The sequence below is a fragment of the Actinomycetospora sp. 2LY8.5 genome, assembly GCF_057180585.1.
The window spans coordinates 114,007-344,088 of the sequence record NZ_JBXUHE010000004.1 but is presented as its reverse complement, the minus strand read 5'-3'; the positions used below and the strand labels follow the sequence as shown (position 1 = coordinate 344,088).

The following is a 230,082-nucleotide window of genomic DNA, read 5'->3' as shown; positions in this document are numbered from 1 at the left end:
GGACAAGGAGGGCCGGCTGATCCTGTCCAAGAAGCGTGCGCAGTACGAGCGCGCCTGGGGCACGATCGAGCAGCTCAAGGACAACGACGAGCCCGTCAAGGGCACCGTCATCGAGGTCGTCAAGGGCGGCCTCATCCTCGACATCGGTCTGCGCGGCTTCCTCCCCGCCTCGCTGGTCGAGATGCGCCGCGTCCGCGACCTGCAGCCCTACGTGGGCAAGGAGATCGAGGCCAAGATCATCGAGCTGGACAAGAACCGCAACAACGTCGTCCTCTCCCGCCGCGCGTGGCTGGAGCAGACCCAGTCGGCGGTGCGCAGCGAGTTCCTCAACCAGCTCGCCAAGGGCCAGATCCGGTCCGGCCAGGTCTCGTCGATCGTCAACTTCGGCGCGTTCGTCGACCTCGGCGGGGTCGACGGTCTGGTGCACGTCTCCGAGCTGTCCTGGAAGCACATCGACCACCCGTCCGAGGTGGTCGAGGTGGGCCAGGAGGTCAAGGTCGAGGTCCTCGACGTCGATCTCGACCGCGAGCGGGTCTCCCTGTCGCTGAAGGCGACGCAGGAGGACCCGTGGCGTCAGTTCGCCCGCACCCACCAGATCGGCCAGATCGTGCCCGGCAAGGTCACGAAGCTCGTGCCGTTCGGTGCGTTCGTCCGCGTGGACGAGGGCATCGAGGGCCTGGTGCACATCTCCGAGCTGGCCGAGCGCCACGTCGAGGTGCCGGAGCAGGTCGTCCAGGTCGGCAACGACGTCATGGTCAAGGTCATCGACATCGACCTCGACCGTCGCCGCATCTCGCTCTCGCTCAAGCAGGCGAACGAGGGCATGACGCCGGAGACCGAGTTCGACCCGGCGCTCTACGGCATGGCGGCCGAGTACGACGACGCGGGCAACTACATCTACCCCGAGGGCTTCGACCCGGACACCGGCGAGTGGCGCGAGGGGTACGAGTCGCAGCGCGAGGAGTGGGAGCGCCAGTACCAGGCGGCGTACGCCCGCTACGAGCAGCACATCACGCAGCTGCAGCGCACCCAGGAGCAGGAGGCGGAGGCGGCCGAGGCCGCGCCGGCCAACTACTCCTCGGGCGGCCCGTCGTCCGACGACGACGAGCGCGGCGACGACGCCGATGCCTCGTCTGACCCGGGCCAGGGTCCGCCGTCCCAGAGCGGCGGCGGCGCGCTCGCCAGCGACGCCCAGCTCGCGGCGCTGCGCGAGAAGCTCTCCGGCGGCTGATCAGCGGCCGGGAGACGGAGCGGAGCTCGACCCGCCTCCGATTCAGCTCGACAGACGGGCCCTCATCCCTCGCGGGGTGGGGGCCCGTCGTCGTGTGCGCGGCGATCGCGGGGTGCAGCGAACGTGGTGTTCGCGGCTTCTAGGCGCGCGAAGTCCCCGTTGATCATGGAGCCGGTGCGTGCGGGAGCTCGCGAGGGGGCGCGCTGCGCATGATCGACAAGGCTCGCGAGCCGCGGAACGTGCCCCTCGCGGAGCCGGCGACGACCTACCCGAAGGCCGGCGGCGCCGCGGTGCCGAAGGCCGGGCGGAGGTGCCGCGAGCCGGCGAGCAGGCGCTCGACGAGGCCGCGGCGCGCGATGTGCGGCGCCGCGAGGGCCGTCGCGATCTGGGGCAGGGCCCGGCACCAGGTCAGACCGGGGTCGCCGAGGCGATGGCGACCGGCGGGGCGACGCGAACGGAACACGCGGCGGCTCCTCGGATGAGACGGATGGTGCGGGCGGGACGTCAGCCTACCGCTGTTATGTGCGGGACACGAGTGACTCGCGGACCGAGTCTCGACCCCGGGTCGAGTGAGCCCGCCACCGGCTGGGCACACTGCGGGCGTGCTGAGGCTCGGGCTGACCGGAGGGATCGGAGCGGGGAAGTCGACGGTGGCGGAGACGCTCACCGAGCTGGGAGCGGTGGTGATCGACGCCGACCGGATCGCTCGCGAGGTCGTCGAGCCGGGCAGCGACGGGCTCGCCGAGGTGGTCGCGACGTTCGGTGAGGACGTGCTCGACGACGACGGTGCGCTCGACCGGCCTGCGCTGGGCCGCATCGTCTTCGGCGACGACGCCAAGCGCCACCAGCTCAACGGCATCCTGCACCCGCGAATCGGCGCCCGGACCGCCGAGCTGGTGGCCGGCGCCGAGGACGACGCCGTCGTCGTGCATGACATCCCGCTGCTCGTCGAGAACGGGATGGCCGCAGCGTTCGCGCTGGTCGTGGTGGTCGACGCCCCGGTGGACGTGCGTGTCGCCCGCCTCGTCGACACCCGCGGCATGACCGTCGAGGACGCCCGCGCCCGGATGGCGGCCCAGGCCGACGACGAGGCCCGGCGTGCCGCCGCGGACGTGTGGCTCGAGAACGCGGGGGCCGCCGGGGCCCTGCGCGAGCAGGTCGTGCGTCTCTGGCACGAGCGGCTGGTGCCGTTCGCCGAGAACGTCGGTCTTGGCAAGGCGGTGCCCGTCCCGACCGGGATCGTGACGCCGGCCGACGACCGGGTGCAGGCCGGGCGCCGCGTGGCCGCGCGCGTGGCCGTCGCCGGCGGAGAGACCGTGCGTCGCGTCGAGCACGTCGGACCGGGCGCGGTGCCCGACCTGCCCGCTCCCGACGTCGTCGACGTGCTGGTCGAGGCGGTCCGCCCCGGGGACGAGCTCGCCGACGCCCTCGCCGCCGCCGGCTTCCCACGCACCGGCCCGGGGCGTCACGGGTCCGCCGACCCCGCCCGCCCGGCGCGCCTGCTGGTGCTCGACGGCACGGACCGGAAGCAGGCGAAGCAGGCGCACGCGATCGTCGCGGCCCGCGACCGCGCCGTCGAGGACCCGCAGCGGGTCAGGTCGGATGCCGCGCGGGTGCGCGCGGACGTCGCGTTGCCGTGACCCGGTGGGGCGGTGGTCGGAGCGCGATACCGCCGGGAACCGTCGATCGGGAGCCGTAGCATCGGCTCATGGCCACTCCGTGGGACCCCGAGGTCAAGGAGCTGCTGACGGCGCGCAACATGGCGCACGTGGCCACGCTGATGAGCGACGGCGCGCCACACGTCTCGCCGGTCTGGCTCGAGGTGCTCGACGACGAGCGGCTCGCGATCTTCTCCACCGAGGCGCACCTGAAGATCCGTAATCTGCGGCGCGACCCGCGGATCGCGATCTCCGTCGCCGACGAGCACGACCCGTACCGCTCCGCGATCATCCGGGGCCGGGTGGTCGAGGAGATCGACGGCGAGCGGGCCCTCGAGATCATGGACGGCATGAGCCGTCGCTACACCGGCGCGGACTTCCCGGTGCGCTCGTCGATCGTCATGGTCATCGAGCCCGAGCGCGTCCGGCTGCAGCAGCTGCCGTTCGAGCACGCGCCGGGCTGAGGCCTCACGACCCGGAGAGCGAGCCGATCCCGAGCGAGCCCGTCCACGCCTCGAGGTCGTGGCGGGCGTCGACGAGCTCGCCGAGCACGCGGTGCACGGTGCTCATCGCCTCGTCGGCGTCGGCCCCGGAGAGCACGCCACCCGCGACGGCGGCGGCGAAGTCGGCGTCGTGGACGACCCGCGCCGGGCGTCCCGGCACGACCTCGAGACCGAGCAGCAGGTCGGTGCAGCGCCACTGCGCCCCGTCGACGACGATCCGCACCGCGCCGATCTCGGTGATCACCGCCGCCGCGTCGCCCTCGCGCGGCCGGCGGCGGCGTATGCGCACACCGTGGTCGGCGACGTACCAGCACGTCTCCGCCAGGACGAGGGGGTCCTCGGGGCTCAGCACCGTCGTGCGCAGGTGGCCGTCGGCGACGTGCCACCGGTCGAGGGCCCGCTCGAGGACCTGCTCGGGAGCGAGGGGGAGGGTGCGGGTCGCCGCACGGGTGTCGACGACCTCGACCAGCTGGCGGGAGACGACCGGGCTCACGGCGGTGGACCCTAGGACACCCGTCCGGGTGGCGGGGAGGCGGCCCCTACCCGAATGTCAGCGGTGTCATTCGCTACATGACCCAGGTCACGACCACGTGAGGGTGATGTCGTGGCCGGCGAGCCATCGGTCCAGGTCGTGGCCCCGTTCGGCGAGGCCGGCCAGCGTGCGGTGGCTCGTCCCCAGCGCCCGCTCGGCCCGCTCGACGTCCAGGAGCCCGGCGGCGACGGCCGCGGCGAGCTCGTCGAGGTCGAGGACCTCGGTGCGCTCGCCGGTGTACACCACGAGGTCGACGTAGTGGTCCTCGGTCCACCACGTCGAGCCGTCGCGGGTGACGTCGACGATGTCGATGTAGTGGTCCTGGAGCCGCTCCTCGCCGGGCCTCCAGGTGAAGTCGGTGACCCGGATGCCGAGGGCCGGCAGCAGCCACGACCTCAGGTGGGTCAGGGTCGGGTGGTCGACCATGGCCCGGCTCACGTACAGGCCGAAGGGTTCCTCGCGGTACACGTCGACCACACGCACGAAGCCCTTGGGATCGGTGTTCGTGCCGGCGGCGACGTCGAAGGTCTCGATCTTCGGGGAGTGCAGGCCCACGGGCCGTGACCCTAGGCCAGGCGCGAGGGACACCCGCTCCCACGCGCGCGGGGAGCGGGTGTCGGGGACGGCCGCCGATCAGGAACAGGCGCGGACGAAGAGCGGGATGAGCACCGCGCCGACGGCGAGGTGGACCGCGGCCAGCGCGATGTGCGTGGCGGTGGTGGCCTCGACGAGGACGACCGGGATCTCCGAGGCGACGACGATGGCCACGGCGAGGACCGTCCAGATCGCGGTGCCGTACCGGGTCAGGCGCTCGAGCAGGGCGAGCAGGCCCCAGCCGGCCAGTCCGAGGATCACCGTGACCTCCGCGGTGAGCAGGGCGTCGATGCGGACGGTGCCCTGGCTGTCGGTGATCCAGTAGTCGGCGCCGGCGAGGTGACCCACCAGCCACACGGCGAGCGTCACCACGACGGCGGCGACGATCCCGAGCGCCCGCCGGCGCCGGACGGCCGCCCGGCCACGGGTGGGCGTGGTGTCGGTGGGGTGCGTGGTCGAGGCGGTGAGCGTCATCGTGACCTCCGTCGGCAGATAAACTGTGTCCGCTGGACACTGTGTACGTTAGACACAGTAGGTGTGGCGAGGCAAGGGGAACCGCATGGCCAGCACGACCGACACGGGCCACCTCCTCTGGCGGCCGCCCGGCGAGCCGACGCGCGGCCCGCGCCGCGCCCTCACGCTGGACGAGATCGCGTGGGCGGCGGTCGGGGTGGCGGACCGCGACGGGCTGGCCGGGCTGTCGATGCAGCGGGTGGCCGCCGAGGTGGGGCTGACCAAGATGGCGCTCTACCGCTACGTCGCGGGCAAGGACGAGCTCGAGGCCCTCATGATCGACGCGGCCGTCGAGGAGCCGCCCGGCCCGGACGCGCTGACCGGGACGTGGCGGGAGCAGGCGGTGGAGTTCGCCCGCCGGGTGTCGGACGTCTGGACGCGGCACCCGTGGCTTCCGTGGATCACCGTGGGGGAGCGGGTGATGGGCCCGCGCGAGGTCGGGTGGGTCGAGGCCGCGGTGCGCGTCGTCGAGCCGCTCGGCCTGGCACCCGACGAGCGGATGGACGCGGTGACGATGCTGTTCGGGCACTTGCGCACCACCCTCGCGGCCGCCACGGCCGGCACGCGACCGTGGACCGCCGATCCCGCGGGCGGGAGCACGATGCGCGACCTCGTCGCCGCCCACGCGGACCGCTATCCGGCCCTGATCGCGGTGATGACCGATGCCGGCCGTCCGGCCGGCTCTCGGTGGGACTTCGGCCTGCAGTGCCTGCTCGACGGGTTCGAGGCGGCCGCCCGGCGCCGGGAGGGTGCCCGGTGACGCCGCCCGTCCTCCGTCGCTATCTCGCCGCGCTCGACGCCGGATCGGTCGACGACGTCCTCGCCTGCTTCACCCCGGGCGCGGAGGTGGTCTCCCCGCTGTACGGGACGCGGCCGGCCGCGCGGTTCTACCCGGAGCTGTTCGCGGACTCGTCACCGTCGAGCACGGAGCTGCGCCGTGTGTACGTCGACCCCACGGACGACCGGGAGGTCGCGCTGGCCTTCCACTACGCGTGGGTGCTCGGCGACGGCACGCCCGCCCCCTTCGACGTGGTCGACCTCGTGACGCTCACCGACACCCGGGACCGCATCGCGCGGCTCACCATCTGCTACGACACCGCGCCGCTGCGCCGCTCGTGGCAGCGGGTGGCCGCCGGCGGGACCGACGCTGTCGGGGGTCGCGGTTAACCTCGATCCCATGGCCTTCGCGACAGAGGTACCGGGCTCGGCCCGCGACGGGGAGAACCCCGAGGGGCTCCCCGACGACGCCCTCGCGCACTCGGAGTTCCGTCCGGTGGGCGAGATCGAGCGCACCGGTGCCGCGTTCGAGGTCGTCAGCGAGTACGACCCCGCGGGCGACCAGCCGGCGGCGATCGAGGAGCTCGAGAAGCGCGTCAAGGACGGCGAGCACGACATCGTGCTGCTCGGCGCCACCGGCACGGGCAAGTCGGCCACGGCGGCCTGGCTGATCGAGCGGGTCCAGCGCCCGACGCTGGTCATGGCGCCCAACAAGACACTGGCCGCGCAGCTGGCCAACGAGCTGCGCGAGCTGTTGCCCAACAACGCCGTCGAGTACTTCGTCTCGTACTACGACTACTACCAGCCCGAGGCGTACATCGCGCAGACCGACACCTACATCGAGAAGGACTCCTCGATCAACGAGGACGTCGAGCGGCTGCGGCACTCGGCGACGTCCAACCTGCTCTCGCGGCGCGACGTGGTCGTGGTCGCGTCGGTGTCGTGCATCTACGGCCTGGGCACGCCGCAGTCCTACCTCGACCGGTCGGTGCAGCTGAACGTCGGCGACGAGCTCGACCGCGACCAACTGCTCCGGGCGCTGGTCGACGTGCAGTACACGCGCAACGACATGTCGTTCGCCCGCGGGACGTTCCGGGTGCGCGGCGACACCGTGGAGATCATCCCGGCGTACGAGGAGCTCGCGGTCCGCATCGAGTTCTTCGGCGACGAGATCGAGTCGCTCTACTACCTCAACCCGCTCACCGGCGACGTCGTCAAGCAGGTCGACGACGTGCGGATCTTCCCGGCCACCCACTACGTGGCCGGGCCCGAGCGCATGGAGAAGGCCGTCAAGGCCATCGAGGCCGAGCTCGAGGAGCGCCTGGCCGAGCTCGAGCGCCAGGGCAAGATGCTCGAGGCCCAGCGGCTGCGCATGCGCACCACCTACGACATCGAGATGATCCGCCAGGTCGGGTTCTGCTCGGGCATCGAGAACTACTCGCGCCACATCGACGGCCGCGGCCCGGGCACCGCGCCCGCCACGCTCATCGACTACTTCCCGCAGGACTTTCTGCTGGTCATCGACGAGTCGCACGTGACCGTGCCGCAGATCGGCGGCATGTACGAGGGCGACATGTCGCGCAAGCGCAACCTCGTCGAGTACGGCTTCCGTCTGCCGTCGGCGACCGACAACCGGCCGCTGACCTGGGAGGAGTTCGCCGACCGCATCGGGCAGACCGTCTACCTGTCGGCGACGCCGGGCGACTACGAGATGCGGATGGCCGGCGGCGAGTTCGTCGAGCAGGTCATCCGCCCCACCGGACTGGTCGACCCCGAGGTCGTCGTGAAGCCGACGAAGGGCCAGATCGACGACCTGGTGGGCGAGATCCGCACCCGGGTCGACAAGGACGAGCGCGTGCTGGTCACCACGCTGACCAAGAAGATGGCCGAGGACCTCACCGACTACCTGCTCGAGCTCGGCATCAAGGTCCGCTACCTGCACTCCGAGGTCGACACCCTGCGGCGCGTCGAGCTGCTGCGCCAGCTGCGCTCCGGCGAGTACGACGTGCTGGTCGGCATCAACCTGCTGCGCGAGGGCCTCGACCTGCCGGAGGTGTCGCTGGTCGCGATCCTCGACGCGGACAAGGAGGGCTTCCTGCGCAGCGAGCGCTCCCTGATCCAGACGATCGGGCGCGCGGCGCGCAACGTGTCGGGCCAGGTGCACATGTACGCCGACACGGTCACCGACTCGATGCAGTACGCCATCGACGAGACCAACCGGCGCCGCGAGAAGCAGATCGCCTACAACACCGAGCGGGGCGTCGATCCTCAGCCGCTGCGCAAGAACATCGCCGACATCCTCGACCGTGTCTACCGCGAGGCCGAGGACACCGAGGAGTCCGTCGAGATCGGCGGGTCGGCGCGCAACAGCTCCCGCGGACGCCGCGCGGCAGGCGAGGCCGGCGGCGGCCGGGGCAGCTCGGGCATCGCCCCGCACCACGACACCTCGGGCATGGCCCGCGCGGAGCTGGCCGACCTCATCCAGCAGCTCACCGACCAGATGATGGCCGCCGCGCGCGACCTGCAGTTCGAGCTGGCCGGGCGCCTGCGCGACGAGATCGCCGACCTCAAGAAGGAGATGCGGGGGATGGACGCGGCCGGCGTCAGCTGAGGCGGCCATGCGCCTGGCCCGGGGTGTTTCAGCCTGGCGGCCACGCTGACGTCGAACGTCAGAAAGGGCGCCACGATCAGCCCCCCCGGGTGGCAGGGGCCGAGTGCCGGACGCGAGCTGTCCGCCACCCCCGCCAGACTGGGCGGCATGGCCATGGGAGTGCAGATCACGTTCGACGCCCACGACACCGTGAAGCAAGCCGAGTTCTGGGCTCTCGCCCTCGACTACGTCGTCCAGCCCCCGCCACCGGGATTCGACAGCTGGTTCGACTTCGCCGAGAAGATCGGCGTCCCGCGCGAGGAGTGGGACCGGCTCAACGCCGTGGTCGACCCGGCGGGCGTGGGGCCGCGCGTGCTGTTCCAGAAGGTGCCCGAGGACAAGACGGTGAAGAACCGCGTGCACCTCGACGTCAACGTCAGCGACGGCGGCGAGGGCCGCAAGGAGCTCGCCCACGCGCACCGCGAGAAGCTCGAGGCGGCCGGCGCCCGGTTCCTGCGCGAGGTCGACGAGCCCACCGGCTGGTGCCTGGTGATGGCCGACCCGGAAGGCAACGAGTTCTGCGTGCAGTGACGCAGCGCCCGGTGAGGCACCCGGTCTATGGCGCCGGTCACGGACACGTGCCTAGGCTGCGGCGAGGTCCGTCGACGCCGAGGAGGAGCCCGTGCCTCACGCCGCCGACAGGGTCTGCGCGGTCACGCGGAGCACCGACCTGCGCCAGCACGCGCGCCTGCTCCACCAGGCTCACGACGCTCGTCTGTCCGGGAGCCGTCCGACGACGCCGCTGCGCCGGGTGGTGAGCCGGTCCTGGGACCGCGTCCTGTCCTACGGTGTCGCGCCGGACGGGCGCGCGCTGGACGACCCCGCGCCGCCGGAGATCGTCGAGCAGCGACGGGCCGCGTCGCCGATCGCGGGCGTCCTCCCGCAGCTGCGGGCGAGCCTCACCGCGGTGGCCGAGGACGCCGAGCACATCATGGTCGTCACCGCCGCCGACGGCTTCGTGCTCTGGCGCGAGGGAGCGGTGCGGGTGGGCCGGCTCGCCGACTCTCTCGGCTTCCTGCCCGGCGCCGACTGGACCGAGGCGTCGGTGGGCACGAACGCCATCGGCACGGCGCTGGCCGAGCACGCCTCGGTGCAGCTGTTCTCCGCCGAGCACTTCGTCCGCGCCCAGCACCCGTGGACGTGCACGGCGAGCCCGATCCACGACCCGAGGACCGGCGAGATGCTCGGCGTCGTCGACCTCTCCGGTCCGGCGCCGACGGTCCACCCGACGACCGTGGCGCTGGTGCACACGGCCGTCCGCCTCGCCGAGACCGGGCTGTGGGCCGCGCACGAGACCCGGCTGGAGAGCCTGCGCGCGGTGGCGGCGCCGGTGCTGGCGCGCCAGACCGGCCCGGCGCTCGTCGTCGACGATCACGGCTGGGTCGCCGCCGCGACGGGCCTGGCGCCGCGCGACCGGGTCGGCGTGCCCCAGGCCGGCGAGGCGATGCTCGTCCACGGGCTGGGGGCGTGCCTGCCCGACCGCGTGCCGGGCGGCTGGCTGCTGCGGCCGTCGGACACCGCGGGGCCGGGCCGGACCCGGCTGCGGCTGGATCTCGACGCGGACCCGCCGGCCGCGCTGGTCGAGGGCCACGAGGTCTGGCGCCACACGCTCGGGCGGCGCCACCTGCAGATCGTCGCCCTGCTGATGCAGGCCGGGAGCGCCGGGCTCGACGCCGCCGCGATCAGCCGCGCGCTCTACGACGACGCCGACCACCTCGTCACCGTGCGGGCCGAGCTCTCCCGGCTGCGCCGCGTCCTCGGGGGCCTGCTCGCCGCGCGCCCGTACCGGATCGCGCCGGGCGTCGAGGTGGTCCCGCCGTCCCCGCAGGACACCGTCCGCCTCTTCGGGAGGCGTGCAACACCGCTGCAACCCTGGTCGTGATCACGGTCACTCTCGTGGGATGGAGCCAGCCCATCCTGCTGGAGGACCCCCATGAAGGCTGCTCGTTTCCACGGCCGGGGTGACGTGCGCGTCGAGGACGTGCCCGAACCCCGTCCCGGCCCCGGCCAGGTCCAGGTCGCCGTCGAGTGGTGCGGCATCTGCGGCACCGACCTGCACGAGTTCCTCGACGGGCCGATCTTCACGCCCACCCCGCAGGCCCCCCACCCGCTGACCGGCGGCGCCATCCCGATCACGCTCGGGCACGAGTTCTCGGGGGTGGTCGCCGGCGTCGGCTCCGGCGTCACCGGGGTCGAGGAGGGCGACCGGGTGGTCGTCGAGCCCTACGACGTGTGCGGGACGTGCGTGGCCTGCCGGGCCGGGCGCTACAACGTGTGCCGCCAGCTGGGGTTCATCGGCCTCGACGGCGACCAGGGCGGGTTCGCCGAGAAGATGGTCGTCGACCAGCGCTGGGTGCACTCCATCGACGGCCTGACCACCGAGCAGGGGGCGCTCGTCGAGCCCCTGGCGGTCGGCTACCACGCCACCAAGCTCTCGGGCATCGAGAAGGGCCAGACCGCCGCGGTGTTCGGCTCCGGCCCGATCGGGCTGGTCACCGCCGCGGCCCTCCGGGCGGCCGGGGCGGGCCAGATCGTCGTCGTCGAGCCCGCCGACGCGCGCAAGGCCAAGGCGCCGGGCGCCGGCGCCGACCACGTCCTCGACCCGACCGAGACGGACGTGCCCGAGGCGATCCGCGAGCTCACGGACGGCGCCGGGGCCGACGTCACGTTCGAGTGCGCGGGGCTCGACCCCGTGCTCGCCCAGGCCGTCGCGTCCACCCGTCCCGGCGGCACCTGCATCAACGTCTCGATCTGGGGCCACCCGGCCACCTTCGACGTCAACTCCCTGGTGTTCTCCGAGATTCGGCTCATCGGCTCGCTCGCCTACGCGGGCCGGCACCCCGAGGTCATCGACCTCATCCGCGACGGCGTCGTCGACGTCGAGCAGTTCATCACCGGCCGCATCGCCCTCGAGGACATCGTCGACCAGGGCTTCCGCGAGCTGATCGACCACAAGGAGACGAACGTGAAGATCCTGGTGCACCCGTGACCGGCGCACAGAGGACGAGATCGACGAGGGCCTCGGCGGCTACCTGGGCACCGGCAACGGCGAGGCGCTGAAGCAGTGCTCGCAGCTCATCGCGCTGGGCCGGGTGCAGACGCCCGAGGACGTCGCGTCGTTCGTCTCGTACCTGGCGAGCCGCGACGCCGACGACATGACCGGCCAGGCGGTGATGATCGACGGCGGGATCGTCATGGTCTGACCCACGGTGGGTGTTCTGCGTCGTCAGAACGATCCAGAGCACCCGCCGTCCGGGCGGCGCGCCCGATTGACCGGGAAGGGAGTGGCGGGGGTAACATGGTCGACATGCAGGCCGCGCGACTTCGTCGTCGAGAGGTAGTACTTCGGCGCGCCGGGTGAGCCAGGGCCCCGGCGCGCACCACCGCTCGCCCCTCCAGGGGCTCGCAGCGGACGACGCCGAGACCTGGCTCGGATCCACGAACACCACCGGATCCCCAGGAGCCCCGTCGTGACCACTCTCGAACCGACTCGCACCGCCCCCGCCCCTCGCCGGGCCTCCCGGCTGCCGCGACCGTTCACCATCCTCACCACCGGCGGGATGCCCGGCGTCATGGATCTCGCCTCGGCGCTCTGCTCGCTCGGCTACCGGGTCCCGGACTTCTCGGTCGACGTCCACGAGGGCGTCTCCTGCTCCTGTGTCCAGTGCACCGTCGCGCTGACCAGCGCCGAGTGCGCCGAGTTCGCCGACCGGGTCCGCACGCTGCCGGGCGTCCTCTCGATCGAGCCCTCCTGCTGACGCGCATCATGGAGGCGTGAGCGACGACGCCCGACGCGACCGCGGATCCGACGGTCCCGGTGGCTGGACCAACCCTCTCGAGGAACTGATCGGCCGGCTCGTCGAGGGCTTCGGTGATCTCGGGCAGCAGGGTGGCGACGATCCGGGGCGCCCGCGGGGCGACAGCCGGACGCCCGTCCTGGACCGTTTCGGCCGCGACCTCACCGCCACGGCCCGTGCCGGGCGTCTCGACCCCGTGGTCGGCCGCGAGCGCGAGGTCGCCGCCGTCCTCGAGATCCTCGGGCGACGCACCAAGAACAACCCCGTGCTGGTGGGCGACCCGGGGGTCGGCAAGACCGCGATCGTCGAGGGGATCGCGGCCAAGATCGCCGCCGGCACGGTGCCCGGGGCGGCGGGGCGGCGCGTCGTCGCTCTCGACCTCGCGGGGCTCGTCGCCGGGACGAAGTACCGCGGGGAGTTCGAGGAGCGGCTGCGGCGGCTGGTCGACGAGGTCACGGCGACCGAGCGCGCGGTGATCCTCTTCCTGGACGAGGTGCACACGGTCGTCGGGGCCGGCGCCGGGGTCGAGGGCACGATGGACGCCGCCGACATCCTCAAGCCCGCGCTCGCGCGCGGCGAGCTGCAGGTCGTCGGGGCGACGACGCTGGAGGAGTACCGCCGCCACGTCGAGTCCGACCCGGCGCTGGAGCGGCGCTTCGCCCCGATCACCGTCGACGAGCCGAGCGTCGACCAGACGGTCGCGATCCTCGACGGGTTGCGGGCGCGCTACGAGGAGCACCACGGGGTGCGGCTTCCCGAGGACGCCCGCCGCGCCGCCGTCGAGCTCACCGCGCGCCACGTCCGCGACCGCTTCCTGCCCGACAAGGCCATCGACGCCCTCGACACCGCGGCGGCGCGCGTACGGCTGCGGCGCGGCGAGGACCCGGGGGCGTCCGCGACGGTGTCGGTCACCGACGTCGCCCAGGTCGTCGCCGACCGCACCGGCCTGCCGGTCGCCCACCTCACCGACTCCGAGCGCACGCGCCTGCTCGGGCTCGCCGACCACCTGCGCCGGCGGGTCGTCGGCCAGGACCACGCGCTCGAGGCGGTCACCGACGCGGTGCTCGCCGGGCGGGCGGGCATGGGCCAGCCGGGCCGGCCGGTGGCGTCGTTCCTGTTCGCCGGGCCCACGGGGGTCGGCAAGACCGAGCTCGCCCGCGCGCTGGCCGAGGCGCTGCACGGGTCCGACGAGCGTCTCGTGCGCCTCGATCTCGGGGAGTTCCGCGAGGCGCACACCGTCAGCCGTCTCACGGGCGCGCCGCCGGGCTACGTCGGGCACGACCGGCCCGGCGAGCTCACCGAGGCGTTGCGGCGCACGCCGTCGTGCGTGGTGCTACTCGACGAGATCGAGAAGGCCCACCCCGACGTGCTGGCGCTGCTGCTCGGGGTCCTCGACGCCGGGCGGCTCACCGACGGGCGCGGGCGCACCGTGTCGTTCGCCGACGCCGTCGTGATCATGACCAGCAACCTCGGCGCGGCCGCCCTGACCGAGGGTCGCGACCCCGACGATGCCCGCGCGAGCGTGCTCGCCGCCCTCGCGCGCGCCCTGCGCCCGGAGTTCCTGGGGCGCGTCGACGAGGTCGTGCTGTTCACGCCGCTCGACCACGACGCCCGGCGGGCCGTGGTCGAGCTCCTCCTCGACGGGACCCGCGAGCGCCTCGCCGCCCAGGACGTCGGGTTGACGGTGACGCCCGCGGCCGTCGACGTCCTCGTCGCCCGCGGCCACGATCCCGCGCTCGGCGCCCGCCCGATGCGGCGCGCCGTCACCCGGGACGTCGACCGGGCCCTGTCGCGGCGGATCGTGGCCGGGGCCCTGCGCCCGGGCGGGCACGCGACCGTCGACGCGCCCGACCCGGACGGCCCCCTCACGCTCGAGGTGGGCCTCCCGCCCACGTGAGCACTTTCCGGGCCCATGGGCCCGGAAAGTGCTCACGAGCGGGCGCTACTCCACCGTGACGCTCTTGGCGAGGTTGCGGGGCTTGTCGATGTCGCGGCCCAGCACCGCGGCGCAGTGGTACGCCAGCAGTTGCAGCGGGACGCCGAGCAGGATCGGGTCGAGCTCGGGCTCGAGGCGCGGCACGCGCAGCACGGCGTCGGCGAGCCCGTCGGGCAGCTGGGCGTTGGTCACGGCGATGACCGGCCCGCCGCGGGCGCGGATCTGCTCGATGGTGCTGATGTTCTTGGCCAGCAGCTCGTCGTCGGGGACGACCACCACGCAGGGCATGGAGGCGTCGACGAGCGCGAGCGGCCCGTGCTTGAGCTCCGCGGCCGCGTACGCCTCGGCGTGCACGTAGGAGATCTCCTTGAGCTTCTGCGCGCCCTCGCGGGCGACCGCCGCCCCGCGCACCCGGCCGAGGTAGAACATCGAGCGCGCGTCCGCGTAGCGCTTGGCCACCTCGGCGACCTCCTCGGAGGTCGTCAGTGCCGTCTCGACGGCGTCGGGGAGCCGCCGCAGGCCCTCGACGAGCCGCGTGCCGTGCGCCGCGGAGAGGTCCCGGACGCGGCCGAGCAGCAGCGCGAGCAGCGTGAACGACGTCGCCATCGAGCTGAACGCCTTCGTCGAGGCCACCGATACCTCCGGCCCGGCGTGCAGGAACATCCCGGCGCCGCACTGGCGCGCGATCGCCGAGCCGATGACGTTGACGACGCCGACGACCCGCCCGCCCTTGCGCTGGAGCTCCTCGACGGCGGCGAGCGTGTCGATGGTCTCGCCGGACTGGCTGACCGCGACGTAGAGCGTCTCGGGATCGACGAGCGGGTTGCGGTAGCGGAACTCGCTGGCCTGCTCGGCGTCGGCGGGGATCCGGGCGAGCTCCTCGACGAGGCCCGCCCCGATCTGCCCGGCGTAGAGCGCGGACCCGCACCCCAGGAACGTCACGCGCCGGATGCCGCGCAGCTCCCGCGGGTCGAGGTGCATTCCGTCGAGGCGGGCGGTGGCGAAGCGCGTGTCGAGTCGCCCGGCCAGGACGCGGCGCAGGGCCGCCGGCTGCTCGTGGATCTCCTTGGACAGGAAGTCCTCGTGGCCGTCGAGCTCGTAGTCGGCGTCGTCGACGTCCACCGTGGTGGGCGGGCCGAGCCGCGAGCCCTCGTAGCCGGCGGCGGTCAGCGTCGCGAGCTCGCCGTCGGCGAGGAAGACGACCTGGCGGGTGTGCCGTACGAGCGCGGCGACGTCGGAGGCGACGAACATCTCGCCGTCCCCGAGGCCGAGCACGATCGGGCTGCCGTTGCGGGCGACGACGAGCTCGTCGGGGTTGCGGGCGTCGAGCACGACGAGCCCATAGGTGCCCTCGACGACGCGCAGGGTCTCGCGGACGGCCTCCTCCAGCGAGCTCGACCCGCCGTCCAGGGCCCGCGCGACGAGGTGCGGGAGAACCTCGGTGTCGGTGTCCGACTTGAGCGTCACGCCCTCGGCGGTCAGCTTGGCGCGCAGCTCGTCGGCGTTCTCGAGGATGCCGTTGTGCACGACGGCGATGCGCCCGGCCGCGTCCGTGTGCGGGTGGGCGTTGCGCTCACTCGGCTCGCCGTGGGTGGCCCAGCGGGTGTGGGCGATGCCGGTGCGCCCGGGCGAGTCGTCCTCGCCGACCGCGGCGCGCAGGTCGTCGACGCGGCCGACCGACCGGGTGGTGCGCAGGGACTTGCGGTGGGCGACGGCCAGACCTGCCGAGTCGTACCCGCGGTACTCCAGGCGCGTGAGCCCGTCGACCAGGATCTTGGTCGCCGGTCGAGGGCCGACGTACCCCACGATGCCGCACATGATCGATTCCCCTCTATCCGTAGACCATCCGTCGCAGGCGCCGCTCGCTGATCTCGCCAGGGGCGACCGGGCGGTGCGCGAGCTCGTCGGCGATCACCGCCCAGATCTCGGCGTTCTTGCGTTCGCGGGCCTGCAGCTCCCGGTGGCGCCGCCGCACGAACTCCTCGGTGGTCTCCGAGTAGTAGGCGACGACGTCGGCCACCACGCGGGCGGCGACCTCCCCGGGAAGACCCGTCGACGCGGCGACATGGCGCACGAGTTCGGGGTCCACGAGAAGCGAGGGTGCCTCGCTGACGCGATTCAGGCCAGTTTTCTGCCCGATAACGGGCAGAAAATGGCACTTGGTGCAGTGAGTGACCCGCGATGGTGCGGCTCATGACATCACTGACCAGTCGCCGACGTGCGCGGCGGCGGCGCCTGCGGACCGTGCCTCTCGCGATGCGGGCCGGTGCGACACGCCCGGGCGCACGCCGCCGCAGCGAGCGTGTGGCGATCCTGGCGTCAGATGCCAGCGACGCCGCATCGCTGGCACACCCGTGTGCCGGGCGGGCTAGCTGGTGATGTCCTTGCGGCGGAACCACCAGACTGCTGTCGCGCCGAAGGCGATGCACCACACCAAGGCCGACAGGATGCCGCGGGCGAGGTCGGTGCCGTCGACGTCGAGGGTGAGCAGGTCGGCGAAGGCGAAGACCTCGTGGGTCGGGAGGAGGTTGCGCAGCGAGCCCAGCGCGTCGACCGTGTCGAGGATCTGGGACAGGATCGACACGAGCACCGCCCCGCCGACCGCGCCGAGCGGGGCGTCGGTCACCACCGAGAGCAGGGTCGCCACCCCCGCCACCCAGAGCAGGTGGACCGCCAGGTAGACCACGGCGAGCAGGATGCGCACGAGCGCCGTGCCGTACGGGAGCGACTCGCCGGTGGGGGAGAGGTAGTCGCCGGCCCCGTAGACCAGGGTCCCGAGCAGGACGGCCACCACCGGCAGCACGATCAGCGTGGTCAGCGACAGGATCGCCGCCACGATCGCCTTCTGCCGCAGCAGGCGCACCCGCGGCACGGGGATCGCGAGCAGGTAGCGCAGCGACGACCACGAGGCCTCGCTGGCGATCGTGTCGCCGAAGAACAGCGCCACGACCACCACGAGCAGGAAGCTCGCCGAGGAGAACAGCGCGAAGACCGCGAAGTTCGGCCCCGACGCCTGGGCGAGGTCGGTGAGGCTCGTGGCGGCGGCGCCGGGCGAGGGGTCGTCGCCGACCGAGAACGCGATCCAGAGGATCACCGGCAGCAGCGCGAACAGCGCCAACGTCACCTGGGTGCGCCGGCGTCGCCACTGGCGCAGGAGCTCGACACGCACGGGCAGCGTGCGCGCCTCCTCCACGGGTGTCGTCATGACGGTCATGACCGCGCCCCCTCCTCCCCGATCAGCGCCAGGAACGCGTCCTCGAGGCGGCGGCGCGGGCCGACCCCGCGGACGTCGTGACCCGCCTCCACCAGTGTCCGCACCACGTCGGCCTGGTCGGTGCCGTGCAGGTCGACGAGCACGATGCCCGCGTCGCCCGGGTCCGGCTCAACACCCACGCCGTTGCGCCCGCGCAGGACGGCGACGGCGTCGTCGCGGCGGCCCGGGTCGACGGTGACCGCGACCTGCCCGCCGGCCACCAGCTCGGCGACCTCGCCGGTCGCGACGACCTTGCCCCGGTGCATGACGACCACGTGGTCGCACGTCTGCTCGACCTCGGCGAGGAGGTGGCTGGACACGAGGACGGTGCGGCTGCGCTCCTGGGTCGAGCTCCGCGGCCCTGTCGGCGTGCTCCCCTCGACGTCTCCCGGGCCGCCACGCGCGTAGGAGCGCAGCACCTCGCGCATCGCGTGGATCTGGGGCGGGTCGAGGCCGTTGGTGGGCTCGTCGAGGACGAGCAGGTCGGGCAGCCCGAGCATCGCCTGGGCGATGGCGAGCCGCTGGCGCATGCCCTGGCTGTAGGTGCGCACGGTCCGGTCGACGGCCGCGCCCAGCCCGGCGATCTCCAGGGCCTCCTCGAGGTGCGCGTCCTGCGCCGGGCGGCCGGTGGCGGCCCAGTACAGCTCGAGGTTGGCGCGCCCGGACAGGTGCGGCAGGAACCCCGCGCCCTCGACGAACGCGCCGACGCGGCCCAGCACGGGCGCGCCGGCGGTGACCCGGCGCCCGAAGATCCGCAGCTCGCCGGCCGTCGGGGCGATGAGGCCGAGCAGCATGCGCAGCGTCGTCGTCTTCCCGGCGCCGTTGGGCCCGAGCAGGCCGAGCACCTGGCCGCGCTCGACGGTGAACGAGACGTCGTCGACGGCGACGAGCCCGCTCCCGCCCCGGAACCCCGAGGTGAAGGACTTCGACAGCCCGCGCACCACCAGCGGCGTGTCGGCCAGCTCCTCATCGAGGGCGAGCGCGCCGCCGGGCTCGAGGTCGCGGCGACGCCGGCGCGCGGCGAGGACCCGCGCGACCAACCACGTCACGAGGACGCCGAGCACCAGCACGCCCGCCGCGACGAGCGGGGCCAGCGGCACCGAGGTCCCGCTGCGCACGTCGCCGGGCACCGTCGGCACGGACAGCGAGGCGTCGGACGCCAGCCCGATCCGGTGCACCGCGGGCGCGGTGGCCGCGGCGTACGCCTGGTCGGTGGTCGACAGGACGACCTCCAGCCGGTGCCCCGCGGCGAGCGTCGCCACCACAGCGGGGAGGCTGACCGTCACCTCGGTCGGCGTCGGCCCGGGCGCGGGCAGGCGCAGCGGCGAGACGGCGCTGCCCAGCAGCGTGCGGGTCCCGGGCGTTGCCCCACCGGTGTCGGCCCCGCCGGCGGTCACGTCGTAGACCTTGGCGAACAGCACGGGCTCGCCCGTCGGCCGGCCGGGCACCGAGGAGACCGCCACTCGGACCTGCGGGGCGCCGGCGACGACCGTGCGCGCGGGCAGCGGGTCGGTCGAGAACCGCGCCGCCTGCCCGGGGAGATCCGCGGCGAGCCGGCCGACGAGCGCGGACGCGCCCCCGGAGCCGCCCCCGGAGCCGCCCCCGGAGCCGCCCCCGGAGCCGCCACCGCCCGAGCCGCCCCCGGAGTCACCCGAGTCGTCATCGTCGTCCCCGGTCCCCGAGCCGGACCCCGAGCCGCCCGCCGCGCTCCCGGCGAGCGCCGCGAGCCCGGGCACCGAGGAGATCGCCGACGGCGCCCCGCCCGCCGGGGCGACGACGTCCTGCGGGTCGCCGTGCAGCGCCAGCGGCGTACGCGCCGTGCCACCCGCCCCGTCGAGACCGGGGTAGACGCTCGCGGTGATCGTGCGCTGGGTGGGCGCGCTGCGCGCCTGCACCCCGGAGGGCACGACGTAGGTGAACGCCGTGCCCGGGTCCGGGGCGGTCCCGGCGAGGTGGTGGTCGAACCACGCCTCCATGCGCTCGGTGGTGCGCCGATCCGGCCCGCCGCCGTCGTGGCCGCCGGCGAACCAGCTCACCGCGACCGTGCCTCCGCCGGCCGCGATCTGGCGCGCGGTGGCGTCGGCCTGGTCGAGCCCGAAGAGCGTGTCCCGCTCGCCCTGCACGAGCAGGGTCGGCGCGGTGATGCGGTCGGCGACGCTGGCCGGCGAGGCGCGGGTGAAGAAGCTCGCGAGGTCGGCGGGCTCGCGGCCGGAGGTGGCGGCGGCCACGTACCCGGCGCACACCTCGGGCAGGAACCGCCCGCACACCTGCGGGGCGTCCTGCTCCTGCCCGGGGGCGGGGCGCGAGCCGCTGCTGAAGAACAGCGCCGACCATGCGCGCTTGAACACCCCGTCGGCACCGCCGGCGCTCGCCGCGGGCGTGGTCGCGGGGTCCGCCCCGCCCCGGTTCGGGAACAGTGCCTGGCCGAGGTCGTTCCAGGTGATCATCGGGATGGTGGCGTCGACGCGGCGGTCGTACCCGGCGAGCAGCAGCGAGAGCGCCCCGCCGTACGACGCGCCGGTCACGCCCACGCGCGGGTCGCCGGGCCCGTCCTGGCGCACGTCCGGGCGGGCGGCGAGCCAGTCGACGAGCTGCTGGGCGTCGGCGACCTCGTACTCGGGGGAGTTGAGCGCGATCTGCCCGGTGCTGTTCCCGAAGCCGCGCGCCGACCAGGCCAGCGCCACGTAGCCCCGTTCGGCCCAGGTGCGTGCCTCGTCGGCCACGGACTGCTTGCTCCCACCGAAACCGTGCGCGACGAGCACCGCAGGCGCCGGCCCCGACGTCCCCGGAAACCACAGCGTGGCGTCGAGGCTCTGGGGCTGGTCGCGCGCGGGACCGTCGCGCACGTCGATGCGGATGTCCTCGCTGCGCACGGCGCCGCCGGTCGGCGGGGCGGCGGCGACCGTCGAGAGCCCGAGCAGTCCGACGGCGAGCACGACCCCGAGGACCCGGAGCGGGCGGCTGATCACCCGCGCACGGTAACCCTCACGGTCTGTGCCGGTCGTGAGCAACCGACTCCCGGGCCCGGTGGTGCGCAGTGCCACTCGGGGCCCTGTCGCGCCGAGTTCACGCAGGTGACACACTCGGTCGCGGAGGGGAGTATCCCCGCGCGTCGGCCTCGTCAACACGGCCGCCGGGACGGTCGCCAGACCGGAGCCGGTGCCCGGGGCCGCCGGTCACCGATCTCAGGTGGCGGGAGAGACCTCCGGTGCTCACGTCTGCCCTGACGTCGCCGGAGATGGAGTTCTCTCGCATGTACGTACCGTTCTGGGTCTGGGGCCTCACCATCGCGGGACTGCTGGCCGTCCTCGCCCTCGACCTGGCGATCGTCGGCCGCCGGCCCCACGAGGTGAGCGTCCGCGAGGCGGCCCGCTGGGTCGGCGTCTACATCGGGCTCGCCGCGCTCTTCGCGCTCGGCCTGTTCCTCGTGGCCGGGCGGGATCCTGCGACGGCCTTCGTGGCCGGGTACATCACCGAGTACTCGCTCTCGGTCGACAACCTCTTCGTCTTCCTGCTGATCATGAGCGCGTTCGCGGTGCCGAAGGTGTACCAGCACCGCGTCCTGCTCTTCGGCATCCTCATCGCGCTCGTGCTGCGGGGTGCCTTCATCCTCGCCGGCGCCGCGGTCATCGAGCGGTTCAGTTGGGTCTTCTACCTGTTCGGCGCGTTCCTCGTGCTCACCGCGATCAAGGTCGTGATGGAGGGGGACGAGGACGAGGAGTTCCAGGAGAACGCCGCGCTGCGTCTCGTGCGCCGCGTGCTGCCCGTCACCGACGACTACGTCGGTTCCCGCTCGGTGGTGCGCGACCGCGACGCGAAGGGCCGCCTGCGGTGGATGGCCACGCCGATGCTCATGGTCATGATCGCGATCGGCATGACCGACCTGCTGTTCGCGCTCGACTCGATCCCCGCGATCTTCGGGCTGACCCGCGACCCCTACATCGTCTTCACCGCGAACATGTTCGCGCTGATGGGCCTGCGGCAGCTCTACTTCCTCCTGGGTGGGCTGCTCAAGAAGCTCGTCTACCTCTCGTACGGGCTCGGCGTGATCCTCGCCTTCATCGGCGTGAAGCTCGTCCTCGAGGCCCTGCACACCAACACGGTGCCGTTCATCAACGGCGGCGAGCCCCTGGGCGTCCCGACGATCGGGATCGAGCTCTCCCTGGCCGTGATCGTGGGTGTGCTCCTGCTCACCACCATCATCAGCGTGATCAGGGTGCGCTACTTCCCCGGCGAGTCCTCGGAGGACGCGCCGCCGCAGGCCGTGGAACAGGGGACCGACCAGGAGCGCGCCTCGACCGGCGCCCCCCGGTCGACCCCGTCCTGAGGCGTGTCCTGACGCCCCACCCACCGTCGCCGCGGTTCGGTGGCACCCTCGATGAGGGATGAGCGAGGGGAGTCGGGACGCGGGTGGCGGGACTGTCGGGGCTGGACTTCTCGGAACGGGGCGTCTCGGAACGGGGCTCGTCGGAACCGGGCTGGCCGGGGCGCCGCACGTGGCGCTGGGCCGTGGTGGCCGTGGTGGCGGCGCTCCTCGTGGGTGTCCCCGCCGCGATCGCGGCCCGGCCCGGTGACGCCCGCGCCGACCCGGCCCAGCTGCGCGACCGGATCGCCGCGTCCACCGACCGCCCCTGGACCGGGTACGCCGAGGCCCGCGCGGCCCTGGGACTGCCGCGCATCGCCCAGCTCTCCGACGTGACCACGCTGCTGTCGGGCGTGACGCGGATGCGTGGCTGGTACGCCGCACCGGACCGGGCGCGCTACGACGTGCTCTCGCCGGTGGGGGAGCGCGACCGGTACGTCAGTCCGGACGGGCAGGCGGTGTGGGACTACGGCGCGGAGCTACTGACCGTCGTCGCCCGTGACCCGAGGGTCCGCCTGCCCCGCCCCGAGGACCTCGTGCCACCCGAGCTGGCGCGCCGCCTGCTGTCCGGGACGGCGGCGAGCGACCCGGCGAGCGAGCTGCCCGCGCGGCGGGTGGCCGGGGTCGACGCGGCCGGGGTGCGCGTCACGGTCGCGGACCCCGAGACCACCGTCGGCGCCGTGGACGTGTGGGCCGACCCGGGGACGGGGCTGCCGGTGGCGGTGGAGGTGCGGGCCAAGGGTGTCGCCGACCCGATGATCACGACCGCGTTCGGCGAGCTCGAGCAGGGCCCGCCCGACCCCGCCGCGCTGACTCCCCGGCGGGGCCCGGGCGCCGGTGTGACCCGCAGCCCCACCTCGGATCTGTTCGGGGTGCTCGGGCGCGGCGACGGGCGGACGCTGCCCGACACCCTCGCCGGCCGGGAGCGCGAGGCGCCGGAACGCGGTTTCGCGGCGCTCGGGCAGTACGGCACGACGCTCGGCCAGCTCGTCGCGGTGCCGCTGCCGCCCGACCTCGCCGGCACCCTGCTCGCGGGCATCGACCGCGCCGGTGCCGGACGCACGCTGACGGTCCAGGGCCAGGGCTCGGCGCTGGAGACCCCGCTGCTGACGCTCGCCGTGGTGCGCAGCGACGACGGCGCGCGCGCCTGGGCCCTGGCGGGGCTCGTGCCACCGGCCGCGATCGACAGCGGCGCCGCCGACCTGCTGGCGGGAGGCCGACAGTGAGCCGGGGGACGGAGCGTCCACGGGAGCACGCCGATCGGGGAGCTCGACCCGTCGACACAGGGCTCGTCATCGAGACCCGCGGCCTGACCAAGCGCTTCGGCCACCACGTGGCCGTCGACGACGTCGACCTGCACGTCGCCGAGGGCGCGCGCTACGGCTTCCTCGGCCCCAACGGGTCGGGCAAGACGACCATGGTCCGGATGCTGCTCGGCCTGGTGTACGCCACGCGCGGCGAGATCACGGTGCTGGGTCGGCCGGTGCCGTCGCGGGTGGCCGAGGTGCTGCCGGAGATCGGCGCGATGGTCGAGGGCCCGGCGGCCTACCCGCACCTGTCCGGGCGGGCCAACCTCGCGCTGCTGGACGCGGCCGGTCCGCGGCGCCGTCGCCACGGACGCCGGCGCCACCGCATCGAGGAGGTGCTCGAGCGCGTCGGGCTCGGGGCGATCGACCGGCGTCCCGTGCGGGCCTACTCGCTCGGCATGCGCCAGCGTCTCGGGCTGGCCGGCGCGCTGCTCGACCAGCCGCGGCTGCTCGTGCTCGACGAGCCCACCAACGGGCTCGACCCCCACGGCATCCGCGAGGTGCGCGACCTGCTGATCGAGCTCAACGAGGCCGGGACGACCGTGTTCCTGTCCAGCCACCTGCTGTCCGAGATCGAGGCGCTGTGCACGACGGTCGGCGTCGTCGACCGCGGCCGGCTGGTGCTCGAGGACGACCTGGACGCGGTGCGCGGCCCGACCGGTCGGCTGGTCGTCCGGACCCCCGATCCGGACGCCGCGGCCCGGCTGCTCGGGCGGGCGGTGGCCGAGCGCTACGACCACACCCTCGTCGTCGACGCCGCCCCGGGCGGCCCGCCGGCGCTCGCACGCCACCTGGTCGAGCACGGTGTCCCGCTCGACGGGCTCGTCGAGCAGCGCCGGAGCCTGGAGGACGTGGTGGTGTCGCTGACGGGGCCGGGGTCGGACACGCAGCGTTCAAGGGAGCCCGCCGATCGGGGAGCTGGACCGTCGAGTTCCGATACGCAGCGGCGTCGGAACGGGGTGCCCCCGTGATCGGTGTCGAGCTGACCAAGCTGGTCCGCCGCCCCCGGACGTGGGTCGCGGTCGGCCTGCTGTGCCTGCTGCCCACGATCGTCGCGATCTTCCTCGCGACGACGCGCATCTCGCCGCCACCCGGGCAGGGCGCGGCGTTCCTGTCGGCGGTCCTGCAGTCCGGGTCGCTGTACCCCGCGGCCGCGCTCGCGCTGGTGCTGCCGATCTTCCTGCCGGTCGCGGTGGCGGTGATCGCGGGCGACTCGGTGGCCGGCGAGTCGTCGCAGGGGACGCTGCGCTACCTGCTCGTGCGCCCGGTGCGACGCACGTCGCTGCTGCTCGCCAAGCTCGTCGCGGTCGTGGTGTTCGTCGTGGGCTCGGTGCTCGCGGTGGCGGGCAGCTCCTACGTGGTCGGGGTATCGCTGTTCGGGGCGGGCGACCCGGTGGCGGTGGTGCGGGCGCTGCCCGAGGTCACCGGCGGCAGCGACGCCGTGGCCGGGAGCGGCCCGGAGGCGACACCCCCGCCCGGGGGCGGCGGGCAGGTCGGCGGCTCCGACGCCTCGTCGGGCGGCCAGGCCGGCGCGCAGCGGCCCGGTGCGGACACCGGCGACACCACCGCCGTCGACCCCGACGCCGCCCGGGAGCGCGAGCAGGCCTCGGTGTCGTCGCTGTCGGGGGAGGCGCTCTCACCCGCCGACCTCGCCGCCCGCCTGCTCGGCGCGATGGGCTACGTGACGGTGTCGATGCTCGGCGTCGCGGCCATCGCGCTGTTCCTCTCGACGGTCACCGCGTCCTCCCTGGGCGCCACCCTCGGCGCCCTGGCCGCGCTGATCACGAGCCAGGTGCTGGTCAGCCTCGACGCGGCCGCGTCGGTCACCCCGTACCTGCCGACCCGCTACTGGCTGGCATGGGTCGACTTCTTCCGCGATCCGATCTTCCTGCGCGACATCACCGCCGGGCTCTGGCTCCAGGCCGGCTACGTCGTGGTCCTGATGCTGGCGGCGTGGGCGAACTTCACCACGAAGGACGTCACGAGCTGACCCGTTGGCGGGCGGCCGTCGTGCGAGCGATGCGGCATCGCTGGCATGTGACGCCAGGATCGCCACATCCTCGCTGCGCGACACGCCGCGTGCCGGAGATCCGGCGGGTAGCCCGTGCTCGCCGAGTTCTCCGGCGACGAACCCGCCGCCCGGCCGGGCTGGTCGCGGGCCATCGCCACACGATGGCTCGAGCTCGCCGACGACCTGCTCCGGCACCTGCCCGAGACGCACGCCGCCACGGGCATCGGTGGTCTCGGGGGAGGACGGGCTACTCCACGCCGTTCACCACGCGGATCTCGCGGGTCGCGCCGTCGCCGAGCGCCTCGAGGGCCCGCTGGTACGCGGGGGAGTGGTACGCCGCGACGGCCGCGTCCGCGGAGGGGAACTCGATGACCGTGATCCGCGGGGTGTCGGCGCCCTCGAGCACGGCGGCCGGCTCACCGCGGGCGAGGAATCGTCCCCCGCCCGCCAGCATCGCCGGCCCCGCGAGCTCGACGTAGGCCGCGAGCTTCTCGCGATCGTGGATGGCCGTGAACGTGTTGATCCAGTAGGCGCGAGGCACGCTCGCGACCCTAGGACGACCCCGAGGCCCCCTCGGAGCGCAGCGCGTCGCACTGGTCCGGGTCGGCGGTGGGAAGGGGACCGGTCCCGAGGCCGCGGAGCACCAGCCCGACCGCGAGCGGGTCGCTCGGCAGCCGTGAGTGCACGATCGTCGCATCGGAGCACACGTCCTGGAGGCGCACGGCGTCGGTGCCGGGGAGCTCGGCGGAGTCGGGCGGCGTGACGGTCTCGTCGTCGGCGGTCCAGAGCGAGAGCCACGGCAGGTCCGGTGGTGCGGTCGCCAGGCCGGTGAGCAGCGCGCTGCCCGGGGCGAGCTGCTGGCAGGCGCGTGGGCAGGCCCCCGGCACGAGCGCGCCCCCGGCGGCCGCCAGCTCCGCGCCGCGCAGCGGCGACCCCAAGGTCACCACCCGCCGCACGGCGGGCGCGGTGCGCCCCCGGTCGAGGTAGACGCGGGTGGCGACCCCGCCGGCCGAGTAGCCGACGACGTCCACCGACGGCTCGCCGTCGTCGAGGAGCCCGCGCACGGTGTCGTCGATCGCGGCGCCCTGGGCCACGAGGTCGCCGGTGCCGCCGGAGGGCAGCTCGACGATCACGGCCCGCCGTCCCTCGGCGCGCAGCCGCTCGGTGAGGCCGATGAACGCCGCGCGGTTGCCGCCGTAGCCGGGCACGAGGACGACCGCCCCCGGGACGTCGGGGGCGGCGCGCGGCGGGACGCGGTACTGGTGGGCGACGCCGAGGCCCACGAGCACGGCGAGCACCGCCGCGATCGCGAGCAGCGCGAGCACGAAGGCGCGCCGGCGCGGGGCCAGCCCGCCGAGCGGGGCCCGCTCGGGCCAGGATGCCGGGAGACGGAGCATCGAGGAGAGCGCGCCGAGAGGGGAGCGCGACCCGTGCGGCATGTCCCCAGTGTGCCGGTGGCGTCGCGGCGGTCCCGTGAGACGGTGGGGCCGTGGCCGCACCCACCGACACCGTCGCGCCCGCCGACGCCGCCGTCCTCGCGAAGCGCCTCGAGCCCCTCCACTCGATGATCTACTTCGTTCCCGAGGTGGGCGAGGAGCTCAAGGAGATCGGCGTCCGCCCCCGCGACCAGTACTTCGCCCAGCGCGCCGCCCCGATGGGCGCGGTCGGTCCCGGGCTCGTCGCGGCGACGTTCTTCAACTTCAACCCGGCCCTGATCGCCCGCACGGTGCCCGGCGTCTGGGCGTCCGCGTCACCCGGCGACATCGTCAACGCCCGCCTGCGCGCCGCCGACCGCGCGCTGCGCCGCTTCCTCGGCGACGAGGTGTCGTCGGCGGCCGTGACGGAGTCGGCCACCCTCGCCCGTCGCGCCCTCGAGGGCGCGACGCCCGAGGACCGCCCGCTCTACGCCGGCCACGCCGACCTGCCCTGGCCCGACGAGCCGCACCTCGCCCTCTGGCACGCCGTGACGCTCCTGCGCGAGCACCGCGGCGACGCGCACCTGCACGCGCTGGTCTCGGCCGGGCTGTCCGGTCTCGAGGCGCTGGTCACCCACGTCGCCACGGGGACGGGCTTCACGGTCGCGTTCGCGCAGCAGAGCCGCGGCTGGTCGCCCGAGCAGTGGGCGGACGCCAAGGGCGCTCTCGCCGAGCGCGGCCTCATGGACGGCCCCGACACCAATGCCCTCACCGCTGCGGGGGAGGAGCTGCGCCGCGAGATCGAGGACCACACGACGCGCATGTCCCTCGGCCCCTGGCGCCGGCTCGGCGGCGAGGGGACGGCCCGCCTCGCCGAGGTGTCCGCGCCGCTGTCCAAGGCGGTCCTGCCCGCCTTCGCCGTCGACGGCGTGTTCGCGCCGAGGTCGCCGCGCGCCCGGAAGGCCTGACGTCAGGGCAGCTGCTGCGGCGCGCCCGGCGCGCCGTCGACCTTCTTCGCGTCGCTCGACCGCTTCGCCAGCCAGATCCCGCCGCCGACGACCAGCGCCACCGGCACCAGCCACAGCAGCGCGCCGAACAGCCACTGCACGAGCGGCCAGACGACCCCGCCGACGACCACGAGCGCGCCGATCCCCACCAGAACCCACACCACGATCCTCATGACCTCGATGCTGGGCGCCGCTGCGCCCGCGCGGATCGGGGTGCAACCCTGAACTCCGACTCGGGGTCGGGAGGGGACGCATGCGGGTGGTCGTGGTCGGCGCGGGGATCGTGGGGCTCGCCACGGCGTACACGCTGCTCGGGCGCGGCATCGAGGTGCGCTGCCTCGACGCCGGCGAGCCGATGGGGGCGCGGTCGGCGGGCGACACGCGCATCTTCCGCGTCGCCCACGGCGATCCCGGGCTGGTCGCGGAGGCCCGGCGCGCCTCGGAACTGTGGGACGACTGGTCGATGACCGCGGGCCGCACGCTCGTCGGTGGCGAGCGCGCGAAGGTCAGCGGTTCCCGGGTGCCCGCGTGGGCCGAGGCCATGACCGCGGCCGGGGCGATCCACCGGGTGGTCGACGGCGTCCTGCACGACCCGGCGGGCGGCGTGCTGGATCTCGTCGCCACCCGGGACTTCCTCACCGCTGTGGTGCAGCCGGCGAAGGCGGAGGTCATCGCCCTGGACCCGGACGGCACCGTGCACACGGCCGGAGGAGCCCCCGACCACCCCGACGCCGTCGTCGTCGCCGCCGGCGCCGGCACTCCGGCCCTGGTGGTGCCCCTGGGCGTCGACGTCCCCGCGGAGCTCGAGCACCACGCCCGGTTCACGTTCGCCGGCCCCGCCGACCAGCCCTGCCACCTCGACGCCCGCGCCGACGGCGACCTCGCCAGCACCTACCAGCACCGCACCCGAGCCGGGCACTGGGCGATCGGCGGGCACCTCCCCGACGCCGACACCGCCTGGGAACTGGGCGCCGACGAGGTCGCGCGGCGCTCCCGCGAGGCGGTCGTCGACCACGTCCGTCGACGGCTGCCCCACCTCGACCCGACTCCGGTCGCCGAGCTGCGCTGCACCCCGATGCGGGGCCAGGGCGACGGGGTCCACCGGGCCCGCGCCGGCACCGTGCACGTCGTCTGGGGCGACAACCTCGCCAAGCTCGCACCCCGCATCGGCGAGGTCGTCGCCGCCGACGTGGTGGGGGACACGCCGGTCGGCGTCGGTGCGGGAGATCACGCCCCGTAACCTGGGACGGAGCACCCCTTTCTTTCCGGCTGGAGTTCCTGCGTGTCCGTCACCGCCCCCGAGCGTTCCGAGCCCGCCTCCGACAGGTCAGGGGGACGCTCCGACCTGCGCAACGTCGCGATCGTGGCCCATGTCGACCACGGCAAGACGACGCTCGTGGACGCGATGCTGCGCCAGTCGGGCGCCTTCTCCGCGCGGACCGAGCCGGTCGACCGGGTCATGGACTCCGGGGACCTGGAGCGGGAGAAGGGCATCACGATCCTCGCCAAGAACACGGCGATCCGCCGCGACGGCGTGACGATCAACGTGATCGACACCCCCGGCCACGCCGACTTCGGCGGCGAGGTCGAGCGGGGCCTGTCGATGGTCGACGGCGTCGTGCTGCTCGTGGACGCCAGCGAGGGCCCGCTGCCCCAGACCCGCTTCGTGCTGCGCAAGGCGCTGGCGGCCCACCTGCCGGTGATCCTGGTCGTGAACAAGACCGACCGCGCCGACGCCCGGTGCGCCGAGGTCGTCGACGAGTCCCTCGAGCTGCTGCTCGAGCTGGCCACCGACCTCGGCCTGGACGACGACGTCGTCGCCGGCCTGCTCGACCTGCCCGTCATCTACGCCAGCGCCCGCGCCGGGAGGGCCTCCACGGAGCGCCCCGCCGACGGCACCGTGCCGGAGTCGCCGGACCTCCAGCCGCTCTTCGACATCCTGATGAGCCAGGTGCCGGCGCCCTCCGACGACCCGAACGGCGTCCTGCAGGCCCACGTCACCAACCTCGACGCCTCGTCGTACCTCGGTCGCATCGCGCTGTGCCGCGTGCGCTCGGGACGGATCCGTCGAGGTCAGCAGGTCGGCTGGTGTCGCGAGGACGGGTCCGTCACCCGCGTCAAGGTCACCGAGCTGCTGCGCACCGAGGCCCTCGAGCGCGTGTCGACCGAGTACGCCGACGCCGGCGACATCGTCGCCGTCGCCGGGATCGCGGACGTCACCATCGGCGACACCCTCGCCGACCCCGAGGACCCCCGCCCGCTGCCGCGCATCACGGTCGACGAGCCGGCGATCGCCATGACCATCGGCATCAACACCTCGCCGCTGGCCGGGCGGGGTGGGGGGACGACCGAACGGCCGGGCACCAAGCTCACCGCCCGCCTGGTGAAGAACCGGCTCGACGCCGAGCTGGTCGGCAACGTCTCCATGCGCGTGCTGCCGACCGAGCGCCCGGACGCCTGGGAGGTCCAGGGTCGCGGCGAGCTCGCGCTGGCCATCCTCGTCGAGCAGATGCGCCGCGAGGGCTTCGAGCTCACCGTCGGCAAGCCCGAGGTCGTCACGAAGGTCGTCGACGGCAAGACCCACGAGCCGTTCGAGCGGCTCTCGGTCGACGTCCCCGACGAGCACCTCGGCGCGGTCACCCAGCTGCTCGCGGCTCGCAAGGGCGAGATGCTCGAGATGGCGCACTCGCCGTCCGGTCAGGTCCGCATGGAGTTCCGGGTGCCCTCGCGCGGCCTCATCGGCTTCCGCACCGAGTTCCTCACCGAGACCCGCGGCACCGGCATCGCCAATCAGCTCTTCGACGGCTACGGCCCGTGGGTCGGCGAGCTGCGCGCGCGCATCTCCGGCTCGCTGATCGCCGACCGCTCCGGTCCGGTGACGCCGTACGCGATCCAGCAGCTCGCCGACCGCGGTGACCTGTTCGTCGGCCCGACCACGCCGGTCTACGCCGGGATGGTCGTCGGCGAGAACGCGCGGGCGGACGACATGGAGGTCAACATCGTCCGGGAGAAGAAGCTGACCAACATGCGCTCGTCCACGGGCGACGAGCTGGTCCGCCTCACCCCGCCGCGCCTCCTGTCGCTGGAGCAGTCGCTGGAGTTCTGCGCCGAGGACGAGTGCGTCGAGGTGACCCCGGGAGCGGTGCGCATCCGCAAGGTCATCCTCGACGCCCAGGAGCGCCACAAGGCCCGCAACCGCTCGAAGCAGGGTCTCGCCTAGAACGTCACCAGGCCTGGAACGTCACCAGAAGGTCGGGCGCTCGATCACCTGGGTCGGCGCCTCCATCCTCTTGACCTCGCGGTGTCGGCGGTAGCGGCGGATCAGCATGGTCACCACGAGGGCACCGAGCACGACGATCACGACCGTCTGGAAGACGCCCGCGTAGCGCTCGACGAGGTGCCAGCGGGAGCCCAGGGCGTAGCCGCCGCCCACGAAGACGGCGTTCCAGATCAGGCTGCCCAGGCCCGTCAGCCCGATGAACTCCCACCACGGCATGCGGCGCTGCCCGGCCGGGATGGAGACGAACGAGCGCACGCCGGGGATCATGCGGCCGACGAAGACCGCCGCGCGTCCGTTGCGGTCGAACCACTGCTCGGCCTTGACCACGTCGCGTTCGTGCACGAGCGGCATGCGCGCGAGCGTGCGGCGCAGCCAGGCGTCCGAGGCGAGCATGCCGATGAGGTAGAGCGCGATCGCCCCGACCACGGAGCCGGCCGTGGTCCAGACGATCGCCGACAGGATTGAGAACTCGCCACGCCCGGCCGCGAACCCGGCGAGCGGCAGGATGATCTCGCTCGGGATCGGGGGGAACAGGTTCTCGAGCGCGACGATCAGGCCGGCCCCGGGCGCGCCGAAGGTCGACATGAGATCGGTGGCCCATCCGGCGAGCCCCGAGTCGGTGGGAGGAGCCGGGGGAGCGGCGGCGCTGATCACGGGGAGGAGCGTCGGCATGAGAAGGGAACGAACGGGACCGCGTTCCTTCTCCCGCCCGAAGGTGTGATTCGTCCCGTTCGCCCCCGGCTCCCGTCGTTCCCGTCCCGTTCGTCGGGGCCCGGCTCCTGCCTCAGCGCTCCTCCTGCGGACGCCCCTCCTCGGCCCAGCGGGTGTGGAAGACGCCGGGACGGTCGGTGCGCCGGTACGTGTGCGCGCCGAAGAAGTCGCGCTGACCCTGGATGAGCGCCGCGGGCAGCCGCTCGGCGCGCAACGCGTCGTAGTACGCGAGCGCCGTCGAGAAGCCCGGCGCCGGGATGCCGAGCTGCGCCGCCACGGACACCACGCGCCGCCACGCGTCCTGCGCGCCGGCCAGGGCCTCACGGAACGAGGTGTCGGTGAGCAGGGTGGGCAGCTCGGGGTCGCGGCGGTAGGCGGCGGTGATCTCGTCGAGGAACCGCGCCCGGATGATGCAGCCGCCGCGCCAGATCGCGGCCACCGCGCCGAGGTCGATCGACCAGTCGTACTCGGCGGCGCCGGCCTGGATCTGGTTGAAGCCCTGGGCGTACGCGACGATCTTGGACGCGTAGAGCGCCTGCTCGATGTCGTCGGCGAAGCCCTCGGCCGCGGCGCCCTCGAGCACCGCGCCCGACGTGCCGGGCAGGTCGCGCGCGGCGTCGCGCAGGTCGCGGTGCCCCGAGAGCGACCGGGAGAAGACGGCCTCGCCGATCCCCGTCACCGGCACCCCGAGCTCGAGCGCACCCTGGACGGTCCAGCGCCCGGTGCCCTTCTGCTCGGCCTCGTCGGCGACGACGTCGACGAACGGCTTGCCGCTGTCGGCGTCGACGTGGGCGAGCACCTCGGAGGAGATCTCCATGAGGTAGGAGTCCAGGCGCCCGGCGTTCCACGAGCGGAACGTCTCGGCGATCGCGGCGGGGTCGAGGTCGAGGCCCTTGCGCAGCAGGTCGTAGGCCTCGGCGATGAGCTGCATGTCGGCGTACTCGATGCCGTTGTGGACCATCTTCACGAAGTGGCCCGCGCCGTCGGCGCCGATGTGGGTGCAGCAGGGCTCGCCGTCGACCTTCGCGGCGATGTCCTCGAGCAGCGGGCCCAGCGCGTCGTAGGCATCCTTCGGCCCGCCCGGCATGATCGACGGCCCGTTGAGCGCGCCCTCCTCGCCGCCCGAGACGCCCATCCCGACGAAGTTCAGCCCCTTCTCCGACAGCGCCTTCTCGCGGCGCCGGGTGTCGAGGAAGTGCGCGTTGCCGGCGTCGATGATCACGTCGCCCTGGTCGAGCAGCGGGACGAACTCGTCGATCACCGCGTCGGTCGCCGCCCCGGCGGGGACCATCAGCACGATCCGCCGCGGGCGTTCGAGGGCGTCGACGAACTCCTGCGCCGACGAGCTGCCGACGAAGGTGCCCTCGTCGGAGAAGTTCTCGACGAGCTCGCGCGTACGCGACTCGCTGCGGTTGTGCACCGCCACCACGTGCCCGTGGCGCGCGAGGTTGCGGGCGAGGTTGCGCCCCATCGTGGCCAGGCCGCTGACGCCGATCTCGGCTTTCGCACTCACGCGGTGCAGAGTGCCCACCGGACCACCGGTCACACCAGTCCCGATCGGTGATCAGATCGCCCTGTGACCGGACGATCACGCACCCGAGTGGGTGGCCGTCCCGCGAGGCCGGGTCGTCGGACGGCGGTGCGACTGTCACGGCGGTACCCGGCCGGCGGACCTCGTCGTTCTCGGTCACGCGCAAACGGGCCCGAGCGACCGACGAGTTCACCGGACGGTCATCCCGTCGCCGTCGGATTCCCTGCGCGGGAGGCCCCGGAGTCGATGGGATGAGGGCGTGGCCGACTCCCGCGCGTGCTTCCGCCGTGCCTGCGCCGCCGTCATCGGGGTCCTGCCGGCGCCACTGCGCCGGACCGTCGCGCCGAGCCTCGTCGGCTTCGCGGTGGTCAACGGGTTCACGTTCGCGGTGGACCTGCTCCTGCTCTGGCTGCTGATCGACGGGCTCGGCCTGCCGCTGTGGGCGGGCGTGACGCTCGCCTACGGCACGGCGTTCGCGCTGAGCTTCGTGCTCAACCGGTGGCTGAACTTCGATCCCGAGCGCCCGGTCGGGGCCCAGATCGGCCGCTACGTCGGGGTGATCGCGGTCAACTACGCCGTGATCGTGCTGGGGGTGACGCACGCGGGCGCCGCCGTGGGCGTGCCGTACCAGCTCGCGCGCCTCGCCGCCGGGCTGTGCGAGGCCGTGTTCATGTACTGCGCGATGCGCTGGTTCGTGTTCGGGGGCGCGCTGCGCGCATGTGAGCAGAAACCGGTGTCATAGCCCGCGAAAGTGCTCACATCCCGAGGGCACCTAGGCTGGACGCGTGCTGTCCCGGATCGACCTGCGCGCCGCCGTCCCCGCCCCCGCCGAGCTGAGGGCGATCGTCCCCCGCGCCGCGGTCGACGTCGACGAGGTCGTCGAGCGGGTGCAGCCGGTGATCCACGCGGTGCGCGAGCGCGGGGCGGAGGCCGCCCTGGAGTTCGCCGAGACGTTCGACCGGGTGCGCCCGGAGTCGGTACGGGTGCCCACGGCCGCGCTGCGCGAGGCGCTCGACGGGGTCGACGCGGAGGTCCGCGCCGCGCTGGAGACGGCGATCGAGCGTGCCCGCACCGTCCACGCCGACCAGCGCCGCACCGACACGACGACCCAGGTGGTGCCCGGCGGCACGGTCACCGAGCGCTGGGTGCCGGTGTCCCGGGTCGGGCTGTACGCACCGGGCGGGCTCGCCGTCTACCCCTCCAGCGTCGTCATGAACGTGGTGCCGGCCCAGGCGGCGGGGGTCGAGGGGCTGGTCGTCTGCTCGCCGCCCCAGGCCGAGTTCGGCGGGCGCCCGCACCCGCTGATCCTCGCGGCGGCGGCGCTGCTGGGCGTCGACGAGGTGTGGGCGGTGGGCGGCGCCCAGGCGGTGGCGCTGCTCGCGTACGGGGGAGTGGACACCGACGGGGCCGTGCTCGAGCCCGTCGACATGGTCACCGGCCCCGGCAACGTCTACGTGACCGCGGCCAAGCGGGTGCTGCGCGGGCGCATCGGCATCGACTCGGAGGCCGGCACCACCGAGATCGCGATCCTCGCCGACGCGACCGCCGACCCGGTGCACGTCGCCGCCGACCTCATCAGCCAGGCCGAGCACGACCCCGCCGCCGCGTCGGTGCTGGTCACGACCTCGCCCGAGCTCGCCGACGCCGTCGACGCGGAGCTCGAGGGCCAGGTCGCGACCACCAAGCACACCGAGCGCATCACCACGGCGCTCTCCGGCCCGCAGTCCGGGACGATCCTCGTGTCCGGCGTCGACGAGGGCCTGCGGGTGGTCGACGCCTACGCCGCCGAGCACCTGGAGATCCATACGGTCGACGCCCGCGCCGTGGCCGCCCGGGTGCGCAACGCCGGCGCGGTGTTCGTCGGCCCGCACAGCCCGGTCTCGCTCGGCGACTACTGCGCCGGCTCCAACCACGTGCTGCCGACGGCCGGGTGCGCGCGGCACTCCAGCGGGCTGTCGGTGCAGACGTTCCTGCGCGGCGTCCACGTCGTCGACTACTCCGCCGACGCGCTCGCCGAGGTGGCCGACCGCGTCGTCGCCCTCGCCGACGCCGAGGACCTGCCCGCGCACGGGCAGGCCGTCACCGCCCGCTTCGGGCGCCGGCGCGCCGCGCCGCCTGCCGGGGCCGGCGCCATCGCGAAGGGCCGCTGAGCATGTCGGACGTCATCGGCGCCGGGGTCACGCTCGACGACCTCCCGCTGCGTGATGACCTGCGCGGGCGCAGCCCCTACGGCGCGCCGCAGCTCGAGGTGCCCGTCGCGCTCAACACCAACGAGAACCCGTTCCCGCCGCCGCCCGCGCTGATCGAGAGCGTCGCCGCGGCGACCCGTGAGGCCGCGGCGACGCTGCACCGCTACCCGGATCGCGACCACACCGCGCTGCGCTCGGCCCTGGCCGCCTACCTGACCCGCGCCACGGGCGTGCGCCTGGCCACCGAGAACCTCTGGGCCGCCAACGGGTCCAACGAGGTGCTCCAGCAGCTGCTGCAGGCGTTCGGTGGGCCCGGGCGGCTCGCGCTGGGCTTCGAGCCGAGCTACTCGATGCACCCGATCCTCGCCGCGGGCACGCGCACCGAGTGGATGCCCGCCCCGCGCCGCGACGACTTCTCCCTCGACGCCGCCCAGGCCGTCGACGTCGTCGCCGAGCTGCAACCGGACGTGCTGTTCGTGACCACGCCCAACAACCCCACAGGCCAGTCGATCGAGCTCGACGAGCTGCGCGCGATCGCCGAGGCCGCGACCGGGCTGGTCGTCGTCGACGAGGCCTACGTGGAGTTCTCGTCGGGGCCGTCGGCCGTGGAACTGCTCGAGCCCCTCGGCCACAAGCTCGTCGTCAGCCGCACCATGTCGAAGGCGTTCGCGTTCGCCGGCGGTCGGCTGGGCTACCTCGCCGCGGCGCCGGCGATGATCGAGGCGCTGATGCTCGTGCGCCTGCCCTACCACCTGTCGTCGCTCACCCAGGCCGCCGCGCTCGCGGCCCTCGAACACGCCGACGACACCCTGGCGCTGGTCGCCACGCTGTCCCGCGAGCGCGACCGGATCGCCGCCGGGCTGGCCGAGGTGGGCGCTCAGGTCGTGGCGAGCACCGCGAACTTCGTGCTCTACGGCGGCTTCCCGGCCCGGTACGCGGACGCGCACGCCGCCTGGCAGGCCTACCTCGACGCCGGGGTGCTCGTCCGCGACGTCGGTATCCCGGGGATGCTACGGGTCACCGTGGGCACGCCGGAGGAGAACGACCGGTTCCTCGAGGTCAGCGCTCAGGTGCTCGCGGCCACGATCTAGCTCGGCTGACGCGCCGCGTCCCGGGCGGCGCGCAGGCGCTCGATCACCGGCTCGCGCGGGTGCGCCGGGGCGGGTGCGCCGAGGTGGGTCACCCGCAGCTCGGCCATGAAGTCCTCCCGCATCTCGGGGCCGCCGTCCTCGAGCATCTGCGCGCGGACGGCGAGCTCCTCGGTGGTCTCGCGGTGGCGCAGACCCCAGGAACCGAGGGCGACGAACACCGGGACGAGCTGGATCGAGGACTCGGTGAGGCTGTAGGTGGCGCGCCGACCGCGGCCCGGGTCGTCGCGGGTGAGCATCCCGTCGTCGACGAGGCGGTGCAGCCGGTCGGCGAGGATGTTCGACGCGATGCCCTCCTCGGAGCCGGCCAGCAGTTCGCGGAAGTGGCGGCGCCCGCCGAAGGTGATGTCGCGCAGGACGAGCAGCGTCCAATGGTCGCCGAGGGCCTCGACCGCCCGGTTGATCGGGCAGCCCGACCGTCCGTTCTGCCGCATGCTCGACCTCCTGAACAGTAGTTGCACTTTACCACTGCATGTCGCTGGGTTCCTGGCGAGAGCGGCGCGGTCCGCGCCCGGGTGGTCCGGCGCGCAGCGCTGCCCGATCCGTACCCTGGAGCGCGTGAGTCGTACGGGACGCGTGGAGCGCGTGACCAAGGAGTCGAGCGTGCTCGTCGAGATCGATCTCGACGGCACCGGCCGCACCGAGGCCGCCACGGGTGTGCCGTTCTTCGACCACATGCTCGACGCGCTGGGCAAGCACGGCGCACTCGACCTCGTCGTGCGGGCCACCGGCGACGTCGAGATCGACGCCCACCACACCGTCGAGGACGTCTCGATCGTACTGGGCCAGGCGCTCAAGCAGGCGCTCGGCGACAAGTCGGGCATCCGCCGCTTCGGCGACGCCTGGATCCCGATGGACGAGGCGCTCGCGCAGGCCGTCGTCGACGTCTCGGGCCGTCCGTACTGCGTGCACACCGGGGAGCCGGAGTCGATGGCCGGGTTCGTCGTCGGCGGCAACTACCCGACGGTGCTCAACCGCCACGTCTTCGAGTCCATCGCCTTCCACGCCGGCATCGCCCTGCACGTGCGGGTCACCGGCGGCCGCGACCCCCACCACATCACCGAGGCCGAGTACAAGGCGCTCGCCCGCGCCCTGCGCGCGGCCACCGAGCCCGACCCGCGGCTCGAGGGTCCCGCGTCGACCAAGGGCGTTCTGGGGTCGTGACGGGACACGCGGCGCAGCGGAGCCGGACCCGATGACCGGCAGCGACCTGCTGATCGTCGGGCTCCTCGCCCTCGGCGGCTTCCTCGTCGGCGGCGTCGTCAGTTTCTGGCCGCGCAACAAGGTCGGCGCGGTCATCTGCGGGACGCTCGCCGTGCTCGCCATCGGCGGGGCGATCCTGCGCCTCGTCTAGCTGACGACTCCGTCACTCGGGTGATACACGCGGCGCGGATCGGGAACCACGCTGCGCGCACCCGGCGAGCGAGGAGGCAGCGTGGACGGCGTCACCGGGGGAGCGGCACGCTTGGCGCTCCTCGGGGTCGACGACACGGCCGTCGCCCGCCGTGTCTACGACGAGTGGGCGCCGACCTACGACGACGAGGACGTGGCCGCCCTCATGGGCCACCCGGCTGCGGCTCGGGTCGGCGAGCGGGTGGCCGCGCTCGCGCGGCCCGACACGACGGAGGTGCTCGACGCGGGGTGCGGAACGGGCCGCGTCGGCGCCGAGCTCGCGGCGCGCGGGTTCCGGGCGATCGACGGCCTCGACCTCTCGCCCGGCATGCTCCGGCGGGCTCGGCGGCGCCACGTCTACCACGATCTCGGGCCGGCGGACCTGCGGCACTCCACGCCGGGCGCGGGCGGCAAGTACGGCGCCGTCACCTGCGTCGGCGCGCTCGCGCGTGGCCACCTCGGCCCGGGTGCGCTCGTCGGGCTGGTCCGCGTGCTCCGGCCCGGCGGCGTCCTCGTCGCGACCGTCGCCGACGACACCTGGGCGGCGGAGGGCTACGAGCGCGTGCTCGGGCGGCTCGTGGCCGACGGCTACGCGCACGTCGTGGAGGACACGGACGAGCCCGGTCCCGGGCGCCTCCTCGTGCTCGCGGCACGGGAGGTCCCGGGACCGGGTCGATCGGTAGTCTCGGTCCCGTGAGCTCTCCCGCCCCGTCCGTGCCGCGCCCGACCACGCGCACCCCGCGGGTCGTCGTCCTCGACTACGGCTCGGGGAACCTGCGCTCGGCCGAACGCGCGCTCGAACGCGTGGGCGCCGACGTCGAGGTCACCGCCGACGGGCGCGCCGCGCTCGACGCCGACGGGCTCGTCGTCCCCGGCGTCGGGGCGTTCGCCGCCTGCGCCGCGGGGCTGCGTTCGGTGCACGGCGAGCGGCTGATCGAGCACCGCCTCGCGGGCGGTCGCCCGGTGCTCGGCATCTGCGTGGGCATGCAGGTGCTCTTCGAGCGCGGCGTCGAGTTCGGCGAGGAGGCCCAGGGCGCGGGCCAGTGGCCCGGCACCGTCGAGAAGCTGCAGGCTCCGGTGCTGCCGCACATGGGCTGGAACACGGTGCGCGCGCCGGCCGACAGCGTCCTGTTCGCCGGCACGGGTCCCGACACCCGCTTCTACTTCGTGCACTCGTTCGCTGCGCGGCGTTGGGAGCAGGAGGCCCCGGAGCACTTCCGCCCGGCGCGTGTCACCTGGGCCCACCACGGGGAGGACTTCGTCGCCGCCGTCGAGAACGGCCCGCTCTCGGCCACCCAGTTCCACCCCGAGAAGTCGGGTGACGCGGGGGCCGAACTCCTGTCGAACTGGCTCGGGACCCTGCGGTAGAAGAATCTCCGCGGTCGGTGTCGAAGACCGTCCGGCCCGTTCGACGCAGGGGTGAGCGGCGGGGTGCACGACCCCGCCGACGACCCGCGAGGAGAGCCCGATGCGCTACATGCTGATCATGGAGGGCCCGGAGTCCATGAGGCTGGGGGAGCCGGATGCGCCGCCCGCCGCCGAGGCCTTCGAGGCGATGGGTCGCTACAACACCGATCTCGTCGAGGCCGGCGTGCTGCTCGCCGCCGAGGGCCTGGCACCGAGCAGCGACGGCTTCGAGGTCACCCACGACGGCGAGACCCCGACCGTCACCGACGGGCCGTTCGCCGAGGCCAAGGAGCTCGTCGCGGGGTTCTGGATCCTCGAGGTCGCCTCCCGCGAGGAGGCCGTGCAGTGGGCGCGCCGCTGCCCGATCGGCCCGGGCGTGCGGCTGCAGGTCCGCCGGATCGCCGAGATGAGCGATCTCGAGGACATCGCGCCCGCCGAGGTGCTCGACGCCGAGGCCACTCTGCGCCGGCGGGTCGCCGAGCGCGAGCAGGCCTGACCCCCTTTCCCCGCACGACACCCCAGGAGATCGCCATGCGCTTCATGCTGCTGCTCAAGTACGACGAGGCCGCCCAGGCCGACACCCCGCCGGACCCCTCGCTGTTCGAGGAGATGGCCGCGTTCAACACCGCGATGGTCGACGCCGGCGTCCTGCTGGCCGGCGAGGGCCTGCTGCCGAGCGCCAAGGGAGCACTCGTCGCGTTCGACGGCGAGGAGCCGACCGTCACCGACGGCCCGTTCGCCGAGGCCAAGGAGCTGGTGGGCGGGTTCTGGATCCTCGAGGTCGAGTCGCTGGAGGAGGCCGTGTCCTGGGCGCGCCGCGCGCCGTTCCGTGACGGCGAGCGCATCGAGGTGCGCCGGGTGACCGAGGCCGAGGACTTCGAGGGCATCGCCCCGCCGGAGGTCCTGGAGGCCGAGGAGGAGCTGCGGGCCCGTGTCGGACACGAGGCCCGGCGGAGCCCGACCGCCGACCCTGCCCAGCAGCAGGGGTGACGATCCCGACGGCCACCGACCCTTACGCCCTGCTGGAGACGGTGTGGCGGATGGAGTCGGCGCGGATCGTGGCCGGCGTCGCGCGCCTGGTGCGCGACGTCGGCCGGGCCGAGGAGCTCGCCCACGACGCCCTCGTCGCGGCCATGGAGCAGTGGCCGGCGCAGGGCGTCCCGGACAACCCCGCGGCGTGGCTGGCGTCGACGGCCCGGCGCCGCGCGATCGACATGATCCGCCGCGAGCAGACCCTCGCGCGCAAGACCGAGGCGCTCGAGGCGGCGCAGACGGGTCTGGCGCCGGGCGCGGATGCCGAGGTCGGTGACGGGGCGGCCGCCGTCGGCGACGACGTGCTCGCCCTGCTGTTCGCCACGTGCCACCCGGCGGTCGCCCGCGAGTCCCGGGTCGCGCTCACCCTGCGGCTGTTCGGCGGCCTGACCACCGACGAGATCGCGCACGCGTTCCTCGTCCCGTCGCCGACGATCGGGCAGCGGATCTCCCGGGCCAAGAAGCGCCTCGCCGGGGTGGGCCCGGAGGCGCTGGCCGTCCCGGTCGGCGACGAGCTGGCCGACCGGCTCGGCGCGGTGCTCGAGGTGATCTACCTCGTGTTCAACGAGGGCTACGCCGCCACGAGCGGCGTCGACTGGACCCGCCCGACGCTGTGCGTCGAGGCCATGCGGCTGGGACGCGTGCTGGCGGCCCTGAGCCCGCAGGAGGCCGAGGTCCACGGGCTGGTCGCGCTCATGGAGCTGCAGGCCTCGCGGCTGCGGGCGCGCGTCGGCCCGTCGGGGGAGCCGGTGCTGCTCGGCGACCAGGACCGGGCGCTGTGGGACCGGATGCTGCTCCGGCGAGGGCTCGCGGCGCTGGAGCGCGCGGAGGCGTTCGGCGAGCGGGGCCGGTACGCCCTCCAGGCCGCCATCGCCGCCTGCCACGCCCGTGCCCGCTCCACCGACCACACCGACTGGGCCGCGATCGCCGCGCTCTACGCGGAGCTCGCGGCGCTCGCGCCGTCGCCGGTGGTCGAGCTGAACCGCGCGGTCGCGGTGGCTCGTGCCGAGGGACCGGACGCCGGGCTCGCGGTGCTCGAGCCGCTGCTCGACGACCCGACCCTCGCCGGCTACCACCTGCTGCCGGCGGTGCGCGCCGACATGCTCACCACCCTGGGCCGGGTGGACGAGGCCGTCCGGGAGATCGACCGGGCGCTGGAGCTGGTCCGCACGGTCGCGGAGCGCGAGCTGCTGGAGCGGCGGCGGGCGGCGCTCGCCGGGGCCTGAGGACGGGCTGGCTACGATCGCCCGCCGTGACCATCGACCTGCTCCCTGCCGTCGACGTCGTGGACGGCCAGGCCGTACGCCTCGTCCAGGGCCGGGCCGGCACCGAGACCGGCTACGGCGACCCCCTCGACGCGGCCCGTGCCTGGGCCGACGACGGCGCGGAGTGGCTGCACCTCGTGGACCTCGACGCGGCGTTCGGGCGCGGCTCGAACGCCGAGCTGCTCGCGCGTGTCGTCGACCAGACCGACATCGCCGTCGAGCTCTCCGGCGGCATCCGCGACGACGACTCGCTGCGCCGGGCGCTCGCCACCGGCTGCCGCCGCGTCAACATCGGGACCGCTGCCCTCGAGGACCCCGAGTGGTGCGCGAAGGCCATCGCGGAGTTCGGCGACCGGGTGGCCGTGGGGCTCGACGTCAAGATCACCGAGGGCCGGCACCGGCTCGCCGCGCGCGGCTGGGTGTCCGACGGCGGCGACCTGTGGAGCGTGCTCGCCCGCCTCGACGCCGAGGGCTGCGCGCGCTACGTCGTCACCGACGTGGGGCGCGACGGCACGCTGACCGGGCCCAACACCGAGCTGCTCGAGGCCGTCTGCGCCCGCACCGACCGGCCCGTGGTGGCCTCGGGCGGGGTGTCGTCGCTCGACGACCTGCGCACGCTGAACGCGCTGGCCCCGCAGGGCGTCGAGGGAGCGATCGTCGGCAAGGCGCTCTACTCCGGCAACTTCACCCTGCGCGACGCGCTCGCCCTGACCCGTATGTGAGCACTTTCCGGGCCCATAGGCCCGGAAAGTGCTCACATGGGCGCGGTTAGGCTGGTTCGTATGGGTGTCGCCGTGCGCGTGATCCCCTGCCTGGACGTGGACGCCGGCAGGGTGGTCAAGGGCGTCAACTTCGTCGACCTGCGCGACGCGGGCGACCCGGTCGAGATGGCGCGGCTCTACGACGCCGAGGGCGCCGACGAGCTGACCTTCCTCGACGTCAGCGCGTCGTCGGGCGAGCGGGAGACCACCTACGACGTCGTCCGGCGCACCGCCGAGCAGGTGTTCATCCCGCTCACGGTCGGCGGCGGCGTGCGCACCAACGACGACATCGACAAGCTGCTGCGGGCCGGGGCGGACAAGGTCGGCATCAACACCGCCGCCATCGCCCGGCCCGAGTTCCTGGGCGAGGCGAGCCGCCGGTACGGGTCGCAGTGCATCGTGCTGTCGGTCGACGCCCGGCGCGTCCCCGCGGATGCTCTCCCGCCCTCCCAGCCGACGCCGTCGGGGTTCGAGGTCACCACCCACGGCGGGCGGCGCGGCACGGGCATCGACGCGCTCGAGTGGACCCAGCGCGGCCAGGAGCTCGGTGTCGGGGAGATCCTGCTGAACTCGATGGACGCCGACGGCACCAAGGTCGGCTTCGACCTCGACATGATCACCAAAGTGCGGGCGCTCGTCGACGTCCCGGTGATCGCGAGCGGCGGCGCGGGCGAGGTCGAGCACTTCCCGCCGGCCGTCGCGGCCGGGGCGGACGCGGTGCTCGCGGCCAGTGTGTTCCACTTCGGGATCATGAGGATCGGCGAGGTCAAGGACGCGCTGCGCGCCGACGGTGTGGAGATCCGGTGAGCTGGTCGCTCGATCCCGAGGTGGGTGCGCGTCTCAGGCGCACCCCCGACGGTCTCGTGTGCGCCGTCGTCCAGCAGCACGACACCCGCGAGGTCCTCATGGTCGCGTGGATGTCCGACGAGGCGCTGGCCCGCACCATCGCCACGCGCGAGGGCACGTACTGGTCGCGGTCGCGGAACGAGCTGTGGATCAAGGGCCAGACCTCGGGTCACGTGCAGAAGGTCGTCGAGGTCCGCCTCGACTGCGACGGCGACACCGTCCTGGTCCTCGTCGACCAGTCCGGCGGCGCCTGCCACACCGGCGACCGCACCTGCTTCGACGCCGACGTCCTGCTGCCCGGCGACGCCTGAGCCTGGCCGGGCCGGGGTGCCGGCCTACGGGACCGGGTTCGTCCGCCCCGGCGACCCGGCCTGAACGGCGTCGCGCTCGGCCGCGACGGCGGTGAACATCTCGACGGCCGCCCGCACGGCCGCCGTGCCCCGGTCGGTGCGCCACACCGCGTCGATGCTGCGCCGCAGCTGCGGGTCGGTGGCGAGGGCGACCACCCCGGCCGGCAGCGGGGGACGGGCGAGGCGGGGGACCAGCGCGGCGACCCCGACCCCGGCCGCGAGCTCGACGTGCATCCCGAAGCCGCGAACCTGGCAGGTCACCCGCGGCTCGAGCCCCTGCGCGCGCAGGGTGTGCCGGAGCCAGGCCCCGGCCCGGGTGTCGAGGCCGTCGGCGACCCAGTCGAGATCGTCGACGGCGGAGAGCGTCACGGGCTCGCGGCCGGCGAGGGGATGCGCGGCGGGCAGCAGCAGGTCGATGACGTCGTCGCAGAGCCGCGCCCGCGAGGTCCCGGGCGGGATCGGGGCCGGCGAACCGTCCCAGTTCTCGACCACCGCGATGTCGAGGTCGCCCGCGAGGACCGCGGGCAGCGTCTCCTCGGCCTCGCCGTCGGCCAGCGCCACGCGCAGGTCGGGGTGGGCGAGGCGCAGGCGGGCGAGGGTCGGCGGGGCGAGGGCGTGCACCGAGGTCTGGATGGCACCGATCCGCAGCTCGCCGACCACCTCGTCACGCAGGCGATCGAGGTCGAGCCGGGCGGCGGCCACGCGGGCGAGGATGTCGGCGGCGTGCTCGGCGAGCATCCGCCCGGCCGCGGTGAGCCGCAGCCCGCGCCCGGCCGGCTCGGTGAGCTCGGTGCCCGCCTCGCGCTCGAGCTTCGCGAGCTGCTGGGACACCGCTGACGGCGTGAGGTGCAGCGCGCCGGCCGCGCCGGCGATCGAGCCGTGCCGCGCGAGGGCGTCGAGGGCACGGAGGCGGTCGAGCGCGAACACATCAGCGAACGTAACGGAAGTCGGCCAGGAATCATCGCTGGTCGGAAACGATCGTCGCCCCCAGCATCGAGGACGTGACGCGCTCCCTCGACCGCCCCGCCGTCCCCATCACGTCACGCGTCGACCCGCGTCTCGTCGCCGTCGCCGGCAGCCTGTGCATCGCGTTCTCACCGATCTTCATCGCGCTCGCGGACGTCAGCCCCGGGACGGCGACGTTCTTCCGCTGCGCGCTCGCGCTGCCGGTCCTCGCGCCGTTGGCGCTGCTCGAGTGGCGCCGCCGGCGCCGGGTGGTGGCGAGCACCGGCAACCGTCCGGTCGTGCTGCTCGTCGGCGGCGCGCTGCTCGGGCTCGACATGACGCTGTGGGCGGAGTCGGTGCACGCGGTCGGCGCGGGTGTGTCGACGGTGGTCGTCAACGCGCAGGTCGTGATCCTGCCGCTGCTCGCGTTCCTGGTGCTCGGGGAGCGGGTGCGGCGGACGTTCGTGCTCGCGGTGCCGGCGATGCTGGTCGGCGTCGCGCTGGCCGGCGGGCTGGTCGGGCCGACCGACGCGGACTCGGCGCCGGCGCCGGTGCGCGGCACGGTCACGGCCCTGATCGCCGCGGTCGCCTACGCCGGCTACCTGCTCTTCGTGCGCCTCGGCGCCGGTCCGGGGCAGCGGTTCGCGCCGGTCGCCGTCGCCACCCTCGGCGCCGCGATCACCTCGTTCGTCGTCGGCTCCTTCTGGCAGGGCGTCGACCTCGCCCCGGAGGTGCGCTCCCTCGCCTGGCTCGTCCTGCTGGCGCTCGTGGGGCAGGTGACCGGGTGGGTGCTCATCGCCTCGGCGCTGCCGCGGCTCGCGTCCTCGGCCGGCGCCTCGATCCTGCTGCTCCAGCCGGTGGGCGCGGTCCTGCTCGGCGCGCTGCTGCTCGGGGAGGTGCCCGGGGCGCTGCAGCTGCTCGGCTGCGCGGTCGTGCTCGGCGCGGTCGCCGTCGCCGCCCGGGCGCACGCCGCCCCGGCGCTCGAACCGGCGGGCGAGCCGGCGGTGGAGTCGGAGCGCGCCGAGCGCGCGTGATCAACGGGGACTTCGCGCGCCTGGAAGCAGCGAACCGCGCGTTCGCTGTAGAGAGCTCCGCCGGCCCGGTGACCACGGACCCGGTTGCCCGGCGCTGTCGGGGGAGGGGGCCACAATGAGGTCCGTGCCCCCGTCCGACGCCTCCAGCGCCCCGCTCGGCGCCGTCGTGCCCGACCGTGCGGGCTTCCACGCCCTGGCCGCCCACCACCGCGTCATCCCCGTGACGCGGCGGCTGCTCGCCGACGGCGAGACGCCCGTCGGGCTCTACCGCAAGCTCGCGGGGCGGCGTCCCGGCACGTTCCTGCTCGAGTCCGCGGCGCACGGCGAGTCCTGGTCGCGCTGGAGCTTCGTCGGGGCGCGCAGCGCCGCCACGCTCACCGAGCAGGACGGGCGCGCGGTGTGGACCGGGCAGGTGCCGGTGGGTCTGCCCGGCGGGCCGGACGACGAGGCGACGTGGGACGACCCGCTGGCCGTCCTGCGCGAGACGCTGCAGCGCCTGCGCACCGACCCGCTGCCCGGGCTCCCGCCGCTCACCGGCGGGCTCGTCGGCTACGTGGGCTACGACGCGGTGCGCCGGCTCGAGCGCGTCGGCGAGCTCGCGACCGACGATCTGCAGATCCCCGAGATGGTCATGCTGCTCGCCACCGACGTGGCCGCGCTCGACCACCACGAGGGCACGGTCACGCTCATCGCCAACGCGGTGAACTGGGACGACAGCCCGGAGCGCGCCGACGCCGCGTACGACGACGCGCTCGCGCGGCTCGACCGCATGGCCGCCGAGCTCGCGGCGCCCGCCCCGTCGACGGTGGCCACCGCGCAGCATCCGGAGGGCGCCGGCGCGGTCCGTCGCCGCCGGTCGCCCGAGGAGCACCACGCGGCCATCGAGGTGGCCAAGGAGCGGATCCGCGCGGGCGACGCGTTCCAGGTGGTCGTGTCGCAGCGCTTCGAGGCCGACACCAGCGCCGACGCGCTCGAGATCTACCGGGTGCTGCGGATGACCAACCCCAGCCCGTACATGTACCTGTTACGGCTCGCCGACGCCGACGGTCGGCCGTTCGAGATCGTCGGTTCGAGCCCCGAGGCCCTGGTGACGGTGCGGGACGGCGTGGCCACCACCCACCCGATCGCCGGGACGCGCTGGCGCGGGGCCGACGAGGAGGAGGACACCCTCCTCGAGAAGGACCTGCTCGCCGACGACAAGGAGCGCGCCGAGCACCTCATGCTCGTCGACCTCGGGCGCAACGACCTCGGACGCGTCTGTGTGCCGGGCACCGTCACCGTGCGCCGGTTCTTCGAGATCGAGCGCTACAGCCACGTCATGCACCTGGTGAGCACGGTCAGCGGCCGCCTCGCGCCCGACCGCACGGCGTTCGACGCGGTGGCCGCGTGCTTCCCCGCGGGCACGCTCTCGGGCGCACCCAAACCGATGGCGCTGCAGATCATCGAGGAGCTCGAGCCCACCCGGCGCGGGCTCTACGGCGGCATCGTCGGCTACCTCGACTTCGCCGGCGACGCCGACACCGCCATCGCCATCCGCACGGGGCTGCTCCGCGACGGCGTCGCCTACGTGCAGTCCGGCGGCGGCATCGTCGCCGACTCCGATCCCGAGGCCGAGGACACGGAGTGCGTCAACAAGGCGCGTGCCGTGCTCGCCGCGGTCGCGGCCGCCGACACGTTCGCCGCGCCGTCCACGGTGTCCGGCGGGTCAGGGGCGGCCTCCCCCGTGTCGGCCGTGTCATGACCGCCGTCCCGCGCCGGCCTTCCGCCCCGCCCGCGCGCCTGCTCGGGATCGTCGCGCTGCTGCTCGCGGTCGCGGCGGCGGTGCTGTGGGGGGCCTCGCGGGTCAGCTGGGTCAGCCAGGTCGTCGAGGGCGTGCCCGGGCCCCGCACGAGCACGGCCGACGGGGCCACCGTCGAGCCGATCCTCGTGCCGTGGGCGCTGCTGTGCCTCGCCGCCATCGGCGGGCTGGTCGCCACGGCCGGCTGGGGGCGTCGAGTGGTCGGCTCGCTCGTGGCCGTCGCCGGGCTCTGGGCGCTGCTGCGGTCCGCCACCGGCCTCCTCGCGCCGGCCGCGGGGTCGCTCCCGGAGGGCGCGACGCGCCCCGGCGACCGCCCGCTGCCGGCCGAGGCCGTCGTCGGCGGTCCGCTGCTCGGCGTCCTGGGCGCGCTGGTCATGATCGCCGCGGGGCTGCTCACGGTCCGCTGGGGCGCGGTGCTGCCGCGGATGGGCGCGCAGTACGACGCGCCCGGTGCCCGCGCGGCCGCCGCGCGTCCCACCGACCCGGACAAAGCACTCTGGGAGGCTCTCGACGACGGGCGGGACCCCACCGGTGGTCCGGCCGGTGAGGTGACAGCCGATCCCACGTCCGAGCCCGACGCGGGTCCCCCCGACGGCCCCCGCGCCGGACCCTCCGACGGGGTGGGCAGGACCGGAGGAGGGGCGGGTTAACATGGAGCGAACTCGGACGGGGGAAAGGGGCAGACCCGGCGTGAGCGTCCTGGAGCAGATCCTCGAAGGAGTCCGGGCCGACCTCACCGCCCGGGAAGCCGCCGTCCCCTTCGACGTCATCAAGGACAAGGCGGTCTCGGCGCCGCCCGCCCGTGACGCGCTCGGCGCCCTCCAGGGCCCCGGCATCGGGGTCATCGCGGAGGTCAAGCGGGCCAGCCCGTCGAAGGGCCACATGGTCGACATCCCCGATCCCGCGTGGCTCGCCGGCCGCTACGTCGACGGTGGCGCCCGCGTCATCAGCGTGCTCACCGAGCAGCGCTTCTTCGGCGGCTCGCTCGACGATCTCGACGCGGTCCGCGCGGCCGTCGACATCCCGATCCTGCGCAAGGACTTCGTGGTCGGCACCTACCAGGTGCACGAGGCGCGGGCCCACGGCGCGGACCTCGTGCTGCTCATGTGCTCGGTGCTCGAGCAGGACGCCCTCGACGCGCTCGTCGACCGGGTGGAGTCCCTCGGGATGACCGCCCTGGTCGAGGTGCACAACGAGGAGGAGGCCGACATGGCGCTGCGGGCCGGCGCCAAGCTCGTCGGCATCAACGCGCGCGATCTGCACACCCTCGAGGTCGACCGCTCGGTGTTCAGCCGCATCGCCCCGGGGCTGCCCGGCGAGGTGCTGCGGGTGGCCGAGTCCGGCGTCCGCGGCCCCGGCGACCTCATGACCTACGCCGGGCACGGGGCCGACGCCGTGCTCGTCGGCGAGTCGATGGCCACGGCCGAGGACCCGCGCGCGGCGGTGCGCCAGCTCGTCACGGCGGGGTCGCACCCGGCATGCCCCAAGCCGGCCCGCTGACAGCGCGCTGATCGTCGAACACCCTCGCGCCGCCTCGTAGCATCGTCGGCGACCCGTCCACCTGCGCAGGAAGAAGTACGTGAGATGACGTCGGCCAGCCACGGTCTCGCCGGGACCACGCACGAACCCGACGACCGGGGGCACTTCGGGCCCTACGGCGGGCGCTTCATGCCCGAAGCGCTCATCGCCGCCGTCGACGAGGTCGCCGCCGAGTACGAGAAGGCCCGCCACGACCCGGAGTTCCTCGCCGAGCTGGACCGCCTGCAGCGCGACTACGCCGGTCGTCCCTCCCCGGTCACCGACGCCCGGCGCCTCTCGGAGCACGCCGGCGGCGCGCGCATCCTGCTCAAGCGCGAGGACCTGAACCACACCGGCTCGCACAAGATCAACAACGTGCTGGGTCAGGCGTTGCTGACCAAGCGCATGGGCAAGACCCGGGTGATCGCCGAGACCGGGGCGGGCCAGCACGGCGTCGCCACGGCGACCGCCGCCGCGCTCCTGGGGCTCGAGTGCCTGGTCTACATGGGCGAGGTCGACACCGAGCGCCAGGCGCTCAACGTGGCCCGCATGCGCCTGCTGGGCGCCGAGGTCGTGCCCGTGACCACCGGGTCGCGCACCCTCAAGGACGCGCTCAACGAGGCCTACCGCGACTGGGTCGCGAGCGTCGGCCACACCCACTACATCCTCGGCACCGCCGCGGGTCCGCATCCCTTCCCGCGGATGGTGCGTGACTTCCACCGCGTCATCGGCCTCGAGGCCCGTGCGCAGGTCCTCGAGGCCTACGGCACGCTCCCGGACGCCGTCGTGGCCTGCGTCGGCGGCGGGTCGAACGCGATCGGGATCTTCCACCCCTTCCTCGACGACGCCGGGGTCCGGCTCGTCGGCTACGAGGCCGCGGGCGACGGCGTCGAGACCGGTCGGCACGCCGCGTCGATCACCGGGGGCACCCCGGGCGCGCTGCACGGGGCGATGTCGTACCTGCTGCAGGACGAGGACGGGCAGACGCTGGAGACGCACTCGATCTCGGCGGGCCTCGACTACCCGGGCGTCGGCCCCGAGCACGCGTTCCTCGCCGACGCCGGCCGGGCGACCTACGAGCCGGTCACCGACGCCGAGGCGATGGACGCGTTCCGCCTGCTCTGCCGCACCGAGGGCATCATCCCGGCGATCGAGTCCGCCCACGCGATCGCCGGCGCGCTGCGCCTCGGGCGCGAGCTGGGGCCGGACGCCACGATCCTGGTCAACCTGTCGGGCCGCGGCGACAAGGACGTCGACACCGCCGCCCGCTGGTTCGGCGTGGTCGATCCGGAGGCGCTGCCCACGGAGGCGCCCGAGGACGAGGACGCAGCGAGCGGGGAGCGGGAGCTGTGACGACCACGCCCACCACCGGGATCGACCGCCTCGGCGAGGTCTTCACCACCGCGAAGGCCGAGGACCGTGCCGCGCTCATCGCGTACCTGCCCGCGGGCTACCCGACGGTGCAAGGCTCGCTGGGCATGCTCACCCAGGCCCTGGGCGCGGGCGCCGACCTCGTCGAGGTCGGCCTGCCCTACTCCGACCCGGTGCTCGACGGCCCGGTGATCCAGCACGCGGTCGACGTCGCCCTGAAGGGCGGGGTCCGGGTCCGCGACACGCTCGAGGTCGTCGAGCAGCTCGCCGCCCGCGGCGGCCGCGCCGTCGTCATGACCTACTGGAACCCGGTGTTGCGCTACGGCGTCGACGCCTTCGCCCGCGACCTGGCCAACGCCGGTGGCCTCGGCGCCATCACGCCCGACCTGGTGCCCGACGAGGGCGCGGGCTGGCTCGCGGCCGCCGAGCGCGAGGGCCTCGCGCCGATCTTCCTGGTCGCCCCGTCGTCGACCGACGAGCGCATCGCCGCCACCACCGCCGCCACCCGCGGGTTCCTCTACGCCGCCTCGACCATGGGCGTCACGGGCGCCCGCGACGCCGTCGCGGACACCGCGACCACGCTGGTCGGACGCGCGCGTGCCCACACCGACCTGCCGATCGGCGTCGGTCTCGGGGTGCGCAACGGCGCCCAGGCCGGCGAGGTCGCGGGCTTCGCCGACGGGGTCATCGTCGGCTCGGCCCTGGTGAGCGCGGCCGAGCACGGCCGCGCGGCGATCGCGCGGCTGACCACCGAGCTCGCCGCCGGCGTGCGGGGCCAGCACACCGGGCGCTGACCGGCGGAAGATAGCGTGGCGGCCGTGCTCGCCGCGGTGTCCACTCTCCCGACCTACCTCCCCAGCCCACCCCGGGGTGTCTGGGAGCTCGGGCCGATCCCGCTGCGGGCGTACGCGCTCTGCATCATCGCCGGGATCGTCGTCGCGATCCTGTGGACCGAGCGCCGGTTCGTCGCCCGCGGCGGCGAGCCCGGTACGGTCACCGACGTCGCCGTGTTCGCGGTGCCGTTCGGCCTGATCGGCGGGCGGCTCTACCACGTCGCGACCGACTGGCCGACGTACTTCGGGCCGGGCGGCGACCCGGTCGCGGCCCTCTACATCTGGCAGGGCGGGCTCGGCATCTGGGGCGCGATCGCGCTCGGCGGCGTCGGGGCCTGGATCGCGTGCCGGCGTCGAGGCGTGCCGCTGACGGCGTTCGCCGACGCGGCCGCGCCCGGCATCGTCGCCGCGCAGGCGATCGGCCGGCTCGGCAACTGGTTCAACCAGGAGCTCTACGGCGGACCGACGACGCTGCCGTGGGGCCTCGAGATCTACCGCCGGGTCGACCCGGCCACGGGGGTCACCGACAACCTCGCCGGCGTCGCCGTCGACCCCACGCCGGTCGCGATCGTGCACCCCACGTTCCTGTACGAGCTGCTCTGGAACCTCGCGGTGGCCGCGCTGGTCGTGTGGGCCGACCGACGCTTCCGGCTCTCGCACGGGCGGGCGTTCGCGCTCTACGTGGCGGGCTACACCGCGGGACGCTTCGTCATCGAGCTCATGCGCACCGACCCCGCGACCCGCGTCTTCGGCGACATCCGGATCAACGTCGTCGTGTCGGCCGTCGTGTTCGCCGGGGCCGTCGTCTACATGATCGTGTTCCGCGGACGACCCCGGGAGGTGTTCGGCCGCGCCGCCGAGCCGGGTTCGGACCCTGATTCGGCCACTGGGACCACGGGTACGCCCGAACCCGTGGCCGACACGAACGACAGCACCGAGGACCAGCGCGCCGACAACGAGGTCGAGGCGCGCCGCACCGAGACGTCGTCCGCGGCCGAGCCCGGCGGCACGGGCGGGGCCGCGGAGCCCAGCAGCGTCGACGCCGTGCCCGCCGACCCCGCGCAGGACCGCGAGGAGGACGCCTCGGCGGAGCCGCCGTCGGCCACCAAGCGCTGACCGCACAGCTCCACCCGACCTCGGACGAACGGGTCACGACGGGCCTGCCACGACTCGTCCGTCGGTCTACGATCGGCAGGCACCGCGCAGGACGTCGGGGTCCGGCGCCGCCGTCGGTGTTCCTTCACCCGCCGCACCGCCCAGGCCGGCGCGCGGGAACGCCGACCGCCGCACCCATCCAGGGCCACTGTCGTCCCCGGGTCCTCCCAGCACCCGCGCGACGACGAGGAGGCGCCGGATGTCCGCACCCAGCGCACGCCAGGGGCTCTACGACCCCGCCTACGAGCACGACGCGTGCGGCGTCGGCGCGGTCGCGCACACCCGCGGGGAGCGCAGCCACGCCATCGTTCGCGACGCACTGGCCGTGCTGCACAACCTGGACCACCGGGGCGCCGCCGGCAGCGAACCGACCAGCGGCGACGGCGCCGGGATCCTGCTGCAGGTGCCCGACGCTCTGCTGCGCGCCACCGTCGACTTCGAGCTCCCCGAGCCCCAGCCCTCGCCCGACGGCGGCGCGCCCGTGCTCGCCTACGCGACCGGGCTCGCGTTCCTGCCCGCCGACCCGGACGACCGGCTCAAGGCGGTGTCGCTGCTCGAGCGGATCGCCGCCGAGGAGGGGCTGGACGTCCTCGGCTGGCGCGACGTCCCCGTCGACCCGGACGGCGCCGACGTCGGCTCCGTGGCCCGCGGCGCCATGCCGCACTTCGCCCAGCTGGTCGTCGCGGTGCCCGATCGCTCGGTGGCCGGGATCGCGCTCGACCGCCTCGCGTGGATCCTGCGCAAGCGCGTCGAGCGCCAGTCGGCCGAGGAGAGCTGCGGGGTCTACATCGCCTCCCTGTCCAGCCGCACCATGACCTACAAGGGCATGCTGACCACCGACCAGCTGCCCCTGTTCTTCGGCGACCTGCGGGACGAACGCCTAGTCAGCGCCATCGCGATCGTGCACAGCCGCTTCTCCACCAACACGTTCCCGAGCTGGCCGCTGGCGCATCCGTACCGCTGCATGGCGCACAACGGCGAGATCAACACGGTGCGGGGCAACCGCAACCGGATGCGCGCCCGCGAGGCACTGCTCGCCACCGACCTGTTCCCCGGCGACCTCCAGCGCGCGATGCCGGTGTGTCCCGAGGACGTGTCGGACTCGGCGAGCTTCGACGAGGTGCTCGAGCTGCTCGCGCTCGGCGGCCGCCCGCTGCCGCACGCGGTCATGATGATGATGCCGGAGGCGTGGGAGAACCACGCCGAGATGCCCGCCGACCAGCGCGACTTCTACCGGTTCCACGCGAGCCTCATGGAGCCGTGGGACGGCCCGGCGTGCGTCACGTTCACCGACGGCACGCTGATGGGCGCGACGCTCGACCGCAACGGGCTACGGCCCGCCCGCTGGTGGCACCTCGACGACGACCGCGTCGTGCTGGCCAGCGAGTCCGGGGTGCTCGACGTGGAACCGTCGCGCGTGCTGGCCAAGGGCCGCCTGCGCCCGGGGCGCATGTTCCTCGTGGACACGCGGGCCGGGGAGATCATCGACGACGACGCCTACAAGAGTGCGCTGGCCGCCGAGCACTCCTACGGCGAGTGGCTGCACGCCGGGCTCGTGCATCTCGACGAGCTGCGGCCCCGCGAGCACGTGGTCCACACGCATGCGTCGGTCGTGCGGCGCCAGCTGACCTTCGGCTACACCGAGGAGGACCTGCGCATCCTGCTCGCGCCGATGGCGACGACGGGCGCCGAGCCGCTCGGGTCGATGGGCACCGACACGCCCACCGCGGCGCTCTCGGCGCGCTCGCGGCTGCTCTACGACTACTTCGTCCAGCTGTTCGCGCAGGTCACCAACCCGCCGCTCGACGCCATCCGCGAGGAGCTGGTGACGTCGATGGCGCGCGCCATCGGCCCCGAGCAGAACCTGTTCCACCCCGGGCCCGCGTCCTGCCGCCAGGTCGTGGTGCCGAACCCGGTGATCGACAACGACGAGCTGGCCAAGCTCATCGGCATCAACGACGACGGCGACATGCCGGGCTTCGCCGCCACCGTGATCTCCGGGCTCTACGAGGTCGACGGCGGCGAGGGGGCGCTGGCCGACGCCCTGGACCGCGTGCGCCGGGAGGCCTCCTCGGCGATCGCGTCCGGCCGGCGGATCCTCGTGCTCTCCGACCGGGACTCCGACGCACAGTGGGCCCCGATCCCGGCGCTGCTGCTGGTCTCCGCGGTGCACCACCACCTCGTCGCCACCCGGGAGCGCACCCAGGCCGCGCTCGTCGTCGAGTGTGGCGACGCTCGCGAGGTCCACCACATCGCCCTGCTGCTGGGCTACGGCGCGGCCGCGGTGAACCCCTACCTGGCGTTCGAGTCCCTCGAGGACATGATCAACAGTGGGTGGCTCGCGGACGTCACCTACACCGACGCCGTCGAGAGGTACAGCAAGGCGCTGGTCAAGGGCGTCCGCAAGGTGATGTCGAAGATGGGCATCTCGACGGTGTCCGGCTACACGGCCGCGCAGGTCTTCGAGGCCGTCGGGCTCTCGCAGGACTTCGTCGACGAGTTCTTCTCGGGCACGTCGTCGAAGCTCGGCGGGGGCGGGCTCGACGTCGTCGCCCGGGAGACCGCGGAGCGCCACCGGCAGGCGTACCCCGAGAACCCGGGCGAGCGGGCCCACCGCGCGCTCGACGTCGGCGGCGAGTACGCCTACCGCCGCGAGGGCGAGCTGCACCTGTTCAGCCCGGAGACGGTGTTCCTGCTGCAGCACTCCACGCGGACCGGGCAGTTCGACGTGTTCCGCCGCTACACCGCCGAGGTCGACCGGCTGGTGTCGCAGGGCGGCGCGCTGCGCGGGATGTTCCGGTTCCGCACCGAGGACCGCACCCCGGTCCCGCTCGAGGAGGTCGAGCCGGCCACCGAGATCGTCAAGCGCTTCGCCACCGGCGCCATGTCCTACGGGTCGATCTCCGCCGAGGCGCACACCGACCTCGCGATCGCGATGAACAACATCGGCGGCAAGTCGAACACCGGCGAGGGCGGCGAGGACCCGGTCCGCCTCCACGACCCGGCGAAGCGCTCGGCGGTCAAGCAGGTCGCCTCGGGGCGCTTCGGGGTGACCAGCGAGTACCTGGTCAACGCCGACGACATCCAGATCAAGATGGCGCAGGGCGCCAAGCCGGGGGAGGGCGGTCAGCTCGCCGGACAGAAGGTGTACCCGTGGATCGCCGAGGTCCGGCACTCGACGCCCGGCGTCGGCCTGATCTCGCCGCCGCCGCACCACGACATCTACTCGATCGAGGACCTCAAACAGCTCATCCACGACCTCAAGAACGCGAACGAGCACGCGCGCATCCACGTCAAGCTCGTCTCGTCGGTCGGGGTCGGGACGGTGGCGGCGGGCGTCGCGAAGGCGCACTCCGACGTCGTGCTGATCTCCGGCTGGGACGGCGGCACGGGCGCGGCGCCGCTGACGTCGCTCAAGCACGCGGGCAGCCCGTGGGAGGTCGGGCTGGCCGACACCCAGCAGACCCTCATGCTCAACGGGCTGCGCGACCGGATCACCGTGCAAGTCGACGGCCAGATGAAGACCGGTCGCGACGTCATCGTCGGCGCACTGCTCGGCGCCGAGGAGTTCGGCTTCTCGACCGCCCCACTGGTGGTCAACGGCTGCATCATGATGCGGGTCTGCCACCTCGACACCTGTCCGGTGGGCGTCGCGACCCAGAACCCGGAGCTGCGCAAGCGCTACACGGGCCGCCCGGAGTTCGTCGAGAACTTCTTCTGGTTCGTCGCCGAGGAGGTCCGCGAGCACCTCGCGGAGCTGGGCTTCCGCACCCTGGAGGAGGCGATCGGGCACGCCGAGCTGATCGACGCCGCCGAGGCCGTCGACAACTGGAAGGCGCGGGGGATCGACCTCACGCCGCTGTTCACGGTGCCGGAGGTCCCCCTGGGCGCGTCCACCGACCGCATCCGGACCAAGCCCCAGGACCACGGCCTGGACCGGGCCCTGGACCGCACGCTGCTGCAGCTGGCCGAGGGGTCGCTCGCCGACGCCACCCCGGTGCGCCTCGAGATGCCGGTGCGCAACGTCAACCGCACCGTCGGCACGCTCACCGGTGCCGAGATCACCCGCCGCTACGGCGACGCCGGGCTGCCCGACGACACGATCCACGTCGAGTTCACCGGCTCGGCGGGCCAGTCGTTCGGCGCGTTCCTGCCGCCGGGCATGACGCTCGACCTCGTCGGCGACGCCAACGACTACCTCGCCAAGGGGCTCTCCGGCGGGCGCGTCATCGTGCGCCCGCACCCGGACGCGCCGTTCCTCGGAGGTCACGAGCAGCACGTCATCGCCGGCAACGTCATCGCCTACGGCGCCACCGGCGGCGAGGTGTTCCTGCGCGGCCAGGTCGGCGAGCGCTTCTGCGTGCGGAACTCGGGCGCGCTCGCGGTGGTCGAGGGCACCGGTGACCACGCGTGCGAGTACATGACCGGTGGCCGGGTCGTCGTGCTCGGGACCACCGGGCGCAACCTCGGGGCGGGCATGTCGGGCGGCGTCGCCTACGTGCTCGACCTGCCCGAGGTGCGGGTGAACCCCGAGATGGTCTCGCTGCGCGCGGTCGACGACGAGGACGCCGACTGGCTGCACGGCGTGGTCGAGCGCCACCGCGAACTGACCGGCTCGCCGCGCGCGGCGGAGCTGCTCGCCGGCTGGGACGACGCGGTCCGACGGTTCGTCAAGGTCATGCCCGACGACTACCAGCGAGTGATCGACGCGACCCAGCGCGCCCAGGCCGAGGGACGCGACCCCAACGAGGTGATCATGGAGGTGGCGGCCGGTGGCTGACCCGCGCGGTTTCCTCAAGTACGCCCGCGAGGACAACCCCAAACGTCCCGTCGAGGAGCGCCGCACCGACTGGCACGAGCTCTACGCGCCGCTCACCGGCCCCTCGGTGCGGGAGGGCACGCAGGTCCAGGCGGCGCGGTGCATGGACTGCGGCATCCCGTTCTGCCACTCCGGCAGCGCGGGCTGCCCGCTGGGCAACCTCATCCCGGAGTGGAACGACTTCGTCCGCCGCGGGGAGTGGGACCGGGCGAGCGAGCGCCTGCACGCGACCAACAACTTCCCGGAGTTCACCGGCGCGCTGTGCCCGGCGCCGTGCGAGGCGGCGTGCGTCCTGTCGATCACCAGCCAGCCGGGCCCGGTCGCGATCAAGCGGGTGGAGTGGTCGATCGCCGAGAACGGCTGGGCCGACGGCCTGGTGTCCCCGCAGATGCCGAGCAACCGGACCGGCCGGCGGGTGGCCGTCGTCGGCTCGGGGCCTGCGGGGCTCGCCGCGGCCCAGCAGCTCACGCGCGCCGGGCACGACGTCACCGTGTTCGAGCGCGACGACCGCCTGGGTGGGCTGCTGCGCTACGGCATCCCCGAGTTCAAGTTCGAGAAGTGGGAGATCGACCGGCGCCTCGAGCAGATGCGCGCCGAGGGCACGCGGTTCGTCGTGAACTGTGAGGTCGGGGGTCCCTCACCCCACGGCATGCCCGTCGAGCGGCTGCGGGCCGAGCACGACGCGGTGGTGCTCGCCGTCGGGGCGCTCGCCGGCCGTGACGACCGCACGATCGAGGGCCGCGACCTCGACGGCGTCCACCTCGCCATGGACTACCTGGTGCCCGCCAACCGCGAGTGCGAGGGCGACGGACCCTCGCCGATCACCGCCCGCGGCGGCAACGTCGTGATCATCGGCGGCGGCGACACCGGCGCCGACTGCTACGGCACCGCGACCCGGCAGGGCGCGCTCGCCGTGCACCAGCTCGACCAGTACCCGCCGCCCCCGCGCACGCGCGAGGAGTCGACCTCGCCGTGGCCGACCTGGCCCTACGTCCTCCGCACCCCGCCCGCGCTCGAGGAGGGCGGCGAGCGCCTGTTCGCCACCGCCGTGCGCCGCTTCGTCGGCGACGACCGGGGTCACGTACGCGCGGTCGAGCTCTCGTCGGTCGAGGTCCGCCGCGACGCCGACGGGCGCCGCGAGGTCGTGCCGACCAGCGAGGAGGTGCACGAGATGCCCGCGGACCTCGTGCTGTTCTCCATCGGGTTCACCGGCCCCGACGACCGGGCGCTGCTCCCGGCGCTCGGGATCGAGCGGACCCCGCAGGGCGCGATCGGCTGCGGGTCGGACTGGCAGACCGACGCGCCGGGCGTGTTCGTGTGCGGCGACGCCCACCGCGGCGCGTCGCTGATCGTCTGGGCGATCGCCGAGGGCCGCTCGGCCGCCGCCGCGGTCGACCGCTACCTCGACCCCCACGGCGCCACGGACCTCCCCGCGCCCCTGCACCCCGGCGCACTGCCCCTCTCGCCGGCGGGGTGATGTCAGCGGCGTGGCGTCGCAGACGTTGAGTGTCCGTATCGGTACTTCGATCACTCCGTGACCGGGGTAATGTGGGTCAGCGTGCAGCGCCAGCGTCCGTCGCGGCGCACGAAGACGTCGGTCGTCCACTCGTCGGCATCGATGTCCTCGCCGCCGAACTGCGCGGTCGAGAGCACGCGCACGCTGAGGTAGGCGACGTCGCCGTGTACGCGCACCCGCCGCTCGCCGACCCCCTCCATGCGCGTGTGGCCGAGCGCGCCGGAGCGCACGAAGGCCAGGAAGTCGTCGCGGGACGTGATGCCCGTCCACGAGACGATGGCCCAGTCGTCGTCCATGAACGCGGCCATCCGGTCGGCGTCGTCGGAGACGATCGCCGTGCCCCAGTCGTCGAGGAGCGCGATCAGCTCCTTCTCGGTCATCTCGTCGGTCATGCCCGCACGCTATGCCGACACGACCCCTGATGACTTGGACGAATCGGAGGCGGCCGCGTACCGCGCCGCGAGGTCCCGCGCGGCCCCGTGGAGCTCCGGGGCGGTGTCGGGGTCGATCGTGAGGTCCAGGTCGAGGGCGCCGAGGTACACCGCGAGCAGGGCCGCGGTCTGCGCGCCGGCGTCGAGCCAGCAGGTGTCGTCGGTCCGGGGCTCCACGCCCCAGCTCCCGATCGGGACCCGCGCGGCCACCGTCGCCGCGTCGGCGTGCACGACGACCCGCGCGCGGTACCGCCACAACGCCCGCATGCGCCCCCGGACGACCAGCCGCTCCCAGCCGCCCTCGGGCGCCTCGCGCGGGGCGAAGCGGGGCCCGGTCGGGACGCGCGGGCTGATCCGGTCGAGGCGGAAGCTGCGCCAGCCATCGCGATCGAGGTCGTGGGCGACGAGGTACCAGCGCCCGCTGACGCGGACCAGCCGGTGGGGCTCGACGCGCCGCTCGCTCGCCGCGCCGACCCGGTCGCGATAGGCGAACCGCAGCGTCGCGTGCTCCCGGCAGGCCCGCGCGACGGCCGCGAAGGTGTCCGTGGGGACGGGGTCGCGGGGAGCGTCCACGGTGTCGGCGACCGCCGAGAGCGTCGCGACCTGGTGGCGCAGGTGCGAGGGCAGGAGCCGGTCGAGCTTCGCGGTGGCGGCCGCCGTGGCGTCAGCGGCGTCGGCGAGCCCGGAGGCGCTGACGGTCCGCAGGGCCACCGCGATCGCGAGCGCCTCGTCCTCGCCGAAGCTCATGGGCGGGAGCGTCGCGCCGGGACGCAGCGCGTACCCGCCGCCGGTCCCGGTCACCGCGTCCACGTCGTACCCGAGGCCCCGGAGCCGCTGCACGTCGGCGCGGACGGTGCGGGTGCTGACGGCGAGCTGGTCGGCGAGGTCGGACCCGCTCCAGCGCGGTCGGCTCTGGAGCAGGGTCAGCAGGCGCAGCAGCCGGGACGCGGTGTCGAGCACACCCCCAGGATGGCCCCGTTGCGGAACGATCCGTTCCGCAACGCCCGGCAGCGTGGCCGCCATGAACCCTCTCGAAGGTCTCGGCGCCCTGGTGACCGGCGGTTCCCGCGGGATCGGGGCGGCCGTCGCCCGCCGCCTGGCCCGCGACGGCGCCGCGGTCGCGCTGACCTACCGCGAACGCCGGGACGCCGCCGCCGACGTCGTGACGTCCATCCACGACGAGGGCGGGACCGCCCGCGCGTTCCGGCTCGACGTCGCCGATCCCGACCAGTTCGCGCCGGTCCTCGAGGCGGCACAGGCGTTCTTCGCCGACACGGGAGCCCGCGGGCTCGGCGTCCTCGTGGCGGGCGCCGGCGTCGCCGAGCACCAGCCGCTGGCCGAGGTCACCGTCGAGACCTGGGACCGCGTCATGGCGGTCAACGCCCGCGGGGTGCTGCTCTCCGCGCAACACGCGGCCGCCCGGATGCTCGACGGCGGCCGCATCGTGGCCCCTCTCGACCGTCGGGACCGCCTGGCCGAGCCCCGGGGAGACGGTCTACGCCGCCAGCAAGGCGGCGGTGGAGCAGATCGTCCGCGTCACCTCCCGCGAGCTCGGCGGCCGCGGCATCACCGTGAACGCCGTGTCCGCGGGGCCGACCGACACCGACCTCCTGCGCGCCGGCGCCCCGCCCGAGGCCCTCGCGGGTGCCGCCGCCCTCACCGCGCTCGGCCGGATCGGCGAGCCCCACGACGTCGCGGACGTGGTGGGGCTGCTCTGCCGGCCCGAGGCGGGGTGGATCACCGGCGCCACCCTGCGCGCCGACGGCGGGCTCACCTGACGGCGAGCTCCCGGCTCACGGACGCCGCGACGGTGGCGCGCTCTCCTGTCAGGCCGATGCCGGTCCGCTGCCGGTCAGGGCGCGGACGGCGCCGCGACGACCGCGCGCTGGATCTGCACCGGGGTGCGCGGCGCGCCGCCGCCTGCCTGGTTGGAGCCGTCGTCGCCGCCCGCCGCGACGCGGTCGAGCACGCCGAGCCCGTCGCCGCCGATACGGCCGATGACCGAGTACTCGGGCGGCAGCGCCGAGTCGCCGTAGACGAGGAAGAACTGGCTGCCGGTGGAGCCCGGCTGCGAGCTCTTGGCCATCGCGATCAGGCCGCGGGCGTACGTCGAGGCCTGGCCCTCGGCGCCGGGGAACGGAGGCAGACCCTGCGGGGGCTCCTCGGCGTACTGGTAGCCGGGGCCGCCCGAGCCGGAGCCGGTCGGGTCGCCGCACTGCAGGATCTTCAGGCCCTCGCCGGTCGACAACCGCGGGCAGGGCGTGTCGTCGTAGAAGCCCTGCGAGGCGAGGCTGACCACGGCGTTCACGGCGCAGGGCGCCGACGCGCGGTCGAGCGTCATCGGGATCGCGCCCTGCGAGGTCTCCAGGGTCACGTCGACGGTGCCCGTCGTCGGCGGGTTCCCGTCGGGCGGGGTGTTCGGCTTGGAGGCCGGGTCCGACGGGTTGTACGTGCAGGTCGAGGGCGGCGCGGCCTGCGGCGCCGGCTCGTCGGATCCCGTCACGACGAAGTAGACGCCCGCGCCCACGGCGAGCACGGCGACGACCGCGACCACCGAGATCAGGGTCAGCCGCTGGCGGCGGCGCCGGGACCGCTCGGCCCGCCGCTCGATCTGGCGTTCCAGCTTGCGCTTGGCGGCCTTCCGGCGCTGCTCGTTCGTCGGCACGGCGGACATCGTGCCGAACCGCGCCGAGCGGTCCCCGTGAGGGTCTCGACTAGGGTGGGCCGGGCGAGGTCAACGCGCGAGGAGGACGAGAACGTGCTGGTCGAGGCCTTTCCGGCCGGGGTGTTCCAGACCAACTGCTACGTGGTCGCGCCCGGCCCCGGGGAGTCCGCCGTGGTGGTCGATCCGGGCCAGGACGCCGAGGAGGGGCTGCGCGAGGTGCTCGCGCGCCACCGGCTGACCCCGGTCGCGGTCCTGCTCACCCACGGGCACCTCGACCACATGTGGTCGGTGACGCCGGTGTGCGACGGCGACGACATCCCCGCCTACATCCACCCCGAGGACCGCGGGATGCTCGCCGACCCGCTCGGCTCGGTCGGGCCGATGGGCCAGCAGATCGCCGCGATGTACCCGGGCCTGGAGTTCCGCGAGCCGCGCTCGGTCGAGGTCCTCGCCGACGGCGCCGAGCTCGAGCTGGCCGGCCTGCGCCTCACCGTCGACCACACGCCCGGGCACACCCGCGGCTCGGTCGTGTTCCGGTCGGCCACCGAGGAGAACCAGCCGTTCCTGCTGGCCGGCGACACGCTCTTCCAGGGCGGCATCGGGCGCACCGACCTGCCCGGTGGCTCCACCGAGGAGATGATGGCCTCGCTCCGCGACAAGATCCTCTCCCTGTCCGACGACACCGCCGTCCTGCCCGGACACGGGCCGATGACCACCGTCGGCCAGGAGCGCACGTCCAACCCGTTCGTGCAGGGCCTCACGAGCGCGCCCGGGCGTCACCTGTGAGCGCGGCGGTCCCGCCCGGCGGCTTCGCCGCGCCCAAGGGCATCCCCGAGTACGTCGGGCCGGAGTTCACGACGGTCCGCGACACCCTGATCCGCGAGGCCGACCGCGCGGGCTACGCGCACATCGAGCTGCCGGTCTTCGAGGACACCGCGCTCTACGCCCGCGGCGTGGGCGAGTCGACCGACGTCGTCTCCAAGGAGATGTACTCGTTCGACGACCGCGGCGGGCGTTCGGTCACCCTGCGCCCCGAGGGCACGGCGGGTGTCGTGCGCTCGGTCATCGAGCACGGCCTCGACCGGGGTGGGCTGCCGGTCAAGCTGCGCTACCACGGCCCGTTCTTCCGCTACGAGCGCCCGCAGGCCGGCCGGTTCCGCCAGCTCCAGCAGGTCGGGGTCGAGGCGATCGGCGTCGACGACCCGGCCCTGGACGCCGAGGTCCTCGCCGTCGCCGACGCCGGCTTCCGCGCGCTGGGGCTGCGCGGCTACCGGCTGGAGATCACCAGCCTCGGCGACGCGACGACGCGGCCGCAGTACCGCGCGGAGCTGACCCGGTTCCTCGAGAAGCTCGACCTCGACGAGGCCACCCGCGAGCGCGCCCGCGTCAACCCGCTGCGGGTGCTCGACGACAAGCGTCCCGAGGTCCGCGCCCAGCTCGACGGCGCGCCGCTGATGGTCGACCACCTCTCCGACTCCGCGGCCGCGCACCACGCGGCGGTCAAGCGCTACCTCGACGACCTCGGCGTCGCCTACGTCGAGAACCCGTGGATGGTGCGCGGGCTCGACTACTACACGAAGACGACCTTCGAGTTCGTCCACGACGGCCTCGGCTCGCAGTCCGGCATCGGCGGCGGCGGGCGCTACGACGGGCTCATGGCCGAGCTCGGCGGGCAGCCGCTCTCCGGGGTGGGCTTCGGCCTGGGTGTCGACCGCGCCCTGCTGGCCTGCCGCGTCGAGGAGGCAGGCCACGACGCCGCCGGGCGCGTCGAGGTCTTCGGCGTCCCGCTGGGCGACGCGGCGAAGGAGCGTCTCGTCGGCATCATCGGTGCCCTGCGACGCGCGGGGATCCGTGCGGACCTCGCCTACGGCAACCGCGGGCTCAAGGGCGCGATGAAGGCCGCCGACCGCTCGGGGGCCCGCTTCGCGCTCGTGCTCGGGGAGCGCGACCTCGCGGCCGGGGAGATCCAGATCAAGGACCTCGCCGACGGCCGCCAGACCGCGATCGCGCTCGACGGCGCGGCCGCGGCGGTCGACCGGGCGCTTCACGACGGCTGAGACCGCTCAGGCCAGGCCGAGCACCCGGATCGCGTTGTCCCGGAGGATCCGCCGACGCACGTCGTCGGGGACGTCGAGGTCGGCGAAATCGCGTAGCCACCGGTCGGGGGTGATGACCGGGAAGTCCGAGCCGAACAGGACCTTGTCGCGCAGCCGGCGCGACGCCGCGCGGACGAGCTGGGGCGGGAAGTACTTCGGCGACCAGCCCGACAGGTCGATGTAGACGTTCGCCTTGTGCCCCGCGATCGAGATCGCCGCGTCCTGCCAGGGCACCGAGGGGTGCGCGAAGATCATCGTCAGGTCGGGGAAGTCGGCGGCGACGTCGTCGAGCAGCATCGGGTCGGAGTACCGCAGCTTCAGTCCCGCGCCCCCGGGCAGCTCCGCGCCGATGCCGGTCTGGCCGGTGTGGAACAGCGCCGGGACCCCGGCCTCGGCGATCGCCTCGTAGAGCGGGTAGAACGCACGGTCGTTGGGCTCGAAGCCCTGCAGCGTCGGGTGGAACTTGAACCCGCGGGCCCCGCGTTCGACCAGGCTGCGTGCCCGGGCGACCGCCGCGCGGCCCCCGTGCGGGTCGACCGAGCCGAACGGGATCAGCACGTCGGGGAACGCCGCGGCCCGGTCGACGATCTCCTCGCTCGACAGCGGAGGGTGCCCGGTCGCGGCCGCGGCGTCGACGGTGAAGACGACCGCGGCCATCGACCGCTCCCGGTAGTGCGCGGCGATCGCCTCGACGGTCGGCGTGCGGTCCTGGTCGCTGCGGAAGTACTGCGCCGAGGCGTCGAGCAGCTCGTCGGTCAGCGCGAAGCATCCGTGGGCGTCCTGCTCCACGTGCGTGTGCACGTCGATGGCGGTGAGGTCGTCGAGGTTCACCCAGCGGCCTTTCGTGCGTCGAGGACGGCCCGGATCACGGCGTCGCGGCGGGCGAGCAGGGCGTCGGGGTCGGCGTCCCCGACCTGGGCCACGAGCCGGTCGGCGAGCTCCGGGGTCATCGTCGGCGACCCGAGGTCGGCCCACAGCGCCTCGGTGCCGGGGTGCAGGTGCTCGAGGACGTGCGCGAGCCCGCCGGCTCCGCCCGAGAGGTGCTGACCGGTGATCGGGCCGATCGCGGCCCAGCGCAGGCCGGGACCCTCGGTGATCGCGGTGTCGACGTCGGCGACCGTGGCCACCCCGCGCCCGACCAGCGAGTAGGCCTCCCGCCACAGGGCGGCCTGCAGGCGGTTGGCGAGGTGGCCGGGAAGCTCGACGCGCAGGCGCAGCGGGGTGCGGCCCACCGAGCGGTAGAACGCCATCGCCGCCTCGACGGCCGCCTCCGAGGTCGCCTCGCCCGGCACGACCTCCACCAGGGGGACGAGGTGCGGCGGGTTGAACGGGTGCCCGACGAGCACGCGCTCGGGGTGCGCGGGCGCGCCGCGGGCGAGGTCGGTGGGCCGCAGCATCGAGGAGCTGCTGGCGATGACGACGTCGCGCCGCGCCGCTCTGTCGAGCACAGCCAGCAGCTCGTGTTTGACCTCGAGGCGCTCGGGCCCGTTCTCCTGCACGAAGTCCGCGTCCGCCACCGCCGCGGAGGGGTCGTCGGTGACCGTGACGCCGGGCGGGAGCGCGTCCTTCGGCGCCGGGTCCCAGGCGACGACGTCGTGGCCGTGGGCCGCGAACAACGTCGCCCAGCTGGTGCCGATCACCCCGGTCCCGATCACTGCGACCTTCACCGGGCGAGCTCCACGAACGCCTCCAGCGCCGTCGGGTCGACCAGCGAGTCCCGGGACGCGACCGTGTCGGGGTCGGCACCCAGCAGGATCCGCTTGGCCGGCACCTCGAGCTTCTTGCCCGTGCGGGTCCGGGGCACGGCGGCGATCCGGTGGATCCGGTCCGGCACGTGACGCGGCGAGAGGGCGGAGCGGAGCTCGGCGCGGATGCGTGCCTCGTCGACGTCGTGCCCGGCGGCCGCGACGACGAACAGGACCAGCTCGTCGGTGTCCTCGAGGTACACGACGAGGCTGTCGACGACCTCGGGCATCTCCTCGACGACGGCGTAGAACTCGGCGGTCCCGAGCCGCACGCCGCCGCGGTTGAGGGTGGCGTCGGAACGGCCGGAGACGACCACCGAGCCGCTGGGCGCGAACCGCACCCAGTCGCCGTGGCGCCAGACGCCGGGGTAGGTGTCGTAGTACGTGGCGCGCAGCCGGGTACCGGCGGCGTCGTCACCCCAGAAGAACAGCGGCATGGACGGCATCGGGGACCGGATCACGAGCTCGCCGCGCTCGCCGACGACCTCGCGGCCCGCCTCGTCGAACGCCGCCGTGTCGACGGCGAGCTCACGTCCGGAGATCTCGCCCTCGACGACCTCCTGCCACGGCCCGCCCTGCAGGATGCCGGTGCAGACGTCGGTGCCCCCGCTGCCGACGAGCAGCAGCACCCTCGGGCCGAACTCGGCGGCGACCCACCGGTAGCCCTCGGGCGGCAGGGGGCTCCCGGCGACGCAGATCTGGCGCAGCGGCGCGAGGTCCTGGTCGGCCGCGGGGTGGACGCCCGCGGCACGGCAGGCCATGAGGAATCCGGGCGAGGCGCCGAAGTGCGTGGCGCGGGCGTCCGACGCGACGCGCCACTGCCAGCCGAGGTCGGGATGCAGCGGGTTGCCGTCGACGAGGATCAGCGCGGCGCCGTGCAGCAACCCGCTGACGAGCGCGTTCCACATCATCCAGGCGGTGGTGGTGAACCAGAGCATGCGGTCACCGGGCTGGACGTCCCAGGCGAGGCCGTGGTTCTTGAGGTGCTCGACGGTGATCCCGCCGTGCCCGTGCACGATCGCCTTCGGCGGGCCGGTGGTGCCCGAGGAGAAGAGCACGACCAGCGGGTGGTCGAAGGGGACCGGGTCGTAGGCGGGCGCGGCGGGGGTGCCGACGAGCTCGGACCACGGCAGCGCACCGGGGAGGGCGTCCGACACGTCGCCCGGGCCGTAGGGGATGGCCACGACGTGGCGCAGGGTCGGCAGCGCCGCGCGCACGGCCGCGACCTCGTCGCTGCGGTCGACCGGCTTGTCGCCGTAGACGTAGCCGCCGACGGCGAGCAGGACCGTCGGCTCGATCTGGGCGAAGCGGTCGACGACGCTGCGCGCGCCGAACTCCGGTGCGCACGACGCCCACACCGCGCCCAGGCTGGCCGCGGCGAGGTGGGCGATCACGGTCTCGGGGATGTTCGGGGCGTACGCGACGACCCTGTCGCCGCGGCGCACGCCCAGGCGCAGCAGGCCCGCCCGTGCGCGGGCCACGGCGTCCCGGAGCTCCTCGCGACTCCACTCCTGGGGCGCGCGGGTCTGGGAGTAGGCGAGGATCGCCGTCCCGCTCGTGGCGGCCTCGACGGCGGACTCGGCGTAGTTGAGCGTGGCGCCCGGGAACCACACCGCGCCGGGCATGACGCGCTCGGAGAGGACCGTGCGCGGGGTGTCGTGGAACGGCACCGCGTAGAACGCCGCGACCGCCGACCAGAACCCGTCGAGGTCGGTGACCGACCAGCGCTGCAGGGCGTCGTAGTCGTCGAAGGTCAGGCCGCGCTCGCGTCCGAGCCACGCCACGAAGCGCGCGATGACGGTGCCCGCGGGGGGAGCAGCCATCAGCGGACCTTCCCGGCGCGCCCGTCGAGGAACGCGCTCATCCGCTCCTGGGCCTCGGCGCTGCTCGACGAGATCGCCGCCATCAGGGCCTCCATGTAGAACCCGTCCTCGTCGCGGGCCGCGGCGATGCGGGGCAGCGCCTGCAGGACCGCGAGGGTGCTGACCGGTGGGTTCTCGGCCATGCGGTGGGCGAGCTCGAGGGCCTTCGCGAACCCGCCGCCGGGCTCGGTGAGGTAGGTCGAGATGCCCAGCTCCAGGCCTTCGCGGGCGTCGAGGACACGGCCGGTGAGCATGAGGTCGGTCATGCGCGCCACGCCGATCAGCCGCGGCACGCGCACGGATCCGCCGCCGCCGACGAACAGGCCGTGCCGCGCCTCGGGCAGGGCGTAGAACGCGCTGGGCTCCGCGACGCGGACGTGGGTGGCGGCGGCGAGCTCCAGCCCGCCACCGACGACGGCGCCCTTGAGCACGCTCACCACCGGTAGACGGCCCCGCTCCATGCGCGTGAAGACCCGGTGCCAGAAGCGGGAGTGCTCGAGGCCCTCCACGGCATCGGTCCGGCCCAGCTCGGCGAGGTCCAGCCCGGCGCAGAAGTGGTCGCCGTCGGCGTCGAGGACGACCGCGCGCACGTCGGCGGGCGGGGCGGCGAAGAAGGCCTCGAGACCGAGCACCGTGGTGTCGTCGAGCGCGTTGCGCTTGGCCGGGCGGGCAAGGCGCAGCACCGCGACCGGTCCGTCCCGGTGCAGGGCCAGGGACCGCGGCAGGAGAGCCTGAGGCTCGGTCATCGGGCTCCTCGGCGACGCGGGACGATGGCGGCGCGTGACGTCGCGCTCATCGACCCTCGTTCGTTATCAGGAACCTTGAGACTAGGGGGTGACGGGCGCGGACGGTAGTGGACGAGGGAGACGACGGTGGCGGTACAGGAACAGGACCGGGCGGCGGAGGCGCCGTCGCTGCTCTACGCGGTGAAGCAGGTCGAGCTGGCGGTCCGCGCCCGCCTCGACGACCTCCTGCGCACCACCGGCATCACGGTGCCGCAGTGGACGGCGCTCACCGTCCTCGCGCGCCGCGAGGGGCAGACGGGCGCCGACCTGGCCCGCAACGCCTTCGTCAGCCCCCAGGCGATGGGCGACCTGCTCGCCGCCCTCGAACGCGGCCACTGGATCACCCGCACGCCGGACCCGTCCCACAAGCGTCGTGTGCTCATCGGGCTCTCCGACGCGGGCCGCGCGCTGCTCGAGGACGTGGCGCCGGGTGCGGCGGAGGTCGAGGAGCGCATGGTCACCGGCCTCGACCCCGACCAGCGCGCCGCCCTGCGCGCCCTGCTCAACCACTGCCGCACCAACCTGGTCTGAGCCCACGTCCCGTGGGCGATCGTCACCCCATCGTCACCCACGGACTTCACACGAGGCTCACGCTGTCCCCTCCGGAGCGAGTGGAAGGGGACGCGGATGGCGGAGCAGGTCGAATCCTCTCGCGGCGCGGGCAGCGAGTACCTCGCCGCCCGGCAGCTCAAGGCCGGCTCGGCGAGCTGGGTGCTGCTGGCCGGGCTGGGCGTCGCGTACGTGATCTCCGGCGACTACGCCGGCTGGCACTTCGGCCTCGCCCAGGGCGGCTGGGGCGGTCTCGCGGTCGCCGCCGTCCTCATGGCCGTGATGTACACGTGCATGGTGCTGGGCCTCGCCGAGATGTCCTCGGCGCTCCCGGCCGCCGGCGGCGGCTACACGTTCGCGCGGGTGGCCATGGGGCCGTGGGGCGGCTTCGCCACCGGCGCGGCGATCCTGCTCGAGTACGCGGTGGCCCCGGCCGCGATCGCCACGTTCATCGGCGGCTACGTCGAGTCGCTCGGCCTGTTCGGGATCACCGACGGCTGGTGGGTCTACCTCGTCTGCTACGTGGTCTTCGTCGGCATCCACCTGCTCGGCGTGGGCGAGGCGCTCAAGGCGTGCTTCGTCATCGCCGCGATCGCCGTGGTCGGGCTGATCCTCTTCGCCGCCGGCGGCCTCCTGTCGTTCGACGCCGCCAACCTCACCGACATCCCGGCCACCGACGCGGCCGGCGCGTCGCCGTTCCTGCCGTTCGGGGTGGTCGGGGTGTGGGCGAGCTTCCCGTTCGCGATCTGGTTCTTCCTCGCGGTCGAGGGCGTCCCGCTGGCCGCGGAGGAGGCGCGCGACCCGGTGCGGGCGGTGCCCCGCGGCATCATCGTCGCGATGGGCGTGCTCGTCGTCTCGGCGGCCGCCGTCCTGTTCCTCGCCCCCGGCGCCCAGGGCTCCCAGGCTCTCTCCGAGAGCGACAACCCGCTGGTCAGCGCCCTCGAGGTCGGGCTCGGCCCGTCGTGGCTCTCGACGACGGTCAACTACATCGGCCTGCTCGGCCTCGTCGCCAGCTTCTTCTCGATCATCTACGCCTACTCGCGCCAGACCTTCGCGCTCTCGCGGGCGGGCTACCTGCCCCGCGCGCTGTCGAAGACCAACGCCCGCAAGGCCCCGACCCTCGCGCTGATCGTGCCGGCGATCATCGGCTTCGTCCTCGCGACCACCGGCAACGGCGACATCCTGATCAACCTCGCCGTCTTCGGGGCGACGCTGTCCTACGTCCTGATGATGATCGCCCACCAGGTGCTGCGGACCCGCCACCCCGAGCTGGAGCGGCCGTACCGGACCCCGGGCGGGCGGATCACCACCGGCGTCGCGCTGGTGCTCGCGCTCGCCGCGGTGGTGGCGACGTTCCTCGTCGACGTCGTCGCCGCCCTGTGCGCGCTGGGGGCGTTCGCGGTACTCATGGCGTGGTTCGGGTTCTACTCGCGGCACCACCTCGTCGCCGCGGCGCCCGACGAGGAGTTCGCGGCGCTCGCGAAGGCGGAGGAGGAGCTCGAATGACGTGGTCCACGACGCTGGGTGGGCACTCGTACTCCTTCGCCGACCTGCGCGACCTGCTCGCCAAGGCCACCCCGCTGCGCTCCGGTGACGTGCTCGCCGGCGTGGCGGCGGAGTCGGCGGCCGAACGGGTGGCCGCCCAGACCGTGCTCGCCGACCTCCCGCTCGCGCACTTCCTCGACGAGGCCGTCGTGCCCTACGAGGACGACGACGTCACCCGGCTGATCATGGACTCGCACGACGCCGACGCCTTCGGCCCGGTGCGCTCGCTGACCGTCGGCGGCTTCCGCGACTGGTTGTTGTCGTGGGAGGCCGACACGGCGACCCTCTCGGCGCTCGCGCCCGGGCTGACCCCGGAGATGGTCGCCGCCGCGAGCAAGCTCATGCGCGTCGGCGACCTCGTCGCCGTCGCCCGCAAGACCAGCGTCGTCACCGCGCTGCGCACCACGATCGGCCTGGAGGGGCGGCTCGCGACGCGCCTGCAGCCCAACCACCCCACCGACGACGCCGTCGGCATCACCGCCTCGCTCGTCGACGGCCTGCTGCACGGCGCCGGCGACGCGGTGGTCGGCATCAACCCGGCCACCGACCGGCCCTCGACGGTGCTCGCGCTGCTCGAGCTCGTCGACGACGCCCGCCGGCGTCTCGACGCGCCCATCCAGTCGTGCGTGCTCACCCACGTGACGACGACGCTGGAGCTCCTGGAGCGGGGCGCGCCGGTGGACCTGGTGTTCCAGTCGGTCGCGGGGACCCAGGCCGCGAACCGGGGGTTCGGGGTGACGCTGGACCAGCTGGCCGCGGCGCGAGCGGGAGCCCTCGAGCTGCGCCGCGGCACCGTCGGGGACAACGTCACCTACTTCGAGACCGGCCAGGGTTCGGCGCTGTCGGCGGACGCCCACCGGGGTTCGAACGGCGGGGGCGTCGACGAGCAGACCCTCGAGGCCCGGGCCTACGCCGTGTGCCGGGCGTTCGATCCGCTGCTGGTCAACACGGTCGTCGGCTTCATCGGGCCGGAGTACCTCTACGACGGCAAGCAGATCCTGCGCGCTGGGCTCGAGGACCACCTGTGCGGCAAGCTGCTCGGCGTGCCCATGGGCGTCGACGTCTGCTACACGAACCACGCCGAGGCCGACGCCGACGACACCGACACGCTGCTGCTGACGCTCGGCGCCGCCGGGTGCGCGTTCGTGATCACGGTCCCGGGCGGCGACGACATCATGCTCAACTACCAGTCGCTGTCGTTCCAGGACGTGCTGCAGGTCCGCCAGACCCTCGGCCTGCGACCCGCTCCCGAGTTCGAGGCGTGGCTGGGGTCGGTGGGGCTGCTCGACGACGCCGGGCGCGTGCCGCAGCTGGTGCCGGAGCCGATCCGGGCGCTGATGGCATGAGGGGGATGGCATGACCGGTCCGGATCCGTGGGAGACCCTGCGCGGCGCGACCCGCGCGCGGGTCGGGCTGGGCCGCGCCGGCGACGGACTGTCGACCGCCGAGAACCTCCGCCTCGCCGCCGCCCACGCCCAGGCCCGCGACGCCGTCCACACGCCGCTGGACACCGGACGCGTCGTCGCGGCGCTGGGGTGGCGGGCCGGGCCGGTGGTGCGCTCGCAGGTCGCCGACCGCACCGAGTACCTGCAGCGTCCCGACCTCGGCCGGCGCCTCGCGCCCGATCACGGTCTGGAGGCCGGGGCGTTCGATCTGGCCGTGGTGGTGGCCGACGGCCTGTCGGCGACGGCGGTGCACGACCACGCGGCCGACCTGGTCGACGCCCTGCTGCCGCGCCTGGAGGGGTGGGCGGTGGCGCCGGTCGTGGTCGCCGAGCAGGCGCGGGTGGCCCTCGGCGACGAGATCGGCGTCGCGCTCGGGGCGCGGATCGTTCTCGTCCTCATCGGCGAGCGTCCCGGCATGTCGTCGCCGGACTCGCTCGGTGCCTACCTGACCTGGGAGCCCCGCGCCGGTCGCGTCGACTCCGAGCGCAACTGCGTCTCCAACATCCGCCCGCCCGACGGGCTGAGCTACGAGGCGGCGTCCGAGGTGCTGGCGGCCCTGCTCACGGAATCCTTCCGCCGGCAGCTCTCGGGCGTGGACCTCAAGGACACGGGCGCGGCCCTGCCGTCGGCGACGGGCTGAAGCGCACGACGTCCTCGCCGCGTACCGCTCGTCCGGGTGGTCAGCTCTCGCCCGGACGACCCCGTCGACCCGCCGGCAGCCGGTCGACCAGTCGCCCGAGCCGTTCGGTGGTGCCCTGCAGCGGCGCCAGGGCGTCGGCGAGGACCTTGATCTGCTCGTCGAGGTTGTCGATGCGCCCGGCGAGGGTGCGCAGGTCCGGGCTGACCTTCTGCAGCTCGCCGGCCGCGGTCGTCAGCGAGGTGTCGAGGGTGTCCAGGCGCGGCGGGACCTCGGGGAACGTCGAGTCGGCGTGACGGGCGAGGGTCTCGACGTGCTCGATGGCGCCGGTCAGCTTGCGCACCTCGTCGACCGCACCCGCCATCTGCTGCAGCGCCGGCGCGGCCGCGGCGAGGTGGTGGAGGTCCTCGACGGCGCCGGACAGCGCGGCGACGGCGGGCACGCCGTCGGCGACCCGCTCGACGGTGCCGGTCGCCCCCGCGAGCGTGTGCACGTCCCCGGTGGCCCCGGCGATGGTCCGGAGGTCGTCGACGGCGCTCGCGATCTCCTCGAGGTGCGGGGCCGCCTCGGCGATCTGCGACAGCGCAGGCGCCGCCTCCGCGATCCGCCCGATGACGGGGGCCGCCTCGCCCAGCTGCTGCAGGGCAGGCACGGCCTCGGCGAGGGCGGCGATGTCCCCGCGGGCCCCGCCGAGGCGCTGCAGCGCGGGCACCGCCTCGGTGAGCGCGCTGATCGCCGGCGCCGCGCCGGCGATGGCCTGGAGAGCGGGGACGGCGCCGGCGAGCGCCGCGATGTCGTCACGCGCCCGGCCGATCTCCTGCAGGGCGGGCACGGCCTCGCTCAGCGCGCGGATGTCGGGGGCGGCGCCCGCGATCGCCTCCAGCGCCGGTACCGCGCGGGCGAGGGCGTGCAGGTCGTCGACGGCGCCGGCGAGGCGGTCGAGCGCGTCGGTCGCGTAGGACAGGCGGGTGAGGTCGGGCGCGAGCTCGTCGAGGGTGTGCTGCAGGCCGGACGCCACGGGCAGCAGCTGCTCGAGCATCGACACGAGCCGGGGCACCGCCCGCAGGGCGTCGGTGACCAACGGGCTGAGGTCGGCGGTGGTGCGTGCGCCCTGAGTCGCGATGTCGGCGAGGCCGCGGACGATCGCGGGGCCGTTCAGCGTCAGCTCCACCGCCGTGCGGGTCGACGCGACGACGAGGGCGCGGGCGGTGTCGAGGACGCCGCTCGGGGCGCTCTCGACGGAGCGGGGGAGGGCGGGACGGCTCATGCGGGCTCACCCCGGGACTCGGTGCTGCTCGTGGTGCTGCGGACGGCGCGGACGACGACGGCGGCGAGGAACGTGGTGAGCGGGACCGACGCGACCAGCCCGATGCTGCCGACGAGGGTCCGCACGACCTCCTGCGCCACGTCCTCGGCGGTCAGCAGGTCGCCGAGACCCCGCCCCGCCAGCCCGAACAGCAGCAACAAGGGCAGCGCCGCCCCGGCGTAGGCGAGCACGAGGGTGTTCACCGCCGAGGCGACGTGGTCCCGACCGACGCGCATGGCGGCACCATAGAGGTCGGCGAGCCGCGCGGCCGGGTTCGCCCGGTGGAGCTCCCACACGGCGCTGGTCTGGGTGACCGTGACGTCGTCGAGCACGCCCAGCGCGCCGATGACCACGCCGGCGAGCAGCAGTCCGCGGACGTCGAGCCCGGCGCCGAGCACCCCGGCGAGCTCGGAGGACTCCTCGCCGAGCCCGGTGAGCCGGGTGGTCGCGGCGAAGAGCACCGCGAGCACCCCGATCAGCCCGAGGCTCGCGAGCGTGCCCAGTGCCGCGGTGGCCGTCCGCGCGGAGAGCCCGTGGGTCAGCGGGAGCACGATGCCGACGATCAGCCCGGAGGCGGTGAGCGCCACCGGCACCGGCGCGGAGCCCGTGGCCAGCGCGGGCAGCACGAACAGCGCGATCACCCCGAGGGTCGCCCCGAGCGCGACGAGCGCGGCGAGGCCCTGCCAGCGGCCCAGCAGCAGCACGGCGAGCGCGAAGGCGGCGCCGAGCACCAGCAGCGGCGGGCCGCGCTGGAAGTCGACGATCGTGTAGGTCAGGGGATCGGCGGGGTCGCCGCCCGCCCAGCCCAGCACCACGGGATCGCCGACGGCGAAGCGCGGCGAGCCGGGCGTCGCGGGCGCGAGGGTGACGATCGTGGAGCCCGCGGCCGGGCCCTCGTCGAGCCGCAGCGTGACGGCCACGCAGCCCTCGCCGGGGCCGGAGGACGGCAGGTTCGGGTCGGTGCAGTCGGACTCGCCGGCGGCCCGGGTCACCTCGGCGTCGACGGGTGTCTGCGAGCCGAGCCCCGGCGCGCCCTGCCCCGTCGCGGCCCGCCCGGCCACTTCGGCGTACTCGCCGGGCGAGGGCGCCAGCACCACGAGCCCGACGAGCACCGCGAGCGCGCACGGCACCAGGAGCGCCGCGAGCAGGATTCGGACCCGCCGCCCGGAGGGGCCGTCGAGGTCCCCGCCGCCGTGCCCGTGACCGTGCCCGGTCGGGGCGGGCGGGTCCGCCCGTCGGCGCCGACCCGACGACCTGGACGAGGCGCGGGGTGTGTCAGCCTGGCGGCCGAGCTGACGCCGAACGTCAGAATTCCCGCCCGCTCGCTCGGCCTTGCCCGGAGTGCGCGGGACCCGGATCGGCCCGGTCGGGGCGTCGTCGTCGCCCGCCGTCGCGGGGTCCGCGGCCGCCTCGGGACGCGCACGTCGCGTCGGCGGCCGGGAGGACGTCACCCGCTCATCATCGCCGGGACGATCCGGAAACGGACGCCGGGGGAGACCGACCGTCGTGGAACGACCGGATCCGGCCCCGGACGGCGTCGAGGCGGCCGGACGCGCCGACGCGCTCGCCCTCGGCGTCAGGTCGCTGCGCACCCAGGGCACGCTCGTGCAGGTCGGGCTCCTGGCGGCTGAACCGCCCGTGCCGGTGCCCGATGTGATCGCGCGGGAGCTGGCGCTGCTCGGCAGCCACGGCATGGCGGCGGCCGACTACCCGCCCCCGACACCGGGCGAGACCGGCGTCATCGAGCCGTGAGCCGGGGGATTTCCTGACGTTCAACGTGAGCGTGGCCCCTATCGGCGTGCTCGATCGGATCGCTGAAACACGCTCAGGCGCCGGGGGACGCGAGGCGGCCGCCGAGGCGCAGGACCGACTCCGGGGCCTTCTTCGCCAGGCGCAGGAAGGTCTCGCCGGCGCGGGCGCGGGCGAGCGAGCCGTGGCCGAAGGTCCGGCTCAGGCCGCCGTGGTCGCCGGGCAGGCGGCAGCCGGTGAACGACAGCTCCGTGGTGTGCGACGCGCGGTGCCCGAGCTTGCGCAGGCGCCGGACCTGCGACATCTCCGGCGTGTCCTTGCCGACGACGAACATCGCCTGGCCCTTCGTCCCCGGCGACGGGTCGACGACGGCGTTGACGATCGTCACGTCGGCGATCCCGCCGTTGCCGATCCAGATCTTCTCGCCGTCCAGCACCCAGCGCTCACCGTCGCGGCGGGCGCGGGTCTGCAGGTTGGCGACGTCGCTGCCGCCCTGCGGCTCGGACACGGCGAGCGCCGCGAGCTTGATGTCCCCGGGCTCGCCGAACATCTCGGGCGCCCAGCGCGCGACCTGTTCGGGCGTGCCCGCCTGGTTGAGCGCCGAGAGCGCCAGCGCGGGCAGGACGACCGTCAGACCGATCCCCGCGCAGCCCCAGAACATCTCCTCGAGGAACAGCGGCAGCGACAGCCCGGTGGGGTCCGCGATGAGGTCGGCGTAGAAGAGCGCATTGTAGAAGCCCTCCTGCGCGGCCCGGTCGACGATCTCCCAGGGGCACTCCTCGGCCGCGTCGTAGTGCGCCGCGGCCGGCCGGACGACGCCCTCGGCGAACGCGTGGACACGGCGCACCAGCTCGTGGTGCGCCGGGGTCAGCTCCAGCGTGAAGGAACTCATGACACTCGGTACCGCGTACCGCTGGTACCGAAACGGTCCGCAGGTCAGGGGCGGGGGAGGCCGATCGGGTTCGGGAACGGGATCGCCCCGCCGGCGACGACGGCGTCGGCGAGCGGGCGCAGGAGCTCGGCGAGACGGTCGGTGCCGGTGCCCCCGAGGGCGCGCCACGGTCCGGCGGCCGCCCGGTCGGTGTCGTGCTCGATCGCCGCGCGCGCGTCCCGCCCCGCGTCGGTCAGCGCGCCGTCCGCGTCGAGCCAGCCCCGGGCGAGCAGGCTCTCGCCCGCCGTCGCCCACACCTCGTCGTCGAGCCTGCGCGACTCCTGCAACGAGGCCGACTCCCCGGCGGCGTGCTTGAGCCGGTGGGCCGAGACGGGCCCGACGTCATGGGCGACGAGCACCGCGACGTGGCCGTCGCCCCGGTGCTCGCGCAGCGTCGTCGCCGCCTGCCAGAGGGCGAGGTGGGGTTCGTCGGGGCGGGGGAGGCCCTGGTTCGCCGCCCCGAGCACCCGCCCGGCCGTGTCCGCGGCGTCGGCCGCCGTCCACGCCAGATCCGCCGCCTCGGCGACCGCCGAGCCGTCCGGCCCGCCCGGGACCTCGGCGAGCAGGCGGCGCAGCGAGCGGTCGGCCCCGTCGAGACGGGCCCGGAGGCACGTCGCCGGATCGGCGAACCCCCACGCGTCGGGCAGGGCGCGCGTGATCCGGTCGCGGTGGAAGCCGTGGAAGCACGCCCGGACGGCGTCGGGGCCGACGGCGCCGAGCGGGGCGGCGCGCTGGGCCACGTAGCCCATCCAGAAGCCGCGCAGTCCCACGGCGTCGGCGGCGGCCCGGGCCTCGGGCGTGAAGTAGGTGACGGCGTGGAGCGGTTCGACCAGGGTCCACAGGCGGCGGGCGTCGTCCACGGCGCTGATGGTGGACCGGGCAGCGGTTGCCCCGACATCGAACACGTGTTCGAATGACGGGGTGCGGTGGGAAGCGCAGAAGGTCGCCGGGGGGCCCGAGGAGCTGCCGGGCATGCCCGCGCTCAAGGGGCTGGTCCGCAGCGTCCGGACGCCCGAGTTCGCCGGCATCACGTTCCACGAGGTCCGGGCGCGCTCGGTGCTCAACCGGGTGCCCGGGGCATCGCCGATGCCGTTCTCGTGGACGGTGAACCCGTACCGGGGCTGCTCCCACGCCTGCACCTACTGCCTGTCCCCGGACACCCCGGTGCTCATGGTGGACGGCACCAGCGTGCGGCTCGCGGACGTCCGCGTGGGCGATCTCGTGGTCGGTACCGAGATGCGCGGCGGCGCGCGGAGCCTGGTCCCGACGCCCGTGCACGACGCCTGGACCACCACGAAGCAGGCCTGGCGCGTCCGGCTGCTCGACGGCACGACGTTGGTGGCGAGCGCCGAGCATCGGTTCCTCACCCCGCGGGGCTGGGTGCACGTGCGCCCCGAGGGTTGCGAGGGTGCCGAGCGGCCGCACCTGCGGGTGGGCGACGCGCTGGTCGGCGCGGAGACGCTGGCCGACGAGGCGTTCCGGCGCCCGGGCACGCCGCCCGTGGCGACCGCCCCGCCGGGTGACGTCCCGGGCGGGCGTGTCGTCACCGCGCTGGAGGAGCTGCCGGGCGAGCACGCGCTGGCGGACCTCACCACCGGGACGGGCGACTTCGTCGCCGACGGCGTGATCAGCCACAACTGCTTCGCCCGCAACACCCACACCTACCTCGACCTCGACGCGGGCGACGACTTCGACAGGCAGGTCGTCGTGAAGCTCAACGCGCCGGAGGTGCTGGCCCGCGAGCTCCGCGCACCGCGGTGGAACCGCGAGCACGTCGCGATGGGCACCAACACCGACCCCTACCAGCGCGCGGAGGGCCGTTACGCCCTCATGCCCGGGATCATCCGGGCCCTCGGCGGGTCCGGGACGCCCTTCTCGATCCTCACCAAGGGCACGCTGCTCGCCCGCGACCTGCCCGAGCTGACGGCCGCGGCGCGCGACGTGCCGGTCGGGGTCGGGGTGTCGCTCGCCCTGCTCGATCCCGAGCTGCACCGGCGCGTCGAGCCGGGCACCCCGACGCCTCGCGCGCGGCTCGACCTCGTCCGCCGCATCCGCGACGCCGGGCTGCCCTGCGGGGTGTTCGTCGCCCCGGTGCTGCCCGGGCTCACCGACACCGACGAGGCGCTCGACGCCCTGCTGGCCGCGATCGCCGACGCCGGGGCCGACGGCGCCACGGTGCTGGCGCTGCACCTGCGGCCCGGTACCCGGGAGTGGTTCCACGCCTGGCTCGCCCGTGAGCACCCCGGCCTGCTCGAGCGCTACGCGGCGCTCTACCGCCGCGGTTCCTACGTCGACGTCGCCTACCGGCGCGACCTCGCCGCCCGCGTGGGTCCGCTGCTCGAACGTCACGGCCTCATCGGGGGCGGTCACACCATGGGAGGGCGCCAGGGGGAGGAGGGCGCCGACTCCTGGCCGGCGGGGTCGGTGCCGAGCATCCCGCCGAAGCCGGTGGAGGAGGCGCCCGCCGAACAGCTCTCCCTGCTCTGAGCAGTCCTAGCCTGCGTCCATGGACCTGGACGAGGCACGAGAAGTGATGCGCGAGCAGCACCACGCGGTGCTGGCCACCCGCCGCCGTGACGGCGCTCCGCAGTTGTCGCCGGTCGCCGTGGCGGTGGACGACGACGGCGCGGCGGTGATCAGCACCCGCGAGACCGCGCTCAAGACGAAGAACCTGCGCCGCGAGCCCCGGGCGTGGCTCTGCGTCCTGCCCGACGGCTTCTTCGGCCGGTGGGTCCAGGTCGAGGGCGGCGTCGAGATCGTCGAGCTCCCCGAGGCCCTCGCGGGCCTGCGCGCGTACTACCGGGCGGTGTCGGGCGAGCACCCCGACTGGGACGACTACGACGAGGCCATGCGCCGCGAGCGCCGCGTCCTGCTGCGCGTGCACCTCGACCGGGCCGGCCCGAACGTGAGCGGCTGAGATCCCGGTTCCCTGCGGTCGATAACCTCAGGGGACACGTTCCGAGCCGACCCGGGAGCACCACCCCAGATGATGCGCACGCACTCCGCCGGCACGCTGCGCGCCGAGAACGTCGGCGCCACCGTCACCCTCGCCGGATGGGTGGCCCGGCGGCGTGATCACGGCGGCGTGGTGTTCATCGACCTGCGCGACGCGTCCGGCGTCGTGCAGGTGGTGTTCCGCCTGGGCGACGTGGCCGAGGAGTCGCACCGGCTGCGCTCCGAGTTCTGCGTGCAGATCACCGGTGTCGTCGAGCAGCGCCCGGCGGGCAGCGAGAACGCCGAGCTCGTGACCGGCGAGGTCGAGGTCAGTGCCACCGCGCTCACCGTCCTCTCCGAGTCCGCGCCGCTGCCGTTCCAGCTCGACGAGCACGGCTCCGAGTCGGGGGGCGTCGGCGAGGACGCCCGCTTCCGCTACCGCTACCTCGACCTGCGCCGCGAGGGCCCGGCGTCGGCGATCCGGCTGCGCAGCCGCGCCAACAAGATCGCGCGCGACGTGCTCGCCGACCGCGACTTCGTCGAGATCGAGACGCCGACGCTGACCCGGTCCACGCCCGAGGGCGCGCGCGACTTCCTCGTCCCGGCGCGGCTCAAGCCCGGCAGCTGGTACGCGCTGCCCCAGTCGCCGCAGCTGTTCAAGCAGCTGCTCATGGTGTCCGGGCTCGAGCGCTACTTCCAGATCGCGCGCTGCTACCGCGACGAGGACTTCCGTGCCGACCGCCAGCCCGAGTTCACCCAGCTCGACATCGAGGCGAGCTTCGTCGACCAGGACGACGTCATCGCGCTCGGCGAGGCGATCGTGACCGCGCTGTGGTCCGAGCTCGTCGGCCACGAGATACCGACGCCGATCCCGCGGATCCCCTACCTCGAGGCGATGGCGCGCTACGGCTCGGACAAGCCGGACCTGCGCTTCGACATCGAGCTGGTCGAGCTCACGGAGTACTTCGCCGACACGCCGTTCCGTGTCTTCCAGGCCCCCTACGTGGGCGCGGTCGTCATGCCCGGCGGGGCGTCCCAGCCGCGGCGCACCCTAGACGGCTGGCAGGACTGGGCCAAGCAGCGCGGCGCCAAGGGCCTCGCCTACGTGCTCGTCGGCGAGGACGGCACGCTGTCGGGCCCCGTCGCCAAGAACATCAGCGAGGCCGAGCGCGAGGGCCTGGCCAAGGCGGCAGGTGCCAACCCCGGCGACTGCATCTTCTTCGGCGCCGGCACGCCCGCGGAGGGGCGCGCCCTGCTCGGCGCCACCCGCGGCGAGATCGCCCGGCGCCTCGACCTGATCCCGCCGGGCTCCTGGTCCTTCGTCTGGGTCGTCGACGCCCCGCTGTTCGAGGCGGCCGGCAGCACCGACGACGTGGCCGTCGGGTCCGGGCAGTGGACCGCGGTGCACCACGCGTTCACCTCGCCCACCCCGGACTGGATCGACTCGTTCGAGAACGACCCCGAGAACGCCCTCGCCCACGCCTACGACCTCGTCTGCAACGGCAACGAGATCGGCGGGGGCTCCATCCGTATCCACAGCAAGGACGTCCAGCAGCGGGTGTTCGCGCTCATGGGGCTGACGCCCGAACAGCAGGAGGAGAAGTTCGGCTTCCTGCTCGACGCGTTCGCCTACGGTCCGCCGCCGCACGGCGGGATCGCGTTCGGCTGGGACCGGATCTGCGCCCTGCTCGCGGGGCTCGACTCGATCCGCGAGGTCATCGCCTTCCCCAAGACCGGCGGCGGCTACGACCCGCTCACGGCGGCGCCGGCGCCCATCACGGCCCTCCAACGCAAGGAGGCCGGGGTCGACGCGCCGAGCAAGCCGGCCGCACCGGTCAAGCCGCCGGAGCGCCCCGTCCAGTGACACGCTCCGCGGAACGTTCACGAGATGTCGGGAGCCGCCGTTTCCTACCTCACGCACACCGCGAGCGGGTAGAGTTCACCGGCTGATGGCCTCCCTCACGACGGACAGCGCAGGCACCTCCGACGGTCAGACAGGTGGTGCTCCGGGCTCGTCCGACCGCGCCGCCGAGCTGGTCGCGCTGGCCGAGGAGCTGCTCACCCGACGCCACGGCGCCACGGTCCGGCTCGCCGACGCGGTCGACCTCGGCGGCAGCGAGCGCTCGCTCGTGGTGCGCGTGCGGGTCGCGGAGAACCCCTTCTCGCTGCCGCGCACCCTCGTCGTCAAGCACTACCTCGACGAGCCGGCCGTGCACGGCGCGGACCGGTTCAGCTACGAGGCGGCGTCCTGCCAGCTGCTCACGGCGATGCCGTCGGAGGAACGGGCGAGCCCGATGCTCGTGGCCCAGGATCCGACGCACCGTCTGCTGGTGCTCGAGGACCTCGGACGCTGCGCGACGCTCGCCGACCGTCTCGAGGAGCGCGACCCGAAGGCCGCGGAGCGCGCGCTGCTCGGCTGGGCGCGGGCGCTCGGGCGGATGCAGGCGTCGACGGCGGGCCGCGAGGACGACTTCGGGGCCCTGTTGCGGCGCTTCGGCGAGCGCACCTGGCGAGACCCGCTGGCCGACGACGCCCGCGCGGCGCTGGCCGAGGTGCCCGACCAGCTGGCGCAGCTCCTGCGCGTCGAGGCCGCCCCGGCCGCGGTGGCCGAGGCGCGCCAGGCGGCGCGCCTGCTCGGCGGGAGCGGCTACCGGGCGTTCAGCCCTGCCGAGATCCGCCCTGACAACTGCCTCGTCACCGGCAGTGGCTCGCGGTTCCTCGACTTCGAGTGGGCCTGTTTCCGCGACGTCGCCCTCACCGGCGCCTCGCTGCGCCTGCCCCTGCCCAGCGGCGGCCCGGCCCACGCGCAGCCGCCGGGGATGGCCGAGGCGATGGTCGCCGCCTGGCAGGCGGAGCTGACGCCGGTGTGGAACGACCTCGCCGACCCGGAGGTCCTGCGCGAGCGCCTCCTGCACGCCGAGGTGCTGTGGGTCTGGCTCGCCACCCGGGCGCTGCTGCCCGGTGTCGTCGGCGCCGCGGAGTCCGAGCGCCCGCCGCACGTGGTCGTCGCGGACCCGGGGCACGACGCCCCCTCGGTGCTCAGCGGCCTCTGGCGTCGACTCGGCACCGACGCCGAGCGCGCGGGGCGGGTCGCGACCGCGGAGCTGGCCGCCTCGACCGTGGGCGCGCTGGGGCGTCACGGGGGTGACGTCGCGCTGCCGCCGTACCCGGCCTTCGCCTGACGGCGGTTCAGCCCAGTCGGGCGCGGTGGACGAACGCGTCCGCCGCGCGGCCCGACCACGCCGCCGCCCCGGTGGCGGCGAGCGCCTCGGCCCGACGTCGGCCCGCGAGCAGGAGCAGCAGGGCGTCCGCGTCGATCTCGACCACGTCCGGGTCGGGGTGGGGGGCACCGGTGCAGCGGCCGCCGACGACGTGCACCGTGCGCTCCAGCGCGGCGGCGCCCTCCGGGCGGCGGACCACCAGGCGCACCGTGGCGTCGCGCGCCCCGAGGGCCGCGACGAGCAGGCGCGGCGCCATGTCGATGACGAGCCGGCAGGCCTCGACGGTGGCCGCGGCGTGATCGGCGAGGTCGACGGGCGCGGCGAGGGCGCTGGTCAGGTCGTGGGCGTGCAGGCACAGGTCCAGGCAGTCGGCGCCGAGCACGCGGTCGCCGGCGGTGCGCCCGTCGAGGCGCAGGGCCGTGCGCCGGCGGGCCTCGCCGAGGGACGCGCGGAGCCGGTCGGGCCCGGCGAAGTGGATCCCGGCGTGCACGCCCCCGAGGTGCGCGACCAGGTCGCCGACCGTCGGCTCCGCGCCGGGTGCGGGCCGTGCCCAGTCGTCCGAGCCCAGATGGTCGACGGCCGACTCAGCGACGTCCCAGAGCTCGAGCACCGCCTGTGCCGCCTCGTGCATCGGCCTCGCCGCCCGTCCACCGGATCGCTTGTCGGACCGCTCGCTGAGGAGGACCCTATGTGATGACCACCACACCAGCAACGGTCCCTCCACCACCCTGGGGACCGGGGCGGAGAACGTCATGGGCGAATGCGAGCCACGGAACTTCCTGCGTCCCTGCCTCCTGCTGCTGCTCCAGGAACGCCCGGCTCACGGCTACGACCTCGTGGAGCGCCTGCACCGCTCGTTCATCGACGACACGGACGCGGGCGGGGTGTACCGCACGCTGCGGTCCTTCGAACGCGAAGGCCTCGTCTCGTCCTCCTGGTGCCTCTCGGCGTCCGGGCCGGCACGACGCACGTATGCGCTGACCGCCGACGGGAAGGAGGCGCTGCGCCGCCAGGTCGAGACCCTCGAGGCCACCCATCACCTCGTCCACGCGTTCCTCGAGCGCTGCGGCTCGCTGCCCGCGGGGTCGCGGTGAGCTGTGACGGGGACGTGTGCCTGACATGCTCGGACCAGGCGCTGCCGTGGCCGGTGGTCGCGATCGACGGCGACCTCGCGTGGGTCGACACCGGCGGCTCGCGCGAGCAGATCAGCGTGGCGCTCGTCGACGCGGCGGTCGGCGACGTCGTGCTCGTGCACGCGGGGGAGGCGATCGCCTGTCTGTCAGACGCGCCCACTTCGCGGTGACCGGGATCGTCCAGGGCGTCGGCTTCCGGCCCTTCGTGCACGCGCTGGCCACGGACCTCGGGCTCGCGGGGTTCGTCGGCAACGACGCCTCCGGGGTCGTGGTCGAGGTCGAGGGCCCGCCCGGGGCGGTCGAGGCGTTCGGTACCGCGCTGCGCGAGCGCCCGCCGGCGCTGGCCGTCGTCGAGGACGTCCGGCGCCTCGACCTCGCGCCGACCGGGGACGGCGGGTTCCGCATCGCGGCGAGCGACCCGGGCGCCGCCGGCCCGCGCACCCTCGTCTCGCCGGACACGGCGCCCTGCGACGACTGCCTCGCCGAGCTCGCCGACCCCACCGACCGCCGGTACCGGCACCCGTTCGTCAACTGCACGAACTGCGGGCCGCGCCTGTCGATCGTCCGCGACGTGCCCTACGACCGGGCCACGACGACGATGGCGGCCTTCCCGCTGTGTCCCGCCTGCGCGGCCGAGTACCACGACCCCGCCGACCGGCGCTTCCACGCGCAGCCCGTGTGCTGCCCCGACTGCGGGCCCACGCTGCGCCTCGACGGGGACGCCGAGGATGCTCTCGAGGGCGCGGTGGCCCGCCTCGAGGACGGCGCGATCCTCGCGGTGAAGGGCCTTGGCGGCTACCACCTCGCCGTGCGGGCGGACGACGAGGCGGCCGTGGCCCGGCTGCGCGCGGCGAAGCACCGCGAGGACAAGCCGTTCGCCCTGCTGGCCGCCGACCTCGACGCGGCGGAGGGGCTGGTGCAGACCGACGCGGTCGCGCGCTCGGTGCTCGCAGGCCGCCGCCGCCCGATCGTGCTGCGTCCCCGGCGGTCCGGGGCCCGGGTCGCCGACGCCGTGGCACCGCACACGCGCGACCTCGGCGTCATGCTGCCCCCGACGCCGCTGCACCACCTCCTGGCCGGCGACCTCGCCCGCCCGCTCGTCCTGACCAGCGGCAACGTCTCCGACGAACCGATCGCGCACCGGGACGACGACGCCGCCGTGCGCCTCGCGCCGCTGGTCGACGGCTTCCTCACCCACGACCGCGGCATCCGCACCCGCGTCGACGACTCGGTGGTGCGCACGGCGCGCGGCCGGGTCGTCCCGGTCCGCCGGGCGCGCGGCTACGCCCCGGAGCCCGTCGCACTCGGCTTCGACGTCGAGCGCCCGGTGCTCGGCTGCGGCGCCGAGCAGAAGGTGACGATCACACTCGCGGCCGGGCGCCGGGCGTTCGTGTCGTCGCACATCGGCGACCTCGGGAACCTCGCGACCCACCGCGCCTACCTCGACGCGGTCGAGCACCTCGGGCGGTTGTTCGCGATCACGCCCGCCGTCGTCGCCCACGACCTGCACCCGCAGTACCGCTCGACCGCCTACGCGCTGGAGCGCTGTGTCGACGACGACCTGGAACCGGTCGGGGTGCAGCACCACCACGCCCACCTCGCCGCATGCCTCGCCGAGCACGGGTGGGGCCCCGACGATCCCGCCGTCCTCGGGGTGGCCTTCGACGGCACGGGCTGGGGGAGCGACGGCACCGTCTGGGGCGGCGAGCTGCTCCTGGCGTCCCTGCGCGGGTTCCGGCGCGTCGGGCACCTGCGGACGGTCGGGCTGCCGGGCGGGGAGGGGGCGGTCCGCGAGCCGTGGCGGATGGCGGCGGCGTGGTGCGCGGCGCTGGGGGTCGACGGCGCCGACCTCGCGGTCGCGCGGCGGCACGCCGAGCGGTGGGACACGGTCGCGACGCTGGCCCGGGCGCCGGCCACGCTGGCGACCTCGAGCGCGGGGCGCCTCTTCGACGCCGTCGCGGCGCTCGCCGGTGTCCGGGACACCACGAGCTACGAGGGCCAGGCGGCGGTGGAGCTGGAGCAGCGCGTCGACCCTTCGGAGTGCTCGGCGTACCCCGTGCCCGCCGCCCGCGGCGGGGTGCTCCGGGCCGACGCGCTGGTCGCGGCGGTGATCGAGGACGTGCGCGCCGGGGTCGGGTGCGGCCGGATCGCGGCGCGCTTCCACCACGGGCTCGGCGACGCGACGGTCGCGGCCGCGGTGCGGGCGGCCGCCGAGCACGGCGTCGACACCGCCGTCCTCTCGGGCGGGGTGTTCGTCAACCTCGTGCTGCTCGAGCGGGTCCGGGCCGGGCTCGAGGCGGCGGGCCTGCGCGTGCTCGTGCCCGAGCGGGTGCCCTGCTCCGACGGCGGGATCAGCCTCGGCCAGGTGGCAGTGGCGGCGAGCCGCTGACGCCCGTGCGCCGGTTCGGGCGTCGTTGTCGGGGGGTGGCGCTAGTCTGGGGTTGTGTTCGAACAGGTGTTCGCATCGTTGCCGGAGGGTGTCGCCACCACCCCGCCCGGTGCGGCGTTGGGCGCCCTGCTCGAGCAGGTCGACCCCCGTCAGGTGTCCCCGCACGACGCGGTGGTCCTGGCCGGGGCGTGGCGCCGCCAGCTCTCCCACCACGAGGCCCGGTTCGCGCTGGCGGCCCGCGAGGTCGCGCTGGCCGACCCGGAGCGCCCGGGCGGGCGCCGCGAGGGCTACGGCGAGTTCCACACCGACGAGCTGCGGGCGCTGTTGGCCGAGTCCCGCACCCGGGTGTCCACGCTGTTGGGGCGGGCCGAGACCGCGATCGTGGCGATCCCCGAGTTGTGGGCGGCCTGGGACGCCGGCCGGGTCGACACCGACCGGGTGCGGTTGTGTGTCACCTGGACCTCCTCGCTGTCGGCCGAGCACGCCCGCGCCGTGGTGCTGGCGGTGCTGCCCGAGGCGCCGCGGCTGACGCTGTCGGGGCTGATCGAACGCCTCCAGCAGGTGGCGACCGGGCTGGACCCCGGGTGGGCGGCCCGGCTGTACGACCACGCGCGCCGCCAGCGCCGGGTGCGGGCCCGGCGCACCGAGACCGGGACGGTGAACCTCTCCGGGCTCGATCTGCCCCTGGATGCCGGGGCGCTCTCGGTCGCGCACGTGGAAACCCTGGCGCTGCGCGCCAAGGCCGCCGGGCACCCGGGGCTGATCGACACCGTGCGCGCCGATGTGTACCTCGCCCTGCTGGGTCCCCGCCCGGCCGGGTGGGACGACGACGCCCTGGTCGCCCACGTCGTCGCCCACGCCGACCCCACCGACCCCGCGGCCGCCGCACCCCCCAGCACGTCGGCACCCCCGGCCCCCACCCCGGCGACACCACCACCAACACCGACACCGACACCCCCGAACCCGAGGAGCCCGAGGAGCCCGAGGAGCCCGAGGAGCCCGGGGAGCCTGGGCCGGCGGTGGCGGGCCGGCGGGTGACGGCGTCGCGGCGGGCGCGGATCGAGATGCGGATCGGGCTGCTCACCCTGCTCGGGTTCGACGAGAAACCCGGCACCATGCCCGGCTACGGCGTCATCCACGCCCCCTTCGCCCGCGGGTTCGCCCGCGAACTCTGCCACGCCCAGTGGCGGATCGCGGTCACCGACGAGAACGGCCACCTGATCGCCGCGCTGGTCACCCGAGTCCGCCCCCACGGCTACCGCACCACCCCCACGCCGCCACCATCAGCACGGCCGGCCGCCCGGCCGGTGCTCGAGCTGCACATCACCGAGCAGGACCTGACCCGGCGGCTGCGCGAACCCCGGATGTGGACACCGGTCCTCGACGACCTGCGCGCCCAGCTGCGCACCTGGAGCGGCCCACCCGCCGGCGAGCACGAGGCCCGGCGCCGGTTCCCCTCCGCCGCGCTGGCCCGCTGGATCCGCTCCCGCGACCGCACGTGCGTGTTCCCGCCGTGTCGCGCGTCCTCGCTGGTCGCCGACATCGACCACACCCGCCCGGTCACCGCGCACGGCCCGACCCTCGCGGACAACCTCGACCCCGTCTGCGGCCACGACCACCTGCTCAAACACGACGGCGGCTGGCACCTCGAGCAACCCACCCCCGGGCACTTCGTGTGGACCAGCCCCACCGGACACACCTACCCCCGCCCACCCCGCCCGGTCACCCCCCACATCCCCGCACCCGGCCACTACCGCCACCGCTCCAGCACCAACCCCCACGAGCTCGCCGGCGACGACCCCCTCTGGACCAACGACCCCTACCCCGCCGACACACCGCCGAACAGGCCACCGCCGCGAGCCAGCGGCCGCAGCAACGACCTGGAGGACGACGACCCGCCGCCCTTCTGATCGACCATGCGCCGGCGGCCGCTCTCCCGTTCCGGAGGGCGGCGCCCGACGCGGTGGCGGCGTGGGTGGGGTGGCGCCGCCCTTCGAGGCGCGACGGGGGAATGCGTGCTGCCCGTCAGCAGATCCGGGGCAGCGGGTCGCCCACCAGCACGTCGACGATCCGGTGGCCGCCGAAGGCCGTGTCGAGCAGCACGAGCCCCGGTGGGTCGTCGGCGATGCGCCCGATCGCGACCGCGTCGGCGCCGGCCGGATGGGCCCGGAGGGCGGTGAGCGCGGCGTCGCAGCGGTCGGGGGCGACGACGGCGACCATCCGGCCCTCGCACGCCACGTAGAGCGGGTCGATCCCGAGCAGTTCCGCGGCGCCCATGACCTCCGGGCGCACCGGGACCGCCGCCTCGTCGACGACCACCGCGACCCCGGACGCGACCGCCAGCTCGTTGAGGATCGTCGCCACCCCGCCGCGGGTGGCGTCCCGCATCACCCGGACCCCGTCGCCCGCGGCGTCGAGCAGGTCGCCGACCAGCCCGTGCAGGGGCGCGGTGTCGGAGGCGAGGTCGGCCTCGATGTCGAGCTCGCCGCGGGCCAGCATGATCGTCACGCCGTGGTCGCCGATCGGTCCGGAGACGAGCACGACGTCGCCGGGACGGGCGGTGTCGGCCCCGAGCGTCACCGGGTGCTCGCGGACCCCGATCCCGGCGGTGGTGACGAAGCAGCCGTCGCCCTTGCCGCGCCCGACGACCTTGGTGTCGCCGGTGACGATCGTGACCCCGGCCGCGGCTGCCGCCGCAGCCATCGAGGTGGTGATGCGCCGCAGGTCGGCGATCGGGAAGCCCTCCTCGAGGACGAACCCGGCCGAGAGGTGCCGGGGGCGCGCCCCGCACATCGCGAGGTCGTTGACGGTGCCGTTCACCGCGAGGTCGCCGATGTCGCCGCCGGGGAAGAACAGCGGCGACACCACGAAGGAGTCGGTGGTGAACGCGAGGCGCGCGCCGTCGAGCGTCAGGCTCGCGCCGTCGTCGAGCCGCTCGAGCTCCGGGTTGCGGAACGCCTCGAGGAACACGGCGTCGATCAGCGTGCTCGTCGCCTTGCCCCCGGCCCCATGGGCGAGGGTCACGCGCTCCTCGCGGAGCACCGGGCGCCGCCGGCGCACCCGCTCGATGCGCTCGAGCACCGCCTGCTCGGTGCGCGGCGGCCCGCTCACCGCGCCACGACCGGGTCGGGGAGGCTCGTCCTCCGGGTCCGGCTGAACCGCCCGTAGTTGTAATAGGCGGCGCAGGCGCCCTCCGACGACACCATGCACGTGCCGATCGGGGTCTCGGGCGTGCACGCGGTGCCGAAGACGCCGCACTCCCAGGGTTCGAGCGTGCCCTGCAGCACCTCGCCGCACTGGCACGCCTTCGGGTCCTCGACGCGGCGCCCGGGGATCGTGAACCGGCGCTCGGCGTCGAAGGCGGCGTAGTCCTCGCGCAGCTGGAGCGCCGACTCCGGGATCCAGCCGAGCCCGCGCCACTCGAAGATGTCCCGCAGCTCCATGACCTCGTCGACGACCTCGAGCGCGCGCCGGTTGCCGTGCCACGGCACGACGCGGCCGTACTCGTTCTCGACCTCGCAGCGTCCCTCCGCGAGCTGGACCATCAGCTGGTGGATCGCCTGCAGGATGTCGAGTGGCTCGAACCCGGCCACCACGAGCGGCTTGCCGCGGTCGTCGGCGATGAAGCGGTAGGGCTCGCAGCCGATGATCGTGGAGACATGCCCGGGACCGATGAAGCCGTCGAGGCGCAGGTCGGGGGAGTCGAGGATCGCGGTCATCGGCGGGATGACGACGACGTGGTTGCAGAACACCGAGAAGTTCCCGATGCCCTCACGCGCCGCCCGCAGGACCGTCATGGCCGTGGACGGGGTGGTCGTCTCGAAGCCGATGGCCATGAACACGACCTGGCGGTCCGGGTGGTTCCGGGCGATCTTCAGGGCGTCGAGGGGCGAGTAGACCATCCGGATGTCCGCGCCGGCGGCCTTGGCGTCGAAGAACGACCCGTCGCTGCCCGGGACGCGCATCATGTCGCCGAACGCGGTCATGATCACGTCGGGGTCCTGCGCGATCGCGATCGCGTCGTCGACGCGGCCCATCGGCAGCACGCAGACCGGGCACCCCGGTCCGTGGACCAGCCGGACCGACTCCGGCAGGTGGTCCTCGAGGCCGTGCTTGTAGATCGTGTGCGTGTGCCCGCCGCACACCTCCATGAAGGCGTAGCGCCGGCCGGGCTCGGCGAGCGCGGCGATCCGCCGGGCCAGCGCGCGGGCCGTCTCCGCGTCCCGGTACTCGTCGACGTACCTCACAGCCCCTCCCTCCCGACCGAGGAGCTGACGAACTCCTCGAGCTCCTGGTCGTAGGCCGGGCCCATGCTGTGCAGCATCTCGAGCGCGGCCGCGGCCTCCGCCTCGTCGATCTTGGCGAGCGCGAAGCCGACGTGGATGAGGATCCAGTCGCCGACGGCGAGCTCCTCCTCGTCGCGCAACAGACCGATGTTCACCTTCCGCCGGACCCCGGCGACCGAGACGGTCGCGAGGTCGCTCTCGTCCGGCGCGAGCTCGACGAGCTCACCGGGGATGCCGAGGCACATCAGCCCACCTCCTGGTACTCCAGCGTGATCGACTCGAGGACGAGGTCCTCGCCGTGAACGAGATCGAGGTCGTGCGCGCCGCAGGCCGGGCAGGCGGTGATCAGCTCGTCGCCGGTGGCCGTGGCGCGGCAGGCGCGACAGCGGACCTCGACGGCCACCTCGACGACCTCGACCGCCGCGCCGTCCGCGACCCCACCACCGGTCATCAGCGACCACGCCTGGTCGAAGACCGCGCGGTCGAGCCGCTGCAGCGCGCCCACGTGCAGGCGCACGCCGCGGACCGGCCGGCCGGCGGCACGTCGCTCGACGGTCTCGAGGACCCCGGCGGCCACCCCGAACTCGTGCACGGCGCTCACATGTCCCGGATGCGCCGGTAGCGGTCGACGTCCTCGCGGTTGCTGCGGGCGACGTACGCGATCCCGCCGATCAGGGCGGCGAGCAGCAAGAACTTGATCATGGGACCACCTCGGTGAAGGGAACATCGGTCAGCAGCCGGTCGACGACCCGGCGCACGGTCGCGGCCGCCTCGTCGACGACGGCGGCGACGGCGTCGGTCAGGCCCATCCCCGGGCCGAGCGCGGCGGGCTCGCATCCCACGACGAGCGCCCGCCGCGGCAGGGTGTCCACGCCGACCCCGCGGGCCAGCGCGACGACGAGGTCGAGCACGGCGTCGGGCTCCATGCCGTGCGGGTCGAAGCGGGCGGTGGCGTCGGTGTCGGCGCGCAGGTCGTGCTCGAGCAGGTAGAGCGTGCCCGGCTCGCCGTCGCCGCGGGTCACGTCGACGAGCACGAGCGCGTCGTAGCCCTCGAGCACCTGGTAGGCGAGGTGCATGCCGCGGATGCCGGTGTCGATGACCTCGACGCCCTCGGGCAGCCCGCCCTGCGCGAGCAGCCGCGTCGCGACCGCGGGACCGAACCCGTCGTCGGAGCAGAAGACGTTGCCGACGCCGGCGACCAGGATCCTCATGCGCGCACCGCCAGCTCGTCGGGCCGGAAGTACCGGTAGCGGCCGTGGGAGCGCTGGAGGTCGGCGGCGGGGTCGTCGTCGAGGGTGACCGCGACGTGGACGCCGCCGTCGACGTCGTGCAGCACGGCCGCGACGGTCGCGGACGCCCCGCGCAGGAACTCGTCCTGGGCGTCGCTGTTCCGGCCCGGCACGAGGACCACGCGGCTGTCCCGGGCCACCGCGACCCCGTCGATCTCCACGCTGTCGGACTCCGGGTCGACCGAGGCGTCCGACCCGGGGTCCCACCACGGCGTCCGCGGAGCCCCGGCGTCCTCCGGGGCACGGCCGTCCGGCCGGACGGCGCCGTGCAGCCGCGCGAACATCGCCGGGCCCATGGCGTCGACCGCGTCGACGAGGTGCGCGGCGCGGGGGTCGGTGGCGCGCGCCTCACGCTTCTCCTCGTCGGTCATCGCGAGCGTGCGCAGGCTGAGGATCTCGTCGTTCTCGGTGCCGTCGAACAGGTCGGTCGGGCTCTCCGGCGCCAGCTGCGGATGGTCGGAGAGGATGATCGGCGACGCGAGGAGCAGCGAGCCGCGGTCGGGGGAGCACGCCGATGCGGGGCCGGCCAGCACCGGCCAGCTGTGCTCGTTGCTGCACGCGCGCACGGCCGGCGCCGCCCACTCCGGCGGGTCGGCGCTGGAGAGGAACGCGCCCCGGTCGAGGGCGAGCACGGTGTGCGCGGAGATCAGCGCGGTGCGCAGGGCCTCGGCACGTCCCCGGCCGGAGACGTCGCTCTCGTTGACCACGTCGATCCGCAGCCGGACGGCACCGTACGGGCCCGGTACCGCGGTGGTCGCGAGCGTGACATGCCCGCGGATCGCCGCGGTCTCCCGGAGGTAGTGACCCCGCACGGCCCCGGTGGTGTCGCGGATCGGCTCGCGGGAGGTCGCCGCCGGCACGTCGACGGGCACGCGGAGCGGTCGCGCGGCCAGTGTCGCGAGCGGCACGGTGGCGTCGACCTCGTGGGGGAGCCCCTCGTCCCACGACAGGTGCGCGGTGCCGTCCACCTCGAGCCGGTCCGCCGGCGCGCCGTCGGCGTCGGTCACGGTCCGGCCCTGCAGCGCCAGGAACCGCAGCCGCAGGCGCAGGGTCGCGCCCGGCCGGACGTCGACCACGCACTCGGTGCGGCTGCGGGACGGCTCGGCCAGCGTCTCGCTCACCGCCGGCGGCACGAGCACGCCGAACTGCCAGCGCACGGCGTTCTTCTGCGCCGAGGCGCGGTAGGGGTAGAGGAGGTAGCCCTCGAAGAGCACCGCGTCGGCCACGGCGAGGGCGCCGTCCAGCGGGTCACCCATGAGCCTGTTCCCGACCCTCTCCGGCTGCCTCGAGCAAGGCGGCGAACGTCTGCTCCCAGGTCGGCAGGGCCCGTGCCGCCCGCCACGCGCTCAGCGCGGCGAGGGTGTGCTCGGGCAGTGCGAGCCACGTCGTTCCGCCGTGGAAGGCCCGCGCCATGTCCCGCCACACCGTCACGGGCAGGCGGAAGGTCGCCTCCAGGTGCCAGGGCACGAGGCCGATCTGGACCTCGCCGGCGGGGCCGGCGTAGAAGACCGTGCCGCTGAACAGCAGGCGCAGCGGCACGACGTCGTCCGGTCCGTCCTCCCCGTCGGAGACCCCGCGGAAGTACCGGGTCACGGCCAGCTCGGTGTCGAAGGTCAACGGCACCTCGAGCACGGCGGGGTGCTCGCCGTCGAACGACGGGGTCAGCGACGACACCGTCGCGAGCTGCATCGGCGCGAGCGTGCGCCCCCACCGCGACGGGTCGCCGAAGAGCTCCACCAGCCGGTCCTGCTGCGCGGGGCGGTAGCGGCGGGCGGCGGGCTCGATCCGGATCTGGGTGCGCAGGGCGAGCGCGTGGATCCGGGTGCCGGTGGTCTCGGTGACCCGCAGGTGCAGGCGCAGCGTGGGGCCGAGCGCGTGGGCGTCGTGGTCGGCGTCGACGACGGTCATCGTGAAGGCGGGGCCCGGCGCGGCCCGGGGGAAGGGCAGGGTCACGGGCTCACCGCCCGGGCCCGCCGGCGGGCGTCGTCGAAGAACGTGTCGACGTGCGCCCAGGCCTCGGCGCCGCCGTCGAAGCCTTTCCAGTGGCGGCGCACGAGCCCGACGAGCTGGTAGCAGGCGTCGACGGGGACGAGGAGGCACTCGGAGTGGGTGTCGTCGTGGCGCACGAGCAGTGCCTCGACGTCCGGTTCGAGCACCTGCGCGAGCCGGCTCGTACCCACGCCGTCGTCGAAGCGGGCGAGGTCGAGCTCGCTCTCGGTGGCCCCGGCCGGCCCCGGGTAGCAGGCGGTCACGGCGCCGTCGTCGCCGTGGCGCAGGAAGAACGCGAGCCCGACGGGGATCTGCAGCGCGTCCCACTGGGTGTCGGTGAGCGCGAAGCCGGGGTCGCCCAGCCAGCGGTCGGGCACGGTCCGGAAGAAGCCGCCCATGGCTTCGCGCGGCCGGTCGGCGAACAGCAGCGCGCAGGGCCGGCAGGCGCAGCGCATGCTGCGGGCCCGGACGTCGACGAGGTGGGGGTGCTCGACGGGGACCTCGGTGGCGCACAGGTCGCAGCGCTCGGGGGCTGGCGCCTGGGCGACGGCCCGGGGGGCCAGGTACTGCCGCAGCGAGGCGCTCATCGCGGGACCCCCGCCGGCGGCCCGAGCCCGATCTGCAGCAGCGCAGGGCCGGCGTCGGCGGCGCCGAACTCGACGGTCGCGATCTCCGGGGCCAGCTCGCCCACCGCCGTGCGCACGACGTCGCGCACGGTCTCCGACGAGGATCCGCACCCCGCCGCGAGGGCGACGTACGCCGTGCCGGTGTGCGTGTCGACGCGCTCGAGCGTGATCCCGGCGCCGTGGTGTCCGAGGCGCCGCCGCGCGGCGTCCACGCCGTGGCCGACGCGCGTCGGCAGGTCGACGGGGTGCAGGTCGTGCAGAGCGAGCAGCGCCGCGACCAGCGGGTCGGCGCCGAGGCGGTGCACGAGCGTGTCGCCCGCCCCGAGGCGCACGATCTCCACGACCCGCGCCAGACCGCTGCCGTAGAACGCCATCAGCTCGCGCACGAGGTCCTCGCCGACCTCGCGGGCGTCACAGGTGAGCTCGTCGAGCAGCTCGGCGATGCGCGCGGCGACGGCGTCGGGATCGCCGGCGCCCGCGGTCATGGCAGGTTGAGCTGGGTCGGCGAGGTCTCCCGGTGCAGCTGCTTGCCGTCGCCGAGGTACATGTGGACGCCGCAGGGCAGGCACGGGTCGAAGCTGCGGACCGCGCGCATGATGTCGATGCCCTTGAACGCGTCCGGCCCGTTCTCCTCGAAGATCGGCGTGTTCTGGACCGCGTCCTCGTAGGGGCCCGGGGTGCCGAACTTGTCGCGCACGCTGCCGTTCCACGGCGTCGGCGGGTACGGGTGGTAGTTCGCGATCCTCCCGTCGCGCACCACCATGTGGTGGGACAGCACCCCGCGCACGGCCTCGGTGAACCCGCAGCTCACCGACTCGTCGGGGACGACGAACCGCTCCCAGGTCTTCGCGTTGCCCCCGCGGACCTCGGCGAGCGCCTTCTCCAGGAAGTGCATCGCGACCGCGGCCGCGTACGCCTGGAAGTAGGTGCGGGCGCGGTTGCGCTCGATGGCGTTGGACAGCGGCCTGCCGGCCCGGTCGGTCGGCGGTGTCCAGACGAAGGTCCGCGCCGGACGCCCGACGGTCTCCGGCAGGTTGATCTCCACGTTGTGCCCGGTGGCGCGGACGTAGCCGCAGTCGACGAGGCCGGCGAGCGCGGTGACCCAGAGCCGGGGGAGCGGGCCGCCGCCGGTGTCCATCGCCAGGTGCTCGGTGCCGTCGAACCAGCGCGGCGACATCGTCCAGGAGTACTTGTCGTCGAAGTCGCGCTTCTGCGGCGCGGGGATCGTGTGCTGGTTCCAGGGGTGGTCCTGGGACACGGGGTTGCCGAGCGGATCCCGCGTCACGAACATCGGCTGGTCGGACCAGTCGCGGTAGAACGAGCTGCCCAGCAGGATCCGGATGCCGAGGTTGATCTCGACGAGGTCGGTGGTGACCAGCTTCCCGTCGACCACGACGCCCGGGGTGACGAACATCTTCCGTCCCCAGTTCGTCATGGTCTTGTAGTCGAAGTCGCAGTGCTCCGGGTCGTTCAGCGCGCCCCAGGACCCGATGATCACTCGCCGGCGCCCGACCTCCTCGTAGCCCGGCAGCGCGTCGTACATGAAGTCGAACAGGTCGTCGTGCATCGGCACGACCCGCTTCATGAACTCGATGTAGCGCATCAGCCGGGTCATGTAGTCGGTGAAGAGCTGGATCGTCGCGTGGGTGCCGACGCCGCCGGGGTAGAGCGTGGACGGGTGCACGTGGCGCCCCTCCATGAGGCAGAACATCTCGCGCGTGTACCGGCTGACCTGCAGCGTCTCGCGGTAGAACTCGCCGGTGAACGGGTCGAGCGCGCGCATGATGTCGCCGACGGTCCGGAAGCCGTGCTCCGCGGCGTGGGGTGCCTCGGTGCGGTCCGCCAGCTCGAGCACGCCCGGGTTGGTCTGCGCGATCATCTTCGCGCAGTAGTCCACGGCGCAGAGATTGTCCTGGTAGATGTTGTGGTCGAACATGTACTCGGCGGCCTCGCCGAGGTTGATGATCCACTCGCCGAGGTGCGGCGGGCGGACCCCGTAGGCCATGTTCTGGTTGTAGACCGAGCACGTCGCGTGGTTGTCCCCGCAGATGCCGCAGATGCGGCTGGTGATGAAGTGCGCGTCGCGGGGGTCCTTGCCCTTCATGAAGATCGAGTAGCCGCGGAAGATCGACGACGTGGAGTGGCACTCGGCCACGCGCTTCGCCGCGAAATCGATCTTCGTGTAGATCCCGAGGCTGCCGACGATGCGGGTGATCGGGTCCCACGCCATCTCGACGAGGTCGGTCTTCTGTCCGGTCGTGCCTTTCGGTGCCACGGCGGTCATCGCTGCGGTCCCTTCGCGGTGGTGGTCGTCCCGGGTGCGTCAGAAGGCCGTGGGCTGGTAGCCGGTCGTCAGACGCCGGCCTCTCGCGCGCCAGCGCGGCTCCTTGTCGACCGTCTTCGCCGTGATGCCACGCAGCTTGCGGATGACGGTCCCGTAAGCCCCGCTCGCGGCGCCGGAGACCTTGCTGCCCGGCGGGGCGTCCATGAAGGGCATGAACTTGTCCGGGAAGCCGGGCATGGTGCAGCCGATGCAGATGCCGCCGACGTTCGGGCAGCCGCCGACGCCGTTGATCCACCCGCGCTTGGGGACGTTGCACTTCACGACCGGGCCCCAGCAGCCGAGCTTCACCAGGCACTCCGGCGAGCCGTACTCGGAGGCGAACTGGCCCTGCTCGTAGTAGCCGCCGCGGTCGCAGCCCTCGTGCACGGTGGCGCCGAACAGCCACGTCGGCCGGCCCGCCTCGTCCAGCGGGATCATCGGCGCCGACCCGACGGCCTGGTAGAGCAGGTAGAGGATGGTCTCGGAGAGGTTGTCCGGGTGCACCGGGCAACCCGGGACGTTGACGATCGGCAGGCCGGCCGACGACTTCCAGTCCCAGCCCAGGTAGTCCGCGACGCCCATCGCGCCGGTCGGGTTGCCCGCCATCGCGTGGATGCCGCCGTAGGTCGCGCACGTGCCGACCGCGAGGATGCCCAGCGCCTTCGGGGCGAGCCGGTCGATCCACTCGCTGGTCGTCATCGGCTGCCCGGTCATCGGGTTGTTGCCGAACCCGCACCAGTAGCCCTCGGCCTTGATCGCCTCGTTCGGGATCGACCCCTCGACGACCAGCACGAACGGGCCGTCGAGCTCGCCGCGCTCGGCCTTGAAGAACCAGTCGATGAACGACTCGTCGCCGTCCACGGGGCCCGACTCGAAGTCGATCAACGGCCAGTGCACGGCCACCTTCGGCATGCCCGGCAGTGCGCCGAGGGCGATCTCCTCGATGCTGGGCTGCGTCGCGGCCGTGAGGGCCACCGAGTCGCCGTCGCACGAGAGGCCCGCATTCATCCAGAGGATGTGAACCGTGGTGTCGTCGTGTGCGGTGAATGTGGTCACGGCGTCCCCCGACCGGTCCACGGCGGTGTGGCAGGTGGTGGTCCGCCGAGGTCAGTCAGGCTGCCAGCGGGGTGGGGACCCGGTAAGTGGACCTGTCACGTAGGGGCGACTCACAGTATGGACACCCTTTCCCCGTGGGTACCGGGGGATCATGAGCACCGCTGACAAGGCAGCTGAACTCCGCCGGTTGCACTCCGACCCCGAGCTGCTCGTGGTCGTCAACGTGTGGGACGCGATCACGGCGACCACGGTCGCGAACACTCCCGGCACCACGGCCCTCGCCACCGCCAGCCACGGCATCGCCGCGTCCCGTGGCTACCCCGACGGCGAGGTGATCCCGCGCGACGAGATGATCAGCGAGGTCGGGCTGATCGCCCGGCAGACCGAGCTGCCGGTGACCGCCGACCTCGAGGCCGGCTACGGGGATCCGGGCGGCACGATCGCCCGGGCCATCGACGTCGGGATCGCCGGCGCGAACCTCGAGGACCGGCTCAAGCCGCTGTCCGAGTCGGTGAAGGCCGTCGAGGCGGCCGTCGCGGCGGCCGACGAGGCGGGCGTGCCGTTCGCGCTCAACGCTCGGACCGACGCCTGGGTGCGCGGCGGCGACCGCGACCCCAAGGTCGTCCTCGACGACGCGATCGAGCGGGGGCGCGCCTACCTCGAGGCGGGCGCCACGTCGTTCTTCGTGCCCGGCAAGCTCGACGAGGAGACGATCCAGGCGCTGGTGTCCGAGCTGGGCGAGCGCAAGGTCAACGTCATCGGCGTGCCCGGGATGCCCGGGACCTCGCGGCTGGCGGAGCTCGGGGTCGCCCGCTGCTCCTTCGGCCCGTGGAGCCAGAACGTCGCGCTGACCGCCCTGGCGAAGCTCGCCGAGGACGCCTACGCCGGCGGCGGCCTCCCCGAGGGCACCCGCAAGCTCAACTGACCCCATGTGAGCACTTTCCGGGCCTATACGCCCGGAAAGTGCTCACATGCGGGACGACAGGAAGCGGCCGATGCGCTCGAGGGCTTCCTCGAGCAGGGGGAGCGCGGTGGCGTAGGAGCAGCGGACGTGGCCCTCGCCGGAGGGGCCGAAGACGTCGCCCGGCACGACGGCCACCTTCTGCTCGTTCAGCAGCTGCTCGGCGAAGTCCTGCGACGACAGCCCGCTCGCCCGGATCGACGGGAACGCGTAGAACGCGCCGCCCGGCTCCGGGCACGCCATCCCGAGCTCGTCGAGACCCTTGACGAACAGCCGCCGCCGGCGGTCGTAGTCGGCGACCATCTCGGCGACGTCGGGCTCGGCGCTGCGCAGCGCCTCGATCGCCGCGACCTGGCTGACGTGCGGCGCGCACAGCATCGTGTACTGGTGGATGCGGTGCATCAGCGCCGCGAGCGGTTCCGGCGCGCACACGTAGCCCACGCGCCAGCCGGTCATCGCGTACGACTTCGAGAACCCGTTGAGCAGCACCGTCCGGTCCCACGCGCCCGGGAGCGCGGCGGTGCTGGTGTGCGTGCCGGTGTAGGTCAGCCGGTCGTAGATCTCGTCGCTGACCAGCCAGAAGTCCTCGCGCTCGGCGAGCTCCGCGAGCGCCGCGAGGTCCGCCGCCGACTGCGCCGCGCCCGTCGGGTTGGACGGCGACCCGAACAGCACCGCCTTGGTCCGCGGCGTCACCACCGCCGCGATCCGCTCGGCGTCGAGCCGGTAGCCCTCCGCCGGGTCCATCGCCACGGGCACCGCCACCCCGCCGGCGAACGCCACGCACGGCTGGTAGGCGACGTAGGACGGCTCGGGGACGATCACCTCGTCGCCCGGGTTGATCAGCGCCCGCAGTGCCAGGTCGAGCCCCTCGGAGACCCCCGAGGTCACCAGGCACTCGTCGGCGGGACGGTAGGTGATGCCGAGCCGCGCCTCGAGGTCCGCGCAGATCAGCTCGCGCAGCTCGAGCAGGCCCGAGTTGCCCGTGTACGTCGTCGCCCCGCGGGTCAGCGCGTGGATCGCCGTCTCGCGCACGCCCCACGGCGTCGGGAAGTCGGGCTCGCCGACGCCGAGGGTGATCACGCCCTTCATCGTCTGGGCGAGGTCGAAGAACTTCCGGATGCCCGAGGGTGGGCAGGCCTCGACGACCCGCGACAGTGGCTTCTGTGGCTTCTGTGGCTTCTGTGGCTTCTGTGGCTTCACGGCATCACCGAGAGACGCTGGTCGGGCTCGGGCTCGGTCAGCAGCGCGCCGTCCTCCTTGTAGCGCCGCAGGAGGAAGTGGGTGCTCGTCGCGGTGACACGGTCGACGCCGGAGAGCTTCTGGGCGACGAAGTCGGCGACCTCCTTCATCGAGGCTCCCTCCACCTCGACGCGCAGATCCTGCGCCCCGCTCACCAGGTGCACCGCACGGATCTCCGGGAACTTCGCGATCCGCTCGGCCACGTCGTCGAACCCGCGGCCCCGCTCGGGCGCCACGGTGACGTCGACGAAGGCCCGGACCCGCTCGTCACCGAAGCGGTCCCAGTCGACGACGGTCTTGTAGCGGCGGATGACGCCCTCGGCCTCCCACGCCGCGATCTGCGCGCGGACCTCGTCCTGTGCGATCCCGGTGAGCGCCGCGATCCGGTCGGGTGTGGCACGGGCGTCGGACTCGAGCACGCTGAGGATCTCGCGCATGGGGGAACCCTAGTCGGCGGGTGTCGGCACCGTCGGGAGGAGCACCACGGCCAAGGCAACCTTCGTCGCCGTCGGGGTCGACGTCGACGGGCCGCGGACCGGTGGAGCGTCACCCGTCAGGGGCGTCAGTACCGTGCGGAGCATGAGCGAGGAGGGCCTGTTCGAGGTCGCGGCGCCGGAGCCGGTCCACGAGGGCCCGGACCCCGACCGCCCGGTGACGCGCGGGGTGGTGGAGGACCGGTGGGAGACGCAGCGAACAGGGCAGCACGCCGAGAGGGGAGCTCGACCGGCGGACGCGCCCCCGGCGGCCGAGGGCGTCGCCGCGCCGCTGGCGGTCCGGATGCGCCCGGCGAGCCTCGACGAGGTCGTCGGGCAGCAGCACCTGCTCGCGCCCGGCGCGCCGCTGCGCCGGCTCGTCGAGGGCGCCGCGCCGGCGTCGGTGCTCCTGCACGGCCCGCCCGGCACCGGCAAGACCACGCTCGCGCGGCTGATCTCCCAGGCCACGGGGCGTGCGTTCGAGTCGCTCAGCGCGCTGAACTCCGGGGTCAAGGAGGTGCGCGGGGTCATCGAGGTCGCGCGCCGCCGCCTCGCCGCCGCGGGGTCGGGTGGGCGGCCGACGCAGACCGTGCTGTTCATCGACGAGATCCACCGCTTCTCGCGCACCCAGCAGGACGCCCTGCTCGCCGCCGTCGAGGACCGCGTGGTGCTGCTCGTCGGCGCCACCACCGAGAATCCGAGCTTCTCCGTGGTCGCCCCGCTGCTGTCGCGCAGCCTGGTGCTCGGTCTGCACGCCCTCGACGACGAGGCCGTCGGCACGCTGCTCGACCGTGCCGTCGCCGATCCCCGCGGGCTCGGCGCGGCCGTGACCCTGCACCCCGACGCCCGCGCCCACCTCGTCCGGCTCGCGGCGGGCGACGGGCGGCGCTCGCTGACCGCGCTCGAGGCCGCCGCCGACGCGGTCGGGGGGACCGGCGGGAGACGCAGCGAAACCGAGCCCGGCGATCCGGTGGAGATCACGCTCGCCGACGTCGAGCGGGTCGTCGACGAGGTCGCCGTGCGCTACGACCGCGCCGGCGACCAGCACTACGACGTCATCTCGGCGTTCATCAAGTCCATCCGTGGCTCGGACCCCGACGCCGCGCTGCACTACCTCGCCCGCATGATCGTCGCGGGCGAGGACCCGCGGTTCATCGCGCGCCGGCTGGTCGTGCACGCCAGCGAGGACATCGGCCTGGCCGACCCGACCGCGCTGCCCGCCGCCGTGGCCGCGGCCCAGGCGGTGCAGCTCATCGGCCTGCCCGAGGCCCGGATCAACCTGGCGCAGGTGACGATCCACCTCGCGACGGCGCCGAAGTCCAACGCCGTGATCACGGCGATCGACGAGGCGATGGGCGACGTGCGCACCGGTGCCGCCGGACCTGTCCCGCCCCACCTGCGCGACGGCCACTACGCGGGCGCCCAGGCCATGGGCAACGCCGTCGGCTACGTCTATCCGCACGACGAGCGCGCCGGGGTCGTCACCCAGCAGTACCCGCCCGACGAGCTGGTCGGCCGCGACTACTACCGCCCCGGCGGGCGCGGCGACGAGCGTGAGCGCTCCGAGCGGCTGGCCCGGCTCCGCGAGGTCGTGCGGGGACCCGGCTCGACGTAGCGGTCTCGACGTAGCGGTGGGGAGCTGACGCGTGAGGTGCCGCGGGCACGCCCCCCGGCTGCCCGCGGCACCTCGAGCGCGGGGCCACCGCCCCCCGACGATCGCGGTGGCCTCGCACGCATCTTCGCGGGCGATCACCGCAGGGTTTCCGGGGACGCGTCCTGCGGCGTCCGGGCGCCGTCCGGGCGTCGTCCCGGACAGCGGCCGGACGGCGGCTGGGCATCGGGCCCGTCGTGCCGGATGATCACGCGTGGGGTCCGGGGGGACCGCAGGGGTACCTGAGGGGGACGTCATCGACGGCGAGGGTGTGGGACCACAGACGGGACAGCCCGGGGGACGGGACTCCCCGGAACGCTTCTGCGGGGACTTCCGCGACGCGCTGCGCGCCCGGGACGTGTCGTTCCGGCGGGCGGAGGAGCTCTCCGGGTGGGGCAAGTCGACGATCGCCGCAGCGACGCGTGGGCCGGGGCTGCCGAACGCGGACCTCGTCACCGACGTGCTCGGCGCCGTCGGTGTCACGTCGGACGAGGTGGCGGCCTGGCGGTCGCGTCATGATCGGCTGCGCGAGCCCGACGCGCCCCTGCGGACGCCCGGGCCACCGGCGCCCCCCGCCCCACCTCGCCGCCCCACCCGCCGCCGGAGCGAGATCGCGGTGTTCACCGTGCTCGTCGCGCTCGTGGCGGGCCTCGCGACCGCGCTCGTCCTGGTGCTCGCCGCCGCGCCGGACCCGCCGGTGTACCGCACCGTCGTCGTCCAGAACCGCGTCGCGATCGGCGACGGGGCGCTCGTCGAGGACCGGACTCCCTCGTACCTGTCGTCCCGGCCCGTGGCGCGGTGCGCGAACCTGCCCGGCTGCAAGATCCCCGGTACCGACGTGGGCAGCGGCTCCACCGTCGTCGCGGTCTGCCAGCTCACCGGCGAGGTGATCACCAACGCCGACGTCACCTCGACGAACATCGGGCAGAACCCGAACGCCGCGGTGTCCGAGCTCTGGCTGGGCGTGCGGGCCCCCGACGGACGGGTCGGCTACATCTCCGAGGTCTACCTCGCGCCGGCGTACCGGGGCGGCCTGGGGTTGCCGCCCTGTTGATCGAGTGCTGATCATCGGAGGCCCGGCGGGGCCGGAAATCGCCCGGACGGCGCAGGGTAACCTGCCGCCACCTGCGCCAGGTGTCGTCCGCGTCCCGCCCCCGGGTGGTGTCGTCGGGCGTCGGTCCGGGGACCTGTACCGCACCCAGCACCCGAGGAGGACCCGTGTCGGTCGGCCAGATCGCGGCGATCGTCGCTGCGGTGGCATTCGTGATCCTGGTGGTGCTGCTCGCCATCCCGTTGATCAAGCTCGGCCGGACGCTGGACGAGGCGACGATCGCGATCCGCAAGGCGCACGAGGGCACCGAACCGCTGCTCTCGGACGCCGGGGTCACGCTGACCACGGTGAACACCCAGCTCGAGCGGGTCGACGGCGTCACCGCCAGCGCCCAGGCCGTCGCGGCCAACACCAAGGCGCTGAGCACGCTGTTCACGGCGACGCTCGGCGGGCCGCTGGTGAAGGTCGCCGCCCTGTCCTACGGGCTGCGCAAGGCCCAGCAGGCGCGCAAGCTCAAGAACGCGCCGCCGGCCAAGGGCCGCAAATCGAAGCGGAGTGTGCGCGCATGAGGCGTCTGTTCTGGGTCGGCGTGGGCGTGGCGGTGGGCGTCACGGCCACCCGCAAGGTCAACGAGATGACGCAGAAGGCCACGCCGGCCGGTGTGGGCGCGAGCCTGGGGGAGGGCCTGCGCGAGCTCGGCGCGGGTCTCGGGGCGTTCGGCGCGGAGGTGCGCGCCGGAATGAACGAGCGCTCCGAGGAGCTGTACACGATGGTGGAGGACACGACCGAGATTCCCGTGCGGCCCGGCGTCACGCCGTCGTCGGCCCGCCACGCGCGAGCGCCCCGGCGGGGAGACTCACACGCCCGCTGAGTAGCACGTCCCCGCGCCCTCGCGCCCTCACCCGCATCTTTCCCCGAGCAGGACACCGTGCAGACCCACGAGATCCGCCGCCGTTTCCTCGCCCACTTCGAGAACGCCGGCCACGCCCCCGTCCCCAGCGCCTCGCTGATCCTCGACGACCCGACGCTGCTGTTCGTCAACGCCGGGATGGTGCAGTTCAAGCCGTACTTCCTCGGTGACGCGCCGGCCCCCTGGACGACGGCCACGTCGATCCAGAAGTGCGTGCGCACCGGCGACATCGAGAACGTCGGCCACACCACCCGCCACAACACGTTCTTCCAGATGGCGGGCAACTTCTCCTTCGGCGACTACTTCAAGGAAGGCGCGATCCGCCACGCCTGGTCGCTGGTCACCGGGAGCCTCGACGACGGGGGCTTCGGCTTCGACCCCGAGCGGATCTGGGTCACGGTCTTCGAGAACGACGACGAGGCCGAGCGCCTGTGGCAGGAGGTCGCCGGCCTGCCACCCGAGCGCATCCAGCGCCGCGACGGCCGGGACAACTACTGGGACATGGGCATCCCCGGTCCCGGCGGCCCGTGCTCGGAGATCTACTACGACCGCGGCCCGGAGTACGGGGTCGAGGGCGGCCCGGTCGCCGACGAGGACCGGTACCTCGAGATCTGGAACCTCGTCTTCATGCAGGACGTCCGCGGCGAGGCCAGCCCCAAGTACGGGGCCGAGCCGATCGGCGAGCTCCCGCAGAAGAACATCGACACCGGGCTCGGCGTCGAGCGTGTGGCCTTCCTGCTCCAGGGCGTCGACAACGTCTACGAGACCGACCTGCTGCGCCCGGTGATCGACCGGGCCCAGGAGCTCACCGGCCGGCGCTACGGCGACGACGAGGCCGACGACGTCCGCTTCCGCGTCATCGCCGACCACGTCCGTACCGCCGCGATGATCATCAGCGACGGCGCCACCCCGGGGAACGAGGGCCGGGGCTACGTGCTGCGCCGCCTCATGCGCCGGGTGATCCGGAACGCCCGGATCCTCGGCTGCACCGAGCCGGTCCTCGTCGATCTCGTGGGCGTCGTCCGCGACTCGATGGGCCCGTCCTACCCCGAGCTCTACACCTCCTACGAGCGCATCGCCGCCGCCTGCCGCACCGAGGAGGAGAGCTTCCTCGCCACGCTGGCCACGGGCTCGAAGATCTTCGAGGGCGCCGTGGCCGAGACGCGTGCCGCGGGTGGCAGCACCATCCCGGGCGCCAGTGCCTTCGCCCTGCACGACACCTACGGCTTCCCCCTCGACCTCACCCTGGAGATGGCGGCCGAGCAGGGCCTGGAGGTCGACGAGGGCGCCTTCCGCACGCTCATGGACGAGCAGCGGGCCCGCGCCAAGGCCGACGCCGCCGCTCGCAAGACCGGCGGGGGCGACACCCACGCCTACCGCGACATCCTCGAGCGCTCGGGGCTCACGGAGTTCCTGGGCTACGAGCTGCTCCAGACCGACGCCACGATCGTCGGCCTGATCGTGGGCGGCGAGCCGGTGCTCGCCGCGGGCGAGGGCGCCGAGGTCGAGGTCATCCTCGACCGCACCCCGTTCTACGCCGAGGGCGGCGGCCAGCAGGCCGACACCGGGCGGATCGTCGGCGACGGCTTCGTCATCGCCGTCGAGGACACCCAGACCCCGGTGCCCGGCCTCGAGGTCCACCGCGGCCGCGTCGTGACCGGCGAGGCCCTGCGGGACGCCACCGTGCACCCCGAGGTCGACATCGAGCGCCGGCACGCCATCTCGCGCTCGCACACGGCCACCCACCTCGTGCACGCCGGGATGCGCCGCGCCCTCGGGGACGCCGCCGCGCAGGCCGGGTCGCTCAACGCCCCGGGCCGGCTGCGGTTCGACTTCACCTCGCCGGGCGGGGCCGTGCCGGCCTCGGTGCTCACCGACGTCGAGGACGAGGTCAACTCGGTGCTCCTCGGCGACGACGAGGTGCGCCCCTACGTGACCTCGATGGACGAGGCCCGCAAGCTCGGCGCCATCGCGCTGTTCGGCGAGCGCTACGGCGACGAGGTGCGCATCGTCGACATCGGCGACTACTCCCGCGAGCTCTGCGGTGGCACGCACGTCGGGCGCACGGGGCAGCTCGGGCTGGTCAAGCTGCTCGGCGAGGGCTCGATCGGCTCCGGGGTGCGGCGTGTGGAGGCCCTCGTCGGCATCGACGCCTTCCGGTTCCTGGCCCGCGAGCACGTGCTGGTCAACCAGCTCGCCGAGCAGTTCCGGGCCCAGCCCGACGAGCTGCCCGAGCGCATCGCCGGCGTCGTCGACCGGCTGCGCGCCGCCGAGAAGGAGCTCGAGGCCGTCCGGGCCCGCGAGGTCCTCTCCTCGGCCGGCGCGCTCGCCGACGGCGCCGAGGACGTCGGCGGGGTCGCGCTCGTCGCCGCCCGCACGCCCGAGGGCGTCGGCGGGGGAGACCTGCGCTCGCTGGCCCTCGACGTCCGGGGTCGGTTTCAGGTCCGCCCCGCCGTCGTCGCCCTCTTCGCCCCCGACGGCGACAAGGTCTCCTTCGTCGTCGCCACCACCGAGGGCGCCCGCGAGCGGGGCCTCGGGGCCGGCGACCTGGTCAAGGCGTTCGCCCCCGCGGTGGGCGGGCGTGGCGGCGGCAAGCCCGACCTCGCCCAGGGCGGCGGCAGCGGTGTCGCCGGCATCGACGACGCCGTCGCCGCCCTCCGTGCGGAGGTGGACCTCGCTGGCCGGTGACCTCGCCGCCGACCCCGGCCGGCGCCTCGGCGTCGACGTCGGCAGCGTGCGGGTGGGCGTGGCGCTCTCGGATCCGGCGGGGGTGCTCGCCACGCCGCTCGCTACCCTCGATCACGATGAGGCCGGTACCGACCTGGACCGGCTCGTGGCGCTCGTCGACGAGCACGAGGTGGTCGAGGTGGTCGTGGGACTTCCCCGGACGCTCGCCGGTCGCGACGGCCCGGCCGCGCAGACCGCGCGCGGCTACGCCGAGGCGCTCACGGAGCGGCTGACGGTCCCGGTCGTGCTCTCCGACGAGCGGCTCACCACGGTGACGGCCACCCGGACGCTGTCCGACCGGGGCGTCAAGGGCCGCAAGCAGCGCCGGGTGATCGACCAGGCCGCGGCCGTGGAGATCCTGCAGGGCTACCTCGACGGGCGCCGGGCCGTGCGCCGCGCGGAGGACTCGTGACCGGACGTCACCCCGGGCCCGGCCGGCCCGACGGACGCACGCACGGGTCGCACGGCTCGCACGGTGAGCGGCGGGTCATCCGGATGTCGGCGACGACGGGACGCGCGCGCACGGCGGTGTCGCGCGATCGTTACGTCGCGCACCCGGACGCCGAGACCGACCGGCATCACGCGGCGGCGTGGCGGGTGCCGCCGGCGGCCTCGTCCCAGCCTCCTGACGTCTCGAAGGACGCGCCGGACGCGGACGCCGGGTGGCTGCTCGGCGACGACGAGACGGACCGCGCCGGCGAGCCCGTCACCGAGGCGCTGCGCCAGGGCCGGCGCCGGCGTCGCCGTTGGCTGTGGCCCGGGGTCGCCGCGGTGCTCGTGCTCGCGCTGATCGGCGGCGTGTTCTTCACCCGCGACCTGTGGCCGATCCTGTTCCCTCCCGACTACGACGGGCCCGGCGACGGCCGGGTCGTCGTCGAGGTCTCCGACGGCTCGTCCACCCGCGCGATCGGCGAGGAGCTCGCCCGTGCCGACGTGGTCGCCTCGGCGCGGGCCTTCGCCGACGCCGCCGAGGAGGACCCGAACGGGCGGGCCATCCAGCCCGGCTTCTACGAGCTGGCGCGCCGGATGTCCTCGGCGGGCGCGGTCACCGCGCTGCTCGACCCGGCCAGCCGCGTCGGGCGCCTGGAGATCCGCAGCGGGGTCCAGCTCGACGACACCGTCGGCGCCGGCACCGCGACCGTCCCGGGCGTGCTGTCCCAGATCTCCCGGGCCACCTGCACGCTCGACGAGTCCGGCGCCGAGCGCTGCGCCACCGTCGAGGAGCTCCGCCAGGTGATGGCGGACGTCGACCCGGCGCAGCTCGGGGTCCCGACCTGGGCGCAGGACGGCGCCCGGCGCGCCGAGCCGAACCGCCGCCTCGAGGGCCTGCTCGCCCCCGGCACCTACGACCTCGCGCCCGGTACGAGCGCGCGCGACGCCCTCGAGACCGTCGTGCGGGCGTCCGCGCCGCGGCTGGAGGCGGGTGGCCTCGTCCGCGGCGCCGAGACCGCCGGCATGGCGCCCTACGACGCGCTGATCGTCGGCTCGCTCGCCGAGCGCGAGGGCGTCGCGGCGGACTTCGCCAAGGTCACCCGGGTGATCGTCAACCGCCTGGCGATCCCGATGCGTCTGCAGTTCGACTCGACGGTGAACTACCCGCTCGACCGGCAGACGCTGCTGACCAGCCCGTACGACCGCGCCCGCCCCGGCCCGTACAACTCCTACCTCAACCTCGGGCTGCCCCCGACCCCGATCGGCGCGGTGAGCCCGGACGCGCTGCGGGCGGCGCTGGAGCCGGAGCCGGGACCGTGGGTGTACTTCGTGAAGTGCCAGACCGACGGCATCTCGTGCTTCGCGGTGACGCCTGCCGAGCACGACGCCAACCGGCGGCTCGCACAGGAGCGCGGGGTCTACTGAGCGGTGGCGATGGGTCGAGTTCCCGGATCGGCGTGCTCCGTCGACCGCTCCGTCTCCCGACGCGCCGCCGTCCTGGGCTCGCCGGTCTCGCACTCCCGCTCGCCGGTGCTGCACCGCGCCGCCTACGCCGCGCTCGGGCTCGACGACTGGACCTACGAGACCGTGGAGTGCACCGCCGAGCAGCTGCCCGGGTGGGTCGCGGCACGGGACGCCTCGTGGGCCGGGCTGTCGGTGACGATGCCGGGCAAGCGGGCGGCGCTGGAGACGGCGTCCTCGGTCTCGTGGCGCGCGCGGCGCGTGGGGGCGGCCAACACGCTCGTGCCGCGCGAGGGCGGGTGGGCCGCGGACTGCACCGACGTCGACGGCATCGCCGGGGCCCTGCGCGCGGCCGGGGTGCGCGACTTCCCGCCGACCGTGTTCGCCGCCGACGCCGTGGTGCTGGGCAGCGGGGCGACGGCGTGCGCGGCGCTGGGCGGGATCCACGAGATCGGCTGCGAGGGGGTCACTCTCGTGGTGCGGGACCGGGAGCGGGCCGCCGGGACGCTCGACGTGGCGCGGGACTTCGGGTTCGCGCGGCGGGCGCTGACGTGGGCGGACCTCGCGCTCTCGGACCTGGCGACCACGAAAGCGCTCGTGAACACGACCCCGGCGGGCTCCATCGACGCGGCGCTGGCCACCCGGCTCGTCGCGTCCCTGCCCGACCGGGCGGTCGTGCTGGACGCGGTGTACCACCCGTGGCCGACCCCCCTGGCCGCCGCGGCCGCATCCCGCGGGCTCGCGGTGGCGACGGGCCTCGACATGCTCCTGCACCAGGCCTTCGGCCAGGTCGAACAGTTCACGGGGTTGGCGGCGCCTCGCGAGGCGATGCACCGTGCGCTGGCGGCGACCACCGACACCCCCCTCCTGCCCCTGCCCTCCTGAGGCCTTGGCGTGGTGCCGGGTTGCCAGCGATGCGGCATCGCTGGCGTGTGACGCCAGGATCGCCACAGCCTCGCTCGCGCGACACGCCGGGCGACTGACGCACCGGGTTGTGTCGCCGTGGCGGCCCCAGCGGCGTTCAACGTCGGGAGATCCGCCCGGCTCGCGGGAATCCGCTCGGCTCGCGGGAATCCGCCCGGCTCGCGGGACGACGGAGGCCGGCGCTGCGTCGGGTGCCATCCCCATCGACCGAATGCGTCCACAGGCTCCGAGGCCGGTGCGTGACGAATCGGACCTGGTCAGAGCACGCTCGCCGACGTGGTCAGGGACGTGGTGCTCGCCGGCGCGGCGGGTGGGGCAGCGGGAGCCCTCGGTGGGCTCGCGATCCGGGCGTGGCTCGCGCGCCTGCGACGCGGGGCGCTGGTCCCGGCGCTCGCGTGCGCCGGGGTGCTCGCGGTGCTCTGGGCCGTGGCGTGCGCCCTCGTCGCCACGGACGTGGTGCCGACGGCCTGGTTGCCCGCACAGCTGGTGCTGGGCGCGCTCGTGGTGGCCGGCAGCGCGGTCGACCTCGCCGCCGATCGCCTGCCCGACGCGCTCACCGGGGCCGCAGCGGTGACCACGCTCGCCGCGCTCATCCCGCTCGACCCGCTCACGCTCGGCGCGGCGATGCTCGGCGGCGTGGCCACCGGCGCGGTCTTCGCCGCGGTGCACCTCGCCGTGCCCACCGCTCTCGGGGCCGGCGACGTGAAGCTCGCCCCGTCGCTGGGTGCGCCCCTGGCCGCCGTGTCCTGGACGGCGCCGGTGCTCGCGGTCGTCCTGGCGGCGACGGGCGTCCTCGTGCTGGCGTCGATCCAGCGCTCGCGCCGCGTCCCGTTCGGGCCTGCACTGCTGGTGGCGGCGTGGCTCGTCCTCACGGCGTCCCTGACGGGCGGGTGAGGGGAGGTGACGTGGAACGATGGACGCGTGTTGCGGTGGCTGACGGCGGGAGAGTCGCACGGAGCGGCGCTCACGGCCGTGCTCGAGGGCATGGTCGCGGGCGTCTCGGTGAGCTCCAAGGAGGTGTCGGCCGAGCTGGCGCGGCGGCGCCTCGGGTACGGGCGCGGCGCACGGATGAGCTTCGAGGCCGACGAGATCGAGCTCTCGGGCGGGCTCCGGCACGGCGTGACGCTCGGCAGCCCGGTCGCCATCCGGATCGCGAACTCCGAGTGGCCGAAGTGGGAGACGGTCATGTCGGCCGACCCCGTCGACCCCGCCCTGATCGAGGGCCGCGCGCGCAACGCGCCGCTCACCCGCCCCCGTCCCGGCCACGCCGACCTCGCGGGCATGACGAAGTACGACTTCGACGAGGCTCGCCCCGTGCTCGAGCGGGCGAGCGCGCGCGAGACGGCCGCCAAGGTCGCGCTCGGTGCCGTGGCGAAGGCGTTCCTCGCGCAGGCGCTCGGGGTCGAGGTGCTCTCGCACGTGGTCGGTCTCGGGACCGCCGACGCCACCCCCGGCGCCATCCCGATGCCCGGTGACGGCGAGCGCATCGACGCGAGCCCGGTGCGCGCGGTCGACGAGGCCTCGACGCGGGCGATGGTGGCCGAGGTCGACGCCGCCAAGGAGGACGGCGACACCCTCGGCGGGGTCGTCGAGGTCGTCGCCCACGGCCTGCCGGTGGGGCTCGGCTCCTACGTGCAGGCCGACCGCCGGCTCGACGCGCGCCTGGCCGGGGCGCTCATGGGGATCCAGGCCATGAAGGGCGTCGAGATCGGCGACGGGTTCAGGACGGCCCGGCGCCGCGGCTCCGCCGCCCACGACGAGATGCATGTCGCCGAGCCCGGTGTCAGCCGCGCCTCCAACCGCGCCGGCGGCATCGAGGGCGGCATGACCAACGGCGAGCCGCTGCGCGCTCGCGTGGCCATGAAGCCGATCTCCACGGTGCCCCGTGCCCTCGCGACCGTCGACACCGCCACCGGCGAGGCCGCCGTCGCCCACCACCAGCGCTCCGACGTCTGCGCCGTGCCCGCGGCCGGGGTCGTCGCCGAGGCCCTGGTCGCGCTCGTGCTCGCCGACGCGGCGCTCGAGAAGTTCGGCGGTGACTCGCTGCGCGAGACCGCCCGCAACCTCGAGGCCTACCGGGGCGCGATCGACCCGCACCTGCTGCGGAGCGAGTCGTGAGCCCCGTCGCGGTGCTCATCGGCCCGCCCGGCGCGGGCAAGTCGACGGTCGGGCAGCTGCTCGCGGAGCGCCTCGGGGTGCCGTTCACCGACAGCGACACGATCGTCGAGGCGCAGCAGGGCCGGGCGATCAGCGACATCTTCCTGTCCGACGGCGAGGCGGCGTTCCGCGTCATGGAGCGCGAGGCGGTCGCGGGCGCCCTCGCCGAGCATCGCGGCGTTCTCGCCCTCGGTGGCGGTGCCCCGATGACCGAGGGCGTGCGCGCGGATCTCGAGGGCCACCCGGTGGTCTTCCTCGCGGTCGGGCTCGCCGCCGGCGTCCGGCGGGTCGGCCTGTCGACCGCGCGCCCGCTGCTCGCCGGCGTGAACCCGCGCGCGACGTTCTCGGCGCTGCTCCAGGAGCGGCTGCCGGTCTACCGTGCCGTCGCCCGCCACGAGATCGGCACCGACGACCTGGACCCCGAGGCCGTCGTCGACGCGGTGCTCGCCGCGCTCTCCCCGGAGACCGACCGTGCCGGCCGGTAGCTCCCTCACCGAGCGGCGGCTGCACGTCGCGAGCGGTGCGCCCTACGACGTCGTCGTCGGCCGTGGGGTCACCGGAGCGGTGGCGGAGACCCTCGCCGATACCGCCACGGTCGTCGTCGGCCACCAGCCCGCCGTCGCCGGCGTCGCGGCGGCCGTCCGCGACGAGCTCGACGCCGCGGGCACCCGCACCCACCTGCTCGTGCTGCCCGAGGGCGAGGACGGCAAGGACCTCGCCACCGCCGGCGCCTGCTGGGAGGAGCTCGGGCGGCTCGGAGTGACCCGCTCCGACGCGCTCGTGGCGGTCGGCGGGGGAGCGGCCACCGACCTCGTCGGCTTCGTCGCCGCCGGCTGGATGCGCGGTGTCCGGGTCGTGCACGTGCCGACCACGCTGCTCGCCATGGTCGACGCCGCGGTCGGCGGCAAGACCGGGATCAACACCGGCGCCGGCAAGAACCTCGTCGGCGCGTTCCACGAGCCCGCCGCGGTCGTCGCCGATCTCGACACCCTCGCCACCGTGAGCCGTCCCGAGCTCGCCGCCGGGATGGCCGAGGTGATCAAGACCGGGTTCATCGCGGACCCGGCGATCCTCGAGCTCGTCGAGGCCGACCCCGACGGTGCCCTCGATCCGGCCGGCGACGCGCTGGGCGAGCTGGTCGTGCGGTCGGTGCGGGTCAAGGCCGACGTGGTCGCCGCGGATCTCCGTGAGTCGCACCTCCGCGAGATCCTCAACTACGGCCACACGCTCGGCCACGCCGTCGAGCGCCGCGAGAACTACCGGTGGCGCCACGGCGAGGCGGTGTCGGTGGGCCTGGTGTTCGCCGCCGAGCTCGCCCGTCGCGCCGGGCGTCTGGACGACGCGACCGCCGACCGGCACGCGACGACGCTGCGTGCGGTCGGTCTCCCGACGACCTATCCCGCCGAGGCGTTCGACGACCTCGTCGCCACGATGCGAGTGGACAAGAAGTCCCGCGGGGCGCTGCTGCGCTTCGTCGTGCTCGACGGCCTCGCGAACCCCGGCCGCCTCGAGGGCCCCGACCCGGCCGACCTCGCCGCCGCCTACGCGGCGCTCGCGAGCTGAGGGCGCGCTCAGCCCTTCGGGCGTCGCAGCCCGAACGTGCGGCGCGGACCCCGCTCCGGCTCCTCGGGAGCAGACGCAGGCGGCGAGGCGGGCGGCTCGGCGTCCACGCCGGGCTGCGGGCTCGCCGCGTCCAGGGGGCCGCCGGGGCGGGGGAACGCCGGCAGGACCGCGACGACCGGCGGCTCGAGGGAGTCCGGCTCGTCGCCCGACGGATCTTCCGTGGCACCGCCGAAGGGCGACGCCACCGGTTCCGGAGGAGCCGCCGGCCGCACCGTGGACGCCCGGCGCTGACCCGCGAGCCGGGGCGCTTCGGGCATCCGGTCGCGCTCGCTGACCTCGGGGCCTGCCGCCGGCACCGGCTCCCGCTCCGCCGACCGGCGCCGCGGCGTGCGCACCCCGGCCACCGCCGGGTCCGCGGCCGGCCCGACGCGCGCCGGTACCACGCCGACGCGGGCGGCGGCGCGCGCCGCGGAGGGGGCACGCTCGTCGGCCACCTGGCGCTCGAGCTCCTCGTCGTCGGCGTCGAGCATCGGGTCGTCGGCGCCCTCGCCGTGGCGGCGCATCGACAGCCAGCCGAGGCGGGTGCCGACGAACACCGACGCGAGGATGAGCAGCGCGGTGAACGAGGCGCGCCCGACGAGCGCCGCCTGGAGGTCGGCGACCCCGGTCCCGTCGACGAACAGGGCCAGCAGGATCCAGCTCAGCAGGCCGGCGGCGGGTGCGGTGACCAGGGCCGTGATGAACCAGGTCCACTCGGGTGGGCGCCGGTCGAGCACGATCTCCGCGCCCACCCAGCCTATCGTCACGGCCACCACGACCAGCAGGAGCACGATGCTCCACAGCCGCAGCAGGTCGGGCGACCACGACCGCAGCGCCACGAACAGCGTCTCGGCCACGCCGTAGACCACGGTCAGCACGAGGGCACGGAGGACCCAGGGACGCGGAGCGAAGCGGAGCCGGACCGGGGAGTCAGGACGCACCCCGACACCGTACGACCTGCCGTCTCCTAGGCTGACGGGTGTGGAGCCCACCCGCCCGGAGCGCGCGCCCGGCGGGCACGCGCGGCGCCGCGACGCACTGCGTGGCCTGCTGCGCGAGGCCGGGCTCGACGCCCTGCTCGTCTCCGACCTGATCAACGTCCGGTACCTCACCGGCTTCACCGGTTCCAACGCCGCGCTGCTCGTCCACGCCGATGACGACGCCGACGCCGGGGAGGACCGCACGGTGCTCGCCACCGACGGGCGCTACACCACCCAGGCCGCGACGCAGACGCCCGACCTCGCGGTGCTCGTCGAGCGGGCCTGCGCCCCGGCGCTGCTCGCCGACCGCGCCGGGCGGATCGGCTTCGACAGCGCCCACGTCACCGTCGACGGCCACGCCGACCTGATGACGGCGCTGACCGACGGCGAGCTGCACCGGGCCCCCGGCCTCGTCGAGATGCTCCGCGCGGTGAAGGACGACGGCGAGATCGACGCGCTGCGCCAGGCGTGCGCCGCCGGGGACGTCGCGCTCATCGGCATGGTCAGCGCCGGGGGGCTCCGAGCAGGCCGCACCGAACGCGAGGTCGCCCGCGAGCTCGAGGAGCGCATGCGCGAGGCCGGCGCCGAGGCCCCCTCGTTCGACACGATCGTGGCGGCCGGCGCGCACGCCGCGATCCCGCACCACCACCCGACCGACGCGCCGCTGGCCGACGGCGACCTGCTGACCATGGACTTCGGGGCACTCGTCGACGGCTACCACTCCGACATGACGCGCACCCTGATCGTCGGTACCCCGACCGACTGGCAGCGCGACCTGCACGCCCTCGTCGCCGAGGCCGCCGCCGCCGGACGCGCCGCCCTGCGGCCGGGCACCGCGACGCGCGACGTCGACGCCGCCGCCCGCGACGTCATCGTCGCCGCCGGTCTCGGCGAGCAGTTCGTGCACGGTCTCGGCCACGGGGTCGGCCTCGTCATCCACGAGGCTCCGGCGGTGTCCGCGACGGCGACCGCTACCCTGGAGGCGGGGATGACGGTCACCGTCGAGCCGGGGGTCTACCTGGCCGGACGGGGCGGGGTCCGGATCGAGGACACGCTGGTCGTCACCGACGCCGGTGCCGTGCCCCTCACGCAGAGCCCCCGGGACCTCGAGTTCCGGAACGACCCGTAGGAGAGAGCGCTCCCGTGGCGACGACGAACGACCTGAAGAACGGCATGGTGCTGCGGATCGACGGCAACCTGTGGTCGGTCACCGAGTTCCAGCACGTCAAGCCGGGCAAGGGCGGCGCCTTCGTCCGCACGACGCTGAAGAACGTCATGACCGGCAAGGTGGTCGACAAGACCTTCAACGCGGGCACGAAGGTCGAGACCGCGAACGTCGACCGGCGCGACATGACCTACCTGTACCGCGACGGCGACGACTTCATCTTCATGGACGCCGCCGACTACGAGCAGGTCCCCGTGAACGCGGCGACCGTGGGCGACCAGGCGCGCTTCCTGCTGGAGAACCAGGAGGTCCAGGTCTCCTTCAACGACGGTGTGCCGCTGTACATCGAGCTCCCGGCCTCGGTCGAGCTCGAGATCACCCACACCGACCCGGGCGTGCAGGGCGACCGCTCCACCGGCGGCACCAAGCCGGCCACCGTGTCGACGGGCGCGGAGATCCAGGTGCCGCTGTTCCTGGAGACCGGCACCAAGGTCAAGGTCGACACCCGGGACGGACGCTACCTGGGTCGCGTGAGCGGCTGACGAGCCACGTAGCGAAGCGGAGCTGGCCAGACACGTGACCTCACCCGCCACACCCCGCAAGGGCTCCCGTTCCAAGGCCCGCAAGCGGGCCCTCGACATCCTCTTCGAGTCCGAGGCGCGGGGCGAGGACGCCCAGGAGGTGCTCGCCCGGCGCATCGCCGGCGCCGACGCCCCGCCGGTGTCCGACTTCGCCGCGACCCTGGTGGAGGGCGTCGTCTCCCATCGCGACGAGATCGACGACGTGATCTCGTCCTACGCGCGCGGTTGGACCATGGCGCGCATGCCCGCGGTCGACCGGATGATCCTGCGGATCGGCGTGTTCGAGATCCGCTGGTCGGACGACGTGCCGGATCCGGTCGCGATCGACGAGGCGATCGACCTCGCGCGCGAGCTGTCGACCGACGACTCGCCGCGGTTCGTCAACGGCGTGCTGGCCGGGGTGTCGTCCGGGCGTCCGGGCACGGTCGCAGCGCCGAGCCCGGACCGCGTCGAGCTGCCGGCCGGGGTCGAGCTGGCGAGCGACACGCCCGGCGCGACCGGTGCACCGTCGGACGACGAGCCGACCGGCGGGTGAGGCTCCCCGTGAACGGGGAGTTCGCGCGCCTAGAAGCAGCGAACAGCACGTTCGCCGCCTCCACGGCGAAACCCGGGTCTATTCGTCCAGCGCCCGCGCGACGCGCGCCTCGGGCGGCAGGACGCCCCAGTCGACGAGCTGGTCGGACAGCTCGCCCGGGCTCATGTCGTAGATGATCGCGAGCGAGCGCAGGTCCTCGTTGCGGATCGAGAGGACCTTGCCGTTGTAGTCGCCGCGCTGGCTCTGGATGGCGGCGGCGTAACGGGCCAGCGGGCCCGCCTTCTCGGCGGGCAGCTGCTGCAGCCGCTCGAGGTTGATCACGATCTTGGCGGCCGGCTCCGAACCGGAGGGCACGCGGCCCTCGGGGAGGAGCTCGGCGACGGGGACGCCGTAGAAGTCGGCGAGCTCGGCGAGCTTCTGCACGGTCACGGCGCGGTCGCCGCGCTCGTACGACCCGACGACGACGGCCTTCCACCGCCCGCCCGACTTCTGCTCGACCCCGTGCAGTGACAGACCCTGCTGCTGGCGGATGCCCCGGAGCTTCGACCCCAGCGCCTTCGCATAGTCACCCATCTGGCGGACACCCGTCCTCTCGCGTCGCCCGGCTCGCCCCGCCCGTGCACTCAGCGAAGTCGATACGGAGAGTGATGATGCGCCCAGTGCCGTCACATGGTCAAGCCGGGATCCGCACGGATCGTCGCCGCTGTGGCTCGTCGCACTCCGTCCGGACACGGACCACGCCCTGTAGTGCCCCACCCGGAGCAGCGCGACGACGGCCGTCACACGGGCGCCCCCGGACCGGCGTGTCGTCGCTGATAGTGTCGGACCGAGTCCTGACCGACATCCTTTAAGAGCCGTCCGGCGAGGCGGAGAAGGAGGGTCCCCCCGTGCCGTCGAGGCGCCGGGGCGAACCCGGGTCGGGTGGCGCGAGTGCCGAGGGTGAGCGCGAGCTCCTCTCCGCGGCCGACCTCGCGCGCACCGTGGCCCGCGTCGCCCACGAGATCATCGAACGCACCACCCCGGACGGCACGTCCGCCCGGGTGGTTCTCCTCGGGCTCCCGACACGGGGGACCTACCTCGCGCGGCGGCTCGCCCGGCGCATCTCCGAGATCACCGGGGCCACCGTGCCCACCGGGACACTCGACCCCACGCTCTACCGCGACGACCTCCGCCTGCGCCCCACACGCGCGCTCGCGGAGACCGAGCTGCCGCCCGGCGGCATCGACGACGCGATCGTGGTGCTCGTCGACGACGTCCTGTTCTCCGGACGCACGGTGCGCGCCGCGCTCGACGCCCTGCGCGACCACGGCCGACCGCGGGCCGTGCAGCTGGCGGTCCTCATCGACCGCGGGCACCGCGAGCTGCCCATCCGCGCGGACTACGTCGGCAAGAACGTGCCGACCAACCGCTCGGAGGACGTCGCCGTGCGCATGACCGAGGTGGACGGCGCGGACGGGGTGAGCCTGCGATGACCGGTGCTGGTACCGGCGAGACGACCACCGGCATCGGTCTGCGCCACCTCCTGTCCACCGAGGGCCTGCGCCGCGAGCAGGCCGAGGCGCTGCTCGACACCGCCGCCGGTATGGAGCAGGCGCTCACGGGCCGGGCGGTACGCAAGCTGCCCACGCTGCGCGGGCGCACGGTCGTGACCCTCTTCTACGAGAACTCGACCCGCACGCGAGTGTCGTTCGAGGTCGCGGGCAAGTGGATGAGTGCCGACACGATCAACGTGAGCGCGTCGGCCAGCTCGGTGAGCAAGGGCGAGTCCCTCCGCGACACGGCGGCCACCCTGGGCGCCGCCGGCGCCGACTGCCTGATCGTGCGCCACCCTGCCTCCGGCGCACCGCACCGCATCGCCGCCTGGCTCGACCACGTCGGGCACTCCCACCTGGGCCGGGACGGACACGTCGCGGTGGTCAACGCCGGCGACGGCACCCACGAGCACCCCACGCAGGCCCTGCTCGACGCGGCGACCCTGCAGGCGCGGCTCGGACGGGTCGAGGACGCGCACGTGGCGGTCGTCGGCGACATCCTGCACAGCCGCGTCGCCCGGTCCAACGCGCACCTGCTGGCCACGCTCGGGGCCCGCGTGACGCTCGTGGCGCCACCGACGCTGCTGCCGGTCGGGGTCGGCGACTGGCCGGTGACGATCTCCCACGACCTCGACGCGACGCTGGCCGAGCGCCCCGACGCCGTGATGATGCTGCGTGTGCAGGCCGAGCGCATGCACGGCGGCTTCTTCCCCTCCGCCCGCGAGTACGCGGTGCGCTTCGGGCTCTCCCAGCGCCGCGCCGACCGCCTGCCCGACCACGCGGTCGTCCTGCACCCGGGACCCGCGGTGCGCGGGATGGAGATCGCCAGCTCGGTCGCCGACTCGAGCCGTGCCGCCATCGCCGAGCAGGTCACCGCCGGGGTCCACGTGCGGATGGCCGTGCTCTACCACCTGCTCGCCGGAGAGGACGTCGCGTGAGCACCACGAGGATCCGGAACGTCCGGCCGTACGGCGAGGACCCGACCGACCTCTTCGTCCGCGACGGGATGCTCGTGGCGCCCACGGACCCCGACGAGACGATCGACGCCGACGGCCTCGTCGCGCTGCCGGGCCTCGTCGACCTCCACACCCACCTGCGCGAGCCCGGCGGCGAGGAGGCCGAGACCGTCGAGAGCGGCTCGGCCGCGGCCGCGCTGGGCGGCTACACCGCGGTGTTCGCGATGCCGAACACCAACCCGGTGGCCGACTCCCCGGTCGTCGTCGAGCACGTCTGGCGCCTCGGGCGAGAGGTCGGACTGGTCGACGTCCACCCGGTCGGGGCGGTCACGGTCGGGCTCGAGGGCGCCAAGCTGGCCGAGATGGGCATGATGGCCGCCTCGCCCGCCGGGGTGCGGATGTTCTCCGACGACGGCCGGTGCGTGAACGACCCGCTGATCATGCGCCGGGCACTGGAGTACGCCCGCGCTCTCGACGCCGTCGTCGCGCAGCACGCCGAGGACCACCGCCTCACCGTCGGCGCCCAGGCCCACGAGGGACCGGTCGCGGCGCGGCTCGGGCTCGCGGGCTGGGACCCGACCGCCGAGGAGTCGATCATCGCGCGCGACGTGATGCTCGCCGCGGCGGCGGGCGCGCGTCTGCACGTGTGCCACCTGTCGACGGCGCGCTCCACGGAGATCCTCCGCTGGGCCCGGGAGACGCTCTTCCGAGCGGGTGGCAGGGTCACCGCCGAGGTCACCCCGCACCACCTGCTGCTCACCGACACCGCGGCCGAGGACTACGACCCGGTGCACAAGGTCAACCCGCCGCTGCGCCCGGCGGCGGACACCGAGGCGCTGCGCCGCGCGCTCGCCGACGGGACGCTCGACTGCGTCGCCACCGACCACGCGCCGCACGCCGTGGAGGCGAAGGACTGCGAGTGGTCCGCCGCGCGGCCCGGCATGCTGGGCCTGCAGACGGCGCTGCCGGTGGTGGCGACGACGATGGTCGCCACGGGCCTGCTCGACTGGCGCGGCGTCGCGCGGGTGTGCAGCGAGGCCCCCGCGCGGATCGCCGGTCTCGCCGACCAGGGGCGGCCGCTGGTCGCGGGCGAACCGGCGACGCTGACGCTCGTCGACCCGCAGGCGACGTGGACCGTGCGGGGCGCGGCGCTGGCCAGCCGTGCGGACAACACCCCGTACGAGGGGATGGAGATGCCGGTCTCGGTGGTGCACACCATGCTTCGGGGCCGGTGGACGGTGCGGGACGGGAAGGTTGAGGGCCATGGTTGAGGGCCACGCAGGACACGAAGCGAAGCGGGAGCTGGACCGTTGACCGCTGATGAGGCGGTGCTCGTCCTCGAGGACGGCAGCCTCCACCGCGGCGAGGCCTTCGGCGCCCGCGGACGCACGCTGGGGGAGGCGGTCTTCGCCACCGGGATGACCGGCTACCAGGAGACGCTGACCGACCCCAGCTACCACCGCCAGATCGTCGTGGCGACGGCGCCGCACATCGGCAACACCGGGTGGAACGACGAGGACGACGAGTCCGCGCGCATCCAGGTCGCCGGCTACGTCGTGCGCGACCCCGCGCGGCGGCCGTCGAACTGGCGCTCGCAGCGCGACCTGACCGACGAGCTCGCCCGGCAGGGCGTGGTCGGTCTCGCCGGTGTCGACACCCGCGCGATCACGCGGCGCCTGCGCGAGGCCGGCTCGATGCGCGCGGGCATCTTCTCCGGCGACGCGGTCAGCGACGCGACGTCGATGCGCGCCGCGGTGCTCGACAGCCCGGAGATGGCGGGTGCCGACCTCGCCGGCGCGGTGACCACGACGGAGCCGTACACGGTGCCCGCGATCGGTGCGACGCGCTTCCGGGTGGCCGCGCTCGACCTCGGGATCAAGGCCAACACCCCTCGGATGCTCGCCGAGCGCGGCATCGAGACCCGAGTGCTGCCTGCCACCGCGCACATCGAGGAGCTGCTCGAGGGCGGGCCGGACGGGGTGTTCCTCTCCAACGGCCCGGGCGACCCGGCGACGGCGTCGCACCAGGTGGCGTTGACGGGCGAGGTGCTGCGCCGCGAGGTGCCGCTGTTCGGCATCTGCTTCGGCAACCAGATCCTCTCCCGCGCCCTCGGGCTGGAGACCTACAAGATGCGCTACGGCCACCGCGGGATCAACATCCCGGTCGTCGACCACACCACCGGCACGGTGGCGATCACCAGCCAGAACCACGGCTTCGCCGTCGCGGGCGAGCCGGGCGCGCGCGTCAGCTCGCCGGTCGGCACGGTCCACCTGAGCCACTCGTGCCCCAACGACGGCACCGTCGAGGGCGTGACCTGCGAGGACGTGCCCGCCTTCAGCGTGCAGTACCACCCGGAGGCGGCGGCCGGTCCGCACGACGCCGCGGGCCTCTTCGACCGTTTCGCGGACCTGATGGAGAACGCCCGGGATGGGAAGTAACTGATGCCGCGCCGCGAGGACATCCGCCACGTCCTGGTCATCGGCTCCGGCCCGATCGTCATCGGGCAGGCCTGCGAGTTCGACTACTCCGGCACCCAGGCCTGCCGCGTGCTGCGAGAGGAGGGCCTGCGCGTCTCGCTGGTGAACTCCAACCCTGCGACGATCATGACCGACCCCGAGTACGCCGACGCCACCTACGTCGAGCCGATCACCGTCGAGCACGTCACCAAGGTCATCGAGGCCGAGCGGGAGGGCGGGAACCCGGTCACGGCGCTGCTCGCCACCCTCGGCGGCCAGACGGCGCTGAACACCGCGATCGCGCTGCACGACGCCGGGGTGCTCGCGCGCTACGGCGTCGAGCTGATCGGCGCCGACATCGACGCGATCCAGCGTGGCGAGGACCGGCTGAAGTTCAAGGAGATCGTCCGCTCGATCGGCGGCGACGTCCCGCGCAGCGAGGTCTGCCACTCGATGGACGAGGTGCGTGCGACGGTCGCCGAGGTCGGCCTGCCCGTCGTCATCCGGCCCAGCTTCACCATGGGTGGGCTCGGCTCGGGCCTGGCCTACACCCACGACGAGCTCGAGCGCCTCGCCGGCACCGGGCTGTCGGCGAGCCCGGTGCACGAGGTGCTCATCGAGGAGTCGGTGCTCGGGTGGAAGGAGTTCGAGCTCGAGCTCATGCGCGACGGCGCCGACAACGTCGTCGTCGTGTGCTCGATCGAGAACGTCGACCCGATGGGCGTGCACACCGGCGACTCGGTGACGGTCGCGCCGGCGATGACGCTGACCGACCGGGAGTACCAGGTCATGCGCGACACCGGCATCGCCGTGCTGCGCGAGGTCGGCGTCGAGACCGGTGGCTGCAACATCCAGTTCGCCATCCACCCGACCACCGGGCGCCTGGTCGTCATCGAGATGAACCCGCGCGTGAGCCGGTCGAGCGCCCTCGCGTCGAAGGCCACCGGCTTCCCCATCGCGAAGATCGCCGCGCGCCTGGCCATCGGCTACAGCCTCGACGAGATCACCAACGACATCACCGGCGAGACCCCGGCCAGTTTCGAGCCGACGCTGGACTACGTCGTGGTCAAGGTGCCGCGGTTCGCGTTCGAGAAGTTCCCCGGTGCCGACCCCACGCTGACCACGACGATGAAGTCGGTCGGTGAGGCCATGGCGCTGGGCCGCAGCTTCCCGGAGGCGCTGAACAAGGCGCTGCGCTCGGCGGAGACGACGGCGCTCGGATTCTGGACGCGACCCGATCCCGACCAGACGGTCCAGGAGGCGCTGCACCAGGCCTCGCTGCCGCGCGACGGGCGGCTCTATGCCGTCGAGCGTGCGCTGCGCCTCGGGGCGGGCGTCGAGCAGGTCAGCGAGGCCTCGGGGATCGACGCGTGGTTCGTCGAGCAGATCGAGGGCCTGGTGGCGCTGCGCGCCGAGCTCGCCGACGCGCCGGTGCTCGACCAGGTGCTCCTGCGCCGGGCCAAGCGCGCCGGGCTCTCCGACGCCCAGGTCGCGGCCGTGCGCCCCGAGCTCGCCGGCGAGGCGGGCGTGCGGGCGCTGCGCCACCGTCTCGACGTCCGCCCGGTCTACAAGACGGTGGACACGTGCGCGGCCGAGTTCGCCGCGCGCACGCCGTACCACTACTCGGCCTACGAGTCCGACCCCGCGGCCGAGACCGAGGTCGAGCCGCAGACCGAGCGGCCCAAGGTCATCATCCTGGGCTCCGGTCCGAACCGGATCGGGCAGGGCATCGAGTTCGACTACTCCTGCGTGCACGCGGCCACGGCGCTGCGGGCGGCGGGCTTCGAGACCGTGATGCTCAACTGCAACCCGGAGACGGTCTCCACCGACTACGACACCTCCGACCGCCTGTACTTCGAGCCGCTGACCGAGGAGGACGTGCTCGAGGTCGTGCACGCCGAGCAGGTCTCGGGGCGAGGCCGGAACAAGGACGGGGCAGGACCGGGGCTGGTCGGGGTCGTCGTGCAGCTCGGCGGGCAGACGCCGCTGAAGCTCGCGGCCGGGCTCGAGGCGGCCGGCGTGCCGGTGGTCGGGACGCCGCCCGCGGCGATCGACCTCGCCGAGTCCCGCGGCGCGTTCGGCCACGTGCTCGCCGACGCCGAGCTCCCGGCTCCGCCCTACGGCACCGCGACCAGCTTCGACGGCGCCCGCGAGATCGCGGCGTCCATCGGCTACCCGGTGCTCGTGCGCCCGTCGTACGTGCTCGGCGGGCGTGGCATGGAGATCGTCTACGACGATGCGACGCTGGCGGACTACATCGCCCGCGCCACCGAGGTCACCCCCGACCACCCCGTGCTCGTCGACCGCTTCCTCGACGACGCCATCGAGATCGACGTCGACGCGCTGTGCGACGACGAGGGCGACGTCTACCTCGGCGGCGTCATGGAGCACATCGAGGAGGCCGGGGTGCACTCCGGCGACTCGTCGTGTGCGCTGCCGCCGATCACGCTCGGGGTCGCGGAGCTCGAGACCGTGCGCTCCTCGACGGTCGCGCTGGCCCGGCGCCTGGGCGTGCGGGGGCTGATGAACATCCAGTACGCGCTCAAGGACGACGTGCTGTTCGTGCTCGAGGCCAACCCGCGGGCGTCGCGAACCGTCCCGTTCGTCTCCAAGGCGACCGGCGTCGCGCTGGCCGGCGCGGCGTCCCGGGTGATGCTCGGCGCGACGATCGCGGAGCTGCGCGCCGAGGGCATCCTGCCGGCGACCGGGGACGGGACCGAGCTGCCCCGCGAGCACCCCGTCGCGGTCAAGGAGGCGGTGCTCCCGTTCCACCGGTTCCGCCGGCCCGACGGGCGCGGCGTCGACTCCCTGCTCGGCCCGGAGATGAAGTCCACGGGCGAGGTGATGGGCATCGACCACGCGTTCTCGACGGCCTTCGCCAAGGCGCAGGCGGCCGCGTCGGGACCCCTGCCGGTCAGCGGCAAGGTGTTCGTGTCGGTCGCCAACCGCGACAAGCGGTCGCTGATCTTCCCGGTGAAGCGCCTCGCCGACCTCGGCTTCGAGATCCTCGCGACGGCGGGTACGGCCAGCGTGCTGGAGCGCAACGGTATCCCGTGCGAGGTGGTCCGCAAGCACTTCGAGGGACCCGACAACATCGTCGACCGGATCGCCGCCGGCGAGGTCGCGCTGGTCGTGAACACCCCGGTCGGGCACTCCGGGCCCCGTATCGACGGCTACGAGATCCGCGCGGCCTGCCTCGACGTCGGCGTGCCGTGCGTGACCACCGTGCAGGGCGCGGCGGCCGCGGTGCAGGCCGTCGAGGCCGCGATCCGCGGGGAGGTCGCGGTGACGCCGCTGCAGGTGTTCCACGAGCGGCTGGCCAAGGCCCGCGCCCAGCTCGGGGCCGGCGAGTGACCCGCACGCCGTTCCGCGCGCGACTGGCCGGCGCCGTCGCCGAGCACGGCCCGCTGTGCGTGGGGATCGACCCGCACCCCGGTCTGCTGAAGGCCTGGGGGCTCGACGTCGACGTGGCGGGGCTCGAGTGGTTCACGCGGCAGGTCGTGGAGGCCGTGGCCGGGCACGTGGCCCTGCTCAAGCCGCAGGTGGCGCTGTTCGAGACGTTCGGCTCCGGCGGGCTCGCGGTGCTGGAGCGGGCGCTCGCCGACGCCCGCGAGGCGGGGGTGTTGACGATCGCCGACGCCAAGCGCGGCGACATCGGCTCGACGATGGCCGCCTACGCGCACGCCTGGCTCGCCGAGGATGCCCCGCTGCGGGCCGACGCGGTGACGCTCTCGCCGTACCTGGGGGTGGGCGCGCTGGCGCCGGCCCTCGACCTCGCCGTGGCCACCGGGCGCGGGGTGTTCGTGCTCGCCCGCACGTCGAACCCCGAGGCCGCCGGGGTGCAGTCGGCGCAGGCGTGGGTCGCGGGGCCGGGCGGGTCGGGCGGGTCGGGTGGCGGGCGCCGCATGCGGGAGGTCGCGCAGTCCGTCGTCGACGCGCTCGCGGACCACAACGCGGCCCACGGCGACGGTTCGGCCGGTGCCGTGGTGGGGCTGACCCGGGGCACCACCGGCCGCGACCACGGTCTGGACCTGTCCGCGCTCGGCGGGCCGATCCTCGTCCCGGGGCTCGGCGCGCAGGGCGGCACGCCCGCGGACGTGGCTGCGGTGTTCGGCACATCGCGTCCTGGCGGGGGTCCTGGCGGGGGTCCTGGCGGGGCGTTGGGCGCTGACGGGGGACCGGTCGTACCCGTCAGCGCGCGCGAGGTCCTGACGTCCGGCCCCTCCCACCGAGCGCTGAGAGCAGCGGTCGATGCGCTGAACGGGGCGTTGAGGGGGTAGCCGGTCGCGGGGACAGCCGATGATCGGCGATCACGCTCCGGTGGGCGCGACCTCCGTCCGGTCACGGCGTCGGCTGTTCCCCCTGTGTCGGGGCCCCGACCTGCGGACATCCCCGCCCCACGGACTGTCGGTGTCGGGCTCGCGCGGTACGTTCGCACCACTGGTCAAAGCCCATTCGCCACCACGGGCCGGTCTCCCCTGAGCCGGCTCGCCGTCACGACCCCCGGAGGAGAACGTGGCATTACCCGAGCTGACCGAGGAGCAGCGGGCCGCGGCGCTCGAGAAGGCCGCCGCCGCTCGCCGTGCCCGGGCCGAGCTCAAGGAGCGGCTCAAGCGGGGAGGCACCAGCCTCTCGGAGGTGCTCGAGCAGGCCGACTCGGACGAGGTGCTGGGCAAGATGAAGGTCTCGGCGCTGCTCGAGGCCATGCCGGGTGTGGGCAAGGTCCGCGCCCAGCAGATCATGGAGCGCCTCGAGATCGCTCCGAGCCGCCGCCTGCGCGGCCTCGGCGAGCGTCAGCGCAAGGCTCTGCTCGACGAGTTCTCCGGCGAGTGAGCCTGTGAGTCCTTCCCCCGCCCGAGGACCCGGCCGGCTGATCGTGCTGGCCGGGCCCTCGGGAGTCGGGAAGAGCACGGTGGTCGCCGAGCTGCGGCGCATCCGCGCACCCCTGTGGTTCAGCGTCTCGGCGACGACCCGGGCCGCCCGGCCCGGGGAGGTCGACGGGCGCGACTACCACTTCGTCTCGGCCGCCGAGTTCAACCGCATGATCGCCGAGGGTGAGCTGCTCGAGTGGGCGGAGATCCACGGCGGGATGCACCGGTCCGGCACGCCGCGGGCCCCGGTGGACGAGCACCTGGCCGCCGGTGAGGCGGTGCTGCTCGAGCTCGACCTCGCGGGCGCGCGTGCGGTGCGCGGCCAGAGGCCGGACGCCTTGTTCGTCTTCCTGGAGCCCCCGTCGTGGGAGGTCCTGGTCGACCGTCTGATCGGCCGGGGCACCGAGGCCACCGAGGTGGTCGACCGCCGGCTGGCCACGGCGCGCGAGGAACTCGCCGCGAGCAGCGAGTTCGACGTCACCGTGGTCAACCACGACATCGGGGAGACCGCACGCCGGTTGGTAGAGTTGAGCGTTGGCTCTCCCGACGAGAACGCGCGACACGACAGTCGGGAAGCAGTCCCACGGTCTTCATCCATGGCGTCGGACCGCTCCGCGTCCGGCGCGACCTCTGCAGGAGCGAGCGAGTGAGCATTCCCACCGGGCGGACCGGCAGCATCCTCGAGGGGCCCGAGGGCATCACCAACCCCCCGATCGACGAGCTGCTGGAGACGGTGAGCTCCAAGTACGCGCTGGTCATCTACGCGGCCAAGCGCGCCCGTCAGATCAACGACTACTACGCCCAGCTGGGCGAGGGGCTGCTCGAGTACGTCGGCCCGCTCGTCGAGCCGGGTCCGCGCGAGAAGCCGCTGTCGGTGGCCATGCGCGAGATCCACTCCGGCCTGCTCGAGCACACCGAGGGCGAGTGACCTCCCCGAGGTGACCGAGAAGGAGCGACCCCGGGAGATCGTTCTCGGGGTCTCGGGCGGCATCGCCGCCTACAAGTCCTGCGAGGTGCTGCGGCGCCTGCGCGAGGCCGGCCACCACGTGCAGGTGGTGGCCACCCGGTCGGCGCTGGAGTTCGTCGGCGCCGCGACGTTCGAGGCGCTGTCGGGGCGCCCGGTGATGTCCGGGGTCTTCGAGAACGTCCACGACGTCGAGCACGTCGCCCTCGGGCGGCGTGCCGAGCTCGTGCTCCTCGTGCCCGCGACGGCCGACCTCCTGGCGCGCATGACCCACGGTCGCGCCGACGACCTGCTCACCTCGACGCTGCTCACCGCGCGCTGCCCGGTACTGGCCGTGCCCGCGATGCACACCGAGATGTGGGAGCACCCCGCGACGGTCGACAACGTCGCGACGCTGCGCCGGCGCGGCACGGTCGTGCTCGAGCCCGCGTCCGGGCGTCTCACGGGCGCCGACACGGGCCCGGGGCGCCTGCCCGAGCCGCCGGAGATCGCCGAGTTCGCCCGCCTGCTCCTGGAGTGGGGCTCGTCGAAGAAGACCGGCGGCACCGAGCCGTTCCCGTTGCCGCGCGACCTCGAGGGCCGGCGCGTCGTCGTCTCCGCGGGCGGCACGGCCGAGCCGCTCGATCCGGTCCGCACGTTGGGCAACCGCTCGTCGGGGCGCCAGGGCTACGCGCTCGCCCGTGTCGCGGCCCAGCGGGGTGCCGACGTGACGCTCATCGCCGGCACGATCGCCGACCTCGACCCGCCCGCCGCGGTCGACCTGCGCCGCGTGCAGACCACCCGTGAGATGCGCGACGCCGTGCTCGACGCGTCGAAGGCCGCGGACGTCGTGGTCATGGCGGCGGCCGTGTCCGACTTCCGGCCCGCGTCGATGTCGGTCGGCAAGATCAAGAAGGGCCAGGAGGCCCCCTCGATCCCGCTCGAGTTCAACCCCGACATCCTGCGTGAACTGGTCACCGAGGACGTCCCGCGCCGCCTGGTCGTTGGCTTCGCGGCGGAGACCGGCGACGAGCGCGGCAGCGTCCTGGACTACGGGCGGGCCAAGCTCGAGCGCAAGGGGTGTGACCTCCTCGTCGTCAACGCCGTGGGCGCCGGGAAGGCGTTCGAGACGGAGGACAACGAGGGCTGGCTCCTCGGCGCCGACGGCACGACGATGAGCCTGCCGATGGGCTCGAAAGCCGCCCTGGCCGCGCGTGTGTGGGACGCGGTCGCCGAGCGGCTGCCCTGACGGATTGCTCTGATCGGCGCACTCCCACGATTCGGCGATGAACACAACCGTTCTGTGACAGGCATGGCATTCAGCCAGGTCAGCGCCCTCGCGTGAGAGCGGGATGCCGTTAGTGTGGACGGGTCCCATTGTCGAGGCAGGGAGAGATTGTGCCCGCTAGGCGTCTGTTCACCAGCGAATCCGTCACCGAGGGCCACCCAGACAAGATCTGTGACGCAGTCAGCGACGGCATCCTGGACGCCCTGCTGGCGCAGGACCCGAAGTCGCGCGTCGCGGTCGAGACCATGGTCACGACGGGGCAGGTGCACGTTGCCGGTGAGGTGACCACCAATGCCCAGGTCAACTACGTGGACGTCGTCCGCAAGACGATTCTGGACATCGGCTACGACTCGTCGGCCAAGGGCTTCGACGGCGAGAGCTGCGGTGTCTCGATCTCGATCGGCGCGCAGTCCAAGGACATCGCGCAGGGCGTGGACGAGGGCTACGAGTCCCGCGTCGAGGGCTCCGAGGACGAGATCGCGAAGCAGGGCGCGGGCGACCAGGGGCTCATGTTCGGCTACGCCGACGCCGACACCCCCGAGCTCATGCCGCTGCCCATCGGGCTCGCGCACCGTCTGGCCCGCAAGCTGACCGCGGTCCGCCGCGACGGTACGCTGCCGTACCTGCGTCCGGACGGGAAGACCCAGGTCACCATCGCCTACGACGGCGACAAGCCCGTCAGCGTCGAGACCGTCGTCCTGTCGACCCAGCACGCGGCCGACATCGACCTGGACAACCTGTTGGCCCCGGACGTCCGGTCCAAGGTCATCGGGCCGGTGCTCGAGGGGATCGACCTCGACTCCTCGAACACCCGCGTCCTGGTCAACCCGACCGGCCGCTTCGTCACCGGCGGTCCCATGGGTGACGCCGGCCTGACCGGCCGCAAGATCATCGTCGACACCTACGGCGGCTACGCCCGCCACGGCGGCGGCGCCTTCTCGGGCAAGGACCCGTCGAAGGTCGACCGCTCGGCCGCCTACGCGGGCCGCTGGGTGGCGAAGAACGTCGTCGCCGCCGGCCTGGCCAAGCGCGCCGAGGTCCAGCTCGCCTACGCGATCGGCAAGGCCGAGCCCGTCGGTGTGTTCCTCGAGACCTTCGGGACGGCGAACGTCGACCCGGAGCAGATCGAGAAGGCGATCCACGAGGTCTTCGACCTGCGCCCCGGCGCGATCGTGCGCGACCTGCAGCTGCTGCGCCCGATCTACCAGCCGACCGCGGCGTACGGCCACTTCGGCCGCGACGACCTCGACCTCCCTTGGGAGCGCACCGACCGCGCCGACGCGCTGAAGTCCATCGCCAGCTGAGGTCGCTGTTCGCGAGCGATGCGGCTTTGCTGGCGCCTGACGCCAGGATCGCCACATCCTCGATGCGCGACACGCCGGCCCGGCCACCCCGCTCGCGGGGAGGTCGGGCCGTTCGTGTGCGCGGTGCCCGGGGTGTTTCAGCGTGGGGGCCACGCTGACGGTGGACGTCAGAAAAGCCGCCAGCTCGGTCGGGTCGGCGCGGCGACAGACGTCGCTGCGGAGATCAGGAGCGCGCTATCCGACCTGCCGGTGCGGTTCGAGGTGCATGACGACGCCCTTGATCATGTGTCGATCAGCGAGGTCAGCGGAGGGCGCCGGGATCGTCACCCGGCTCTGGTAGACCGGGGTCCGTGAGGGCCGGCGAGGGGAGCGACGCGCTGTTCGCGGCGCCGCCCCGCGTCGAGACGCCCCCCGAGAAGCCCGCGCCACCAGCGAAGAAGGGCCACCGCAACGAGCGCCTGCCCGCCGAGGAGCGCCCGGTCGCGCGGGTGGCCGTCGACGTCAACCTCGCGCACCTCGACCGCGCCTTCGACTACCAGGTCCCCGAGCAGCTCTCGGCGGACGCGGTGCCCGGCGCGCGCGTGCGGGTCCGGTTCGCCGGGCGTCCGGTGGACGGGTTCGTGCTCGCCCGCGAGGACACCAGCGAGCACACCGGGCGCCTGGGCTGGCTGGAGAAGGTCGTCTCGCCGGAACCGGTCCTGCGCGACGAGCTCGCCGGCCTCTGTCGCGCCGTCGCCGACCGCTACGCCGGCACGCTCGCCGACGTCCTGCGCCTCGCTGTCCCGCCGCGTCACGCGCGCGTCGAGGCCGAGACGCCCCCGGAGCGCCCGGACCCCCGCCGACCCGAGCACCACGGCTGGGGTGCCTACCCCCGTGGCACCGCCCTGCTCGAGGCGCTCGAGCACGGAAGACCGGCCCACGCCGTCTGGCAAGCACTGCCCGGCGAGGACTGGCCCGCCCGCCTCGCGGAGGCCGCCGCCACGACGGCCGCGGGCGGACGTGGCGCCGTGCTCGTCGTGCCCGACCGCCGCGACCTCGACCGCGTCCAGGCCGCGTGCGAGGCCGTGGCGGGCGCCGACGCCGTCGTGGCGCTCGCCGCCGACCTCGGCCCCGCCGAGCGCTATCGCCGCTGGCTCGCGGTCGCCCGCGGGCAGGTCCGCATCGTCGTCGGCACCCGGGCCACCGTGTTCGCCCCGGTCACCGACCCGGGGCTGATCGTCGTGTGGGACGACGGCGACGACTCCCACGCCGAGCCCCGCGCGCCCTACCCCCACGCGCGCGACGTCGCCATGACCCGCGCCCACCGCGACGGCGCCGCCCTGCTCGTCGGCGGGTTCGCGCGCACCGCCGAGGCCGCCCTGCTGGTGGCCAGCGGCTGGGCGCACGACGTCGTCGCCGACCGTGCGTCCGTCCGCGCCCGGGGCCCGCGCGTCACCGCGATCGGCGAGGACGACCGCCAGCTGATGCGCGACCCCGCCGCTCGCGCCGCCCGGGTGCCGTCGGTGGCCTTCGAGGCCGCCCGCGCCGCGCTGACAGCCGGGGCGCCGGTGCTCGTGCAGGTGCCGCGCAAGGGCTACCTGCCCGCCGTCGCGTGCGCGAACTGCCGGGAGCCCGCTCGGTGCCGCCGGTGCGCCGGCCCGCTCGCCCTGCCCGGCAACCACGGCGACACGGCACCCGTCTGCCGCTGGTGCGGGCACCCGGACGCCGCGTACCGCTGCGGCGCCTGTGGCTCGCCGAAGCTCCGCGCGCTCGCCGTCGGGTCGGCCCGGACGGCCGAGGAGCTCGGCCGCGCGTTCCCGCAGACGGTGGTGCGCAGCTCCGGCGGCGGTGCGACGGTGCTCGACCACGTGCCGGGCGACCCGGCGCTGGTCGTCGCGACCCCGGGCGCCGAGCCGGTGGCCGAGGGCGGCTACGGCGCGGCCCTGCTGCTCGACGGCGCCGCGCTGCTCGCCCGCCCCGAGCTGCGGGCGGGAGAGGAGACGCTGCGCCGGTGGTTCGGGGCCGCCGCCCTGGTCCGTCCGGCGGGCGAGGGGGGACGGGTGGTCGTCGTCGCCGACTCGTCGACCCCGGCGGTGCAGGCGCTCGTGCGCTGGGACCCGGTCGGTTCGGCCGCGACGGAGCTCGCCGCGCGCGACGAGCTCGCCCTGCCGCCCGCGATGCGCATGGCCGCGGTCGACGGGCCGCCGCCCGCGGTCGCCGACCTGCTCGCCGCGCTGCCCGACACCGTCGAGGTGCTCGGGCCCGTCGAGCTGCCGCCGGGCACCAGGCTGCCCGGCGCCGAGGAGCGCACCGAGGGCGCCGAGCGCTGCCTCGTCCGTGTCCCGCGCACCGAGGGCCGGACCCTCGCGAAGGAGCTCCACGCGGCCCAGGCCGTGCGCTCGGCGCGCAAGGAGCGCGAGCCGGTCCGGGTGCTGCTCGACCCGCTCGACCCGCTCTGACACCCCGGCCGTTGGTGGAGGGCGCGCGACATCGTCGCGCACCTGACGAGCTGGTCCACCGCGTTCCTGGCGTCGTCCCCGGCATGTGCGGCGTCATGGTCGAGGGCAGGGGGCAGATGGAGGCGGCCATCCGCAGCTCGGGGCAGTTCGGCGCCCGCGGTCCCGGTCCCCGACGACGCCGACGCGCCGACCCGGCTGCTGGCTTCATCGGCCGCGACCCCGCGTGGAAGCCCTGACGCGAGGACTACGCTGGACGGTCGAGACACGACGGGGTCGAGTTCCGCTCCGTCCCCGATGAGAGAGGACCGATGACCGTCCAGCCCCTGCGCCTCTTCGGCGATCCCGTCCTGCGGACGAAGGCCGACCCCGTCGTCGACTTCGACCGGGAGCTGCGCACCCTCGTCGCCGACCTGCACGAGACCATGCGCGACCAGGGCGGAGCGGGCCTCGCGGCACCGCAGATCGGCGTCGGGCTGCGGGTGTTCACGTTCCGCGCGGACGACGTCGAGGGCCACATGATCAACCCGACGTGGAACGCCGCCGACGACACCGAGCAGTTCGGTCCGGAGGGCTGCCTGTCCATCCCGGGACTGCGCTTCGACTGCCGGCGCTTCGAGCACGTCGTCGCCACCGGGTGGGACATGTACGGCGAACCGCAGACCGTCGAGGGCACGGCGCTGGTCGCCCGGGCGATCCAGCACGAGACCGACCACCTCGACGGCGTGCTCTTCCTCGACAAGCTCGACCCCCAGACCCGCCGCGAGGCGATGAAGGCCATCCGCGAGGCGCCGTGGTTCGACGCGGGGGCCCCGCCGACCGTCAAGACGAGCCCGCACCCGCTGTTCGGGCGGGCCCTGTAGCTCGTGCGCGTCGTGTTCGCGGGCACGCCCGAGCCCGCCCTGCCCTCCCTCCAACGCCTGCTCGACGGCGCGCGCCACGAGGTGGTCGCCGTCGTCACCCGGCCCGACGCGCCGGCCGGACGCTCGCGCCGCCGGCAGCGCAGCCCCGTGGGGGCGCTGGCCGACGAGGCCGGGGTCCCGGTCCTCACGCCGGCGAAGGCGTCCGACCCGGACTTCCTCCAGCAGCTGAGGGACCTCGCCCCCGACTGCTGCCCCGTCGTCGCCTACGGCAACCTGCTGCGCCGCGAGGCTCTCGACATCCCGCGCCACGGCTGGGTGAACCTGCACTTCTCGCTGCTGCCGGCCTGGCGGGGCGCGGCCCCCGTGCAGGCCGCGATCCGGGCGGGCGACGAGATCACCGGCGCGAGCACGTTCGCCCTGGAGGAAGGCATGGACACCGGACCCGTCTACGGCACGGTCACCGAGGAGATCGGACGCCACGACACCGCCGGCGTCCTGCTCGGGCGGCTCGCGACGTCCGGCGCGACCCTCCTGGAGAGCACTCTGGACGGCATCGAGGACGGCGAGCTCGCCGCGGTGCCCCAGCCCGCCGACGGCGTCTCGTACGCCCCGAAGATCACCGTCGACGACGCCCGCGTGCCGTGGGCCCACCCGGCGCCGGCGGTCGACCGGCTGATCCGCGCGGTGACGCCCGGCCCCGGCGCCTGGACGACGTTCCGGGACGCCCGGCTCAAGCTCGGGCCCGTGCTCACCACCGGCGAGGCCGGCCTCGAGCCGGGCTCGATCCGCGTGGAGCGTCAGCGGGTCCTGGTCGGCACGGCCACCGCCACCGTCGCCCTCGGCGACGTCCAGCCCCCGGGCAAGAAGGCCATGCCCGCGGTCGACTGGGCCCGCGGCGTGCGCCCGGAGCCCGGGGAGCTATTCCGGTGACCGAGGCGAGCGAAGCGACGGGGTGGGTATGACCGACAGCTCCGTTCCGCCCGGCGGGCACCGTTCCGGCCGCGGCCCGCGCCGCAAGGACGACCGCAAACGGCGCAGCGGCCCGCCCCGCGGCCGCCAGGGTCCCGGCCGGCCGCCGTCAGGGGACCCGGCGCGCGAGGCCGCGCTCGACACCCTGCGCGCGGTCCGCGAGGACGCCGCGTACGCCAACCTCGCCCTGCCCGCGCTGCTGCGCGAGCGACGGATCTCCGGGCGCGACGCGGCGCTCGCCACCGACCTCACCTACGGCGCCTGCCGCGCCCAGGGACTGCTCGACACCGTCCTCGCGTCCTGCTGCGACCGCCCGCTCGACGAGCTCGACGGCGTGGTCCTCGACGCCCTGCGTCTCGGCGCGCAGCAGCTCCTGCGCACCCGGATCCCCCCGCACGCCGCGGTGAGCGCGGTGGTCGAGCTGGTCCGCGCGCGGGCCGGCTCGCGCCCCACCGGGTTCGTCAACGCCGTCCTGCGCCGGGTGGCCGAGCACGACGAGGCCGCCTGGGTCGACCGCCTCGCCCCGCCCGACGAGCTCGGGCGCCTCGCGTTCGCCCACGCGCACCCGCGGTGGATCGCCGAGGTGTTCGCGCAGGCCCTGGGCGGCACCGACGAGCTCACCGAGCTGTCGGCGGCCCTCGCCGCCGACGACGCCCGCCCGGCGGTGCACCTCGCCGCCCGGCCCGGGGAGATCTCCGCCGAGGAGCTCGCCGCGATCACCGGGGGCGACGAGTCCCCGTACTCCCCGTACGGCGTGCTGCTCACCGAGGGCGGCGACCCGGGCGAGCTCGCCCCGGTGCGCGAGGGCCTGGCCGTGGTCCAGGACGAGGGCAGCCAGCTGGTCGCGCTGGCCGCCGCCCGGGCGCCGCTCACCGGTGCCGACACCCGCTGGCTCGACCTCTGCGCCGGCCCCGGCGGCAAGGCGGTGATGCTCGGGGCGCTCGCCGCCATCGAGGGCGCCACCCTCGACGCCGTCGACCGCGCGCCGCACCGCGCGCGGCTCGTCGAGCAGGCCGTCGAGGGACTGCCGGTGCGGGTCCGTACCGGCGACGCCCGCGAGGTCGCGCTCCCCGAGCCGGAGTACGATCGCGTCCTCGTCGACGCCCCGTGCACCGGCCTGGGCGCGCTGCGCCGCCGCCCCGAGGCGCGCTGGCGGCGCCGGCCCGAGGACGTCGCCGAGCTCACCGAGCTCCAGCGCGCCCTGCTGCGGACCGCGCTCGAGCGCACCCGTCCGGGGGGCGTCGTCACCTACGCGACGTGCTCGCCGCACCCCGAGGAGACCACGGCCGTCGTCACCGCCGTCGCGGCCGAGACGGGCGCCGAGCTGCTCGACACGCCCGCGCTGCTGCCGGAGGTGCCGGACACGTCGCCGGCCTCCGTGGGGGAGGTGGTCGAGCACCGGTCCGGTCCGTCTCCCGCCGCCGGGCCGGGGGTCCAGCTGTGGCCGCACCGCCACGGGACGGACGCCATGTACGCCGCCGTGCTGCGCAGACGCTGACGGTCGAGCTCCCCCTCGGCGTGCTCGTCCTGACGGTTCGTCTCCCGTGTGACCGCACGGACCAACCAGGCGACTACCATCCGTCACGTGGCGCGTCACCCCATGATCGCTCCGAGCATCCTGTCCGCGGACTTCGCCCGTCTCAAGGAGGAGGCGGACGCGGTACCCGGCGCGGACTGGCTGCACGTCGACGTCATGGACGGGCACTTCGTGCCCAACCTGACGCTGGGCCTGCCCGTCGTCGAGGCGCTGGAGCGGGCCACGGACATCCCGCTCGACTGCCACCTCATGATCAACGACCCGGACCGCTGGGCGCCGGGCTACGCCGAGGCCGGGTCGCGGAACGTCACGGTGCACGCCGAGGCGGCGCACGACCCGCGGAAGTGCTCGCGCGACATCCGCGCGGCGGGCGCGCTCGCCGGCCTGTCGATCAAGCCGGGCACGCCGCTCGACGACTGGGTCGAGGTGCTGCGTGACTACGACACGCTGCTCGTCATGAGCGTCGAGCCGGGCTTCGGCGGGCAGACGTTCATGCCCGAGGTGCTCGACAAGGTGCGCACCGCGCGGCGCCTCGTCGACACCGGCCACCTCGACGTCATCGTCGAGATCGACGGCGGGATCAGCCGGGACACCATCGAGCAGGCCGCCGAGGCGGGCGTCGACTGCTTCGTGGCGGGATCGGCGGTGTACGGCGCCGACGACCCCGAGCGGGCGCTCGAAGCCCTGCGCGACCAGGCGGTGCGGGTGACCGCGCACCTCGGGCAGGGGTGAGAGCGGCATCACCGCGGTGGCACTGCCACCGGAGCGCGTCGTGAGGATGATGGCGGGCGGGTCGCCAAGGCCGAGGCCGCCGAGGCCGGGAGAAGGGGAACGCTGTGTTCACGGGCATCGTCGAGGAGGTCGGCGAGATCGTCGACGTCGTCGCCCAGGAGGACGCCGCACGGTTGCGCGTCCGCGGCCCCGTCGTCACCTCCGACGCCCGCCCGGGCGATTCCATCGCGGTCAACGGCGTCTGCCTGACCGTCGTCGACCCCGCCACCGGGGAGTTCGGCGTGGACGTCATGGGGGAGACGCTGCGGCGCTCCTCGCTGGCGGGCGCGACCGCGGGCACGCGGGTCAACCTCGAACGTGCCGTGGCCGCCGGCGACCGGCTGGGCGGGCACATCGTCCAGGGTCACGTCGACGGGACCGCCACCGTGGTCGAGCGCACGGAGCACGACGCGTGGACGACCGTCCGCTTCCGTGTCGCCGTGTCCGATTCCGGGGCGAGACTGACCCGGTACGTCGTCGAGAAGGGTTCGATCGCCGTCGACGGGGTCAGCCTCACGGTCACCGAGGTCGACGACGAGTCCTTCGCCGTCGGGCTCATCCCGACCACACTGCGCGAGACGACCCTGGGGGAGCGTGCCGTGGGATCCACGGTCAACCTCGAGGTCGACCTCCTGGCCAAGTACGTCGCCAAGTACGTCGAGCGCCTCGTGGGAGCCCACACCGCGGGCACGTCACAGGGGAAGTAGGAGCAGGTGGAGGGCTTCGAGCACATCGAGCGGGCGATCGCCGACATCGCCGCGGGCAAGGCCGTGGTCGTCGTCGACGACGAGGACCGCGAGAACGAGGGCGACCTCGTGTTCGCCGCCGAGTGCGCGACGCCCGAACTCGTGTCGTTCATGGTGCGCTACACGTCGGGGTACGTCTGCGTGCCGCTGACGGGCGAGAGCTGCGACCGGCTCGACCTGCCGCCCGCGCACTCGATCAACCAGGACCGGCACGGCACCGCGTACACGGTGTCGGTCGACGCCCGCGAGGGCATCGGCACCGGCATCTCGGGCATCGACCGGGCGCACACGATCCGCGTGCTCGCGAACCCGGAGTCGGGGCCCACCGACCTCTCGCGGCCCGGGCACGTCGTGCCGCTGCGCGCCCGCGACGGCGGCGTGCTGCGCCGCCCCGGGCACACCGAGGCCGCGGTCGACCTGGCGCGCCTCGCCGGCCTGGCCCCGGCGGGCGCCATCTGCGAGATCGTGTCGCAGAAGGACGACGGCGACATGGCCCGCTTCGACGAGCTGCAGGTCTTCGCCGACGAGCACGAGCTCTCCCTCATCACGATCAAGGATCTGATCGCCTACCGGCGGCGCTCGGAGAAGCAGGTCGTCCAGGTCGCGCACGCCAACATCCCGACCGACCACGGCACGTTCGTCGCCTACGGCTACGACTCCCTGCTCGACGGCATCGAGCACGTGGCGCTCGTCCACGGTGAGATCGGCGACGGCGAGGACGTGCTGGTCCGTGTCCACTCCGAGTGCCTCACCGGCGACGTCCTGCGCTCGCGGCGCTGCGACTGCGGGCCCCAGCTCGACGCGGCGATGGCGGCGGTCGTGGCCGAGGGCCGCGGCGTCGTGCTCTACGTGCGGGGACACGAGGGCCGCGGCATCGGTCTGATCCACAAGCTGCAGGCCTACCAGCTGCAGGACGCGGGCGCGGACACCGTCGACGCCAACCTCGCGCTCGGCATGCCCGCCGACGCCCGCGACTACGGCACCGGCGCGCAGATCCTCGCCGACCTCGGCATCCGGTCCATGCGCCTGCTGACCAACAACCCCGAGAAGCGGGCCGGGCTCGAGGGCTACGGCCTGGAGATCCTCGGCCGCGTGGCCCTCCCGGCGCGGGCGACCCCGGAGAACCTGCGCTACCTGCGCACCAAGCGCGACCGCATGGGCCACGACCTCGAGGGCCTCGACACCGAGGACGACGGGGTCGTCGCGCAGCCGGCCGACGGTGAGCAGGCCGTGGGCGGGACGCGGGCGTGAGCGGCGAGGGGCGCCCGGAGGCGGAGGTCCCGGACGCGGCCGGCCTGACGCTGGGCATCGCGGTGACGCGGTGGAACGCGATGATCACCGACGTGCTGCTCGAGCGCGCCCGCGACGCGGCCGCCAAGGCCGGGGTGGCGGAGCCGACGGTCGTGCGCGTCGCCGGTGCCATGGAGCTCCCGGTGGTGTGCCAGGGGCTCGCCGAGCACCACGACGCGGTCGTCGGGCTCGGCGTCGTCATCCGGGGCGAGACCCCGCACTTCGACTACGTCTGCGATGCCGTCACCGCCGGCCTGCTGCGCGTCGGCCTCGACGCCCGCACCCCGGTGGGCAACGGAGTGCTGACCGTCGACGAGGAGGCGCAGGCCTGGGCCCGCGCCGGCACCCCGACCTCGAGCGAGGACAAGGGCTTCGAGGCCACCGTCGCGGCCGTGGACGCGGCGCTGACGCTGCGGGGGTTGGCGGGAGACGCCGGAGGGAGCCCGCCGATGGGGAAGCCGAGCTCGACCCGGGGGGCGTCGTGACCAGTCCCGTCGTACCGCCCGAGGGCCTCGACCTCGGCGAGGTCGAGCTCGAGGTCCGCCCGGTGCGGATCCGCTGGGTCGCCTGGGTGCTCGCCGTCTTCCTCTTCGCGTTCTTCGGCGCGGGCGCGCTCCTGGTGTTCGTGGAGTCGTCGGGCTTCAACTTCCGGCCCGCCGACCAGGTCGCGATGGTCGTGCTCGGGACCTTCCTCGCCGGCTGCGCGCTGCTGTTCACCCGCCCCCGGCTGCGGGCGGGACCCGGCGGGGTCGAGGTACGCGCCACGATCCTCACCCGCCGCGTGCCGTGGTCCGGGGTCCTCGCCGTGAGCTTCCCCGACGGCGCGCAGTTCGCGCGTCTCGAGCTGCCCGACGACGAGTACCTGACGATCTCGGCGCTGCAGGCCGTCGACCGGGGCCACGCGGCGCGCGGGGTGAGCGCGCTGCGCAAGCTGCACGCGCAGTACCACTGATGGGCGTCTACGACTCGCTCTTCCGGCACGTCGCGACGCGTGTGCCCGCCGAGCTGACCCACCGCGTCGGCGTGACGGCGCTGCGGGCGGCCACCCCGCTGCTCCCGTCCGAGGGCCCGGAGGCCGGACCCGTCGAGGCCATGGGCCTGCGCTTCGCCAACCCGCTCGGCGTGGCCGCCGGCTACGACAAGGACGCCGAGGGTGTGCGGGGGCTCGCGCGCCTGGGGTTCGGTGCGGTCGAGGTCGGCACGGTGACCGCGCGGGCGCAGCCGGGCAACCCCCGGCCACGGCTGTTCCGGCTGCCCGCCGACCGCGCGCTGGTCAACCGGATGGGGTTCAACAACGCCGGCGCCGACGTCGTCGCCGCCCGGCTCGCGACGCTGCGGGAACGGGGCGCGGGGACCGTCGTCGGCGTCAACATCGGGCGCTCCAGGACCGCCACCGACGCCGTGGCGGACTACCGGTACTCGGCGCGGATCCTCGGCCCGCACGCCGACTACGTCGTCGTCAACGTCAGCTCGCCGAACACGCCGGGTCTGCGCGACCTCCAGGGCGTCGACGCCCTGGAGCCGTTGCTCGCCGCGGTGCGCGCCGAAGTGGGGTCGACGCCGCTGCTGGTGAAGATCACCGCCGACCTCGACGACGAGGGCGTGGACGCCGTCGCCGACCTCGCGACGGCCCAGGGACTCGACGGGATCGTCGCCACCAACACCACCGTGGCGCGCACGGGCCTCGCGTCGCCGGCCGACGTCGTCGCCGCGGCCGGGTCCGGTGGCCTGTCGGGTGCCCCGCTCGTGGGACCGGCCCGCGCGGTGCTCGCCCGGCTGCGGGAGCGGGTGGACGGCCGGTTGACGCTCGTCTCGGTCGGCGGCATCGACTCCGGCGAGGAGGCGCGCGCCCGTCTCGAGGCCGGCGCGACGCTCGTCCAGGCGTACACGGGGTTCGTCTACGGGGGTCCGGCGTGGCCCCGGCGGGTGCTGGGCGAGCTGGCGGGTACCTCGCCGCCGTGACCGCTCCGCTGCGCGCCCCCGCCCGCCGGCCCCAGGTCGTGCTGTTCGACCTCTTCGAGACCTGCCTGCAGCTCGAGGGCCTGCGACCACGCTTCGAGGCGCTCGGGCGGCCCGGCCACGAGCTGGAGCTGTTCTTCGCGCGCCTGCTGCACCAGGGCATGGCGATGACGCTGGCGGGCGAGGCGCCGCCGTTCGCCGTGGTGGCCGCGGACATGCTGCGACGCACGAGCGGGCGCGACCTCACCGACGCCCAGGTCGCGTCGGTGCTCGACGGCTTCGGGGAGCTGCCGGTGCACCCTGACGCGGCGCCGGCGCTGCGTCGGCTCGCCGAGGCCGGGGTGCCCGCGTACGGGTTCACCCACGGGTCGGCGGAGGTCGCGGGTGCGGCGCTGGCCGCCGGCGGGGTGCGCGACCTGCTCGCCGACGTGATGTCGTGCGCGGAGCTGAAGTCGTTCAAGCCCCCGGCGCGCGTGTACCACTGGGCGTGCGAGCGGATCGCGACGCCGCCGGCGCGGACGGCCCTGGTCGCCGTGCACTCGTGGGACGTCCACGGCGCGGTGTCGGCGGGGATGATCGGGGCCTTCTGCGAGCGCCTGGAGGGCCGGATCCCCGACGCCGTCGCCATCCCGCACGTCACCGGCCCCGCCCTCGACGAGGTCGTCGAGGGCCTGCTCGCCCTCCCGGTGGAGCCGACGCCCTGACGGAGGTGAGCGATGTTCCCGGCGATCACCATGAAGGCCGCTCACTGTCGCTCCCTGTCCGCTCCCTGTCGCTCACCCGGACCCTCACCCGGCGGTGACGGGGGGCGCGGGCAGACTGAGGGCGCACCACGATCACTCCCTGCACCACGACGATCACGGAGGTGTCGGTGCCCACCACCACCGGACCCACCCGCCGCACGGTCCTCTGCGGGCTCGCGGTCGCCCTCACCGCGCCCGGTGCGCTCGCCGCGTGCTCGTCGGGTGGCGGCGGGACGGCCGCCCCGGCCCCCGCGCCGAGCTCGCCGCCGGCGCCGACGCCCGGCGGCGGCACGCCCGTCTCGTCCATCCCTGTCGGCGGGGGCACGATCGTCACCGCCGGTGACCGCGAGATCCTCCTCGTGCAGCCGACGGCCGGGGAGTTCGCGGGCTTCGACGCCGCCTGCCCGCACCAGGGCACGACGGTCGACCCGCCGGAGAACGGCGTCATCACCTGCCCGAACCACTTCAGCCAGTTCGACGCCACGACCGGCGCGCTGCGGAAGGGCCCGGCCGACACCGGGCTCACCGAGGTGCCCGTCAGCGTCGTGGACGGCACCGTGCAGGTGTCCTGACGCGTGCTCGCCCTGCACGCCCTCTGGTCGCCGGGACGCGGCGTCTGCGTGTGGGCCGAGGACCCCGACCTCCCGCCCCGTAGCACCAGCCGCGCCCGCCGGGGCGCCCGCCCGCACCCATTCGCGGTACCGGCCGAGCGCCTGGCCGTCGTGTGGGGCACGACGACGGCGACCGCCGGCGTCGCGGTCCTCGCCCTGCCCTCGGACCCGGACGCGCCGCGCGACTCCGACGACCTCGACCGCTCCGGAGCCGGCCACGGGCCCCGGGACGCCCCCGGTGCCCCCGGTGCCCCCGTCCTCGCCGACTGGACCGTCCCGGTGCTCGAGCTCCCGCCCGGGGCCCCGCCCCCGCCGGCACCGGAGGGGACGCGAGCGAGCCCGTCGGTGGCCGCACTGCGGGCCGTCGACGCGCTGGCCGCCGACCTCGTCTCGCGGGGCCGGGTGCTCCCGGAACCGGACGAAGGGACCCTGGTCTGGCGCCCCGTCCTCCAGGGCTCCGACCTCGTCGCCGCCGACACCCTCGCCGCCGCGCTGCCGCCGGTCTGCCGCTGCGAGCGCGTGCCGGGGGAGGAGCCCGCGAGCGCCCCGGCGGTCGTGGAGGGTGCGCTGGCCGCGGCGGTCGACGCCCACGCCCGCGCCCGGGTCACCGGGTCCGGGGAGCTCGCCGCGGCTCCGGACTGGGCGCACGCGCTCGGCGACGAGCCGGTGCTCGGCGACCCCGCCCCGCCCGACGCCCTCGCCGCCGGGCTGCGCCGCTGGGCGGTCGTCGGCGCCCCGCACGCCGGGCCGGCGCGGGTGTCGTTCCGGCTCGACGAGGTGGTCGTCGACCGTCTCGGGCACGCGCTCGACGAGCCCGAACCGGTCTTCCGGCTGACGTTCTCGCTGCAGTCGACCCAGGACCCGAGCCTCACTGTCGACGCCGACACCGTGTGGCGCGACCCCACGGCGCTGCGCCGCTGGCTCGACGATCCCGCCGAGGTCCTGCTCGGCGAGCTCGGCCGCGCCGCCCGCGTCTACCCCGAGCTCGGCGACGCGCTGCGCGTCCCGCGGCCCGGCAGCATGGACCTCGACCTCGCCGGCGCCCACCAGTTCCTCGCCCACGTCGCCGCCGACCTCGACCGCGCCGGCTTCGGCGTCCTGCTCCCCGCCGGCTGGCGGTCCGGCCCCGCGCGGCTGGGGTTGGCCGCGGCCGGCGGGCACGCCGAGCGCCCGGACGGTGTCGTCGACACCGGCGCCACGATCGGCCGCGACGACCTCGTCGACTTCTCCTGGCGCCTCGCGGTCGACGGCGAGGAACTCACCGACACCGAGATGGACGCCCTCGTGCGGGCCAAGGCGCCGCTGGTGCGCCTGCGCGGGCACTGGGTCGCCCTCGACGCGGACCGCCTCCGCGACGGCCTCGCCTTCCTCGCCGAGCGGCGCGACCGCCCGACCGTCGGCGACGTCCTCCACCTCGCGATCACGCACCCCGACGACGTCCCCGCGCCGCTGCCCGTCGAGTCGCTGCGCCTGGACGGCGAGCTCGGCGACCTCCTCGCCGGCGGCAGCACCCTCGAGCCCCTCGACACCCCCGCCACCGTCCGCGCCACCCTGCGGCCCTACCAGCGCCGCGGGCTGTCGTGGCTCGCCTTCCTCGCGGGTCTGCGACTGGGCGGCGTGCTCGCCGACGACATGGGGCTGGGCAAGACGCTGCAGGTCCTGGCCCTGGAGGCGCACGAGCGGGCCGGGCACGACGTCGCTCCTGATCCTGGACCCGGCCCGACCCTGCTCGTGTGTCCCACCTCGGTGGTCTCCACGTGGCGCCGCGAGGCCGAGCGGTTCGTGCCGGAGCTGCGGGTCGCGGTGCACCACGGCGCCGCGCGCAGCGACCCCGCCGCGGCGGCCGCCGACGCCGACCTCGTCGTCACCTCCTACGGCACGCTCGTCCGCGACATCGACACCCTGGGCGACGTCGCCTGGCACCGGGTGGTGCTCGACGAGGCCCAGATGGTCAAGAACAACCGCTCCCGCGGGGCGAAGGCCGTCCGGCGCCTCGACGCCGAGCACCGCCTCGCGCTCACCGGCACGCCCGTCGAGAACCGCCTCGCCGAGCTCTGGTCGATCATGGACGCGGTGAACCCCGGCATGCTCGGGAGCGCCACCGCCTTCCGCGAGCGCTACGCCGTGCCCGTGGAGCGCCACGGCCGGACCGACGTCGCCGAGGATCTGCGCCGGCGGACCCGCCCGTTCCTGCTCCGGCGCCTCAAGACCGACCCCACCGTCGTCGACGACCTGCCCGACAAGATCGAGACCGTCGAGCGGTGCGGGCTCACCGGCGAGCAGGCCTCGCTCTACCGCGTCGTCGTCGACGAGATGCTCGACAGGCTCGACGACCCGTCGACCAGGGGGGAACCCGGCATCGAGCGCCGCGGCCGGGTGCTCGCCGCGATGACCAAGCTCAAGCAGGTCTGCGACCATCCCGCGCTGCTGCTACAGGACGGCTCCCCGGTCGGGCGGCGCTCCGGGAAGATCGCCCGGCTCGAGGAGATCCTCGCCGAGGTGCTCGCCGCCGGCGACAAGGCGCTGCTGTTCACCCAGTTCGCGGCGTTCGGGGACATGCTCGCCCCCCACCTCGCGGCCCGCTTCGACACCGAGGTCGCCTGGCTGCACGGCGGGGTGTCGCGGAGCGCCCGCGACGCGATGGTCGAACGCTTCCAGTCCGGCCACCAGGATGGATCGGGGGGTCCCTCGCTCTTCCTGCTCTCGCTGCGCGCGGGCGGCACCGGCATCACGCTCACGGCCGCGCAGCACGTCGTGCACCTCGACCGCTGGTGGAATCCCGCGGTCGAGGACCAGGCGACCGACCGCGCGTTCCGCATCGGCCAGAAGCGCACCGTGGGTGTGCGCAAGCTCGTCTGCGCGGGCACGCTGGAGGAGCGGATCGACGAGCTCGTCGCGAACAAGCGCGCGTTGGCCGACCTCGCGGTGCGCGACGGGGAGGACTGGCTCGCCGACCTCTCGACCGACGAGCTCGCGAAGGTGCTCACCCTCGACGCGGAGCCCGAGGAGTTGGACGACGACGATGGTGCGTGAGACGTGGTCGGGGCCCCGGTTCTCGGAGAGGTTCGAGGAGTTCGGCAGGCGCAAGCCCGTCGAGGACGGCATCGTCGCGCGCAGCCGGCGCGGCGACATCGGCGAGTCCTGGTGGTCGGGCCGCTTCCTCGCGGTGCTCACGGCGCTCGGCGTCGGCGGGCGCCTCGCGCGCGGCAAGACCTACGCGCGGGCGGGGCAGGTCGTCGACCTCGCCATCGACCCCGGCGCGATCACCGCGACCGTCCAGGGCAGCCGCGACGAGCCCTATCGCGTGCGCATCGGGCTGCGCCCCTTCGCCGACGAGGCGTGGGACGCGGTGCTCGACGCCCTGGCCGCCGACTCCTGGTACGCGGCCGCCCTGCTCGCCGGGGAGGTCCCCGACGACCTCGAGGACGTCCTCGCGCGCGTGGGCCTCTCGCTCTTCCCGCAGGGCTCGGCGGAGCTCCCGATGGACTGCTCGTGCCCCGACTGGTCGGTGCCGTGCAAGCACCTCGCGGCCGTCGCGTATCTCGCCGCCGAGGAGTTCGACGTCGACCCGTTCGCCCTGCTGCGCTGGCGGGGCCGCGATCGCGCCACGCTGCTCGCCGCGCTGCGCGACCGCCGCGACGCGGGCGCAGGCGCGCCGACCGCGCTCGAGGACCTGCTCGACCGCTTCCACCGCCCCGGCGTGCCGATCCCGGAGCCCCCGGATGCCTCCCGCGCCCCGGCCTGCGACGCCCTGCTCGACGATCTGCCGCCGCTGACCCTCGACGACGGCACCGACGTCCGCGAGGTGCTGCGCCCGCTGTATCGGCGTCTCGCCGAGCCGGGTGTCGGGGACGTGGGGTAGGAGTGGACCGGTGGAGTCCGATCAGACCCCTGAGACCGAACGAGCCACCGCGCCGCTGACCATCCTCGTGATGGTCGCCCACCCCGACGACATCGACTTCGGCAACGGCGGCTCGGTCGCGACGTGGACCGACGCGGGGCACCGCGTCGTCTACTGCCTGATCACCGACGGCGACGCGGGCGGTTTCGACGAGGAGGTCAGCCGCGCCGACATGGCGACCCTGCGCCGCGAGGAGCAGCGCGCTGCGGGCGCGATCCTCGGGGTGGACGAGTGCCACTTCCTCGGTTGGCCCGACGGGCGGCTCTACGTGACCCACGAGCTGCGCCGCGACCTCGCGCGCGTCATCCGCCAGGTCCGCCCGGACCGGGTCGTCACCCAGTCCCCGACGCGCGACCTGCGCTCGATGTACGGCAGCCACCCCGACCACACCGCGGCCGGCGAGGCCGTGATGTGCGCGGTCTATCCGGACGCCCGCAACCCGTTCGCCCACCCGGAGCTCCTCGCCGAGGAGGGCCTGGCGGCGCACACGGTCGCCGAGGTGTGGATCGGCCACACGGGCGAGGGCGCCGACCACTACGTCGACACGACCGACGCCTTCGACCGCAAGGTGGACGCCCTGCGGGCCCACAAGAGCCAGACCGCGCACATGGACGACCTGCGCGGGCGCATGTGGGGGTGGGGCCGCTCGCAGGCGAAGGCCGCCGAGCTCGGGCCGAAGCGTCTCGCCGAGGGATACCTCGTCCTCGACACCCGGTAGGGCGCGACTGCCCGGGTGGTGCATCCGACCAGGTGAGCTGACGAGGTGAGCTGACGAGGTGAGCTGACGAGGTGAGCTACACAACGTCGCTCACGGTTTACCGGCGATACGCGAGCGGTCAACCTGGAAGGTGCCGCGAGGGGCCGACGTCGTCTCCACCTGACACGTCGGCACCGCTCCCCGGCCGTAGAGGAGAAACCTCATGAGCGACCTCCAGTGGCTCGGCAACCGCGTCCAGATGCAGGACATCGACGACACGGACCTCACCTATCTGCAGTGGCGCCGTCCGTGGCACGGCTCCCTGCGCGGCTTCCTCGTGGTGAGCTCGGAGGAGCGCGCGCTGGTGGAGGCAGCGGTCGACGAAGCGGCCGCCGGGCTCCGCGCGCACCCCACGCTCGACGCCGCCGGGCGGCCCACGAACCTCGAGGCGTTCTTCACCGAGGTGCTCGGCCGCCGGCCCGGCGAGCCCGCCCCGGCGGACGCCACTCCCGCCTGACCCGACACGACTCTCACGACGGCCCGCGAGCTCCGGCTCGCGGGCCGTCGTCGTGCCGGGCGATCCGCGGCGTACGAACCTGTACTTGAGTATTGATTCGGACCCCACCCTGTCCTAGGTTCCGAACACGAATCCGTACCCGAGTACGGGTTCGGAGAACCTGGGAGAGGACCGGCGATGAGCGCCCTGGACTACCGCAAAGGACTCCACGACCTCGGCGAGGGCTGCCACGCCTGGTTGCAGCCCGACGGGAGCTGGGGCTGGAGCAACGCCGGCCTGATCACGGGTTCGGGCACCTCGCTGCTCGTCGACACGCTGTTCGACCTCCCGCTGACCCGGGAGATGCTCGACGGGCTGCGGCCGATCACCGATACGCACCCGCTGCGGACGCTGGTCAACACCCACTCGGACCCGGACCACATCAACGGCAACGAGCTCGTCGCCTCGCGCGACGTGGAGATCCTCGCGTCGGCCGCGGCCGCCGAGCTGATGACGCAGGAGACCGTCGACGCGGTCGCGCTCGTCAAGCGTCTCGACGGGACGCTCGGGGACTTCGCCCGGCACATCTTCGGTCCGTTCGCGCTGGACGGGATCACCGCGACCGGCCCGGACCGGACCTTCACCGGCGAGGAGAGCGTCGACGTGGGCGGTCGCGAGGTCCGGCTCGTCCAGGTCGGGCCTGCCCACACGCCCGGCGACGCGCTCGTCCACGTGCCGGACGCGCGCCTGCTCTACGCCGGGGACATCCTCTTCGTCGGCGGCACCCCCATCGCGTGGGCCGGCCCGATCGACCGCTGGATCGCCGCCCTCGACCTCATCCTCGACCTCGACGTGACCGTGATCGTTCCCGGCCACGGACCGGTCAGCGGCAAGCCCGAGGTCTCGCTGATGCGCGAGTACCTCGTGACCGTCCAGACCCAGGCGCGCCGGCGCTACGAGGACGGCCTCGACGTCGACGCGGCGATCGAGTCGATCGAGCTCGGCAAGTTCGCGGGGCTCCCGGAGCACGGCCGCCTCGCCCAGAACGTCCTCAACGTCTACCAGCAGCTCGACCCGACGATCCCGCGCCCGGACCGGCTGACGGTGCTCACCAAGATCGCCGCGCTCGAGGGCTTCGCGCCCGACACGTTCACGCAGGCCACGGCCACCCCCGCCTCCTGACCCCAAGGACCCGATCATGACCGTTCGCACCACCCACGTCGGCAGCCTCCCGCGCCCGGAGACGCTGACCCGCCTGATGTACCTCCACCAGGAGGGCCGGGGCGACGCTGATTTCACGGTCGAGCTCGACGCCGCGATCACCGACGCCGTGCACGACGTGGTGGCGATGCAGCACGGGGCCGGCATCGACGTCGTGTCCGACGGCGAGATGGGCAAGCCGGGCTTCGTCAACTACGTCCGCGAGCGCCTCGACGGGTTCGGCGGGCAGGCCGGGGCCTGGAGCATCGACGACCTGGAGGCCGCGCCGGAGCTCGCGATCGCGCAGTACGGCGGGGAGGCCGGCGCACACATCATGCCCGCGAACTGCGTGGGCCCGGTGAGCTACACGGGCGCCGCCGCGGTGCAGAAGGACATCGACACCCTGCGCCTCGCGCTCGACAAGACCGGTCACTCCGGCTCGGGTGACGCGTTCATGCCCGCCGCGGCGCCGGGCTGCATCGCCACGTGCAGCCCGAACCTGTACTACCCCGACTACGACAGCTACCTCGACGCGCTCGCCGACGCGATGGCGCACGAGTACCGGGCGATCGTCGACGCGGGCCTGGTCCTGCAGCTCGACTGCCCGGACATCCCGATGGCCGGGCACACGCAGTTCTGGTGTCGCGACGAGGTCCAGCGCCTCGGGCTCGTCGGCTTCGCCGAGCGCCACATGGCGGCCATCGACCGCGCCCTCGAGGGCATCGACCCCTCCCGGGTGCGCCTGCACCTGTGCTGGGGCAACTACGAGGGCCCGCACCACTTCGACGCCCCGCTCGCCGAGCTGCTCCCGCCGGTGCTCGCCGGCCGACCGCAGACGATCTCGTTCGAAGCCGCGAACCCCCGCCACGAGCACGAGTGGGCCGACGTCGCGGAGATGACGATCCCCGACGACACGGTCCTGCTGCCCGGGGTCGTGGACACCCTCAACAACATCGTCGAGCACCCGCGGCTCATCGCGCAGCGCCTCGAGCGCTTCGCGAAGGTCGTCGGGACCGACCGCGTCATGGCCGGCACCGACTGCGGCTTCGGCACGTTCGTCGGGTTCGGGCGGGTCGGTCCGACGGTCGCGGAGATGAAGCTGCGGGCCATCGCGGAGGGGGCGGCACTGGTCCGCTCCTAACGCGTGGTCCCGGCGCGGCGTCACGCCGACACGCCGCGACACGCCGCGCGACACGCCGATTCCACCCATCCGGGTGCACGCCGGGTCTCCGGACGGACGCGCCTACGCTGGGGGCCATCATGGCCGACCCCCAGACGTACCGACCCGCGACGGGGAGCATCCCGGAGGCGCCCGGCGTGTACCGGTTCTCGGACGAGAACGGGCGCGTCATCTACGTGGGCAAGGCCAAGAGCCTGCGCAGCAGGCTCAACTCCTACTTCGCCGACGTGGCCGGGCTGCACCCGCGCACGCGCCGCATGGTGACCACCGCGGCGGCCGTGCAGTGGACGGTGGTCACCACCGAGGTCGAGGCCCTCCAGCTCGAGTACAACTGGATCAAGGAGTTCGACCCGCGGTTCAACGTGCGCTACCGCGACGACAAGACCTACCCGGTCCTCGCGGTGACGCTGAACGAGGAGTACCCGCAGCTGCGGGTCTACCGGGGCCCGCGGCGCAAGGGCGTCCGGTACTTCGGGCCCTACGCGCACGCCTGGGCGATCCGCGAGACGGTCAAGCTCCTGACCCGGGTGTTCCCGGCCCGCCAGTGCTCCGGTGGGGTGTTCAAGCGGCACGGGCAGATCGGGCGCCCGTGCATGCTCGGCTACATCGACAAGTGCGCGGCGCCCTGCGTCGGCCGGGTCAGCGCCGAGGAGCACCGCGAGATCGTCCTCGACTTCTGCGACTTCCTCGGCGGGCACACCGACCAGCTGATCGGCCGCATCGAGAAGGACATGCAGGTCGCCGCGGCCGACATGGACTTCGAGAAGGCCGCGCGGCTGCGCGACGACGCCGGCGCGCTCAAGCGGGTCGTCGAGAAGCAGGCGGTCGTGCTCGGTGACGGCACCGACGCCGACGTCGTCGCGTTCGCCACCGACCAGCTCGAGGCCGCGGTGCAGGTGTTCCACGTCCGCGGCGGGCGGGTGCGCGGCCAGCGTGGCTGGGTGGTCGAGACCGAAGCCGACAGCGACGTCGCGGACCTCGTGGGGCAGTTCCTCTCGCAGTTCTACGGAGAGCAGGCCGCGCTCGCGGGGTCGGCCGACGACGCCGCGCAGCCCGTGCCGCGCGAGGTGCTCGTCCCCGTCCTGCCGCCGGACAACGCCGCGATCTCCTCGTGGCTCACCGAGCTGCGGGGCTCGCGGGTGTCGCTGCGCGTCGCCCAGCGCGGCGACAAGCGCACGCTCGCCGAGACCGTGGAGCGCAACGCCCGCGAGGAGCTGACTCGGCACAAGCTCCGCCGCGCCGGCGACCTCACCGCCCGCAGCGCGGCGCTCGAGGAGCTCCAGGAGCAGTTGGGCCTCGACACCGCGCCCCTGCGCATCGAGTGCACCGACGTCTCGCACGTCCAGGGCTCCGACGTCGTCGCGAGCCTCGTGGTGTTCGAGGACGGCCTGGCGAAGAAGGCCGACTACCGGCGCTACTCGATCCGCGGCGGGGCCGAGGGCGGCGACGTCGCGGCGATCGCCGAGGTGGTGCGCCGGCGGTTCTCCCGCTACCTGCAGGAGACGGAGCGATCAGGGGAGCAGGCCGACGGAGGGGCGCCGGCCTCGGGCGAGATCGACCCCACCGACGACGGTCCGCGTGCCACAGACGGATTTCGGCACGGCATCGACCCGACCACCGGGCGCCCGCGGAAGTTCGCGTACCCGCCGAACCTGCTCGTCGTCGACGGCGGCGCCCCCCAGGTCGCGGCGGCCGCGGAGGTGCTGAGCGAGCTCGGCGTCACCGACGTCGCCGTGGTCGGGCTGGCCAAGCGCCTCGAGGAGGTCTGGCTGCCCGGCGAGGAGGACCCGGCGATCCTGCCGCGGCAGAGCGAGGCGCTCTACCTGCTCCAGCGCATTCGCGACGAGGCGCACCGGTTCGCGATCACCTACCACCGCCACAAGCGCTCGACACGGATGACCGCGTCCGTGCTCGACGGGGTGCCGGGGCTCGGCGAGGCCCGGCGCACCGCCCTGCTCAAGCACTTCGGCTCGGTCAAGAAGCTGCGCGCCGCCTCGGTCGAGGCCATCACGGAGGTGCCCGGCATCGGGCGGCGCACCGCCGAGGCGGTGCTGGCGGCGCTGAACGACGGAGACATCCAGGGGAGCGCGCCCACAGGGGAGCGGAGCTCGACCGTCGAGGACGGGGGGACGACATGACCGGACGCGCGGTGCCGCCGGTGCACCCCGCGCACCCGGGTGGGATCGAGGTCGCGATCGTCTCGGGCCTCTCGGGGGCCGGGCGCAGCACGGCCGCCAAGGTGCTCGAGGATCTCGGCTGGTTCGTCGTGGACAACCTGCCGCCCGAACTCATCGAGACGATGGTCGACCTCGGCGCGCGCTCGTCGGGTCAGGTCACGCGCATCGCGGTGGTGATGGACGTGCGCAGCCGCGCGTTCACCGCGGACCTCGGGGCCGTGATCAAGGAGCTGGACGCGCGCGGCCACCGCCCGCGGGTGCTGTTCCTCGACGCGTCGGACGCGGTGCTCATCCGCCGGTTCGAGTCCAACCGCCGCTCGCACCCGCTGCAGGGCGACGGCCGGATCAGCGACGGGATCCGCGCCGAGCGCGAGCTGCTGGCGCCGCTGCACGACCACGCCGACCTCGTCGTCGACACCTCGAACCGGTCGGTGCACCAGCTGCGCACGGCCATCGAGGCGGCCTTCGGCGACGAGGCGGCCGACGTCGGGCACAGCGTCACCGTCGTCTCGTTCGGCTACAAGCACGGCCTGCCGCCGGACGCCGATCTCGTGGTCGACATGCGCTTCCTGCCCAACCCGCACTGGATCCCGGAGCTGCGCGAGCACGACGGGCGCGAGGCCGTGGTGCGCGACTACGTGCTCTCGCAGGAGGGCGCCGAGGAGTTCCTCGACCGCTACCTCGAGCTGCTGCGCCTCGTCGGGGCCGGCTACCGGCGCGAGGGCAAGCGCTACCTGACGGTCGCCGTGGGCTGCACCGGCGGCAAGCACCGCAGCGTCGCGGTGGCCGAGGAGCTCGCCCGCCGCATGTCGGGCGAGGACGGCGTGCGCGTGACGGTGTCGCACCGCGACGTGGGGCGCGAGTGAGCGGGCCGGGCGGGGTGTCACCGCCGAGGCCGTTGACGGCCGTGGCCCTCGGCGGGGGCCACGGGCTGCACGCGACACTGTCCGCGCTGCGGCGGCTGACCGACGACATCACCGCCGTGGTCGTGGTCGCCGACGACGGCGGCTCGTCGGGCCGGATCCGCCGCGAGCTGGACATCCTGCCGCTGGGTGACCTGCGGATGGCCCTCGGCGCGCTGTCCGGGCAGGAGCACCCGGGCCCGGAGACGACCCTGTGGCAGCGGGTGTTCGAGCACCGCTACGGCGGCCACGGCGCGCTCGCCGGCCACGCCGTCGGCAACCTCGTGCTCGCCGGCCTGCTCGAGGTCCTCGACGACCCGGTGGCCGCGCTCGACCAGGCCTGCCGCCTGCTCGGCGTCACCGGCCGGGTGCTGCCGATGAGCCCGTTCCCGGTCGACATCGAGGCCGACGTCACCGGCATCCAGCCCGGTCGGCAGAGCCCGTCGGGCAGCGACGGCGGTGACCGGGGGGGCCGGGACGTCGCCCACCGCATCCGCGGCCAGGTCGCCGTGGCGACGACACCGGGGCGCGTGCAGCAGGTGCGCCTCGACCCCCGCCGGCCCAGGGCGTGCCCGGCGGCCTGCGAGGCACTGCGGGCCGCGGACGTCATCACCCTCGGACCGGGGTCGTGGTTCTCCAGCGTGCTGCCGCACCTGCTCGTGCCGGAGCTGTTCAGCGCGCTGGTCGAGAGCGAGGCCCGCCGGGTCCTCGTGCTCAACCTCGCCCCGCAGCCCGGCGAGACGGCGGGCTTCTCGCCCGAGCAGCACCTCGAGGTGCTCGCCGCACACGCGCCGCGCCTGCGCCTCGACGTCGTCGTCGCGGACACCGCCGCCGTCCCCGAGCCCGACCTGCTGCGCCGCGGGGCCGAGGCCTTCGGCGCAGAGCTCCTGCTCACCACCGTCGGGGCCGCCGACGGCAGCCCTCAGCACGACCCCGATGCCCTCGCATCGGCCCTCGCCGAGGCCGCCCGTCACCGGGTCGAGCACCACGCCCGGACCGGTTCGCCCGGCGGCCCGCCGACCAACGGCACGACCGCTCACGGGGGCGTGACCGTGCCCGGGGCCGATCCCGCCCGCCCGCACCAGGAGGAGGACCGAAGGTGGCCATGACCGCAGCGGTCAAGGACGAACTCAGCCGCCTGGCGGTGACGAAGACGTGTTGCCGCCGAGCCGAGGTCGCGGCCCTCCTACGCTTCGGCGGGGGCCTGCACATCGTCGGGGGGCGGGTCGTCGTCGAGGCCGAGCTGGACACCGGCGCCGGCGCCCGTCGCCTGCGCGGGGAGATCCACGACCTGTACGGGCACAACCCCGAGGTGCACGTGCTGTCCCAGGGCGGGCTGCGCAAGGGCACGCGCTACGTCGTGCGGGTCGCCGCGGACGGCGACTCCCTCGCCCGCCAGACCGGCCTGCTCGACCCGCGCGGGCGCCCGGTCCGCGGCCTGCCGCCGCAGGTCGTCTCGGGCGGCGTGTGCGACGCGGAGGCCGCGTGGCGCGGGGCGTTCCTCGCCCACGGATCGCTCACCGAGCCCGGCCGCAGCTCCGCGCTGGAGATCACCTGCCCGGGGATGGAGGCGGCGATGGCGCTGGTCGGCGCCGCCCGCCGGCTCGGCGTGGTCGCCAAGGCCCGCGAGGTCCGCGGCGCCGATCGGGTGGTGGTCCGCGACGGCGACGCGATCGGCGCGCTGCTCACCCGCCTGGGCGCGCACACCTCGGTGCTGGCGTGGGAGGAGCGCCGCATGCGCCGCGAGGTGCGCGCGACGGCCAACCGTCTCGCGAACTTCGACGACGCCAACCTGCGCCGTTCGGTGAAGGCGGCCGTCACCGCGTCGGCGCGCGTCAACCGGGCGCTGGAGCTGCTCGGCGACGAGGTGCCCGACCACCTGGTGCAGGCCGGCCGCCTGCGCGTCGAGCACGAGCAGGCGTCGCTGGAGGAGCTGGGCCAGCTCGCCGAGCCGCCCATGACCAAGGACGCCGTGGCCGGGCGGATCCGGCGCCTGCTGGCGATGGCGGACAAGAAGGCCAAGGACATGCGCGTGCCGGACACGTCCTCGGTGGTGACCGAGGAGATGGCCGAGATGGCCGACACCTGATCCGGCCCCGTGACGTCGTTCGCGGCACCGGGACGGGAGCGCCGGATTCGTTAAGGTGCGGCGCGAGAGGGGAGACCCCCCTGGCGAGACGACCGAGGCACGAGAGGCAGGGCGAGGTTCAGTGACGGTCCGTATCGGGATCAACGGGTTCGGTCGTATCGGACGGAATGTGTTCCGCGCGCTCGAGAAGCAGCGCGCGGCGGGCACCGCCGACATCGAGGTGCTCGCGGTCAACGACATCACCGACAACAAGACGCTCGGGCACCTGCTCAAGTACGACTCGGTGCACGGCCGCTTCGACGGCACCATCGAGGTCTCCGACGACGCGCTCGTCGTCAACGGCCGCAGCATCCAGGCCCTCGCCGAGCGCGACCCGGCGTCGCTGCCGTGGGGCGACCTCGGCGTCGACGTCGTCATCGAGTCCTCGGGGATCTTCACTGACGCCGATTCGGCCGGGAAGCACCTCAAGGCCGGCGCCAAGAAGGTCGTCATCTCGGCCCCGGCCAAGGGTGAGGACCTCACGGTCGTCATGGGCATCAACGACTCGTCCTACGACGGCAGCCAGAGCATCCTGTCCAACGCCTCGTGCACCACCAACTGCGTCGCGCCGATGATCAAGGTGCTGCACGACGCGTTCGGTCTCGAGACCGGCTTCATGTCGACGATCCACGCCTACACCGGCGACCAGCGGATCCACGACGCTCCCCACAAGGACCTGCGTCGCGCCCGCGCCGCGGCGGACAACATCATCCCGACCACCACCGGTGCCGCTCAGGCCACCGCGCTGGCGCTGCCGGAGCTCGAGGGCCGCCTCAACGGCCTCGCCTACCGCGTGCCGGTCATCGACGGCTCGGTCACCGACCTCACCGCGACGCTGAACAGCGACGTCACGGTCGAGCAGGTCAACGCCGCGTTCAAGAAGGCCGCCGACGGCGAGCTGCGCAACGTGCTGGTCTACACCGAGGACCCGATCGTCTCCACCGACATCGTCGGCGAGCCCGCGTCCTGCACGTTCGACGCCGGCATGACCAAGGTGCTCGGCAACCGCACCGTGAAGATCGTCGGCTGGTACGACAACGAGTGGGGCTACTCCAACCGCGTCGTCGACCTGACCACGCTCGTGGGTTCCAAGCTCTGATGTCGGGACAGGTAGCGCAGCGGAGCCGGACCACGTGATGAAGACCCTGGACGACCTCATCGCCGACGGGGTGCAGGACCGGTTCGTGCTGCTCCGGGCCGACCTCAACGTCCCCGTCGACGGCTATACGATCACCGACGACGGCCGCATCCAGGCTGCGCTCCCGACGATCCGCAAGCTCCGCGAGGCCGGGGCGAAGCTCGTCGTCACCGCGCACCTCGGTCGGCCGAAGGGTGGCCCGCCGCCCGGGCGCGACCAGGTGGAGAGCCTCTCGGCGGTCGCCGGGCGGCTCGGCCAGCTGCTCGACGAGCGGGTGTTCCTCGCCAAGGACGTGGTGGGCGAGTCCGCCGAGAGCGTGGTCGGGCGCCTCGAACCCGGGGGGATCGCCATGCTGGCCAACGTGCGCTGCGACGCGCGCGAGACCGGCACCGCCGAGGAGCGCGAGCAGCTCGCGGGCGAGCTGGCGGCGCTGGTGCCCAGCCACGATCCCGACCGGGCGAGCGCGTTCGTCTCCGACGGCTTCGGCGTGGTGCACCGCGAGCAGGCGTCGGTGGTCGACGTGGCGCGCAGGCTCCCGGCCTACGCCGGCGACCTCGTCGCCCGCGAGACCGAGGTGCTGCGTCGGCTGGTCGGCGACCCCGCCCGCCCGTACGTCGTGATCCTCGGCGGCTCGAAGGTCTCCGACAAGCTCGGGGTGCTCTCGAACCTGCTGCCCAAGGTCGACAAGCTGCTGGTCGGCGGCGCGATGTGCTTCACGTTCCTCGCTGCGCAGGGCCACGACGTCGGCGGCTCGAAGCTCGAGTCCGACCAGATCGACACCTGCCAGGAGCTGCTGACCAAGTACGCCGACACGCTGGTGCTGCCGACCGACGTGGTGGTGGCGTCGGAGTTCTCGGCCGACGCGCAGACCCGCACGGTGTCGGTGTCGGAGATGGCTGACGCCGGGGCGGGCTGGCTGGGCCTCGACGTCGGCCCGGAGACCGTGCGGCTCTTCGGCTCGCACCTGACGGACGCGGCGACCGTGTTCTGGAACGGTCCGATGGGCGTGTTCGAGTTGGCACCGTTCGCAGCGGGCACCACCGGGGTCGCCGAGGCGGTCGCGGACTCGGACGCCTTCAGCGTCATCGGCGGCGGGGACTCGGCGTCGGCGATCCGCGCGGCGGGCCTGGACGAGAGCCGTTTCGGCCACATCTCGACCGGCGGCGGCGCCTCGCTGGAGTTCCTCGAGGGCCAGGTCCTGCCGGGCATCGCCGTGCTCGAATGATCGCCCCGTCGCTGCGCTCGCCCCGAGAGGAAGCCTGATGGCCCGCAAGCCGCTCATCGCCGGCAACTGGAAGATGAACCTCAACCACCTCGAGGCCATCGGGGTGACCCAGAAGCTCGCGTTCGCGCTGCCCGGCAAATACTTCGACGTCGTCGACGTCGCGGTGCTCCCGCCGTTCACCGACCTGCGCAGCGTCCAGACGCTCGTGGACGCGGACTCGATGCCGATCACCTACGGCGGCCAGGACCTCTCGCCGGAGGACTCCGGGGCGTTCACCGGTGACGTGTCGGGGGCGATGCTCGCGAAGCTCGGCTGCACCTGGGTGGTCGTCGGGCACTCCGAGCGCCGCACGATCCACGGCGAGGACGACGAGCTGGTCAACCGCAAGGTGCGCGCGGCCCTGCGCCACGGCCTCACCCCGATCCTGTGCCTGGGGGAGGGCGAGGAGGTCCGCGACGCCGGCGAGCACGTCGGGCACTGCACCGGTCAGCTCGACGCCGCGCTGAAGGGGCTCTCCGGCGACGACGTCGCGAAGATCGTCGTGGCGTACGAGCCGGTGTGGGCGATCGGCACCGGCAAGACCGCCGGCGTCTCCGACGCCCAGGAGGTGTGCCACGCACTGCGCGAGCGGGTCCGCGAGGTGCACGGCGGGCCGGTCGCCGACGGTCTGCGCATCCTCTACGGCGGCTCGGTGAAGGCGAACAACGTCGCCGACCTCGTCACGTCCGACGACGTCGACGGCGCCCTGGTCGGCGGCGCGAGCCTCGACCCGGAGGGCTTCGCGGAACTGTGCGCGCTGGCCGCGGGCGGGCCGCTTCCCTGACGTCCCGGGCACGATGCCCCGTTCGGGGGCCGGGTCGACGCCGTCCCGTCACCGGGGCGGGGTATCGTGCACGACAAGCGCCGATCCCGCACGTCGGGACGGCCAGAACCCCGCTCAGACCGGGCGGGGTCGGCACCCGGAGGTCTCGGACACCGACATGCGACTGTTCCTCGACATCCTGCTCATCGCGTCCAGCGTCCTGCTGGTGCTGCTGGTGCTGCTGCACCGCGGGCGGGGCGGCGGGTTGTCGTCGCTGTTCGGCGGCGGGGTCCAGTCGAGCCTGGCCGGGTCGAGCGTCGTCGAGAAGAACCTCGACCGGCTCACCCTGTTCGTGGGCGCCATCTGGCTGATCTCGATCGTCGGCACCGGGCTGCTCGTCAAGATCGAAGGCTGACGGGCGGCCCGGGCCTCCTGCGCCGGGCCGCCCCTGGACGCGGAGGTACTCCGGCGATGGCGACTGGCAACGCGATCCGAGGCACCCGGGTGGGTTCGGGCCCCATGGGGGAGTCCGAGCGCGGGGAGAGCGCGGCGCGCACCGTGATCTCCTTCTGGTGCTCCAACGGGCACGAGACGCGCCCGTCCTTCGCGGTCGACGCGGAGATCCCCACGTCGTGGGACTGCCCCCGCTGCGGGCTGCCGGCCAACACCGACGAGAAGAACCCGCCGCCGGCGAAGCGCACCGAGCCCTACAAGACCCATCTGGCCTACGTGAAGGAGCGCCGCTCCGACGCCGACGGCGAGGCGCTGCTCGACGAGGCGCTGGCGAAGCTGCGCGCCCGACGCGGCGAGAGCTGAGCCTTCTCCCGGGCTGCCCGCGCTGAGACGATCCAGGGCATGGCGGCCCCCACCGACGTCACCGACACCCGCTTCTCCCTCCCGCAGTCGGCCTTGCCGACGGCGTGGTTCAACGTGGCGCCGCATCTCGCGGCGCTGTACGGGGGACCGCTCGACCCGCCGCTGCACCCGGGGACGCGGGAGCCCGTCGGCCCCGACGACCTCGCCCCGCTCTTCGCGCAGGAGCTGATCGGTCAGGAGATGTCGGCCGACCCGTGGATCGACATTCCGGGTGAGGTCCTCGACGTCCTGCGCCTCTGGCGACCCACACCGCTGATCCGTGCCCGCCGCCTCGAGAAGGCGCTGGGCACCACCGCGCGGATCTACTTCAAGGACGAGTCGGTGTCGCCCGCCGGGTCGCACAAGCCGAACTCCGCGGTCCCCCAGGCGTTCTACAACGCCGAGGAGGGCATGACGCGCCTGTCCACCGAGACCGGCGCGGGCCAGTGGGGCACGGCGCTGGCGTTCGCGTGCGCGCAGTACGACCTCGAGTGCGCGGTCTACATGGTGCGCAAGAGCTTCGAGCAGAAGCCCTACCGCAAGGTGATCATGGAGACCTGGGGTGGCACGGTCGTCCCGTCCCCGATCGACGACCCCGGTCACCCCGGCTCGCTCGGCGCCGCGATCTCCGACGCGGTCCGCGACGCCGTCGGGCGCGACGACACGCACTACGCACTGGGCTCGGTGCTCAACCACGTGCTGCTGCACCAGACCGTCATCGGTCTCGAGGCGCAGCAGCAGCTGGCGAGCGCGGGGGAGATCCGCCCGGACGTCGTCGTCGCCCCGTGCGGCGGCGGCTCGAACCTCGGCGGCGTCGCGCTGCCGTTCCTGCCCGACCCGTCGGTCCGCCTGCTCGCGGCCGAGCCGGCCTCCTGCCCGACGCTCACCCGGGGCCGCTACGAGTACGACTTCGGCGACACCGCCGGGTTCACGCCGCTGATGAACATGTACACCCTCGGCCACGACTTCGTGCCGCCCGGCATCCACGCCGGCGGGCTGCGCTACCACGGCGACTCGCCGATCATCTCCAAGCTGGTCCACGAGGGCCGGATGGAGGCGGTGGCGCACCGCCAGCGCGCGGTGTTCGAGGCAGGAGTGCTGTTCGCCCGCGTCGAGGGCAAGGTCCCGGCGCCGGAGGCCGGCCACGCCATCGCGTCGGTGATCCAGGAGGCCGACGACGCGACGCAGGAGAACGAGGAGCGCGTGATCCTCTTCAACTATTGCGGCCACGGCCTGCTCGACCTCGCCGCGTACCAGGAGTATCTGTCGGGCGACCTCGTCGACGAGCCCTCGGTGTGACCCGGGGTTGCTGACCGAAGGGCACCGTCGGTCGGATAGACGGGCGAGGGGCGCCCTTCGTCGGAATCCCCACGACCCAGGGGTTCCACGCAGCGGGAGGTGCCTCGCCGACCGGCACCGTGCCGTGGTGGGGTGGCGGCATGGTGACCGTCCGCGAGGCGTCCCTCGCCGTACTGCGCCGCCACGGCATCACGACGATCTTCGGCAACCCGGGCTCGACCGAGCTGCCGATGTTCCGCGACTTCCCCGACGACTTCCGCTATGTGCTCGGCCTGCAGGAGTCGGTGGCGGTGGGCACAGCCGACGGGTACGCGCAGGGCACCGGGCGGGCGGCGCTCGTGAACCTGCACTCCGCCGCCGGGGTCGGGCACGGCCTGGGCAATGTGTTCACCGCGTTCCGCAACCGCACGCCGCTGGTGCTCGTCGCCGGCCAGCAGGCCCGCTCGCTGTTGACCGGCGAGCCGTTCCTGTTCGCCGAGCGCCCCGCGGAGTTCCCCGAGCCGTACGTCAAGTTCAGCCGCGAGCCGGCCCGCGCGATGGACGTGCCCGCGACGCTGGCCCGGGCGATCCACGTCGCCACGACCCCGCCGTGCGGCCCGGTGCTGCTCTCGGTGCCGGTGGACGACTGGGACCGGCCCGCCACGGCGGTGCCCGCGCACGCGGTGGCGGGGACGGTGGCCGGGGATCCCGACGTGCTCGCCGACATCGCCGACCGCCTCGCCGCTGCGCGCTCGCCCGCGTTCCTGGTCGGCGGTGAGGTGGACCGCGACGGCGCCTTCGCCGACGTGGTCGCGCTCGCCGAGCGGCACGCGGCAAGGGTCTACGTCGCGCCGATGTCCCCGCGCTGCGGCTTCCCCGAGCGCCACCGGCTCTTCGGCGGCTTCCTCCCCGCGGCGCACGACGGCATCCGCGCCGCGCTCGACGCCCACGATCTCGTGCTGGTGCTCGGGTCGCCGGTGTTCCCGTTCCACACCGAGGGCACTGGTCCGAGCGGTGGGCCGGGCGAGACCGCCGTGCCCGAGGGCACCGAGCTGGTGCAGCTCACCGAGGACCCGGCCCACGCGGCCTGGTCGCCCGTCGGGACCTCGGTGGTCACCGGCGTGCGGCACGGCGTGCGGGCGCTGCTCGGCGGGCCACCCCCGCCGGATCGCCCGCTGCCGGCTCCTGCCCCGTCGGTGGAGCGCGTCGCGGTGGACGGCGACGTCATCACCGAGGCGCTGCTGCTGCAGACCCTCGCCGACCTGCGCCCCGCCGACTCCGTGGTCGTCGAGGAGGCGCCGGCCACGCGCGGGCCGATGCACGCCCACCTGCCCTTCGACCGGGCCGGGAGCTTCTTCACCTGCGCGAGCGGGGGACTGGGCCACGGGCTGCCCGCCGCGGTGGGGATGGCGCTGGCGCGCTCGGAGCGGGTGATCGCGCTGGTCGGCGACGGCTCGGCCATGTACGGCATCCAGGCGCTCTGGTCGGCCGCGCAGCTCGGGGTGCCGCTGACGGTCGTCGTGGTGCACAACGCCCGCTACCGCGCCCTCGACCAGTTCGCCGAGCACTTCGGCATCACCAAGCCGGTGGGCACCGCGCTGCCCGGTCTGGACTTCGTGGCCCTGGCCGCCGGTCAGGGCGTCGCGGGCGTGCGCGTCGAGCATCCGGACGAGCTCGAGCCGGCCCTCGCCGACGCGTTGCGCGCGCCCGTGCCGAGGGTGCTCGACGTGATCGTGAGCTAGGCGGGTCTAATCCCTGACCACCACGACGGTGCACTCCGCGTGGATCACGGCGCTGAGGCCGACCGACCCGATGAACCGGCTCGCCAGCCCGCCCCGTCCGCGGTGCCCGACGACGAGCACCGACGCCCCGCGCGCGTGGTGGAGCAGCACCGTCGACGCCGGGCCCATGGCGACCTCGGCGCGGACCCCTGGGACGGGGAGCCCCTGGTCGCGGCGCGCCGCCGAGACCTCCTCGAGCGCGCCGCTCAGCTCGCGCTGCGCCGCGTCGTGCAGCACCTGCGCATCGGGGACGATCCCTTCCGCCGTCGACCACACGTCCGGTCCCGCGTAGGCGGTGATCGCGTGGACCCGGACGCCCCGGCGGGCCGCCTCGTCCATCGCGTAGCCGAGCGCGGCCCGCGAGCCGTCGCTGCCGTCCACTCCCACCGCGACGTCGCCTCCGGCCATGTCGCGCTCCTCCCGACCGTCACCAGGGAGCCCGATCATGCACCGCCACCGGAGGACCCGCGAGCGTCCGGTGCCGTGCTGAGGCATCCGTCCCCGAATGTCGGAGATCAGGAGTCGGTGGGCATGTTCCGCAGCTCGACCGGGGTGGACTTGATCACCGACGTGACGGTGGCCGCGTGGTCCTGCCAGATCTCGAGGACGCGGTCGAGGTCGGACACGTCGCGGACCTGCACGCGCAGGAGCAGGCAGTCCTCTCCGGTGATCTTGTGGCACTCGACGACCTCGGGCTGCCGGGCCGCGAGCTGCTCGGAGATCCTCCCCTGGCCCAGGGCCGGGCGGACGCGCACCCACGCGGCGATGGGGTAGCCGAGGGCCGCCGGGTCGATGTCGAGGCGGTAACCCCGGATCACCCCCGTGCGCTCGAGGCGCTGCACCCGCTCGGTGACCGCCGGGGCCGACATCCCGACCCGCCGGCCGAGCGCCGACATGCTCTGGCGGGGGTCGTTCTCCAGCTCCGCGAGGATGCGGCGGTTGGTCTCGTCGAGCAGCTTGTCGTTCTCCAGGCGCGGTGCGGCTCGGCCTTCGGAAACTGCAGTCATGTCGCCACTATCCCCGTGAGAACGCCATGGAGTCCAGGGTCCGGGCCTTGAAGAATCGTCCCCACGGCAAGACAGACGAGGGGATGGTCGAGATGGTCACGTTCTTCGGGGTGCTCCTGGTGGTCGGGTTCCTGGCGGTCGCGCGCTACGGCGTGGACAGCCGCAGCGGCGAGGACCCGACGGGGCGCGATCCGGCCTGGCCGGTGACGCGGCGCCCGCACACGCTGCGCGGGGACGCGGTCCTGCTCGGCGAGCTGGCCCACCGGGTCAACGCCCACCGGCAGCTGTGGGCCGCCTACGACCGCAGCCTGCGGCCGTGGCAGACCGACCAGCGGGACCCCCGCGGGCTCACACGACGGTCGTGAGCGTGCTGGTGTCGACGCCGAGGGAGTCCCACGCCTCGGCGAGCCGGGCCACGGCGTCGTCGAGGGCGTCGGGGGAGAGGGTGTAGGGCAGGCGCAGGTACTGCTCGAACGCTCCGCCGGTGGCGAACCGGGGGCCGGCGGCGAGGTGCACGCCGTAGCGCCCTGCCGCCTCCACCAGGGCGCTCGAGCGCGGGACACCGAGATCGACCCAGAGGCTGAAGCCGCCCGAGGGGTTCGGCACCCGCCACTCCGGCAGGGCCCGCGCGAGCGCCCCGCGCAGGTGGTCACGACGCGCGCCGAGCACCCCGCGGCTCTGCTCCACCAGCTCGTCGAGTCGCTCGAGGAGCCCGACCGCCACGAGCTGCTCGAGCACCGGCGTGGAGATGTCGTCGGAGGCCCGGGCGGCCGCGATCCGGCGCAGGAGGGTCCGCGGGGCCCGCAGCCAGCCGATGCGCAGGCCGCCCCAGACGGTCTTCGACAGCCCGCCGGTGGTGATCACGGGCGTGCCGCCGGCTCCGGCCCAGGCGCCCAGCGGCGGCGGCACCGGGGTGTCGAGCCACATCTCACGCAGGCAGTCGTCGACGACCAGCGTGACGCCGTGGCGGCCGGCGGCGGCGACGACCGCGGCCCGGGACTCCGGGCTCATCACCGCGCCCGTGGGGTTCTGGTGATCGACGACGAGGTAGCCGAGGGTGGGCGTCGCGGCCCGCATGGCCGCGGACAGCGCGTCGAGATCCCAGCCCGGGCGCCCGCTCGCGGTACCGATGGCCGAGCTCCGGTGCGCCTCGTCTCCCGAGTCCTCCACCATCGCGACCGGCACCGCGCGCGCGGAGACGTGGCGGCACAGGTCGATCGCGCCGGGGTAGGTGGGCTGCTCGATGAGCACCCGGTCGCCGGGGCGCACCAGCGTGCGGGCCACCAGGGAGTGGGCGTGCTGGGCGCCGGCGGTGATCATCACCTCGTCGGGGGAGGTGCGCAGGCCCTGGGCGGTGAGCCGCGCGGCGACGGCCTCGCGCAGCGCGGGCAGACCGAGGACGTCGTACCCGGTGGAGGTCAGGTGCGTGGGCAGCTCGGCGAGGGCGCGGGTCGCCGCGGCGCTCATCGCCTCCATCGGCGCCCAGGGGGCCGCGTGCGCGAGGTCGATGACCGCGCGGTCGCCGGGCTGTCCCACCGGTGTCCCCATGGGCGCGAAGGGCGCGATCGCGGAGGGTCCGACGGGCAGCGCGCCGTCGAGCGGAGCGGCGCCGGTCGTACCCGGCCCCGAGGTCGTGGGCGACGCCGTCCACGTCCCCGACCCGCGGCGACGGACGAGGTACCCGTCCTCACGCAGCTCCTGGTAGGCGGCCGCGACGGTCCCGCGCCCGACGCCGAGGACCACGGCGAGCTCGCGCTCGCTGGGCACCCGCGTCCCCACCGCGAGGCGTCCGTCGGAGAGCAGCGTGGCGACACGGCCCGCCAGCGCGGCCTGCGCGCTCACCCCCGGCCCGGCGCCCTCGCGCCATCCGCCGAGGAGGCGGGCCAGGCTGCCGGCACCGAGGTGGTCGTCCACGCCACGCAGTCTGCCACTTCTGCCATTGTGGCTGCCACTTGCCGGTGATTGGCTCTGTGAAGACCTGCCAATAGGGGCCACTCTGGATGACGTTCAGCCACTTCTCCCCGAGGAGCGTCCGATGGTCATCACCGTCACCGTGCTCGGCGTCGCGATCGTCGCCGGGCTCCTGCTCGTCGCGCGCTACGGTGCCGACTCCCGTACCACCGGCGACCCGACCGGCCGCGACCCGATGTGGCCGTCCACCCCGACGCGCGAGCACACGCCCGCCTCGGACCTCCGGCTCGTGCGCACCTGGCTCGCCCACCGCCGCTGCTGGGAGCTCTTCGAGCGCAGCCTGCGGCCCTGGGAGGCGCCGGCAACGGTGCGAACGCGGACTTCCGACGCATAGAGGCAGCGAACACCACGTTCGCTGCCGTACCGGGCCGCCCTACAGCTGCGCCGCGGCCGCCTCGTCGAGCAGCCACAGCGTCCGCTCGACCCCACGCAGCCCCGCCACCGGGACGTCGACCTCGGACGCGCCGCCGTGCGCCCGTGCGAGCGCCTCGGCCTTGCCGTCCCCGGCGGCCACGAGCCAGATCTCCCGTGCGTGGCGGGCCGCAGGCAGCGTGAGGCTCACCCGCGTGGGCGGCGGCTTGGGGCAGTCACGCACGCCGACCACACCGGCGGCGGCGGCGTGCACGGCGGGGGAGTCGGGGAAGACCGACAGCACGTGCCCCTCGGAACCGCAGCCGGCGAGCAGCACGTCGAAGGCGGGGATCGCGTCCGCGCCGCCCAGCCGAGTCGCGGCCGCCGAGAGCGTCTTCGCGTACGCGTCGGCCGCGAGGTCCGGGTCGCCGCCGCCGGCGTCCTCGGGCGCGTCGGAGGCCGCCATCGGATGGATCCGCGCCGGGTCGAGCGGCAGCGCGTCGAGCAGCGCGGCGCGAGCCTGCACGTCGTTGCGCTCGGGGTCCCCGGCCGGGACGAAGCGCTCGTCGCCCCAGAACACCTCGACCGCACTCCAGTCGACGGCGTCACGGCGCGCCCCCTCGTCGACCACCGCCTTGTCGACCACCGCCCTGTCGACCACCGCCCTGTCGACCACCACCCTGTCGACCAAGGCCGCGACCTCCCGGAGCATCGCGATGCCGATCCCGCCGCCGGTGAGCACCACGGAGGCGATCCCCCGTGCGGCCTGGGCGGCGGCGAGCGCGGTCAGCAGGCGGTCGGCGGCGTCGCGGGCGGCGGTGTCCTCGTCCGCGTGGACGACGATCTCCGGCCCGGTCACGCGCTCACCTTCCTCGACGACGACCGCGAGCGTCCCGTCGGCTTGTTCTGCGAGGCCGCGAGCGCCTCGGCGAAGATGTCGTCCGGGTCGAGACGGCGCAGCTCCTCGGCGAGGCACTCGCGCACCGTGCGCCGGGAGAGCGCGACACGGCGATCGGGCTGGCCCGCCTGCGAGAGGACCGCGCTCTTGGCGTCGAGGCGGCGCAGCTCCACCGGCCCGCTCGCGCGGTCGAGGCGCACCGCGGCGATCTGGCCGCCCTGGCCGCCGGGCACGTCCTCGTTCTTGCGCGCCACCGGGCAGTGCAGGCGCGACGACAGCCAGCCCGCGAGCAGGTCGGTCGACGCGGAATCCGGCGCCCCGGACACGGTGGCCCCGGTGATCCGCTCGTGCGGAGGCTGGTCGAGCGCGGCCGTGAGCAGCGCGCGCCAGCTCGTGATGCGGCTCCACGCGAGGTCGGTGTCGCCCGGGTGGTAGCGCTGGCGCAGCTTGCCCAGCGCCTTCGACGGCGACTTCGCGGCCGACACATCGGTGATCCGCCGCCCGGCGACACTGCCCACCGGGTCCTCGGCCGGCACCGCGGGCGCCTCGCCCGGCCACCACGCCACGATCGGCGCGTCGGGCAGCAGCAGCGGCACGACGATCGCCCCGCCCTGGTCGGCCAACGGCCCGTACATGCGCAGCACGATGACCTCGCTGGCACCGGCGTCGCCGCCGATGCGGATCTGCGCGTCGAGGCGCGAGGCCGCCCGGCGCACACCACGGGCGAGGACGAGCACGCGGCAGGGGTGCTCACGGCTCGCGTCGTTGGCGGCCTGGATGGCGGCCTCGGCCTCCGGACCGTCCTCGGTGATGATCAGCAGCGTCAGGACGCGCCCCAGCGCGACCGCCCCCGCGCTCTCGCGCAGGTCGACCATCGTGCGGTTGACCGCCGACGTGTCGGTCGACGGCAGGTCCACGATCACCGTTGTCTCCTTTGCGAGATCGGGTGGGCGATCTAGGGTCGGCGCCACTGGCGGCCGGTGCGCTCGAGCAGCGCGTCGGCCGACGGAGGGCCCCACGTGCCGGCCGCGTAGCTGTCGGGGGAGCCCTCGCGGTGCCACTTGTCGATCACCGGGTCGAGGATCCGCCAGGACAGCTCGACCTCGGTGTTGGTCGGGAACAGCGACGGCTCGCCGAGCAGGACGTCGAGCAGCAGGCGTTCGTAGGCCTCCGGCGAGGCCTCGGTGAACGCCGTGCCGTAGCCGAAGTCCATCGTGACGTCGCGGACCTCCATGCCCGAGCCCGGCACCTTCGAGCCGAACCGCAGGGTGACGCCCTCGTCCGGCTGCACGCGTACGACCAGCGCGTTCTGGCCGAGCTCCTCGGTCATGGTCTGGTCGAACGGCAGGTGCGGGGCCCGCTTGAACACCACGGCGATCTCGGTGACACGCCGGCCCAGGCGCTTGCCGGTCCGCAGGTAGAACGGCACACCCGCCCAGCGTCGGGTGTTCACCGCGCAGGTGATCGCCGCGTAGGTCTCGGTGACCGAGTCGGGCGGGAAGCCCTCCTCCTGCTGCAGGCCCTTGACCTCCGAGCTGCCCTGCCACCCCGCGGTGTACTGGCCGCGGGCGGTGGTCTCGTCGATCGGCTCGGCCAGCGTGGTGGCCGACAGGACCTTGATCTTCTCCTCGCGCAGGTCGTGCGGCGAGAAGGAGACCGGCTCCTCCATCGCGGTGAGCGCGAGCAGCTGCAGCAGGTGGTTCTGGATGACGTCGCGGGCCGCGCCGATGCCGTCGTAGTAGCCGGCCCGGCCGCCCACCCCGATGTCCTCGGCCATGGTGATCTGCACGTGGTCGACGTGGTGGGCGTTCCAGATCGGCTCGAACAGCTCGTTGGCGAAGCGCAGGGCCAGCAGGTTCTGGACGGTCTCCTTGCCGAGGTAGTGGTCGATCCGGAAGACCGAGTCCTCGGGGAAGACGTCGTTGACGATCCCGTTGAGCTCCTGCGCCGAGTGCAGATCGTGCCCGAACGGCTTCTCGATCACGACACGGCGCCAGACGTCGCCCTCGTCGTCGGCCAGCCCCGACCGCGAGAGCTGCTTGCAGACGGTCGGGAACGCCGACGGCGGGATCGACAGGTAGAACGCGTGGTTGCCGTTGGTGCCGCGCTCGTTGTCCAGCTCGGCGACGCACGCGGCGAGGTTGTCGAACGCCTCGTCGTCGTCGAACGTGCCCTGCACGAACCGCAGGCCCTCGGCCAGGCGGTCCCACACCTCCTGGCGGAACGGCGTGCGGGAGTGCTCGCGCACCGCGTCGTGCACGACCTCGGCGAAGTCCTGGTCGGCCCAGTCGCGGCGCGCGAACCCGACGAGCGCGAAGCCCGGCGGCAGCAGGCCGCGGTTGGCCAGGTCGTAGATGGCCGGCATGAGCTTCTTGCGCGCCAGGTCGCCGGTCACGCCGAACAGCACCAGACCCGAGGGCCCGGCGATGCGCGGGAGCCGTTTGTCCCGCGCGTCGCGCAGCGGGTTGATCCAGTCCGCGTGCCCCGTCGCAGGGGTCACCGACTCACCGCCTGCACCGCGTTCGCCAGCGCCACCAGCCCGGCCGCGCGGTCGGCCAGGTGCAGCCGCAGGACGGGACGGCCAGGGATCTCTCCTCTTGGCCCCCCGTTCTTGGCCTGCGCGAGCACCCCGGCGTCGCCGCGGGCCTGCGCGTGCTCGAGGGTGCCGAACGAGAACGGCTGGCCGGGGATCGCCAGGTCGTCGGCGACCGAGCCCGTGATCTGCAGGAACACGCCGTTCTGATGGCCGCCCTTGTGGTACTGGCCGGTGGAGTGCAGGAACCGCGGGCCCCACCCGAACGTCGTCTGCAGGCCCGTGGCCTTGGCGAGCTCGGGGCGCAGCGTCGCGAACGAGGCGTCGTCGAGCCGGTCGAGGTAGGCCTGGACCGCGATGTAGCCGTGGTCCGGCGCGGCGTTCACCAGCGCCTGGATCGCGTCGATCACCGTGTCCGGCGACCCGAGCCAGTCCGCGTCGCCCACGGCGCGGATCTCGATGACTCCGTCCGTCGCGATCGGCGCGTCGTCGGCCCCCCCGTTCGACCTCGCGTCCCCGGAACCGCTCTCGGCGAAGGAGAGCAGGTCGCGCGTGGCCTGCTTCGCCGACTCCACGTCCGGCTGGTCGAACGGGTTGATGCCGATGAGGCGCCCGGCCAGCGCGACCGCGTGCTCCCAGAGCAGGAACTGCCCGCCGAGCGTGCCCGTGACCGACACCTGCGCGCGCGCGTCCGCGGGGCCGATCGCCACGGGCGTGGCGTCGGTGCCGTGGTCGCTGAAGCCGGGGGCGGTCCCAGGATCCGATGGGGGTCGGCCCTCCACGACCACCGGGAGCAGGCCGGTGCCCTGCTTGCCCGTGGACTCGGCGATGAGCTGCTCGGCCCAGTTGCCGAAGCCGATCAGCCCGGAGCCGGTGTCGGCGAGGACGAGCTTCTCCGCGCCGGCGTTGTGGGCCGCGGCCATCGCCGCCGCGAGCACGACCGCCGGGTTGTCGGCGCTGTCGCGGGCGAGGTCCGGGGCCACCGCGGCGGCCTCGTCGAGCAGCTCGCCGATGTCGACGCCCGTGAGCGCCGAGGGCACCAGGCCGAACGCCGTCAGCGCCGAGTAGCGCCCACCGACCCCGGGGTCGGCCTCGATCAACGTGCGATAGCCCTGCTCGCGCGCCAGGTCGCCGAGCTTCGTGCCCGGGTCGGTGACGACGACCATGCGCGACGCGGCGTCGATGCCGTTGGCCTCGAAGACCTCGGCGAACACCCGGCGCTGGCTGTCGGTCTCGACCGTGCCGCCGGACTTCGACGACACGACGAGCACGGTGCGGGTCAGGTCGCCGGCGAGCGCGTCGGAGACCTGCATCGGGTCGGTGGTGTCGAGCACGACGAGCGGGAACTCGCCGCCGACCGGACCGCCCGAGCGCGTCGCGCAGATGACCTCCGGCGCGAGCGAGGAGCCTCCCATGCCCGCGAGCACGACGCGGTCGACGCCGTCGTCGTGCAGGTCCCGGCGCAGCGCGGCGAGCTCGTCCACCAGCGGGCGGGACGTCTCGTGCAGGTTCACCCAGTTCAGGCGCTTGCCGGCCTCGGGTTCGGCGTCGGGGCCCCACAGTGTGGCGTCCTTCGCCGAGAGCTTGGACGCCGCGCCGTCGCCGACGAGCTTCTCGACCAGCGCGTTCGAGGAGTCCGCGAGCGTCTGGTCGACGATGCGGACCCCGACGGAGTCACGGCCGCCGGCGCTCACTTCTGCCCCGGGCTGCGGCGCGTGAGCTGGTCGGACACCGTCGCGGTGAGCTCCGACCACGAGTCGTCGAACTTCGTGACGCCCTCGTCCTCGAGCACCTGGTAGACGTCGTCGACGTCGATACCGACGTGGGCGAGGCTCGCGAACACCTCGCGGGCCGCGTCCTCGGTGCCCGTCACGGCGTCGCCGTGCAGCTCGCCGTGGTCGGCGAACGCCTTCAGCGTGGACTCCGGCATCGTGTTCACGGTGTTCGGCGCGACCAGTTCGGTGACGTAGAGCGTGTCCGGGTAGGCCTTGTTCTTCACGCCGGTCGACGCCCACAGCGGGCGCTGCGGCTTGGCGCCGGCGCCCTTGAGGGCCGCCCAGCGCTCGGTGCCGAACACCTCTCCGAACGCGGCGTAGGCCAGTCGGGCGTTGGCGATCGCCGCGGTGCCGCGCAGGTTGAGCGCGGCGTCGGTGCCGATCGCGTCGAGGCGCTTGTCGACCTCGGAGTCGACGCGCGAGACGAAGAAGGACGCGACCGAGGCCATGCCGGTCAGGTCGTGGCCGTTGGCGCGGGCCTGCTCCATGCCGGCGAGGTAGGCCTCCATGACCTCGCGGTAGCGCTGCACCGAGAAGATCAGGGTGACGTTGACGCTGATGCCCTCGGCGAGCGTGCGCGTGATCGCCGGGATGCCCTCGCGGGTGGCCGGGATCTTGATCATCAGGTTGGGCCGGTCGACCGTCTTCCAGAGGTCGGCGGCCTCGGCCACGGTGGCCTCGGTGTCGTGGGCCTTGCCGGGGTCGACCTCGAGCGACACGCGCCCGTCGACGCCGCCGGTCTGCTGCCACACGCCGCGGAACACGTCGCAGGCGCGGCGGACGTCGCCGGTGGTGAGCTCGCGGATCGCGTCCTCGACCGAGGTGCCGCGCGCGGCGAACGCGTCGAGGTCTTCGGCGTAGTGGTCGGCGTCCGCGAAGGCGCTCGCGAAGATCGTCGGGTTGCTGGTGACGCCGACGACCTCGTAGTCCTCGATCAGCGACGTCAGGTTGCCGGACTCGATGCGTTGGCGGGACAGGTCGTCCAGCCAGACGGAGACGCCGGCCGCGGAGAGGTCGGCGAGGGGGGTGTTGGTGGCCATGGGATGGTCCTCCTCGAGACGCTGTCTCTGGGGTCGGATCAGGCGTTGTGCTCGGCGGCGCGGGCGAGCGTGCGACGGCCCGCCTCGACCACGTGCTGCGTCGTGAAGCCGAACTGCTGGAACAGCGTCGTGTAGTCGGCGCTGGCGCCGAAGTGCTCGATCGAGACGCACTCGCCGTCGTCGCCGACGAACTGGTGCCAGGTCAGGGCGACCGCGGCCTCGACGGACACACGGGCCTTGACCTCGGGCGGGATGATGTGACGGGTGTACGAACGGTCCTGCGCCTGGAACCACTCGACGCAGGGCATGCTCACCACCCTGGTGGGAACGCCCTCGGACTCGAAGACCTTCCGGGCCTCGACGGCCAGCTGCACCTCGGAGCCGGTGGCGATGAGGATCAGCTGCGGTCGACCCCCGCTCGCGTCGGCCAGGACGTAGCCGCCCCGGGCGACGCCGTCGGCGTCGGTGCCCTCGAGGATCGGCAGGTTCTGCCGGGTGAGCGCGAGCCCGGCCGGGCCGGTCGGGTTGTCGAGCACCGCGCGGACCGCCGCCGAGGTCTCGTTGGCGTCGGCGGGACGCACGATCGACAGCCCGGGCACCGCGCGCAGCGAGGCGAGCTGCTCGATCGGCTGGTGGGTCGGGCCGTCCTCGCCGAGACCGATCGAGTCGTGGGTCCAGATGTAGGTGGTCGGCAGCTTCATCAGCGCCGCGAGCCGGACCGCGGGCCGCATGTAGTCCGAGAAGATCAGGAACGTTCCGCCGTAGACCCGCGTTCCGCCGTGCAGCGCGATCCCGTTGAGGATCGAGCCCATCGCGTGCTCCCGGACCCCGAAGTGGATGGTCCGGCCGTACGGGCTCATCTGTCCCCACATGTTCGTGGAGACCGTCGAGGGCCCGAACGAGTCGGCGCCCTTGATCGTCGTGTTGTTGCTCTCCGCGAGGTCGGCCGACCCGCCCCAGAGCTCGGGCAGCTCTGGCCCGATCTCGCCGAGGATCTTCTGCAGCGCCTTGCGGGTGGCGACCGGGTCGCTGCCGACCTCCCAGGTCGGGAGCTTGTCGTGCCAGCCGTCGGGAAGCTGCCGGCGCGCCATCCGCTCGAGCAGCGCGCGGCGCTCCGGGTTGGCGGCCGCCCAGTCCGCGAACTGCTTGTCCCACTGCTCGTGCTCGGCCTTGCCCCGCTCGATGACCGAGCGGGCGTGCGCGAGCACGTCGGCGTCGATCGCGAAGTGCTGGTCGGGGTCGAAGCCGAGGATCTCCTTGACCGCCCGGACCTCCGGCTCGCCGAGCGCGGCACCGTGCGCGGCGCCGGTGTTCATCTTCTCCGGTGCCGGATAGCCGATGATCGTGCGCAGCGCGATGAAGCTCGGGCGCCCGGTCTCGGCCTTCGCTCGTGCCAGCGCCTCGCGGATGCCGACGACGTTCTCGCCGCCGCGCACCACCTGGGTGTGCCAGCCGTAGGCGTCGTAGCGCTTCACCACGTCCTCGTCGAGGGCGACGGTGGTGTCGTCCTCGATCGAGATGTGGTTGTCGTCGTAGATCACCACGAGGTTGCCCAGCTGCTGGCGGCCGGCGATCGACGACGCCTCGGCCGTCACGCCCTCCTCGATGTCGCCGTCGGACGCGATGACGTACACGAAGTGGTCGAACGGGCTCTCGCCCTGCGGCGCGTCCGGGTCGAACAGACCGCGTTCGCGGCGGGCGGCCATCGCCATGCCGACCGCGGAGGCGAGCCCCTGGCCGAGCGGGCCGGTGGTGATCTCGACGCCGGGGGTGTGGCTGTACTCGGGGTGGCCCGGTGTCGCCGAGTCCCAGGTACGCAGCTCCTCGAGGTCCCGCATCTCCAGGCCGTAGCCGGCGAGGAACAGCTGCAGGTAGAGCGTCAGGCTCGAGTGACCGCAGGACAGGACGAAACGGTCGCGCCCCTGCCAGCCCGGGTCGGACGGGTCGTGGCGCATCGTGTGCTGGAACAGCTCGAAGGCCAGGGGCGCCAGCGACATCGCGGTGCCCGGGTGACCGTTGCCGACCTTCTGCACCGCGTCGGCGGCGAGCACGCGGATCGTGTCGACCGCCTTCTGGTCCAGCTCCGACCAGTCGTCGGGACGGTGGGGCGTGAGCAGCGCCTGGATCTCGTCGGGGTCCTCGCTCGCGGGCTGCGTGTTGCTCACATCGGTGGCGGTCACGAGGTGCCTTCCTGCGCGTCGGTCCGGGTGCGGGCGATGCTCCCACGGGATCGATTCAAGTCCCGACGGACCTGCGTTGATCCCCGGTTGTGGGACCACTCCGGAGATACCCTCGCGCCCCGGCACGGACACCGTCCACCTATCATCCTGGCGTCGATCGCCCGTGACGTTGCGGACACCGCACCGGTCGTGGGACGACCCCCGCGAGCGGACGATGCCGCGGGGGTGCAGACTTCACCGACGACAGCGTGTAGGAGACGCTGTCGTGCCCGAAGCGAGTACGTCCACCACAGCGAGGTGCCACTTCAGTGAGCACGGCGGTCGGCCCGGTCCCCGCGACGCGGCGGAGCGGCCTGCTCACCACCGTGCGGGCCTACCTGGCGCTCACCAAGGCCCGGATCATCGAGCAGCTGCTCGTGGTCACGGTGCCGGCGATGATGCTCGCCGAGCGAGCGGTGCCGTCCCTGTGGCTCGTGCTCGCCGTCCTCGTCGGCGGTGCCGGCGCCGCGGCCAGCGCCCACGTGCTGAACTGCGTGGTCGACGCGGACATCGACGCCAAGATGGCGCGCACCCGCAAGCGCCCGCTCGCCCGTGACGCCGTGCCCCGCTCGCACGCCCTGGTCTTCGGGCTCGTGCTGGGCGCGCTCTCGGCGGCCTGGCTCGGGTTCACCGCGAACTGGGTGGCCGCGGGTCTCTCGGTGGCCGCCATCGCCTTCTACATCCTCGTCTACACGCTGCTGCTCAAGCGCCGGACCGCCCAGAACATCGTCTGGGGCGGCGCGGCGGGCTGCATGCCCGTCGTGATCGGCTGGGCGGCCGTGACGGGCTCCGTGGGCTGGCCCGCCTGGGTGCTCTTCGCGATCATCTTCTTCTGGACGCCGCCGCACTTCTGGGCGCTCGCGATGCGCTACCGCGACGACTACGCAGCGGCCGGCATCCCGATGCTCCCGGTCGTCGCCTCGCCCCGGCGGGTGAGCCGACAGATCGTCGCCTACTCCTGGGCGATGGTGGCCTGGTCGGCCCTCCTGATCCCGGCGACGTCCTGGATCTACCTCGCCGTCGCGGCGCTGGGCGGCATCTGGTTCCTCGTCGCGGCGCACCGCCTCGACGCCGCGGTGAAGCGCGACGAGGTCGTGCAGTCGATGCGCCTGTTCCACCTCTCGAACACGTACCTCACCGGCCTGTTCGTGGCGGTGGCGGTCGACTCGGCCATCGGCTGGCCGGTCTTCGGCTGGCCGTTCTAGACGCTCGCCGCGTTCCCGTCGCGAGTAGCACGTCCGGCACCTCCCCACGCCTGTGGATCAAGCGGAGGGCGCCTCTCGGCGGCGGCTGATCAGGTGTCGCGGCGGGCCCCGACGCGAACGGCACGTTCGGCAGGCGGGGACGCCGACCGATCATGCGCGGCGCTCCTCTCGCCCGTGGATGGAACCGATCGGGACCGCCGGCCCTCCAACCCGGTGTGGACACCTCTCGACCTTTCCGAACCCGTGACTCGCGCGAGGCCCTGGCGGTACGTGCCGCTGAGCGGGCGGCACGTCTCGCATGATCGGGAGGCGCAGCAGCCTGCCGGACGTGCGTCTCGCGCGCCGGGGCGCCGGGCTCAGGGCAGCAGCAGGAGCTTTCCCGTCGTGCGCCGTGATTCCAGGTCGCGGTGGGCCGTCGCGGCGTCGTCGAGGGCGTAGCGGCCGCCGATGCGCACCGACAGGTCCCCGGCGGCCACCGCCGAGAACACCGCCGCGGCACGCGCGGCGAGCGTCTCGGGGGTTCGGACGTGCCAGGCCAGGGACGGGCGGGTGAGGTAGAGGGAGCCGCCGCTGTTGAGCCGCTGGGGGTCGACCGGCGGCACCGGGCCGCTGGCCGCGCCGTAGAGGGCGAGCACACCGCGGATGCGCAGGCTCGCCAGCGAGGCATCGAAGGTGGACGCGCCGACGCCGTCGTAGACCACGGCGACGCCCTCGCCGCCGGTGAGGGCCCGCACGCGGTCGGCGAGGTCCTGGGGAGCGGAGCCGTAGCGCAGGGTCTCGTCGGCGCCGGCCTCGCGAGCGAGGGCGTCCTTCTCCGGCGAGGAGGTCGTCGCGATCACTCGAGCACCCAGGGACCGCGCCATCTGGCAGAGCAGCAGGCCCATCCCGCCCGCCGCGGCGTGCACGAGGACGTCGTCGCCGGGCGCGACGGGGTAGGTGTCGTGGAGCAGGTAGTGCGCGGTCATGCCCTGCAGGACCACGGCCGTCGCGGTCTCGAGGTCGAGACCCTCGGGGACCGTGACGAGCTCGGTCGCCGGCACCACCGCGAGCGTCCCGTAGGCCCCGAGCGCGTTGGTCCACGCGACGCGGTCGCCCGGCGCCACGGTGGTGACGCCCGGGCCGAGGGCGCGCACGGTGCCGCCGCCCTCGAGGCCGGGCACGAAGGGCAGGCCGATCGGGTAGATGCCGGTGCGGAAGTAGGTGTCGATGTAGTTGACGCCGACCGCGGCGAGCTCGACGAGCACCTGGCCGTCGCCGGGCTCGGGGTCGGGCAGGTCGGCGGGCTCGAGGACCTCGGGGCCGCCGAGGCGCGAGACCTGGATCGCGTGCACGGTCAGGACCTCCCGGCGAGGGCGGGGGCGGGAGCGTCGACGGGGTCGGGCGCCGGGTCGAGCGAGGCCGTGGCGGACCAGAGCCACGCGGTCGCCGTGACGGTGACCACCGCGCCGAGGACGTGCAGGGCCACGAGCAGCTCCGGGACGCCGAGGGCGTACTGGATCCCGCCCAGCGCGCCCTGCGCGAGCGTGAGGAGCACCAGCACTCGCAGGCGCACGATCACCGCCTGGGGCACCGCCACCGCATGGGTCATGAAGCCGACGCCGACGAGCAGGCCGAGGAAGGCGAAGAGCAGGTGCGCGTGCGCCGTCGCGAGGGTGGGGAGCGGGATCGCCTCCAGGCGCGGGGTCGCGGCGTCGCCACCGTGCGGGCCGGCCGCGGTGACGAGGGTCCCCGCCACGAGCAGGGCCACGAGCACGACCGAGGTCACGGCGAGCAGCCCGCGCAGGGCCGGCGGAACCGCGGGGACCCAGGGCGTCCCGGGCGGGGTGGCCATCGCGGCGGGGGAGGACTCGCGCACCAGCAGCACCGCGAGCCAGATCAAGGGGATCGTCACGAGGAAGTGCGGCGCGACGGTGTACCAGGCCAGGCCGGTGAGCACGGTGATGCCGCCGATGACGGCCTGGGCGATGACCCCGAGGGGCATCGTCGCGGCCAGCAGGACGAGCCGCTTGCGGCGGGGCCGCACGTTGAGGGCGGCGAGCAGGCAGGCACCGGTGACGAGCACGAGCGCGATCCCGAGCAGGCGGTTGCCGAACTCGACCCACTGGTGCAGCACCGCGATCTCGGGGTGCGGCACCGGGACGAGGCTGCCCGGGAAGCACTCGGGCCAGGTGGGGCAGCCGAGCCCGGACCCGGTGACGCGGACGACCGCACCCGTGACCGCGATGCCGGCCTGGCCGACGACCGCGGCCATCGCGAGGCCGAGCATCAGCCGGGGCGGTGTGGCGGGGAGACGCTCCAGCACAGGGCCGATCCTAGGACGCGGAGCGCAGCGGAGCCGGACCCAGTCCTACGGGTCGTCGTAGGGGCTCAGGACCAGCGCACGGTGCGGGTGGCGACGGCCCCGCCGACCACCGCCCAGACGAGCAGCACGGCGATCTGCCCACCCGTGACCCCGTCGCCGAGCAGCGCCGCCCGCAGGCCGTCGGCGAGGGCCCCGGACGGCAGCAGCGCCACCACGGCCGCGAGCGGGCCGGGCAGGTCCGCGGTCGGGACGAGCACGCCGCCGGCGAAGAGCAGCACGAACCAGACGATGTTGGCGACCGCGAGTACCAGTTCCGCGCGCAGACTGCCGCCGAGCAGCACGCCGACGGCGCCGAACGCCGCGGTGCCGAGCACGACGAGCAGCAGGACCGCGCCGAGCGATCCCGCCTCCGGGCGCCAGCCCAGCGCGAGGGCGACGGCGGCGAGCACGACGAGCTGCACGAGCACGACCGCCGCCATCCCGCCGAGGCGCCCGAGGACGATCAGCCACCGGGGGATCGCGGTGGCGGCGAGCCTGCGCATCACCCCGTACCGGCGGTCGAAGCCCAGGGAGATCGCCTGGCTCGTGAACGCCGTCGACATCACCGCGAGCGCGAGCACCGTCCCCAGCGCGGACGCGGGGCGGGGCTCGGGCAGCGGCACGACCCGCAGCAGCGAGAGCCCGACGAGCAGCGCGAGCGGGATGATCAGCGTCAGCAGGACCTGCTCGCCCTGGCGCAGCGCGAGCCGCGTCTCGAGGGCGACCTGGACGGCGAGCATGCGCCCGAGCGGCCCGCGCTCGGGCGTGGGGGTGAAGGTCCCGGCGGGGAAGGTCACGAGCCCACCCCCGCCGACGGGCGGCCGGGCGCGACGGAGGAGCGACCGGGGGCCCGGTCGTTGCGGGGGATCACGAGCCCACCCCCGCCGACGGGCGGCCGGGCGCGACGGAGGAGCGACCGGGGGCCCGGTCGTTGCGGGGGATCACGATCGCAGCTCCCGCCCGGTCAGCTCCAGGAACACGTCCTCGAGGCTGCGGCGCGCGACGCGCAGGTCGTCGGCGAGCACGCCCTGGCGCGCGCACCAGGACGTCACCGTGGAGAGCACCTGCGGGTCGATGGATCCCTCGACGAGGTAGCTGCCCGGCGTCGGCTCGGAGACGGAGCACCCCTCGGGGAGGGCGTCGGCGAGCAGGCGCAGGTCCATGCCCGCGGCGGCGCGGAAGCGCAGCTCGCGGTCGGCGCCGGCGGCGGTCAGCGTGTCCGGGCTGCCCTCGGCGACGGAGCGCCCGTGGTCGATGATCACGATGTGGTCGGCGAGGGTCTCGGCCTCCTGCATGAGGTGCGTGGTCAGCAGCACCGCGACGCCGTCGGCGCGCAGCGCGCGCACGAGGTCCCACACGAGGCGCCGGCCCTGCGGGTCGAGACTGGCGGTGGGTTCGTCGAGGAAGACGAGCTCCGGGCGTCCGACGACGGCGCACGCCAGCGCCAGGCGCTGCTGCTGGCCGACCGAGAGGCGCTTGTACGGCTTGCGGGCACAGCCGCCGAGACCGAGCGTCTCGACGAGCCAGTCGGGGTCGAGCGGGTGCGCCGAGCAGGCGGCGACGAGACCGACCATCTCGCGCACGCGGACACCGGGGTATGCGCCACCGCCCTGCGGCATCACGCCCATGCGGGCGCGCAGGGCGTCGGGCGCGCCGGCCGGGTCGGTGCCCAGCACCCGGACCTGCCCGGAGTCGCGGGTGCGCAGCCCCTCGCAGACCTCGACGGTGGTGGTCTTGCCGGCGCCGTTCGGCCCGAGCAGGGCGAGCACCTGGCCCGGCGCGAGGTCGAGGTCGAGGCCGTCGACGGCCGCCTGGCCCTGGTAGCGCACGACGAGGTCGCGCACCTCCAGCGCGCCTGCGGTGACCGACACGGCCGACAGCCTAGGTCGCCGGTTCAACAGGTCGAGCTCCGCTCCGTCTCCGGGGTGCGCGTCACGCGCCCGCGCACCGCGAGGAGCGGGACCAGCGCGAGCAGCGCCGCGGCGGTGATGGCCATGGGCAGCTGGTAGGTGCGGAACGAGAAGTCCGCGCCCGTCGGCGGCACCAGCAGGGCCACGATCGCGCACACGGCGACGGCGAACCCCCGGATCTTCGGGTTGCGCACCGAGGCGGCGAGCGGGACGACCGCCCACAGCAGGTACCAGGGATGCAGCACGGGCCCGGCGAGGAACACCGCGCCGAAGCCGTAGCCCATGCCGGCGACGGCGTGCAGGCGCCCGCCCAGCACCATGAACACGAGGATCAGACACACGACACCCGCGACCCCGAGCCCGGCGGAGCGGGTGAGGTCGAGGACGGCCTCGGTGTGGTCACCGAGACCGAGGATCCCGCCGAGCCAGCCGCCCAGCACCCCGAGGTCGGTGGTGACCGAGAGCCAGCTGCGCAGCAGGTTCGGCACGGCGAGCGCCTGGATCCACCCGAAGCCCAGCCCGCTGCCGACCGAGACCGCGACGACCGTGCCGAGCCCGAGCGCCGAGCAGCCCGCGCCGTAGCGCACCAGGCGCGCGAACCCGCCGCCGCGTTCGTGGGCGACGTGCGCGGCCAGGAAGCCGAGCGCCACCACCGCGGGGATCTTCCCGGAGGCACCGAGCCCGATGAGCAGCGCGCCGAGCACCCAGGAGCGGCGCATCCCCAGCTCCATGCCGGCGAGGACGACGCCCATCATGATCGCGTCGTTGTGGATGCCGCTGACCAGGTGGAACAGCACCAGGGGGCTGATCGCGAGCCAGAGCGCGGCGATGGGTTCCACGCCGGCCCGGCGCGCCAGGTGCGGCACCGCCCAGATCACGAGGCCCAGCGAGGCGAGTGCCAGCACCCGGTGGAGGTAGACGCCGAGGACGATGTCGTCGCCCGCGATGGCCGTGATGAGGCGGCCGAAGGAGAGGAAGCCAGGTCCGTACGGCGACGGTGTGGTCCGCCAGATCGTCGGGATGCTCGCGACCAGCGGGTCGGAGAGCCCGAGCGCCTGCGCGGCGCCGTAGACGTACGGGTCGAAGCCGCGGGAGACGACCTCGGCCTGGGAGAGGTAGCCGTAGACGTCGGTGGAGAACAGCGGCGGCGCGACGGCCAGCGGCGCCATCCACATGACGAGGATCCGGGTCAGCTGGCGCACCGAGAGACGCACGCGGCCCGGCCACGCGAGCCGCCCGAGCCAGAGCCACGCGAGCACGAGCATGCCCATGCCGACGTAGGCGAGCGTCAGTGACACCGTGGGCATCCGGCCCCAGAGACCGAGCACGCGCGTGCCGAGCAGCGGGTTGTACGCCGGCGCCGGCGTCGCGCCGCAGCCCAGGGCGCCGATCGCCATGAGGAGCGAGCCGGTGGTGCCGAAGCGGCGCACCGTGCGCAGGCGGCGTCGCTCGTCGGGCGTCGGCGGGGGAGGTTGCGCGCCCGGCGGGGTCACGGACGGCGACACGGCAGCGGTGACCGGCGCAGGGACCTCCGCTGTGCCGGTCACGGGCAGGGACGATACCGAGGCCGATCGCGGTTCCCGCCCGCCGTACCCCGGCTCTCGGTAAGGATAGGTAACCCTGCGTGAGTGCGATCACCCCGCCGGTCCGGGGGCCCGCTTTGCCGGGCGGCGACAAATAAGCAAGACTGGTGTTGTCAAAAGAAGGCAGACCGGACAGGTACGGGCAGGAGGTGAGGACCATGGGTGACGGTCACGACGGCCGGACACGGGACCTCATCGTCCGGCGGCTCCTCGAGCACGGCCCCACGACGGCGAAGGAGCTCGCCGGGGAGCTGGGGCTGTCCGGGGCGGCGGTGCGCCGGCACCTCGACGCCCTGATCGCCGAGGCCACGGTGACCACTCGTGACTCCCCCCGCGCCGGGCGCGGGCGGGGGCGTCCCGCCCGTCAGCACCTGCTCACCGAGCAGGGCCGCCGGCGCGCCGGGGGCGACGAGGACGACGTCGCCGAGCTGGCCGTCGCGGTGCTGCGCGAGCTGTCCGACGTGGTGGGGGAGGACGCGGTCCGCGCGTTCGCCCGCAAGCGCGTGGAGGGCATGCTCGCCGAGCACCGCGAGGAGATCGGGGCCCACGCCGACCACGCCGAGCGGGTGCACGCGCTCGCCGGTGCGCTCTCCCACGAGGGATACGCGGCCTCCTCCCGTGCCACCACGGCCGGCGAGGCGCTCTGCCAGCACCACTGTCCGGTGGCCGGCGTGGCCGCCGAGTTCCCACAGCTGTGCGAGGCGGAGACCGAGGTCTTCGCCGAGCTCCTGGGCACCCACGTCCAACGGTTGTCCACGATCGCGCGCGGCGACGCCGCGTGCACCACGCACGTGCCCCGACAGCAGGGCTCCACCACCACCGACGTCAAGGGAAGGCAGGTCGTATGACCACCTCCGCGGAGCGGACCACCCCCGCCGCCCCGACCGAGCTCACCCAGGAGGAGACCCTCGCGGCGCTCGGGCAGTACCAGTTCGGGTGGCACGACAGCGACGTCGCCGGGGCGAGCGCGCAGCGAGGCCTCAACGAGGCGGTCGTGCGCGACATCTCGGACAAGAAGAGCGAGCCGGACTGGATGCTCCAGGCGCGGCTGAAGGCGCTGAGCACGTTCGAGAAGAAGCCGATGCCGCAGTGGGGCTCCGACCTCTCGGGCATCGACTTCGACAACATCAAGTACTTCGTCCGGTCCACGGAGAAGCAGGCCGCCAGCTGGGAGGACCTGCCCGAGGACATCAAGGCGACCTACGACAAGCTCGGCATCCCCGAGGCGGAGAAGGCCCGCCTCGTCGCCGGCGTCGCGGCGCAGTACGAGTCCGAGGTCGTGTACCACCAGATCCGCGAGGACCTGGAGGCGCAGGGCGTCATCTTCATGGACACCGACACCGGTCTGCGCGAGCACCCGGAGCTGTTCGAGGAGTACTTCGGCTCGGTCATCCCGGCCGGCGACAACAAGTTCTCCGCGCTGAACTCCGCGGTGTGGTCCGGCGGCTCGTTCATCTACGTGCCGAAGGGTGTCCACGTCGACATCCCGCTGCAGGCCTACTTCCGGATCAACACCGAGAACATGGGCCAGTTCGAGCGGACGCTGATCATCGTCGACGAGGACGCCTACGTCCACTACGTCGAGGGCTGCACGGCGCCGATCTACTCGTCCGACTCGCTGCACTCCGCGGTCGTCGAGATCGTCGTGAAGAAGGGCGGCCGCTGCCGCTACACGACCATCCAGAACTGGTCGAACAACGTCTACAACCTGGTCACCAAGCGCGCCAAGGCCGAAGAGGGCGCGACCATGGAGTGGGTCGACGGCAACATCGGCTCCAAGGTGACCATGAAGTACCCGGCCGTCTGGCTGACCGGGCCGCACGCCAAGGGCGAGGTGCTCTCGGTGGCGTTCTCCGGCGAGGGCCAGCACCAGGACGCGGGCGCCAAGATGGTGCACCTCGCGCCCCACACGTCGTCGACGATCATCTCGAAGTCGGTGGCGCGCGGCGGCGGGCGCACCAGCTACCGCGGCCTCGTGCGCGTCAACAAGGGCGCGCACCACTCGCGGTCGACGGTGAAGTGCGACGCGCTGCTGGTCGACACGGTCAGCCGCAGCGACACCTACCCGTACGTCGACGTCCGCGAGGACGACGTGACGATGGGCCACGAGGCGACCGTCTCGAAGGTCAGCGAGGACCAGCTCTTCTACCTGATGTCCCGCGGCCTCACCGAGGACGAGGCCATGGCGATGATCGTGCGCGGGTTCGTCGAGCCCATCGCGCGCGAGCTGCCCATGGAGTATGCCCTCGAGCTCAACCGCCTGATCGAGCTGCAGATGGAGGGCGCTGTCGGATGAGCGACGCACCCACGAGGGATCTGGCTGCGAACGCCGGGGGCGGCGCTGTCGACGCTGTTGGCGCCCCGGTGCTCGACGTAGACCCGGGCATCAGGGCGGCCGGACCGAAGACCGCCCCGTGGGAGGAGCGGCACACCTCCTACGACGTCGAGGCCTTCGAGGTCCCGCGCGGGCGTGAGGAACAGTGGCGCTTCACGCCGCTGCGCCGGCTGCGCGGGCTCCACGACGGTTCGGCGAGCGCCGACGGTGCCGTCGAGGTGTCGGTACGCGCCGGCTTCGGCGACGGCGCCACCGATCTGGCGGGCTCCGGCACGAAGCACGAGAAGGTCGGCCGCGACGACCCGCGCCTCGGCGACGGCGGCATCCCCGCCGACCGCGTGGCGGCGCAGGCGTGGTCGTCGTTCACCGAGGCTCACCTGGTGTCGGTCGACGAGGCGCGCTCGGACGACGAGCCGCTGACCGTGACGGTGGCCGGGCCCGGTGAGGGCAAGGTGGCGTTCGCCCACGTGCAGGTGCGTCTCGAGCACCACGCGGAAGCCGTCGTCGTCCTCGACCACCGCGGCTCCGGCGCGGTCGCGGCGAACACGGAGTTCGTCGTGGCCGACGGCGCCAAGCTCGAGGTCGTCGAGGTGCACGACTGGGCCGACGACGGCGTGTACGTCGGCGCGCAGCACCTGTCGGTCGGGCGCGACGCCACGATCCGGCACACCTCGGTGACGCTCGGCGGCGACCTCGTCCGGCTCTCCCCGGTGATCAACTACCGGGCGCCCGGCGGCGACGTCGAGCTCGACGGGCTGTACTTCGCCGACGGCGGCCAGCACTTCGAGCAGCGCCTGCTCGTCGACCACTCGGTGGAGAACTGCCGCTCGCGGGTGATGTACAAGGGCGCGCTGCAGGGCGCTGTGGACTCGGCGGGCGGCACGGCGGCGCACACGGTCTGGATCGGCGACGTGCTGATCCGCAAGGCGGCCGAGGGCACCGACACCTACGAGCTCAACCGCAACCTGCTGCTGACCGACAACGCCCGCGCCGACTCGGTGCCCAACCTCGAGATCGAAACGGGCGAGATCGTCGGCGCCGGCCACGCGAGCGCGACCGGAAGGTTCGACGACGAGCAGCTGTTCTACCTGATGGCGCGCGGCATCCCCGAGCCCCAGGCGCGGCGGCTGGTCGTGCGCGGATTCTTCGGCGAGGTCATCCAGAAGGTCCGCGTGCCCGCGCTGCGCGACCGGCTCGAGGCGGCCATCGAGGCCGAGCTCGAGGCCATCGGTTCCTGATCCGGCCGGCAGCCAGAACACTTCCACCACGTAGTGAAAGAGGCTTGATGTCCACCCTCGAGATCCGCGACCTCCACGTCGAGGTCGAGACCGAGTCCGGCCCCAAGGAGATCCTGCGCGGGGTCGACCTCACCGTGAGCTCGAACGAGACCCACGCGATCATGGGTCCGAACGGCTCCGGCAAGTCGACGCTCGCCTACTCCATCGCGGGTCACCCGAAGTACACGGTCACCAAGGGTCAGGTGCTCCTCGACGGCGAGGACGTGCTGGAGATGGCCGTCGACGAGCGTGCGCGCGCCGGGCTGTTCCTGGCGATGCAGTACCCCGTCGAGGTGCCCGGCGTGTCGATGTCGAACTTCCTGCGCTCGGCGGCCACCGCCACCCGTGGCGAGGCGCCGAAGGTGCGGCACTGGGTCAAGGAGGTCAAGGGCGCGATGTCCGACCTCGACATCGACCCGGCCTTCGCCGAACGCAGCGTCAACGAGGGCTTCTCCGGCGGCGAGAAGAAGCGCCACGAGGTCCTGCAGATGGCGCTGCTCAAGCCGAAGATCGCCGTCCTCGACGAGACCGACTCCGGCCTCGACGTCGACGCCCTGCGCGTCGTGAGCAAGGGCGTCAACGACTACAAGGCGGCGTCCGACGTCGGGATCCTGCTGATCACGCACTACACGCGGATCCTGCGCTACATCGCGCCGGACAGGGTCCACGTGTTCGTGGGCGGCCGGGTCGCCGAGTCCGGCGGGCCCGAGCTCGCCGAGGAGCTCGAGGCCAACGGCTACGAGCGCTTCATCGGCGCGAAGGAGGAGCAGCCGGCATGACGGCCATCGCACCCACGGCCCCGGGTGCGACCCTGGATGTCGCGAAGATCCGTGCGGACTTCCCCATCCTGAGCCGCACCGTCCGCGACGGGAAGCCGCTCGTGTACCTGGACTCGGGCGCGACCTCGCAGCGCCCGCGCCAGGTGCTGGACGCCGAGCGCACGTTCCTCGAGACGTCCAACGCCGCCGTGCACCGGGGCGCCCACGCCCTGGCCGAGGAGGCCACCGACGCCTACGAGTCCGCCCGCGAGCGCATCGCGGCGTTCGTCGGCGCGGACGTCGGCGAGATCGTCTTCACCAAGAACGCGACCGAGGGCCTCAACCTCGTCGCGTACGGGATGAGCAACGCGTCCGTCGGGGACGGCCTGGACGCCGCGGCCGCACGGTTCCGCCTCGGGCCGGGCGACGAGATCGTCACCACCGAGATGGAGCACCACGCCAACCTCGTGCCCTGGCAGGAACTGTGCCGGCGCACCGGGGCGACGCTGCGGTGGTTCTCGGTGACCTCGGACGGGCGACTCGACCTCGACGACGACCCGATCACCGAGCGCACCAAGGTCGTCGCGTTCACCCACCAGTCCAACGTGCTGGGCACCGTCCCGCCGGTGGAGGAGCTGGTGCGGCGGGCGCGTGCGGTCGGCGCGTACACGGTGCTCGACGCCTGCCAGTCGGTGCCACACGCGCCCGTGGACCTGCACGCCCTGGGCGTCGACTTCGCGTCGTTCTCCGGGCACAAGATGCTCGGACCGTCGGGGATCGGCGTGCTCTACGGGCGGCGCGAGCTGCTCGAGGCGCTGCCGCCGTTCCTCACCGGTGGTTCGATGATCGAGCTGGTGCGCCTGGAGGGCTCGACCTACGCGCCGCCGCCGGCGCGGTTCGAGGCCGGTGTGCCGATGACGTCGCAGGCGATCGGCCTCGGCGCGGCCGTCGACTACCTCTCGGCGATCGGCATGGACGCCGTCAAGGCCCACGAGAACGAGCTGACCGGCGCCGCGCTGGTGAAGCTCCAGGACCTGCCGGGCATCACGATCATCGGCCCGCGCACCACCGAGGCCCGCGGGGGAGCGGTGGCCTTCGAGATCGACGGCATCCACCCCCACGACGCCTCGCAAGTGCTCGACGACTCGGGCATCGCCGTGCGCGTCGGGCACCACTGCGCATGGCCGCTGCACCGCGCCTTCGGCGTGCAGTCGTCGATCCGCGCGAGCTTCCACGTGTACAACACGCTGGAGGAGGTCGACGCGCTGGCCGACGGCGTGCGTCGCGCCCAGGAGTTCTTCGGAGTGCAGCCACGATGAAGCTCGACTCGATGTACCAGGAGATCATCCTGGACCACTACCGCAACCCGCACGGCCGCGGGCTGCGGGACCCCTTCGACGCCGAGGTCCACCACGTCAACCCGACCTGCGGCGACGAGGTCACCGTCCGGGTGCACCTGGCGGGCGGCGAGGGGCGCGACGCCAAGGTCGAGGACCTCTCGTACGACGCGCTGGGCTGCTCGATCAGCCAGGCGGCGACGTCGGTGGCCTACGACCTGCTCGTCGGGCACACCGTCGGCGAGGCCTTCGAGACCCTCGAGGCCTATCAGGAGATGGTGCAGGGCCGCGGCAAGGTCGAACCCGACGAGGACGTGCTCGACGACGCCGTCGCCTTCGCCGGCGTGGCGGCCTACCCGGCGCGCGTGAAGTGCGCTCTGCTCGGCTGGCTGGCGTTCAAGGACGCCGTCGCGCAGGCTCAAGCTGGAGGTAACCCATGACCGAGATCGACGAGACCGTCCAGCGCGGTGCGGCCGGCATGCCCGAGGCCCCGGCCCCCAGCGCGGACCTGCCCTCCTACGACGACCTCGAGGAGGCCATGCGCGACGTCGTCGACCCCGAGCTCGGGATCAACGTCGTCGACCTGGGCCTGCTCTACGGCATCGACGTCCACGGCGGCTCCGAGGACGGGGCCGGCCCGGTGGTCACCCTCGACATGACGCTGACCTCGGCGGCCTGCCCGCTGACCGACGTCATCGAGGACCAGGCCCGCGCCGCCCTGACGCAGGGCCCCGGCGGGGGACTGGCCCAGGACGTGCGGATCAACTGGGTCTGGATGCCGCCGTGGGGGCCGGACAAGATCACCGACGACGGGCGCGAGCAGCTCCGGGCGCTCGGCTTCACCGTCTGACCGACGCCGCCCCTGGGCGATCAACGGGGACTTCGGGCGCATAGAAGCAGCGAACAGGCCGTTCGCTGCTAAACCCGGCGCTCGCGCACCACGTGCGGGCGCAGGTCCCGGTAGCCGCGGACGGCGACGCCGGGAACGGAGCGGATGTCGAGGTCGAGGTCGGTGGCGCGCAGGGCCTCGGTGAGGTCTTCGTCGACGAGCACCGTGCCCGGACGGGCCTCCGAGGTCAGGCGGCTGGCGATGTTCACGACCGGCCCGTAGACGTCGCCGTAGCGGGGGAGGACCTCGCCGAGCGCGAGCCCCACGCGCAGGGTCAGGCGCTCTTCGTCGCCGGTGACCTCCTCGTGGAGGCGGAAGGCGATGTCGACGGCGTCCTCGACGCGCGCGCACACGAACAGGATCTCGTCGCCGAGGGTCTTGACGATCCGGCCGCGTCGGCGCGCGACGACCTCGGCCGACACGGTCTCGAAGCGTTCGAGCAGCGCGCGCAGCTCGACCTCGTCGATCTTGCGGGAGAGGCTGGTGAACCCGACGATGTCGGCGAAGCCCACGACCACGCGGTTCTCCGGCGGCCCCTCGCCGTCGGGGCGGGCGAGGGTCGACAGCATCCGGCCCGCGGTCACCGCGAGGTGCCGCCGCCAGACGTACGACTGCAGCCGCTCGAGGGTCGGGACCAGCGCCTCGACCGCCTCGACGATCGCGTCCGGGTCGTGCGCGAGGCCCGCGTCGGCGATGGTGCGGCGCACGAGCGTGGCCTGCCACTCCGCGAGGCGGCCGAGTCCCTGACCGAGCGCGCGGGCGACGGCCAGCTCCTCGGCCTCGTCGAAGGTGTCCTCGTCGAGCAGGCGCCCGGAGAGCTCGAGGGCGTCGACGTCGGCCTCGGCGAACCCGCGGACGTCGTCGGGGGTCGCGGGGAAGCCGAGCGAGCTCCACAGCCGCGAGGTGTGCTCCGGGGAGAACCCGGTGCGCTCCTGGACCTCGCCGCGTGTCATCGTGCGGGGCCCGCGCAGGAGCAGGTCCTCGATCCGCTCCTGCGCCCGGGCCCACCGCTCCGGATCGGCGGCGTCGGCGCCGGTGGGATCCGGACCCGGCGTCACGTGGTGTGGACGATGAGGACGTCGCTGCCGGCGCGTCGGGAGATGCCCTGGGGGACCGAGCCGAGCAGGCGGCCCGCGAGGCTGTTCAGGCCGCGGTTGCCGACGACGACGAGGTCGGCCTTGCGGTCGGAGACGACCTCGACGACGCGCTCGACGGGGTCGCCCTGGACGGCCACGGTGTCGATGTCGACCGATCCCTTGGCGGCCGCGCGCTCGCGGGCGTCGCGCAGCGTCTCCTCGGCGGGCGTCGACCCGACGACGTGGAAGGCCGCGTCCTCGCCGAGCGCCTGCTCGGCCTCGCCGGTCGACTTCGCCGGCTTGTAGGCGCAGATGATGAGCAGCCGGGCCTTGCTGTCGGCCGCGATCGTGGCGGCGCGATCGACGGCGCGGAACGACGACTCCGAGCCGTCCGTGCCGACGGCCACGGTCTGGTAAGCACCCATCGCGGAGAACCCTCCTCCTCGGTGGCGGGTCACGAGCCCGTCACGATTACGGTTCGCGAGCGTACCGCTACTGCTCCGTTCGGACGCTCTTGGCCCCGAGGAGCGTTCCCCTGATCAGGTGGCGGCGCAGGCGGGGTGTCAGTCGTCCGAACAGCGACGACATGGCCGCGAGCGATGCGCCGACGTCCTCGCGGGCGTCCAGATAGGCGCGGCGGTGGGTGGTCGGGAGCGAGAAGAACCGGTCGAAGAACGCGGGCACCTCGCCCGGCGGCATCGCGAGCAGCGTCTCGAGCCCGCGGCGGCGCAGGGCGTGCACGGTGACCGCGGCGGGGGAGCGCACGACCCGCCGGGCCGCGCGCGCCACGCCGACCGGTTCGGTGCCACCCCGCAGCGCGTCGGCGAGCACGGTGGCCACGCGCGGGGCCAGGCGCAGCGAGGTCGTCAGGCTGAACCCGGACGCGGGGTGCACGAGCGGGTCGGCGGCACCCACCGCGACCACCCCCGAGGGCGACCGGTGCCGCGGCGAGTCGACCGGGAAGCGCACCTTCTCGACGTCGGCGGGGTCGTCGGGGATCTCCGCGTCGGAGAGCCCCGCCGCCCGCAGGCGCGCCCGCAACCGGGCGCGCAGCTCGGGCACCGGCAGCCCCGGGCGGCGTGCGAGCGAGGTCTCCTCCAGCAGCACGCGGTCGTCGTCGAGCGGCACCGCATAGAGGAAGGTCGGCCAGCCGGGCCGTCCGTGGGTGGGTCGCCAGTCCATGAACAACAGCCGGTCGCCGCTCACCCGCGACGCCACCGCGCGGGGAACGACCACGCCGAACGCGGTCTGCTCGGCCCGCGCGCGCCCGCTGTCGAGCTCGTGGGCCGTGCCCCGCCGCGCCAGCGCCTGCCGGGCACCGGTGGCGTCGACGACGACCCGCGCGGTGACGGTGCTGCCGTCCTCGAGGACCAGCGCGGGGTGGCGTCCCGCGCCGGCCGGCGTCGCGCGCACGGCCCGGGCGCGCCGGACGGCCACCGCGGGGTCGGTGAGGTGGCGCTGGAGCGCGGCGGTGTCGAGCACGGCGTACTCGTCGTCGAGCTCGTGGGTGTGCTGCGCGATCGCCACGCCCCGCCCGCGGGCGGCGACGATCTCGCCGGGCAGATCCGCGGGCAGCTCGTGGACCCAGGCGCCGTAGGTGTGGGTCCACGCCCGTTGCGGGCGGGGGTCGACGAGCAGGGTGCGCAGGTCGCGGGCGGCGCAGGAGCGCGCCAGCGACCGGCCGGCGGGTCCCGCGCCGGCCACGACGACGTCGGCGACCGGTGCGGAGGGACTCACCGGTCGCTGTCTCCCGTTCGGTCCTCGACCGTGTCCGACTCGGCCCGCGCCATCTCCTCCAGGGCCGCTCGGTCGGCCTTCGCGCGGGCGTTCCAGCGCCGCATCTCCGGCGGGTAGCCGGTGACCGTGACGTCGTGGCACGCGACCTTCACCGAGCGCGCGAGCTTCTCCGCGGCCTTCGGCGTCCCGACGCGCCGGCGCGTCCACTCGCCGTCGAACGCCACGGCGACCACCGTCGTGTCGGTGGCCGTGGTCTCGGGCTCGACGTAGAACGCGACGCCCTCGCGGCTCCTGGCGAACGCCCGGAGGTGCTCCAGGTCGGCAGGACCGCCCTCGCGGTCGAGTACCTGGCGCTGGCCACCGGCCCCGACACCGCTGCCGCCTCCGCGGCGCCACCTGCTGAAGAGGCCCATGGGAACCACCTCCCGATCACCACCATTGTGCCGGTGTCCGGTTGAGGTGGCCGTGGGGTTCAGGTCCTGGGGTGGTTCACGTGTTCCCGGTCGCCAGCATTCCGCCGTCGACGCGCACGGTCTCCCCGGTGATCCAGGACGCGGCGTCGGAGACGAGGAAGCCGACGAGGCCGGCGACGTCCTGCGGGGTGCCGAGCCGCTTCATCGGATAGCGGGACGCGACCTCGTCCTCGCCCTGGATGTAGAGGGCCTCGGCGAACTTCGTCTTGACCACGGCCGGCGCCACGGCGTTGACCCGGATGCCCGGCCCGAGCTGGAACGCGAGCTCCTCGGTGAGGCGGATGAGCGCGGCCTTCGACGCCCCGTAGGCGCCGATGACGCCGCTCGAGCGCAGCCCGCCCACCGATGCCATGTTCACCACGGCGCCGCCGTGCTCGCCCATCCACGCGCGGTGGGCCTCCTGGACGAAGCCGAGCGCGGCGACGACGTTCACCTCGAAGATCTTCGACACGGCCGCGAGGTCGGCGTGCACCAGCGGGCCGTACTGCGGGTTGATGCCGGTGTTGTTGACCAGCACGTCCAGGGAGCCGAAGCGCTCGACGGTCCGGTCGACGGCCTCCGTGCGGGCCGCGGCGTCGCCCGCGTTGCCCGCGACCGCCAGCACGCGGTCCGGCGCGCCCAGGGACGCCAGCCACCCCGCGGCCTCGTCCAGCTCCGCCTGCTTGCGCGCGGTGATGGTGACCGCGGCGCCGCGCTCGACCAGGTGGCGGGCGACACCGAGACCGATGCCGCGACTCGCGCCGGTGACGAGCGCCGCTCGACCGGCGAGATCCCGGGAGACAGGGGGCGTGGCGTCGGTCATGTGCGCACCCTAGATCGAGGTCGGACTCCGGGCGCCGCCTACACTGGAGAGTCGCCATTCGTCCGTGCCGACCACCTCCCCGAGGACTCCCCTGTGATCACCGCGTCCGATCTCGAGCTGCGCGCCGGCTCCCGCGTCCTGCTCGCGGGGGCGACGTTGCGCGTCCAGCCCGGCGACCGGATCGGTCTCGTCGGGCGCAACGGCGCGGGCAAGACGACGACGCTGCGCTGCCTCGCCGGGACGGGCGAGCCCTACGGCGGTGTGGTCAGGTCGACCGGCCCGGTGGGCTACCTGCCCCAGGACCCGCGTGAGGGCGACCTCACCGTGCTGGCGCGCGACCGCGTGCTCTCGGCGCGCGGGCTCGACGAGCTGCTGCGCGAGATGGAGAAGACCCAGAGCGCGATGGCCGAGCTGGCCGACGACGCGGCGCGCGACCGGGCGATCGCGAAGTACGGGCGCCTCGAGGAGCGGTTCGCCGACCTCGGCGGCTACGCCGCGGAGAGCGAGGCCGGGCGGATCTGCTCGAACCTCGGCCTGCCCGGGCGGGTGCTGGCCCAGCCGCTGCGCACGCTCTCGGGCGGCCAGCGCCGGCGCGTGGAGCTCGCCCGCATCCTGTTCGCCGCCAGCGGCGACGGTGCCGGATCGAAGGGGGCAGGTAACGCCGGCACCACGCTGCTGCTCGACGAGCCCACCAACCACCTCGACGCCGATTCGATCGGCTGGCTGCGCTCGTTCCTCCAGGCCCACGAGGGCGGGGTCGTGGTCATCAGCCACGACACCGAGCTCATCGAGGCCGTGGTCAACAAGGTGTGGTTCCTCGACGCCACCCGCGGCGAGCTCGACGTCTACAACATGGGCTGGAAGAAGTACCAGCAGGCCCGCGCCGACGACGAGGCCCGACGCCGCCGCGAGCGCGCCAACGCCGAGAAGAAGGCGGGCGCCCTGCAGGCCCAGGCCGCGAAGATGGGCGCGAAGGCCACCAAGGCCGTCGCCGCCAAGCAGATGGCCCGGCGTGCCCAGGCCATGCTCGACGGCCTCGAGTCCGAGCGCGTCGACGACAAGGTGGCGCACATCCGCTTCCCGGCGCCTGCCCCGTGCGGCCGGGTGCCGATGACCGCCGACGGGCTGTCGAAGACCTACGGTTCGCTCGAGGTGTTCAGCGGGGTCGACCTCGCGGTGGACCGGGGCTCGCGGGTCGTCATCCTCGGTCTCAACGGCGCAGGCAAGACCACGCTGCTGCGCATCCTCGCCGGGGCCGAGACGCCCGACACCGGCGCGGTGCTGGCCGGCCACGGCCTGCGCACCGGGTACTTCGCGCAGGAGCACGACACGCTCGACATGGAGCGCAGCGTCTGGGAGAACGCCCGCAGCGCCGCCCCGGACACCCCCGAGCAGCAGCTGCGCACGCTGCTGGGCGCGTTCATGTTCTCCGGCGAACAGCTCGAGCAGCCCGCCGGGACGCTCTCCGGCGGCGAGCGCACCCGCCTCGCCCTCGCCGGGCTCGTGTCGAGCGCGGCCAACGTCCTGCTGCTCGACGAGCCCACCAACAACCTCGACCCGGCCAGCCGCGAGAAGGTGCTCGACGCCCTGCGGCGCTTCGAGGGCGCGGTCGTGCTCGTCACCCACGACCCGGGCGCGGTCGAGGCCCTCGAGCCCGAACGGGTCATCCTGCTGCCCGACGGCACCGAGGACCACTTCTCCGCCGATCACCTGGAACTCGTCGAGCTCGCCTGACTGAGCGGTTCGTCACCGAGCGCCCCAGCGCACCTCCCGAAGGGTCCGACAAACGGGCCTCGATCACTCCGATCGGCCGAACCGCTTACCGATCACGGGAAATGTGCGATGGCGCACACTCCCCTCAACGATCATCATGGGTCGACCGGACCTGCGGTGGGACGAGGGGTGGAACACGAGATGGCCGATCTGAAGAAGGGTGCTCGGATCACCGGCACCCAGCGCGACAAGCTCGCCAACGACCTCAAGAAGAAGTACGAGAAGGGCGCGAGCATCCGTTCGCTGGCCGAGTCCACGGGGCGCTCGTACGGATTCGTGCACCGCGTGCTGTCCGAATCGGGAGTGACCCTGCGCGGGCGCGGGGGCGCCACGCGCACCAAGAAGAAGTAGCACGGGCACCTCTCGCCGGCGGGGGCGAGCGAGGGGTGTCCCGTCCGCGGCGGCCCCGGTGTACACCACACGCCGGTCCCGAGCGGATGTCCGCTTGACCTCGACCATGCTCGAGGTCGCACGCTCGTCAGGCACACGGTCCTCACGAGCGACGGGAGCGGGCCATGGACGCCTGGTCGTTGATGCAGTCCGCGGCGCAGGCGGACAGCATCCCGCGGTCGGTGCCGCGAGGGACGCTGCCGCGCATCTGGCGCTTCGCCGCGCGCCACCACCGGACGCTCGCGGCGTTCCTGCTGCTCGCCACGGCGTCGGCCGTGATCGGCGTCGCGACACCGGTGCTGGCCGGGCGCGTGGTCACCGCGATCACCAACGGCTCCGCGCCGTCGGCCGTGGTCACGATCGCCCTGGTGATCGCCGGGCTCGCCGTCCTCGACGCCGGCCTGACGCTCGCTGAGCGCTGGCTCTCGGCCCGGATCGGCGAGGGCCTGATCTACGACCTGCGGCGCGCGGTGTTCGCGCACGTCCAGCGGATGCCGCTGGCGTTCTTCACCCGCACCCGCACGGGCTCGCTCGTCAGCAGGCTCAACAACGACGTGATCGGTGCCCAGCGCGCCTTCACCTCGACGCTCTCGGGCCTGGTCACCAACACCATCCAGCTCGTGCTCGCGGTCGTCGTCATGGTCGCTCTCGCGTGGCAGGTGACGCTGCTCGCGCTCGTGCTGCTGCCGGTCTTCCTGCTGCCCGCGCGGCGGATGGGCCGGCGGATCGCCTCCCTGCAGCGCGAGTCGGCGGACCTCAACGCCGCGATGACCGGCCAGATGACCGAGCGCTTCTCGGCCGGCGGCGCCACGCTGGTCAAGCTCTTCGGGCGCCCGCAGGCCGAGGCCGACGAGTTCGGCGAGCGCGCCGACCGCGTGCGCGGCGTCGGCGTCCGGACGGCCATGGTCAGTCGGGTCTTCCTGACCTCCCTCACCCTCCTCGCCGCCCTGGCCCAGGCGCTGGTCTACGGCCTGGGCGGCTGGCTCGCCGTCACCGGGGTCCTCGACGCCGGCACGGTCGTCAGCCTCGCGCTGCTGCTGACGCGCCTGTACTCGCCGCTGACCTCGCTGGCGAACGCCCGTGTCGACGTCATGAGCGCCCTGGTGAGCTTCGAGCGGGTCTTCGAGGTGCTCGACCTGCAGCCGGCGATCACCGAGTCCGAGCGCCCGACCCCGCTGCCCGACGGTCCGCTCGGCGTCGTCGCGCGCGGGGTGCACTTCACCTACCCGTCGGCGTCGGCGGTGTCGCTGGCCTCGCTCGAGGAGGTCAGTCGGCTCGACGACCGGGCCGGTCACGAGGTCCTGCACGGCGTCGACCTCGTCGTCGGGCCCGGGCGGATGCTCGCGCTGGTGGGGCCGTCCGGGGCCGGGAAGTCGACGATCGCGTCGCTGATCCCGCGGCTCTACGACGTCGACGCCGGCGAGATCACGGTCGGCGGGATCGACGTGCGCGAGCTGTCGTTCGCCGACCTGCGCGACGCCGTGGGCGTCGTCACCCAGGACGGGCACCTGTTCCACGACACCGTGCGGGCGAACCTGCTCTACGCGGCGCCGGACGCCACGGAGGCGCAGCTGCGCGACGCGATGGTGCGGGCGCGGCTGGGCGACCTGCTCGACGAGCTGCCCGCCGGGCTCGACACCGTGGTGGGGGAGCGGGGGCACCGGCTCTCCGGCGGCGAGCGCCAGCGACTGACGATCGCGCGGCTGCTCCTGGCCTCGCCGCGGGTGGTCATCCTCGACGAGGCCACCGCCCACCTGGACTCCGAGTCCGAGCAGGCGGTGCAGGAGGCGCTCGCCGAGGCGCTGGTCGGTCGCACCTCGGTGGTGATCGCGCACCGGCTCTCGACCGTCCGGGCGGCGGACACCATCGCGGTCGTGGAGCACGGGCGCGTGGTCGAGCAGGGCACGCACGCGGCGTTGCTGGAGCGCGGCGGGCGGTACGCGGACCTCTACCACACCCAGTTCGCGCCGTCGCAGGCCGCGGCCTGAGCGATCACCCACTGTGATGTTCGCATCGGGGACACTCGTCGTCCGACCCCCTGCGGGGCGTCGGACCCGCGTGTAGCGTCGCTGAGCGTCCGTGTGCGTTCGCAGCAACGACCCCGGTGATCACTGCCGGTGTCGGTCGATCAGGGAGGGCTCGTGCCGGCTCCGACTCCGTCCGTGCGCCCCGGTGGGCCGGCGGGGGACGCCGCTCGGCCCGGGATCGCGCTCGACCCGGCCGCGCCGCTCACCGAGCGCGCGGTCGCGGAGGCCTACGTGGCGTCGGTGTGCTTCAAGCACGGTCCGCCGCGGCTCGTCGGCACCGAGCTCGAATGGCTCGTGCGCCACGTCGACGACCCCGCTCGCCCCCTCGACCCCGCCGTGCTGGCCCGCGCCCTCGGACCGCACGCCCCCTCCACCCTCGGCTCGCTCCGCACCACCAACGGCTCCGGTCCCGCGCCCCTCCCCGCAGGCGGCACGATCACCGTCGAGCCCGGCGGCCAGGTGGAGATCGCCAGCCCCCCGCTGCCCGGTGTGGGCGCCCTGATCGACGCCGTGCGCACCGACGTCGCGGGTCTGCACACGCTGCTCGCCGCCGAGGGCCTGACGACCGTCCCGCGGGCGAGCGACGCGCTGCGCCCCCCGCGGCGCCTGCTCCAGGTCCCGCGCTATGCGGCGATGGAGGCCACGTTCGACCGCATCGGTCCGCACGGGCGCACGATGATGTGCTCCACGACCGCCGTGCAGGTCTGCGTCGACGCCGGCGAGGGGGACGACGTCGCGCGGCGGTGGGCCGCCCTGCACGAGCTCGGCCCCGTCCTGCTCGCCGCGTTCGCCAACTCACCCGCCGTCCACGGCCGCCGGACCGGCTGGAAGTCGTCGCGCTGGGCGGCGTGGATGGCGCTCGACCCCGAGCGCACCAGCCCGCCGCTGACCCTCGACGGCGACCCGGCCCGCGAGTACGCCCGCCGCGCGCTCGACACCCGGCTGCTGTGCGTGCGCCGCGAGGGCGCCGACGGGGTCTCGTGGGAGGCACCCGACGTCACGTTCGCCGAGTGGATCGACGGGGCCCTCGCGCCGGCACCGACCCGCGCCGACCTCGACTACCACCTCACGACCCTGTTCCCGCCCGTGCGCCCGCAGGGCCACCTCGAGGTCCGCTACCTCGACCAGCAGGCCGGCGACGAGTGGGTCGTCCCCCTGGTGGTCGTCGCCGCGCTGATGCACGACCCGGACACGGTCGCCCGCGCCCGTGCCGCCGCGGAGCCCGCCGTCGATCGGTGGACCGCCGCGGCGCGCCACGGCCTCGCCGACCGTGTCCTGCGCCGGGCCGCCGGCGACGTCTTCGCACAGGCGCACCGCACGATCGCCGGCCCGGCGTTCGCCGACCTGCCGGCCGACGTGCACGAGCTCGTCGACCGCGTCGTCTCGGAGCGGGTGCTGCGCGGGCGGTGCCCCGCCGACGACCCGCTCGACGACGCCGAGGCGGGCCTCGCGCCCCGGGCCGGCTCCGACGAACAGCTCCCCGACCACACCGACACCGTCGGCGGGCCCCCGACCCTCCTCGGAGGTGAGCGTTCATGACCGCCAGCACCCCCACCGACCCGACCGCGCTGCGTCGCCGCCTCGCGGCCGAGCTCGCGGCGGCCCGGGCGCGGACGCGGTCGCTCACGCACGACGTCTTCGCCGGCGACGACCCCGACTTCACCCACCAGCACTCCCCGCTGATGTCGCCGTTGCACTGGGACCTCGCGCACATCGCGAACATGGAGGACTACTGGCTGGTGCGCCGGGCCGCGCCGGACAGCGACCTCGTCCCGGGCGTGCGCGAGGACGTCGACCACCTCTACGACGCGTTCACCAACCCGCGCGCCGGCCGCCCCGCCCTGCCGCTGCTCGACCCGGCCGAGGCGCGCGTCTACGGCGACCGGGTGCGCGAGAAGGCGCTCGAGCACCTCGAGGCCGGGTCCTTCGACGAGCGCCGCACCCTCGCCGACGGCTTCGTGTTCTCCATGATCGTGCAGCACGAGCAGCAGCACGTGGAGACCATGCTCGCGACCCATCAGCTGCGGACCGGGGCGCCGGTGCTGCACGCCGACCCGCCGCCGCCGTCGGCCGTGCCCGGCCTGGCCGGCACCGAGGTGTTCCACCCGGGGGCGGGGTTCCTGCTGGGGACGTCCCTCGAGGCGGCCGCGCTGGACAACGAGAAGCCGGCCCACCCCGTGGACGTCGGGGACTTCTGGCTCGACGCCGCGCCGGTGACCAACGCCGAGTACGCCCGCTTCGTCGACGCCGGCGGCTATCGCGACCGGTCGCTGTGGTCCGAGGCCGGCTGGGACCACATCACCGCCGAGGGCTGGACCGCGCCGATGACCTGGGAGGAGATCGACGGCCGCTGGCACCGGACGTCGTTCGGCGTGCGCGAGGCCATCAGCGACAACCCGGCCGTCGCCGACCAGCCCGTGCTGCACGTCTGCTTCCACGAAGCCGCGGCCTACGCCGCGTGGGTGGGCAAGCGCCTGCCCACCGAGGTCGAGTGGGAGTTCGCCGCGCGCTACGACCACGCCACCGGCACCACCCGCCGCTTCCCGTGGGGCGACGAGGATCCGACGCCCGAGCGCGCGAACCTCGATCAGCGCCACCTCCAGCCCGCGCCGGTCGGCGCCTTCCCGGCCGGCGCCTCGCCCCTCGGCGTGCACCAGCTCATCGGCGACGTCTGGGAGTGGTGCGACTCGGGGTTCGAGGGCTACCCGGGCTTCGAGCCGTTCCCGTACAAGGAGTACTCCGAGGTGTTCTTCGGCGGCGACTTCCGGATGCTGCGCGGCTCGTCGTTCGGCGTCGGCACCCCGAACGCCCGCTCGACCTTCCGCAACTGGGATCTGCCGATCCGGCGCCAGATCTTCTCCGGCTTCCGCTGCGCGCGGGACGCCTGAGAGGTGTGCCGACATCTGGCCCACGTGGGCCCGACCCCGGTCACGCTCGCGTCGCTGCTGACCGAGCCGTCGCACTCCCTGCTCGTCCAGAGCTACGCCCCCGCGGACATGCGCGGCGGCGGCACCGTCAACGCCGACGGCTTCGGCGTGGGGTGGCTCCGCTCCCATGCTGCGGAGCTGCACCTGTACCGGCGGGACTACCCGATGTGGACCGACGCGTCGTTCCTCGACGTCGCGCACGGGGTGGAGACGACGGCGCTGGTGGCGGCCGTGCGCTCGGCGACGGTCGGGATGCCGGTGTCGACGGCGGCGTGCGCGCCGTTCCGCGCGGACGGGCGCCTGTTCAGCCACAACGGCGTCGTGCGCGGCTGGCCGCACAGCGTGGCCGACCTCGCCGCCAGGCTGCCCCCGCTCGACCTGCTGACCCTCGAGGCGGCCACCGACTCGGCGCTGCTCTGGGCCCTGGTCCGCGCGCGCCTGGCCGCCGGCAAGGACGTCGCCGTCGCCGTCGCCGGCGTGGTCGCCGAGACCCTCGCGGCCGCCCCCGGCTCACGGCTGAACCTGCTGGTCGGCGACGGCGAGCAGATCGTCGCCACGGCCGTTGACCACGCCCTGTCCTACCGGACGCATCCCGACGGTGCAGTCACCGTCGCGTCCGAGCCTCTGGACCTCGACCCCACCTGGGTCCCCGTGCCCGACGGCTCCCTGCTCGTCGCCCGTCCCGGCGGGGGGCACGAGCCGCCCGCCGTGACCGTGTCGGCGCTGTGACCCAGCGCCGACACACCGCCGTTCCCGACGCCGTGAACGCTCGCGCGCGCCCCACCCGGGCGTGGGCCCCGACCCCAGGACGTGACCCGAGACCGATGAGCCTGCCTGCGCTCGACATCCATCTCACCGCCGACGACGCCGACTCCGCCCTGCGGGAGGACGCCCGCCGGGGGCTGACCTCCACCCCGAAGGCCCTCACCCCGCAGTGGCTCTACGACGCCCGCGGGAGCGAGCTGTTCGAGCAGATCACCGCGCTGCCGGAGTACTACCCGTTCACCGCCGAGCGCGAGGCCCTCACCGAGAACGCCGACGCCATCGCGCGCACCGCCGACGCCGACACCTTCGTCGAGCTGGGATCGGGGTCGTCGTCGAAGACGCCGCTGCTGCTCGACGCCCTGGACCGTGCCGGGACGCTGCGCCGCTATATCCCCGTCGACGTGTCGCCGTCGGCGCTGGAGGAGGCCCTGCCGGGTCTCGTCGCGGCGTACCCGGGCCTGGACGTGCACGGGGTGGTCGCCGACTTCACCAACGACCTGCGCAGCGTCCCGCGCGACGGACGCCGCCTCGTCGCGCTGCTCGGCGGCACGCTCGGCAACTTCGAGCCCGACGGGCGCAAGGCGTTCCTCGCCGCGCTCGCCGACGCGCTCGACCCGGGGGAGGCCTTCCTCGTCGGCACCGACCTCGTCAAGGACGAGGCGACCCTGGTCGCCGCGTACGACGATCCCGCGGGTGTGACCGCCGCCTTCGACCTCAACGTGCTGCGGGTGCTCAATCGCGTGCTCGGCGCGGACTTCGACGCCGACGGCTTCGAGCACCTGGCCGTCTGGGTGCCGCAGGCCGGCCGGATCGAGATGCGGCTGCGCGCCCGGCGGGCCATGCACGTGCGGGTCCCGGAGCTCGACCTCGAGATCGACTTCACCGAGGGCGAGGAGATGCGCACCGAGATCTCGACGAAGTTCACGCGCGAGCGCATCCGCGACGAGCTGGCCGCCGCGGGGTTCTCCCACGACGGGTGGTTCACCGACCCGCGGGGCCGGTTCGCGCTCTCCCTCGCCGTGCGCCGCTGAGGGGCACCAGCGGCGACGAGATCCCGCCGGCCAGGCCCGTGGCCAGCGAGGACGCCACCGACGAGACGGTGGCCGACGGCGTGCGGTCCGCCCTGGGCGCCGCGGCCCCCCGCGGGGCCATGGCGGACAGCGGCGCCCCGCAGGGCATCGGGGCCTCGGTGGGTTCCTCGATGACCTCGGCGTCGGCGGCGGTGTCGTCCTCCGGCGGCTCCGGTCCGGGCCTCTCGACGACCCAGCTGCCGTCGACGGGCCGCCGGGCGAGCGTGGGTCCGGCGGTGAGCGCCTCCACGGACACCGTGCGCAGGCGCAGGCGGGCCCGGGTGACGTGGCGGGGTGCCCCGTGCACGACGACGGCCACCACCAGCCGCTCGCCGTGCGGGTCGGGCACGGCGTGGAGCAGGTGGTGGTGGCCGTCGTCGGTGCTCACGGTCAGCTCCGCGAGGGACGTGGAGACGACCGTGGCGGCCTTGACCATCTCGGCGTGGGCGGCCCCGAGCAGCTCGAGGTCGGCGAGCCCGGGGTGTTCGCCCGGGTCGTCGACGTAACCGTCGAGGATCAGCCCGCTGTCGACGTCCACGAGCGTGGCGGCGACGATGCGGCGGTCGTCGAGCAACGGGCGCAGCACCGCCGACAGGCCGTCCGACCGCACGCACGTCAGGTGGCGGTGTCGGCCGCTTCGACGGGTCGGGCTCCGCGACCCTGTCGGCGTGCTCCCGTCCCCGTCTCCCACCCGTGTGGCTCCCCTCCGGTGACGGGGGTCAGCGCCGGCCGACCTGCTGGTAGTACCCCTGGTCCTGCGCCGGCACGGACGGCTGCGACGACGGGTCGTCGAGGTAGAAGCGCTGGCCGATGACCTTGAGGTCTCGGCGGGCCATCGCGAGGTTGGCCTGCTGGCGGTTGAGCACCAGGTAGAAGAACAGCTTGTCGTCGCTGTTCGAGTAGATCGGCCGGATGAGGTGGTACTGCGTGTCGAGCGTGATCAGGATGTCCTCGATCGTCTCGCGCAGGCCCAGCTTCTGCATGACGTCGAACTTGGCGCGCACGACCTCGCTGTTGCCGGGAGCGGCGACGTCGAGGTCGAACTCGGCGCTGCCTCCGCGTGAGCCGAGGGTCATGCCGCTGTCGTAGTCGACGATCGCCACGGCGAACGCGCCCTTGATGTTGGCGGCGGCGTTCAGGGCGTACTCGACATCACTCATGGGTTCCTCCGTGTCGGGGCCGCTCCGGGGGAGCGGGTGGTGCTCTCGGGGTTGCCGGCGAGGGCCGACGGGGACGGGCGTCCCAGACGGAGCAGTCCGGCGAGGACGCGCCGCAAGGTCTCGGGGTCGGAACGCCAGCGCTGGCCGAGCACGCCGGCCGAGTCCTTCGGCGCCGGCGGGTCGTCGTCCGGCTGGTGGTCCGGCTGGTCGTCCGGCTGGTGGCCTGGCCGAGGCGCCGGGCCCGCGGGCGGGGCGGACGCGGCCGGTGGACGGCGAGGCCAGGGGAGCACCGGAGTGGTCTCCGGGGCCTCCCGCGCCGGCGACGACGCCGACGCCGTGCGTGACGGGCCATGCGACGGTGGCGGCGCCCAGGGCGTCGCCGGGGACCGGGCGGACGCGGGCGCCGGTGGCTCGTCCGTCGGTCGCGAGGTGGCCGGTTGCGAGGTGGCCGGTCGCGAGGTGGCCGCCGGGCGCGGCGGGGCGGGCAGCGCGGCCGGGGCTCCCCGGGTCGTCACTTCCGTCGCCGGACCCGTGCTCGTCGGCGTCGCTGCCGGCGGGCGGATCGGGGATGGCGCGCGGTCCGGCCAGGGTGTCGACCGGGCCGCGCCGGGCGGCGTCGTCGATGGTCTCGACGACGGACCCGCGGGGAGCTCGGCCGGCCCGGCCGGGGCCGGGGGTCGGCCCGCCGCGGGGGTCCGGGGGGTGGTGAGCGCCGCGAGGCGCCGGCGGGCGAGGGCGAGGTTGCCGCCCTCGCGGTGGACCCGCAGGTAGACCCAGCCGGTGGCCGGCGTGCCGACGGCGCGCAGCAGGTGGTGGGCCGTGTCGGTGGTGACGATGACGTCGTCGAGGGCGAGATCCCGCTCGGACGCGACGCCGGCGGCACGGCGGCCCCACCCGAGCACGGCGGCGGCGGTGCCCTCGTCGGTACCGATCTCGGCGACCACGCGACGGTCGTGGCCGCCCGGGTCGGTGTCGGTGAGCAGCGCGTGGGCGAAGCCGGGGAGATCGCGCAGCGAGGTCAGGAGCGACGTCGGGAGCGAGGCCGACCCGGATGACGGTGCCGGGGTGGACGCGGGCAGCGTGGCGGGGGTCATCACGGCGGCGGGGCTCGGTGGAGCTCCCGGGGCGGGCCGTGGGGGGGCCGCCGGACGTGTCGCCGCCGTGGTCACGGATTCCTCTCGTTCGCTGCTCGGTCGAGTCACGAGCCTAGGGACGAGAATTACGGAGAGCAATTGGCCGTTCGGCTGACGGTGCCTGTCCGGGTGACGCAACCAGTCATCCGTGGACGGATTGATTACTCTACGCCGAACGGCCGTGTCGTCTCAGTGTTTCCGAGAGTGGCCGACGCACGAGGGTGACGCCGTGACCGGAACGGCGGAATGGCACCCTCGGGAACGATTCAGGCCGAGGCGCGTGGAACCAGCCGCGACCAGAGACCTCCGCCGCCTCGGTGGGTCGACCCACCGGTCGGCTCGCCGGCCTCGAACGCGCATGTCTCGCAGCGGGAGGCCGGGGGAGCCGACAGCGACGACGCCCAGACGGTCGCGCGGCACATCGCCTCGAAGCGCCCGTCGCCGCCCTGCGCGGCGAGGAAGGCCGCATCGGACACGGCGTGGTCGATGCCGTCGACGGCGCACGTCAACCACATCGTCCGGTTGCGCCTCACGACGCGACACCGGTCACGTCGTCGGCGCCCAGCAGGTCGTCGTACTCCCCGCCCTTGATGTCGGCGAGGAAATCGCTCATCTCGGCGACGGAGAACACCAGCGCCGGGCCCTCGGGGAAGCGGGAATTCCGCACCGCGACACCCTGGGAGCGCACCGGGGCGAGCTCCACGCAGTTGCCCTGCTTGCCGGACCGGGCGCTCTTGCGCCATGTCACGTCGGGCAGAGCGTCGTGTGCATTCGGCACCTGGCCCATGCGACCGCCTCGATCGTCTGCACGTGCATCCGTCAGTGCATCGACTTTAGCAAGGGATCCGAGCATCTGCACGTGCATGTGACGTGGGCGAGTCGCCGGTGGCGCTCGGGCTCAGCGCTCGGCGGCGAGCTTCGTGAGGTACTGCCGGGTCTCGTCCGGCGTCAGCGCGTCGACGGCCACGCGGTCCATGACGCGGCTGTACTGCTCGACCTCGGGCCGCTTGTCCAGGTACGTCGCGTGGGTGAGGTGCTCCTGGTACACGAGGTCGGGCAGCTCAGGCTCCGAGAAGCGCAGGATCGAGAACGTGCTCTCCGCGGCGTACCCGGACAGCGCGAACGGCAGGACCTGCACGACGACGTTCGGGAGCGCCGAGAGCTCGAGCAGGCGCTCGATCTGCTCGACGAGCACCGAGTGGCCGCCGATCGGCCGGTGCAGCGCCGATTCGTCGATGATCGCCCACAGCGTGGGCGAGTCGCGGCGCCCGAGCATCTGCTGGCGGCGCATCCGGACGGTGAGGCGGCGCTCGTCGTCGGGGGTGGCGCGGTCCGGGTGGCCGGACGTGATGATCGCGCGGGCGTAGTCCTCGGTCTGCATCAGGCCGGGGACGAACAGCAGCTCGTAGGTCTGGATGCGCGAGGCGCTCGTCTCCAGGCCCACGTAGTCCTCGAACCAGTCGGGGAGCACGTCGCCGTAGGGCTGCCACCAGCCGGGCTCGTTGGAGCGCCGCGTCATGTCGAGGAGGAGCTCGCGCTCGCCGTCCTCGGTGATGCCGTACATCGTCAGCAGGTCGGCGACGTCGCGCTCCTTGAAGCCGACCTTGCCGGCCTCGAGGCGGCTCATCTTCGAGTCGGACCCGCGGATCGACCACGCGGCGTCCGAGCGCGCGACGCCGGCGCGCTCGCGGAGGCGACGTAGCTGGGCGCCGAGGATGATCCGGCGCGCAGTGGGCCCGGTGCCCTCCGGCTCGGTGTGCTCCTGCTCGGCCACGTCTGGTGCGCTCCCCGCTGTCCTCGGGCCCCGCTGCTTGCGCCGGCTCGGCCCCGCCGGCACCCGGCCCGTGCCGCCGAGTCCGAGACGTTACACGTCGCCACGTCCGGATGTCCGCTGATCGACCCGCGCCCGGAGGGACATCAGTATCCTCCTAGGGTGAGCGACGGACCGTGACGTACGTCCTGATGGGAACCCGATGACCGCTGCGCACTCGTCGTCCCGCTCGGGGTCGGCACCCGCCTACGTCGACACCACGAAGGCGAGCATCGCGCGCGTCTACGACACGGCTCTCGGCGGCAAGGACAACTATCCGGCCGACCGTGAGGTCGTCGAGAAGCTGCGCCAGGTCGCGCCGGAGATCGGCCAGTTCACCGTCGACCACCGGGCGTTCCTCGTGCGCGTCGTGCGCTTCCTCGCTGGCCAGGCCGGGATCGACCAGTTCCTCGACCTCGGCTCGGGCCTGCCCACCGCCGAGAACACCCACCAGGCCGCGCAGCGCCTGCGTCCCGAGGCCCGTGTGGTCTACGTCGACAACGACCCCACGGTGGTCGCGCACGGGCGCGCGCTGCTGGAGGAGAACGACCGCACGTTCTTCTCGCCGGGCGACCTCACGGTGCCGAGCGAGCTGCTCGCCGACCCGGTGGTCACCAGGAACCTCGATTTCGACCGACCGATCGGGCTACTGCAGCTCGGCACGCTGCACCACTACGACGAGAGCGCCCTGAGCTGCGTCGAGATCATGCAGCAGTACATCGACGCGCTGCCGTCGGGCTCGTACGTGGCGCTGAGCCACTTCCTCGACCCGGAGAACGAGCACAGCGTCGTCGCCCGTCGCATGGAGGACGTCTTCCTCCACAGCCCGCTGGGCACCGGCGTGTACCGCACCCGCGAGCAGATCCTCGCGATGATGCCGGGGCTCGAACTCGTCGACCCGGGCCTCGAGCTCTGCGTGACGTGGTGGCCGGACGGCCCGCAGCTGGCCCCGCTCCTGCCCGCGCAGCACTGCATCGCGGGCGTGGTGGGCCGCAAGCCCTGAGTCGGGAGACGGACCAAGCAGGGGAGCACGCCGACAGGGGAGCTCGACCGGTGTCGACCGCGGACAGGGAGCGCTGGGACGCCCGCTTCGCCGGTCTCGGGCCCGGCGAGCCCGGCCCACCGGGGGTGCTCGTGGGCCGCGAGCACCTCGTGCCCGTCTCCGGCCGCGCACTCGACCTGGCGTGCGGGCGCGGGACGGTCGCGGCCTGGCTGGCGCGCCGCGGCCTGGAGGTCGACGCGGTCGACGTCTCGCCGGTGGGTCTCGCGGCCGGGCGGGCGCAGGCGCCCGAGGTGCACTGGATCGCGGCGGACCTCGACGACGGTCTGCCCGTCACGGGACCCTACGACGTGATCGTCTGCCAGCGCTTCCGCGACCCCGCGGTCTACCCGGCCCTGGTCACGGCCCTCGCGCCCGGCGGGCTGCTGGTGATCAGTGTGCTGTCCGAGACCGGCGACACCGGCGGACCGTTCCGCGCCCCGCCGGGCGAGCTGATCGCGGCCTTCGGCCACCTCGAGGTGCTCCACCACGCGGAGGGGCAGGGCGAGGAGAGCCTGATCGCGGCCCTCGGCCGATGAGCGCCAGCCTGCTCACACCCCACGGCCGTCCGAGATCCACCAACGCTCCGCGCGACGGGCGACGTCGTCGGCGCGCGCCCTCAGCTGATGGTCGCCACCGGCGTCGCCGGGTCGCCGTCGAGCGCCGCGGCGAGGCGGGGGACCAGGCCGTCGAGCACCAGGGGCAGGCTCAGGACGCTGGAGAACGAGATCGCGCCGTTGAGCAGGCTCAGTTCGGGCAGTGCGACGACCCGGCCCTCGCGGACCACCCGCAGCGACGACACCAGCGGACCCGCCAGCGCCGAGGCCTCCGTCGCGCCGCCGTAGAGCCCGAGCAGCAGGACGTCGGCCTCGAGGAGGTCGCTGCGCTCGGTGGAGAGCTGCAGCGGTGGGGCCGTCGCCGGATCCCCGACAGCCGCGACCGCGGGATCGGGCAGGCGCAGGCCCATGCTCCGCAGGAACGTCGGCGCCGGGCCGGTGGGGTAGAGGTAGAGCGACCCCGAGATCGCGCTCGCGAGCAGGCCCGTGCGCCCGTTCGCCGCGAGCCCGGTGCGCGCCGCGTCGATCCGGGCGGTCAGGTCAGCGACCATCCGCTCGGCGTCGGCGTCCCGGCGCAGGGCCCGTCCGACGATGCGTGTCATGTCGTCCCAGCGGGCGCCGTAGTCGGCGGTCCCGGGCGGCTGGGCGATCGTCGGCGCGATCCCGGCGAGGAGGTCGTACTGGTCGCGGTCGACCTCGGAGTTCATGGCGAGGACGAGGTCCGGCTCGGCGGCGGCGACCCGCTCGATGTCGAGATTCTCCACGTCGAGCACCGGCGGCGGGGTCGCGGCACCGGCACGTTCCCGGGCCCACGGCCACAGGGCGCCCGGCTGCTCTCCGAACCACTCCCGGGTGAGGACCGGAACGACCCCGAACGCCAGCGGGTAGTCCTGCTCGGTCAGTCCGACGGTGACGATCCGTTGCGGCACGCCCGGGATCTCGGTGACGCCGTAGCGGTGCTCCACCCGCACGGCGCCCGCAGTGGGCGCGGTGGGCGCGGTGGGCGCGGGGGCGCAGGCGGCCGCGAGAGCGCCGGCGGAGGCGGCGACGAGCAAGGTTCTGCGATCGATCACCACTCGCGACACGGTAGCGGAGCCTTACCTTACCGCCGACGGTGGCGACCTGTGTGGTCCGTGTAAGGCATGGTGCCGACGTGGCGTGAGGTCGATACTCAGGCCGCGACCGGTCGGTCAGGGCCGACCGGGTGACGACACAGGTGACGACACCGGGTGACGACACCGGGTGACGACACCGGGTGACGACGAGGAGGCGCCAGGAGTGGGGCAGCTGTTCATCGACGGAGCGTGGACGACCGCGGTCGACGGGGGAAGGCGGGAGATTCGGTCGCCCGCGAACGGTTCGCTGGTCGCGGAGGTCGACGAGGCGGCCGCCAAGGACACCGAGCTCGCGATCGGCGCGGCACGGCGGGCGTTCGACGACCACCGCTGGTCGTCGGTGCCCGCCCCGGAACGGGGCGCCCTGCTGCTGCGCGTGGCCGACCTCCTCCAGCGGGACAAGGCGCGGCTCGCACGGGCCGAGACCGACGACACCGGCAAGCGTGTCGCCGAGTCCGAGATCGACATGGACGACATCACCCACTGCTTCCGGTGGTTCGGGCACCTCGCCTCCACCGACGACGGACGGCTGGTCGACACGGGCATCGCCACCGCCCGCAGCAAGGTCGTGCACGACCCGGTGGGGGTGTGCGGGCTCATCACGCCGTGGAACTACCCGCTGCTGCAGACGGCGTGGAAGGTCGCGCCGGCGCTGGGGGCCGGCTGCTCGTTCGTCCTCAAGCCCAGCGAGCTCACCCCGAGCACGGCGATCATCCTCATGGAGCTGCTGGCCGAGGCCGGTCTGCCCGACGGCGTCGGGAACCTCGTGCTCGGCGCCGGGGCGACCGCGGGGGCGCCGCTGTCGACCGACCCGCGCGTGGACATGGTCAGCTTCACCGGTGGGCTCGTCACCGGTAGGAAGATCATGGAGTCGGCGGCGGCCACGGTGAAGAAGGTCGCCCTCGAGCTGGGCGGCAAGAACCCGTTCGTGCTGTTCGCCGACGCCGACCACGAGACGGCCGTCGACAACGCGCTCACCGCGATCTTCCTGCACTCCGGTCAGGTGTGCTCCGCCGGTGCGCGGCTCGTCGTCGAGGAGTCCGCGCACGACCGGATCGTCGACGACCTCGTCGAGCGGGCGCAGCGCATCCGGATGGGTGGGCCGGACGACCCGGAGACCGAGACCGGGCCACTGATCTCCGCGGCGCACCGCGAGAAGGTCGAGCGCTACGTCGCGACCGGCGTCGCCGAGGGCGCGGTGCTGCGCTGCGGCGGCGAGCGCCCCACCGACCCGAAGCTGCAGAACGGATACTTCTACCCGCCGACGATCCTCGACCGCTGCACCCAGGACATGACCGTGGTGCACGACGAGTCGTTCGGTCCGGTGCTCACCGTCGAGACGTTCACCGACCTCGACGACGCCGTCCGCATCGCCAACGACACCGAGTACGGCCTGGCCGGGGCGGTGTTCTCCTCCGACCACGGCACGTGCGAGGAGGTCGCGGCGCGGCTGCGTCACGGCACGATCTGGATCAACGACTTCGGGCCGTACGTCCCGGCCGCCGAGTGGGGCGGCTTCGGGCACTCCGGGGTCGGGCGCGAGCTCGGCCGCGCGGGCTTCGCCGAGTACCAGGAGCCCAAGCACATCTGGACCAACACCCGGCCAGGGCCGACCGGGTGGTTCCCCTCCTCGACACAGCATGGGAGTGGTTCATGAGCAGCGAGAAGGCGCACAAGCAGGCCAGCTCGGCCGACGCCGAGGACATCGACGAGTTCGGCTACCGGCCGAGCCTCGTCCGGTCGCTCGGCAGCTTCCACACGTTCGCGGCGGGGATCAGCTACATCTCGATCCTCACCGGCACGTTCCAGCTCTTCTACCTCGGGCTGGGCACCGGCGGTCCGTCCTACTGGTGGTCGTGGCCCCTGGTGTTCCTCGGCCAGCTGATGGTCGCGCTGTGCTTCTGCGAGCTCGCCGCGCGCTTCCCGGTGGCCGGCTCGATCTACAACTGGAGCAAGCGGCTCTCGAACCACGGCGTCTCCTGGCTCGCGGGCTGGACGATGCTCACGGCCTCCATCGTGTCGATCGCCGCGGTCGCCCTGGCGCTGCAGGCGACGCTGCCGGAGATCTGGTCGGGGTTCCAGTTCATCCCGATGCAGGGTGACGAGGACACGAACGCGCAGGCGCTCAACGGCGTCATCCTCGCCGCACTGCTGATCGTGTTCACGACGGTCATCAACGCCTTCGGCACCAAGCTCATGGCTCAGATCAACTCGGCGGGCGTGTTCATCGAGCTCATCGCGGCCGTCGTCCTGATCATCCTGCTGGCGGTGAACATCGTGCGCGGCCCGCAGATCGTGCTCACCGACGGCGGCGTCGACGCGAGCGGACGGCCGTGGGGCTACGCCGGCGCCTTCCTCGTGGCCATGTTCGCCTCGCTCTACGTCATGTACGGCTTCGACACCGCGAGCTCGCTGGCCGAGGAGTCGCACGACCCGCGCCGCAACGCCCCCAAGGCGATCCTGCGGGCGCTGTTCTTCTCGTTCCTGCTCGGCGGCCTGATCCTGCTGTTCGCGATCATGTCGGCGCCCGACCTCTCCGATCCGGCGTACGGCAGCCTCGGCGGCCTGCAGAACCTCATCCTGGCCGTCCTGGGCGGCGGGGTCGGCACGGTCATCCTCATCGCGGTCGTCGTCGCGGTCGTGGTGTGCGCGCTCGCCGTGCACGCCGCGGCGATCCGGCTGGCGTTCGCGATGAGCCGCGACAACAACCTGCCCGCCGGCACGAAGCTCTGCACGATCAGCCCGCGCTTCGGCACGCCGGTGGTGTCGTCGGTGACGATCGGGATCATCGCGATCGTCCTGCTGCTGGTCACCTTCAGCCCGCAGATCTACACGGTGGTCACCTCGATCGCGATCATCATGATCTACACGGCGTACCTGCTGGTGACGATCCCGATGCTGGTCCAGCGCCTCCGCGGCACCTGGCAGCCCCGTCCCGACGGCTTCTCGCTGGGCCGCTGGGGCCTGCCGGTGAACATCCTCGCCGTGCTCTGGGGCGGGACGATGGCCGTCAACCTGGCCTGGCCGCGCAACGAGATCTACAACGCGTCGGAGCCGTTCCACTGGTACCTGCAGTGGGGCGGGGTCCTGCTGCCCGGGGTCATCCTCGGCGCCGGGTTCGCCTACTACTGGACCGTCCAGCGGCACAGGACCGGCGTCGTCGCCGAGCACGCGCGCGTCGAGACCGGACACCCCACCGACAAGCCCGTCCAGGAGGCGTGATGGCAGCCCCACAGAGCGCTGGGAACGAGTTCGACTACGTCGTCGTCGGCGGCGGGACCGCGGGGTGCGCCGTCGCCGCGCGCCTCTCCGAGGACCGGGAGGTCTCGGTCTGTCTCATCGAGGCCGGCCCGTCGGACGTCGGCGACGACCAGATCCTCGACCTGAGCCGGTGGATGGAGCTGCTCGAGTCCGGCTACGACTGGGACTACCCGATCGAGCCGCAGGAGTCGGGCAACTCCTGGATGCGCCACGCCCGTGCGCGTGTCCTCGGGGGTTGTTCGTCGCACAACTCGGCGATCGCCTTCTGGGCCCCGAAGGAGAACCTCGACGACTGGGCCGCCGGGGGAGCCACGGGCTGGACGGCCGACGAGTGCTACCCCTTCTACCGCAAGCTCGAGACCGCGCTCGACACGATCGACGAGGCCGAGGCGCCGGGCCGCGGCACCGACGGGCCGGTGACCATCCGCACGGTGGGTGACCAGGACCCGTGCGGGGTGGCGCTGCTCGAGGCGTGCGAGCAGGTCGGGCTCCCGACCACGCCGTTCAACACCGGCCGCACCGTGCTCCGGGGCGCGAACTGGTTCCAGGTCAACGCGAAGCCCGACGGGTCGCGGTCGTCGGCGTCGGTGGCCTACGTCCATCCGAACCTGGACCGTCCGAACCTCACGGTGATGACCGGCTACCGGGCCGAGAAGCTGAACCTCGACGCCTCCGGCCCCCGGCCCCGGGCGATCGGCGCCCGGCTGCGTACCCCGGACACCCGGCACGCGGTCGACGTCTCCGCGCGCCGCGAGGTGGTGCTCTCGGCCGGGGCGATCGACGGGCCCAAGCTGCTGATGCTCTCGGGCATCGGGCCCGCCGCGCACCTGCGCGAGATCGGTATCGAGGTCGTCGTCGACGCCCCGGGCGTCGGGGAGAACCTGCAGGACCACCCGGAGGGCCTCGTGCAGTGGGAGGCGCTGCAGCCGATGCCGACGGCGTCGACGCAGTGGTGGCAGATCGGGATCTTCGCCGGCTCGGAGGGTCGGACGACCCCCGACCTGATGTTCCACTACGGGTCGGTGCCGTTCGACATGAACATCGTCCGCCACGGCTACCCGACCGCGGACAACACGTTCTGTCTCACGCCGAACGTCACCGGGGCCCGGTCGAAGGGCACGGTCCGGCTGTCGTCCCGCGACTTCCACGACAAGCCCAAGGTCGACCCGCGCTACTTCACCCACGAGCACGACCGCGAGGTGATGATCCGGGGGATCCGGGTGGCCCGGGAGATCGCGGCGGCCCCGGCCCTCAAGGAGTGGGTGGGCCAGGAACTCGCGCCGGGCGACGGCGCGCAGACCGACGAGGAGCTCTTCGACTACATCAAGCACACCCACAACACCGTCTACCACCCGTCGTGCACGGTGAAGATGGGCGCCGAGGACGACCCCCTGGCCCCGGTGGACCCGCAGCTGCGCGTCCGCGGCGTCGACGGCCTGCGCGTCGCCGACGGGTCGGTCATGCCGGACCTGATCACGGTCAACCCGTGCATCACCACGATGATGATCGGCGAGCGCTGCGCCGACTTCATCAGGAACCCGCGATAGAGGTGGTCCGGGCCCGCCCCCGGCCCGGCGCTCGGGACGGGGCGGGCCGGGCGGGCCACCGGCGGGTGACCGTCGCGAGGTTGCCGACCGTGGGATCCGACGCGCGCGCCGGGTGGTCCGGCGGTCCCCGAGCCTCGTGACGCGCCGTGAGGCGATCACCGTCACTGTGCGTTCGGTGTGAAGCGCTGCGCCGGTCGACGTAGCCTCGTGCGGTGACGGCCAGGCCCGAGTCGCGGGAGACGGAGGCGGCGCCGACCCCGTTCCCGGAGCCGGTGGAGGCGAACGGTCACCACCCCGTGCCGGAGGACGCCGAGCCCACCGCGGCGGCACCCGCACCGTCCCGTGAGACCAGCTGGGTCGTCGCGCTGCTCGTGCTCGTCGCCGGGATGTTCATGTCGGTGCTGGACATCAGCATCGTCAACGTCGCGATCCCGGTGATGCAGAACGACTTCGGGGTCACCACCGAGGACATCTCGTGGGTGTCGACGTCGTACTCGCTCGCCGAGGGCGTGATCGTCCCGGCAAGCGCCTGGCTGGGCCTGCGGCTCGGGCTGGGCCGCGCGTACGTCGTCGCGATGATCGGGTTCGCGATCGGGTCGGTGCTGTGCGGCCTCGCCTGGGACCTGAACTCCATGATCGCCTTCCGCATCCTGCAGGCGATCCCGGGCGGCGTGATCCCCGTCGTGGCGCTGACGATGCTCTACAAGATCGTGCCCAAGGACCGGCTCGGCGCCGCGATGGGCATGTACGGCCTCGGGATCGTCTTCGCGCCGGCGATCGGCCCCACGCTGGGCGGCTACCTCGTCGAGTACGTCGACTGGCGGCTGATCTTCTTCATCAACGTCCCGATCGGCGTGGTCGGGACGATCGCCGCGATGATCTGGCTGCCGAACTTCGGGGGCGGCCGGGCACGGACGTTCGACCTCCCGGGGTTCCTGGCCATCGCCACGGGGCTGTTCGCGCTGCTGCTGGGGCTCCACGAGGCCGAGGACTGGGGCTGGACGTCCTACCCGGTGCTCATCCTCATCACCTACGGTGTCCTTGCACTGGCGCTGTTCGTGGTGATCGAGCTCGAGGTCGACCACCCGCTGCTCAACGTGCGGGTGTTCCTGTCCTGGCCGTTCACGAACTCCCTGATCCTCATCGCGGTCATCTCGGCCGGGCTGTTCGGCGTGCTCTTCTACATCCCGCAGTCGCTGCAGCTCAATCAGGGGCTCGGGGCGTTCGAGACCGGCCTGTTGCTGCTCCCGCAGGCGCTCGTGATGGCGGTGATCATGCCGCTGGCGGGGCAGATCTACGACCGGATCGGCGCCCGTTGGCCCGCCGTCGCCGGGCTGATCATCACGGCCTGGGGCACGTGGATGCTGCGCGACCTCACGATCGACACCTCGCACGGCGAGCTGGCGTGGATCCTCGGGTTCCGCGCGGCCGGCATCGGGCTCGCGATGATGCCGATCATGACCGGGGGGCTCTCGGCGCTGCCGCCGCACCGGGTCGACGGGGCGAGCGCGTTCAACACCGTCGTCCAGCGCTCGTCGTCGGCGATCGGGCTGGCCGCCATGACCGCGCTGATGACCGCGCAGCAGTCCCAGGGCTACGCGGACCGGGCGAGCCTGGTGCCCGCGGACCCGGAGACGTTCGGCTCGGTGCTCGGCGAGTACTCGATGTACCAGCAGCTGCAGACCCGCGTGTTCGACACCGCGCTCGGCGATCTCATGGTCGTCACCACGGTGCTCACCGCGGGGGCGGTGCTGCTGGCGCTCATGCTGCCCAGCGGGAGGCCGGCGCCGAGCGAGGGCCCCCGGGTGATGGAGGGCTGACCTCCCCCGTGCGTGCTCAGCCGGTCCGGTGGATGTTCACCTCGACGTTCATGCCGGGGATCAGCTCGAGGCCCTGCCGGTCGTCGATCCCGATCTTGACCGGGATCACCTGGGTGACCTTCTGGAAGTTGCCCTGGCTGTTCGACTGCGGCAGCGGCGAGAAGACGCCGGCCGCGCCGCCCTGGATCTCACGCACGGAGCCGGTGAACGTGCGGTCGGGGTACGCGTCGACGGTGAAGTCGACCTCCTGGCCCACCCGGACGGCGTCGATGTCGGTCTCGTCGACCCGGGCGGTGACGTAGACGCCCGCCGGGTCGTAGGCGATCGCCAGCTGCTGCCCGGCCGTGACGTAGGCGCCGTCGGTGGTGTCCTCCATCGCCACCGTGCCCGCCGCGGGGGCGCGGATGCTGCGTTGGGGGCGGACGTAGCCGCCGTCGATCTCGATGCGCCCGACGACCTGGTCGGCGCGCAGGACCGAGCCCTGGGTCCCCGTCCAGCCGACGAGGGTGCCGCTGGTCGGGGCGACGATCGGGATCTGGGTGCCGTCGACCTGGGCGTTGTCGGTGGAGACGTACTGGCGGGCGTCGAGGAGGTAGCTCAGCGTGAAGCCGATCGCCGCCAGCACCGCGATCACCACGATGACGATGAGCGCGATGCGGGTCCCGCGGCGCATGGGGCGGCGTTCCTCGCCGTCCTCGCTCGTTTCCGGTGCGTCGGTGGCCACGGGGCCCGTGGTGTCGTGCTCGCCGGCCGTCATCGGCGGGCCGCCACGAGCACCTGCTGGCCCTCGGTGAGGCCGCTGCGGACCTCGGTGCGGTCGGCGCCCACGAGCCCGGGGGTGAACGGCGTCGGCACCTGGCGCCCGCCGGGTTCCACCACGATCACCGAGGTCCGGTCGCCCTGCCGGATCACCGCGGAGTTCGGGACGCTGATCGCGTCCGGGCCCTCGCCGGTGATCACCGAGGTCCGGGCCGTCTGCCCGTCCTTGAGCCTGCTGTCGGGCTGGGCGACCGCGACGGTGACGTAGTAGTTGATCACGTTCGCGATGTCGGTCGAGGCGGGCGACACCGCCAGCACCGTACCGTCGAGCGTCACGTCGGGCAGGGCGTCGAGGGTGACGTGCGCGGCCTGGCCCGGGACCAGGGTGGCGGCGTCGATCTCCTGGAACGGGGCGACCACCGAGAACCCGGACGTGTTCTGCATGACCAGGAACTGCGAGCCGCCCGGGCGGCCGGGGGAGGCGCCGCCGCCACCCATGGACGCGGCCGCGGCACCCGCGTCGGCGGACGCCGCACCCGGGATGGCGGCCTCGCCGCCCGGGGCGAGGGGCGTCGTGCCCGAGCTGGGCTGCAGGAACTCGCCGACCGCCCCGTTGATCGCCGTGACGACGCCGTCGACGGGGGCCCGCAGGGTGGTGTTGGCGAGGTCGCGCTGCGCGTTCTGCACCCCGGCCCGCGCGTTGTCCACCTGCGCCCGGGCCCCGTCGAGCTGGTGGGGCCGGTCGGAGCGGGAGGCGTCGAGCTGGTTCTGGGTCTGGACCAGACCGTTGCGGGCCTGCTCGACCTGGACGCGCCCGGAGGCCTCGTCGATCTGCTTCTTCGACCGCGCCTGCGAGAGCTGGGCCTCGGCCTGGGCCACGCCCTGCGCGGCCGTGGCCGCCTGACTCTGGGAGCCGGGAAGAAGGATGCAGGAGGTGTTGCCTTGCTGCGCCTGCGTTCCCGGGGGCGGCACGAAGGGCGGGATGAGCGTCGGGTTGCCGTAAGCGGCCGCGCCGCCCCCGGCTGCACACGTCTGCTGGTCGCGGGCCAACTGCGCATTCGCCCGGTCTCGACCGGTCCTGGCGTCGCGGAGCGACCGCTCGGCCTGGTGGATCGCCTCGTTGTCCGCGTCGAGCGTCGCGTCGACCTGGCGTTCCGTCGCTCGCACGATCCGCCGGGCCTGGGCGACCGAGTTGCCGGCGCCGTCGACCGCGGTGTTGTCGAGCGCCTGCTGGTAGGCGGCCTCCTGCCCGTCGAGCCCGGCCTGGGCCTGCTCGAGGGCCTGGCGGGCGGCGAAGTCGTCGATCTTCGCGAGCACCTGGCCGGCGCGGACCTGGTCACCGACGTCGACGTTCACCTCGGTGAGCTGCCCGCCCTGGGGGAAGCCGATGTTGTTGTTGGCGGTCGCCGACACCGACCCCTGCGCCGACACGCCCGTCTCCACCGCCGCCCGGGCCACCGGCACCGTCCGGGGTGGCGGCGCCGACCCCCCGCCGCATCCGCTGACCACCAGCACCGCCGTGATCAGCGCGGCGGCCCCGACCACCCTCCGGGGGGAGAAGATCATGCTCGGCCAAACGAGCTTCAAGCAGCTGAGTGACGTCCGTGTGAGGTGCCGTGCGGGTCATGTCACACCGACGTTCGCGTGACGGACGCTCATCCGGTCGGTGCAGTACGCCGTCGGCCTCCCGCGCGCTCGGCGTACGGGCCGGGCCCGGCGCGGCACCCCCGGAGCCTGCGGTGTCCGGCAGCATCATCGCTACTCCTTCCGTCTCCGGCCGGGGTTGACCGGTGCGGCGCTCGGCATGCCCGAGTTAGGGTTGCCTCACCTGGCGGCGACGGAAGGGGAGTGCGTGACGGCGGCGTCGACACGTCCGGCGGTCCGGCTGCGGCGCGTGGTGGTGCGCGCGGTGGCCCGTCCGACACCGTGGGTGGTGCGGGTGACGTTCGCGGGGCCCGACCTCGCGGACCTCCCCGTGGTCGCCCCCGACGGGTACATGAAGCTGTTCTTCCCACGCCCCGACGAGGTCGAGCCCCAGCTGCCGCCGCTCGTCGAGGACACCGGCGACGGCCCCGACATCGCCGGCTGGTTCGCCCGCTACCTGGCGATGCCCGACGACGTGCGCCCGCCCATGCGCACGTTCACCCTGCGGCGACGGCGCGAGGACCCGGTCGAGATCGACGTCGACTTCGTCCTCCACGACGAGGGTCCTGCGCGCGACTGGGCGGTCCGCGTCACGCCGGGCGAGCACATCGCGTTCACCGGCCCCTACGGCCTCTACGCCCCGCGCGACGAGCACGACGGCGTGCTGCTCGCGGGCGACGAGACCGCGGTGCCGGCGATCGGCGCGATCGTCGAGGGCCTGCCGCCCGGCCGGCGGGTCACGGTGCTGGCGAGCGTCCGGGACGTCACCGAGCAGCAGGTCTGGGCGACCGACGGGGACGTCACCACGCACTGGACCTCGCCCGACCGGCTCACGGAGCGACTCCGCGACCTCGACCTCCCCGGCGAGCGGCCCTACGTGTGGCTCGCGGGCGAGGCCTCCGAGGTCAAGGCGATGCGACGGCACGTCGTGCGCGAGCGCGGCGTGCCCAAGGGTGACGTGTGCTTCACCGGCTACTGGCGCCGCGGGCGCACCGAGGAGCAGGAGGTGCGCGCCGCGATGGACGGCACCGCCGAACCGGCCGAGGACTGACCCCGGAAGAAGCGAACGCGCCGTTCGCTGCGATAGAAGCAGCGAACGGCGCGTTCGTTCGAAAGACGGAGGGCCGGCTCAGCCCAGCATCTTGCGCAGGACGTAGGGCAGGATGCCGCCGTTGAGGTAGTACTGCGCCTCGCCCGGGGTGTCGATGCGCAGGCGCGCGTCGAACTCGATCGCGTCGCCGGACTCCGGCGTCGCCGTCACGTGCACCGTGTCGGGCACGCCGCCGTCGTTGAGCGCCGTGACCCCGCTGATCGAGAACGTCTCGGTGCCCGTCAGGCCCAGCGAGTCGGCGTTCTGTCCGTCCGGGAACTGCAGGGGCAGCACGCCCATGCCGACCAGGTTGGAGCGGTGGATGCGCTCGTAGGACTCGGCGATCACCGCGCGCACGCCCAGCAGCGTCGTGCCCTTGGCCGCCCAGTCGCGCGACGAGCCCGAGCCGTACTCCTTGCCCGCGAGCACCACGAGCGGTGTGCCCTCGGCGGCGTAGTTCTGCGCCGCGTCGTACACGGCGGCCTGCTTCCCGCCCTGGGTGTAGTCGGCGGTGTTGCCGCCCTGGTCGAGCGCGCCGGTGGGGTTCGAGGGGTCACCGGTGGGCAGCAGGTTGCGCAGCCGGATGTTGGCGAACGTGCCGCGGATCATCACCTCGTGGTTGCCGCGCCGCGAGCCGTAGGAGTTGAAGTCCTTGCGCTCGACGCCGTGCTCCTTGAGATACCGACCGGCCGGCGAGTCCTCCTTGATGGACCCGGCGGGGGAGATGTGGTCGGTGGTCACCGAGTCGCCGAGCTTGAGCAGCACCCGGGCGCCCTCGATGTCCGAGACCGCGGAGGGCTCGCGCGACATGCCCTCGAAGTACGGGGGCTTGCGGACGTAGGTGGAGCCCTCGTCCCACGTGAACGTCTCGCCCTCGGGGGTCGGCAGCGAGGTCCACCGCTCGTCACCGGCGAACACGTCGGAGTAGCCCTGGGTGAACTGCTCCGGCGAGAGCGCCGAGGAGATCGTCTCCTGGATCTCCTGCGGCGACGGCCAGATGTCGGCCAGGGTGACCGGCTTGCCGTCGGTGTCGTACCCGAGCGGCTCGGTGGCGAGGTCGAGGTCCATCGTCCCGGCGAGCGCGTACGCCACGACCAGCGGCGGGCTGGCCAGGTAGTTCATCTTGACGTCGGGGTTGATGCGGCCCTCGAAGTTGCGGTTGCCCGAGAGCACCGCCGTGACCGCGAGGTCCTCGTCGTTGATCGCCTTCGAGATCTCCTCGGGCAGCGGACCCGAGTTGCCGATGCACGTGGTGCACCCGTACCCGACGAGGTTGAAGCCCAGCTTCTCCAGGTAGGGGAGCAGGCCCGAGCGCTCGTAGTAGTCCATGACGACCTTGGAGCCCGGCGCCAGCGAGGTCTTCACCCACGGCCGGCGCTCGAGGCCCTTGTCGACGGCGTTGCGGGCCAGCAGGGCCGCGCCGATCATCACCGACGGGTTCGAGGTGTTGGTGCACGACGTGATCGCCGCGATCGTCACCGCGCCGTGGTCGAGCTCGAGCTCCACGCCGTCGGCGGTCGTCACGGGCGTCGGGTGGGACGGGCGGCCCGACGGGTCGACCGGCTGCTTGTGCACCGCCGGCTTGTCGGCCTCCTCGTCGCGGCTCTCGGCGGGGGGATCGGACGCCGGGAACGACTCGGAGTACCACTCCTCGGACCCGGCCTTCGGCTCCGCGCCGTTGCTCACGTACTCGGGCAGCGACTGGCGGAACGACTCCTTGGCCGCGTCGAGCCGGATGCGGTCCTGCGGGCGCTTCGGGCCGGCGATCGAGGGGACGACCGTCGAGAGGTCCAGCGACAGCGTCTCGGAGTAGTCCGGCTCGGCCGTCGGGTCGTGCCAGAGGCCCTGCTCCTTGGCGTACGCCTCGACGAGCGCGACCTGCTCGTCGTCGCGCCCGGTGAAGCGCAGGTAGGTCAACGTCTCGTCGTCGATCGGGAACATCGCCGCCGTGGAGCCGAACTCCGGGCTCATGTTGCCGATCGTCGCGCGGTTGGCCAACGGCACCGCGCCGACACCCTCGCCGTAGAACTCCACGAACTTCCCGACGACGCCGTGCTCGCGCAGCATCTCGGTGATCGTCAGCACGAGGTCGGTGGCCGTGGCGCCCGGGGGCAGCTCGCCGGAGAGCTGGAAGCCGACGACCTTGGGGATGAGCATCGACACCGGCTGGCCGAGCATGGCCGCCTCGGCCTCGATGCCGCCGACGCCCCAGCCGAGCACGCCCAGGCCGTTGACCATCGTCGTGTGTGAGTCGGTGCCGACCAGCGTGTCGGGGTAGGCCTGGCCGTTCCGGGTCATGACGACGCGCGCCAGGTGTTCGATGTTGACCTGGTGGACGATGCCGGTGCCCGGCGGGACGACCTTGAACTCGTCGAACGCCGTCTGACCCCAGCGCAGGAACTTGTAGCGCTCCTCGTTGCGCTGGTACTCCAGCTCGACGTTGCGCTCGAAGGCGTCCGGGGTGCCGAAGAGGTCGGCGACGACCGAGTGGTCGATGACGAGCTCGGCCGGGGCCAGCGGGTTGACGTTCTGCGCGTCGCCCCCCAGCTCGGTGACCGCCTCGCGCATCGTCGCGAGGTCGACGATGCAGGGGACGCCGGTGAAGTCCTGCATCACCACGCGGCCCGGGACGTACTGGATCTCGGTGTCCGGCTCGGCGGTCGGGTCCCACTCGGCGAGCGCCCGGATCGACGCCTCCGTGGTGACGAGGCCGTCCTCGGTCCGCAGGAGGTTCTCCAGCAGCACCTTGAGGCTGAACGGCAGGCGTTGCGAGCCCTCGACCGCGGACAGGCGGAAGATCTCATACGACTGCCCGCCGACCTCGAGGGTGCCTTTCGCACCGAAGGAGTCGGCGGATTGGTCTGACGAGCTCACGGACACGTTCCTCCTCGTTCCTCGCGGGTGCGGCGAGTGGTGGTCGGCCGCGACCCGGGGTCGCTGCGGTCCCGGCGGCGTCCGCCCGGTGCAGGCCGGGCCGGTCCGGGTGGTGGTCCGGTCTGGCCCAGTGCGAATGATGCAGTGGCGACGCCCGACCCCGGGGTCGGGCGGGAGTCTCGCGCACCCTCACGGATGCCGCACTCCCACCCTCACCAGCTTACGACCGGGTACCCCGCCGTGTTGGCTCCGCCGCGGTCCGTCGGGGCTCCGATGACCCCACGAGCGGGCGATTCACGCCACATCACCGCGTGTCGGAGCCTGCGCGCGGCTCCGTCGGCCGCGATCCTCCTCCCGCCCGAGACCCGGGACCGGGGGAGTGGAGGACGCGTGCGTGGTGCGATCGCGGTCCCGGCCGTGCTCGCGACCGTGCTCGCGACGGTGCTCGCGACCGTGCTCGCGACGGCGCTGACGCTCGTGCCGACGGCCCACGCCGCGCCGCCGACCCCGACCCCGACCCCGACGCCGCCTCCGACGAGCCGGGCACCGGACGATCCCGCCGCCGATCCCGCCGCCGATCCCGCCGCCGATCCCGCCGCCGATCCCGCCGCCGATCCCGCCGCCGATCCCGCCGCCGATCCCGCCGCCGATCCCGCTGACGAGGCCGGCTCCCTCGCCGCCCGCATCGCCACCGCCCGCGCGGCGCTCGACCGCCTCACCGCGGACCTCGGGAAGCGCCAGGAGCTCGCCAACCGCGCCCTCGCCGACGACGCCGACGCCCGCCGCCGGGCCGACGACGCCCGCCGGGCCGCCGAGGACAGCCGGCGCGGGGCGGATGCCGCGGCGGCCACCGCCGAGCGGGCCCGCGCCGACGTCGACGCCTGGGTCACCGCGTGGTTCCAGCAGGCGGACGTCCTCGGGCCGCTCTCGGTGCTGTCGGGCTCCTCGGGTCCCGACGACGTCGCCGCCCGGGCGCACCTGCGCGACGTCGTCACCTCCGACCAGCGCGCCGCCCTCGACGGCGCCGAGCGCGCCCGCATCGAGGCCGCCAACGCCGACTCGCGGGCCCGGGCCGCCCGCATCGCCGCCGACGACGCGGCCGCCCGGGCGGCCGCGGCCCGCGTCGCCGCCGACGCCGAGCTCGCCCGCGTCCGCACCGACACCGACGCCCAGCAGAGGCAGCTGCGCGACCTCACGGCCCAGCGCGACGCGGCGCAGGCCCGCCTGCGCGACCTGGAGGACGCCGATCCCGCCCTCGCCGCCCGGCTCGACCGCGCCGAGGCGTTCGACGCCGCCGCCACGGCCCGCGACACCGCTCGCGACGCGCGGGTCCGCCGGGCCGCGAGCGCGGGACTGGAGGCACGGTCGGCGCGAGCGACCGACCCGCGGGCGGCCACCGACGACGACCCCCTCGCCGACGCCGGCATCAGCACCGACGGGATGACCGACGAGGTGCGCACGGTGCTCGAGCGTGCGCTCTCGCAGCTCGGCGTCGTCTACGCCTGGGGCGGCGGCGACGAGCAGGGCCCGACCCAGGGCATCCGCGACGGCGGGGTGGCCGACCAGCACGGCGACTACGACAAGACCGGCTTCGACTGCTCAGGCCTGATGATCTACGCGTTCGCCGCGCTCGGGGAGGACCTCCCGCACTACAGCGGCTACCAGGCCGAGGCGGGGCAGCGGGTGGCGCTCGAGGACCGCAGGCCGGGGGATCTGCTCTTCTGGGCCGACGACGACGGGCAAGGCGCCGTGCACCACGTCGCGCTCTATCTGGGGGGCGACCAGATGGTCGAGGCGCCGGAGTCGGGCAAGACCGTGCGGATCGCGTCCGTGCGGTTCGACGACGAGATCGTCCCGACGGTCACCCGACTGGTGTGACCAGCATTCACGGCCCCCACACCGGCCACCGGGTTGCCTGGTGGACCGGCGGGTAGCGTGCCGCCCCGGACGCACCCGTCCGGCGCGGACGGGGGCGAAGCGAGCGCCGAGCAGAGAGGGACAGCGGTGACCGAGCCCACGGACGCCGGCCAGACGGGCCAGACGGGACGGCAGGGCCCGTCGGGATCCCCGGCTCCTCCGGCGCAGACGGGATCCGGTGCCGGACAGGGACAGCCCTCGACGCCGGCCCACGACGCCGAGCAGCTCGAGCGCACCGTCCTCGAGGTCAAGCGCGTCATCGTCGGCCAGGACCGCCTGGTCGAGCGCATGCTCGTCGGCCTGCTCGCCAAGGGCCACCTGCTGCTCGAGGGCGTGCCCGGCGTGGCCAAGACCCTCGCGGTGGAGACGTTCGCGCGCGTGGTCGGCGGGTCGTTCGCCCGCATCCAGTTCACGCCCGACCTCGTGCCCGCCGACATCCTCGGCACGCGCATCTACCGCCAGGGCCGCGAGGAGTTCGACGTCGAGCTGGGCCCGGTCGTCTCGAACTTCGTGCTCGCCGACGAGATCAACCGCGCGCCCGCGAAGGTGCAGTCGGCGATGCTCGAGGTGATGGCCGAGCGCCACGTCTCCATCGGCGGCGAGACCCACGCGATGCCCGACCCGTTCCTCGTCCTCGCCACGCAGAACCCCATCGAGAACGAGGGCGTCTATCCGCTGCCCGAGGCGCAGCGTGACCGCTTCCTGTTCAAGATCCTCGTCGAGTACCCGACGGCCGACGAGGAGCGCGAGATCGTCTACCGGATGGGCGTGAACCCGCCGTCCCCGCACCGGGTGCTCGATCCCGCCGAGCTGCGCCGCCTGCAGGACGTCGCCGCCCAGGTGTTCGTCCACCACGCCCTCGTCGACTACGTCGTGCGGCTCGTCGTCGCGACGCGCTCGCCCGCCGAGCACGGGATGGCCGACGTCGGCGGCTGGGTGGCCTACGGGGCCTCCCCGCGCGCCTCGCTGGGGATCATCGCCGGCGCGCGGGCGCTCGCGCTCGTCCGCGGCCGCGACTACGTGCTACCCCAGGACGTCGTGGACATCGCCCCCGACGTGCTGCGCCACCGCCTGGTCCTGTCCTACGACGCGCTGGCCGACGGGGTGCCGGTCGACCACGTCGTCACCCGCGTCCTGCAGACCGTCCCGCTGCCGCAGGTGTCGGCCCGCCCGGTCGGGATGGGCCCGGCGCCCGTGCCGGCGGCGGGTCGGTGACCTCACCGGGGGACCCGCCGGACGGCACCCCGGCCGCACAGGTCCCCGAGCCCGGCCCGCGGCCGCCGGGCGCCCCGCCGGCGACGACGCCCACCGGCGACCCCCGCCCGGCCTGGGCGCCGCCCCCGACGTCCCCGGGGCCCTCGGACGCGCAGCATCCGAGGGTGCACGCCGAGAGGGGAGCCGGACCATCGATGTCGCCCGACGAGGTCGCCGGCGAGCGCACGCAGGCCCGGCTGTCGGCATCGCTGCGCACCCTCGAGCTCACGGTCCGGCGACGCCTCGACGGGCTGCTGCAGGGCAACCACCTGGGCCTCGTCCCCGGGCCGGGCACCGAGGCGGGGGAGCCGCGGCCCTACCAGCCCGGTGACGACGTGCGGCGCATGGACTGGTCGGTCACCGCCCGCACCACCGAGCCCCACATCCGCGAGACGATCGCCGACCGCGAGCTGGAGACCCAGCTCGTCGTGGACCTCTCGCCGAGCCTCGACTTCGGCACCGCGGCCTGCGAGAAGCGCGACCTCGCCGTCGCCGCGTGCGCCGCGGTCGCGCACCTGACCCGCGGCGGCGGCAACCGGATCGGCGCGGTCGTCGCCACCGGCGCCGACACGGTGCGCCTGCCCGCCCGCGGCGGCGAGGCGGCCGCCCGTGACCTGCTGCGCCGGATCGCCTCCACCCCCCTCGCGCCCGAGGGCACCCGCGGCGACCTGCCCGGCGCGCTCGAGGCCCTGCGCCGCCCGCCGCGGCGCCGCGGCCTGGTCGTCGTGGTCTCGGACTTCCTCGGCGACGTCGACTGGGAGCGCGCGATGCGGGCCCTGCGCGCGCGCCACGACCTCCTCGCCGTCGAGGTCGTCGACCCCCGCGACGAAGAGCTCCCCGACGTCGGCACCGTCGTGCTCGCCGACCCCGAGACCGGGCGCCACCGCGAGGTCACCACCACCCCGACGCTGCGGCGGCGCTTCGCCGCCGAGGCCGCCGCCCACCGCGGGCGCGTCGCCGCCGCCCTGCGCACCTGCGGGGCGGGCCACCTCGTGCTGCGCACCGACCGCGACTGGATCGCCGACGTCGTGCGCTTCGCCGTCGCCCGCAAGCGCGGCTGGTCGGGCGGGTCGACGACGGGCCGTGTGCCCTCGAGCGCCGCGCAGGTCGAGCTCCCCCCTCGGCCTGCTGGACTCGACGCTCCGTCCCCCGCCGGGGGCCGCTGATGTTCGCGCACCCCTGGTGGTTCCTGTTCCTGCTGGTCGTGGCCGCCCTGGCGGTCGGCTACTGGTGGATCAACCGGCGCCGGCAGCGCTACACGATGCGCTTCACCAACCTCGCGCTGCTCGAGCGCGTGGCCCCGAAGGGCCCGGGGCGCTGGCGGCACGTCCCGATGGCGCTCGTGCTGGTCGCGCTGGTCCTCATGACGATCGCGCTGGCCGGCCCGCAGGGCACCGCGCAGGTGCCGCGCAACCGTGCGACGGTGATGCTGACGATCGACGTGTCGCTGTCCATGCGCGCCACCGACGTCGAGCCCTCGCGGCTGCAGGTCGCCGAGACCGCGGCGTCCGCGTTCGCCGACCAGCTCCCCGCCGGCATCAACCTGGGCCTCTCCTCGTTCGCGGCCACCCCGAGCACGCTGGTCACGCCCACCACCGACCGCCAGGCGGTGAAGAACGCGATCGGCAGCCTTCAGCTCGCCGAGTCGACGGGCACCGGCGACGCGATCCGCGCGAGCCTTGCCGCGATCCGGGCGTTCGGCAGCCAGATCCGGGGCCCCGAGGGCCCGCCGCCGGCGCGGATCATCCTGCTCTCGGACGGCAAGCAGACGACGCCGACCACCGACCCCGCCGACGACCGGGGCGCCTTCCCGGCCGCCGCCGAGGCCCGGGCCGCCGGCGTGCCGATCTCGGCGATCTCGTTCGGCACCGAGTACGGCGAGATCGAGATCGACGGGCGGCCGGTCTCGGTGGCCGTGGCCGACGACCAGATGCGCGAGATCGCCCAGCTCTCCGGCGGCGACTTCCGCCGCGCGTCCACCGAGCTCGACCTGCGCGAGACCTACGCCAACCTCGCCGAGCAGGTGGGCTACGAGGAGCGCACGGTCGACCTGTCCGGGCGCTGGTTCCTCGCGGCCACCGTCCTCGTCGTCCTGGGCGCCGCCACGGCGATCGCGACGGGGCAGCGGCTGCCCTAGATGTGATCGACCGTCAGCCGGTCGACGAAGGCCCGGATGTCGGCGATCGCCGCCCGGTGCTCGGCGGGCAGTGCCTGCCGGAAGATCATCTCCGCGCCGTGGGTGATCCCGAGGTTCACCCGACCCTCGACCGGGACCCCGGCGGCGAGGAGCTTGCGGTAGTAGGCGAGTCCCTCGTCGCGCAGCGGGTCGAGCTCGTTGACGGTGATGACGTGCGGCGGCAGGCCGGCGAGGTCGTCGGCGGTCGCGAAGTACGGCCAGGCCAGCGGGTCCTCGGTGTGCCGGCCCGCGGGATCGTACTGGGCGACCAGCAGGTCCATGAGGGCGCAGTTGATGAAGTAGCCGTCGTTCTCGATCATCGACGGGAGCTCGCGGAGCTTGCGCGTGCGGTCCCACGCGTAGCCGCCGCTGACGTAGGGCACCGAGGCGTAGACGCCGTCGACGGCGTCGAGGTCGCCGGAGCGCTTGGCCCGCAGCGTCGTGGCGAGCACGAGGTTCGCACCACCCGACTCGCCCTGGAGCACGAGGCGCGTCAGGCCCAGCTCGCCGCGCTGGTCGTCGAGCCAGCGCACAGTGGCGGCGCAGTCGTCGAGGCCGGCAGGGAAGGGGTGCGGGCCGAGCTCGGTCCACGCGTTGCGGAACCCGACCCGCACGGCGACGACCCCGGACAGGGCCAGCTCGCGGCACCAGCGGTCGTGTACGCGGGTCTCGGCGTCGAGGATCGTCATCCCGCCGCCGTGGACGTAGACGACGCACGGCAGCGGGCCCTCGACTCCCGCCGGGCGGTAGAGACGCAGGGGGACGAGATGCCCGTCGGGGCAGGCCACCGACGTGTCGGTGGTCGTGACGGCGTCGTCGGGGGCGTCGCCGGGCAGGTCGAGCGGGATGGTGGCGTAGAGGCCGCTGAACGCCTCGTGCAGCCCGCCGACGGCCTCGGCCACCGCCTCCCGGCCGGCCTCCCGGGTCAGCGGGGGCGCGGCGGCGGGGCCGTCCAGACCGACCGCGGCGAGCGCGGCGACGAGGTCGGGCTTCGCGCGCGGGTCGGTGCGCAGGTCGAGGGAGGGGTCACCGAGCCGGCCCGGGAGGGTCGGGGATGTGTCGGTCGCGGTCATCGGGCCTCCGGGACGAAGCGGCAGGGTTGATCGACTCCGCGATCGACCCTATGGCGTGGGACACACCCCGCAAGACGCCGTTCGGCCGTCACCACCAGCGCGTACCGGTGCGAGTCGGTAGCCTTCCGCCGCCGCACGGAGCGGATGGTCGAGCTCCCCCATCGACGTGCGGTGCTGAAACCTTCGTCTCCACCGACCGAGAGGAGCCGCGTGAGCCGCGTCGTGCTGGTCACCGGAGGCAACCGAGGGATCGGGCTCGCCACCGCGCGGGAGCTCGCCGAGCGCGGACACACGGTGGTGGTCACCCACCGCTCGGGCGAGCCGCCCGAGGGCCTGCACGGGGTGCAGGCCGACGTCACCGACTCCGCCTCGGTGGACGCCGCGTTCTCGCGGGTGGAGTCCGAGCACGGGCCGATCGAGGTGGTCGTCGCCAACGCCGGCATCACCCGCGACGGCCTGCTCATGCGCATGCCCGAGGACGCGTTCACCGATGTCCTCGACGCCAACCTCACCGGCGCCTGGCGGGTCACCCAGCGCGCCATCCGAGGCATGGTCAAGGCGCGCTTCGGTCGGTTGATCTACATCTCGAGCGTCGTCGGCCTCGCCGGCGCCCCCGGCCAGGTGAACTACGCGGCCTCGAAGGCGGGGCTCGTGGGCCTGGCGCGCTCGACGGCCCGCGAGCTCGGCGGGCGCGGGATCACCGCCAACGTCGTGGCGCCCGGGTACGTCGACACCGACATGACCGCCGAGCTGACCGACAAGCGCCGCGAGGAGCTCCTCGCCTCGATCCCGCTGGGCCGCACCGCCGCGCCCGAGGACATCGCCAAGGCCGTCGCCTTCCTGGCCTCCGACGACGCCGGGTACGTCACCGGCGCGGTGCTGCCGGTCGACGGCGGCATCGGCATGGGCCACTAGAACACCGACACGGACGGAGCCACAGTGAGCCTGCTCGAGGGCAAGCGGATCCTGGTCACCGGGATCATCACCGACGCCTCGATCGCCTTCCACGCGGCCAAGGCGGCCCAGGAGACCGGCGCCACCGTCGTGCTGACCGGCTTCGGACGCCTGTCGCTGGTGAAGCGCGTCGCGAAGCGGCTGCCCACCGAGGCGCCGGTGATCGAGCTCGACGTGCAGAACCAGGAGCACCTCGACGGCCTGGCCGACCAGGTCCGCGAGCACGTCGACGGCCTCGACGGTGTCCTGCACTCGATCGGCTTCGCGCCGATGGACGCCCTGGGCGGCAACTTCCTCCACACCGAGTGGAAGGACGTCGCGACCGCGGTCGAGGTCTCGGCGTACTCCTTCAAGGCGCTGGCGATGGCGTGCAAGCCGCTGCTCGGGCCCGGCTCGTCGCTGGTCGGCATGGACTTCGACAACACCGTCGCCTGGCCCGGCTACGACTGGATGGGCGTCGCCAAGGCCGCCCTCGAGGCCACCACGCGCTACCTGGCCCGCGACCTGGGGCCCGACGGCATCCGCGCCAACCTCGTCGCCGCCGGGCCGGTGCGCACGATGGCCGCGAAGTCGATCCCCGGCTTCGACACCTTCGAGGAGGCCTGGGTGCAGCGCTCGCCGCTGGGCTGGGACCTCGCCGACCCCACGCCCGTCGCGAAGACGATCTGCGCGCTGCTCTCGGACTGGATGCCGGCCACGACGGGTGAGGTCGTGCACGCCGACGGGGGCTATCACGCGATGGGCGCCTGAGCGGGGCATCCTGGGGACGTGCCCGAGTCGTTCGATGCCGTCCTGCTGCTGTCCTTCGGGGGGCCCGAGGCCCCCGACGAGGTCCGTCCGTTCCTGGAGAACGTGACCCGGGGGCGCAACGTGCCGCCCGAGCGGCTCGACGAGGTCGCCGAGCACTACCACCACCTCGGCGGGCGCTCGCCGCTCAACGACCTCAACCGCGCGATGATCGCCGCCTTGGAGCGCGAGCTCGCGGCGCATCCCGTCGGCGGCGGGCGGTCGCTGCCGGTCTACTTCGGCAACCGCAACTGGCACCCCTACGTCGAGGACACCGTGGAGACGATGGCCCGCGACGGTGTCCGCCGCGCGCTGGTGTTCGCCACCAGCGCCTACGGCGGGTACTCGGCATGCCGGCAGTACCACGAGGACATCGGCCGGGCCCGGGAGGCGGCGATCGCCCGCACGGGCTCGGCACCCGACCTCGTCAAGCTGCGCCACTTCTACGACCACCCGCTGTTCGTGGCCGCCGTCGCGGACGGGGTGAGGGAGGCGCAGGAGCGCGTCGGGCCGGGCGCGCGGCTGGTGTTCACCGCGCACTCGATCCCGACGTCGGCCGACGCCACCGCCGGCCCCGCGGACGAGGGCGGGCACCGCTACTCCCGGCAGGTCGGCGAGGCGTCCCGTCTCGTCGCCGCGGAGGTCGGCGTGGAGGACTACGACCAGGTGTGGCAGTCCCGCTCCGGCCCCCCGCAGATCCCCTGGCTGGACCCGCAGGTCGAGGATCACCTCGACACCCTCGCCGACCGGGGGGTGACCGACGTCGTCGTCAGCCCGATCGGGTTCGTGTCGGCCCACGTCGAGGTCGTCTTCGATCTCGACGACGAGCTCGCCGAGCGGGCCGGGAAGCTCGGGCTCGGGTTCGCGCGCGCCGCGACCGCGGGATCCGACCCGCGCTTCATCGAGATGATCGTGGAACTGATCGCCGAGCAGGTCGACGGCGTGCCGCCCCGGGCGCTCGGGTCGTCGCCGCGGGCCGGGGTGGGCTGCAACGGCGTGCCCTGCCACCCGGCGTGCTGCGAACCCGCGAAGCGGCCCTCCCGCTAGCCCCTCTCGTCGCGCTCACACAGCGCGACGGTGCGTCGACATACCAGGTGTCGGGCTCGGGGGTGGACACGGCGTCACCCGGCCCCGAACGTCACCCTCAGTACAGGCTTGATCATTTGCTGTCGATGGTGAGCATGGCTAGTGTCCCGCATCACGTGGTCGGTGATGCATGCATCATCGGTGCAGCGGTTCCCGGCCGCGTTCCCGACCGGCACGCGGCACGCGGAGGAGCGCTGATGGCTGCGAGTGGCGAGATCAAGGTGAGCATCCTGGACTGCGGCATGATGACCGCGGACCTGACGTGGTTGCTCCTCAAGCCCGGGCGCTCGATCCGCCCCCGTCAGATGCGGGACCAGCCCACCGAGTGGGCGGACGTCCCCACGCACACGGTGCTCGTCGAGACCCCCGACGGCACGCTCCTGTGGGACACCAGCTGCCCTCGTGACTGGGAGGAGCGCTGGGGCCCGACGGGCCTGCAGGACTTCTTCCCCTACGACAAGGTCGACGAGGAGGAGTACCTCGACTCGCGCCTGCGCCAGCTCGGCGTCGGCGTCGACCAGATCGACTACGTCGTGCTCTCGCACCTGCACTTCGACCACTGCGGCAACGCCGACATGTTCCAGGACTCGTCGGCCAAGCTCATCTGCAGTGACAAGGAGAAGGACTGGGCCTTCGGGTTCGACGGCCTGTTCAACGGCGCCCACCTCAAGACCGACTACGAGGCGCTGAACTGGGAGACGGTCTCGGGTGACACCGAGTTCCTGCCCGGCGTCACGCTGCTCCAGACCCCGGGGCACACGCCCGGCACCATGTCGATGCAGGTCGACCTGCCCGACACCGGCACCATGATCTTCACCTCGGACGCCGTCTACATGGGCGAGAGCTACGGCCCGCCCACCACGCCCGCCGCCATCGTCAACGACATGGGGCAGTTCTACTCGTCGGTCGAGAAGATCCGTGGCGTCGCCGAGAAGACCGACGCGACGGTCGTCTTCGGCCACGACGCCGAGCAGATCCGTCAGCTCAAGACCGTGGGCAACGGCGGCGGCGCGTACACCTGATCCCTGGCAACCTGATCGGAGAGCGCACCGGTATGACCGTCCCCCCGGTTCCCACCGAAGAGTCGGTGTTCACGTGGGGTGCCCCGCCGTTGAAGTTCGGCGCGGGCGCCTGCGACGAGATCGGCTTCGACCTCGCCCAGTACGGCGCGCAGCGCATCCTGCTGATCACCGACCCGGGCATGCAGCAGACCGGCCTGCCCGACCGGATCGCCG

At 73.9% G+C, this 230,082-nt stretch carries 218 protein-coding genes and 2 pseudogenes (2 of these 220 cut by a window edge); 148 read left to right on the top strand and 72 right to left on the bottom strand.

Going from position 1 to position 230,082, the window contains the following annotated elements; translation table 11 throughout:
- Positions 1–1,231: the 3' portion of a 30S ribosomal protein S1 gene (rpsA, locus tag AC2A1K_RS08030; protein WP_483895781.1), read on the top strand. The gene continues 296 nt to the left of window position 1, outside the view; the window shows 1,231 of its 1,527 coding nt (coding positions 297–1,527); its start codon lies off the left edge, out of view; it ends in the stop codon at positions 1,229–1,231.
- Positions 1,232–1,496: 265 nt separating this feature from the next.
- Here the strand turns inward: rpsA and AC2A1K_RS08025 are convergent, their stop codons facing one another.
- On the bottom strand, positions 1,497–1,694 hold the full coding sequence (locus AC2A1K_RS08025; protein ID WP_483895780.1) for a hypothetical protein: 198 nt from the start codon (positions 1,692–1,694) through the stop codon (positions 1,497–1,499).
- Positions 1,695–1,833: 139 nt separating this feature from the next.
- Between AC2A1K_RS08025 and coaE the strand changes: the two genes are divergently transcribed.
- Both coaE and AC2A1K_RS08015 read left to right on the top strand, forming a co-directional pair.
- Positions 1,834–2,871 carry a dephospho-CoA kinase gene (gene coaE, locus AC2A1K_RS08020; RefSeq protein WP_483895779.1) on the top strand — a complete coding sequence of 346 codons (1,038 nt, stop codon included), beginning with the start codon at positions 1,834–1,836 and terminating at the stop codon, positions 2,869–2,871.
- A gap of 68 nt (positions 2,872–2,939) precedes the next feature.
- The gene (locus tag AC2A1K_RS08015; RefSeq protein WP_483895778.1) at positions 2,940–3,353 is read left to right on the top strand and encodes a PPOX class F420-dependent oxidoreductase; all 414 of its coding nucleotides are present in this window, start codon (positions 2,940–2,942) and stop codon (positions 3,351–3,353) included.
- A 4-nt stretch (positions 3,354–3,357) separates the two neighbouring features.
- Here AC2A1K_RS08015 and AC2A1K_RS08010 read toward each other — a convergent pair whose 3' ends face one another.
- The 3 genes from AC2A1K_RS08010 to AC2A1K_RS08000 all read right to left on the bottom strand — a co-directional run bounded on the left by AC2A1K_RS08010 (position 3,358) and on the right by AC2A1K_RS08000 (position 4,992).
- Complete coding sequence (locus AC2A1K_RS08010; protein WP_483895777.1) at positions 3,358–3,885, bottom strand: DUF402 domain-containing protein; 528 nt, start codon at positions 3,883–3,885, stop codon at positions 3,358–3,360.
- 87 nt (positions 3,886–3,972) lie between these two features.
- Positions 3,973–4,479, bottom strand: a complete 507-nt coding sequence (locus tag AC2A1K_RS08005; protein ID WP_483895776.1) for a ribonuclease FAU-1 family protein — start codon at positions 4,477–4,479, stop codon at positions 3,973–3,975.
- 78 nt (positions 4,480–4,557) lie between these two features.
- Positions 4,558–4,992, bottom strand: a complete 435-nt coding sequence (locus AC2A1K_RS08000) for a DUF6069 family protein (protein WP_483895775.1) — start codon at positions 4,990–4,992, stop codon at positions 4,558–4,560.
- Between the two features lie 85 nt (positions 4,993–5,077).
- On the opposite strand from AC2A1K_RS08000, the gene AC2A1K_RS07995 reads away from it, so the two are divergent.
- The 9 genes from AC2A1K_RS07995 (at position 5,078) to AC2A1K_RS07955 (ending at position 14,152) form a co-directional block, all read left to right on the top strand.
- The gene (locus AC2A1K_RS07995) at positions 5,078–5,791 is read left to right on the top strand and encodes a TetR/AcrR family transcriptional regulator (protein WP_483895774.1); all 714 of its coding nucleotides are present in this window, start codon (positions 5,078–5,080) and stop codon (positions 5,789–5,791) included.
- Entirely contained in the window at positions 5,788–6,198 is a 411-nt protein-coding gene (locus AC2A1K_RS07990) for a nuclear transport factor 2 family protein (protein WP_483895773.1), read from the top strand. The genes AC2A1K_RS07995 and AC2A1K_RS07990 overlap by 4 nt, the downstream gene beginning before the upstream one ends.
- A 10-nt stretch (positions 6,199–6,208) precedes the next feature.
- A complete protein-coding gene (gene uvrB / locus AC2A1K_RS07985; protein WP_483895772.1) occupies positions 6,209–8,419 on the top strand; it encodes an excinuclease ABC subunit UvrB in 2,211 nt (736 codons plus the stop codon).
- A gap of 147 nt (positions 8,420–8,566) precedes the next feature.
- Complete coding sequence (locus tag AC2A1K_RS07980; protein ID WP_483895771.1) at positions 8,567–8,989, top strand: VOC family protein; 423 nt, start codon at positions 8,567–8,569, stop codon at positions 8,987–8,989.
- A 91-nt stretch (positions 8,990–9,080) separates the two neighbouring features.
- Positions 9,081–10,340, top strand: coding sequence for a GAF domain-containing protein (locus tag AC2A1K_RS07975; protein ID WP_483895770.1), 1,260 nt, complete (start codon positions 9,081–9,083; stop codon positions 10,338–10,340).
- A gap of 51 nt (positions 10,341–10,391) precedes the next feature.
- Complete coding sequence (locus tag AC2A1K_RS07970; RefSeq protein ID WP_483895769.1) at positions 10,392–11,447, top strand: 2,3-butanediol dehydrogenase; 1,056 nt, start codon at positions 10,392–10,394, stop codon at positions 11,445–11,447.
- Between the two features lie 19 nt (positions 11,448–11,466).
- The gene (locus AC2A1K_RS07965) at positions 11,467–11,661 is read left to right on the top strand and encodes an SDR family oxidoreductase (protein WP_483895870.1); all 195 of its coding nucleotides are present in this window, start codon (positions 11,467–11,469) and stop codon (positions 11,659–11,661) included.
- A 267-nt stretch (positions 11,662–11,928) separates the two neighbouring features.
- Complete coding sequence (locus tag AC2A1K_RS07960; RefSeq protein ID WP_483895768.1) at positions 11,929–12,216, top strand: hypothetical protein; 288 nt, start codon at positions 11,929–11,931, stop codon at positions 12,214–12,216.
- A 16-nt stretch (positions 12,217–12,232) separates the two neighbouring features.
- Entirely contained in the window at positions 12,233–14,152 is a 1,920-nt protein-coding gene (locus AC2A1K_RS07955; RefSeq protein ID WP_483895767.1) for an ATP-dependent Clp protease ATP-binding subunit, read from the top strand.
- Positions 14,153–14,197: 45 nt separating this feature from the next.
- Here AC2A1K_RS07955 and glmS read toward each other — a convergent pair whose 3' ends face one another.
- From glmS to AC2A1K_RS07935, 4 genes are all read right to left on the bottom strand, one after another.
- Entirely contained in the window at positions 14,198–16,009 is a 1,812-nt protein-coding gene (gene glmS, locus AC2A1K_RS07950) for a glutamine--fructose-6-phosphate transaminase (isomerizing) (protein ID WP_483895766.1), read from the bottom strand.
- A gap of 13 nt (positions 16,010–16,022) precedes the next feature.
- The gene (locus tag AC2A1K_RS07945; RefSeq protein WP_483895765.1) at positions 16,023–16,280 is read right to left on the bottom strand and encodes a hypothetical protein; all 258 of its coding nucleotides are present in this window, start codon (positions 16,278–16,280) and stop codon (positions 16,023–16,025) included.
- 279 nt (positions 16,281–16,559) lie between these two features.
- A complete protein-coding gene (locus AC2A1K_RS07940) occupies positions 16,560–17,405 on the bottom strand; it encodes an ABC transporter permease (RefSeq protein WP_483895764.1) in 846 nt (281 codons plus the stop codon).
- Positions 17,402–20,413 carry an alpha/beta fold hydrolase gene (locus tag AC2A1K_RS07935; RefSeq protein WP_483895763.1) on the bottom strand — a complete coding sequence of 1,004 codons (3,012 nt, stop codon included), beginning with the start codon at positions 20,411–20,413 and terminating at the stop codon, positions 17,402–17,404. The genes AC2A1K_RS07940 and AC2A1K_RS07935 overlap by 4 nt, the downstream gene beginning before the upstream one ends.
- 284 nt (positions 20,414–20,697) lie before the next feature.
- Between AC2A1K_RS07935 and AC2A1K_RS07930 the strand changes: the two genes are divergently transcribed.
- The 4 genes from AC2A1K_RS07930 (at position 20,698) to AC2A1K_RS07915 (ending at position 25,104) form a co-directional block, all read left to right on the top strand.
- A complete protein-coding gene (locus AC2A1K_RS07930; protein WP_483895762.1) occupies positions 20,698–21,771 on the top strand; it encodes a TerC family protein in 1,074 nt (357 codons plus the stop codon).
- Between the two features lie 83 nt (positions 21,772–21,854).
- Entirely contained in the window at positions 21,855–23,033 is a 1,179-nt protein-coding gene (locus AC2A1K_RS07925) for a hypothetical protein (protein ID WP_483895761.1), read from the top strand.
- A complete protein-coding gene (locus AC2A1K_RS07920; RefSeq protein WP_483895760.1) occupies positions 23,030–24,085 on the top strand; it encodes an ABC transporter ATP-binding protein in 1,056 nt (351 codons plus the stop codon). The genes AC2A1K_RS07925 and AC2A1K_RS07920 overlap by 4 nt, the downstream gene beginning before the upstream one ends.
- Positions 24,082–25,104 carry an ABC transporter permease gene (locus tag AC2A1K_RS07915; RefSeq protein WP_483895759.1) on the top strand — a complete coding sequence of 341 codons (1,023 nt, stop codon included), beginning with the start codon at positions 24,082–24,084 and terminating at the stop codon, positions 25,102–25,104. The genes AC2A1K_RS07920 and AC2A1K_RS07915 overlap by 4 nt, the downstream gene beginning before the upstream one ends.
- 268 nt (positions 25,105–25,372) lie before the next feature.
- Here the strand turns inward: AC2A1K_RS07915 and AC2A1K_RS07910 are convergent, their stop codons facing one another.
- Together AC2A1K_RS07910 and AC2A1K_RS07905 are read right to left on the bottom strand one after the other, a co-directional pair.
- The gene (locus tag AC2A1K_RS07910) at positions 25,373–25,666 is read right to left on the bottom strand and encodes a DUF1330 domain-containing protein (protein ID WP_483895758.1); all 294 of its coding nucleotides are present in this window, start codon (positions 25,664–25,666) and stop codon (positions 25,373–25,375) included.
- Positions 25,667–25,676: 10 nt separating this feature from the next.
- Positions 25,677–26,564, bottom strand: coding sequence for an esterase/lipase family protein (locus tag AC2A1K_RS07905; protein WP_483895757.1), 888 nt, complete (start codon positions 26,562–26,564; stop codon positions 25,677–25,679).
- A gap of 50 nt (positions 26,565–26,614) precedes the next feature.
- Between AC2A1K_RS07905 and AC2A1K_RS07900 the strand changes: the two genes are divergently transcribed.
- Positions 26,615–27,508, top strand: coding sequence for an SCO6745 family protein (locus AC2A1K_RS07900; RefSeq protein WP_483895756.1), 894 nt, complete (start codon positions 26,615–26,617; stop codon positions 27,506–27,508).
- Positions 27,509–27,510: 2 nt separating this feature from the next.
- Here AC2A1K_RS07900 and AC2A1K_RS07895 read toward each other — a convergent pair whose 3' ends face one another.
- Complete coding sequence (locus AC2A1K_RS07895; RefSeq protein WP_483895755.1) at positions 27,511–27,720, bottom strand: hypothetical protein; 210 nt, start codon at positions 27,718–27,720, stop codon at positions 27,511–27,513.
- A gap of 80 nt (positions 27,721–27,800) precedes the next feature.
- Between AC2A1K_RS07895 and AC2A1K_RS07890 the strand changes: the two genes are divergently transcribed.
- Positions 27,801–28,787 carry an FAD-dependent oxidoreductase gene (locus tag AC2A1K_RS07890; RefSeq protein WP_483895754.1) on the top strand — a complete coding sequence of 329 codons (987 nt, stop codon included), beginning with the start codon at positions 27,801–27,803 and terminating at the stop codon, positions 28,785–28,787.
- A 42-nt stretch (positions 28,788–28,829) separates the two neighbouring features.
- Complete coding sequence (typA, locus tag AC2A1K_RS07885; RefSeq protein ID WP_483895753.1) at positions 28,830–30,767, top strand: translational GTPase TypA; 1,938 nt, start codon at positions 28,830–28,832, stop codon at positions 30,765–30,767.
- 21 nt (positions 30,768–30,788) lie between these two features.
- Here typA and AC2A1K_RS07880 read toward each other — a convergent pair whose 3' ends face one another.
- The gene (locus tag AC2A1K_RS07880) at positions 30,789–31,478 is read right to left on the bottom strand and encodes a DedA family protein (RefSeq protein WP_483895869.1); all 690 of its coding nucleotides are present in this window, start codon (positions 31,476–31,478) and stop codon (positions 30,789–30,791) included.
- A 133-nt stretch (positions 31,479–31,611) separates the two neighbouring features.
- Positions 31,612–33,051 carry an NADP-dependent phosphogluconate dehydrogenase gene (gndA, locus tag AC2A1K_RS07875; RefSeq protein ID WP_483895752.1) on the bottom strand — a complete coding sequence of 480 codons (1,440 nt, stop codon included), beginning with the start codon at positions 33,049–33,051 and terminating at the stop codon, positions 31,612–31,614.
- A 277-nt stretch (positions 33,052–33,328) separates the two neighbouring features.
- Between gndA and AC2A1K_RS07870 the strand changes: the two genes are divergently transcribed.
- The 3 genes from AC2A1K_RS07870 to AC2A1K_RS07860 are packed head-to-tail and all read left to right on the top strand — an operon-like array spanning position 33,329 to position 36,349.
- Positions 33,329–33,811 (top strand): GtrA family protein, encoded by a 483-nt coding sequence (locus AC2A1K_RS07870; protein ID WP_483895751.1) that lies wholly within the window; start codon positions 33,329–33,331, stop codon positions 33,809–33,811.
- 43 nt (positions 33,812–33,854) lie between these two features.
- Positions 33,855–35,219, top strand: a complete 1,365-nt coding sequence (gene hisD, locus AC2A1K_RS07865) for a histidinol dehydrogenase (RefSeq protein WP_483895750.1) — start codon at positions 33,855–33,857, stop codon at positions 35,217–35,219.
- 2 nt (positions 35,220–35,221) lie between these two features.
- Complete coding sequence (locus tag AC2A1K_RS07860; RefSeq protein ID WP_483895749.1) at positions 35,222–36,349, top strand: histidinol-phosphate transaminase; 1,128 nt, start codon at positions 35,222–35,224, stop codon at positions 36,347–36,349.
- On the opposite strand, the gene AC2A1K_RS07855 is transcribed toward AC2A1K_RS07860, so the two are convergent.
- On the bottom strand, positions 36,346–36,840 hold the full coding sequence (locus AC2A1K_RS07855; protein WP_483895748.1) for a winged helix-turn-helix transcriptional regulator: 495 nt from the start codon (positions 36,838–36,840) through the stop codon (positions 36,346–36,348). The genes AC2A1K_RS07860 and AC2A1K_RS07855 overlap by 4 nt on opposite strands.
- A 124-nt stretch (positions 36,841–36,964) precedes the next feature.
- Here AC2A1K_RS07855 and hisB point away from each other — a divergent pair, with 124 nt between their 5' ends.
- The 10 genes from hisB (at position 36,965) to hisI (ending at position 43,420) form a co-directional block, all read left to right on the top strand.
- The gene (gene hisB / locus AC2A1K_RS07850) at positions 36,965–37,570 is read left to right on the top strand and encodes an imidazoleglycerol-phosphate dehydratase HisB (RefSeq protein ID WP_483895747.1); all 606 of its coding nucleotides are present in this window, start codon (positions 36,965–36,967) and stop codon (positions 37,568–37,570) included.
- Positions 37,571–37,601: 31 nt separating this feature from the next.
- A complete protein-coding gene (locus tag AC2A1K_RS07845) occupies positions 37,602–37,760 on the top strand; it encodes a hypothetical protein (RefSeq protein WP_483895746.1) in 159 nt (52 codons plus the stop codon).
- An 81-nt stretch (positions 37,761–37,841) separates the two neighbouring features.
- A complete protein-coding gene (locus AC2A1K_RS07840) occupies positions 37,842–38,495 on the top strand; it encodes a class I SAM-dependent DNA methyltransferase (protein WP_483895745.1) in 654 nt (217 codons plus the stop codon).
- Positions 38,492–39,166 carry an imidazole glycerol phosphate synthase subunit HisH gene (hisH, locus tag AC2A1K_RS07835; protein ID WP_483895744.1) on the top strand — a complete coding sequence of 225 codons (675 nt, stop codon included), beginning with the start codon at positions 38,492–38,494 and terminating at the stop codon, positions 39,164–39,166. The genes AC2A1K_RS07840 and hisH overlap by 4 nt, the downstream gene beginning before the upstream one ends.
- 100 nt (positions 39,167–39,266) lie before the next feature.
- Positions 39,267–39,701, top strand: a complete 435-nt coding sequence (locus AC2A1K_RS07830) for a YciI family protein (RefSeq protein WP_483895743.1) — start codon at positions 39,267–39,269, stop codon at positions 39,699–39,701.
- Between the two features lie 35 nt (positions 39,702–39,736).
- A complete protein-coding gene (locus tag AC2A1K_RS07825) occupies positions 39,737–40,195 on the top strand; it encodes a YciI family protein (protein WP_483895742.1) in 459 nt (152 codons plus the stop codon).
- Positions 40,192–41,463: an RNA polymerase sigma factor gene (locus tag AC2A1K_RS07820; RefSeq protein ID WP_483895741.1), complete on the top strand. Its 1,272-nt coding sequence runs from the start codon at positions 40,192–40,194 to the stop codon at positions 41,461–41,463. Before AC2A1K_RS07825 ends, AC2A1K_RS07820 begins: the two co-directional genes overlap by 4 nt.
- A gap of 26 nt (positions 41,464–41,489) precedes the next feature.
- Positions 41,490–42,224, top strand: a complete 735-nt coding sequence (gene priA / locus AC2A1K_RS07815) for a bifunctional 1-(5-phosphoribosyl)-5-((5-phosphoribosylamino)methylideneamino)imidazole-4-carboxamide isomerase/phosphoribosylanthranilate isomerase PriA (protein ID WP_483895740.1) — start codon at positions 41,490–41,492, stop codon at positions 42,222–42,224.
- A 60-nt stretch (positions 42,225–42,284) separates the two neighbouring features.
- Entirely contained in the window at positions 42,285–43,070 is a 786-nt protein-coding gene (gene hisF, locus AC2A1K_RS07810) for an imidazole glycerol phosphate synthase subunit HisF (protein WP_483895739.1), read from the top strand.
- On the top strand, positions 43,067–43,420 hold the full coding sequence (gene hisI, locus AC2A1K_RS07805) for a phosphoribosyl-AMP cyclohydrolase (RefSeq protein WP_483895738.1): 354 nt from the start codon (positions 43,067–43,069) through the stop codon (positions 43,418–43,420). The genes hisF and hisI overlap by 4 nt, the downstream gene beginning before the upstream one ends.
- A 24-nt stretch (positions 43,421–43,444) precedes the next feature.
- On the opposite strand, the gene AC2A1K_RS07800 is transcribed toward hisI, so the two are convergent.
- Positions 43,445–44,386: a LysR family transcriptional regulator gene (locus tag AC2A1K_RS07800; protein WP_483895737.1), complete on the bottom strand. Its 942-nt coding sequence runs from the start codon at positions 44,384–44,386 to the stop codon at positions 43,445–43,447.
- 74 nt (positions 44,387–44,460) lie between these two features.
- On the opposite strand from AC2A1K_RS07800, the gene AC2A1K_RS07795 reads away from it, so the two are divergent.
- From AC2A1K_RS07795 to AC2A1K_RS07755, 9 genes are all read left to right on the top strand, one after another.
- Positions 44,461–45,438: a DMT family transporter gene (locus AC2A1K_RS07795; RefSeq protein ID WP_483895736.1), complete on the top strand. Its 978-nt coding sequence runs from the start codon at positions 44,461–44,463 to the stop codon at positions 45,436–45,438.
- A 115-nt stretch (positions 45,439–45,553) separates the two neighbouring features.
- Positions 45,554–47,179 (top strand): anthranilate synthase component I, encoded by a 1,626-nt coding sequence (locus AC2A1K_RS07790; RefSeq protein WP_483895735.1) that lies wholly within the window; start codon positions 45,554–45,556, stop codon positions 47,177–47,179.
- On the top strand, positions 47,176–47,886 hold the full coding sequence (locus AC2A1K_RS07785; RefSeq protein WP_483895734.1) for a TIGR02234 family membrane protein: 711 nt from the start codon (positions 47,176–47,178) through the stop codon (positions 47,884–47,886). The genes AC2A1K_RS07790 and AC2A1K_RS07785 overlap by 4 nt, the downstream gene beginning before the upstream one ends.
- A gap of 40 nt (positions 47,887–47,926) precedes the next feature.
- Positions 47,927–48,736, top strand: coding sequence for an indole-3-glycerol phosphate synthase TrpC (gene trpC, locus AC2A1K_RS07780; RefSeq protein WP_483895733.1), 810 nt, complete (start codon positions 47,927–47,929; stop codon positions 48,734–48,736).
- An 84-nt stretch (positions 48,737–48,820) separates the two neighbouring features.
- Positions 48,821–50,107: a tryptophan synthase subunit beta gene (gene trpB / locus AC2A1K_RS07775; RefSeq protein WP_483895732.1), complete on the top strand. Its 1,287-nt coding sequence runs from the start codon at positions 48,821–48,823 to the stop codon at positions 50,105–50,107.
- 20 nt (positions 50,108–50,127) lie between these two features.
- Positions 50,128–50,919: a tryptophan synthase subunit alpha gene (gene trpA / locus AC2A1K_RS07770; RefSeq protein WP_483895868.1), complete on the top strand. Its 792-nt coding sequence runs from the start codon at positions 50,128–50,130 to the stop codon at positions 50,917–50,919.
- Positions 50,920–50,934: 15 nt separating this feature from the next.
- The gene (gene lgt, locus AC2A1K_RS07765; protein WP_483895731.1) at positions 50,935–52,074 is read left to right on the top strand and encodes a prolipoprotein diacylglyceryl transferase; all 1,140 of its coding nucleotides are present in this window, start codon (positions 50,935–50,937) and stop codon (positions 52,072–52,074) included.
- A gap of 238 nt (positions 52,075–52,312) precedes the next feature.
- Positions 52,313–56,893 (top strand): glutamate synthase large subunit, encoded by a 4,581-nt coding sequence (gltB, locus tag AC2A1K_RS07760; RefSeq protein ID WP_483895730.1) that lies wholly within the window; start codon positions 52,313–52,315, stop codon positions 56,891–56,893.
- Complete coding sequence (locus AC2A1K_RS07755) at positions 56,886–58,409, top strand: glutamate synthase subunit beta (protein ID WP_483895729.1); 1,524 nt, start codon at positions 56,886–56,888, stop codon at positions 58,407–58,409. The genes gltB and AC2A1K_RS07755 overlap by 8 nt, the downstream gene beginning before the upstream one ends.
- 50 nt (positions 58,410–58,459) lie before the next feature.
- Here AC2A1K_RS07755 and AC2A1K_RS07750 read toward each other — a convergent pair whose 3' ends face one another.
- Both AC2A1K_RS07750 and AC2A1K_RS07745 read right to left on the bottom strand, forming a co-directional pair.
- Entirely contained in the window at positions 58,460–58,840 is a 381-nt protein-coding gene (locus AC2A1K_RS07750) for a nuclear transport factor 2 family protein (protein ID WP_483895728.1), read from the bottom strand.
- Positions 58,841–58,849: 9 nt separating this feature from the next.
- Complete coding sequence (locus AC2A1K_RS07745) at positions 58,850–59,839, bottom strand: helix-turn-helix transcriptional regulator (RefSeq protein ID WP_483895727.1); 990 nt, start codon at positions 59,837–59,839, stop codon at positions 58,850–58,852.
- A 61-nt stretch (positions 59,840–59,900) separates the two neighbouring features.
- Here AC2A1K_RS07745 and AC2A1K_RS07740 point away from each other — a divergent pair.
- Together AC2A1K_RS07740 and AC2A1K_RS07735 are read left to right on the top strand one after the other, a co-directional pair.
- Positions 59,901–60,269: pseudogene (locus AC2A1K_RS07740) on the top strand (SDR family NAD(P)-dependent oxidoreductase); the annotation flags it as partial.
- Positions 60,270–60,396: 127 nt separating this feature from the next.
- A complete protein-coding gene (locus AC2A1K_RS07735) occupies positions 60,397–60,657 on the top strand; it encodes an SDR family oxidoreductase (RefSeq protein WP_483895726.1) in 261 nt (86 codons plus the stop codon).
- A gap of 74 nt (positions 60,658–60,731) precedes the next feature.
- Here AC2A1K_RS07735 and AC2A1K_RS07730 read toward each other — a convergent pair whose 3' ends face one another.
- Positions 60,732–61,544, bottom strand: a complete 813-nt coding sequence (locus AC2A1K_RS07730) for a peptidylprolyl isomerase (RefSeq protein WP_483895725.1) — start codon at positions 61,542–61,544, stop codon at positions 60,732–60,734.
- A gap of 93 nt (positions 61,545–61,637) precedes the next feature.
- Between AC2A1K_RS07730 and AC2A1K_RS07725 the strand changes: the two genes are divergently transcribed.
- Both AC2A1K_RS07725 and hisS read left to right on the top strand, forming a co-directional pair.
- A complete protein-coding gene (locus AC2A1K_RS07725; protein WP_483895867.1) occupies positions 61,638–62,330 on the top strand; it encodes an MBL fold metallo-hydrolase in 693 nt (230 codons plus the stop codon).
- Complete coding sequence (gene hisS, locus AC2A1K_RS07720; protein ID WP_483895724.1) at positions 62,327–63,601, top strand: histidine--tRNA ligase; 1,275 nt, start codon at positions 62,327–62,329, stop codon at positions 63,599–63,601. Before AC2A1K_RS07725 ends, hisS begins: the two co-directional genes overlap by 4 nt.
- A 6-nt stretch (positions 63,602–63,607) precedes the next feature.
- Here hisS and AC2A1K_RS07715 read toward each other — a convergent pair whose 3' ends face one another.
- Genes AC2A1K_RS07715 through AC2A1K_RS07700 form a run of 4 tightly spaced genes read right to left on the bottom strand, consistent with a single transcriptional unit; the run spans position 63,608 to position 67,993 of the window.
- Positions 63,608–64,471, bottom strand: coding sequence for an amidohydrolase family protein (locus AC2A1K_RS07715; protein WP_483895723.1), 864 nt, complete (start codon positions 64,469–64,471; stop codon positions 63,608–63,610).
- Positions 64,468–65,307, bottom strand: a complete 840-nt coding sequence (locus tag AC2A1K_RS07710) for a 3-hydroxyacyl-CoA dehydrogenase NAD-binding domain-containing protein (RefSeq protein WP_483895722.1) — start codon at positions 65,305–65,307, stop codon at positions 64,468–64,470. Before AC2A1K_RS07710 ends, AC2A1K_RS07715 begins: the two co-directional genes overlap by 4 nt.
- On the bottom strand, positions 65,304–67,208 hold the full coding sequence (locus tag AC2A1K_RS07705; RefSeq protein WP_483895721.1) for an acetoacetate--CoA ligase: 1,905 nt from the start codon (positions 67,206–67,208) through the stop codon (positions 65,304–65,306). Before AC2A1K_RS07705 ends, AC2A1K_RS07710 begins: the two co-directional genes overlap by 4 nt.
- Entirely contained in the window at positions 67,208–67,993 is a 786-nt protein-coding gene (locus tag AC2A1K_RS07700; RefSeq protein WP_483895720.1) for a crotonase/enoyl-CoA hydratase family protein, read from the bottom strand. Before AC2A1K_RS07700 ends, AC2A1K_RS07705 begins: the two co-directional genes overlap by 1 nt.
- A 126-nt stretch (positions 67,994–68,119) precedes the next feature.
- On the opposite strand from AC2A1K_RS07700, the gene AC2A1K_RS07695 reads away from it, so the two are divergent.
- The 4 genes from AC2A1K_RS07695 (at position 68,120) to eutC (ending at position 72,211) form a co-directional block, all read left to right on the top strand.
- The gene (locus tag AC2A1K_RS07695) at positions 68,120–68,563 is read left to right on the top strand and encodes a MarR family winged helix-turn-helix transcriptional regulator (RefSeq protein ID WP_483895719.1); all 444 of its coding nucleotides are present in this window, start codon (positions 68,120–68,122) and stop codon (positions 68,561–68,563) included.
- A 96-nt stretch (positions 68,564–68,659) separates the two neighbouring features.
- Positions 68,660–70,087, top strand: a complete 1,428-nt coding sequence (eat, locus tag AC2A1K_RS07690) for an ethanolamine permease (protein WP_483895718.1) — start codon at positions 68,660–68,662, stop codon at positions 70,085–70,087.
- Positions 70,084–71,472 carry an ethanolamine ammonia-lyase subunit EutB gene (locus AC2A1K_RS07685; RefSeq protein WP_483895717.1) on the top strand — a complete coding sequence of 463 codons (1,389 nt, stop codon included), beginning with the start codon at positions 70,084–70,086 and terminating at the stop codon, positions 71,470–71,472. The genes eat and AC2A1K_RS07685 overlap by 4 nt, the downstream gene beginning before the upstream one ends.
- Positions 71,473–71,482: 10 nt before the next feature.
- Positions 71,483–72,211: an ethanolamine ammonia-lyase subunit EutC gene (gene eutC, locus AC2A1K_RS07680; RefSeq protein WP_483895716.1), complete on the top strand. Its 729-nt coding sequence runs from the start codon at positions 71,483–71,485 to the stop codon at positions 72,209–72,211.
- Between the two features lie 40 nt (positions 72,212–72,251).
- On the opposite strand, the gene AC2A1K_RS07675 is transcribed toward eutC, so the two are convergent.
- Together AC2A1K_RS07675 and AC2A1K_RS07670 are read right to left on the bottom strand one after the other, a co-directional pair.
- Positions 72,252–73,475, bottom strand: a complete 1,224-nt coding sequence (locus AC2A1K_RS07675; protein WP_483895715.1) for a hypothetical protein — start codon at positions 73,473–73,475, stop codon at positions 72,252–72,254.
- Positions 73,472–74,965 carry a YibE/F family protein gene (locus tag AC2A1K_RS07670; protein ID WP_483895714.1) on the bottom strand — a complete coding sequence of 498 codons (1,494 nt, stop codon included), beginning with the start codon at positions 74,963–74,965 and terminating at the stop codon, positions 73,472–73,474. Before AC2A1K_RS07670 ends, AC2A1K_RS07675 begins: the two co-directional genes overlap by 4 nt.
- Before the next feature lie 55 nt (positions 74,966–75,020).
- Here AC2A1K_RS07670 and AC2A1K_RS07665 point away from each other — a divergent pair, with 55 nt between their 5' ends.
- Complete coding sequence (locus AC2A1K_RS07665; protein WP_483895713.1) at positions 75,021–75,266, top strand: hypothetical protein; 246 nt, start codon at positions 75,021–75,023, stop codon at positions 75,264–75,266.
- Positions 75,267–75,339: 73 nt separating this feature from the next.
- Here the strand turns inward: AC2A1K_RS07665 and AC2A1K_RS07660 are convergent, their stop codons facing one another.
- Complete coding sequence (locus tag AC2A1K_RS07660) at positions 75,340–76,155, bottom strand: acyl-CoA dehydrogenase family protein (protein ID WP_483895712.1); 816 nt, start codon at positions 76,153–76,155, stop codon at positions 75,340–75,342.
- Positions 76,156–76,199: 44 nt separating this feature from the next.
- Positions 76,200–77,054, bottom strand: coding sequence for an SCO6745 family protein (locus AC2A1K_RS07655; protein WP_483895711.1), 855 nt, complete (start codon positions 77,052–77,054; stop codon positions 76,200–76,202).
- A gap of 7 nt (positions 77,055–77,061) precedes the next feature.
- Here AC2A1K_RS07655 and AC2A1K_RS07650 point away from each other — a divergent pair, with 7 nt between their 5' ends.
- From AC2A1K_RS07650 to AC2A1K_RS07635, 4 genes are all read left to right on the top strand, one after another.
- On the top strand, positions 77,062–78,681 hold the full coding sequence (locus AC2A1K_RS07650) for an Rv2578c family radical SAM protein (protein WP_483895710.1): 1,620 nt from the start codon (positions 77,062–77,064) through the stop codon (positions 78,679–78,681).
- A gap of 19 nt (positions 78,682–78,700) precedes the next feature.
- Complete coding sequence (locus tag AC2A1K_RS07645) at positions 78,701–79,111, top strand: PPOX class F420-dependent oxidoreductase (protein ID WP_483895709.1); 411 nt, start codon at positions 78,701–78,703, stop codon at positions 79,109–79,111.
- Between the two features lie 69 nt (positions 79,112–79,180).
- A complete protein-coding gene (gene aspS, locus AC2A1K_RS07640; protein WP_483895708.1) occupies positions 79,181–80,992 on the top strand; it encodes an aspartate--tRNA ligase in 1,812 nt (603 codons plus the stop codon).
- Positions 80,993–81,077: 85 nt separating this feature from the next.
- A complete protein-coding gene (locus AC2A1K_RS07635; RefSeq protein WP_483895707.1) occupies positions 81,078–82,310 on the top strand; it encodes a hypothetical protein in 1,233 nt (410 codons plus the stop codon).
- Positions 82,311–82,317: 7 nt separating this feature from the next.
- Here AC2A1K_RS07635 and AC2A1K_RS07630 read toward each other — a convergent pair whose 3' ends face one another.
- Positions 82,318–82,980: a hypothetical protein gene (locus AC2A1K_RS07630; protein ID WP_483895706.1), complete on the bottom strand. Its 663-nt coding sequence runs from the start codon at positions 82,978–82,980 to the stop codon at positions 82,318–82,320.
- A 121-nt stretch (positions 82,981–83,101) separates the two neighbouring features.
- On the opposite strand from AC2A1K_RS07630, the gene AC2A1K_RS07625 reads away from it, so the two are divergent.
- Genes AC2A1K_RS07625 through AC2A1K_RS07605 form a run of 5 tightly spaced genes read left to right on the top strand, consistent with a single transcriptional unit; the run spans position 83,102 to position 87,781 of the window.
- A complete protein-coding gene (locus AC2A1K_RS07625; protein ID WP_483895705.1) occupies positions 83,102–83,443 on the top strand; it encodes a helix-turn-helix transcriptional regulator in 342 nt (113 codons plus the stop codon).
- Positions 83,440–83,652 (top strand): HypC/HybG/HupF family hydrogenase formation chaperone, encoded by a 213-nt coding sequence (locus tag AC2A1K_RS07620; protein WP_483895704.1) that lies wholly within the window; start codon positions 83,440–83,442, stop codon positions 83,650–83,652. Before AC2A1K_RS07625 ends, AC2A1K_RS07620 begins: the two co-directional genes overlap by 4 nt.
- Positions 83,649–85,871, top strand: coding sequence for a carbamoyltransferase HypF (hypF, locus tag AC2A1K_RS07615; RefSeq protein ID WP_483895703.1), 2,223 nt, complete (start codon positions 83,649–83,651; stop codon positions 85,869–85,871). The genes AC2A1K_RS07620 and hypF overlap by 4 nt, the downstream gene beginning before the upstream one ends.
- 54 nt (positions 85,872–85,925) lie before the next feature.
- Positions 85,926–86,909, top strand: a complete 984-nt coding sequence (locus AC2A1K_RS07610) for a hypothetical protein (protein WP_483895702.1) — start codon at positions 85,926–85,928, stop codon at positions 86,907–86,909.
- Positions 86,891–87,781 carry an HNH endonuclease signature motif containing protein gene (locus tag AC2A1K_RS07605; protein WP_483895701.1) on the top strand — a complete coding sequence of 297 codons (891 nt, stop codon included), beginning with the start codon at positions 86,891–86,893 and terminating at the stop codon, positions 87,779–87,781. The genes AC2A1K_RS07610 and AC2A1K_RS07605 overlap by 19 nt, the downstream gene beginning before the upstream one ends.
- 115 nt (positions 87,782–87,896) lie before the next feature.
- On the opposite strand, the gene hypE is transcribed toward AC2A1K_RS07605, so the two are convergent.
- The 11 genes from hypE to AC2A1K_RS07550 form a co-directional block, all read right to left on the bottom strand.
- Positions 87,897–88,982: a hydrogenase expression/formation protein HypE gene (hypE, locus tag AC2A1K_RS07600; RefSeq protein ID WP_483895700.1), complete on the bottom strand. Its 1,086-nt coding sequence runs from the start codon at positions 88,980–88,982 to the stop codon at positions 87,897–87,899.
- Positions 88,979–90,118 carry a hydrogenase formation protein HypD gene (gene hypD / locus AC2A1K_RS07595; RefSeq protein ID WP_483895699.1) on the bottom strand — a complete coding sequence of 380 codons (1,140 nt, stop codon included), beginning with the start codon at positions 90,116–90,118 and terminating at the stop codon, positions 88,979–88,981. The genes hypE and hypD overlap by 4 nt, the downstream gene beginning before the upstream one ends.
- Positions 90,115–90,402 carry a HypC/HybG/HupF family hydrogenase formation chaperone gene (locus AC2A1K_RS07590; protein ID WP_483895698.1) on the bottom strand — a complete coding sequence of 96 codons (288 nt, stop codon included), beginning with the start codon at positions 90,400–90,402 and terminating at the stop codon, positions 90,115–90,117. The genes hypD and AC2A1K_RS07590 overlap by 4 nt, the downstream gene beginning before the upstream one ends.
- Positions 90,402–90,758: a hydrogenase maturation nickel metallochaperone HypA gene (locus AC2A1K_RS07585; protein WP_483895697.1), complete on the bottom strand. Its 357-nt coding sequence runs from the start codon at positions 90,756–90,758 to the stop codon at positions 90,402–90,404. The genes AC2A1K_RS07590 and AC2A1K_RS07585 overlap by 1 nt, the downstream gene beginning before the upstream one ends.
- Positions 90,759–90,855: 97 nt before the next feature.
- Positions 90,856–91,368 carry a hydrogenase maturation protease gene (locus AC2A1K_RS07580; protein WP_483895696.1) on the bottom strand — a complete coding sequence of 171 codons (513 nt, stop codon included), beginning with the start codon at positions 91,366–91,368 and terminating at the stop codon, positions 90,856–90,858.
- A complete protein-coding gene (locus AC2A1K_RS07575; RefSeq protein ID WP_483895695.1) occupies positions 91,365–92,702 on the bottom strand; it encodes a hypothetical protein in 1,338 nt (445 codons plus the stop codon). The genes AC2A1K_RS07580 and AC2A1K_RS07575 overlap by 4 nt, the downstream gene beginning before the upstream one ends.
- Positions 92,695–93,399, bottom strand: coding sequence for a DUF6084 family protein (locus tag AC2A1K_RS07570; protein ID WP_483895694.1), 705 nt, complete (start codon positions 93,397–93,399; stop codon positions 92,695–92,697). Before AC2A1K_RS07570 ends, AC2A1K_RS07575 begins: the two co-directional genes overlap by 8 nt.
- Complete coding sequence (locus tag AC2A1K_RS07565; protein ID WP_483895693.1) at positions 93,396–94,022, bottom strand: DUF5947 family protein; 627 nt, start codon at positions 94,020–94,022, stop codon at positions 93,396–93,398. The genes AC2A1K_RS07570 and AC2A1K_RS07565 overlap by 4 nt, the downstream gene beginning before the upstream one ends.
- Entirely contained in the window at positions 94,019–94,546 is a 528-nt protein-coding gene (locus AC2A1K_RS07560; protein WP_483895692.1) for a NifU family protein, read from the bottom strand. The genes AC2A1K_RS07565 and AC2A1K_RS07560 overlap by 4 nt, the downstream gene beginning before the upstream one ends.
- Positions 94,543–96,345: a nickel-dependent hydrogenase large subunit gene (locus AC2A1K_RS07555; protein WP_483895691.1), complete on the bottom strand. Its 1,803-nt coding sequence runs from the start codon at positions 96,343–96,345 to the stop codon at positions 94,543–94,545. Before AC2A1K_RS07555 ends, AC2A1K_RS07560 begins: the two co-directional genes overlap by 4 nt.
- 39 nt (positions 96,346–96,384) lie before the next feature.
- Positions 96,385–97,392, bottom strand: a complete 1,008-nt coding sequence (locus AC2A1K_RS07550) for an NADH-quinone oxidoreductase subunit B family protein (protein ID WP_483895866.1) — start codon at positions 97,390–97,392, stop codon at positions 96,385–96,387.
- A gap of 199 nt (positions 97,393–97,591) precedes the next feature.
- On the opposite strand from AC2A1K_RS07550, the gene AC2A1K_RS07545 reads away from it, so the two are divergent.
- Complete coding sequence (locus tag AC2A1K_RS07545; protein WP_483895690.1) at positions 97,592–98,365, top strand: isocitrate lyase/PEP mutase family protein; 774 nt, start codon at positions 97,592–97,594, stop codon at positions 98,363–98,365.
- Positions 98,366–98,407: 42 nt separating this feature from the next.
- Here the strand turns inward: AC2A1K_RS07545 and AC2A1K_RS07540 are convergent, their stop codons facing one another.
- On the bottom strand, positions 98,408–99,601 hold the full coding sequence (locus AC2A1K_RS07540) for an aminotransferase class I/II-fold pyridoxal phosphate-dependent enzyme (RefSeq protein WP_483895689.1): 1,194 nt from the start codon (positions 99,599–99,601) through the stop codon (positions 98,408–98,410).
- On the bottom strand, positions 99,598–100,077 hold the full coding sequence (locus AC2A1K_RS07535) for an Lrp/AsnC family transcriptional regulator (RefSeq protein WP_483895688.1): 480 nt from the start codon (positions 100,075–100,077) through the stop codon (positions 99,598–99,600). The genes AC2A1K_RS07540 and AC2A1K_RS07535 overlap by 4 nt, the downstream gene beginning before the upstream one ends.
- 142 nt (positions 100,078–100,219) lie before the next feature.
- On the opposite strand from AC2A1K_RS07535, the gene AC2A1K_RS07530 reads away from it, so the two are divergent.
- The 12 genes from AC2A1K_RS07530 (at position 100,220) to aroB (ending at position 112,989) form a co-directional block, all read left to right on the top strand.
- Positions 100,220–101,728, top strand: a complete 1,509-nt coding sequence (locus AC2A1K_RS07530) for a replication-associated recombination protein A (protein ID WP_483895687.1) — start codon at positions 100,220–100,222, stop codon at positions 101,726–101,728.
- Between the two features lie 307 nt (positions 101,729–102,035).
- On the top strand, positions 102,036–102,818 hold the full coding sequence (locus AC2A1K_RS07525) for a hypothetical protein (RefSeq protein ID WP_483895686.1): 783 nt from the start codon (positions 102,036–102,038) through the stop codon (positions 102,816–102,818).
- Positions 102,819–102,982: 164 nt separating this feature from the next.
- Complete coding sequence (locus tag AC2A1K_RS07520) at positions 102,983–103,384, top strand: DUF948 domain-containing protein (protein WP_483895685.1); 402 nt, start codon at positions 102,983–102,985, stop codon at positions 103,382–103,384.
- On the top strand, positions 103,381–103,686 hold the full coding sequence (locus AC2A1K_RS07515; protein ID WP_483895684.1) for a hypothetical protein: 306 nt from the start codon (positions 103,381–103,383) through the stop codon (positions 103,684–103,686). Before AC2A1K_RS07520 ends, AC2A1K_RS07515 begins: the two co-directional genes overlap by 4 nt.
- A 57-nt stretch (positions 103,687–103,743) precedes the next feature.
- Positions 103,744–106,413, top strand: a complete 2,670-nt coding sequence (gene alaS / locus AC2A1K_RS07510) for an alanine--tRNA ligase (protein ID WP_483895683.1) — start codon at positions 103,744–103,746, stop codon at positions 106,411–106,413.
- Positions 106,385–106,864, top strand: coding sequence for a Holliday junction resolvase RuvX (gene ruvX, locus AC2A1K_RS07505; protein WP_483895682.1), 480 nt, complete (start codon positions 106,385–106,387; stop codon positions 106,862–106,864). Before alaS ends, ruvX begins: the two co-directional genes overlap by 29 nt.
- Positions 106,861–108,309, top strand: coding sequence for an endolytic transglycosylase MltG (locus tag AC2A1K_RS07500; RefSeq protein WP_483895681.1), 1,449 nt, complete (start codon positions 106,861–106,863; stop codon positions 108,307–108,309). The genes ruvX and AC2A1K_RS07500 overlap by 4 nt, the downstream gene beginning before the upstream one ends.
- 9 nt (positions 108,310–108,318) lie before the next feature.
- A complete protein-coding gene (locus tag AC2A1K_RS07495; protein WP_483895680.1) occupies positions 108,319–109,230 on the top strand; it encodes a shikimate dehydrogenase in 912 nt (303 codons plus the stop codon).
- 315 nt (positions 109,231–109,545) lie between these two features.
- Entirely contained in the window at positions 109,546–110,163 is a 618-nt protein-coding gene (locus tag AC2A1K_RS07490; RefSeq protein ID WP_483895679.1) for a prepilin peptidase, read from the top strand.
- Between the two features lie 27 nt (positions 110,164–110,190).
- Positions 110,191–111,387, top strand: coding sequence for a chorismate synthase (gene aroC / locus AC2A1K_RS07485; RefSeq protein ID WP_483895678.1), 1,197 nt, complete (start codon positions 110,191–110,193; stop codon positions 111,385–111,387).
- Positions 111,384–111,911 carry a shikimate kinase gene (locus AC2A1K_RS07480; RefSeq protein ID WP_483895677.1) on the top strand — a complete coding sequence of 176 codons (528 nt, stop codon included), beginning with the start codon at positions 111,384–111,386 and terminating at the stop codon, positions 111,909–111,911. Before aroC ends, AC2A1K_RS07480 begins: the two co-directional genes overlap by 4 nt.
- Positions 111,898–112,989: a 3-dehydroquinate synthase gene (gene aroB, locus AC2A1K_RS07475; protein ID WP_483895676.1), complete on the top strand. Its 1,092-nt coding sequence runs from the start codon at positions 111,898–111,900 to the stop codon at positions 112,987–112,989. Before AC2A1K_RS07480 ends, aroB begins: the two co-directional genes overlap by 14 nt.
- A gap of 8 nt (positions 112,990–112,997) precedes the next feature.
- On the opposite strand, the gene AC2A1K_RS07470 is transcribed toward aroB, so the two are convergent.
- On the bottom strand, positions 112,998–113,969 hold the full coding sequence (locus AC2A1K_RS07470; RefSeq protein WP_483895675.1) for a hypothetical protein: 972 nt from the start codon (positions 113,967–113,969) through the stop codon (positions 112,998–113,000).
- A gap of 40 nt (positions 113,970–114,009) precedes the next feature.
- Here AC2A1K_RS07470 and AC2A1K_RS07465 point away from each other — a divergent pair, with 40 nt between their 5' ends.
- From AC2A1K_RS07465 to nusB, 3 genes and pseudogenes are all read left to right on the top strand, one after another.
- Positions 114,010–115,137 carry a M24 family metallopeptidase gene (locus tag AC2A1K_RS07465; RefSeq protein ID WP_483895674.1) on the top strand — a complete coding sequence of 376 codons (1,128 nt, stop codon included), beginning with the start codon at positions 114,010–114,012 and terminating at the stop codon, positions 115,135–115,137.
- 14 nt (positions 115,138–115,151) lie between these two features.
- Complete coding sequence (gene efp / locus AC2A1K_RS07460) at positions 115,152–115,715, top strand: elongation factor P (RefSeq protein WP_483895673.1); 564 nt, start codon at positions 115,152–115,154, stop codon at positions 115,713–115,715.
- A 34-nt stretch (positions 115,716–115,749) separates the two neighbouring features.
- Positions 115,750–116,196: pseudogene (gene nusB, locus AC2A1K_RS07455) on the top strand (transcription antitermination factor NusB); the annotation flags it as partial.
- A 171-nt stretch (positions 116,197–116,367) separates the two neighbouring features.
- Here nusB and bldD read toward each other — a convergent pair.
- Positions 116,368–116,862, bottom strand: a complete 495-nt coding sequence (gene bldD, locus AC2A1K_RS07450; RefSeq protein WP_337698787.1) for a transcriptional regulator BldD — start codon at positions 116,860–116,862, stop codon at positions 116,368–116,370.
- 314 nt (positions 116,863–117,176) lie between these two features.
- Here bldD and pyrR point away from each other — a divergent pair, with 314 nt between their 5' ends.
- The 40 genes from pyrR (at position 117,177) to mdlC (ending at position 161,284) form a co-directional block, all read left to right on the top strand.
- Positions 117,177–117,761 (top strand): bifunctional pyr operon transcriptional regulator/uracil phosphoribosyltransferase PyrR, encoded by a 585-nt coding sequence (gene pyrR, locus AC2A1K_RS07445; protein ID WP_483895672.1) that lies wholly within the window; start codon positions 117,177–117,179, stop codon positions 117,759–117,761.
- A gap of 38 nt (positions 117,762–117,799) precedes the next feature.
- Entirely contained in the window at positions 117,800–118,759 is a 960-nt protein-coding gene (locus tag AC2A1K_RS07440; protein ID WP_483895865.1) for an aspartate carbamoyltransferase catalytic subunit, read from the top strand.
- Positions 118,756–120,048 (top strand): dihydroorotase, encoded by a 1,293-nt coding sequence (locus AC2A1K_RS07435; protein WP_483895671.1) that lies wholly within the window; start codon positions 118,756–118,758, stop codon positions 120,046–120,048. Before AC2A1K_RS07440 ends, AC2A1K_RS07435 begins: the two co-directional genes overlap by 4 nt.
- A 39-nt stretch (positions 120,049–120,087) precedes the next feature.
- The gene (gene carA, locus AC2A1K_RS07430; protein WP_483895670.1) at positions 120,088–121,215 is read left to right on the top strand and encodes a glutamine-hydrolyzing carbamoyl-phosphate synthase small subunit; all 1,128 of its coding nucleotides are present in this window, start codon (positions 120,088–120,090) and stop codon (positions 121,213–121,215) included.
- Positions 121,216–121,218: 3 nt separating this feature from the next.
- Positions 121,219–124,587: a carbamoyl-phosphate synthase large subunit gene (carB, locus tag AC2A1K_RS07425; RefSeq protein ID WP_483895669.1), complete on the top strand. Its 3,369-nt coding sequence runs from the start codon at positions 121,219–121,221 to the stop codon at positions 124,585–124,587.
- Entirely contained in the window at positions 124,584–125,513 is a 930-nt protein-coding gene (gene pyrF, locus AC2A1K_RS07420; RefSeq protein ID WP_483895668.1) for an orotidine-5'-phosphate decarboxylase, read from the top strand. Before carB ends, pyrF begins: the two co-directional genes overlap by 4 nt.
- A 235-nt stretch (positions 125,514–125,748) precedes the next feature.
- Positions 125,749–126,066 (top strand): integration host factor, actinobacterial type, encoded by a 318-nt coding sequence (mihF, locus tag AC2A1K_RS07415; protein ID WP_133830239.1) that lies wholly within the window; start codon positions 125,749–125,751, stop codon positions 126,064–126,066.
- Between the two features lie 4 nt (positions 126,067–126,070).
- Complete coding sequence (gmk, locus tag AC2A1K_RS07410) at positions 126,071–126,754, top strand: guanylate kinase (RefSeq protein WP_483895667.1); 684 nt, start codon at positions 126,071–126,073, stop codon at positions 126,752–126,754.
- Positions 126,751–127,032: a DNA-directed RNA polymerase subunit omega gene (gene rpoZ / locus AC2A1K_RS07405; RefSeq protein WP_208114446.1), complete on the top strand. Its 282-nt coding sequence runs from the start codon at positions 126,751–126,753 to the stop codon at positions 127,030–127,032. Before gmk ends, rpoZ begins: the two co-directional genes overlap by 4 nt.
- 10 nt (positions 127,033–127,042) lie before the next feature.
- Complete coding sequence (coaBC, locus tag AC2A1K_RS07400) at positions 127,043–128,296, top strand: bifunctional phosphopantothenoylcysteine decarboxylase/phosphopantothenate--cysteine ligase CoaBC (RefSeq protein WP_483895666.1); 1,254 nt, start codon at positions 127,043–127,045, stop codon at positions 128,294–128,296.
- A gap of 164 nt (positions 128,297–128,460) precedes the next feature.
- Positions 128,461–129,639, top strand: coding sequence for a methionine adenosyltransferase (gene metK / locus AC2A1K_RS07395; RefSeq protein WP_483895864.1), 1,179 nt, complete (start codon positions 128,461–128,463; stop codon positions 129,637–129,639).
- Positions 129,640–129,989: 350 nt separating this feature from the next.
- On the top strand, positions 129,990–132,077 hold the full coding sequence (locus tag AC2A1K_RS07390; RefSeq protein ID WP_483895665.1) for a primosomal protein N': 2,088 nt from the start codon (positions 129,990–129,992) through the stop codon (positions 132,075–132,077).
- Between the two features lie 308 nt (positions 132,078–132,385).
- The gene (gene def / locus AC2A1K_RS07385; RefSeq protein WP_483895664.1) at positions 132,386–132,937 is read left to right on the top strand and encodes a peptide deformylase; all 552 of its coding nucleotides are present in this window, start codon (positions 132,386–132,388) and stop codon (positions 132,935–132,937) included.
- Positions 132,938–132,940: 3 nt separating this feature from the next.
- Entirely contained in the window at positions 132,941–133,867 is a 927-nt protein-coding gene (fmt, locus tag AC2A1K_RS07380) for a methionyl-tRNA formyltransferase (RefSeq protein ID WP_483895663.1), read from the top strand.
- Between the two features lie 28 nt (positions 133,868–133,895).
- Complete coding sequence (locus AC2A1K_RS07375) at positions 133,896–135,404, top strand: RsmB/NOP family class I SAM-dependent RNA methyltransferase (protein ID WP_483895662.1); 1,509 nt, start codon at positions 133,896–133,898, stop codon at positions 135,402–135,404.
- Positions 135,405–135,506: 102 nt separating this feature from the next.
- The gene (gene rpe / locus AC2A1K_RS07370) at positions 135,507–136,175 is read left to right on the top strand and encodes a ribulose-phosphate 3-epimerase (protein WP_483895863.1); all 669 of its coding nucleotides are present in this window, start codon (positions 135,507–135,509) and stop codon (positions 136,173–136,175) included.
- A gap of 104 nt (positions 136,176–136,279) precedes the next feature.
- A complete protein-coding gene (locus AC2A1K_RS07365; protein WP_483895661.1) occupies positions 136,280–136,921 on the top strand; it encodes a riboflavin synthase in 642 nt (213 codons plus the stop codon).
- Positions 136,922–136,927: 6 nt separating this feature from the next.
- Positions 136,928–138,211, top strand: coding sequence for a bifunctional 3,4-dihydroxy-2-butanone-4-phosphate synthase/GTP cyclohydrolase II (locus tag AC2A1K_RS07360; RefSeq protein WP_483895660.1), 1,284 nt, complete (start codon positions 136,928–136,930; stop codon positions 138,209–138,211).
- Positions 138,208–138,735 (top strand): 6,7-dimethyl-8-ribityllumazine synthase, encoded by a 528-nt coding sequence (ribH, locus tag AC2A1K_RS07355; protein WP_483895659.1) that lies wholly within the window; start codon positions 138,208–138,210, stop codon positions 138,733–138,735. The genes AC2A1K_RS07360 and ribH overlap by 4 nt, the downstream gene beginning before the upstream one ends.
- Entirely contained in the window at positions 138,732–139,202 is a 471-nt protein-coding gene (locus AC2A1K_RS07350; protein ID WP_483895658.1) for a PH domain-containing protein, read from the top strand. Before ribH ends, AC2A1K_RS07350 begins: the two co-directional genes overlap by 4 nt.
- Positions 139,202–140,212, top strand: a complete 1,011-nt coding sequence (locus tag AC2A1K_RS07345) for a quinone-dependent dihydroorotate dehydrogenase (protein ID WP_483895657.1) — start codon at positions 139,202–139,204, stop codon at positions 140,210–140,212. The genes AC2A1K_RS07350 and AC2A1K_RS07345 overlap by 1 nt, the downstream gene beginning before the upstream one ends.
- Positions 140,209–140,913: an HAD family hydrolase gene (locus AC2A1K_RS07340; protein ID WP_483895656.1), complete on the top strand. Its 705-nt coding sequence runs from the start codon at positions 140,209–140,211 to the stop codon at positions 140,911–140,913. Before AC2A1K_RS07345 ends, AC2A1K_RS07340 begins: the two co-directional genes overlap by 4 nt.
- A gap of 167 nt (positions 140,914–141,080) precedes the next feature.
- Positions 141,081–141,524: a Rieske (2Fe-2S) protein gene (locus AC2A1K_RS07335; protein ID WP_483895655.1), complete on the top strand. Its 444-nt coding sequence runs from the start codon at positions 141,081–141,083 to the stop codon at positions 141,522–141,524.
- Positions 141,525–141,527: 3 nt separating this feature from the next.
- Positions 141,528–144,596 carry a DEAD/DEAH box helicase gene (locus AC2A1K_RS07330; protein ID WP_483895654.1) on the top strand — a complete coding sequence of 1,023 codons (3,069 nt, stop codon included), beginning with the start codon at positions 141,528–141,530 and terminating at the stop codon, positions 144,594–144,596.
- Positions 144,586–145,425, top strand: coding sequence for an SWIM zinc finger family protein (locus AC2A1K_RS07325; protein WP_483895653.1), 840 nt, complete (start codon positions 144,586–144,588; stop codon positions 145,423–145,425). Before AC2A1K_RS07330 ends, AC2A1K_RS07325 begins: the two co-directional genes overlap by 11 nt.
- Positions 145,426–145,435: 10 nt before the next feature.
- Positions 145,436–146,182: a PIG-L deacetylase family protein gene (locus AC2A1K_RS07320; RefSeq protein WP_483895652.1), complete on the top strand. Its 747-nt coding sequence runs from the start codon at positions 145,436–145,438 to the stop codon at positions 146,180–146,182.
- Positions 146,183–146,384: 202 nt separating this feature from the next.
- Positions 146,385–146,678: a hypothetical protein gene (locus AC2A1K_RS07315; protein ID WP_483895651.1), complete on the top strand. Its 294-nt coding sequence runs from the start codon at positions 146,385–146,387 to the stop codon at positions 146,676–146,678.
- 177 nt (positions 146,679–146,855) lie between these two features.
- Entirely contained in the window at positions 146,856–147,839 is a 984-nt protein-coding gene (locus AC2A1K_RS07310; protein ID WP_483895650.1) for an MBL fold metallo-hydrolase, read from the top strand.
- A gap of 16 nt (positions 147,840–147,855) precedes the next feature.
- Positions 147,856–148,998, top strand: a complete 1,143-nt coding sequence (locus AC2A1K_RS07305) for a cobalamin-independent methionine synthase II family protein (RefSeq protein WP_483895649.1) — start codon at positions 147,856–147,858, stop codon at positions 148,996–148,998.
- A 119-nt stretch (positions 148,999–149,117) separates the two neighbouring features.
- A complete protein-coding gene (uvrC, locus tag AC2A1K_RS07300) occupies positions 149,118–151,175 on the top strand; it encodes an excinuclease ABC subunit UvrC (protein WP_483895648.1) in 2,058 nt (685 codons plus the stop codon).
- Positions 151,172–152,080 carry an RNase adapter RapZ gene (rapZ, locus tag AC2A1K_RS07295; RefSeq protein ID WP_483895647.1) on the top strand — a complete coding sequence of 303 codons (909 nt, stop codon included), beginning with the start codon at positions 151,172–151,174 and terminating at the stop codon, positions 152,078–152,080. The genes uvrC and rapZ overlap by 4 nt, the downstream gene beginning before the upstream one ends.
- 32 nt (positions 152,081–152,112) lie before the next feature.
- A complete protein-coding gene (locus AC2A1K_RS07290; RefSeq protein WP_483895646.1) occupies positions 152,113–153,225 on the top strand; it encodes a gluconeogenesis factor YvcK family protein in 1,113 nt (370 codons plus the stop codon).
- Positions 153,216–154,205: a DNA-binding protein WhiA gene (gene whiA, locus AC2A1K_RS07285; RefSeq protein WP_337698758.1), complete on the top strand. Its 990-nt coding sequence runs from the start codon at positions 153,216–153,218 to the stop codon at positions 154,203–154,205. Before AC2A1K_RS07290 ends, whiA begins: the two co-directional genes overlap by 10 nt.
- 121 nt (positions 154,206–154,326) lie before the next feature.
- Positions 154,327–155,343, top strand: coding sequence for a type I glyceraldehyde-3-phosphate dehydrogenase (gene gap, locus AC2A1K_RS07280; RefSeq protein ID WP_483895645.1), 1,017 nt, complete (start codon positions 154,327–154,329; stop codon positions 155,341–155,343).
- A gap of 37 nt (positions 155,344–155,380) precedes the next feature.
- Positions 155,381–156,607 (top strand): phosphoglycerate kinase, encoded by a 1,227-nt coding sequence (locus AC2A1K_RS07275; RefSeq protein WP_483895862.1) that lies wholly within the window; start codon positions 155,381–155,383, stop codon positions 156,605–156,607.
- A gap of 37 nt (positions 156,608–156,644) precedes the next feature.
- Positions 156,645–157,430, top strand: a complete 786-nt coding sequence (gene tpiA, locus AC2A1K_RS07270) for a triose-phosphate isomerase (RefSeq protein ID WP_483895644.1) — start codon at positions 156,645–156,647, stop codon at positions 157,428–157,430.
- 157 nt (positions 157,431–157,587) lie between these two features.
- A complete protein-coding gene (gene secG, locus AC2A1K_RS07265) occupies positions 157,588–157,824 on the top strand; it encodes a preprotein translocase subunit SecG (RefSeq protein WP_116707491.1) in 237 nt (78 codons plus the stop codon).
- Between the two features lie 56 nt (positions 157,825–157,880).
- Positions 157,881–158,225 carry an RNA polymerase-binding protein RbpA gene (locus tag AC2A1K_RS07260; RefSeq protein ID WP_337698754.1) on the top strand — a complete coding sequence of 115 codons (345 nt, stop codon included), beginning with the start codon at positions 157,881–157,883 and terminating at the stop codon, positions 158,223–158,225.
- Between the two features lie 39 nt (positions 158,226–158,264).
- Entirely contained in the window at positions 158,265–159,563 is a 1,299-nt protein-coding gene (locus AC2A1K_RS07255) for a TrpB-like pyridoxal phosphate-dependent enzyme (RefSeq protein WP_483895643.1), read from the top strand.
- Positions 159,564–159,703: 140 nt separating this feature from the next.
- Entirely contained in the window at positions 159,704–161,284 is a 1,581-nt protein-coding gene (gene mdlC, locus AC2A1K_RS07250) for a benzoylformate decarboxylase (protein ID WP_483895642.1), read from the top strand.
- 6 nt (positions 161,285–161,290) lie between these two features.
- Here the strand turns inward: mdlC and AC2A1K_RS07245 are convergent, their stop codons facing one another.
- Positions 161,291–161,731 carry a universal stress protein gene (locus AC2A1K_RS07245; RefSeq protein WP_483895641.1) on the bottom strand — a complete coding sequence of 147 codons (441 nt, stop codon included), beginning with the start codon at positions 161,729–161,731 and terminating at the stop codon, positions 161,291–161,293.
- Between the two features lie 107 nt (positions 161,732–161,838).
- The gene (locus tag AC2A1K_RS07240) at positions 161,839–162,330 is read right to left on the bottom strand and encodes an Lrp/AsnC family transcriptional regulator (RefSeq protein ID WP_483895640.1); all 492 of its coding nucleotides are present in this window, start codon (positions 162,328–162,330) and stop codon (positions 161,839–161,841) included.
- 47 nt (positions 162,331–162,377) lie between these two features.
- Between AC2A1K_RS07240 and AC2A1K_RS07235 the strand changes: the two genes are divergently transcribed.
- Positions 162,378–162,695: a hypothetical protein gene (locus AC2A1K_RS07235; protein ID WP_483895639.1), complete on the top strand. Its 318-nt coding sequence runs from the start codon at positions 162,378–162,380 to the stop codon at positions 162,693–162,695.
- Here AC2A1K_RS07235 and yczR read toward each other — a convergent pair.
- Positions 162,679–164,244: a MocR-like transcription factor YczR gene (gene yczR / locus AC2A1K_RS07230; protein WP_483895638.1), complete on the bottom strand. Its 1,566-nt coding sequence runs from the start codon at positions 164,242–164,244 to the stop codon at positions 162,679–162,681. The two genes, AC2A1K_RS07235 and yczR, sit on opposite strands and share 17 nt — an antisense overlap.
- Before the next feature lie 121 nt (positions 164,245–164,365).
- On the opposite strand from yczR, the gene AC2A1K_RS07225 reads away from it, so the two are divergent.
- Positions 164,366–164,635: a hypothetical protein gene (locus AC2A1K_RS07225; protein ID WP_483895637.1), complete on the top strand. Its 270-nt coding sequence runs from the start codon at positions 164,366–164,368 to the stop codon at positions 164,633–164,635.
- 39 nt (positions 164,636–164,674) lie between these two features.
- On the opposite strand, the gene pgl is transcribed toward AC2A1K_RS07225, so the two are convergent.
- From pgl to tkt, 6 genes are read right to left on the bottom strand one after another with little or no spacing between them, the layout of a single operon-like run.
- The gene (gene pgl / locus AC2A1K_RS07220; RefSeq protein ID WP_483895636.1) at positions 164,675–165,511 is read right to left on the bottom strand and encodes a 6-phosphogluconolactonase; all 837 of its coding nucleotides are present in this window, start codon (positions 165,509–165,511) and stop codon (positions 164,675–164,677) included.
- Positions 165,508–166,473, bottom strand: coding sequence for a glucose-6-phosphate dehydrogenase assembly protein OpcA (locus tag AC2A1K_RS07215; protein WP_483895635.1), 966 nt, complete (start codon positions 166,471–166,473; stop codon positions 165,508–165,510). Before AC2A1K_RS07215 ends, pgl begins: the two co-directional genes overlap by 4 nt.
- Positions 166,474–166,505: 32 nt before the next feature.
- Positions 166,506–168,050 (bottom strand): glucose-6-phosphate dehydrogenase, encoded by a 1,545-nt coding sequence (gene zwf / locus AC2A1K_RS07210; RefSeq protein ID WP_483895634.1) that lies wholly within the window; start codon positions 168,048–168,050, stop codon positions 166,506–166,508.
- Positions 168,047–169,777: a glucose-6-phosphate isomerase gene (locus AC2A1K_RS07205; RefSeq protein ID WP_483895633.1), complete on the bottom strand. Its 1,731-nt coding sequence runs from the start codon at positions 169,775–169,777 to the stop codon at positions 168,047–168,049. Before AC2A1K_RS07205 ends, zwf begins: the two co-directional genes overlap by 4 nt.
- A complete protein-coding gene (gene tal / locus AC2A1K_RS07200; RefSeq protein WP_483895632.1) occupies positions 169,774–170,898 on the bottom strand; it encodes a transaldolase in 1,125 nt (374 codons plus the stop codon). The genes AC2A1K_RS07205 and tal overlap by 4 nt, the downstream gene beginning before the upstream one ends.
- Positions 170,899–170,936: 38 nt before the next feature.
- On the bottom strand, positions 170,937–173,024 hold the full coding sequence (tkt, locus tag AC2A1K_RS07195; RefSeq protein WP_483895861.1) for a transketolase: 2,088 nt from the start codon (positions 173,022–173,024) through the stop codon (positions 170,937–170,939).
- Between the two features lie 362 nt (positions 173,025–173,386).
- On the opposite strand from tkt, the gene AC2A1K_RS07190 reads away from it, so the two are divergent.
- On the top strand, positions 173,387–174,322 hold the full coding sequence (locus AC2A1K_RS07190) for a heme o synthase (protein WP_483895631.1): 936 nt from the start codon (positions 173,387–173,389) through the stop codon (positions 174,320–174,322).
- Positions 174,323–174,678: 356 nt separating this feature from the next.
- Here the strand turns inward: AC2A1K_RS07190 and AC2A1K_RS07185 are convergent, their stop codons facing one another.
- From AC2A1K_RS07185 to mptB, 5 genes are all read right to left on the bottom strand, one after another.
- Positions 174,679–175,653 (bottom strand): quinone oxidoreductase family protein, encoded by a 975-nt coding sequence (locus AC2A1K_RS07185; RefSeq protein ID WP_483895630.1) that lies wholly within the window; start codon positions 175,651–175,653, stop codon positions 174,679–174,681.
- A 2-nt stretch (positions 175,654–175,655) separates the two neighbouring features.
- Positions 175,656–176,624 carry a COX15/CtaA family protein gene (locus AC2A1K_RS07180; protein ID WP_483895629.1) on the bottom strand — a complete coding sequence of 323 codons (969 nt, stop codon included), beginning with the start codon at positions 176,622–176,624 and terminating at the stop codon, positions 175,656–175,658.
- Between the two features lie 65 nt (positions 176,625–176,689).
- Positions 176,690–177,460, bottom strand: a complete 771-nt coding sequence (locus AC2A1K_RS07175) for an ABC transporter permease (RefSeq protein WP_483895628.1) — start codon at positions 177,458–177,460, stop codon at positions 176,690–176,692.
- Positions 177,461–177,604: 144 nt separating this feature from the next.
- Positions 177,605–178,534, bottom strand: coding sequence for an ABC transporter ATP-binding protein (locus AC2A1K_RS07170; RefSeq protein ID WP_483895627.1), 930 nt, complete (start codon positions 178,532–178,534; stop codon positions 177,605–177,607).
- A 23-nt stretch (positions 178,535–178,557) separates the two neighbouring features.
- The gene (gene mptB, locus AC2A1K_RS07165; RefSeq protein ID WP_483895626.1) at positions 178,558–180,120 is read right to left on the bottom strand and encodes a polyprenol phosphomannose-dependent alpha 1,6 mannosyltransferase MptB; all 1,563 of its coding nucleotides are present in this window, start codon (positions 180,118–180,120) and stop codon (positions 178,558–178,560) included.
- A gap of 194 nt (positions 180,121–180,314) precedes the next feature.
- Between mptB and AC2A1K_RS07160 the strand changes: the two genes are divergently transcribed.
- Genes AC2A1K_RS07160 through AC2A1K_RS07130 form a run of 7 tightly spaced genes read left to right on the top strand, consistent with a single transcriptional unit; the run spans position 180,315 to position 186,713 of the window.
- Positions 180,315–181,004: a helix-turn-helix transcriptional regulator gene (locus AC2A1K_RS07160; RefSeq protein WP_483895625.1), complete on the top strand. Its 690-nt coding sequence runs from the start codon at positions 180,315–180,317 to the stop codon at positions 181,002–181,004.
- A complete protein-coding gene (gene sufB, locus AC2A1K_RS07155; protein WP_483895624.1) occupies positions 181,001–182,452 on the top strand; it encodes a Fe-S cluster assembly protein SufB in 1,452 nt (483 codons plus the stop codon). The genes AC2A1K_RS07160 and sufB overlap by 4 nt, the downstream gene beginning before the upstream one ends.
- Complete coding sequence (sufD, locus tag AC2A1K_RS07150) at positions 182,449–183,729, top strand: Fe-S cluster assembly protein SufD (RefSeq protein WP_483895623.1); 1,281 nt, start codon at positions 182,449–182,451, stop codon at positions 183,727–183,729. The genes sufB and sufD overlap by 4 nt, the downstream gene beginning before the upstream one ends.
- A gap of 47 nt (positions 183,730–183,776) precedes the next feature.
- The gene (sufC, locus tag AC2A1K_RS07145) at positions 183,777–184,547 is read left to right on the top strand and encodes a Fe-S cluster assembly ATPase SufC (protein WP_483895622.1); all 771 of its coding nucleotides are present in this window, start codon (positions 183,777–183,779) and stop codon (positions 184,545–184,547) included.
- On the top strand, positions 184,544–185,845 hold the full coding sequence (locus tag AC2A1K_RS07140; RefSeq protein ID WP_483895621.1) for a cysteine desulfurase: 1,302 nt from the start codon (positions 184,544–184,546) through the stop codon (positions 185,843–185,845). The genes sufC and AC2A1K_RS07140 overlap by 4 nt, the downstream gene beginning before the upstream one ends.
- Positions 185,842–186,303, top strand: a complete 462-nt coding sequence (gene sufU / locus AC2A1K_RS07135; RefSeq protein ID WP_483895620.1) for a Fe-S cluster assembly sulfur transfer protein SufU — start codon at positions 185,842–185,844, stop codon at positions 186,301–186,303. The genes AC2A1K_RS07140 and sufU overlap by 4 nt, the downstream gene beginning before the upstream one ends.
- The gene (locus tag AC2A1K_RS07130) at positions 186,300–186,713 is read left to right on the top strand and encodes a metal-sulfur cluster assembly factor (protein WP_483895619.1); all 414 of its coding nucleotides are present in this window, start codon (positions 186,300–186,302) and stop codon (positions 186,711–186,713) included. The genes sufU and AC2A1K_RS07130 overlap by 4 nt, the downstream gene beginning before the upstream one ends.
- A gap of 68 nt (positions 186,714–186,781) precedes the next feature.
- Here the strand turns inward: AC2A1K_RS07130 and AC2A1K_RS07125 are convergent, their stop codons facing one another.
- The 5 genes from AC2A1K_RS07125 to AC2A1K_RS07105 form a co-directional block, all read right to left on the bottom strand.
- Positions 186,782–187,810 carry an adenylate/guanylate cyclase domain-containing protein gene (locus tag AC2A1K_RS07125; RefSeq protein ID WP_483895618.1) on the bottom strand — a complete coding sequence of 343 codons (1,029 nt, stop codon included), beginning with the start codon at positions 187,808–187,810 and terminating at the stop codon, positions 186,782–186,784.
- Positions 187,807–188,253 (bottom strand): universal stress protein, encoded by a 447-nt coding sequence (locus AC2A1K_RS07120; protein WP_483895617.1) that lies wholly within the window; start codon positions 188,251–188,253, stop codon positions 187,807–187,809. Before AC2A1K_RS07120 ends, AC2A1K_RS07125 begins: the two co-directional genes overlap by 4 nt.
- A 67-nt stretch (positions 188,254–188,320) precedes the next feature.
- The gene (locus AC2A1K_RS07115) at positions 188,321–189,565 is read right to left on the bottom strand and encodes a lycopene cyclase family protein (protein ID WP_483895616.1); all 1,245 of its coding nucleotides are present in this window, start codon (positions 189,563–189,565) and stop codon (positions 188,321–188,323) included.
- Positions 189,562–189,978, bottom strand: a complete 417-nt coding sequence (locus AC2A1K_RS07110; protein ID WP_483895615.1) for a hypothetical protein — start codon at positions 189,976–189,978, stop codon at positions 189,562–189,564. Before AC2A1K_RS07110 ends, AC2A1K_RS07115 begins: the two co-directional genes overlap by 4 nt.
- 76 nt (positions 189,979–190,054) lie before the next feature.
- Complete coding sequence (locus tag AC2A1K_RS07105) at positions 190,055–190,840, bottom strand: SDR family oxidoreductase (protein ID WP_483895614.1); 786 nt, start codon at positions 190,838–190,840, stop codon at positions 190,055–190,057.
- 93 nt (positions 190,841–190,933) lie between these two features.
- Here AC2A1K_RS07105 and AC2A1K_RS07100 point away from each other — a divergent pair, with 93 nt between their 5' ends.
- From AC2A1K_RS07100 to egtD, 7 genes are all read left to right on the top strand, one after another.
- Positions 190,934–192,574 (top strand): ABC-F family ATP-binding cassette domain-containing protein, encoded by a 1,641-nt coding sequence (locus tag AC2A1K_RS07100; RefSeq protein ID WP_483895613.1) that lies wholly within the window; start codon positions 190,934–190,936, stop codon positions 192,572–192,574.
- A gap of 180 nt (positions 192,575–192,754) precedes the next feature.
- The gene (locus tag AC2A1K_RS07095; RefSeq protein WP_133828818.1) at positions 192,755–192,964 is read left to right on the top strand and encodes a helix-turn-helix domain-containing protein; all 210 of its coding nucleotides are present in this window, start codon (positions 192,755–192,757) and stop codon (positions 192,962–192,964) included.
- A 164-nt stretch (positions 192,965–193,128) separates the two neighbouring features.
- Positions 193,129–194,991: an ABC transporter ATP-binding protein gene (locus AC2A1K_RS07090; RefSeq protein WP_483895612.1), complete on the top strand. Its 1,863-nt coding sequence runs from the start codon at positions 193,129–193,131 to the stop codon at positions 194,989–194,991.
- Positions 194,992–195,144: 153 nt separating this feature from the next.
- Positions 195,145–196,569 (top strand): ergothioneine biosynthesis glutamate--cysteine ligase EgtA, encoded by a 1,425-nt coding sequence (gene egtA / locus AC2A1K_RS07085; protein WP_483895611.1) that lies wholly within the window; start codon positions 195,145–195,147, stop codon positions 196,567–196,569.
- Entirely contained in the window at positions 196,566–197,918 is a 1,353-nt protein-coding gene (gene egtB, locus AC2A1K_RS07080) for an ergothioneine biosynthesis protein EgtB (RefSeq protein ID WP_483895610.1), read from the top strand. Before egtA ends, egtB begins: the two co-directional genes overlap by 4 nt.
- 3 nt (positions 197,919–197,921) lie before the next feature.
- Positions 197,922–198,686 (top strand): ergothioneine biosynthesis protein EgtC, encoded by a 765-nt coding sequence (gene egtC / locus AC2A1K_RS07075; protein ID WP_483895609.1) that lies wholly within the window; start codon positions 197,922–197,924, stop codon positions 198,684–198,686.
- 95 nt (positions 198,687–198,781) lie between these two features.
- A complete protein-coding gene (gene egtD / locus AC2A1K_RS07070) occupies positions 198,782–199,753 on the top strand; it encodes an L-histidine N(alpha)-methyltransferase (RefSeq protein WP_483895608.1) in 972 nt (323 codons plus the stop codon).
- On the opposite strand, the gene AC2A1K_RS07065 is transcribed toward egtD, so the two are convergent.
- The 6 genes from AC2A1K_RS07065 to AC2A1K_RS07040 form a co-directional block, all read right to left on the bottom strand.
- The gene (locus AC2A1K_RS07065) at positions 199,704–200,402 is read right to left on the bottom strand and encodes a hypothetical protein (RefSeq protein WP_483895607.1); all 699 of its coding nucleotides are present in this window, start codon (positions 200,400–200,402) and stop codon (positions 199,704–199,706) included. The genes egtD and AC2A1K_RS07065 overlap by 50 nt on opposite strands.
- Positions 200,403–200,511: 109 nt before the next feature.
- Positions 200,512–200,952: a hypothetical protein gene (locus AC2A1K_RS07060; protein ID WP_483895606.1), complete on the bottom strand. Its 441-nt coding sequence runs from the start codon at positions 200,950–200,952 to the stop codon at positions 200,512–200,514.
- Positions 200,949–202,049: a hypothetical protein gene (locus tag AC2A1K_RS07055; RefSeq protein ID WP_483895605.1), complete on the bottom strand. Its 1,101-nt coding sequence runs from the start codon at positions 202,047–202,049 to the stop codon at positions 200,949–200,951. Before AC2A1K_RS07055 ends, AC2A1K_RS07060 begins: the two co-directional genes overlap by 4 nt.
- 302 nt (positions 202,050–202,351) lie before the next feature.
- Entirely contained in the window at positions 202,352–202,618 is a 267-nt protein-coding gene (locus AC2A1K_RS07050; RefSeq protein WP_483895604.1) for a hypothetical protein, read from the bottom strand.
- The gene (locus AC2A1K_RS07045; RefSeq protein WP_483895603.1) at positions 202,615–202,872 is read right to left on the bottom strand and encodes a DUF397 domain-containing protein; all 258 of its coding nucleotides are present in this window, start codon (positions 202,870–202,872) and stop codon (positions 202,615–202,617) included. The genes AC2A1K_RS07050 and AC2A1K_RS07045 overlap by 4 nt, the downstream gene beginning before the upstream one ends.
- 111 nt (positions 202,873–202,983) lie before the next feature.
- On the bottom strand, positions 202,984–203,859 hold the full coding sequence (locus AC2A1K_RS07040) for a helix-turn-helix domain-containing protein (protein WP_483895602.1): 876 nt from the start codon (positions 203,857–203,859) through the stop codon (positions 202,984–202,986).
- 199 nt (positions 203,860–204,058) lie between these two features.
- On the opposite strand from AC2A1K_RS07040, the gene AC2A1K_RS07035 reads away from it, so the two are divergent.
- Both AC2A1K_RS07035 and AC2A1K_RS07030 read left to right on the top strand, forming a co-directional pair.
- Positions 204,059–204,898 (top strand): SAM-dependent methyltransferase, encoded by an 840-nt coding sequence (locus AC2A1K_RS07035; protein WP_483895601.1) that lies wholly within the window; start codon positions 204,059–204,061, stop codon positions 204,896–204,898.
- 50 nt (positions 204,899–204,948) lie between these two features.
- The gene (locus AC2A1K_RS07030) at positions 204,949–205,473 is read left to right on the top strand and encodes a class I SAM-dependent methyltransferase (RefSeq protein ID WP_483895600.1); all 525 of its coding nucleotides are present in this window, start codon (positions 204,949–204,951) and stop codon (positions 205,471–205,473) included.
- Between the two features lie 80 nt (positions 205,474–205,553).
- Here the strand turns inward: AC2A1K_RS07030 and AC2A1K_RS07025 are convergent, their stop codons facing one another.
- Positions 205,554–206,564 (bottom strand): ABC transporter substrate-binding protein, encoded by a 1,011-nt coding sequence (locus AC2A1K_RS07025; RefSeq protein WP_483895599.1) that lies wholly within the window; start codon positions 206,562–206,564, stop codon positions 205,554–205,556.
- Between the two features lie 205 nt (positions 206,565–206,769).
- Between AC2A1K_RS07025 and AC2A1K_RS07020 the strand changes: the two genes are divergently transcribed.
- The 4 genes from AC2A1K_RS07020 to AC2A1K_RS07005 all read left to right on the top strand — a co-directional run bounded on the left by AC2A1K_RS07020 (position 206,770) and on the right by AC2A1K_RS07005 (position 213,234).
- Positions 206,770–208,263, top strand: coding sequence for an aldehyde dehydrogenase family protein (locus tag AC2A1K_RS07020; protein WP_483895860.1), 1,494 nt, complete (start codon positions 206,770–206,772; stop codon positions 208,261–208,263).
- Positions 208,260–209,828, top strand: a complete 1,569-nt coding sequence (locus AC2A1K_RS07015; protein ID WP_483895598.1) for an APC family permease — start codon at positions 208,260–208,262, stop codon at positions 209,826–209,828. The genes AC2A1K_RS07020 and AC2A1K_RS07015 overlap by 4 nt, the downstream gene beginning before the upstream one ends.
- Positions 209,828–211,414, top strand: coding sequence for a GMC family oxidoreductase (locus AC2A1K_RS07010; protein WP_483895597.1), 1,587 nt, complete (start codon positions 209,828–209,830; stop codon positions 211,412–211,414). The genes AC2A1K_RS07015 and AC2A1K_RS07010 overlap by 1 nt, the downstream gene beginning before the upstream one ends.
- 212 nt (positions 211,415–211,626) lie before the next feature.
- Positions 211,627–213,234 (top strand): DHA2 family efflux MFS transporter permease subunit, encoded by a 1,608-nt coding sequence (locus AC2A1K_RS07005; RefSeq protein WP_483895596.1) that lies wholly within the window; start codon positions 211,627–211,629, stop codon positions 213,232–213,234.
- Between the two features lie 16 nt (positions 213,235–213,250).
- Here AC2A1K_RS07005 and AC2A1K_RS07000 read toward each other — a convergent pair whose 3' ends face one another.
- Together AC2A1K_RS07000 and AC2A1K_RS06995 are read right to left on the bottom strand one after the other, a co-directional pair.
- Entirely contained in the window at positions 213,251–213,991 is a 741-nt protein-coding gene (locus AC2A1K_RS07000) for an HlyD family secretion protein (protein WP_483895595.1), read from the bottom strand.
- Positions 213,988–215,559: an efflux RND transporter periplasmic adaptor subunit gene (locus AC2A1K_RS06995; protein WP_483895594.1), complete on the bottom strand. Its 1,572-nt coding sequence runs from the start codon at positions 215,557–215,559 to the stop codon at positions 213,988–213,990. The genes AC2A1K_RS07000 and AC2A1K_RS06995 overlap by 4 nt, the downstream gene beginning before the upstream one ends.
- 286 nt (positions 215,560–215,845) lie before the next feature.
- Here AC2A1K_RS06995 and AC2A1K_RS06990 point away from each other — a divergent pair, with 286 nt between their 5' ends.
- The gene (locus AC2A1K_RS06990; RefSeq protein WP_483895593.1) at positions 215,846–216,688 is read left to right on the top strand and encodes a siderophore-interacting protein; all 843 of its coding nucleotides are present in this window, start codon (positions 215,846–215,848) and stop codon (positions 216,686–216,688) included.
- 78 nt (positions 216,689–216,766) lie between these two features.
- Here the strand turns inward: AC2A1K_RS06990 and AC2A1K_RS06985 are convergent, their stop codons facing one another.
- The gene (locus tag AC2A1K_RS06985; protein ID WP_483895592.1) at positions 216,767–219,601 is read right to left on the bottom strand and encodes an aconitate hydratase; all 2,835 of its coding nucleotides are present in this window, start codon (positions 219,599–219,601) and stop codon (positions 216,767–216,769) included.
- 390 nt (positions 219,602–219,991) lie between these two features.
- On the opposite strand from AC2A1K_RS06985, the gene AC2A1K_RS06980 reads away from it, so the two are divergent.
- The 4 genes from AC2A1K_RS06980 to AC2A1K_RS06965 all read left to right on the top strand — a co-directional run bounded on the left by AC2A1K_RS06980 (position 219,992) and on the right by AC2A1K_RS06965 (position 224,909).
- Positions 219,992–221,479, top strand: coding sequence for an NlpC/P60 family protein (locus tag AC2A1K_RS06980; protein ID WP_483895591.1), 1,488 nt, complete (start codon positions 219,992–219,994; stop codon positions 221,477–221,479).
- A 126-nt stretch (positions 221,480–221,605) separates the two neighbouring features.
- Positions 221,606–222,733, top strand: a complete 1,128-nt coding sequence (locus AC2A1K_RS06975) for an AAA family ATPase (protein WP_483895590.1) — start codon at positions 221,606–221,608, stop codon at positions 222,731–222,733.
- 194 nt (positions 222,734–222,927) lie between these two features.
- Complete coding sequence (locus AC2A1K_RS06970) at positions 222,928–223,938, top strand: DUF58 domain-containing protein (RefSeq protein WP_483895859.1); 1,011 nt, start codon at positions 222,928–222,930, stop codon at positions 223,936–223,938.
- Positions 223,938–224,909, top strand: coding sequence for a VWA domain-containing protein (locus AC2A1K_RS06965; protein WP_483895589.1), 972 nt, complete (start codon positions 223,938–223,940; stop codon positions 224,907–224,909). Before AC2A1K_RS06970 ends, AC2A1K_RS06965 begins: the two co-directional genes overlap by 1 nt.
- Here the strand turns inward: AC2A1K_RS06965 and AC2A1K_RS06960 are convergent.
- Positions 224,906–226,021 (bottom strand): alpha/beta hydrolase fold domain-containing protein, encoded by a 1,116-nt coding sequence (locus tag AC2A1K_RS06960; protein WP_483895588.1) that lies wholly within the window; start codon positions 226,019–226,021, stop codon positions 224,906–224,908. The two genes, AC2A1K_RS06965 and AC2A1K_RS06960, sit on opposite strands and share 4 nt — an antisense overlap.
- A 210-nt stretch (positions 226,022–226,231) precedes the next feature.
- Here AC2A1K_RS06960 and AC2A1K_RS06955 point away from each other — a divergent pair, with 210 nt between their 5' ends.
- From AC2A1K_RS06955 to AC2A1K_RS06935, 5 genes are all read left to right on the top strand, one after another.
- On the top strand, positions 226,232–226,936 hold the full coding sequence (locus AC2A1K_RS06955) for a beta-ketoacyl-ACP reductase (protein WP_483895587.1): 705 nt from the start codon (positions 226,232–226,234) through the stop codon (positions 226,934–226,936).
- Between the two features lie 24 nt (positions 226,937–226,960).
- Positions 226,961–227,725, top strand: coding sequence for an enoyl-ACP reductase FabI (fabI, locus tag AC2A1K_RS06950; RefSeq protein ID WP_483895586.1), 765 nt, complete (start codon positions 226,961–226,963; stop codon positions 227,723–227,725).
- 18 nt (positions 227,726–227,743) lie between these two features.
- Entirely contained in the window at positions 227,744–228,808 is a 1,065-nt protein-coding gene (locus tag AC2A1K_RS06945) for a ferrochelatase (protein WP_483895585.1), read from the top strand.
- 236 nt (positions 228,809–229,044) lie between these two features.
- On the top strand, positions 229,045–229,869 hold the full coding sequence (locus AC2A1K_RS06940) for an N-acyl homoserine lactonase family protein (protein ID WP_483895584.1): 825 nt from the start codon (positions 229,045–229,047) through the stop codon (positions 229,867–229,869).
- A 32-nt stretch (positions 229,870–229,901) separates the two neighbouring features.
- Positions 229,902–230,082, top strand: the 5' portion of a protein-coding gene (locus AC2A1K_RS06935) for a hydroxyacid-oxoacid transhydrogenase (RefSeq protein ID WP_483895583.1). It continues 1,112 nt past the right edge of the window; only the first 181 of its 1,293 coding nucleotides appear in the window; its start codon is at positions 229,902–229,904; its stop codon lies beyond the right edge, outside the window.

What these genes read in the sequence shown, in the direction of transcription:
- AC2A1K_RS07555 (WP_483895691.1), bottom strand. Translation starts at nt 96,345, where the DNA reads ATGACCGCCGTGGCACCGAAAGGCACGACCGGACAGAAGACCGACCTC.
- egtB (WP_483895610.1), top strand. Translation starts at nt 196,566, where the DNA reads ATGACCGCCAGCACCCCCACCGACCCGACCGCGCTGCGTCGCCGCCTC.
- AC2A1K_RS07515 (WP_483895684.1), top strand. Translation starts at nt 103,381, where the DNA reads ATGAGGCGTCTGTTCTGGGTCGGCGTGGGCGTGGCGGTGGGCGTCACG.
- AC2A1K_RS07575 (WP_483895695.1), bottom strand. Translation starts at nt 92,702, where the DNA reads ATGGGTGACCCGCTGGACGGCGCCCTCGCCGTGGCCGACGCGGTGCTC.
- AC2A1K_RS07375 (WP_483895662.1), top strand. Translation starts at nt 133,896, where the DNA reads ATGACCGACAGCTCCGTTCCGCCCGGCGGGCACCGTTCCGGCCGCGGC.
- AC2A1K_RS06995 (WP_483895594.1), bottom strand. Translation starts at nt 215,559, where the DNA reads ATGATCTTCTCCCCCCGGAGGGTGGTCGGGGCCGCCGCGCTGATCACG.
- AC2A1K_RS07240 (WP_483895640.1), bottom strand. Translation starts at nt 162,330, where the DNA reads ATGACTGCAGTTTCCGAAGGCCGAGCCGCACCGCGCCTGGAGAACGAC.
- AC2A1K_RS07685 (WP_483895717.1), top strand. Translation starts at nt 70,084, where the DNA reads ATGACGTGGTCCACGACGCTGGGTGGGCACTCGTACTCCTTCGCCGAC.
- mdlC (WP_483895642.1), top strand. Translation starts at nt 159,704, where the DNA reads ATGGTGACCGTCCGCGAGGCGTCCCTCGCCGTACTGCGCCGCCACGGC.
- tpiA (WP_483895644.1), top strand. Translation starts at nt 156,645, where the DNA reads ATGGCCCGCAAGCCGCTCATCGCCGGCAACTGGAAGATGAACCTCAAC.
- AC2A1K_RS07160 (WP_483895625.1), top strand. Translation starts at nt 180,315, where the DNA reads ATGGGTGACGGTCACGACGGCCGGACACGGGACCTCATCGTCCGGCGG.
- hisF (WP_483895739.1), top strand. Translation starts at nt 42,285, where the DNA reads ATGGGTGTCGCCGTGCGCGTGATCCCCTGCCTGGACGTGGACGCCGGC.
- AC2A1K_RS07580 (WP_483895696.1), bottom strand. Translation starts at nt 91,368, where the DNA reads ATGAGGATCCTGGTCGCCGGCGTCGGCAACGTCTTCTGCTCCGACGAC.
- AC2A1K_RS08000 (WP_483895775.1), bottom strand. Translation starts at nt 4,992, where the DNA reads ATGACGCTCACCGCCTCGACCACGCACCCCACCGACACCACGCCCACC.
- AC2A1K_RS06940 (WP_483895584.1), top strand. Translation starts at nt 229,045, where the DNA reads ATGGCTGCGAGTGGCGAGATCAAGGTGAGCATCCTGGACTGCGGCATG.
- AC2A1K_RS07315 (WP_483895651.1), top strand. Translation starts at nt 146,385, where the DNA reads ATGAGCGACCTCCAGTGGCTCGGCAACCGCGTCCAGATGCAGGACATC.
- sufD (WP_483895623.1), top strand. Translation starts at nt 182,449, where the DNA reads ATGAGCGACGCACCCACGAGGGATCTGGCTGCGAACGCCGGGGGCGGC.
- AC2A1K_RS07530 (WP_483895687.1), top strand. Translation starts at nt 100,220, where the DNA reads ATGAGCGAGGAGGGCCTGTTCGAGGTCGCGGCGCCGGAGCCGGTCCAC.
- egtD (WP_483895608.1), top strand. Translation starts at nt 198,782, where the DNA reads ATGAGCCTGCCTGCGCTCGACATCCATCTCACCGCCGACGACGCCGAC.
- AC2A1K_RS07635 (WP_483895707.1), top strand. Translation starts at nt 81,078, where the DNA reads ATGGCCTCCCTCACGACGGACAGCGCAGGCACCTCCGACGGTCAGACA.
- rapZ (WP_483895647.1), top strand. Translation starts at nt 151,172, where the DNA reads ATGACCGGACGCGCGGTGCCGCCGGTGCACCCCGCGCACCCGGGTGGG.
- tal (WP_483895632.1), bottom strand. Translation starts at nt 170,898, where the DNA reads ATGGCCACCAACACCCCCCTCGCCGACCTCTCCGCGGCCGGCGTCTCC.
- gltB (WP_483895730.1), top strand. Translation starts at nt 52,313, where the DNA reads ATGTCCGCACCCAGCGCACGCCAGGGGCTCTACGACCCCGCCTACGAG.
- AC2A1K_RS07140 (WP_483895621.1), top strand. Translation starts at nt 184,544, where the DNA reads ATGACGGCCATCGCACCCACGGCCCCGGGTGCGACCCTGGATGTCGCG.
- AC2A1K_RS07845 (WP_483895746.1), top strand. Translation starts at nt 37,602, where the DNA reads ATGACCGGCAGCGACCTGCTGATCGTCGGGCTCCTCGCCCTCGGCGGC.
- sufB (WP_483895624.1), top strand. Translation starts at nt 181,001, where the DNA reads ATGACCACCTCCGCGGAGCGGACCACCCCCGCCGCCCCGACCGAGCTC.
- AC2A1K_RS07255 (WP_483895643.1), top strand. Translation starts at nt 158,265, where the DNA reads ATGGCGGCCCCCACCGACGTCACCGACACCCGCTTCTCCCTCCCGCAG.
- AC2A1K_RS07275 (WP_483895862.1), top strand. Translation starts at nt 155,381, where the DNA reads ATGAAGACCCTGGACGACCTCATCGCCGACGGGGTGCAGGACCGGTTC.
- AC2A1K_RS07660 (WP_483895712.1), bottom strand. Translation starts at nt 76,155, where the DNA reads ATGAGTTCCTTCACGCTGGAGCTGACCCCGGCGCACCACGAGCTGGTG.
- AC2A1K_RS07310 (WP_483895650.1), top strand. Translation starts at nt 146,856, where the DNA reads ATGAGCGCCCTGGACTACCGCAAAGGACTCCACGACCTCGGCGAGGGC.
- AC2A1K_RS07700 (WP_483895720.1), bottom strand. Translation starts at nt 67,993, where the DNA reads ATGACCGAGCCTCAGGCTCTCCTGCCGCGGTCCCTGGCCCTGCACCGG.
- AC2A1K_RS07260 (WP_337698754.1), top strand. Translation starts at nt 157,881, where the DNA reads ATGGCGACTGGCAACGCGATCCGAGGCACCCGGGTGGGTTCGGGCCCC.
- AC2A1K_RS07970 (WP_483895769.1), top strand. Translation starts at nt 10,392, where the DNA reads ATGAAGGCTGCTCGTTTCCACGGCCGGGGTGACGTGCGCGTCGAGGAC.
- AC2A1K_RS07790 (WP_483895735.1), top strand. Translation starts at nt 45,554, where the DNA reads ATGAGGTCCGTGCCCCCGTCCGACGCCTCCAGCGCCCCGCTCGGCGCC.
- AC2A1K_RS07980 (WP_483895771.1), top strand. Translation starts at nt 8,567, where the DNA reads ATGGCCATGGGAGTGCAGATCACGTTCGACGCCCACGACACCGTGAAG.
- trpB (WP_483895732.1), top strand. Translation starts at nt 48,821, where the DNA reads ATGACGTCGGCCAGCCACGGTCTCGCCGGGACCACGCACGAACCCGAC.
- AC2A1K_RS07940 (WP_483895764.1), bottom strand. Translation starts at nt 17,405, where the DNA reads ATGACCGTCATGACGACACCCGTGGAGGAGGCGCGCACGCTGCCCGTG.
- AC2A1K_RS07225 (WP_483895637.1), top strand. Translation starts at nt 164,366, where the DNA reads ATGGTCATCACCGTCACCGTGCTCGGCGTCGCGATCGTCGCCGGGCTC.
- AC2A1K_RS07645 (WP_483895709.1), top strand. Translation starts at nt 78,701, where the DNA reads ATGGACCTGGACGAGGCACGAGAAGTGATGCGCGAGCAGCACCACGCG.
- AC2A1K_RS06960 (WP_483895588.1), bottom strand. Translation starts at nt 226,021, where the DNA reads ATGACCGCGACCGACACATCCCCGACCCTCCCGGGCCGGCTCGGTGAC.
- eat (WP_483895718.1), top strand. Translation starts at nt 68,660, where the DNA reads ATGGCGGAGCAGGTCGAATCCTCTCGCGGCGCGGGCAGCGAGTACCTC.
- secG (WP_116707491.1), top strand. Translation starts at nt 157,588, where the DNA reads ATGCGACTGTTCCTCGACATCCTGCTCATCGCGTCCAGCGTCCTGCTG.
- def (WP_483895664.1), top strand. Translation starts at nt 132,386, where the DNA reads ATGACCGTCCAGCCCCTGCGCCTCTTCGGCGATCCCGTCCTGCGGACG.
- rpe (WP_483895863.1), top strand. Translation starts at nt 135,507, where the DNA reads ATGATCGCTCCGAGCATCCTGTCCGCGGACTTCGCCCGTCTCAAGGAG.
- AC2A1K_RS07785 (WP_483895734.1), top strand. Translation starts at nt 47,176, where the DNA reads ATGACCGCCGTCCCGCGCCGGCCTTCCGCCCCGCCCGCGCGCCTGCTC.
- AC2A1K_RS07535 (WP_483895688.1), bottom strand. Translation starts at nt 100,077, where the DNA reads ATGCGCGAGATCCTCAGCGTGCTCGAGTCCGACGCCCGTGCCACACCC.
- AC2A1K_RS07895 (WP_483895755.1), bottom strand. Translation starts at nt 27,720, where the DNA reads ATGAGGATCGTGGTGTGGGTTCTGGTGGGGATCGGCGCGCTCGTGGTC.
- AC2A1K_RS07325 (WP_483895653.1), top strand. Translation starts at nt 144,586, where the DNA reads ATGGTGCGTGAGACGTGGTCGGGGCCCCGGTTCTCGGAGAGGTTCGAG.
- AC2A1K_RS07015 (WP_483895598.1), top strand. Translation starts at nt 208,260, where the DNA reads ATGAGCAGCGAGAAGGCGCACAAGCAGGCCAGCTCGGCCGACGCCGAG.
- AC2A1K_RS07045 (WP_483895603.1), bottom strand. Translation starts at nt 202,872, where the DNA reads ATGGGCCAGGTGCCGAATGCACACGACGCTCTGCCCGACGTGACATGG.
- uvrC (WP_483895648.1), top strand. Translation starts at nt 149,118, where the DNA reads ATGGCCGACCCCCAGACGTACCGACCCGCGACGGGGAGCATCCCGGAG.
- AC2A1K_RS07110 (WP_483895615.1), bottom strand. Translation starts at nt 189,978, where the DNA reads ATGGGCCTCTTCAGCAGGTGGCGCCGCGGAGGCGGCAGCGGTGTCGGG.
- bldD (WP_337698787.1), bottom strand. Translation starts at nt 116,862, where the DNA reads ATGGGTGACTATGCGAAGGCGCTGGGGTCGAAGCTCCGGGGCATCCGC.
- AC2A1K_RS07890 (WP_483895754.1), top strand. Translation starts at nt 27,801, where the DNA reads ATGCGGGTGGTCGTGGTCGGCGCGGGGATCGTGGGGCTCGCCACGGCG.
- AC2A1K_RS07625 (WP_483895705.1), top strand. Translation starts at nt 83,102, where the DNA reads ATGGGCGAATGCGAGCCACGGAACTTCCTGCGTCCCTGCCTCCTGCTG.
- AC2A1K_RS07675 (WP_483895715.1), bottom strand. Translation starts at nt 73,475, where the DNA reads ATGAGCCGTCCCGCCCTCCCCCGCTCCGTCGAGAGCGCCCCGAGCGGC.
- AC2A1K_RS07855 (WP_483895748.1), bottom strand. Translation starts at nt 36,840, where the DNA reads ATGCGGCAGAACGGACGGTCGGGCTGCCCGATCAACCGGGCGGTCGAG.
- sufC (WP_483895622.1), top strand. Translation starts at nt 183,777, where the DNA reads ATGTCCACCCTCGAGATCCGCGACCTCCACGTCGAGGTCGAGACCGAG.
- AC2A1K_RS07345 (WP_483895657.1), top strand. Translation starts at nt 139,202, where the DNA reads ATGGGCGTCTACGACTCGCTCTTCCGGCACGTCGCGACGCGTGTGCCC.
- AC2A1K_RS07105 (WP_483895614.1), bottom strand. Translation starts at nt 190,840, where the DNA reads ATGACCGACGCCACGCCCCCTGTCTCCCGGGATCTCGCCGGTCGAGCG.
- AC2A1K_RS07560 (WP_483895692.1), bottom strand. Translation starts at nt 94,546, where the DNA reads ATGACCGCGGGCGCCGGCGATCCCGACGCCGTCGCCGCGCGCATCGCC.
- AC2A1K_RS07590 (WP_483895698.1), bottom strand. Translation starts at nt 90,402, where the DNA reads ATGTGCCTCGGCATCCCCGGTGAGCTCGTCGAGCTCGCGCCGGACGAG.
- AC2A1K_RS07245 (WP_483895641.1), bottom strand. Translation starts at nt 161,731, where the DNA reads ATGGCCGGAGGCGACGTCGCGGTGGGAGTGGACGGCAGCGACGGCTCG.
- AC2A1K_RS07305 (WP_483895649.1), top strand. Translation starts at nt 147,856, where the DNA reads ATGACCGTTCGCACCACCCACGTCGGCAGCCTCCCGCGCCCGGAGACG.
- AC2A1K_RS07750 (WP_483895728.1), bottom strand. Translation starts at nt 58,840, where the DNA reads ATGACCGACGAGATGACCGAGAAGGAGCTGATCGCGCTCCTCGACGAC.
- AC2A1K_RS07930 (WP_483895762.1), top strand. Translation starts at nt 20,698, where the DNA reads ATGTACGTACCGTTCTGGGTCTGGGGCCTCACCATCGCGGGACTGCTG.
- AC2A1K_RS07095 (WP_133828818.1), top strand. Translation starts at nt 192,755, where the DNA reads ATGGCCGATCTGAAGAAGGGTGCTCGGATCACCGGCACCCAGCGCGAC.
- AC2A1K_RS07705 (WP_483895721.1), bottom strand. Translation starts at nt 67,208, where the DNA reads ATGGCTGCTCCCCCCGCGGGCACCGTCATCGCGCGCTTCGTGGCGTGG.
- glmS (WP_483895766.1), bottom strand. Translation starts at nt 16,009, where the DNA reads ATGTGCGGCATCGTGGGGTACGTCGGCCCTCGACCGGCGACCAAGATC.
- sufU (WP_483895620.1), top strand. Translation starts at nt 185,842, where the DNA reads ATGAAGCTCGACTCGATGTACCAGGAGATCATCCTGGACCACTACCGC.
- AC2A1K_RS07495 (WP_483895680.1), top strand. Translation starts at nt 108,319, where the DNA reads ATGGGTCGAGTTCCCGGATCGGCGTGCTCCGTCGACCGCTCCGTCTCC.
- AC2A1K_RS07545 (WP_483895690.1), top strand. Translation starts at nt 97,592, where the DNA reads ATGAGCACCGCTGACAAGGCAGCTGAACTCCGCCGGTTGCACTCCGAC.
- AC2A1K_RS06965 (WP_483895589.1), top strand. Translation starts at nt 223,938, where the DNA reads ATGTTCGCGCACCCCTGGTGGTTCCTGTTCCTGCTGGTCGTGGCCGCC.
- eutC (WP_483895716.1), top strand. Translation starts at nt 71,483, where the DNA reads ATGACCGGTCCGGATCCGTGGGAGACCCTGCGCGGCGCGACCCGCGCG.
- AC2A1K_RS07550 (WP_483895866.1), bottom strand. Translation starts at nt 97,392, where the DNA reads ATGAATGCGGGCCTCTCGTGCGACGGCGACTCGGTGGCCCTCACGGCC.
- AC2A1K_RS06970 (WP_483895859.1), top strand. Translation starts at nt 222,928, where the DNA reads ATGTCGCCCGACGAGGTCGCCGGCGAGCGCACGCAGGCCCGGCTGTCG.
- carB (WP_483895669.1), top strand. Translation starts at nt 121,219, where the DNA reads ATGCCGCGCCGCGAGGACATCCGCCACGTCCTGGTCATCGGCTCCGGC.
- aspS (WP_483895708.1), top strand. Translation starts at nt 79,181, where the DNA reads ATGATGCGCACGCACTCCGCCGGCACGCTGCGCGCCGAGAACGTCGGC.
- AC2A1K_RS07000 (WP_483895595.1), bottom strand. Translation starts at nt 213,991, where the DNA reads ATGACGGCCGGCGAGCACGACACCACGGGCCCCGTGGCCACCGACGCA.
- AC2A1K_RS07650 (WP_483895710.1), top strand. Translation starts at nt 77,062, where the DNA reads ATGGTGGACCGGGCAGCGGTTGCCCCGACATCGAACACGTGTTCGAAT.
- AC2A1K_RS08015 (WP_483895778.1), top strand. Translation starts at nt 2,940, where the DNA reads ATGGCCACTCCGTGGGACCCCGAGGTCAAGGAGCTGCTGACGGCGCGC.
- AC2A1K_RS07630 (WP_483895706.1), bottom strand. Translation starts at nt 82,980, where the DNA reads ATGCACGAGGCGGCACAGGCGGTGCTCGAGCTCTGGGACGTCGCTGAG.
- AC2A1K_RS07565 (WP_483895693.1), bottom strand. Translation starts at nt 94,022, where the DNA reads ATGAGCGCCTCGCTGCGGCAGTACCTGGCCCCCCGGGCCGTCGCCCAG.
- AC2A1K_RS07825 (WP_483895742.1), top strand. Translation starts at nt 39,737, where the DNA reads ATGCGCTTCATGCTGCTGCTCAAGTACGACGAGGCCGCCCAGGCCGAC.
- AC2A1K_RS07905 (WP_483895757.1), bottom strand. Translation starts at nt 26,564, where the DNA reads ATGCCGCACGGGTCGCGCTCCCCTCTCGGCGCGCTCTCCTCGATGCTC.
- AC2A1K_RS07830 (WP_483895743.1), top strand. Translation starts at nt 39,267, where the DNA reads ATGCGCTACATGCTGATCATGGAGGGCCCGGAGTCCATGAGGCTGGGG.
- AC2A1K_RS07010 (WP_483895597.1), top strand. Translation starts at nt 209,828, where the DNA reads ATGGCAGCCCCACAGAGCGCTGGGAACGAGTTCGACTACGTCGTCGTC.
- AC2A1K_RS07060 (WP_483895606.1), bottom strand. Translation starts at nt 200,952, where the DNA reads ATGAGTGATGTCGAGTACGCCCTGAACGCCGCCGCCAACATCAAGGGC.
- uvrB (WP_483895772.1), top strand. Translation starts at nt 6,209, where the DNA reads ATGGCCTTCGCGACAGAGGTACCGGGCTCGGCCCGCGACGGGGAGAAC.
- AC2A1K_RS07090 (WP_483895612.1), top strand. Translation starts at nt 193,129, where the DNA reads ATGGACGCCTGGTCGTTGATGCAGTCCGCGGCGCAGGCGGACAGCATC.
- AC2A1K_RS07120 (WP_483895617.1), bottom strand. Translation starts at nt 188,253, where the DNA reads ATGGGTGCTTACCAGACCGTGGCCGTCGGCACGGACGGCTCGGAGTCG.
- AC2A1K_RS07995 (WP_483895774.1), top strand. Translation starts at nt 5,078, where the DNA reads ATGGCCAGCACGACCGACACGGGCCACCTCCTCTGGCGGCCGCCCGGC.
- AC2A1K_RS07860 (WP_483895749.1), top strand. Translation starts at nt 35,222, where the DNA reads ATGTCGGACGTCATCGGCGCCGGGGTCACGCTCGACGACCTCCCGCTG.
- AC2A1K_RS07035 (WP_483895601.1), top strand. Translation starts at nt 204,059, where the DNA reads ATGACCGCTGCGCACTCGTCGTCCCGCTCGGGGTCGGCACCCGCCTAC.
- AC2A1K_RS07130 (WP_483895619.1), top strand. Translation starts at nt 186,300, where the DNA reads ATGACCGAGATCGACGAGACCGTCCAGCGCGGTGCGGCCGGCATGCCC.